General features: G+C 68.9%; 217 protein-coding genes, 1 tRNA gene and 1 pseudogene (1 of these 219 cut by a window edge). 135 read left to right on the top strand and 84 right to left on the bottom strand.

The window, feature by feature from the left end; all coding sequences use genetic code 11:
* From rimP to ACQY4O_RS13725, 6 genes are all read left to right on the top strand, one after another.
* A protein-coding gene (rimP, locus tag ACQY4O_RS13750) for a ribosome maturation factor RimP (RefSeq protein WP_428376924.1) crosses the window boundary here: on the top strand, positions 1-323 show its 3' portion. Its footprint begins 286 nt before the window's first position; the window shows 323 of its 609 coding nt (coding positions 287-609); its start codon lies beyond the left edge, outside the window; the stop codon is at positions 321-323.
* A 47-nt stretch (positions 324-370) separates the two neighbouring features.
* Positions 371-1,948, top strand: a complete 1,578-nt coding sequence (nusA, locus tag ACQY4O_RS13745; protein WP_428376923.1) for a transcription termination factor NusA — start codon at positions 371-373, stop codon at positions 1,946-1,948.
* A 16-nt stretch (positions 1,949-1,964) separates the two neighbouring features.
* Positions 1,965-2,639 (top strand): RNA-binding protein, encoded by a 675-nt coding sequence (locus ACQY4O_RS13740; protein WP_428378197.1) that lies wholly within the window; start codon positions 1,965-1,967, stop codon positions 2,637-2,639.
* The gene (infB, locus tag ACQY4O_RS13735) at positions 2,636-5,359 is read left to right on the top strand and encodes a translation initiation factor IF-2 (protein WP_428376922.1); all 2,724 of its coding nucleotides are present in this window, start codon (positions 2,636-2,638) and stop codon (positions 5,357-5,359) included. Before ACQY4O_RS13740 ends, infB begins: the two co-directional genes overlap by 4 nt.
* 10 nt (positions 5,360-5,369) lie before the next feature.
* Complete coding sequence (gene rbfA, locus ACQY4O_RS13730; protein WP_428376921.1) at positions 5,370-5,858, top strand: 30S ribosome-binding factor RbfA; 489 nt, start codon at positions 5,370-5,372, stop codon at positions 5,856-5,858.
* A 93-nt stretch (positions 5,859-5,951) separates the two neighbouring features.
* Complete coding sequence (locus ACQY4O_RS13725; RefSeq protein ID WP_428376920.1) at positions 5,952-6,398, top strand: GNAT family N-acetyltransferase; 447 nt, start codon at positions 5,952-5,954, stop codon at positions 6,396-6,398.
* Between the two features lie 254 nt (positions 6,399-6,652).
* On the opposite strand, the gene oxlT is transcribed toward ACQY4O_RS13725, so the two are convergent.
* Complete coding sequence (gene oxlT / locus ACQY4O_RS13720) at positions 6,653-7,927, bottom strand: oxalate/formate MFS antiporter (protein ID WP_428376919.1); 1,275 nt, start codon at positions 7,925-7,927, stop codon at positions 6,653-6,655.
* A gap of 498 nt (positions 7,928-8,425) precedes the next feature.
* Between oxlT and ACQY4O_RS13715 the strand changes: the two genes are divergently transcribed.
* Together ACQY4O_RS13715 and ACQY4O_RS13710 are read left to right on the top strand one after the other, a co-directional pair.
* Positions 8,426-9,535 (top strand): IS630 family transposase, encoded by a 1,110-nt coding sequence (locus tag ACQY4O_RS13715; RefSeq protein WP_428378057.1) that lies wholly within the window; start codon positions 8,426-8,428, stop codon positions 9,533-9,535.
* An 86-nt stretch (positions 9,536-9,621) separates the two neighbouring features.
* The gene (locus ACQY4O_RS13710; protein ID WP_428376918.1) at positions 9,622-10,182 is read left to right on the top strand and encodes a chloramphenicol phosphotransferase CPT family protein; all 561 of its coding nucleotides are present in this window, start codon (positions 9,622-9,624) and stop codon (positions 10,180-10,182) included.
* A gap of 127 nt (positions 10,183-10,309) precedes the next feature.
* On the opposite strand, the gene ACQY4O_RS13705 is transcribed toward ACQY4O_RS13710, so the two are convergent.
* Entirely contained in the window at positions 10,310-10,552 is a 243-nt protein-coding gene (locus tag ACQY4O_RS13705; protein ID WP_428376917.1) for a helix-turn-helix domain-containing protein, read from the bottom strand.
* Positions 10,552-11,214 carry a DUF2975 domain-containing protein gene (locus tag ACQY4O_RS13700; RefSeq protein ID WP_428376916.1) on the bottom strand — a complete coding sequence of 221 codons (663 nt, stop codon included), beginning with the start codon at positions 11,212-11,214 and terminating at the stop codon, positions 10,552-10,554. Before ACQY4O_RS13700 ends, ACQY4O_RS13705 begins: the two co-directional genes overlap by 1 nt.
* A gap of 87 nt (positions 11,215-11,301) precedes the next feature.
* On the opposite strand from ACQY4O_RS13700, the gene ACQY4O_RS13695 reads away from it, so the two are divergent.
* Positions 11,302-12,504: an MFS transporter gene (locus ACQY4O_RS13695; RefSeq protein WP_428378196.1), complete on the top strand. Its 1,203-nt coding sequence runs from the start codon at positions 11,302-11,304 to the stop codon at positions 12,502-12,504.
* A gap of 80 nt (positions 12,505-12,584) precedes the next feature.
* Here the strand turns inward: ACQY4O_RS13695 and ACQY4O_RS13690 are convergent, their stop codons facing one another.
* Both ACQY4O_RS13690 and ACQY4O_RS13685 read right to left on the bottom strand, forming a co-directional pair.
* Positions 12,585-13,478: an aminoglycoside phosphotransferase family protein gene (locus tag ACQY4O_RS13690; protein WP_428376915.1), complete on the bottom strand. Its 894-nt coding sequence runs from the start codon at positions 13,476-13,478 to the stop codon at positions 12,585-12,587.
* Between the two features lie 86 nt (positions 13,479-13,564).
* The gene (locus ACQY4O_RS13685; protein WP_428376914.1) at positions 13,565-14,440 is read right to left on the bottom strand and encodes a bestrophin family protein; all 876 of its coding nucleotides are present in this window, start codon (positions 14,438-14,440) and stop codon (positions 13,565-13,567) included.
* A 121-nt stretch (positions 14,441-14,561) separates the two neighbouring features.
* On the opposite strand from ACQY4O_RS13685, the gene ACQY4O_RS13680 reads away from it, so the two are divergent.
* The 3 genes from ACQY4O_RS13680 (at position 14,562) to ACQY4O_RS13670 (ending at position 17,584) form a co-directional block, all read left to right on the top strand.
* Positions 14,562-15,692 (top strand): S-(hydroxymethyl)glutathione dehydrogenase/class III alcohol dehydrogenase, encoded by a 1,131-nt coding sequence (locus tag ACQY4O_RS13680; protein ID WP_428376913.1) that lies wholly within the window; start codon positions 14,562-14,564, stop codon positions 15,690-15,692.
* Entirely contained in the window at positions 15,692-16,573 is an 882-nt protein-coding gene (fghA, locus tag ACQY4O_RS13675; protein WP_428376912.1) for an S-formylglutathione hydrolase, read from the top strand. The genes ACQY4O_RS13680 and fghA overlap by 1 nt, the downstream gene beginning before the upstream one ends.
* A 96-nt stretch (positions 16,574-16,669) precedes the next feature.
* Entirely contained in the window at positions 16,670-17,584 is a 915-nt protein-coding gene (locus ACQY4O_RS13670) for a manganese catalase family protein (protein ID WP_428376911.1), read from the top strand.
* Between the two features lie 130 nt (positions 17,585-17,714).
* Here ACQY4O_RS13670 and trpS read toward each other — a convergent pair whose 3' ends face one another.
* Both trpS and ACQY4O_RS13660 read right to left on the bottom strand, forming a co-directional pair.
* On the bottom strand, positions 17,715-18,710 hold the full coding sequence (gene trpS, locus ACQY4O_RS13665) for a tryptophan--tRNA ligase (protein ID WP_428376910.1): 996 nt from the start codon (positions 18,708-18,710) through the stop codon (positions 17,715-17,717).
* A gap of 51 nt (positions 18,711-18,761) precedes the next feature.
* Positions 18,762-19,037 carry a hypothetical protein gene (locus tag ACQY4O_RS13660; protein ID WP_428376909.1) on the bottom strand — a complete coding sequence of 92 codons (276 nt, stop codon included), beginning with the start codon at positions 19,035-19,037 and terminating at the stop codon, positions 18,762-18,764.
* Positions 19,038-19,190: 153 nt separating this feature from the next.
* Between ACQY4O_RS13660 and ACQY4O_RS13655 the strand changes: the two genes are divergently transcribed.
* A complete protein-coding gene (locus ACQY4O_RS13655; protein WP_428376908.1) occupies positions 19,191-20,036 on the top strand; it encodes a phosphogluconate dehydrogenase C-terminal domain-containing protein in 846 nt (281 codons plus the stop codon).
* A gap of 191 nt (positions 20,037-20,227) precedes the next feature.
* Here the strand turns inward: ACQY4O_RS13655 and ACQY4O_RS13650 are convergent, their stop codons facing one another.
* Together ACQY4O_RS13650 and ACQY4O_RS13645 are read right to left on the bottom strand one after the other, a co-directional pair.
* Positions 20,228-20,968 (bottom strand): transcriptional regulator NanR, encoded by a 741-nt coding sequence (locus tag ACQY4O_RS13650; RefSeq protein WP_428376907.1) that lies wholly within the window; start codon positions 20,966-20,968, stop codon positions 20,228-20,230.
* Positions 20,965-22,308, bottom strand: coding sequence for a four-carbon acid sugar kinase family protein (locus ACQY4O_RS13645; RefSeq protein ID WP_428376906.1), 1,344 nt, complete (start codon positions 22,306-22,308; stop codon positions 20,965-20,967). Before ACQY4O_RS13645 ends, ACQY4O_RS13650 begins: the two co-directional genes overlap by 4 nt.
* An 80-nt stretch (positions 22,309-22,388) precedes the next feature.
* Between ACQY4O_RS13645 and oiaX the strand changes: the two genes are divergently transcribed.
* Complete coding sequence (oiaX, locus tag ACQY4O_RS13640; RefSeq protein ID WP_428376905.1) at positions 22,389-23,651, top strand: 3-oxo-isoapionate-4-phosphate decarboxylase OiaX; 1,263 nt, start codon at positions 22,389-22,391, stop codon at positions 23,649-23,651.
* Between the two features lie 12 nt (positions 23,652-23,663).
* Here the strand turns inward: oiaX and ACQY4O_RS13635 are convergent, their stop codons facing one another.
* Entirely contained in the window at positions 23,664-24,338 is a 675-nt protein-coding gene (locus ACQY4O_RS13635; RefSeq protein ID WP_428376904.1) for a class I SAM-dependent methyltransferase, read from the bottom strand.
* Between the two features lie 329 nt (positions 24,339-24,667).
* Between ACQY4O_RS13635 and ACQY4O_RS13630 the strand changes: the two genes are divergently transcribed.
* The 4 genes from ACQY4O_RS13630 (at position 24,668) to ACQY4O_RS13615 (ending at position 34,043) form a co-directional block, all read left to right on the top strand.
* Complete coding sequence (locus tag ACQY4O_RS13630; protein WP_428376903.1) at positions 24,668-26,446, top strand: tetratricopeptide repeat protein; 1,779 nt, start codon at positions 24,668-24,670, stop codon at positions 26,444-26,446.
* Between the two features lie 119 nt (positions 26,447-26,565).
* Positions 26,566-29,985 carry a beta strand repeat-containing protein gene (locus ACQY4O_RS13625; RefSeq protein ID WP_428376902.1) on the top strand — a complete coding sequence of 1,140 codons (3,420 nt, stop codon included), beginning with the start codon at positions 26,566-26,568 and terminating at the stop codon, positions 29,983-29,985.
* Between the two features lie 87 nt (positions 29,986-30,072).
* Positions 30,073-31,977, top strand: coding sequence for a hypothetical protein (locus ACQY4O_RS13620; RefSeq protein ID WP_428376901.1), 1,905 nt, complete (start codon positions 30,073-30,075; stop codon positions 31,975-31,977).
* Positions 31,978-31,988: 11 nt separating this feature from the next.
* Positions 31,989-34,043: a hypothetical protein gene (locus tag ACQY4O_RS13615; RefSeq protein WP_428376900.1), complete on the top strand. Its 2,055-nt coding sequence runs from the start codon at positions 31,989-31,991 to the stop codon at positions 34,041-34,043.
* Here ACQY4O_RS13615 and ACQY4O_RS13610 read toward each other — a convergent pair.
* Positions 34,026-35,219: a multidrug effflux MFS transporter gene (locus ACQY4O_RS13610; RefSeq protein ID WP_428376899.1), complete on the bottom strand. Its 1,194-nt coding sequence runs from the start codon at positions 35,217-35,219 to the stop codon at positions 34,026-34,028. The genes ACQY4O_RS13615 and ACQY4O_RS13610 overlap by 18 nt on opposite strands.
* 103 nt (positions 35,220-35,322) lie before the next feature.
* On the opposite strand from ACQY4O_RS13610, the gene mdcA reads away from it, so the two are divergent.
* From mdcA to ACQY4O_RS13575, 7 genes are read left to right on the top strand one after another with little or no spacing between them, the layout of a single operon-like run.
* Positions 35,323-37,002, top strand: coding sequence for a malonate decarboxylase subunit alpha (gene mdcA / locus ACQY4O_RS13605; RefSeq protein WP_428376898.1), 1,680 nt, complete (start codon positions 35,323-35,325; stop codon positions 37,000-37,002).
* Between the two features lie 11 nt (positions 37,003-37,013).
* Positions 37,014-37,325: a malonate decarboxylase acyl carrier protein gene (gene mdcC, locus ACQY4O_RS13600; protein WP_428376897.1), complete on the top strand. Its 312-nt coding sequence runs from the start codon at positions 37,014-37,016 to the stop codon at positions 37,323-37,325.
* The gene (locus ACQY4O_RS13595; protein ID WP_428376896.1) at positions 37,325-38,251 is read left to right on the top strand and encodes a biotin-independent malonate decarboxylase subunit beta; all 927 of its coding nucleotides are present in this window, start codon (positions 37,325-37,327) and stop codon (positions 38,249-38,251) included. Before mdcC ends, ACQY4O_RS13595 begins: the two co-directional genes overlap by 1 nt.
* On the top strand, positions 38,238-38,972 hold the full coding sequence (locus ACQY4O_RS13590; RefSeq protein ID WP_428376895.1) for a biotin-independent malonate decarboxylase subunit gamma: 735 nt from the start codon (positions 38,238-38,240) through the stop codon (positions 38,970-38,972). The genes ACQY4O_RS13595 and ACQY4O_RS13590 overlap by 14 nt, the downstream gene beginning before the upstream one ends.
* Positions 38,959-39,645 (top strand): malonate decarboxylase holo-[acyl-carrier-protein] synthase, encoded by a 687-nt coding sequence (gene mdcG / locus ACQY4O_RS13585; RefSeq protein WP_428376894.1) that lies wholly within the window; start codon positions 38,959-38,961, stop codon positions 39,643-39,645. Before ACQY4O_RS13590 ends, mdcG begins: the two co-directional genes overlap by 14 nt.
* Positions 39,642-40,514 carry a triphosphoribosyl-dephospho-CoA synthase MdcB gene (gene mdcB / locus ACQY4O_RS13580; RefSeq protein ID WP_428376893.1) on the top strand — a complete coding sequence of 291 codons (873 nt, stop codon included), beginning with the start codon at positions 39,642-39,644 and terminating at the stop codon, positions 40,512-40,514. Before mdcG ends, mdcB begins: the two co-directional genes overlap by 4 nt.
* A complete protein-coding gene (locus ACQY4O_RS13575) occupies positions 40,499-41,449 on the top strand; it encodes an acyltransferase domain-containing protein (RefSeq protein ID WP_428376892.1) in 951 nt (316 codons plus the stop codon). The genes mdcB and ACQY4O_RS13575 overlap by 16 nt, the downstream gene beginning before the upstream one ends.
* Positions 41,450-41,502: 53 nt before the next feature.
* On the opposite strand, the gene ACQY4O_RS13570 is transcribed toward ACQY4O_RS13575, so the two are convergent.
* Together ACQY4O_RS13570 and ACQY4O_RS13565 are read right to left on the bottom strand one after the other, a co-directional pair.
* On the bottom strand, positions 41,503-41,637 hold the full coding sequence (locus tag ACQY4O_RS13570) for a hypothetical protein (protein WP_428376891.1): 135 nt from the start codon (positions 41,635-41,637) through the stop codon (positions 41,503-41,505).
* Positions 41,638-41,733: 96 nt separating this feature from the next.
* Positions 41,734-42,963, bottom strand: coding sequence for an argininosuccinate synthase (locus tag ACQY4O_RS13565; RefSeq protein ID WP_428376890.1), 1,230 nt, complete (start codon positions 42,961-42,963; stop codon positions 41,734-41,736).
* 167 nt (positions 42,964-43,130) lie between these two features.
* Here ACQY4O_RS13565 and ACQY4O_RS13560 point away from each other — a divergent pair, with 167 nt between their 5' ends.
* Complete coding sequence (locus ACQY4O_RS13560) at positions 43,131-44,297, top strand: glycosyltransferase (RefSeq protein ID WP_428376889.1); 1,167 nt, start codon at positions 43,131-43,133, stop codon at positions 44,295-44,297.
* Here ACQY4O_RS13560 and ACQY4O_RS13555 read toward each other — a convergent pair.
* The 6 genes from ACQY4O_RS13555 to ACQY4O_RS13530 form a co-directional block, all read right to left on the bottom strand.
* The gene (locus ACQY4O_RS13555) at positions 44,218-44,829 is read right to left on the bottom strand and encodes an SAM-dependent methyltransferase (protein WP_428376888.1); all 612 of its coding nucleotides are present in this window, start codon (positions 44,827-44,829) and stop codon (positions 44,218-44,220) included. The genes ACQY4O_RS13560 and ACQY4O_RS13555 overlap by 80 nt on opposite strands.
* The gene (locus ACQY4O_RS13550; protein WP_428376887.1) at positions 44,826-45,569 is read right to left on the bottom strand and encodes a PIG-L deacetylase family protein; all 744 of its coding nucleotides are present in this window, start codon (positions 45,567-45,569) and stop codon (positions 44,826-44,828) included. Before ACQY4O_RS13550 ends, ACQY4O_RS13555 begins: the two co-directional genes overlap by 4 nt.
* Entirely contained in the window at positions 45,569-46,717 is a 1,149-nt protein-coding gene (locus ACQY4O_RS13545; protein ID WP_428376886.1) for an acyl-CoA dehydrogenase family protein, read from the bottom strand. Before ACQY4O_RS13545 ends, ACQY4O_RS13550 begins: the two co-directional genes overlap by 1 nt.
* A gap of 62 nt (positions 46,718-46,779) precedes the next feature.
* Entirely contained in the window at positions 46,780-47,943 is a 1,164-nt protein-coding gene (locus ACQY4O_RS13540; RefSeq protein WP_428376885.1) for a M20 aminoacylase family protein, read from the bottom strand.
* Positions 47,944-48,008: 65 nt separating this feature from the next.
* Positions 48,009-48,398, bottom strand: a complete 390-nt coding sequence (locus ACQY4O_RS13535) for a hypothetical protein (RefSeq protein ID WP_428376884.1) — start codon at positions 48,396-48,398, stop codon at positions 48,009-48,011.
* A 35-nt stretch (positions 48,399-48,433) separates the two neighbouring features.
* On the bottom strand, positions 48,434-49,153 hold the full coding sequence (locus ACQY4O_RS13530; protein WP_428376883.1) for a DJ-1/PfpI family protein: 720 nt from the start codon (positions 49,151-49,153) through the stop codon (positions 48,434-48,436).
* Between the two features lie 60 nt (positions 49,154-49,213).
* Between ACQY4O_RS13530 and ACQY4O_RS13525 the strand changes: the two genes are divergently transcribed.
* Positions 49,214-50,197 carry a GlxA family transcriptional regulator gene (locus ACQY4O_RS13525; protein WP_428376882.1) on the top strand — a complete coding sequence of 328 codons (984 nt, stop codon included), beginning with the start codon at positions 49,214-49,216 and terminating at the stop codon, positions 50,195-50,197.
* A 39-nt stretch (positions 50,198-50,236) separates the two neighbouring features.
* Here ACQY4O_RS13525 and ACQY4O_RS13520 read toward each other — a convergent pair.
* Positions 50,237-51,449 (bottom strand): annotated as a pseudogene (locus ACQY4O_RS13520) (DUF2252 domain-containing protein).
* A 110-nt stretch (positions 51,450-51,559) separates the two neighbouring features.
* The gene (gene rlmN, locus ACQY4O_RS13515) at positions 51,560-52,798 is read right to left on the bottom strand and encodes a 23S rRNA (adenine(2503)-C(2))-methyltransferase RlmN (protein ID WP_428376881.1); all 1,239 of its coding nucleotides are present in this window, start codon (positions 52,796-52,798) and stop codon (positions 51,560-51,562) included.
* A gap of 202 nt (positions 52,799-53,000) precedes the next feature.
* On the opposite strand from rlmN, the gene ACQY4O_RS13510 reads away from it, so the two are divergent.
* On the top strand, positions 53,001-53,147 hold the full coding sequence (locus tag ACQY4O_RS13510) for a peptide chain release factor 1 (protein WP_428376880.1): 147 nt from the start codon (positions 53,001-53,003) through the stop codon (positions 53,145-53,147).
* A gap of 12 nt (positions 53,148-53,159) precedes the next feature.
* On the opposite strand, the gene ACQY4O_RS13505 is transcribed toward ACQY4O_RS13510, so the two are convergent.
* From ACQY4O_RS13505 to ACQY4O_RS13490, 4 genes are all read right to left on the bottom strand, one after another.
* The gene (locus tag ACQY4O_RS13505) at positions 53,160-53,885 is read right to left on the bottom strand and encodes a TlyA family RNA methyltransferase (RefSeq protein ID WP_428376879.1); all 726 of its coding nucleotides are present in this window, start codon (positions 53,883-53,885) and stop codon (positions 53,160-53,162) included.
* A gap of 47 nt (positions 53,886-53,932) precedes the next feature.
* Positions 53,933-54,868: a polyprenyl synthetase family protein gene (locus ACQY4O_RS13500; RefSeq protein WP_428376878.1), complete on the bottom strand. Its 936-nt coding sequence runs from the start codon at positions 54,866-54,868 to the stop codon at positions 53,933-53,935.
* Positions 54,869-54,875: 7 nt separating this feature from the next.
* The gene (locus tag ACQY4O_RS13495; RefSeq protein WP_428376877.1) at positions 54,876-55,106 is read right to left on the bottom strand and encodes an exodeoxyribonuclease VII small subunit; all 231 of its coding nucleotides are present in this window, start codon (positions 55,104-55,106) and stop codon (positions 54,876-54,878) included.
* A gap of 62 nt (positions 55,107-55,168) precedes the next feature.
* Positions 55,169-55,432, bottom strand: coding sequence for a sulfurtransferase TusA family protein (locus ACQY4O_RS13490; protein ID WP_428376876.1), 264 nt, complete (start codon positions 55,430-55,432; stop codon positions 55,169-55,171).
* 103 nt (positions 55,433-55,535) lie between these two features.
* Between ACQY4O_RS13490 and ACQY4O_RS13485 the strand changes: the two genes are divergently transcribed.
* The 3 genes from ACQY4O_RS13485 to ACQY4O_RS13475 all read left to right on the top strand — a co-directional run bounded on the left by ACQY4O_RS13485 (position 55,536) and on the right by ACQY4O_RS13475 (position 59,512).
* Positions 55,536-56,465 (top strand): ROK family protein, encoded by a 930-nt coding sequence (locus ACQY4O_RS13485; RefSeq protein ID WP_428376875.1) that lies wholly within the window; start codon positions 55,536-55,538, stop codon positions 56,463-56,465.
* Positions 56,455-57,771, top strand: coding sequence for a DNA polymerase IV (locus ACQY4O_RS13480; RefSeq protein ID WP_428376874.1), 1,317 nt, complete (start codon positions 56,455-56,457; stop codon positions 57,769-57,771). Before ACQY4O_RS13485 ends, ACQY4O_RS13480 begins: the two co-directional genes overlap by 11 nt.
* Positions 57,772-57,895: 124 nt before the next feature.
* Positions 57,896-59,512 carry a diguanylate cyclase domain-containing protein gene (locus ACQY4O_RS13475; RefSeq protein WP_428376873.1) on the top strand — a complete coding sequence of 539 codons (1,617 nt, stop codon included), beginning with the start codon at positions 57,896-57,898 and terminating at the stop codon, positions 59,510-59,512.
* 40 nt (positions 59,513-59,552) lie between these two features.
* Here the strand turns inward: ACQY4O_RS13475 and ACQY4O_RS13470 are convergent, their stop codons facing one another.
* From ACQY4O_RS13470 to ACQY4O_RS13450, 5 genes are all read right to left on the bottom strand, one after another.
* Entirely contained in the window at positions 59,553-59,693 is a 141-nt protein-coding gene (locus ACQY4O_RS13470; protein WP_428376872.1) for a hypothetical protein, read from the bottom strand.
* Between the two features lie 76 nt (positions 59,694-59,769).
* Positions 59,770-60,288: a GNAT family N-acetyltransferase gene (locus ACQY4O_RS13465; protein ID WP_428376871.1), complete on the bottom strand. Its 519-nt coding sequence runs from the start codon at positions 60,286-60,288 to the stop codon at positions 59,770-59,772.
* A complete protein-coding gene (locus tag ACQY4O_RS13460; protein WP_428376870.1) occupies positions 60,285-62,069 on the bottom strand; it encodes a DEAD/DEAH box helicase in 1,785 nt (594 codons plus the stop codon). Before ACQY4O_RS13460 ends, ACQY4O_RS13465 begins: the two co-directional genes overlap by 4 nt.
* Before the next feature lie 8 nt (positions 62,070-62,077).
* Positions 62,078-62,722: a class I SAM-dependent methyltransferase gene (locus tag ACQY4O_RS13455; protein WP_428376869.1), complete on the bottom strand. Its 645-nt coding sequence runs from the start codon at positions 62,720-62,722 to the stop codon at positions 62,078-62,080.
* A gap of 28 nt (positions 62,723-62,750) precedes the next feature.
* A complete protein-coding gene (locus tag ACQY4O_RS13450) occupies positions 62,751-62,978 on the bottom strand; it encodes a hypothetical protein (RefSeq protein WP_428376868.1) in 228 nt (75 codons plus the stop codon).
* A gap of 103 nt (positions 62,979-63,081) precedes the next feature.
* Here ACQY4O_RS13450 and ACQY4O_RS13445 point away from each other — a divergent pair, with 103 nt between their 5' ends.
* The 7 genes from ACQY4O_RS13445 (at position 63,082) to ACQY4O_RS13415 (ending at position 68,658) form a co-directional block, all read left to right on the top strand.
* Positions 63,082-63,882 carry a formate/nitrite transporter family protein gene (locus ACQY4O_RS13445; RefSeq protein ID WP_428376867.1) on the top strand — a complete coding sequence of 267 codons (801 nt, stop codon included), beginning with the start codon at positions 63,082-63,084 and terminating at the stop codon, positions 63,880-63,882.
* Positions 63,883-63,983: 101 nt separating this feature from the next.
* Complete coding sequence (locus tag ACQY4O_RS13440; protein ID WP_428376866.1) at positions 63,984-64,325, top strand: hypothetical protein; 342 nt, start codon at positions 63,984-63,986, stop codon at positions 64,323-64,325.
* Positions 64,326-64,392: 67 nt separating this feature from the next.
* Complete coding sequence (locus ACQY4O_RS13435) at positions 64,393-65,397, top strand: hypothetical protein (RefSeq protein ID WP_428376865.1); 1,005 nt, start codon at positions 64,393-64,395, stop codon at positions 65,395-65,397.
* A gap of 53 nt (positions 65,398-65,450) precedes the next feature.
* Complete coding sequence (locus ACQY4O_RS13430; RefSeq protein WP_428376864.1) at positions 65,451-65,795, top strand: copper resistance protein CopC; 345 nt, start codon at positions 65,451-65,453, stop codon at positions 65,793-65,795.
* Between the two features lie 16 nt (positions 65,796-65,811).
* On the top strand, positions 65,812-66,714 hold the full coding sequence (locus ACQY4O_RS13425) for a CopD family protein (RefSeq protein WP_428376863.1): 903 nt from the start codon (positions 65,812-65,814) through the stop codon (positions 66,712-66,714).
* 76 nt (positions 66,715-66,790) lie between these two features.
* On the top strand, positions 66,791-68,320 hold the full coding sequence (locus ACQY4O_RS13420; RefSeq protein ID WP_428376862.1) for a peptide MFS transporter: 1,530 nt from the start codon (positions 66,791-66,793) through the stop codon (positions 68,318-68,320).
* An 86-nt stretch (positions 68,321-68,406) separates the two neighbouring features.
* On the top strand, positions 68,407-68,658 hold the full coding sequence (locus tag ACQY4O_RS13415) for a hypothetical protein (protein ID WP_428376861.1): 252 nt from the start codon (positions 68,407-68,409) through the stop codon (positions 68,656-68,658).
* Between the two features lie 12 nt (positions 68,659-68,670).
* Here the strand turns inward: ACQY4O_RS13415 and ACQY4O_RS13410 are convergent, their stop codons facing one another.
* Together ACQY4O_RS13410 and ACQY4O_RS13405 are read right to left on the bottom strand one after the other, a co-directional pair.
* Entirely contained in the window at positions 68,671-69,999 is a 1,329-nt protein-coding gene (locus tag ACQY4O_RS13410; protein ID WP_428376860.1) for a YkvA family protein, read from the bottom strand.
* A 42-nt stretch (positions 70,000-70,041) separates the two neighbouring features.
* Complete coding sequence (locus tag ACQY4O_RS13405) at positions 70,042-71,385, bottom strand: purine-cytosine permease family protein (RefSeq protein WP_428378195.1); 1,344 nt, start codon at positions 71,383-71,385, stop codon at positions 70,042-70,044.
* Positions 71,386-71,545: 160 nt separating this feature from the next.
* Between ACQY4O_RS13405 and ACQY4O_RS13400 the strand changes: the two genes are divergently transcribed.
* From ACQY4O_RS13400 to ACQY4O_RS13385, 4 genes are all read left to right on the top strand, one after another.
* Complete coding sequence (locus tag ACQY4O_RS13400; protein WP_428376859.1) at positions 71,546-71,788, top strand: hypothetical protein; 243 nt, start codon at positions 71,546-71,548, stop codon at positions 71,786-71,788.
* A 4-nt stretch (positions 71,789-71,792) separates the two neighbouring features.
* Positions 71,793-72,539 (top strand): SDR family NAD(P)-dependent oxidoreductase, encoded by a 747-nt coding sequence (locus tag ACQY4O_RS13395; RefSeq protein ID WP_428376858.1) that lies wholly within the window; start codon positions 71,793-71,795, stop codon positions 72,537-72,539.
* A 349-nt stretch (positions 72,540-72,888) separates the two neighbouring features.
* Positions 72,889-74,502, top strand: a complete 1,614-nt coding sequence (locus tag ACQY4O_RS13390; RefSeq protein ID WP_428376857.1) for an FkbM family methyltransferase — start codon at positions 72,889-72,891, stop codon at positions 74,500-74,502.
* Between the two features lie 228 nt (positions 74,503-74,730).
* A complete protein-coding gene (locus tag ACQY4O_RS13385) occupies positions 74,731-75,879 on the top strand; it encodes a YihY/virulence factor BrkB family protein (RefSeq protein ID WP_428376856.1) in 1,149 nt (382 codons plus the stop codon).
* A 284-nt stretch (positions 75,880-76,163) separates the two neighbouring features.
* Here the strand turns inward: ACQY4O_RS13385 and ACQY4O_RS13380 are convergent, their stop codons facing one another.
* Both ACQY4O_RS13380 and ACQY4O_RS13375 read right to left on the bottom strand, forming a co-directional pair.
* Positions 76,164-76,574: a DUF4870 family protein gene (locus ACQY4O_RS13380; RefSeq protein WP_428376855.1), complete on the bottom strand. Its 411-nt coding sequence runs from the start codon at positions 76,572-76,574 to the stop codon at positions 76,164-76,166.
* Positions 76,575-76,711: 137 nt separating this feature from the next.
* A complete protein-coding gene (locus ACQY4O_RS13375) occupies positions 76,712-77,605 on the bottom strand; it encodes an aldose 1-epimerase family protein (RefSeq protein ID WP_428376854.1) in 894 nt (297 codons plus the stop codon).
* Between the two features lie 71 nt (positions 77,606-77,676).
* Here ACQY4O_RS13375 and ACQY4O_RS13370 point away from each other — a divergent pair, with 71 nt between their 5' ends.
* The 8 genes from ACQY4O_RS13370 (at position 77,677) to cobJ (ending at position 84,544) form a co-directional block, all read left to right on the top strand.
* Positions 77,677-79,125 (top strand): FAD/NAD(P)-binding protein, encoded by a 1,449-nt coding sequence (locus ACQY4O_RS13370; protein ID WP_428376853.1) that lies wholly within the window; start codon positions 77,677-77,679, stop codon positions 79,123-79,125.
* Entirely contained in the window at positions 79,122-80,465 is a 1,344-nt protein-coding gene (locus ACQY4O_RS13365; protein WP_428376852.1) for an LLM class flavin-dependent oxidoreductase, read from the top strand. The genes ACQY4O_RS13370 and ACQY4O_RS13365 overlap by 4 nt, the downstream gene beginning before the upstream one ends.
* 235 nt (positions 80,466-80,700) lie before the next feature.
* Positions 80,701-80,907 (top strand): cold-shock protein, encoded by a 207-nt coding sequence (locus ACQY4O_RS13360; RefSeq protein ID WP_321985836.1) that lies wholly within the window; start codon positions 80,701-80,703, stop codon positions 80,905-80,907.
* 86 nt (positions 80,908-80,993) lie between these two features.
* Entirely contained in the window at positions 80,994-81,188 is a 195-nt protein-coding gene (locus tag ACQY4O_RS13355) for a hypothetical protein (RefSeq protein ID WP_321985835.1), read from the top strand.
* A gap of 86 nt (positions 81,189-81,274) precedes the next feature.
* Positions 81,275-82,414: a precorrin-3B synthase gene (locus ACQY4O_RS13350; RefSeq protein WP_428376851.1), complete on the top strand. Its 1,140-nt coding sequence runs from the start codon at positions 81,275-81,277 to the stop codon at positions 82,412-82,414.
* Positions 82,411-83,064: a precorrin-8X methylmutase gene (locus ACQY4O_RS13345; protein ID WP_428376850.1), complete on the top strand. Its 654-nt coding sequence runs from the start codon at positions 82,411-82,413 to the stop codon at positions 83,062-83,064. Before ACQY4O_RS13350 ends, ACQY4O_RS13345 begins: the two co-directional genes overlap by 4 nt.
* On the top strand, positions 83,061-83,786 hold the full coding sequence (locus ACQY4O_RS13340; protein ID WP_428376849.1) for a precorrin-2 C(20)-methyltransferase: 726 nt from the start codon (positions 83,061-83,063) through the stop codon (positions 83,784-83,786). Before ACQY4O_RS13345 ends, ACQY4O_RS13340 begins: the two co-directional genes overlap by 4 nt.
* Positions 83,783-84,544 (top strand): precorrin-3B C(17)-methyltransferase, encoded by a 762-nt coding sequence (gene cobJ, locus ACQY4O_RS13335; protein WP_428376848.1) that lies wholly within the window; start codon positions 83,783-83,785, stop codon positions 84,542-84,544. The genes ACQY4O_RS13340 and cobJ overlap by 4 nt, the downstream gene beginning before the upstream one ends.
* Here cobJ and ACQY4O_RS13330 read toward each other — a convergent pair.
* Complete coding sequence (locus ACQY4O_RS13330) at positions 84,514-85,320, bottom strand: cobalt-precorrin-6A reductase (protein WP_428376847.1); 807 nt, start codon at positions 85,318-85,320, stop codon at positions 84,514-84,516. The two genes, cobJ and ACQY4O_RS13330, sit on opposite strands and share 31 nt — an antisense overlap.
* Here ACQY4O_RS13330 and cbiE point away from each other — a divergent pair.
* The 3 genes from cbiE to cobM are packed head-to-tail and all read left to right on the top strand — an operon-like array spanning position 85,305 to position 87,704.
* A complete protein-coding gene (cbiE, locus tag ACQY4O_RS13325) occupies positions 85,305-86,516 on the top strand; it encodes a precorrin-6y C5,15-methyltransferase (decarboxylating) subunit CbiE (RefSeq protein WP_428376846.1) in 1,212 nt (403 codons plus the stop codon). The genes ACQY4O_RS13330 and cbiE overlap by 16 nt on opposite strands.
* Positions 86,509-86,922, top strand: coding sequence for a cobalamin biosynthesis protein (locus tag ACQY4O_RS13320; protein ID WP_428376845.1), 414 nt, complete (start codon positions 86,509-86,511; stop codon positions 86,920-86,922). Before cbiE ends, ACQY4O_RS13320 begins: the two co-directional genes overlap by 8 nt.
* Positions 86,919-87,704, top strand: a complete 786-nt coding sequence (gene cobM / locus ACQY4O_RS13315) for a precorrin-4 C(11)-methyltransferase (RefSeq protein WP_428376844.1) — start codon at positions 86,919-86,921, stop codon at positions 87,702-87,704. Before ACQY4O_RS13320 ends, cobM begins: the two co-directional genes overlap by 4 nt.
* Here the strand turns inward: cobM and ACQY4O_RS13310 are convergent.
* Entirely contained in the window at positions 87,647-88,771 is a 1,125-nt protein-coding gene (locus ACQY4O_RS13310; protein WP_428376843.1) for a cobalt-precorrin-5B (C(1))-methyltransferase, read from the bottom strand. The genes cobM and ACQY4O_RS13310 overlap by 58 nt on opposite strands.
* A 50-nt stretch (positions 88,772-88,821) precedes the next feature.
* On the opposite strand from ACQY4O_RS13310, the gene ACQY4O_RS13305 reads away from it, so the two are divergent.
* The 3 genes from ACQY4O_RS13305 to ACQY4O_RS13295 are packed head-to-tail and all read left to right on the top strand — an operon-like array spanning position 88,822 to position 91,939.
* Positions 88,822-90,123: a cobyrinate a,c-diamide synthase gene (locus tag ACQY4O_RS13305; RefSeq protein ID WP_428376842.1), complete on the top strand. Its 1,302-nt coding sequence runs from the start codon at positions 88,822-88,824 to the stop codon at positions 90,121-90,123.
* An 11-nt stretch (positions 90,124-90,134) separates the two neighbouring features.
* Positions 90,135-91,169 carry a nicotinate-nucleotide--dimethylbenzimidazole phosphoribosyltransferase gene (gene cobT, locus ACQY4O_RS13300; RefSeq protein WP_428376841.1) on the top strand — a complete coding sequence of 345 codons (1,035 nt, stop codon included), beginning with the start codon at positions 90,135-90,137 and terminating at the stop codon, positions 91,167-91,169.
* Positions 91,166-91,939 (top strand): adenosylcobinamide-GDP ribazoletransferase, encoded by a 774-nt coding sequence (locus ACQY4O_RS13295; RefSeq protein ID WP_428376840.1) that lies wholly within the window; start codon positions 91,166-91,168, stop codon positions 91,937-91,939. The genes cobT and ACQY4O_RS13295 overlap by 4 nt, the downstream gene beginning before the upstream one ends.
* A 143-nt stretch (positions 91,940-92,082) precedes the next feature.
* On the opposite strand, the gene ACQY4O_RS13290 is transcribed toward ACQY4O_RS13295, so the two are convergent.
* Positions 92,083-92,658 (bottom strand): histidine phosphatase family protein, encoded by a 576-nt coding sequence (locus tag ACQY4O_RS13290; protein WP_428376839.1) that lies wholly within the window; start codon positions 92,656-92,658, stop codon positions 92,083-92,085.
* Positions 92,659-92,738: 80 nt separating this feature from the next.
* On the opposite strand from ACQY4O_RS13290, the gene ACQY4O_RS13285 reads away from it, so the two are divergent.
* The 3 genes from ACQY4O_RS13285 to ACQY4O_RS13275 all read left to right on the top strand — a co-directional run bounded on the left by ACQY4O_RS13285 (position 92,739) and on the right by ACQY4O_RS13275 (position 96,598).
* A complete protein-coding gene (locus ACQY4O_RS13285) occupies positions 92,739-92,870 on the top strand; it encodes a hypothetical protein (protein WP_428376838.1) in 132 nt (43 codons plus the stop codon).
* 225 nt (positions 92,871-93,095) lie between these two features.
* Positions 93,096-95,111, top strand: coding sequence for an acetate--CoA ligase (gene acs, locus ACQY4O_RS13280; RefSeq protein ID WP_428376837.1), 2,016 nt, complete (start codon positions 93,096-93,098; stop codon positions 95,109-95,111).
* Between the two features lie 119 nt (positions 95,112-95,230).
* Positions 95,231-96,598 carry an MFS transporter gene (locus ACQY4O_RS13275; RefSeq protein WP_428376836.1) on the top strand — a complete coding sequence of 456 codons (1,368 nt, stop codon included), beginning with the start codon at positions 95,231-95,233 and terminating at the stop codon, positions 96,596-96,598.
* 382 nt (positions 96,599-96,980) lie between these two features.
* Here ACQY4O_RS13275 and ACQY4O_RS13270 read toward each other — a convergent pair whose 3' ends face one another.
* From ACQY4O_RS13270 to ACQY4O_RS13260, 3 genes are all read right to left on the bottom strand, one after another.
* Positions 96,981-97,424: a type II toxin-antitoxin system VapC family toxin gene (locus ACQY4O_RS13270; RefSeq protein WP_428376835.1), complete on the bottom strand. Its 444-nt coding sequence runs from the start codon at positions 97,422-97,424 to the stop codon at positions 96,981-96,983.
* Complete coding sequence (locus ACQY4O_RS13265; protein WP_428376834.1) at positions 97,421-97,714, bottom strand: FitA-like ribbon-helix-helix domain-containing protein; 294 nt, start codon at positions 97,712-97,714, stop codon at positions 97,421-97,423. The genes ACQY4O_RS13270 and ACQY4O_RS13265 overlap by 4 nt, the downstream gene beginning before the upstream one ends.
* 354 nt (positions 97,715-98,068) lie before the next feature.
* On the bottom strand, positions 98,069-99,256 hold the full coding sequence (locus ACQY4O_RS13260; RefSeq protein ID WP_428376833.1) for an MFS transporter: 1,188 nt from the start codon (positions 99,254-99,256) through the stop codon (positions 98,069-98,071).
* A 95-nt stretch (positions 99,257-99,351) separates the two neighbouring features.
* On the opposite strand from ACQY4O_RS13260, the gene ACQY4O_RS13255 reads away from it, so the two are divergent.
* Positions 99,352-100,314, top strand: coding sequence for an AraC family transcriptional regulator (locus ACQY4O_RS13255; RefSeq protein WP_428376832.1), 963 nt, complete (start codon positions 99,352-99,354; stop codon positions 100,312-100,314).
* 9 nt (positions 100,315-100,323) lie between these two features.
* Here ACQY4O_RS13255 and ACQY4O_RS13250 read toward each other — a convergent pair whose 3' ends face one another.
* Entirely contained in the window at positions 100,324-102,525 is a 2,202-nt protein-coding gene (locus tag ACQY4O_RS13250; protein WP_428376831.1) for a prolyl oligopeptidase family serine peptidase, read from the bottom strand.
* 89 nt (positions 102,526-102,614) lie between these two features.
* Between ACQY4O_RS13250 and mtnK the strand changes: the two genes are divergently transcribed.
* Genes mtnK through ACQY4O_RS13225 form a run of 5 tightly spaced genes read left to right on the top strand, consistent with a single transcriptional unit; the run spans position 102,615 to position 106,145 of the window.
* Positions 102,615-103,658, top strand: a complete 1,044-nt coding sequence (gene mtnK, locus ACQY4O_RS13245) for an S-methyl-5-thioribose kinase (RefSeq protein ID WP_428376830.1) — start codon at positions 102,615-102,617, stop codon at positions 103,656-103,658.
* Positions 103,600-103,890, top strand: a complete 291-nt coding sequence (locus ACQY4O_RS13240) for a hypothetical protein (RefSeq protein WP_428376829.1) — start codon at positions 103,600-103,602, stop codon at positions 103,888-103,890. The genes mtnK and ACQY4O_RS13240 overlap by 59 nt, the downstream gene beginning before the upstream one ends.
* Complete coding sequence (locus ACQY4O_RS13235) at positions 103,887-104,756, top strand: alpha/beta hydrolase (protein WP_428376828.1); 870 nt, start codon at positions 103,887-103,889, stop codon at positions 104,754-104,756. Before ACQY4O_RS13240 ends, ACQY4O_RS13235 begins: the two co-directional genes overlap by 4 nt.
* A gap of 40 nt (positions 104,757-104,796) precedes the next feature.
* Positions 104,797-105,438 (top strand): sigma-70 family RNA polymerase sigma factor, encoded by a 642-nt coding sequence (locus ACQY4O_RS13230; RefSeq protein WP_428376827.1) that lies wholly within the window; start codon positions 104,797-104,799, stop codon positions 105,436-105,438.
* Positions 105,435-106,145, top strand: a complete 711-nt coding sequence (locus ACQY4O_RS13225; RefSeq protein ID WP_428376826.1) for an anti-sigma factor — start codon at positions 105,435-105,437, stop codon at positions 106,143-106,145. The genes ACQY4O_RS13230 and ACQY4O_RS13225 overlap by 4 nt, the downstream gene beginning before the upstream one ends.
* Before the next feature lie 184 nt (positions 106,146-106,329).
* On the opposite strand, the gene ureG is transcribed toward ACQY4O_RS13225, so the two are convergent.
* The 8 genes from ureG to ACQY4O_RS13185 form a co-directional block, all read right to left on the bottom strand.
* A complete protein-coding gene (ureG, locus tag ACQY4O_RS13220) occupies positions 106,330-106,980 on the bottom strand; it encodes an urease accessory protein UreG (RefSeq protein WP_428376825.1) in 651 nt (216 codons plus the stop codon).
* Entirely contained in the window at positions 106,977-107,651 is a 675-nt protein-coding gene (locus ACQY4O_RS13215) for an urease accessory protein UreF (protein WP_428376824.1), read from the bottom strand. Before ACQY4O_RS13215 ends, ureG begins: the two co-directional genes overlap by 4 nt.
* Positions 107,651-108,172, bottom strand: coding sequence for an urease accessory protein UreE (locus ACQY4O_RS13210; RefSeq protein WP_428376823.1), 522 nt, complete (start codon positions 108,170-108,172; stop codon positions 107,651-107,653). Before ACQY4O_RS13210 ends, ACQY4O_RS13215 begins: the two co-directional genes overlap by 1 nt.
* A 124-nt stretch (positions 108,173-108,296) precedes the next feature.
* On the bottom strand, positions 108,297-109,634 hold the full coding sequence (locus ACQY4O_RS13205) for a DUF3422 family protein (protein WP_428376822.1): 1,338 nt from the start codon (positions 109,632-109,634) through the stop codon (positions 108,297-108,299).
* Positions 109,635-109,772: 138 nt separating this feature from the next.
* On the bottom strand, positions 109,773-111,491 hold the full coding sequence (gene ureC / locus ACQY4O_RS13200; RefSeq protein WP_428376821.1) for an urease subunit alpha: 1,719 nt from the start codon (positions 111,489-111,491) through the stop codon (positions 109,773-109,775).
* Positions 111,491-111,844, bottom strand: a complete 354-nt coding sequence (locus tag ACQY4O_RS13195; protein ID WP_428376820.1) for an urease subunit beta — start codon at positions 111,842-111,844, stop codon at positions 111,491-111,493. Before ACQY4O_RS13195 ends, ureC begins: the two co-directional genes overlap by 1 nt.
* Positions 111,828-112,130 (bottom strand): urease subunit gamma, encoded by a 303-nt coding sequence (locus tag ACQY4O_RS13190; RefSeq protein WP_428376819.1) that lies wholly within the window; start codon positions 112,128-112,130, stop codon positions 111,828-111,830. Before ACQY4O_RS13190 ends, ACQY4O_RS13195 begins: the two co-directional genes overlap by 17 nt.
* A gap of 38 nt (positions 112,131-112,168) precedes the next feature.
* Positions 112,169-113,035: an urease accessory protein UreD gene (locus tag ACQY4O_RS13185; RefSeq protein WP_428376818.1), complete on the bottom strand. Its 867-nt coding sequence runs from the start codon at positions 113,033-113,035 to the stop codon at positions 112,169-112,171.
* Positions 113,036-113,172: 137 nt separating this feature from the next.
* Between ACQY4O_RS13185 and ACQY4O_RS13180 the strand changes: the two genes are divergently transcribed.
* Positions 113,173-113,946, top strand: a complete 774-nt coding sequence (locus ACQY4O_RS13180) for a class I SAM-dependent DNA methyltransferase (RefSeq protein ID WP_428376817.1) — start codon at positions 113,173-113,175, stop codon at positions 113,944-113,946.
* On the opposite strand, the gene ACQY4O_RS13175 is transcribed toward ACQY4O_RS13180, so the two are convergent.
* Complete coding sequence (locus tag ACQY4O_RS13175; protein ID WP_428376816.1) at positions 113,926-114,372, bottom strand: Lrp/AsnC family transcriptional regulator; 447 nt, start codon at positions 114,370-114,372, stop codon at positions 113,926-113,928. The two genes, ACQY4O_RS13180 and ACQY4O_RS13175, sit on opposite strands and share 21 nt — an antisense overlap.
* A gap of 151 nt (positions 114,373-114,523) precedes the next feature.
* Between ACQY4O_RS13175 and ACQY4O_RS13170 the strand changes: the two genes are divergently transcribed.
* The 3 genes from ACQY4O_RS13170 to ACQY4O_RS13160 all read left to right on the top strand — a co-directional run bounded on the left by ACQY4O_RS13170 (position 114,524) and on the right by ACQY4O_RS13160 (position 118,088).
* Positions 114,524-115,675: a saccharopine dehydrogenase C-terminal domain-containing protein gene (locus ACQY4O_RS13170; protein ID WP_428376815.1), complete on the top strand. Its 1,152-nt coding sequence runs from the start codon at positions 114,524-114,526 to the stop codon at positions 115,673-115,675.
* Positions 115,676-115,876: 201 nt separating this feature from the next.
* Complete coding sequence (locus ACQY4O_RS13165) at positions 115,877-116,338, top strand: c-type cytochrome (RefSeq protein ID WP_428376814.1); 462 nt, start codon at positions 115,877-115,879, stop codon at positions 116,336-116,338.
* A gap of 91 nt (positions 116,339-116,429) precedes the next feature.
* Positions 116,430-118,088, top strand: a complete 1,659-nt coding sequence (locus tag ACQY4O_RS13160; RefSeq protein ID WP_428376813.1) for a pyrroloquinoline quinone-dependent dehydrogenase — start codon at positions 116,430-116,432, stop codon at positions 118,086-118,088.
* An 18-nt stretch (positions 118,089-118,106) separates the two neighbouring features.
* Here the strand turns inward: ACQY4O_RS13160 and ACQY4O_RS13155 are convergent, their stop codons facing one another.
* The 4 genes from ACQY4O_RS13155 to ACQY4O_RS13140 are packed head-to-tail and all read right to left on the bottom strand — an operon-like array spanning position 118,107 to position 122,897.
* A complete protein-coding gene (locus ACQY4O_RS13155; protein ID WP_428376812.1) occupies positions 118,107-119,180 on the bottom strand; it encodes a hypothetical protein in 1,074 nt (357 codons plus the stop codon).
* Positions 119,155-120,720, bottom strand: a complete 1,566-nt coding sequence (locus ACQY4O_RS13150) for an MBOAT family O-acyltransferase (RefSeq protein WP_428376811.1) — start codon at positions 120,718-120,720, stop codon at positions 119,155-119,157. The genes ACQY4O_RS13155 and ACQY4O_RS13150 overlap by 26 nt, the downstream gene beginning before the upstream one ends.
* Positions 120,721-120,755: 35 nt before the next feature.
* Positions 120,756-121,010, bottom strand: a complete 255-nt coding sequence (locus ACQY4O_RS13145) for an acyl carrier protein (protein WP_428376810.1) — start codon at positions 121,008-121,010, stop codon at positions 120,756-120,758.
* Complete coding sequence (locus tag ACQY4O_RS13140) at positions 121,011-122,897, bottom strand: HAD-IIIC family phosphatase (protein WP_428376809.1); 1,887 nt, start codon at positions 122,895-122,897, stop codon at positions 121,011-121,013.
* Between the two features lie 443 nt (positions 122,898-123,340).
* Between ACQY4O_RS13140 and ACQY4O_RS13135 the strand changes: the two genes are divergently transcribed.
* Positions 123,341-124,414, top strand: a complete 1,074-nt coding sequence (locus ACQY4O_RS13135) for a 2OG-Fe(II) oxygenase (RefSeq protein WP_428376808.1) — start codon at positions 123,341-123,343, stop codon at positions 124,412-124,414.
* A 181-nt stretch (positions 124,415-124,595) separates the two neighbouring features.
* Positions 124,596-124,952 carry a DUF2934 domain-containing protein gene (locus ACQY4O_RS13130; RefSeq protein WP_428376807.1) on the top strand — a complete coding sequence of 119 codons (357 nt, stop codon included), beginning with the start codon at positions 124,596-124,598 and terminating at the stop codon, positions 124,950-124,952.
* 105 nt (positions 124,953-125,057) lie between these two features.
* Here ACQY4O_RS13130 and ACQY4O_RS13125 read toward each other — a convergent pair whose 3' ends face one another.
* A complete protein-coding gene (locus tag ACQY4O_RS13125) occupies positions 125,058-126,221 on the bottom strand; it encodes an FAD-dependent oxidoreductase (protein ID WP_428376806.1) in 1,164 nt (387 codons plus the stop codon).
* A gap of 110 nt (positions 126,222-126,331) precedes the next feature.
* On the opposite strand from ACQY4O_RS13125, the gene ACQY4O_RS13120 reads away from it, so the two are divergent.
* From ACQY4O_RS13120 to ACQY4O_RS13100, 5 genes are all read left to right on the top strand, one after another.
* On the top strand, positions 126,332-126,973 hold the full coding sequence (locus ACQY4O_RS13120; RefSeq protein ID WP_428376805.1) for a TetR/AcrR family transcriptional regulator: 642 nt from the start codon (positions 126,332-126,334) through the stop codon (positions 126,971-126,973).
* A 208-nt stretch (positions 126,974-127,181) separates the two neighbouring features.
* Positions 127,182-127,697 carry a TetR/AcrR family transcriptional regulator gene (locus ACQY4O_RS13115; protein ID WP_428376804.1) on the top strand — a complete coding sequence of 172 codons (516 nt, stop codon included), beginning with the start codon at positions 127,182-127,184 and terminating at the stop codon, positions 127,695-127,697.
* Between the two features lie 50 nt (positions 127,698-127,747).
* The gene (locus ACQY4O_RS13110) at positions 127,748-128,833 is read left to right on the top strand and encodes an LLM class flavin-dependent oxidoreductase (protein WP_428376803.1); all 1,086 of its coding nucleotides are present in this window, start codon (positions 127,748-127,750) and stop codon (positions 128,831-128,833) included.
* The gene (locus ACQY4O_RS13105) at positions 128,830-129,579 is read left to right on the top strand and encodes an EthD domain-containing protein (RefSeq protein ID WP_428376802.1); all 750 of its coding nucleotides are present in this window, start codon (positions 128,830-128,832) and stop codon (positions 129,577-129,579) included. Before ACQY4O_RS13110 ends, ACQY4O_RS13105 begins: the two co-directional genes overlap by 4 nt.
* A 192-nt stretch (positions 129,580-129,771) precedes the next feature.
* The gene (locus tag ACQY4O_RS13100; protein WP_428376801.1) at positions 129,772-130,527 is read left to right on the top strand and encodes an SDR family NAD(P)-dependent oxidoreductase; all 756 of its coding nucleotides are present in this window, start codon (positions 129,772-129,774) and stop codon (positions 130,525-130,527) included.
* Positions 130,528-130,771: 244 nt separating this feature from the next.
* On the opposite strand, the gene ACQY4O_RS13095 is transcribed toward ACQY4O_RS13100, so the two are convergent.
* On the bottom strand, positions 130,772-131,443 hold the full coding sequence (locus ACQY4O_RS13095; RefSeq protein WP_428376800.1) for a GntR family transcriptional regulator: 672 nt from the start codon (positions 131,441-131,443) through the stop codon (positions 130,772-130,774).
* Between the two features lie 91 nt (positions 131,444-131,534).
* Between ACQY4O_RS13095 and ACQY4O_RS13090 the strand changes: the two genes are divergently transcribed.
* The 3 genes from ACQY4O_RS13090 to ACQY4O_RS13080 are packed head-to-tail and all read left to right on the top strand — an operon-like array spanning position 131,535 to position 134,756.
* The gene (locus tag ACQY4O_RS13090) at positions 131,535-132,293 is read left to right on the top strand and encodes an SDR family NAD(P)-dependent oxidoreductase (protein WP_428376799.1); all 759 of its coding nucleotides are present in this window, start codon (positions 131,535-131,537) and stop codon (positions 132,291-132,293) included.
* A 29-nt stretch (positions 132,294-132,322) separates the two neighbouring features.
* Positions 132,323-133,915: an L-lactate permease gene (locus tag ACQY4O_RS13085; RefSeq protein WP_428376798.1), complete on the top strand. Its 1,593-nt coding sequence runs from the start codon at positions 132,323-132,325 to the stop codon at positions 133,913-133,915.
* Between the two features lie 13 nt (positions 133,916-133,928).
* The gene (locus tag ACQY4O_RS13080; RefSeq protein ID WP_428376797.1) at positions 133,929-134,756 is read left to right on the top strand and encodes a sugar phosphate isomerase/epimerase family protein; all 828 of its coding nucleotides are present in this window, start codon (positions 133,929-133,931) and stop codon (positions 134,754-134,756) included.
* A 330-nt stretch (positions 134,757-135,086) separates the two neighbouring features.
* On the opposite strand, the gene ACQY4O_RS13075 is transcribed toward ACQY4O_RS13080, so the two are convergent.
* Positions 135,087-135,161 (bottom strand) — tRNA-Gly (locus ACQY4O_RS13075).
* A gap of 160 nt (positions 135,162-135,321) precedes the next feature.
* Between ACQY4O_RS13075 and ACQY4O_RS13070 the strand changes: the two genes are divergently transcribed.
* From ACQY4O_RS13070 to ACQY4O_RS13060, 3 genes are all read left to right on the top strand, one after another.
* Entirely contained in the window at positions 135,322-136,371 is a 1,050-nt protein-coding gene (locus ACQY4O_RS13070) for a tetratricopeptide repeat protein (protein WP_428376796.1), read from the top strand.
* A 5-nt stretch (positions 136,372-136,376) separates the two neighbouring features.
* Complete coding sequence (locus ACQY4O_RS13065; protein WP_428376795.1) at positions 136,377-137,129, top strand: LON peptidase substrate-binding domain-containing protein; 753 nt, start codon at positions 136,377-136,379, stop codon at positions 137,127-137,129.
* An 86-nt stretch (positions 137,130-137,215) separates the two neighbouring features.
* Positions 137,216-137,431, top strand: a complete 216-nt coding sequence (locus ACQY4O_RS13060; protein WP_428376794.1) for a Trm112 family protein — start codon at positions 137,216-137,218, stop codon at positions 137,429-137,431.
* Between the two features lie 202 nt (positions 137,432-137,633).
* Here the strand turns inward: ACQY4O_RS13060 and ssuD are convergent, their stop codons facing one another.
* Positions 137,634-138,806, bottom strand: a complete 1,173-nt coding sequence (gene ssuD / locus ACQY4O_RS13055) for an FMNH2-dependent alkanesulfonate monooxygenase (RefSeq protein WP_428376793.1) — start codon at positions 138,804-138,806, stop codon at positions 137,634-137,636.
* 84 nt (positions 138,807-138,890) lie between these two features.
* Here ssuD and ACQY4O_RS13050 point away from each other — a divergent pair, with 84 nt between their 5' ends.
* The 3 genes from ACQY4O_RS13050 to ACQY4O_RS13040 all read left to right on the top strand — a co-directional run bounded on the left by ACQY4O_RS13050 (position 138,891) and on the right by ACQY4O_RS13040 (position 141,675).
* A complete protein-coding gene (locus tag ACQY4O_RS13050; RefSeq protein ID WP_428376792.1) occupies positions 138,891-139,880 on the top strand; it encodes a sulfonate ABC transporter substrate-binding protein in 990 nt (329 codons plus the stop codon).
* 17 nt (positions 139,881-139,897) lie between these two features.
* Positions 139,898-140,425 (top strand): thioredoxin family protein, encoded by a 528-nt coding sequence (locus ACQY4O_RS13045; RefSeq protein ID WP_428376791.1) that lies wholly within the window; start codon positions 139,898-139,900, stop codon positions 140,423-140,425.
* Positions 140,426-140,490: 65 nt separating this feature from the next.
* Positions 140,491-141,675 (top strand): ATP-grasp domain-containing protein, encoded by a 1,185-nt coding sequence (locus tag ACQY4O_RS13040; RefSeq protein WP_428376790.1) that lies wholly within the window; start codon positions 140,491-140,493, stop codon positions 141,673-141,675.
* On the opposite strand, the gene ACQY4O_RS13035 is transcribed toward ACQY4O_RS13040, so the two are convergent.
* Together ACQY4O_RS13035 and ACQY4O_RS13030 are read right to left on the bottom strand one after the other, a co-directional pair.
* On the bottom strand, positions 141,641-142,573 hold the full coding sequence (locus tag ACQY4O_RS13035; protein WP_428376789.1) for an SAM-dependent methyltransferase: 933 nt from the start codon (positions 142,571-142,573) through the stop codon (positions 141,641-141,643). The two genes, ACQY4O_RS13040 and ACQY4O_RS13035, sit on opposite strands and share 35 nt — an antisense overlap.
* A complete protein-coding gene (locus ACQY4O_RS13030; RefSeq protein WP_428376788.1) occupies positions 142,573-142,977 on the bottom strand; it encodes a DUF423 domain-containing protein in 405 nt (134 codons plus the stop codon). The genes ACQY4O_RS13035 and ACQY4O_RS13030 overlap by 1 nt, the downstream gene beginning before the upstream one ends.
* A gap of 45 nt (positions 142,978-143,022) precedes the next feature.
* On the opposite strand from ACQY4O_RS13030, the gene pip reads away from it, so the two are divergent.
* The 4 genes from pip (at position 143,023) to ACQY4O_RS13010 (ending at position 145,696) form a co-directional block, all read left to right on the top strand.
* Positions 143,023-143,973, top strand: a complete 951-nt coding sequence (gene pip, locus ACQY4O_RS13025) for a prolyl aminopeptidase (RefSeq protein ID WP_428376787.1) — start codon at positions 143,023-143,025, stop codon at positions 143,971-143,973.
* A gap of 140 nt (positions 143,974-144,113) precedes the next feature.
* Positions 144,114-144,701, top strand: coding sequence for a DUF4142 domain-containing protein (locus tag ACQY4O_RS13020; RefSeq protein WP_428376786.1), 588 nt, complete (start codon positions 144,114-144,116; stop codon positions 144,699-144,701).
* Between the two features lie 84 nt (positions 144,702-144,785).
* On the top strand, positions 144,786-145,109 hold the full coding sequence (locus ACQY4O_RS13015; protein ID WP_428376785.1) for an antibiotic biosynthesis monooxygenase family protein: 324 nt from the start codon (positions 144,786-144,788) through the stop codon (positions 145,107-145,109).
* The gene (locus ACQY4O_RS13010) at positions 145,106-145,696 is read left to right on the top strand and encodes a cob(I)yrinic acid a,c-diamide adenosyltransferase (protein WP_428376784.1); all 591 of its coding nucleotides are present in this window, start codon (positions 145,106-145,108) and stop codon (positions 145,694-145,696) included. Before ACQY4O_RS13015 ends, ACQY4O_RS13010 begins: the two co-directional genes overlap by 4 nt.
* On the opposite strand, the gene cobA is transcribed toward ACQY4O_RS13010, so the two are convergent.
* Both cobA and ACQY4O_RS13000 read right to left on the bottom strand, forming a co-directional pair.
* Positions 145,693-146,517, bottom strand: a complete 825-nt coding sequence (cobA, locus tag ACQY4O_RS13005; RefSeq protein ID WP_428376783.1) for a uroporphyrinogen-III C-methyltransferase — start codon at positions 146,515-146,517, stop codon at positions 145,693-145,695. The two genes, ACQY4O_RS13010 and cobA, sit on opposite strands and share 4 nt — an antisense overlap.
* Positions 146,514-147,119 (bottom strand): histidine phosphatase family protein, encoded by a 606-nt coding sequence (locus tag ACQY4O_RS13000; RefSeq protein ID WP_428376782.1) that lies wholly within the window; start codon positions 147,117-147,119, stop codon positions 146,514-146,516. Before ACQY4O_RS13000 ends, cobA begins: the two co-directional genes overlap by 4 nt.
* Positions 147,120-147,413: 294 nt before the next feature.
* On the opposite strand from ACQY4O_RS13000, the gene ACQY4O_RS12995 reads away from it, so the two are divergent.
* From ACQY4O_RS12995 to ACQY4O_RS12955, 9 genes are all read left to right on the top strand, one after another.
* Positions 147,414-148,226, top strand: coding sequence for a ferredoxin--NADP reductase (locus ACQY4O_RS12995; protein WP_428378194.1), 813 nt, complete (start codon positions 147,414-147,416; stop codon positions 148,224-148,226).
* A 224-nt stretch (positions 148,227-148,450) separates the two neighbouring features.
* Positions 148,451-149,881, top strand: coding sequence for a glutathione-disulfide reductase (gorA, locus tag ACQY4O_RS12990; protein WP_428378193.1), 1,431 nt, complete (start codon positions 148,451-148,453; stop codon positions 149,879-149,881).
* Complete coding sequence (alkB, locus tag ACQY4O_RS12985) at positions 149,878-150,582, top strand: DNA oxidative demethylase AlkB (protein WP_428378192.1); 705 nt, start codon at positions 149,878-149,880, stop codon at positions 150,580-150,582. Before gorA ends, alkB begins: the two co-directional genes overlap by 4 nt.
* Before the next feature lie 59 nt (positions 150,583-150,641).
* Complete coding sequence (locus ACQY4O_RS12980) at positions 150,642-152,057, top strand: class II 3-deoxy-7-phosphoheptulonate synthase (protein WP_428376781.1); 1,416 nt, start codon at positions 150,642-150,644, stop codon at positions 152,055-152,057.
* An 11-nt stretch (positions 152,058-152,068) separates the two neighbouring features.
* Positions 152,069-153,223 (top strand): nicotinate phosphoribosyltransferase, encoded by a 1,155-nt coding sequence (locus ACQY4O_RS12975; RefSeq protein WP_428376780.1) that lies wholly within the window; start codon positions 152,069-152,071, stop codon positions 153,221-153,223.
* Positions 153,220-153,675, top strand: coding sequence for a hypothetical protein (locus tag ACQY4O_RS12970; RefSeq protein WP_428376779.1), 456 nt, complete (start codon positions 153,220-153,222; stop codon positions 153,673-153,675). Before ACQY4O_RS12975 ends, ACQY4O_RS12970 begins: the two co-directional genes overlap by 4 nt.
* Positions 153,672-155,018 carry a glutamate--tRNA ligase gene (gltX, locus tag ACQY4O_RS12965; RefSeq protein WP_428376778.1) on the top strand — a complete coding sequence of 449 codons (1,347 nt, stop codon included), beginning with the start codon at positions 153,672-153,674 and terminating at the stop codon, positions 155,016-155,018. Before ACQY4O_RS12970 ends, gltX begins: the two co-directional genes overlap by 4 nt.
* A gap of 120 nt (positions 155,019-155,138) precedes the next feature.
* Positions 155,139-155,819 (top strand): bifunctional 4-hydroxy-2-oxoglutarate aldolase/2-dehydro-3-deoxy-phosphogluconate aldolase, encoded by a 681-nt coding sequence (gene eda, locus ACQY4O_RS12960; protein ID WP_428376777.1) that lies wholly within the window; start codon positions 155,139-155,141, stop codon positions 155,817-155,819.
* Positions 155,820-155,878: 59 nt separating this feature from the next.
* Positions 155,879-157,348: an amino acid permease gene (locus ACQY4O_RS12955; protein WP_428376776.1), complete on the top strand. Its 1,470-nt coding sequence runs from the start codon at positions 155,879-155,881 to the stop codon at positions 157,346-157,348.
* Between the two features lie 24 nt (positions 157,349-157,372).
* Here the strand turns inward: ACQY4O_RS12955 and ACQY4O_RS12950 are convergent, their stop codons facing one another.
* Positions 157,373-158,785 carry a hypothetical protein gene (locus ACQY4O_RS12950; protein ID WP_428376775.1) on the bottom strand — a complete coding sequence of 471 codons (1,413 nt, stop codon included), beginning with the start codon at positions 158,783-158,785 and terminating at the stop codon, positions 157,373-157,375.
* A 266-nt stretch (positions 158,786-159,051) separates the two neighbouring features.
* Between ACQY4O_RS12950 and ACQY4O_RS12945 the strand changes: the two genes are divergently transcribed.
* Complete coding sequence (locus tag ACQY4O_RS12945; RefSeq protein ID WP_428376774.1) at positions 159,052-159,915, top strand: hypothetical protein; 864 nt, start codon at positions 159,052-159,054, stop codon at positions 159,913-159,915.
* Between the two features lie 187 nt (positions 159,916-160,102).
* On the opposite strand, the gene ACQY4O_RS12940 is transcribed toward ACQY4O_RS12945, so the two are convergent.
* The 3 genes from ACQY4O_RS12940 to ACQY4O_RS12930 are packed head-to-tail and all read right to left on the bottom strand — an operon-like array spanning position 160,103 to position 164,612.
* Positions 160,103-161,542, bottom strand: a complete 1,440-nt coding sequence (locus tag ACQY4O_RS12940) for an MFS transporter (protein WP_428376773.1) — start codon at positions 161,540-161,542, stop codon at positions 160,103-160,105.
* Entirely contained in the window at positions 161,542-162,927 is a 1,386-nt protein-coding gene (locus ACQY4O_RS12935; protein WP_428376772.1) for an MATE family efflux transporter, read from the bottom strand. The genes ACQY4O_RS12940 and ACQY4O_RS12935 overlap by 1 nt, the downstream gene beginning before the upstream one ends.
* On the bottom strand, positions 162,924-164,612 hold the full coding sequence (locus tag ACQY4O_RS12930; protein ID WP_428376771.1) for a Na+/H+ antiporter: 1,689 nt from the start codon (positions 164,610-164,612) through the stop codon (positions 162,924-162,926). The genes ACQY4O_RS12935 and ACQY4O_RS12930 overlap by 4 nt, the downstream gene beginning before the upstream one ends.
* An 83-nt stretch (positions 164,613-164,695) precedes the next feature.
* Between ACQY4O_RS12930 and cysS the strand changes: the two genes are divergently transcribed.
* Both cysS and ACQY4O_RS12920 read left to right on the top strand, forming a co-directional pair.
* A complete protein-coding gene (cysS, locus tag ACQY4O_RS12925) occupies positions 164,696-166,069 on the top strand; it encodes a cysteine--tRNA ligase (RefSeq protein ID WP_428378191.1) in 1,374 nt (457 codons plus the stop codon).
* A complete protein-coding gene (locus tag ACQY4O_RS12920) occupies positions 166,066-166,854 on the top strand; it encodes an RNA methyltransferase (protein WP_428376770.1) in 789 nt (262 codons plus the stop codon). The genes cysS and ACQY4O_RS12920 overlap by 4 nt, the downstream gene beginning before the upstream one ends.
* 148 nt (positions 166,855-167,002) lie before the next feature.
* Here ACQY4O_RS12920 and ACQY4O_RS12915 read toward each other — a convergent pair whose 3' ends face one another.
* Positions 167,003-169,714, bottom strand: a complete 2,712-nt coding sequence (locus ACQY4O_RS12915) for an AAA family ATPase (protein ID WP_428376769.1) — start codon at positions 169,712-169,714, stop codon at positions 167,003-167,005.
* Positions 169,711-170,916: a metallophosphoesterase family protein gene (locus ACQY4O_RS12910; protein ID WP_428376768.1), complete on the bottom strand. Its 1,206-nt coding sequence runs from the start codon at positions 170,914-170,916 to the stop codon at positions 169,711-169,713. Before ACQY4O_RS12910 ends, ACQY4O_RS12915 begins: the two co-directional genes overlap by 4 nt.
* Here ACQY4O_RS12910 and ACQY4O_RS12905 point away from each other — a divergent pair.
* On the top strand, positions 170,898-171,413 hold the full coding sequence (locus tag ACQY4O_RS12905; RefSeq protein WP_428376767.1) for a DUF2237 family protein: 516 nt from the start codon (positions 170,898-170,900) through the stop codon (positions 171,411-171,413). The two genes, ACQY4O_RS12910 and ACQY4O_RS12905, sit on opposite strands and share 19 nt — an antisense overlap.
* A gap of 139 nt (positions 171,414-171,552) precedes the next feature.
* Here ACQY4O_RS12905 and ACQY4O_RS12900 read toward each other — a convergent pair whose 3' ends face one another.
* Complete coding sequence (locus ACQY4O_RS12900; RefSeq protein WP_428376766.1) at positions 171,553-172,737, bottom strand: PAS domain-containing protein; 1,185 nt, start codon at positions 172,735-172,737, stop codon at positions 171,553-171,555.
* Positions 172,738-173,097: 360 nt separating this feature from the next.
* On the opposite strand from ACQY4O_RS12900, the gene ACQY4O_RS12895 reads away from it, so the two are divergent.
* The 4 genes from ACQY4O_RS12895 (at position 173,098) to ACQY4O_RS12880 (ending at position 176,778) form a co-directional block, all read left to right on the top strand.
* Entirely contained in the window at positions 173,098-173,289 is a 192-nt protein-coding gene (locus tag ACQY4O_RS12895; RefSeq protein ID WP_428376765.1) for a hypothetical protein, read from the top strand.
* Entirely contained in the window at positions 173,282-173,875 is a 594-nt protein-coding gene (locus ACQY4O_RS12890) for a hypothetical protein (RefSeq protein WP_428376764.1), read from the top strand. The genes ACQY4O_RS12895 and ACQY4O_RS12890 overlap by 8 nt, the downstream gene beginning before the upstream one ends.
* Before the next feature lie 54 nt (positions 173,876-173,929).
* Positions 173,930-175,861 (top strand): cbb3-type cytochrome c oxidase subunit I, encoded by a 1,932-nt coding sequence (locus ACQY4O_RS12885; RefSeq protein ID WP_428376763.1) that lies wholly within the window; start codon positions 173,930-173,932, stop codon positions 175,859-175,861.
* Between the two features lie 89 nt (positions 175,862-175,950).
* Entirely contained in the window at positions 175,951-176,778 is an 828-nt protein-coding gene (locus ACQY4O_RS12880) for a c-type cytochrome (protein WP_428376762.1), read from the top strand.
* An 11-nt stretch (positions 176,779-176,789) separates the two neighbouring features.
* On the opposite strand, the gene ACQY4O_RS12875 is transcribed toward ACQY4O_RS12880, so the two are convergent.
* The 4 genes from ACQY4O_RS12875 to ACQY4O_RS12860 all read right to left on the bottom strand — a co-directional run bounded on the left by ACQY4O_RS12875 (position 176,790) and on the right by ACQY4O_RS12860 (position 180,294).
* On the bottom strand, positions 176,790-177,863 hold the full coding sequence (locus ACQY4O_RS12875) for a hypothetical protein (protein WP_428376761.1): 1,074 nt from the start codon (positions 177,861-177,863) through the stop codon (positions 176,790-176,792).
* Positions 177,864-177,986: 123 nt separating this feature from the next.
* Positions 177,987-179,621 (bottom strand): chaperonin GroEL, encoded by a 1,635-nt coding sequence (gene groL / locus ACQY4O_RS12870; protein WP_428376760.1) that lies wholly within the window; start codon positions 179,619-179,621, stop codon positions 177,987-177,989.
* A gap of 194 nt (positions 179,622-179,815) precedes the next feature.
* On the bottom strand, positions 179,816-180,130 hold the full coding sequence (locus ACQY4O_RS12865) for a co-chaperone GroES (protein WP_428376759.1): 315 nt from the start codon (positions 180,128-180,130) through the stop codon (positions 179,816-179,818).
* Positions 180,127-180,294, bottom strand: coding sequence for a hypothetical protein (locus ACQY4O_RS12860; RefSeq protein WP_428376758.1), 168 nt, complete (start codon positions 180,292-180,294; stop codon positions 180,127-180,129). Before ACQY4O_RS12860 ends, ACQY4O_RS12865 begins: the two co-directional genes overlap by 4 nt.
* A 183-nt stretch (positions 180,295-180,477) precedes the next feature.
* On the opposite strand from ACQY4O_RS12860, the gene ACQY4O_RS12855 reads away from it, so the two are divergent.
* Positions 180,478-182,472 carry a putative bifunctional diguanylate cyclase/phosphodiesterase gene (locus ACQY4O_RS12855; RefSeq protein WP_428376757.1) on the top strand — a complete coding sequence of 665 codons (1,995 nt, stop codon included), beginning with the start codon at positions 180,478-180,480 and terminating at the stop codon, positions 182,470-182,472.
* 97 nt (positions 182,473-182,569) lie between these two features.
* Entirely contained in the window at positions 182,570-183,808 is a 1,239-nt protein-coding gene (gene kynU, locus ACQY4O_RS12850; protein WP_428376756.1) for a kynureninase, read from the top strand.
* Between the two features lie 49 nt (positions 183,809-183,857).
* Here the strand turns inward: kynU and rhaI are convergent, their stop codons facing one another.
* Positions 183,858-185,174, bottom strand: a complete 1,317-nt coding sequence (rhaI, locus tag ACQY4O_RS12845) for an L-rhamnose catabolism isomerase (protein WP_428376755.1) — start codon at positions 185,172-185,174, stop codon at positions 183,858-183,860.
* A 13-nt stretch (positions 185,175-185,187) separates the two neighbouring features.
* A complete protein-coding gene (locus tag ACQY4O_RS12840; RefSeq protein WP_428376754.1) occupies positions 185,188-187,314 on the bottom strand; it encodes a bifunctional rhamnulose-1-phosphate aldolase/short-chain dehydrogenase in 2,127 nt (708 codons plus the stop codon).
* A 90-nt stretch (positions 187,315-187,404) separates the two neighbouring features.
* On the opposite strand from ACQY4O_RS12840, the gene ACQY4O_RS12835 reads away from it, so the two are divergent.
* From ACQY4O_RS12835 to ACQY4O_RS12795, 9 genes are all read left to right on the top strand, one after another.
* Positions 187,405-188,256 carry a DeoR/GlpR family DNA-binding transcription regulator gene (locus tag ACQY4O_RS12835; RefSeq protein WP_428376753.1) on the top strand — a complete coding sequence of 284 codons (852 nt, stop codon included), beginning with the start codon at positions 187,405-187,407 and terminating at the stop codon, positions 188,254-188,256.
* A 57-nt stretch (positions 188,257-188,313) separates the two neighbouring features.
* Positions 188,314-189,339 carry a rhamnose ABC transporter substrate-binding protein gene (gene rhaS / locus ACQY4O_RS12830; RefSeq protein ID WP_428376752.1) on the top strand — a complete coding sequence of 342 codons (1,026 nt, stop codon included), beginning with the start codon at positions 188,314-188,316 and terminating at the stop codon, positions 189,337-189,339.
* Between the two features lie 135 nt (positions 189,340-189,474).
* Positions 189,475-190,944, top strand: coding sequence for a sugar ABC transporter ATP-binding protein (locus ACQY4O_RS12825; RefSeq protein ID WP_428376751.1), 1,470 nt, complete (start codon positions 189,475-189,477; stop codon positions 190,942-190,944).
* Entirely contained in the window at positions 190,937-191,938 is a 1,002-nt protein-coding gene (locus ACQY4O_RS12820) for an ABC transporter permease (protein ID WP_428376750.1), read from the top strand. Before ACQY4O_RS12825 ends, ACQY4O_RS12820 begins: the two co-directional genes overlap by 8 nt.
* Before the next feature lie 10 nt (positions 191,939-191,948).
* Positions 191,949-192,950, top strand: a complete 1,002-nt coding sequence (locus ACQY4O_RS12815) for an ABC transporter permease (RefSeq protein WP_428376749.1) — start codon at positions 191,949-191,951, stop codon at positions 192,948-192,950.
* Positions 192,947-193,078, top strand: coding sequence for a hypothetical protein (locus ACQY4O_RS12810; protein WP_428376748.1), 132 nt, complete (start codon positions 192,947-192,949; stop codon positions 193,076-193,078). Before ACQY4O_RS12815 ends, ACQY4O_RS12810 begins: the two co-directional genes overlap by 4 nt.
* Positions 193,079-193,098: 20 nt before the next feature.
* Positions 193,099-194,517: a hypothetical protein gene (locus tag ACQY4O_RS12805; protein WP_428376747.1), complete on the top strand. Its 1,419-nt coding sequence runs from the start codon at positions 193,099-193,101 to the stop codon at positions 194,515-194,517.
* Positions 194,490-195,236, top strand: a complete 747-nt coding sequence (locus tag ACQY4O_RS12800; protein ID WP_428376746.1) for a hypothetical protein — start codon at positions 194,490-194,492, stop codon at positions 195,234-195,236. The genes ACQY4O_RS12805 and ACQY4O_RS12800 overlap by 28 nt, the downstream gene beginning before the upstream one ends.
* Positions 195,237-195,379: 143 nt before the next feature.
* A complete protein-coding gene (locus ACQY4O_RS12795; protein WP_428376745.1) occupies positions 195,380-196,189 on the top strand; it encodes an SDR family oxidoreductase in 810 nt (269 codons plus the stop codon).
* Positions 196,190-196,247: 58 nt separating this feature from the next.
* On the opposite strand, the gene ACQY4O_RS12790 is transcribed toward ACQY4O_RS12795, so the two are convergent.
* The 4 genes from ACQY4O_RS12790 to ACQY4O_RS12775 form a co-directional block, all read right to left on the bottom strand.
* Entirely contained in the window at positions 196,248-196,622 is a 375-nt protein-coding gene (locus tag ACQY4O_RS12790; RefSeq protein ID WP_428376744.1) for a hypothetical protein, read from the bottom strand.
* Between the two features lie 422 nt (positions 196,623-197,044).
* Positions 197,045-198,277, bottom strand: a complete 1,233-nt coding sequence (locus ACQY4O_RS12785) for a restriction endonuclease (protein WP_428376743.1) — start codon at positions 198,275-198,277, stop codon at positions 197,045-197,047.
* A 147-nt stretch (positions 198,278-198,424) separates the two neighbouring features.
* Complete coding sequence (locus tag ACQY4O_RS12780; protein ID WP_428376742.1) at positions 198,425-199,375, bottom strand: aldo/keto reductase; 951 nt, start codon at positions 199,373-199,375, stop codon at positions 198,425-198,427.
* Between the two features lie 249 nt (positions 199,376-199,624).
* Positions 199,625-200,575, bottom strand: coding sequence for a glutathione S-transferase family protein (locus tag ACQY4O_RS12775; protein WP_428376741.1), 951 nt, complete (start codon positions 200,573-200,575; stop codon positions 199,625-199,627).
* A gap of 272 nt (positions 200,576-200,847) precedes the next feature.
* Between ACQY4O_RS12775 and ACQY4O_RS12770 the strand changes: the two genes are divergently transcribed.
* On the top strand, positions 200,848-202,098 hold the full coding sequence (locus ACQY4O_RS12770) for an MFS transporter (protein ID WP_428376740.1): 1,251 nt from the start codon (positions 200,848-200,850) through the stop codon (positions 202,096-202,098).
* 202 nt (positions 202,099-202,300) lie between these two features.
* Here the strand turns inward: ACQY4O_RS12770 and ACQY4O_RS12765 are convergent, their stop codons facing one another.
* Together ACQY4O_RS12765 and ACQY4O_RS12760 are read right to left on the bottom strand one after the other, a co-directional pair.
* The gene (locus tag ACQY4O_RS12765; RefSeq protein WP_428376739.1) at positions 202,301-202,969 is read right to left on the bottom strand and encodes a helix-turn-helix transcriptional regulator; all 669 of its coding nucleotides are present in this window, start codon (positions 202,967-202,969) and stop codon (positions 202,301-202,303) included.
* A gap of 22 nt (positions 202,970-202,991) precedes the next feature.
* Positions 202,992-203,207, bottom strand: coding sequence for a hypothetical protein (locus ACQY4O_RS12760; RefSeq protein ID WP_428376738.1), 216 nt, complete (start codon positions 203,205-203,207; stop codon positions 202,992-202,994).
* A gap of 115 nt (positions 203,208-203,322) precedes the next feature.
* On the opposite strand from ACQY4O_RS12760, the gene ACQY4O_RS12755 reads away from it, so the two are divergent.
* Entirely contained in the window at positions 203,323-204,366 is a 1,044-nt protein-coding gene (locus tag ACQY4O_RS12755; RefSeq protein ID WP_428378190.1) for a quinone-dependent dihydroorotate dehydrogenase, read from the top strand.
* A 14-nt stretch (positions 204,367-204,380) separates the two neighbouring features.
* Complete coding sequence (locus tag ACQY4O_RS12750) at positions 204,381-205,247, top strand: TIGR01459 family HAD-type hydrolase (RefSeq protein ID WP_428376737.1); 867 nt, start codon at positions 204,381-204,383, stop codon at positions 205,245-205,247.
* 192 nt (positions 205,248-205,439) lie between these two features.
* Here the strand turns inward: ACQY4O_RS12750 and ACQY4O_RS12745 are convergent, their stop codons facing one another.
* A complete protein-coding gene (locus tag ACQY4O_RS12745) occupies positions 205,440-206,021 on the bottom strand; it encodes a YqgE/AlgH family protein (protein WP_428376736.1) in 582 nt (193 codons plus the stop codon).
* A gap of 218 nt (positions 206,022-206,239) precedes the next feature.
* Between ACQY4O_RS12745 and ACQY4O_RS12740 the strand changes: the two genes are divergently transcribed.
* The 3 genes from ACQY4O_RS12740 to ACQY4O_RS12730 all read left to right on the top strand — a co-directional run bounded on the left by ACQY4O_RS12740 (position 206,240) and on the right by ACQY4O_RS12730 (position 208,332).
* Positions 206,240-206,524 carry a hypothetical protein gene (locus tag ACQY4O_RS12740; RefSeq protein WP_428376735.1) on the top strand — a complete coding sequence of 95 codons (285 nt, stop codon included), beginning with the start codon at positions 206,240-206,242 and terminating at the stop codon, positions 206,522-206,524.
* 151 nt (positions 206,525-206,675) lie between these two features.
* On the top strand, positions 206,676-207,443 hold the full coding sequence (locus ACQY4O_RS12735) for an SDR family NAD(P)-dependent oxidoreductase (RefSeq protein ID WP_428378189.1): 768 nt from the start codon (positions 206,676-206,678) through the stop codon (positions 207,441-207,443).
* A 4-nt stretch (positions 207,444-207,447) separates the two neighbouring features.
* Positions 207,448-208,332, top strand: coding sequence for a polyphosphate kinase 2 family protein (locus ACQY4O_RS12730; protein WP_428376734.1), 885 nt, complete (start codon positions 207,448-207,450; stop codon positions 208,330-208,332).
* Positions 208,333-208,423: 91 nt separating this feature from the next.
* Here ACQY4O_RS12730 and clpA read toward each other — a convergent pair whose 3' ends face one another.
* Both clpA and clpS read right to left on the bottom strand, forming a co-directional pair.
* Entirely contained in the window at positions 208,424-210,784 is a 2,361-nt protein-coding gene (gene clpA, locus ACQY4O_RS12725; protein WP_428376733.1) for an ATP-dependent Clp protease ATP-binding subunit ClpA, read from the bottom strand.
* 232 nt (positions 210,785-211,016) lie between these two features.
* Positions 211,017-211,361 carry an ATP-dependent Clp protease adapter ClpS gene (gene clpS / locus ACQY4O_RS12720; protein ID WP_428376732.1) on the bottom strand — a complete coding sequence of 115 codons (345 nt, stop codon included), beginning with the start codon at positions 211,359-211,361 and terminating at the stop codon, positions 211,017-211,019.
* Positions 211,362-211,716: 355 nt separating this feature from the next.
* Between clpS and ACQY4O_RS12715 the strand changes: the two genes are divergently transcribed.
* From ACQY4O_RS12715 to ACQY4O_RS12660, 12 genes are all read left to right on the top strand, one after another.
* Entirely contained in the window at positions 211,717-212,937 is a 1,221-nt protein-coding gene (locus tag ACQY4O_RS12715) for a D-alanyl-D-alanine carboxypeptidase family protein (RefSeq protein ID WP_428376731.1), read from the top strand.
* Between the two features lie 181 nt (positions 212,938-213,118).
* A complete protein-coding gene (gene map / locus ACQY4O_RS12710) occupies positions 213,119-213,928 on the top strand; it encodes a type I methionyl aminopeptidase (RefSeq protein WP_428376730.1) in 810 nt (269 codons plus the stop codon).
* Positions 213,865-215,757: a gamma-glutamyltransferase gene (gene ggt, locus ACQY4O_RS12705; protein WP_428376729.1), complete on the top strand. Its 1,893-nt coding sequence runs from the start codon at positions 213,865-213,867 to the stop codon at positions 215,755-215,757. The genes map and ggt overlap by 64 nt, the downstream gene beginning before the upstream one ends.
* 143 nt (positions 215,758-215,900) lie before the next feature.
* Positions 215,901-216,629, top strand: coding sequence for an NRDE family protein (locus ACQY4O_RS12700; protein ID WP_428376728.1), 729 nt, complete (start codon positions 215,901-215,903; stop codon positions 216,627-216,629).
* 115 nt (positions 216,630-216,744) lie between these two features.
* Complete coding sequence (gene purC / locus ACQY4O_RS12695; RefSeq protein ID WP_428376727.1) at positions 216,745-217,509, top strand: phosphoribosylaminoimidazolesuccinocarboxamide synthase; 765 nt, start codon at positions 216,745-216,747, stop codon at positions 217,507-217,509.
* Between the two features lie 22 nt (positions 217,510-217,531).
* Positions 217,532-217,774, top strand: a complete 243-nt coding sequence (gene purS / locus ACQY4O_RS12690; RefSeq protein WP_428376726.1) for a phosphoribosylformylglycinamidine synthase subunit PurS — start codon at positions 217,532-217,534, stop codon at positions 217,772-217,774.
* Positions 217,771-218,154 carry a Rap1a/Tai family immunity protein gene (locus tag ACQY4O_RS12685; RefSeq protein WP_428376725.1) on the top strand — a complete coding sequence of 128 codons (384 nt, stop codon included), beginning with the start codon at positions 217,771-217,773 and terminating at the stop codon, positions 218,152-218,154. Before purS ends, ACQY4O_RS12685 begins: the two co-directional genes overlap by 4 nt.
* The gene (gene purQ / locus ACQY4O_RS12680) at positions 218,154-218,846 is read left to right on the top strand and encodes a phosphoribosylformylglycinamidine synthase subunit PurQ (protein WP_428378188.1); all 693 of its coding nucleotides are present in this window, start codon (positions 218,154-218,156) and stop codon (positions 218,844-218,846) included. Before ACQY4O_RS12685 ends, purQ begins: the two co-directional genes overlap by 1 nt.
* A gap of 13 nt (positions 218,847-218,859) precedes the next feature.
* Positions 218,860-221,085, top strand: a complete 2,226-nt coding sequence (gene purL, locus ACQY4O_RS12675) for a phosphoribosylformylglycinamidine synthase subunit PurL (protein ID WP_428376724.1) — start codon at positions 218,860-218,862, stop codon at positions 221,083-221,085.
* Positions 221,086-221,187: 102 nt separating this feature from the next.
* Entirely contained in the window at positions 221,188-221,421 is a 234-nt protein-coding gene (locus ACQY4O_RS12670; RefSeq protein WP_428376723.1) for a BolA/IbaG family iron-sulfur metabolism protein, read from the top strand.
* Positions 221,422-221,474: 53 nt separating this feature from the next.
* Positions 221,475-221,822 carry a Grx4 family monothiol glutaredoxin gene (gene grxD / locus ACQY4O_RS12665; protein WP_428376722.1) on the top strand — a complete coding sequence of 116 codons (348 nt, stop codon included), beginning with the start codon at positions 221,475-221,477 and terminating at the stop codon, positions 221,820-221,822.
* Between the two features lie 15 nt (positions 221,823-221,837).
* On the top strand, positions 221,838-222,416 hold the full coding sequence (locus ACQY4O_RS12660; protein ID WP_428376721.1) for a TetR/AcrR family transcriptional regulator: 579 nt from the start codon (positions 221,838-221,840) through the stop codon (positions 222,414-222,416).

Here is a 222,416-nt window from a genome sequence, read left to right as displayed (position 1 = left end):
GCATCAAGGACTGGAACCGCTACGCCGGCCACCAGGCACGCGCCGAGGTCAACATCCCGATCGATGGCCGCAAGCGGTTCGCCGGCATCGTGCTGGGTGGGGCGGACGGCACCGGACGCATGCGTCTCGATGACGGCACCGAGGTCGCGTTGCCGCTGGCCGAGCTCCGGCGGGCCCGGCTGGTGCTGACGGATGCGCTGATCGCGGCATCGGCCCGGATGAACAAGATCGGTGGCCTGGACGCCGAGGCGGACGTCGGCGCGGAGGTAGCGCCCGCCGGCAAGCCGGGCCGCCACCGCAAGATGCCGCCCAGGACGCACTAGACGCACCCGCTAGACGCACGCACTAGACGATACGAGAGGGAAATCTCATGGACACTGCCGTCTCCCGTCCCGAGCTTCTGCTGGTCGCCGATGCCGTCGCGCGCGAAAAATCCATCGACCGCGAGGAGGTGCTCGAGGCGATGGAGCAGGCCATCCAGAAGGCCGGCCGCGCCAAGTACGGCCACGAAAAGGATATCCGCGCCACCATCGACCGGCGCTCCGGCGACGTGCGGCTGACGCGCTGGACCGAGGCGGTGGAGACCGTCGAGAACGACGAGACGCAGATCCCGGTGCACATCGCGCGAAAATTCAAGCCGGAGATCCAGGTCGGCGAGCACATCGTCGATCCGCTGCCGCCGATCGATTTCGGACGCATCGCGGCGCAGACCGCCAAGCAGGTGATCGTCCAGCGGGTGCGCGAATACGAGCGCAAGCGCCAGTACGACGAGTTCAAGGACCGCGTCGGCGAGATCGTCAACGGCACCGTCAAGCGCACCGAATACGGCAACCTGATGGTGGAGATCGGCCATGCGGAAGCGCTGCTGCGCCGCGACGAGCTGATCCCGCGCGAGAGTTTCCGCAACAGCGACCGCGTGCGCGCCTACATCTACGACGTGCGCGACGAGCCGCGCGGGCCCCAGATCTTTTTGAGCCGCACGCATCCGGCCTTCCTCGCCAAGCTGTTCGCGCAGGAGGTGCCCGAGATCTATGACGGCATCATCGAGATCAAGGCGGTATCGCGCGATCCGGGCTCGCGCGCTAAGATGGCGGTGATCTCGCGCGACAGCTCGATCGATCCGGTCGGCGCCTGCGTCGGCATGCGCGGCTCGCGCGTGCAGGCGGTGGTGCAGGAGCTGCAGGGCGAGAAGATCGACATCATTCCGTGGAGCCCGCAGGCGGCGACCTTCGTGGTCAATGCGCTCGCACCCGCCGAGGTCACCAAGGTGGTGATGGACGAGGAGGCCGGCCGCGTCGAGGTGGTGGTGCCCGACGAGCAGCTCAGCCTGGCGATCGGCCGCCGCGGCCAGAACGTGCGCCTGGCCAGCCAGCTGACCCGCTGGGACATCGACATCCTGACCGAGGCGGAGGAGAGCGAGCGCCGGCAGGAGGAGTTCCGCCGCCGCTCCGGCCAGTTCGTCGAGGCGCTGGACGTGGACGATGTGATCGCCGGGCTGCTGGTGACCGAGGGCTTCAATTCGGTCGAGGAGCTGGCCTTCGTGGCCGTCGACGAGCTGGCCGACATCGAGGGCTTCGACGAGACCGTGGCCGAGGAGCTGATCCGTCGCGCCGAAGGCTTCCTGGTGCGGCGCGACGAGACGCTGAACGAGAAGCGCCGCGCGCTGGGCGTGACCGACGAGGTCGCCGAGATGGGCGGCTTCTCGGTGCAGGCGCTGGTGATGCTGGGCGAGAAGGGTGTCAAGACCCTCGACGACCTGGCCGATCTCGCCGGCGACGAGCTGGTCGAGATCCTCGGCTCGGATGCGATCGACGAGACGGCGGCGAACGAGATCATCATGGCCGCCCGCGCGCACTGGTTTGCCGGCGAAGCGCAAAGCGAGGCAGGCGGGGCTCCGGCAGTGTCCGACGCACCCGAAGCGGGCAGCGAGGAGCAGCACCACGTCTGAGCCAATCGACGAGACCATCGACGCAAACACTGTCGACGCAAACACTGCCCAGGACGACAGTGATGACAGCGAGCGCGGCCCGCTGCGTCGCTGCATCGTCACGCGCGAGCGGGCCAGCCCGCAGGGGATGATCCGCTTCGTGGTGTCACCCGACCGGGTGCTGACCCCCGACCTGGCCGCGCGTCTGCCAGGACGGGGAATGTGGTTGAGTGCCCGGGGGGATGTGCTAGAAACCGCCCGCAAGCGGGGGGCCTTCGCGCGTGCTGCACGCGGGCCGTTGACGATCCCTGCCGATCTCGCCGTGATGCTGCAGGACGGATTGCTGCACCGGATCATCGATCTGCTCGGCCTGGCGCGGCGTGCGGGCCAGGCGGTGAGCGGCTATACGAAGGCACGCGAGTGGATCACGGCCCGCAAGGCCGGCCTCATCGTCCAGGCGTCGGACGGCAGCACCGACGAGCGGGCGCGCCTGCTGTCCGGTGCGCGCGATCTGCCGGTCCTGGCTGTCTTGACCGGATCGAAGCTGGGCGCGGTGTTCGGCCGTGACCATGTAGTGCATGTGGCTGTGGCGGCCGGGGCTCTGGCCCAGCGGCTGGTTGCAGAGAATGGACGTTATGCGGGGCTGGCCGGGCAGGCCGCTCCGGTCCGGCGGGACGATCCCACGGACAGGTTGGAACAGGCGGGACTATGAGCGAAGGCAACGACCAGGATCAGGCCAAGGGGCGTCTCTCGCTCCGGCCGGCCAGCCGCTTGGAGCTGGGACGCACCGTGGATGCCGGATCGGTACGGCAGAGCTTCAGCCATGGCCGCTCCAAGGTCGTGCAGGTCGAGGTGCGCAAGAAGCGTGGCCCCGGCCCGGCGCCGGCTCCCGGCACGCCCGGCCAGACGCCGGCCTCCTCGCGTGGAGCCGGCGCGTCCGCCGCGCGTCCGGCGGGTGCCGGCCGGGCGCTGACCGCCTCCGAGCTCGCGACCCGCCAACGCGTGCTGGAGGAGCAGCAGAAGGAGGCCGCGCGCCGCGACGCCGAGCGCCGCGAGCAGGAAAAGATTTCCGTGCTTTCCGCCGCCGAGGAGGCGCGACGACGCGACGACGAGGCGCGTCGCCTGGCCGACGATCAGGCCCGCGAGGCGGCCGAGGTCGAGGCCCGACTGCGCGACCAGGCTGCCGAGGCCAAGCGCCTCGCGGCGCACGAAGCCGCCGACCAGGCGGACCTGTCCGGCGCGACGCCGGCGCCACGTCCGGCGGCGTTGCGCCCGGGCGTGCAGGTCATCCAGCGTGGCGCCGGGAGCGAGGCGCTGCGGCCGCTCGCCGAGCGCGCCACCATGGCGCCGGTGCCGGCATCGGCCTCGCGCAGCGGCGCCGAGACCGCCGCCGTGCCCGCCGAGACGCTGCGACTCAAGCCGGGCCGTCCCGAGGACGAGGAGAGCCGCCGCTTCGGTGCGCCACGCCGTCCGGGTGCCGCCCTGCCGCCGCGCAAGACGCCGGTGGTGGCTCCCAAGAAGGTCGGCGACGGACGCCGCACCGGCCGCATCGACGTGCAGGCCGCCATCGAAGGCGAGGACGAGAAGACCCGTTCGCTGGCCTCGGTGCGTCGCCAGCGTGACCGCGAACGTCGCCAGGCCGAGCTGGAGCGGCTGCGCTCCGATCAGGTCCGCGTCGTGCGCGACGTCGTGCTGCCCGAGACCATTACCGTGCAGGAGCTCGCCAACCGCATGGCGACCCGGGCCGGCGACGTCATCAAGTCGCTGATGCGCATGGGCGTGATGGCGACGGTGACGCAATCGGTCGATGCCGACACCGCCGAGCTGGTGGTGCAGGAATTCGGCCACCGCGTCCGCCGGGTTGCCGACAGCGATGTCGAGATCGGCATCGAGGGCGTGGTCGACGTGGATACCGACCTGTCGCCGCGGGCACCGGTGGTGACCATCATGGGCCATGTCGATCACGGCAAGACCTCGCTGCTCGACGCGCTCCGGGCGACCGACGTGGCGACCGGCGAGGCGGGTGGCATCACCCAGCATATCGGCGCCTACCAGGTCGAGCTGCCGAGCGGCTCGCGCATCACCTTCATCGACACGCCGGGCCACGAGGCCTTCACCGCGATGCGTGCCCGCGGCGCCTCCGTCACCGACGTGGTGGTGCTGGTGGTGGCGGCCGATGACGGCGTGATGCCGCAGACCATCGAGGCGATCCGGCACGCGAAAGCCGCGAACGCGCCGATCATCGTCGCCATCAACAAGATGGACAAGCCCGGCGCCATTCCGGACCGGGTGCGCCAGGAGCTGCTGAGCCACGACATCGTGGTCGAGGCGATGGGCGGCGAGACGCAGGATGTCGAGGTCTCCGCCACCAAGCGGACCGGCCTAGACAGCCTCGAGGAGGCCATCCTGCTGCAGGCCGAGATCCTGGATCTGCGCGCCAATACCAAGCGCGCCGCCGAGGGTTCGGTGGTCGAAAGCCGGCTCGATCGCGGCCGCGGCCCGGTGGCAACCGTGCTGGTGCAGAACGGCACCCTGCACCAGGGCGACATCGTGGTGGCCGGCGCCGAGTGGGGCCGGGTGCGCGCCATGCTCGACGACAGGAACCGCCCGATCAAGCAGGCCGGTCCGTCGACGCCTGCGGAGCTGCTCGGCCTGACCGGCGTGCCGGGCGCCGGCGAGCCGTTCGTGGTGGTCGAGAACGAGGCGCGGGCGCGCGAGATCAGCGAGTTCCGCCAGCGCAAGATCAAGGAGAAGCAGGCCGCCGGCCATGTGGCGGCCCGCGGCACCCTGGACCAGATGCTGGCGCGCATCCAGGCGGGTGCGCAGAAGGAAGTCGCGGTCCTGGTCAAGGCGGACGTGCAGGGCTCGGCCGAGGCGATCCAGGCCACCGTGCTCAAGCTCGAGCACGAGGAGGTCAAGGTCCGTGTGCTGATCGCCGGCGTCGGCCAGATCACCGAGAGCGACATCCAGCTCGCCAAGGCGTCGGATGCGGTCATCGTCGCCTTCAACGTGCGCGCCACCAGCCAGGCCCGCGATCTCGCCCAGCGCGAGGGCGTGGATATCCGCTACTACTCGATCATCTACCAGGTGTCGGACGACATCGAGCAGCTGGTGCGCGGCAAGATCGCGCCGAAGCACCGCGAGAAGTTCCTCGGCTACGCCGAGATCCGTCGGGTGTTCGACATCACCAAGACCGGCAAGGTGGCCGGCTGCTACATCACCGAGGGCCTGGTCAAGCGCGGCTGTGGCGTGCGTCTGCTGCGCGAGAACGTGGTCATCCACCAGGGCGAGCTCAGCCAGCTCAAGCGCTTCAAGGACGATGTCCGCGAGGTGGCGCGCGGCTACGAGTGCGGCCTGTCGTTCGCGGGCTTCAACGACCTGCGCGAGGGCGACGTGGTCGAGTGCTACGAAATGGAGCTGGTCCCGGCTTGAGCCCCGCTCGATGAGCAAGGCGTCCCGCGGCAGGACGCAAACCAAGGGGCCGGTCGGCAGGCCGGCCCCTGCTTCGTCTCCACTGCCTTCTGGCGCTCTTGGCAAGCGCGGCAAGAGCCGGGCGGCGGCCGGCCCGACGCAGCGCCAGCTGCGCGTCGGCGAGGAAATCCGGCACGTGCTGGCCGAATTGTTCACGCGCGTCGAGTTCCGCGATCCCGAACTGACCGGCGTGCAGATCACGGTCACCGAGGTGCGGATCAGCCCGGACCTCAAGCACGCCACCGCCTTCGTCACCCGTCTCGGCCGCAGCGACATCGACGCGCTTATTCCCGCATTGAAACGCGCGGCGCCGTTCCTGCGCGCGCAACTTGGCCACGCGGTGCGTCTGCGCGGGGTGCCGGAGCTGCATTTCCAGCCCGATACGGCGCTCGACTATGCGATGGAGATCGACACGCTGCTGCGCAACCCGGTGGTGCAGCGCGACCTGGAGCCGGATTGATCGGCCCGGGCGGCTAGATTAGGAAGTCGAAGGGCGCTGCCCTTCACCCGCTGGGGCCGACGGCCCCAGACCCCATCACTGAAAGCGGGATTGATGCTGCGGCGTGCAACGCCGTCTGATGTCGCGGCGGTTCGTGATTTGACACGCGCCGCCTACGCCAAGTGGGTCGCCGTCATCGGCAGAGAGCCTAGGCCGATGACGGCCGACTACGATGTTGCTGTACGCGACCACGCGATCGACCTGTTGCATGTCGATGGCGCACTCGCCGCGTTGATCGAGATGCGTCCCGAGAGCGACCACCTGATGATCGTGAACGTTGCGGTCCTGCCTGTCTTGCAGGGCCGTGGCTATGGCCATGCGCTTCTGGCACATGCCGAAGAGTTCGCACGGTCGCTGCGGCTTGCGGAGGTGCGCCTCTACACCAACAGCCGGTTCACCGAGAACCTGCGGCTCTACGAGCGGGTCGGATACCGGGCAGACCACGAGGAGGTTGTGCCGGACATTGGCATCGTCATGCACATGAGCAAAAGCCTCCCCTGAAGTCCGCTCTCCATATCGCGCGGATCTTCTATGTGCTGCGGGCGGGTTCAGAGCCTGTTTGAAAACGCCTGCTGCTGGGTGAGAGCGGCCCCCCCAAGCATTGGAGGACCACGGCCGGCGTGACTTTCCGAGCACCGGAGCGGAGCGGCCGCCCATGCTTGAAAAGTGGGGGCGGTGAGCACTGGAGCGCAGGGAAAGGCGCCCGTGCTTGGAAAGAGGGGGATCGCCAGCAGCAGGGATTTGCAAGCAGGCTCTCAGGCGTGCTGGCCGGCGACGCCCCGCAACGGTGAGCATGTCGCACGCCATTGGCGGCGGAGCGGGCGCAGCACGAGGATCGCGAGACATGCGGTCGCGAAGTCGAGGCCGATCGTGATGGCAAACACCGGCACCCAGCCTCCGGCGGCGTCGTGCAGCAGGGCCGCGACGGGGCCGCCGAGCAGGGAGCCGACGCCCTGCGCCATGTACAGGAAGCCGTAGTTGGTTGTGGCGTGGCGTGGGCCGAACGTGTCGGTGAGCACGGAGGGGAAAAGCGAGAAGATCTCGCCCCAGGCAAAGAAGACGACGCCCGATAGAAGTGCGAAAGCGTAGGCGTTGTGGCGGAAGTTGAGCAGGAGTGCGATGGCGAGCGCCTCGGCGCAGAAGGCAACTGCCATGGTCTCCTCGCGGCCGAGGCGATCCGACACGAAGCCGAAGAACGGGCGCGTCAGGCCGTTGGTGACGCGGTCGAAGGTGAGTGCGAACGGAAGTGCCGCGACACCAAAAACGATCTGGTTTGCGACACCGAACTCATGCGCGAAGTTGGCGAAGTTGGCAGCGACCATGAGACCGCCGGTCGACATCATCGTCATCATGATGAACATCAGCCAGAACAGCTTCGTGCGGAGCATGGCGCCGGGTGCAACATCCAAGGCGGGGTCAGCTCCGTCCGCGGCGCGTGCGCTGCCTACCGCCGCCTCCCCTGGCACCGGCGTGCGGAGAAAGAGCGCGGCAAGCACTCCGACAGCGGCAAATGCCAGGCCAAAGGCGAGAAGGGTGTGGCGGAAGCCGCTCGACGCGATCATGGAACTGATCGGGAAGGTGGTGACCACGGCGCCCATGCCGTAGCCGGCCGCGACGACGCCGGCGGCGAAGCCGCGCCGCTCGGGAAACCAACGCACCATCAGGCCGATGATTCCGACATAGACGATGCCGGTGCCGAGGCCGCAGAGCAGGCCGTAGCTCGCATAGAGGCCGACCAGCGTGGTCGCAAACGCGGATGCAGCCCAACCGGCTCCTGACAGGGCGGCTCCAATGGCAATCATCACCTTTGGTCCGAGCCGGTCGATCAGATAGCCTTGCGCCGGCGAGAAAAACGTCTGCAGCACGACGAGGGCGGTGAAGGTCACCTGAACGGCGGCGAGCGAGCTATGGGTCCCAGCCTGGAAGGAATGGACGAAGAGCGTCCAGACATATTGCGGACTGGAGATCGTCATCATCACGAGCAGGCCGAGTGCGAGCTGCGTCCAGCGGCGCATGTCGGAGGAAGGCATGGCAGCTCCGAGTGGGGGCTGTCCCGTCGATGCACGAAGCGTGCCTGTTCAGCTCGTCCGCTATTTCCAGTCTAACAGGATGCTGGAAAAGCAAGGCCAGGGCGCTGCCCTGGTCCCGCTGGGGCCCCGTCTTGGAGCAGTGGGGGCCCCAGACCCCGATTCTGAAATTCAAGGATCTCAAGGGCTTGCCTTTGATGGGCTTGAGCCGCGAAGCGGATCGAGGGGGCGAAGCCCTTGGCCTTCACGCGTTGCGCTAAGCTTGACCCGGATTGCTTGCGGCAGCGCCAGCAATGACAATAGGTCACCGGTCCCAGAAGCTGTCCCTTGATCTCGTAACACACCCGCCCGCAAGCACACGATCCGGTCAACATAGTTCGGTTATAGCGCGTCTCGAGCAACTTGTTCGCCGCCTAGTGTCCTGAACCCGAAGTTCGCTTGAGAACTCTTGTACTCGACCTTTGTGTATGGGATACTCCTTTGGTTGGTGAGGAGCGGAACATGAGAGGTCGACCGCCTGCCGCCATAGTGTTGAGCGATGCGGAGCGTGCGGAGCTGCTGACGTTAAGCCAGCTGCGGTCGACCGCTCAAGGCCGGGCGATGCGTGCAAGGATCATTCTTGCTTGCGCCGATGGTGGCTACGGCAAGGACATCGCAGCGTCCCTCGGCGTGGATCAGGTCACCGTCAGCAAATGGCGGCGACGCTTTGCAGCGCATCGCATGGACGGGCTGCTGGACGAGCCACGCTCCGGAGCGCCGCGCACCCTTGACGATGCCCGGATCGAGGATGTGATTGTCCGGACCCTTGAGAGCCTGCCGCTCGGCGCGACCCACTGGAGTTCGCGCAGCATGGCCCGCGCCTCGGGCTTGTCGAGCACGAGCGTGCAACGGATCTGGCGGGCGTTCAGCCTGCAGCCGCACCGCGTCGAGACGTTCAAGCTGTCGACCGATCCGGATTTCGTCGCCAAGACCCGGGACGTCGTCGGCCTCTACGTCTCGCCGCCCCGGCATGCGGTTGTGCTCTGCGTCGATGAGAAGTCGCAAATCCAGGCGCTCGATCGAAGCCAGCCGATGTTGCCGTTGAGGCCGGGGCAGGTCGAGCGGCAGACCCATGATTACAAACGGCACGGCACGACATCGCTGTTTGCTGCCCTCGACATCGCCACCGGACATGTCATCGGCCGTTGCTATCCCCGGCATCGTGCTGGCGAGTTTCGCAAGTTTCTCGACGAGATCGAGGCCAATGTTCCGGCCCAGCTCGATGTCCACCTGGTGATGGACAACTACGCTACCCATAAGACGCCCTTGATCCGCAACTGGCTCGCCAAGCGCCCCCGGTGGCACATCCACCTCACGCCGACCAGCGCGTCGTGGATGAACCAGGTCGAGCGGTTCTTCGGTTTGCTGACCGAGAAGCAGATCAGACGCGGCGTTCACCGTAGCGTCGCCAGCCTCCACCAGACGATCGAGACTTTCATCAACCAGCACAACGCCGACCCGAAGCCGTTCCGTTGGACGAAGTCCGCCGACGACATCCTCGCAACCATCGAGAGGTTCTGCACCCGAACCACTTATACAGTTAATGAGCGAACTTCGGGTTCAGGACACTAGCATGCCGCTCACAATCTGAAGCGGTCCTTGGCATCAGAGGCGGAGTGAGCCATCGTTGCCACCAAGCGGGCATCGGGAGCGGGACCATGGCAGACCGGCCGTACGTCATCATCCTGAACGGCGCAGGAAGCGTCGGCAAAAGCTCGACCGCGCACGCCCTGCAGGAGATCACGACAAAACCCTTCCTGCATGTCTCGATGGACGTCTTCATCGACATGCTGCCGAAGCGGATGTTCGGCCATCCAGATGGCATGATCTTCGACATCGAGCAGGAGCAGGGGGCGCCATCCGTAGTCATCAAGACCGGTCCGGTCATGGCACGGACTATGCGCGGCATGCGGCACGCAATTGCTGCCCTGGCGGCACCGGGAAACGATCTCGTCGTGGATGACGTCATGCTGGAGGCAGGTGAGGCCGATCATTATCGAGCCCTACTGACCGGCGTCAACCTCCGGTTCGTCGGCCTCCTGGCGTCGCTGGAGGTCCTCGAGGCACGCGAGCGAGCAAGAGGCGACCGCCAACTCGGTCTGGCACGGTGGCAGTTTGACCGGGTTCATCGTGGTCAGAGGTATGATCTTGAGATCGAGACCTCCGACTCCACACCGGCGCAGAACGCCCTGCGCATCCGCGACGCCTTCAGGCTATGAGCGGGACCTCCGGCCGGCACGCTCGGGGCCGGTCGCCACTGGTGCGCGTTCGTTATGAATCGGGCGACATCATCGACCACGACCGGAGCGATAGTCAGGTTCGGGAGCAGTTGGCTGCGACGCGCCTCTAGCCAGCCTTTGATAGCTGCTCATTCCCCTGGTTATCATCAGAAGCATATTCGAGGATGTCTCCCGGCTGGCATTTCAGATAATGACAGATGGCCTCGAGCGTCGAGAATCGGATGCCTTTTATCCTGCCTGATTTGATCATCGACAGATTCGATTCTGTAATCCCGACGGCGCGTGCCAACTCGTTCGACCTTACCTTGCGCCGAAGCAGCATCATGTCGAGGTGAAGAATGATCGGCATTACAGGATCTCCTCCTGATCCTGCTGCAGGCGCTGCCCGATCGTCATGACATGGGAGATCGCGAGCAGAACCAACCCCACGAGACAGAACGCGATCATCCCGTTGGTCACTCCGGTTACAGGCCTGAGTACACCGATCATGTGGGCAAAAGGGCCGAGCAGGAGCGGTGAGTATCCGGTGGCCATGACCGAGTGACCAATCCGCCTCATGACGATCGAGTTCCTCTGACTGAATACCTCGCCCCGCGAATAGAATGTGGAAAGCTGCGCCAGCAGCGCCAGACTGCAACAGAACGGAACTGATGCCACGACCAGTATCATGGAAAATATGGTCGATACGGCGAACGAATAAGCCTTCGGAACGAATTCGTGCGCCTGGGCATGCGTGGGCGCGAAATATTCGATCGGGGGCCAGAACCTGAAGGCAATGGTGCCGTCAATCGTGCCCAAGACGATACCGGAATGAAAATGCAGGAACAGCGAGAGCAGGCAGCCGACCTGCAGCGTGATCCATGCGGCCAGCACGACGATGAAGCAGAACTTCATCGTGCGCCCGTACAGGCGCAGCCTGCCGTAGGCTTCGCCAGGCTCGGCCCAACCTGCCGCTCCTGTCGGCTTGGCAAAGCTGTCAGGAGCCGGCCTGACAAGGGTAACGACGGCCATGCAGGCGCTCCATAGCGGGTTGCCACATCGTCGGCGCCGCGCGAGTATCTGTCAAACAGTAATCCCTTATTGCCGGACAAGCATATCGTGACTGAACCCCAACACGCGCTCATCTATCTGACCGGAGCAACCCTGTCCTACGCCGGGACCGCGCTCGTTCCTGTCGCGTTGAGCTTCGCCGTGCTGGATACGGGGCATGGCGCCAACGGCCTTGGTCTTGTCCTGGCGGCGCAGAGCCTTCCCACCATCATCCTGCTCCTGCTCGGCGGCGTCGCCGGGGACCGTTGGTCGCGACGGAGCATCATGATCGGTGCGGATCTGCTCCGGGCTGGCGCACAGACGATCTTGGCGGCCTGCCTGATCTACGGGCATGGCCCCTTGGCCTTGATGGTCCTGGTCTCGGCGATCGTCGGGGCTGGGAATGCCTTCTTCCAGCCGGCGAGCGGCGGCTTCCTCGCCGAGATCGTCGCCACAGAGCAACTCGGTCGGATGAACGGGCTGCTGAGGACGGGCAACGCGCTGGCCATGGTGGTCGGGCCGGCCATCGGGGGCATCGTCGTGGCCGCGATCGGCCCTGGCTGGGGGATCGCCGTCGACGCAGGCAGCTATATCGCGAGTGCGGCCTGCCTGATGTTGATCAGGCCCCCAGCCAAGGCGCCCCCACCAGCGCCGAAGGGACGATCCATCCGAGGCGAGCTGGGCGAGGCGGTGCAGGCCATCAGGCAGACCCGTTGGCTCTGCATGCTGCTTGTCCAGTATGGTGCTCTCAACATGCTGGCCGCAGCACCCTTCAACGTCATTGCGCCGGCCCTGCTTTCACGGATCTCTGCCGGAGCGGGAGCATGGGGCACGCTCCTGAGCGGGATCGGTGTGGGGGCGGTGCTCGGGGCGGCCGCCTGCGCGCGCCGCCAACCGCGCAGACTGCTGCTGGGCGTGGAAGTGGCGGCCAGCATGCTGTCCGTGCCGATGTTCCTGCTCGCCTTCCACGCGCCGCTCCCAGTGGTCGTCGTGGGCGGTGTCGCCTTCGGCATCGGGGCTGCGATGCTCAGCGTCCTGACGATCACGGCCATCCAGAGGGAGATCGCCCGTTCGATGCTGTCGAGAACCATGGCCATGGTCCAGCTGGCGAATACGGGCCTCAACCCTGTGGGCTATATCCTGGCGGGACCGGTCATGGGTCTGCTGGGAGCGCCAGCCAGTCTGGGGTTGAGCGGGCTCTGCATTGTCGCGAGCGTGGCATTCCTGCTCAGCCAGCCGGAAATCCGCCGCTTCGAGTTGCGCGCGTCCTGATAACGGCAGGTCCGGTCGCCTTCAGGCTATGAGCGGGGCCTCCGGTCGTCCGAAGCACTCCGACATGAGCCCAGGCGAACTCAGACGATTGCCGGGGGTGTCTGAAAGTCGCTCAAGATCCTGTCGAGGATCGCCCGCTGGCGGGCGGCCCCGGACGGATCACCCTCGCGGCTCTGGACAAGCGTAATGAGCGACTTCCAGAGAGCCCAAGCTCGACCTCGTTTCCAGGTCGCTTCATCCAGTTGCAGCGACGCCTTGAAACGTGCTCGCGCAGCTTGACCGAAGAATGTCCAAGCCATCACAAGGTCGCAGGCAGGGTCGCCGACGGCCATGCAACCGAAGTCAATGACTGCGCAAAGCACGCCACCTTCCTCGAGGAGGTTGCCTTCAGCGACATCTCCGTGAACCCAGACCGGGTCTGACGCCCAGAACGTGCTCGTCGCCTCGTCCCAGAGGTCCAGGGCAATCATCAGATCAACCTCGTTGGCGAGGAGCTTCAAAGCTCCACGGGTGTCTTCGTCGTAGACCTGAAGGGGGCCGCCGCGATGGAAGTTGTGCGCTCCGGCTCGAGGCGCCTCCTTGATGTCGACCGAATGTAAGGCGTTGAGAAAGCGAGCCAAATCTTCAGCCAATCTGCCGTGATCAGAGACGTGCGCTGAGCTGAGCCGAGCACCATCAAGCCAGCGGTGGATCGACCACGGCCAGAGATAGCCGAAACCCGGTTTGCCCAGGCCAATCGGCGTTGGGATGGGCAGGGGCAAATGAGGAGCGAGTTGTGGAAGCCAGCGCTGCTCCTTCTCCACCTGCGCGGCGTAGGCCTCTGCGCTGGGAAGTCTGACAACCATGTGGCTTCCAAGATGGAACATCCTGTTGTCCCAACCGCCTGCTTCTACCGGAGCGACCGCGAGATCGGCCCACTCTGGGAACTGTGTCGCAATCAAGCGGGTGACGAGATGGCGATCGATTTCGGACATGACGACAGCCTACCTCGCTCCGGCGGCCGGAAGCGTCGAATGCAACCTGACTTACGGTATAGGTATCAATCGTCAAATCTTATCCACTACCGCAACACTCCGCGCTCCGGCGCCATGGGCGGCGGCGCGCGATCGCCGATCGATTGCAGCAGGTCGATCTCGATGGTCCGCGTGATCGCCGCCATCGGAATGGCATGCACGCTGTCGCGGAACGGGTTCTCCAGGTCGGCGCCGATCTTGTCGAGCGCGATATAGAGGAAGCCGGCCAGGGTCGAGCCGAACGGGGTGAGCCAGCCGAGCTCCTGCACCATCGACAGCGGCAGCAGCACGCAGAAGATCCGCGCGATCAGGCCGGGGAAGATCGAGAACTGGATCGCCAGCGGCGTGTTGCGTATCCGCTCGAGGCCGCCCTGCGCGTTGGCGATATCGGACAATATGCGATCGATCTCGGCATGCACCGCGCCGTCGAGATGCTGCACGCGCACGCTGCGGCTGATCTCGCGGCCGATCTCGTAGAGGATGGCGTTCGGCTTGTTGTTCCGCTCCAGGATCAGCGCCGCCATCGAGGCTGGCAGCAGCGGCGCGATCTCGGCGGTGACCTCCGCCCCGAGCAGCCCGCCCCGCAGCGCATGCGCGTAGGCCACCATCGCCCGTGTCAGGTCGGGACGGCCCTGGGCGAGCGTCTCGGCCTGCCGGGCGAACGAGCGGGTGTTGTTGACGACGGCACCCCACAGCGTGCGCGCCTCCCACCAGCGCGCATAGGCCACGTTGTTGCGCACGCTCATGAACAGGATCAGCGCCGAGCCGATCAGCGTGACCGGCAACGCCGGCTGCTCCATCCAGGGCCGGTGGGCAAGCTGGAAGACCCCGACCACGACCAGGTCCCAGGCGAACAGGATCAGCAGCGGACGCAGGCTCTCGCGCAGCAGCTGCAGGGCCCCGGCATTGCGATCGACGATCATGCCGGCATCGTGGCCGCAGCGACCATGACGGGCAAGGCGAGGCGTTTCGCACGACCGTGCGTTGACGGCCCCGGCGCCGGGGGTTCTGCTGGCGCGCAGATGACCGGTGGGAGCGGGACCGATGGATGTGCGTGCGGCAGTGGCATTCGAGGCGGGCTCGCCGTTGCAAATCGAGACGGTGCAGCTCGAAGGCCCGCGCGCGGGCGAGGTGCTGGTCGAGATCAAGGCGACCGGCATCTGCCATACCGACAAATACACCCTGTCCGGCGCCGATCCCGAGGGGCTGTTTCCGGCGATCCTCGGCCATGAGGGTGCCGGCGTGGTGGCGGAGGTCGGCCCCGGCGTGACCTCGCTCGCGCCCGGCGATCACGTCATCCCGCTCTACACGCCGGAATGCCGGCAGTGCAGAAGCTGCCTCAGCCGCAAGACCAACCTGTGCACCGCGATCCGGTCGACGCAGGGGCGCGGCCTGATGCCGGACGGCACCTCGCGCTTCTCCTGCAAGGGGCAGCCGATCCTGCACTACATGGGCTGCTCGACCTTTGCGAACTACACCGTGCTGCCCGAGATCGCGCTGGCCCGCGTGCGCCCGGACGCGCCGTTCGACATCATCTGCACCATCGGCTGCGGGGTGACCACCGGCATCGGCGCGGTACTGTTCACCGCCAAGGTCGAGGTCGGCAGCACGGTGGTGGTGTTCGGCCTCGGCGGCATCGGGCTGAACGTCATCCAGGGTGCGCGCATCGCCGGCGCCGACATGATCGTCGGCGTCGACATCAATCCCGCACGCGAGGAGATGGCGCGAAGGTTCGGCATGACCCATTTCGTGAACCCCCATTCTCTTGGAGCGGGGGATCTCGGGCCGGACGGCGACGTGGTCGGCCACCTCGTGGAGCTGACCGGCGGCGGGGCCGACTTCTCCTTCGAGTGCGTCGGCAACCCGACCCTGATGCGCCAGGCGCTGGAATGCGCGCATCGCGGCTGGGGGGTGTCCACCATCATCGGCGTGGCCTCCGCCGGGCAGGAGATCTCGACCCGGCCGTTCCAGCTGGTCACCGGACGGCGCTGGATCGGCTCGGCCTTCGGCGGCGCGCGCGGCCGCACCGACGTGCCGCGCATCGTCGACTGGTACATGGACCACAAGATCGAGATCGATCCGCTGATCACCCACCGCCTGCCGCTGGAGCGGATCAACGAGGGCTTCGACCTGATGACGCGCGGTGAAAGCATCCGCTCCGTGGTGATCTACTGATGCCCGAGATCACCACCCGCTTGGAGCACGCCTGCCATGGCGGGCGCATCGGCTTCTACGAGGCGCACTCCGAGGCCCTCGGCCTGCCGGCGCGGTTCGCGGTGTTCCTGCCCGGCCAAGTTCTGGAAGGTGGGGCGCTCGCCGGCCAGACGGTGCCGGCGCTGTATGCGCTGGCCGGCCTGACCTGCAACGAGGAGACCTTCGTCACCAAGTCGGGTGTGTTGCGCCATGCCGCCCGGCATGGCCTCGCCATCGTGGCCGCCGACACCAGTCCGCGCGGCGCCGGCATCGCCGGCGAGGCGGATGACTGGGATTTCGGCACCGGCGCCGGGTTCTATCTGGACGCCACTGAGGCGCCCTGGTCGGCGCATTACCGCATGGGCAGCCACGTCGCCTACGAACTGCCCGGCTGGGTCGAGGCGCAGTTCCCGATCGAGCCGGCGCGTCGCGGCATCATCGGCCACTCGATGGGCGGCCATGGCGCGCTGACGCTGGCGCTGGCGAACCCGACGCGCTGGCAGTCGGTCTCGGCATTGGCACCGATTGCCAACCCGTCGGCAGCCCCGTGGGGCCAGAAGGCCTTCAGCCGCTATCTCGGACCGGATCGCGCGGCCTGGGCCCGGCACGACGCGACGCTGATGCTGCGGTCCGGCCACACGCATCCGACCCTGATCCTGGTCGACCAGGGCGAGGCGGATCAGTGGCTGGCGACGCAACTCCACCCCGAGGCGTTGCGCGAGGCGGCGGCGTCCGCCCGCCAGCGCCTCAGCCTGCGGCTGCATCCCGGCTACGACCATTCCTACTGGTTCATCCAGAGCGTGATCGAGGAGCATGCAGCGCATCACGCGCGCATCCTGGCAGAGCCGCCACTCGTCACGTAACGGTGCGCGCGGGCGCGGGATCGTGTCCGGCCGGCGACCGCAACCGCGGCCGCGGCGATCCGTAGGGTCCGCGCAACCGCGACAGGATCGTTCGCCATGTTCATGCGTATCGACAAGCTCCAGGCAGCCCTGCCGGAGCCGAAGAAGCCCGAGCCGAATGCCGCGGCCGCCCTGCAGGAGCTGCTCGGCGGCAAGTATGGCGAGATGTCCACGCTTGGGAACTACATGTTCCAGAGCTTCAACTTTCGCAACAAGACCAAGCTGAAGCCGTTCTACAGCCTCGTCTCCAGCATCTTCGCCGAGGAGCTTGGCCATGTGGAACTGGTCAGCACCGGCGTCTCGATGCTGAACAACGGCCCTGGCGATCCGACCGAGAACGTGGACATCTCCAAGGCGCCGTTCGAGGACATGCAGGACGTCCGCCTCGCCGGCAGCTTCCTTGCCAATGGCGGTGGCGCCATGCCGATGAACAGCAACGCCGCGTCGTGGAACATGGACATGGTGACCACGACCGGGAACCTGATCATCGACCTGCTGCACAACTTCCATCTCGAATGCGGCGCGCGCATCCACAAGCTGCGTGTGTACGAGACGATGACCGAGCCGACCGGCCGCGAGGTCTGTGGCTACCTGCTGGTGCGCGGCTCGGTGCATGCTCACGCTTATGCGCTCGCCCTGAAGAAGCTGACCGGCGTGTCGATCGAGAAGATGCTGCCGACGCCGAACATCAACCTCAGCCGCGTCCCGGAATGCCAGAAATATCTGCAGGAAGGCAGCCATCGCCGGCTGTATCGCTTCAGCCCGGGCGACTACCAGGAAGCCGCCGGCGTCTGGTCGAACGACGAGGTGGCTCTGCCGGGCGATCCGCCGGGCAATCTCGAAGTTGTCGACGGACTGCCGGAAGGCGGCAAGATCCCCGAACTCGACGGCAACTACGGCGCCTTTGCTCCGGACTACGCGCCGGAGGAGATCTTCGAGATTGCCAGCAAGCTCTACAAGAAGAGCCGCTGACACTATCCTGGCGCGGCTTCGGTCGCGCCAGGGCGCCCTGATCGCCGATCAGGTGCGGCATCAGTTCCCGGCGCGATCTCGGTCAGGCCCTTGCCGCGCGTCCCGACGGCCAGGCGGTGCAGCGCCTGCCTCATGTGAGGAACCCGACGATCCGTTCCGCCTCGGCGACGATCGGCCCGGCGATCGCGTTCGCGCGCCCGGCACCCTCGCGCAGCACCCGATCCAGACGCGCGGTGTCGGCGAGCAGCCGCCGTGTCTCGCCGGCGATCGGCGCCACCGCCGCCACCACGATGGCGGTCAAGGCCTCCTTGAATGGCCCGAACCCCTTGCCACCATGCTCGGCCAGCACCTGCGCGGGTGAAAGGCCAGCCAGCACGGCGTAGATCTCGACCAGATTGCGCGCCTCGGGCCGGTCGGCGAGGCCATCCACGGCCTCGGGCAGCGGCGCCGGATCGGTCCTGGCGCGGCGCAGCTTCTGCGCGATCGCATCGGCCTCGTCGGTCAGCGCGATCCGGCTCTGCTCGGAGGGATCGGACTTCGACATCTTCCGGCTGCCGTCGCGCAGGCTCATGACGCGGGCGGCGTCGGGCGGCACCAGCGCCTCGATGGCCGGAAAGAACGCGACCTCGTAGTCGTGGTTGAATTTCTGCGCGATGTCGTTGGCGAGTTCGAGATGCTGGCGCTGGTCGTCGCCGACCGGAACCCGGGTCGCGTGGTAGGCAAGGATGTCGGCCGCCATCAGGTTCGGATAGACGTACAGCCCGGAGGAGACCGCCTCGCGATCGCGGCCGGCCTTGTCCTTGAACTGCGTCATGCGGTTGAGCCAGCCGATGCGCGAGACGCAATTGAAGATCCAGGCCAGCCTGGCATGCGCGCTCACCGCGGACTGGTTGAACAGGATATGGCGGACGGGATCGATTCCGGCCGCGATCAGCACCGCCGTCTGCAGGCGGGTCTGCTCGCGCAGGATCGCCGGGTCCTGCCAGACGGTGATGGCGTGCAGGTCGACGAGGCAGAACAGGCACTCATGTTCGGCCTGCAGCGACACCCAGTTGCGTATGGCGCCGAGATAGTTGCCGAGATGGGGGACGCCCGAAGGCTGGATGCCGGAGAAGATGCGCTGCATGCCGGGTTTGTCCGGTCCTAGCCGGCAGTGGTCAAGACCCGGCGCCCCGGCCTACTTCGGCGGGGCGCTGCCGCCGCCGCTGACGGGCGCCGTCTGGTGCGTCTTTGCTCTCATCGCGTTCAAGTGCTGCTGCTGCACTGAACGCCGCATGGCGCCCGGCTGGTTGATTGGGTCCGCGTTCGGCGGCGTCGAGAGTTTCTGGCTCGGCCCGATCCCGGCGCCGCTATCGAGGGTCTGGGCGCGGAGCACAGACGGCGTGATGCAGAGACCAACACCCAAAGCCACAGCCAGGCATCGTCCAGGCATGGCGTGGAACATGGTGCGCACTGGTTCGACTCCTCATATCCCGGGCAGTTCAAAGACAGGACGTTCGCCAAGGCTGCGAGTTCTGCCGTCGGAAACTCAGCTGCTCGTCACCCCATTGACTTATTATACCAGTTGGGAGAATGTGTAGGCCTCGCATCCCGTGGAGGTTCTTGCATGACCTCGATCGCGCTTCTCGGTGCCGGCGGCAAGATGGGCTACCGGCTGTCCCGCAACCTCAAGGCGACCCGCTTCGATGTCCGCCATGTCGAGGTCAGCCCGGCCGGCCGGGATCGCCTGAAGACCGGGATCGGACTCGACTGCGTCGATCTGGACACGGCGCTGGATGGCGCGCAGCTGGTCGTGCTTGCGGTCCCCGACACCGCGATCGGCAAGGTCGCCGGCGGCATCGAGAGCAACCTCAAGGCGGGCACCATCGTCGTGGTGCTGGACGCGGCGGCGCCGTTCGCCGGCCACCTGCCGCACCGCGACGACCTGACCTATTTCGTCACCCACCCCTGCCATCCGCCGATCTTCAACGACGAAAGCGAGGCGGCTGCCCGGCACGACCATTTCGGCGGCCTGCACGCGAAGCAGCACATCGTGAACGCCCTCATGCAGGGTCCCGAGGCGCATTATGCCGTGGGTGAGGAGGTCGCGCGCGCGATCTGGGCGCCGGTGATGCGCTCGCACCGGGTCACGGTGGAGCAGATGGCGCTGCTGGAACCCGGCCTGTCGGAGACGGTGGCGGCCACCCTGCTCGATGTCATGCGCGAGGCGATGGACGAGGTGGTCGCACGCGGCGTGCCCCACGAGGCGGCGCGCGACTTCCTGCTCGGCCACCTGAACGTGCTGGGCGCGGTGATCTTCAAGGAAGTCGACGGCGTGTTCTCGGACGCCTGCAACAAGGCGATCACCTTCGGCAAGCCGCAACTGATGCAGCCGGACTGGAAGCGGGTGTTCGAGCCGGCGGAACTAGCCGCCAGCATTCAACGCATCACCAGCCTGTTTCAAAACGCCTGATGCTGGCGATCCGACGCGCCATTTTTGCGCTCCGATGCTCACGGCCAATCAGGCCGCTCCGCTTCGGTGCTCGAAACGTCGCGCCGGGCGCGACCCTGTGGGCCGCTCTCATCCAGCATCAGGCGTTTTCAAACAAGCTCTAAGCGCGCGCCGATGGGCAAGAAGGTTGGCGCCGCCTGCGTGGATGCGGTTCAGCGCGACCGGCGCGGACCGCCGGGCGCATCCAGATGGGTGTGCACGTAGAGCGTGCTCGATCGATGCAGGTGCCGGACCATCGCTGCCTCCGCCCCGGCAGGATCGTGCGCCGCGATCGCCGCCACGATCCCGTCATGCTCGGCAAGCGTCAGGTTCTCGTTGCCGGACCAGTGCAGCATCTCGGTATGGTACTGCCGCAGCCAGCCGAGCAGAGCCTGGCTCGTCGCCAGGAAGATCGGGTTGCCCGAGATGCGGCCGATCTCGATGTGCAGGCGCATGTCGTGCCGGATGAAAACGCCGATATCGTCGATGGCGGCGCGCTGCCGGTTCACCCAGCCGCGCAGCAGCACGAGGTCGTCCGGCGTCGCGCGCTCGGCTGCGATCCGGGCCATGCCGCGCTCGAAGAACACGCGCGTCTCGAGCAGCTGCTCCAGCGAACGCGGCGACGAGGACAGCATCATCTGCGCCGGCAGGTCGATCTGCCGGAACAGCGTCTCGGCGGTCAGGTCGCAGACACGTGCCCGCTCGCCGTGCGAGATCGCAATCAGGCCCATGTTGCTGAGCGCCTGCATCGCCTGGCGGATCGCCGGGCGGCCGACCCCGAACCGGTCCATCAGCTCGCGCTCGGACGGCACCGCATCGCCGACGCCGAGTTCGCCGCTTGCGATCAGCGCGCGCAGGCGATCGAACACCTCGTCGGAGAGCCGCCGGCGGGTGATCCGTTCGCTGTCGCTCATGCGGCCACGCTCAGCCCGTGCCTGATGTTCGAGAAATAGCCGAGGCTGCCGATCTGGCCGCCCTTCAGCGCGATCTGCAGGCCGTCGAGGCGGCCCGCCTCGTCATAGGCAAGGCAGAGCGGCGAGCCCGGCGTCTCGGGCAGCGGCAGCAGCGTCTTCAGCGCCAGCACGCCGAGTTCGCCCAGAGCATGGCTCGAGGTGTCGCCACCGGCGACCACCGCGCGCGACAATCGGGCCTCTGCCACCAGCCGTCGCAGGATGCGGCCGAGATTGCGGCCGATCTGGTGGCGCCCGTCCGCATCCAGCCTTGCACCCCCCAGATCGCTGTCCGGCCCCATCGCCGAATACAGGATCGGACTTTGCCCCGCGGCGAGCAGGGTCAGCGCCTCGCGCAGGAACGGCGGATCGCCCGCGGTGACATCGCCGGGAGCGGCCAGCAGGGCCGGATCGAGCGTGATGCCGGCAAAGCCGTGCTGCAGGCTCCAGCGGATCTGCCCCTCGGTCACCTGCGAGCAGCTGCCCGACACGACGGCAATGCGATCGACCGCGCCGGGCGGGGCGAATTCAGCGGCCCCGGTGGCGAGCCCGGCTGCCTGCCAGGCCTGCAGCACCGCATACTCGACGCCGGACGAGCCGGCCACGAACAGCGGCCGCCGCAGGGCGTGGCGCCAGATCGTGTCGCCCACCACCTGCTGGGTCTGCGCGTCGAGCACGTCGAGCAGCAGCACGGTGCCCGGCTCCTGCATCAGCGCATCCAGCGCCGCTTCGGGGTCCGGGCTTTTCAGCAGTGCGAGATCCGCCAGCCGCACCGGCCTGGCGGTCTGCTGCGCCAGATGCAGGCGCAGGTCGGCCTCGTGCATCGGCGTCACCGGGTGCCGGCTCATCACCGGATGCCGGTCGATCCGGTACGCGACGCCGTCGAGGACGGCAAAGAGGCTGCCGAACGCGGTGTAGCGACGCAATTGCGGCACGCCGACGACGAGCGGCGTCACCGTCTGCCCGAACAGTTCGTGGCCGATATCGATGGCGCGGCCGATGCTGCCGGTCCGCGGGCTGCTGTCGAAGGTCGAGCAGACCTTGTAGTGGCAGACCGGGGCGCCGAGCGAGCGCAGCCAGGAGAGCGCCGGACGCAGCTCGCGCTCCATCCAGTCCGGCGAGCGCGAGCGGCTGGTGCCGGCGAGGCCGACCGCCCGGCAGGTTGCGAAACGACCGCGCTGCGTTGCGTCCGGCGGCCGCAGGAACAGCACCGTCTCGACGCCGCCGAGGCTGAGCGCCTCCATGGCATCGGTCGAGCCGGTCAGGTCGTCGCCGTAGAAGGATAGCAGGGGAGGGGCGACCATCGGCAGCTTCCTGAGGGGTCACGTTCTGATGTATGCTCATCATACCAGATCGTCAAAAGCCTGATGAACGGAGCGCCGTAATGGGTGACGATGCCAGCATTACCGTGACCTACCGGATCGAGACGGCGGGTGATCCGCGCGCGCTAGCCGCCAGGATCGCCAGCGACCAGTCGACCGGGACGTTCGTGGCACTCCCCGGCGAGACCGCCGACCTCAAGGCGCGCTGTGCCGCACGGGTCGCGATGGTCCGCCCGCTGCCCCCAGCCTCGGTGCCGAGTTTCCCGCAAAGCCAGCACGGACCGTTCAACCGTGCCGATGCCGACATCGAGTTCCCGCTCGATATGGTCGGCACCGACATCGCGGCCCTGGTGACGATTGCGCTCGGCGGCGTGTTTTCGACCAAGGGCCTGAGCGGCATACGCATTGTCGGCCTGCGCCTGCCGGCCGCCTTCATCCGCGCGCATCCCGGACCGCAATTCGGCATCGACGGGTCGCGCGCGGTCTCCGGCGTGCACGGCCGCCCGCTGATCGGCACCATCATCAAGCCCAATCTCGGCCTCGGTCCGGACGAGACCGCCGCCATCGCGGCACAACTGGTCGAAGCCGGCGTCGACTTCATCAAGGACGATGAGAAGCTGATGAGCCCGGCCTATTCGACCCTCGAGGCGCGGGTGCGTGCGGTGATGCCGGTGATCCGTGACCATGAGCAGAAGACCGGCCGCCGCGTCATGTATGCGTTCGGCATCTCGTCGGCCGATCCGGAACAGATGCTGCGCAACCACGACCTCGTGGCGGATGCCGGCGGGACCGCGGCGGTGATCAACATCAACTCGGTCGGCTATGGCGGCCTGGCATACCTGCGCCGCCGCTCGCGCCTGGTGCTGCACGCGCATCGCAACGGCTGGGACATCCTGACCCGGCATCCGGGACTCGGCTTCGATTTCAGCGTGTACCAGACGCTCTGGCGGCTGCTCGGCATCGACCAGTTCCAGGTCAACGGCATCGGCGCCAAATACTGGGAGCCCGACGACAGCTTCGTGCGTTCGTTCCGGGACTGCTCGACGCCGCTGCTCTCGCCGGCCGACCGCGCGCTGCCGGTGGTGTGCTCGGGACAATGGGGCGGGCAGGCGCCGGAGACGTATGCGCGCACCGGCAGCACCATCGACCTCATGTATCTCGGCGGCGGCGGCATCATCGCGCATCCGGGCGGACCGGGCGCCGGCGTGCGGGCGATCCGCCAGGCCTGGGACGCGACAGTGGCGGGCATCCCGCTGGTGACCTACGCACGCGAGCATGCGGAACTCGCCCAGTCGCTACAGAAGTTCGGCCACTTGACGCTTTAGCAGGCCGTGCGCTCAGGCCTGCTCAAGTTCGAGGCTCCGGGCCGCCGTCAGGGCCGCCGCCGGGAACGCCGCCAGGAACGCCGCATGCAGCGGCAGCATCCGGTTCTGCGCCGTCTCCAGCGCCTGCGGCGTTGGTTGCGCACAGAAGCCGATCGCCCACAGGCTGAACGACGACGGCACCCGCTGCACGGTGGTTGCGGCAAATCCGGCCTCGCCCAGGGCGCTCATGAGGCTGGCGCTGGTGAAGCCGGTATGGTGCGCCATGAACAGGTTGCCGTTGGCCAGCGCGCCGCGATAGCCGAACAGGATGTCGAGCGGCCTGATCGGACCGAGCGCCGAGAGATACGCCGTCGCCTCCAGCCCCTCGGCGGCGACCAGGCGCGCCACCTCCTGCAGGTCGGGCAACGTGATCAGAGCGAACCCGTCCGGCTTCAGGACGCGCCGGAACTCGGCCAGGGCGACCGGGACCTCGTGCGGATACAGGTGCTCGAGATTGTGCGACGAGAACACGGCATCGACGCTGGCGTCCGGCACGGGCGACATGTCTGTCATGCTGGCGACGATGTCCGGCAGCACCGCGCAGTCGATGTCGAGGCGCAACTCGGACCACGCGTCGCTCTCGAAGGCCGGGTGCAGCTTGCCGGGTGCCGTGGCGCCGCAGCCGACATGCAGGACTTGCTTGGTCATCAATGGTTTCCGATGCGGCGCTGGCGGGCGCGGGGGTTCTTGGAACGAACGCTGCGCTTTTGTAGTCGTTATTTGAAAATACTGACATCGAATTACCATGCCGGGTCTCCTTCTGTCCACGTGCAGCTGCCGCCTGGACGCTCCGGCGAGCAGTCGGGACAAGACAATCCGGCCGGTCGCTCTGTGTTTAGTAATTCTCAAGTAATACTCTTTTAATCTGCCGTTAATGACTGCACCAGAGCAATGCTCGACTTGGCGTTGTCCTTGCTGCTTACGGTTTGTTCATCGGAACGGCGGATACTGCGACGATCGCCAATCGGACCCGCTGCATGTCCCTCCTTCGCGCCATCCAACTTGGACTGCTCAGGCTGCGGGGACGCCCGGCCGTCCTGGTCGACCATGCGCAGCGGCTGGCGGCACGCGGCGACCACCGCCGGGCGATGGAATTGCTGGCACGGGCGGCGCAGGCAGGGTCGAGCGCCGCCTGCTTCGAACTCGGCCGGGCCTATCTGTTCGGACGCTCAGCGCCCGCCTGTCCGGCGGTGGCGATGCGGTGGCTCGCCGAGGCGGCGCGAGGCGGCGAGATCGAGGCCCAGTTCATGGTGGCCTCGCTCGCTCTGCAGGGGGTGGCCGAAGCCGGGCCCGGCACCCTGTTCGAGCTGGCCTCGCATGTCCCGAGCGGCATCCCGGACTACCAGGCGGCGCAGCACTGGGCCGAGATCGCGGCCGCCGCAGGCCACGCGCCGTCGCAGGCGCTGCTCGGCTTCATCCTCACCAGCGGACCGCAGGCCCTGCGAGACGTCCGGCGCGGCGAGGCGTGCTACCGCCTCGCGGCCGACGCAGGCTGCGCGCACGGCCAGCTCGGCTGGTCGCTCGCGCTGTTGCGGCAGGATCCGGTGGCGAACGGCATCGAGGCGCAACGGCTGCTGGCCCAGGCGGCGCGCGCGAACATGCCGGTGGCGCACTATATGCTGGGTGTTCTGGCCGGAGCGGCCAGTGTCGCGGCCGGAAGCGCCGATGCGTCGGCGGAGCATTACCGCGCCGGCGCGCAGCTGGGGCATGGTCCCTCGCAGCTCGCCTACGGGCTTGCTCTGCTGCGTGGGCATGGCGTCGAGCCGGACGCCTTCCTCGGCGAGTGCTGGATCCGTCGCGCTGCCCTCTGCGGCGAGGTGCAGGCGGAGGCGGCACTCGGCGAACTGTATGGCCAGTCGGGCGCTTTGCCGCCGAACCATGCCGAGGCGATGCTCTGGTTCGGTCGCGCCGCTGCATCCGGTCATACCGGTGCTGCCCGCGCGCTCGCGCGGCTGCATCTGCGCGGCGAGGCCGTGGGCGCCGACCGGCGGGAAGCGCGGCATCTGTTGCGCGTGGCGGCGGCCCAAGGTGACGCGGCGGCCTGCGAAGAGTTCGCGGCCATCGTGCTCGCGGACGCAGGCTCTCGCGAAAGCGGCATCCCCCCAGGGGACACGCGCGAGGATTGGCGGGTCATCCTGGACCGGTTCCGGGACATGGCGGCGCAAGGCGATCCGGCGGCAGCCTACAATGCCGGCCTCTGCTACGCCGCCGGCCTGGGCATGGAGGCAGACCAGGCCCAGGCGCTGGTCTGGTTCCGCCTCGCCGCGGACCGCCTGCCGATCGCGCAATATTCGTGCGGCAGGATGCTTGCGGAAGGCAGGGGCGTGGCCCAGGACCTGCCGGCCGCACGGCGATACCTGTTGCAGGCGTCCGATCAGGGACTGCCCGATGCGGAGGCGCTCGCGGCCGAAATGCTGCTCAACGGCCGGGGCGGCCCGACGGATCCGGCCACGGCGAAGGCGTTGTTCCGGCATGCAGCCGAAGCAGGACATCTCGGAGCGCTGTATGCGCTCGGCATGCTGGCACTGGGCTTCTACGACCAGCCGGAAGATCTCGAGGCTGCCGGGACATTCCTCCGCAAGGCCGCGGCCTCCGGGCATCCCGGCGCGCTGGCCGCGCTGTCGTATTCCCGAACTGCCTCGGTGCAGGAAGGCCGGAATCCAGATGCAATCGACCGGTCACGGCGCATGGAACATGCCGGTGCGAAGGTGCCAGCCGCCGGCCGGAGGCGGGAAGTTTTCGTTATAGCGTCTTAACGAATTCTTCACCGGTCTCGATGGAGAACGGGCCGCCGGAAGCGATCACCCGGTCAGGTCGTCAGGCCCGGCAGCCCGGCGCAGGTTTGCGCAGCGCCTCGCATCGAGAAGAGAGTGTCATGACATCGGTTTCAAGCCTCACCTCGAGCGGCATCGCAGCACTTCCCACCGCCCAGATCGCTGCCATCGCGTCGACGGATTTCGCCACCCTGGCTTCGACGCAGATCGCGGGCCTTGCCTCGACGCAGGTCGCCGCCCTGAACTCGACGGATATCGGCACGCTGACCACGACCAACCTGCCGGGGCTGACGGCAGCCGCGATGGCCGGCCTGACCTCGGCCAACATCGCCGGGCTGAGCAGCACGGCGATCGCGGGGCTGACCGCGACGCAGGCGGCGGGCCTGGGCACCGCGGCGCTGGCGGCGCTGAACACCACGCAGGTCACCAGCCTGGCCACCACGGGGCTGGCCGGGCTGACCTCGGGCCAGGTGGCGGCGCTGAGCACCACCTCGGTGCTGGCGGCGACGACGCAGATCGCAGCACTCACCGCAACCCAGCTCAAGGGGCTGGGCACGGCGCAGCTGGGCGCGCTGTCCTCGACCGAGATCACCGCGCTGGCCTCGACGCAGCTGTCGGGCTTCAGCTCGACGCAGGTCGCCGCCCTGAACTCGACCGATATCGGCACGCTGACCACGACCAACCTGCCGGGGATGACGGCAGCGGCGATGGCGGGGCTGACCTCGGCCAACATCGCCGGGCTGAGCAGCACCGCGATCGCGGGGCTGACCGCGACGCAGGCGGCGGGCCTGGGCACCGCGGCGCTGGCGGCGCTGAACACCACGCAGGTCACCAGCCTGGCCACCACGGGGCTGGCCGGGCTGAGCTCGGGCCAGGTGGCGGCGCTGAGCACCACCTCGGTGCTGGCGGCGACGACGCAGATCGCGGCACTGACCGCAACCCAGCTCAAGGGGCTGGGCACGGCGCAGCTGGGCGCGCTGTCCTCGACCGAGATCACCGCGCTGGCCTCGACGCAGCTGTCGGGCTTCAGCTCGACGCAGGTCGCCGCCCTGAACTCGACCGATATCGGCACGCTGACCACGACCAACCTGCCGGGGATGACGGCAGCGGCGATGGCGGGCCTGACCTCGGCCAACATCGCCGGGCTGAGCAGCACGGCGATCGCGGGGCTGACCGCGACGCAGGCGGCGGGCCTGGGCACCGCGGCGCTGGCGGCGCTGAACACCACGCAGGTCACCAGCCTGGCCACCACGGGGCTGGCCGGGCTGAGCTCGGGCCAGGTGGCGGCGCTGAGCACCACCTCGGTGCTGGCGGCGACGACGCAGATCGCGGCGCTGACCGCAACCCAGCTCAAGGGGCTGGGCACGGCGCAGCTGGGCGCGCTGTCCTCGACCGAGATCACCGCGCTGGCCTCGACGCAGCTGTCGGGCTTCAGCTCGACGCAGGTCGCCGCCCTGAACTCGACCGATATCGGCACGCTGACCACGACCAACCTGCCGGGGATGACGGCAGCGGCGATGGCGGGCCTGACCTCGGCCAACATCGCCGGGCTGAGCAGCACGGCGATCGCGGGGCTGACCGCGACGCAGGCGGCGGGCCTGGGCACCGCGGCGCTGGCGGCGCTGAACACCACGCAGGTCACCAGCCTGGCCACCACGGGGCTGGCCGGGCTGACCTCGGGCCAGGTGGCGGCGCTGAGCACCACCTCGGTGCTGGCGGCGGCGACGCAGATCGCAGCACTGACCGCAACCCAGCTCAAGGGGCTGGGCACGGCGCAGCTGGGCGCGCTGTCCTCGACCGAGATCACCGCGCTGGCCTCGACGCAGCTGTCGGGCTTCAGCTCGACGCAGGTCGCCGCCCTGAACTCGACCGATATCGGCACGCTGACCACGACCAACCTGCCGGGGATGACGGCAGCGGCGATGGCGGGGCTGACCTCGGCCAACATCGCCGGGCTGAGCAGCACGGCGATCGCGGGGCTGACCGCGACGCAGGCGGCGGGCCTGGGCACCGCGGCGCTGGCGGCGCTGAACACCACGCAGGTCACCAGCCTGGCCACCACGGGGCTGGCCGGGCTGAGCTCGGGCCAGGTGGCGGCGCTGAGCACCACCTCGGTGCTGGCGGCGACGACGCAGATCGCGGCACTGACCGCAACCCAGCTCAAGGGGCTGGGCACGGCGCAGCTGGGCGCGCTGTCCTCGACCGAGATCACCGCGCTGGCCTCGACGCAGCTGTCGGGCTTCAGCTCGACGCAGGTCGCCGCCCTGAACTCGACCGATATCGGCACGCTGACCACGACCAACCTGCCGGGGCTGACGGCAGCCGCGATGGCGGGGCTGACCTCGGCCAACATCGCCGGGCTGAGCAGCACGGCGATCGCGGGGCTGACCGCGACGCAGGCGGCGGGCCTGGGCACCGCGGCGCTGGCGGCGCTGAACACCACGCAGGTCACCAGCCTGGCCACCACGGGGCTGGCCGGGCTGACCTCGGGCCAGGTGGCGGCGCTGAGCACCACCTCGGTGCTGGCGGCGACGACGCAGATCGCGGCACTGACCGCAACCCAGCTCAAGGGGCTGGGCACGGCGCAGCTGGGCGCGCTGTCCTCGACCGAGATCACCGCGCTGGCCTCGACGCAGCTGTCGGGCTTCAGCTCGACGCAGGTCGCCGCCCTGAACTCGACCGATATCGGCACGCTGACCACGACCAACCTGCCGGGGCTGACGGCAGCCGCGATGGCGGGGCTGACCTCGGCCAACATCGCCGGGCTGAGCAGCACGGCGATCGCGGGGCTGACCGCGACGCAGGCGGCGGGCCTGGGCACCGCGGCGCTGGCGGCGCTGAACACCACGCAGGTCACCAGCCTGGCCACCACGGGGCTGGCCGGGCTGAGCTCGGGCCAGGTGGCGGCGCTGAGCACCACCTCGGTGCTGGCGGCGACGACGCAGATCGCGGCACTGACCGCAACCCAGCTCAAGGGGCTGGGCACGGCGCAGCTGGGCGCGCTGTCCTCGACCGAGATCACCGCCCTGGCCTCGACGCAGCTGTCGGGCTTTAGCTCGACGCAGGTCGCCGCCCTGAACTCGACGGATATCGGCACCTTCACGACAGCCAACCTGCCCGGGTTGAGCTTGGCCGGGATGGCCGGGTTGACGTCATCCGATATCGTCGCCCTGGGAACCACCGGCATCAATGCGCTATCGACTCTGCAATTCGCGGCGCTGACGACGGCCGCGATCGCGGCGCTGACGACCGATCAGGTGACCATCATCAGCTCGACCCAGGCGCTGGCGATGAGCACCGGGCAGTTCGGCGCGCTCTCGCTGGCCGACGTCGCGCTGCTGACATCGACGCAGCTGCAGGCCCTGGGAAGCAAGGACATCGCCGCCTTCACGACGGGCCAGATCGGAGCCCTGACGACGACCCAGATGAGCTACTTCACCACCAGCGAGTCGCCATCCTTCACCAGCACCCAGATCCAGCACATGACCACGGACCAGCTGCACGCCCTCTATTTCCAGTGACGCCTGCGACAGCTGAGCTAGTGCCCGCACAGCCAAGGGTGCAGCCGCTGGCGGACGCATCCGCCGGATGTTTTCTGGATCTGCCACATGCTTGAGCTTGCCGTTCCCGCCTCCGCCGGCATCGAATCCGGCCCCAGGATCACGCCGGCAGGCAACGCCGCGTGGCTCGCGTGCCTGCTTGCGACCGACGACGGCTGCGGTCTCCTGTCGGGCGGTGCGGACCAGCAGCTTCGGCAGATCCCGTTCGAGGCGGTCATTGCCGCCATCGAAGGCGGCCGCCCGGGCGTGACGGCAGCCGCCGAGATCCTGCTGTACAGGCGCTGGATCGCAGCCAATACCGGCGTCAGTCCGCACGTGTTCGCGGCCTGGTTCAATCTCGGTGCCATCCTCGGACCGGCCGGTGACAAGAGCGGCGCCCTGGTCGCCTACGGCCATGCGAGAGGGCTGCGGCCGGACTTCTTCCCGGCCGCGGTCAATCTGGGGCTCGGGCTCGAGGCGGCCGGCCAGCTCGATCTGGCGCTGGCCACCTGGGATGGCGCCATCCAGACCAACGAGGCCCGCACGGGGCTGCTCAACCATCGCGCCCGCCTGCTGGAGCAGGCCGGCCGCCTGGACGAGGCGGAGGCGGTGATGCGGACCTCGCTGCTCACCGATGCAGCACAGCCGGACGTCGTGCAGCACTGGGTGCATATCCGCCAGAAGGCGTGCCGGTGGCCGGTGCTACTGGCCGACATGCCGGGGCTGTCGCCCGAGATCCTGCTGCGGCAGGCGGGACCGCTCGGCCTCCTGGCGCTCACCGACGACGTCGATGTGCAGCGCGAGGTCATCGCCGGCTGGATCGCGCGCAAGATCGCGCCGGTCGCCGGTCGCCTCGAGCCGCCGCCGCCGCCGTACCGGCACGACCGCATCAGGATCGGCTACCTGTCGTCGGACTTCTGCCGGCACGCCATGAGTTTTCTCGTGGCCGAACTGTTCGAGCACCATGATCGCAGCCGCTTCGAGATCTATGGCTATTGCTCCACCCTGGAGGATGGCAGCGACATCAGGCAACGCGTGCTCGCGGGCTTCGATCATGTGCGCCGCATCCGGGACCTGTCTGACGAGCAGGCGGCGCAGGTCATCCGCGACGACGAAATCGACATCCTGATCGACCTGAACGGCCTGACCGCACACACGCGCCTTGCCGTGCTGAAGTGGCGGCCGGCGCCGATCCAGGCCACCTATCTCGGCTTCATCGGTCCGGTGCCGATGCCCGAGATCGACTACCTGCTCTGCGACGATTTCGTCATCCCGCCGCAACGGGCGGCATCCTATCTGCCGGCGCCGCTTGCCATTGCGCCCATCTACCAGGCGAACGACAGCAAGCGCGCCATCGGTGCGAAGCTGACCCGCGCACAGGCCGGCCTACCGGACGATGCCTTCGTGCTCTGCTGCTTCTCCAACTCGTACAAGATCACCGAGGCGATGTTCGCGGCCTGGCTCGCGATCATGCGCCGCGCCCCGCGCGCGGTGCTCTGGCTGGCGGTGGACAACCGATGGGCGCAGGCGAACCTGCTGGCGTATGCGGAGCGCGCGGGCATCGCGCCGGAGCGCATCCTGTTTGCCGGACGCACCAGCCCGGAGCTGTATATGAGCCGTCTCGGCGCCGCGGACCTGTTTCTCGACACGTTCCCGTATAATGCCGGCACGGTCGCAAGCGACGCGATCCGGATGCAGTTGCCGTTGCTGACGCTCGCCGGCGCCTCGTTCGCCTCGCGCATGGCAGGCTCGATGCTGCACGCCATCGATGCGCACCAGAGCATCGCCGTCAGCATCGAGGAGTATATCGAGACCGGCATCCGCCTCGCGACCGATCCTGCGATCTATGCCGCCTACAGGCAGCTTTTCACCGAGGAGGCCTGGCACCGCACCGCCGGCAACATCGACCGCTTCACAGGCGCGTTCGAGCTCAGGCTGACGGAACTGGTGACGGCGCGGCTCGCCGCCGCCTGATGTCGCCCTCAATGGCGCTCCGGGCGCCCGCAATCGCGACGCCAGGTCCGGAGCATCCGGACTGCAGGCTCGCCGACCTGATCGGAACGGTCGAGGCGCTCGACGGCCCGGAACGCGCGGCGAATGGCGCGGCGCTCTACGAGCTCTGGCTAACCCATCACCCGGTCGATCCGATGGGTTACGTCGCCTGCTTCAACCACGGCGTATTGCTGACGCTCGCCGGGCGTCCTGCGGCGGCTGTGGCAGCGTTCGATGCCGCTTCTTCGCTGCGTCCGAGCTTCCTCGGTGCCAACATCAATGCCGGTCTCGCACACGAGCGGCTGGACAATTTGCAGGGTGCAGTCGGCCAGTGGCTGCATGTCGCCGGCGTCCTCGCGCCCACCGATGGTGAGCTCATCACCAACAAGACCGTTGCCCTCAAGCACGCGGCACGGGTGTTCAAGGCGGTCGGCGACCTTGGCAGCGCGGAGGAGGCGTTGCGTTGCTGCCTCGATCTCGATCCGCACCAGCGTGACGCCATGCAGCACTGGGTCGCCCTGCGCGAGATGCAGTGCAAGTGGCCGGTGATCGTGCCCTTCGGCGGCGTCACCCGACCCATGCTCAGCGCCTCGCTGGCACCGCTGGCGCTGGCGATCCATGCCGACGACCCGATGTTCCAACTGGCCAACGCCTGGCGCAGCATGCAGCGTGATGGTGGTCGGCCATCCGATCCCTGCACCGTGGGCGCGTGGCCGGCCCCGGAACCAGCGGCCATTTCGGCGCACGCGATGCGGCCGCTGCGGATCGGCTACGTCTCGCCGGACCTGCGCGGACACGCCATCGGCTTCCTGACGGCGGAACTGTTCGAGCTGCACGACCCTGCACGGGTGGAGGTGTTCGCCTATTATTCCGGCCGCGCTCCGCCCGACGCGCTGCAGGCACGCACCCGCAACGCCGTGCCGCACTGGCGGACCATTTCCGGCTGGAGCGACCGCGCGGTGGCGAGCCATATCGTGCAGGACGGCATCGACATCCTCATCGACCTAGGCGGCCATACCGGTGACGTGCCGGCTTCGGCCATCGCGTTGAAGCCGGCGCCGGTGATCGTGAACTGGCTCGGCTATCCGGGCAGCATGGGCACGCCGCACCACCAGTACATCATCGCCGACGAGGTGATCATTCCGCCGGAGAGCGAGCGCTTCTACAGCGAGCGCGTGGTCCGGCTGCCGTGCTACCAGCCGACCGATCGCAGGCGCGCGGTGGCAGGGCCGGTTCCGTCGCGGCATGCGCTCGGACTGCCGGAAGCGGCGATGGTCTATTGCTGCTTCAACGGCACGCAGAAGATCACGCCTTTGATGTTCGCCTGCTGGATGACCATCCTCGGCCGGATGCCCGACGCCGTGCTCTGGCTGCTGTCCGGCGGCGCACCAACCGACGCGCGGCTGCGGCAGCAGGCCGAACGTCACGGCATTGCGCCGGACCGGCTGGTCTTCGCCGGACGCCAGCCCAATGCCGAGCATCTCGCGCGCTATCCCGCCGCCGACCTGTTCCTCGACACCTGGCCGTACGGCGCCCACACCACCGCATCCGATGCGCTCTGGATGGGGGTTCCGGTGGTGACCCTGCAGGGCAACAACTTCGCAGCCCGCGTCTGCTCCAGCCTGGTGAGGGCCGCCGGACTGCCCGAGCTGGTCTGCGCCGATCCGGCCGCCTACGTGGAGTGTGCCGTTGCGTGCGGACTGCAGCCGGACCGGCTCGGTGCCCTGCGTGCGGGCCTGCAGGCCGGTCGCGGGACCTGCACCTTGTTCGACATGCCGCTCCTGGTCGATCGCCTTGAAACCCTCTACCGCCAAATGTGGGACGGCCACCTGGCCGGCCGTAGCCCGGTTCCGGATCTCGCCAATTTCGCGCTCTACAACGAGATCGGCGACACCATCGACCACGAGGCGACCGGCCATCGCGACCTGCACGCCTATGAGCAGGCCTATGCGCTGGCGCTGACCTATGCCAATGGCGTCAGCCCGATCCCCGCAGATCGAAGGCTCTGGGCCGCCCTGCACACGCTGCCCCTACACGCGCTGCAATGAAGCGCCGGCACAGGAAGCGGCGCCCAGCAGGACGAGCGCCACCGCCGTCTCCGGGCCGCCGAGGCCGAGCGACACCGCCCAGGTGAACCCGGCGCCGAACGCCATCTGCAGGAAGCCGTACAGGCTGGAGGCGGCGCCGGCGCGCTCGGGATGCGTGTTCATCAGGCCGGCGAGGGCGTTCGGGCTGACAATGCCGATGCCGACGGCGTACAGCACCAGAAGCGTCATCATCGCGGCCAGGCCGAGCTGGTGCGACAGGCTCAGCAGCACCAGCAGGCCGGCGCTGGCGAGGCAGAGCAGGTTGCCGCGCCGGGCCGCCGTGGCCGGTGCCGCCCGCGCCGCCATCTGCCGCGCGAGCAGGGTGCCGAGCATCATGCCGGCCACCGCCAGCAGGCAGTAGAAGCCGACCGAGGCGGGCGACTGGCGCATGATCTCCACCAGCAGGAACGGCGCCTGCGCCAGGAAGGCATACAGGCTGGTGGCGGCGCAGGCGCCGGCGATGGTGAAGCGGCGATAGGTGGGCGAGCGCCACAGCGTCCAGTAGCCGAGCAGGATCGCGCTCACGCCGGGCAGCGGCACCGGCGCCCGGTTGGTTTCCGGCAGCCGTCGCAGCACCAGCACCAGCAGGGCGGACACCACCAGCGCCAGCGCTGCGAAGATCGCGCGCCAGCCGAGCCAGCCGTCGATCAGGCCGCCGACCGCCGGCGCCACCGCCGGCGTCAGCCCCATCACCAGGCCGAGGGTTGCGAGCTGGCGCGCCGCATCCAGGCGGCCGGACACGTCGCGTACCATCGCGCGTCCCAGCACCAGGGCGCCGCAGCCGCCGAGCGACTGCAGCACGCGCGCGGCCAGCAGGGCGCCGATCCCGGTCGCGAGGCACCCCAGCAGCAGGCCGGCCAGATAGAGCGACAGGCCGCAGACCAGCAGCGGCCGGCGTCCGAACCGGTCGGACAGCGGGCCGTAGACGAGCTGCCCGAACGCCATGCCGACCAGGTAGAGCGTGATCGCGTACTGCGCGGTATGCCGGCTCACCTCGAAGTGCCGAGCGATATCGGGCAGCGCCGGGACGAAGATGTGCAGCGCCGCGGTGCCCGTCATGGTGACCGCGGCCAGCAGCCAGAACGGCGGGATCGCGGTTGTGGTCGGCGGGGTCGGCGTCGAGGGCAGGTCGTGCATGGCGGATAGGCGTCATGGCGGGCTTCGGCCGCGGGTGCAACGCCGGCGCCGCAACTCGCACCGCCCGGCAGGGTTCACGGAGCAGGACCTGGCGGCGAGGTGGATGGGTGACCGGGGTAGCCGCATGACCGACCAGCCGGTGAAGCAGTGGGACCGGCAGCGCAGCGCGCGCCATGACCGGCTCGCCCGCGCGGCCCCGCTCGCCCGCGGCAAGCAGGTGCAGGCGTCGGATGCGACCGCCCTGCTCGAGGCGCTGCTGCAGCCCGGCGACCGGGTCTGCCTCGAAGGCGACAACCAGAAGCAGGCCGACCTGCTGGCCCGCGCCCTGGCCGCCGCCGATCCGGTCCGCGTGCACGACCTGCACATCGTGCAGTCCGGCATCGTGCTGCCCGAGCATCTGGAGATCTTCGAGCGCGGCATCGCCCGCAAGCTCGACTTCTCCTATTCCGGCCCGCAGGGCGCCTCGGTCGCGCGCGCGCTCGGCAAGGGACGCATCGAGCTCGGCGCCATCCACACCTATATCGAGCTGTTCGCCCGCTACTACATGGACCTGACACCGCACGTGGCGCTGATCGCCGCCGTGCAGGCCGACGCGCACGGCAACCTCTATACCGGCCCCAACACCGAGGACACGCCGACCATCGTCGAGGCGACGGCGTTCAAGTCCGGCATCGTGGTCGCCCAGGTCAACCGCATCGTGGACACGCTGCCGCGCGTCGACATTCCCGGCGACCAGGTCGATTTCATCATCCAGGCCGACACGCCGTTCTATGTCGAGCCGCTGTTCACGCGCGACCCGGCCAGCATCACCGAGACCCAGATCCTGATGGCGATGATGGCCATCAAGGGGATCTACGCGGAATACGGCGTCAAGCGGCTGAACCACGGCATCGGCTTCGGCACGGCGGCGATCGAGCTGCTGCTGCCGACCTTCGGCGAGCGGCTCGGCCTGCGGCAGCGCATCGCCACGCACTGGGCCCTCAATCCACACCCGACGCTGATCCCGGCGATCGAGAGCGGCTGGGTTACGCAGATCCACAGCTTCGGCAGCGAGGTCGGCATGGACGACTACATGGCGGCGCGGCCCGACATCTATTTCACCGGCCGCGACGGCACGCTGCGCTCCAACCGCATGATGTGCCAGAACGCCGGCCTGTATGCCTGCGACATGTTCATCGGCTCGACCCTGCAGATCGACCTCGAGGGCAACTCCTCCACCGTCACCCCGGACCGCATCGCGGGCTTCGGGGGTGCGCCCAACATGGGTGCCGACGCGCATGGCCGCCGGCACGCCTCGGACGCGTGGCTCAAGGCGGGGCGCGAAGCCAGCGACGGTGACGGCGCGATGACGCGCGGCCGCAAGCTGGTGGTGCAGATCGTCGAGACCTTCGGCACCGGCATGGCGCCCGCCTTCGTGGAGCGGCTCGACAGCATGGCGCTGGCCGAACGGCTCGGGCTCGCGCTGGTGCCGGTGATGATCTATGGCGACGACGTGACCCACATCGTCACCGAGGAGGGCATCGCCAACCTGCTGCTGTGCCGCAGCCGCGCCGAGCGCGAGCAGGCGATCCGGGGTGTCGCGGGCTACACCGAGATCGGCCGCGGGCGGGATCGCGCGATGGTCCACGCGCTACGCGAGCGCCGCATCATCCGGCGCCCCGAGGATCTGGGCCTGGATCCGCTGGAGGCCACCCGCCACCTGCTCGCGGCACGCTCGATCCGCGACCTCGTCGCCTGGTCGACAGGCCTGTACCGGCCGCCCTCGAAGTTCCGCAACTGGTAGGAGGCGATCGCATGGAGCACTTCACCATCCATGCCCGCGCCGCGTCGCGTTGCGCCGGCACGCGGGCCAGCGCGATCATCGGCGTGGTGGCATCCGGCAACCTCGAAGTGCTGCTCGAGCGCGTTGGGGGCGATGCCTGCGACATCGAGGTCGCCACCTCGGCTGCCGGCTTCCGGCCGATCTGGGAAGCGGTCATCGCCGACTTCGTGGAACGCGCCTCGCCCGGCGGCCTGCGCATCTCGATCAACGATGGCGGTGCCAGGCCCGACACGGTGTCGCTGCGTCTGATGCAGGGTGTGCGGCTGATCAGCGAGGCGGCCTGATGTCCGAAGCCCTCCGCGGCGGCGAGGATCACGCTGCGAGCTGGTACGAGGCGAGCGCGCGCGAGCGCGTCGCCGGGCTGCTCGATGCCGCGAGCTTCGTCGAGTTCGTGCCGCCGACGCAGCGCGAGACCAGTCCGCATCTGCATCTCTTCGATCTGCCGGTCGCCTTCGATGACGGCATGATCGTGGGCTCCGGCCGCCTCGCCGGAGAGATCGTGTTCGTCGCGGCGCAGGAAGGCCGCTTCATGGGGGGCACCTTCGGCGAGATCGCCGGCGCCAAGCTGGTCGGCCTGCTGCGCGCGGCGCGCCAGGAGAATGCAACGGCTGCCGTGCTGCTGCTGCTCGACAGCGGCGGCGTGCGGCTGCAGGAGGCCAATGCCGGAGAGATCGCGGTCTCCGAGACGATCCGGTCGATCCTGGAGGCGCGAGAGGCCGGCGTCGCGGTCATTGCCCTGATCGGCGGCCGCGCCGGCACCTTCGGGGGCGCCGGGCTGATCGCCGCCTGCTGTTCGCATGTGGTGGTGTCCGAACAGGCCCGCATCGGCGTCACCGGCCCGGAGGTGATCGAGACCAACCAGGGCGTCGAGGAGTTCGACAGCCGCGACCGCGCGCTGGTCTGGCGCATCACCGGCGGCCGCACCCGTGCCCTGCTCGGAGTTGCGGACCGCTACGTGCCGGACCGGATCGCGAGCTTCCGGCAGGTGGCCGCCGACCTCGCGAACCAGGCCCCGCCGTTCGACCTCGCGACGCTTGCCGCCGAACAGCAGCGGCTGGAGCAGCGCCTGCGTGCGTATGGCGCATGCCGGGATTCGACCGGCATCTGGAGCGCGATGGGCATTGCGGATCCGGATCGGCTCGCCGACCTGTCCGACGACGGGTTCGCGGATCTGCTCGCATCGCTTGGAGCGTCGCATGACGCGCGATGACTTGCTGCCGGCGCTGTTCCCCGCCGGACACGATGTCGGGCCCGGGCCGCACGACACCATCGCCGGCACCGGGCGGCTCGCGGATGGCGGCGAGGCGGTCGTGCTCGGGATCGCCGGCGGTGCGCCGCTCGGGATCGAGACCGCGATCGTCCTGGCAGCGCAGGTCCTGGCACTCGCGGGGCGCCGTGACCAGGCGCCGCTGGTGCTGCTGGTGGACACGGCGAGCCAGCGCATGGCGCGCCGCGACGAACTGCTCGGCTTGAACGAATATCTCGCGCACCTCGCCAAGTGCCTGCATCTCGCCGGCACGAACGGCCACCGCAGCATCGGCATCCTGCATGGACCGGCCGCGGCGGGCGCCTTCATCGCGACGGTACTCGCCACCGACATCCTGGTTGCGGTTCCGGGTGCCGAGCCGAGCGTGATGGACCTGCCATCGATCGCGCGGGTGACCAAGCTCGACCTCGAGACGCTGCAGCGCATGGCAGGCTCGACACCGATCTTCGCGCCGGGGATCGAGGCGCTGACGCGCACCGGCGCGGTGGCGCAGAACTGGACCGATCGCGCGGAGTTCGCACGGCGATTGCAGGAGTTGCTGCACCAGCCTGCCTCGTTAGCCGACGAGCGCGGGCGCCTGGGTGCCGAACGCGGCGGCCGGCAGGCAGCGGCGCGCATCGCCGCGATGGTGCAGGAACAGGCGCTCTGCCATGCGCGGACCTGATCCGGTCGCGCCGCAACGCCACGACCTGCTCCATCTGCATCCGGATGCCTGGGACCGGATCGTTGCAGATCACGACGGAACGTCGTCGATCCCCGAGCTGCGGCGCTGGGTTGCGCGCGGATGGCCGGTGATGCGTCGGCGGCTTATGTCCGGCGATCCGGCGGGTGCCGTCCCGGCTGCGGTGGCGCTGCCGCCCGGCCCGGGGTGCCGGCGTTTCGCCTTCGGGGTGCCGGAGGCTGCCGTGCTCGCCTCGGTGCGGCCGCCGCTGCTGTCGGCAACCCTGCATGCGGTGCCCGGGCCCTGGAGCGAGAGTGCGCAGCGCCTGATCGAGATCGGGCAGCGCCACGGCATTGCGGCGCGTGTGTTCGGCAGCCTGATGTGGCGCTGCGTCACCGGCCTGGACTATCTGCGCGACGCGTCCGACCTCGACCTGCTCTGGCCGGTCGACGGCGAGGTCGCCCTCACCACGCTGCTGCGCGATATCGCGGAGATCGCCGCCCGGTGCACACCGCCGGTCGATGGCGAGATCCTGTTCGAGACCGGCGAGGCGGTGCAATGGCTCGAACTGCACGTGGCCCTCGGGCAAGGCCACGACAGCGTGCTTGCCAGGTCGCTCGGCGGCGTCCGCCTCGTCCGTGCTGCCGATCTGCGGTTGTCCGGGCAGGCGGCGTGAGGGATCTCGATGCGCTGCTGGACGCGCCGCCGGCGCGCCGGGACGATCAGCTCGTGGCACGGCTCGCAACCGATGCGCTGCTCGCCGAGGTTGCGGCGTGGCCGAAGCCCGGCCTGGTCAGCGACCGCGACAGCGGCAGCCATGCCGACATGGACGCTGCCATGCTGCGCGCCAGCGCCCGGGTGTTGACGCCGTACTTCGCCGAGCTGGCCGCTGCAGGTCGTGCGGGTCGCGGGATGCCTGCGCTGCGTGGCATCGGCTTACGCGCGGAAGCCGCCATGCTGCGCACGACCGGCGGGATCAACACCCATCGCGGCGCGATCTTCGGGCTTGGCCTGATCTGCGCCGCGGCCGGCTTGCGCGCGGCAAGCCCGCAGCTTGCACCGTCCCGGCTGGGCACGCTGGTGCATGAACGCTGGGGCCAGGAGATCCGGGCCGTCGCGCCAACGGCGAGCCACGGCGCCGACGCCCGGCGACGCTTCGGGGCGGGTGGCGCGCGGCTGGAGGCCGCGACCGGCTTTGGGCATGTCTATCAGGTGGCGCTGCCGGCGCTGCGGGCGGCGCGCGCCAAGGGGGCCGACGAGCGAACCGCTCATGTGCAGGCCTGTTTTGCGCTGCTCGCGGTGCTCGGGGATACCAACCTGCTGCATCGCGGCGGTCGCGACGGACTGGCCTTCGCCCGGCAGGCCGCGCGCCGCTTCCTCGCCGATGGCGGTGTCCTCCGGCGCGGCTGGCAGCTTCAGGCGATGCGGACGCATGCGGCCTTCGTGGCGCGTGGCCTGTCGCCCGGCGGCAGCGCCGACCTGCTCGCCCTGGCGATCATGGTCGACCGCCTGGAGGCCGCGGCGAGAGAGTGGCACGCCGCCTGATGCGCGGCCCGGTCGCGATCCTGTGCAGCGGGCAGGGCGGCCAGCACCGCGACATGTTCGCCCTCACCGGAACGCTGCCGGAAGCCGAGCCGGTGTTCGCCGCCGCCGCCGCGCATCTCGGCGGCATCGATCCGCGCGACTTCGTCCGCGATGCCGACGACGCGGCTCTGTTCGCCAACAAGGCGGGACAGCTGCTGTGCTGCACCCAGGCCATCGCCGCCTGGACGGCGCTCGGCGGGATGGTGGGGACCACGGCGATCATCGCCGGCTACAGCGTCGGCGAGGTGGCGGCGTGGTCCTGCGCCGGGCTGCTCGACCTATCGCAGACACTGGAGCTGGTCGCGCTGCGGGCCAGGCTCATGGACGAGGCCGCCGCCGGGCTGCCGGCCGGACTCGCCGCCATCGTCGGTCTGCGCCGGGACCGGCTCGATCCGATGCTGAAGGCAAACGGCTGCGAGCTCGCGATCGTCAATGCGGCCGACAGCGTGGTCGCCGGTGGCAGCGATGCGGCCCTGCAGCGGTTGTGCGCCGAGGCCCGGGCGGCCGGCGCGAGCCGCGTGGCCAGGCTGCGCGTCGCGGTCCCGGCCCACACCTCGCTGCTGCTCCCCGCGACCGCGGCCTTTCTCGAGGCGCTGGCGGCGGCGGCACCGCGGCCGCCCCGCCATGCGCTGCTCAGCGGCCTCGATGGTGATCGTGTGCGCAACGTGGTGGCAGGCTGCGAGAAGCTGGCGCGGCAGATCGCGCAGACCATCGACTGGGCGGCCTGTCTCTCGCACTGCGCCGAAAGCAGGGCGGCCACCCTGCTCGAACTCGGGCCCGGCCGTGTGCTCGCGCGTCTCGCCTCGGCAGCGGCGCCGGATGCGGACGCCCGGGCGCTGGAAGATTTCCGCAGCCTCGAAGGCGTTGCCGCCTGGCTACAACGAGGCGCCGGCTGACGAGGCGATCGATGCCGTGCGGCGCGGTGCCGGACACCGCGCCGCATGCAGCCTCAGTGGTAGTAGCCCGGACGCGGGCCCGGACCCGGACCGCCACGGTAGTAGCCGTGATGCGGGTGCCACCATACGCACCCTGCCGTGGGCAGCACGCAGGCTAGGGTAAGGATCATCAGCAGTCGCTTGGTCATGTCGGCTCCTCTTCCAGGCCGCAACGTGGTCGGCGCCGTTTTGTTCATCCCGCCCGGAACTAATATTTCCGGTAACGAAACGTCCTGGACCGAAACCTACAGGCTGCCGCCGCGGCGTCCCGCGATCGCGCCGAGACGCAGCCGCAGCGCGTTCAGCTTGATGAAGCCCTGCGCATCGACCTGGTCATAGGCGCCCTGGTCGTCCTCGAAGGTGACCACGCGCGTGTCGTACAGGCTGTTCGGGCTCTCGCGCCCGACGGTGATCACGTTGCCCTTGTACAGCTTGAGCCGCACCCGGCCGGTGACGGAATGCTGGCTGGTGTCGATCAGCGCCTGCAGCATGCGGCGCTCCGGGCTGAACCAGAAGCCGTTATAGATCAGCTCGGCATAGCGCGGCATCAGGCTGTCCTTGAGGTGCCCCGCCTCGCGGTCGAGCGTGATGGTCTCCATGGTGCGATGCGCCGCCAGCAGGATGGTGCCGCCCGGGGTCTCGTAGATGCCGCGCGACTTCATGCCGACGAACCGGTTCTCGACCAGGTCGAGCCGGCCGATCCCGTTCGCACGTCCGAGCTCGTTCAGCCTGGTCAGCAGCGCCGCCGGCGACAGCGTCTCGCCGTTGACCGCGACCGGATCGCCGGAGGCGAAGTCGATGCTGATCTCGGTGGCGATGTCCGGCGCCGCCTCGGGGCTGATGGTGCGCTGGAACACGATCTCGTCCGGCGGCCGCGCGGGATCCTCGAGGATCTTGCCCTCCGAGGACGAGTGCAGCAGGTTGGCGTCCACCGAGAACGGCGCCTCGCCGCGCGCATCACGGGAAATCGGAATCTGGTGCTGCTCGGCGAAGGCCAGCAGCCTGGTCCGGCTGGTCAGGTCCCACTCGCGCCAGGGTGCGATCACCTTCACGTCGGGCTTCAACGCGTAGTACGCGAGCTCGAAGCGGACCTGGTCGTTGCCCTTGCCGGTGGCCCCGTGCGCCACCGCATCGGCGCCGACCATCTCGGCGATCTCGATCTGCCGCTGCGCGATCAGCGGACGCGCGATCGAGGTGCCGAGCAGGTACTGCCCCTCGTAGAGCGTGTTGGCGCGGAACATCGGGAACACGAAGTCACGCACGAAGGTCTCGCGCAGGTCCTCGACGAAGATCTGCTTGATCCCGAACAGCTCGGCCTTGCGTCGCGCCGGTTCGAGCTCCTCGCCCTGGCCGAGATCCGCGGTGAAGGTGACCACCTCGCAGCCGTACTCGGTCTGCAGCCAGCGCAGGATCACGCTGGTATCAAGGCCGCCGGAGTAGGCGAGCACCACCTTCTTGACGTCCTTCGCGGCCATGCTGGCTTCCTCTGCTAACTGGGTTCGGAGGGCTCCTAGCACCCGTCCGCCGGAGCGAACAGCACGCCGGCCGCCGGTCCGACACGAAACCGTGGTCGGCGTTGGCGCAACCGTCACCGCCGTAAGCGGTTTCGACATCGCCGTCCGCCCACTGGAGACCCGCGACCATGTCCACGCCGGCGCCGCTTTTCGTCGTTGCCATCCCGGTGTGCAACGAGGCGGACCACATCGCGCGCTGCCTGGGCGCCCTGGACAGCCAGCGCGGCGCCCGTATCGACCAGGTCGTGCTGCTGCTGAACAACTGCACCGACGCCAGTGAGGCCGTGATCGAGCGCGTGCGTCCGATGCTGGACCTCCCGATCGTCATGCATGTCCGGCACGTCCGACCGGACCTGTGCACTGCCGGCCGCGCCCGCAGCGAGGCGATGGCATTGGCGGCGCGTGTCGCAGGCCCGCATGGCATCGTCGCCACCACGGATGCGGACGGCGAGGTGGCGCCCGACTGGGCCGTCCATACCAGGGCGGCGTTCCGGGCCGGCGTCGATGCGGTCTGCGGCCGCGCCGAGATCGACCCCGCGGATGCGATGCAGATCTCCGCCGCCCTGCACGAGGACGATGCGCGCGAGGTGGCCTTTGGTGCGATGCTGGACGAGATCCATGCCCTGGCCGATCCCGATCCCGCCGACCCGCTGCCGCGGCACACCGAACATTCCGGCGCCAGCATCGCCGTCACGGTGGCGGCCTGGCGCCGCGCCGGCGGCATGCTGCCGCTGCCGACCGGCGAGGATCGCGGCTTCCTGCGCTCGCTGCGCCTGGTCGATGCGACCGTCCGGCACGCGCCCGACGTGCGAGTGACGGTGTCCGGCCGTCTGCACGGCCGTGCCGCCGGCGGCATGGCCGAGACCATGGCGCGCCGGATGATCCGGCAGGACGAGATGCTCGACGCGGATCTGGAGCCGGCGGCGATCTGCCTGCGCCGTGCCACCCTGCGGGCCCGGGCGCGCCTGGCATGGCGCGAGCGCGGCACGATCTCGTCGTCATGGTCAAAGGCGGTGCAGAACCTGGCGGCCGACGCACAGCTGCCGGTCCTGGACGTTGCGCGATGGGTGCGTATGGCGCGCTTCGGCGCAGCCTGGGCCGGCATCGAGGCGGCAAGCCCGGCACTGATCCGCATCGCGGTGGCGCGCGGGGCGCTCGATCTGCAGGTCGCCGCCGCACAGCGCATCCTCACAGGGCTTCGCGGCACGACGCGCGTTAGGGTTCTCGCGGCGGCGGCGGACGTTCCAGCCGGTCGAGCCGATAGCCATCCCGCAGCAGCGGCGCTGATCGCCTGAAGCCGGCCTCGATGCAGGCGGCCGCGAACAGCTCGGCCGCCGCGTCGCCGGTGCAGGGCGTATCGGTCGGGCCGGTCCAGTTCACCAGCAGCACGATGCAGCCCGGCTCGGACTGCGCGATGCAGTGCCCGGCCAGCGCCGCATTGTCGGCCGGCGACAGGAAATAGAGCAGCTCGGAGACCAGGATCAGGTCGAACCGGAGTTCCGGCCAGTTCCACTCGCGCGGCAGCATGGCGCAGCGGAAGCTGACCCGGTTTGCCGTGAGGCCGTCACACCGCATGCGGGCCCGCACCAGCGCCGCCTCGGCCAGATCGACGGCCAGCAGGCTCCGGCAGCGGCCGGCAAGCGCCAGCGTCATCACGCCGATCGAGCAGCCCAGCTCGAGCCCGGATTCGAACTGCCGCCGGTCCAGCTGCGCCAGCGTATCGGCATATTTCGCCTGTTCGTAGGCGCTGGTCTCGAACTTCCAGGGGTCCGGATCGTCGGCATACAACCGGTCGAACACCGTCCTGTCCCAAGACGCGCCGGTCATGGCGTATTTGTCTCCAGAAAGGTCTCGAACGGCGCCTCGAACACCGCGAGCAGGCTCGCCGGCAGCCTGAAGCCGTCCGGGTCGTCGGTGATGAGATCGCCGTATTGCGAGGCGTGCAGGCGGATCGCCTCGGCCTTGCGCTGCAGGTGCGCGGAAACGTCGAGCCGGAACCCGCGTATCGGCAACCGGGGCGCCAGCTCCACATCGGGCGCGATGAGCCAGCCCCAGACCGGATACGACAGCAGGCGCAGCCCGCGCGATGCCGCCACGCGCTGCGCCATGCGCTGCACCGCCTCGTGGTCGCCATGCGGATCCAGCAGCCAGGGGGCCAGCAGCGTGTCGCAGCCCTGCTCCTCGGCTACCGCCGCGATACGGGTGCAGACCGCCGCGAATGCGGCCCCGGCCCGCGGTGCGGCGGTGTCGCGCAGGCGCAGGAAGCCGAGATCGGCCGCATCCAGCCCGAGATGGGCGGTCGCGGCGAGCGCCTCTGCCTCACGCAGCGCGCGCAGGCGCGCCGAGGGCCACGCGCGCGAGTTCGGATGCGAGCCGGTGCCGTCGGTCACCACCAGCACGTAGGGGGGGCGCCGCTGGCGGCACAACGTCGCGATCAGGCCGCCGCAGCCGAGCGTCTCGTCGTCGGCATGCGGCGCCAGGATCAGGGCGCGGCCCGCATGCAGCAGCGGGTCGTCCGCCACCACCGGCAGTGCGAGCAGCGTCGCATGCAGGGTTCCGGCGCGCATCAGGGCGGCGGGTCGCGGCTGGTGAACCAGCCGGCGGCCTCGCACAGCGTCTCGTCCGGCGCCGGCTGGCGCAGGTAGGTGGCGAGGTCGCGCATCACCCGCTCGGCCGGGTTGTCCTGCAGGAACACGCCCAGACCGAGGCCGCGCTGCACCAGCCGGATCACGTCGAGGGCAGCCTGCTCGGCGGCGATACGCGCCAGTCCGACCACGGCCACGACATCGTCCGGTTCATAGCCGGGCCGCTCTGCGACCCGTGCCGCGCGGCTCGCCCACATGGCGGCGGTCTCACGGGCGATCAGCGCCTCGCCGATCCGCTGCAGCTGGTGCGGGCCCTGGTGCCGGCTGCGCGCGCGCAACTGCTCGCGCAGCGCATCGAGCAGCCGATCGATGCCGCCGAGCGCCACCGCGATGCCGCGCCATGCGCCGGCGGAGAACTCGGGCTGCCGCAGATAGTCGCCCGCCGCGCCGATGACGGCATCGTCCTCCACCCTGATGCCGGTGAAGTCGCAGGAGCCGGTGCAGGCGCCGCGCATGCCGTGCACGCCGCCCAGCGTATCGCGGGCGCGGCGATCCGGCCCGAGCGGCACCAGCAGCATGCGTGGCAACCCGGTTGCGGGCGTGGCCGTGACCAGCGGCCGGGTGACGTGCCGGGCGCCGGAGGCGAACAGCTTGCCGCCCTGCAGGACCATGCCGTGCTCGTCGCCGAGCAGGCGCAGCGGGTCGCCGCCATCGGTGACCCAGATCCCGAACAGGTGGCCCCGGGTCGCGTCCGCCGCGGCGCGCCGCTGCTGCTCGGCCGATCCATATCGCATGATCAGCCGGATGGCGTTGACGTGCCCTTCATAGAGCCGGCCAACCGCAAGGCTGCCGCGTCCGATCAAACGGAGGGCGTCCAGCATCGCCTCGCCGCCTTCGGGTTCGGTCCCGAGACCCAGGCCGCCGAGTGCTGCAGGCAGCGGGGCGACCAGCCCGCCGGCCGCTCCCAGCAGGGCAAAGGCCCGCTCCGGATAGCCGCCCTCCCGGTCGAGCCGCCCCGCCTCCGCCTCGATCTCCGCCAGCGCCGCGGTAATCCGGTCGAGCAAGCGCCCCACCGCAGCCGGGTGCTGAGACGTCGCCAGCCGCTCGCTCGCATCCATGTCCAGGCTCACTGAAAACTGGCCTTATCAACAAGACAGTGGCCCGTTCCACAAGCGCACGTTTGTCATTCCCCTCAGGCGGCCGCGGTGCGCCGTTCCACCATGCTGGCAAGGAACGCGCTGCCGACCGGGATTATCGCGTCGTCGAAGTCGTAGCCTGCGTTGTGCAGCCCTGCGCCTGGCCCGGCGCCGAGCCAGACATACGCGCCTGGAACCGCCATCATCATGTCGGCGAAGTCCTCGCTCCCCATCAGCGGCACGATGCAGCTGTCGACCTGCTCCGCTCCGAGCAGATCCCGTGCGGCATCGGCGGCTGCCTTCGCCTGGGCCGGAGGGTTATCCAGCACCGAGAACACGTCCCGCAGTTCGACAGTGATGTCCGCACCAAAGCCGGTGGCGAACGCTTCTGAAAGAGCGCGCATGCGGGTCGCAGCCATTGCCCTGACATCTGCATCAAGCGTACGGATCGTGCCGGCCAGCTGCGCGGTTTCCGGGATGACGTTGTAGGACGCCCCCGCCTGCATCCGCGTGATGGACAGGACGATCGCCTTGAGCGGGTCGGTGTTGCGCGAGACGATGGATTGCAGCGCCTGGGCCAGACCGGCGGTGATCATGACGGGATCGATGCTCTGGTGCGGCCAGGCGGCGTGGCTGCCCTTGCCCCGGATCCGGATGTCGAAAAAGTCGGCCGCCGCCATCATCGGCCCGGCGCAGAGCTTGATCCGTCCCCGGCCACCGCCTGGCTGGTTGTGCAGGCCGTAGATCTCGTCGCATGGAAAGCGCTCGAACAGGCCTGCCTTCAGCATGGCCCGCGCCCCGCCCAGTCCCTCCTCCGCCGGCTGGAAAATGAACATGGCGGTGCCGTCGAAGTCGCGGGTCTCGGTAAGGTAGCGGGCCGCGCCGAGCAACATGGCGGTGTGCCCGTCATGACCGCAGGCGTGCATCTTGCCGGGCACGGTGGATCGATATGGCAGGTTCGTTGCCTCCTCGATCGGCAACGCGTCCATGTCGGCGCGCAGGCCGATGCGGCGCCCATTATCGGTCCGGCCCTGCAGGATGCCGACGACGCCGGTTCCGGCGATGCCGCGATGCACCTCGCACCCGAACCTCTCCAGCAGGTCGGCCACTATTCCCGCCGTGCGGACCTCCTCGAACCCCAGCTCGGGATGCGCGTGGATGTCGCGGCGCAAGGCGGTCAGCTCGCCGGCGTAGGCGTTGATGCGGTCGATCATGCTCATGTCATCCGGCCCGGGCGATGTGACTGCAAGGCGAGGTTCGGGCGCCGCGCGCCCCCACTTCAGTGTCAGAAGCCGGTCGGGCCGACCGACCCGACCCAGCGGCTTACCTTTGTCGGGTCCTGCTCGTCCATGTAGAAGAAGTGGGTCATCGTCGGACGCACCGGCGCAATGGCCGGGTCGTCGAAGGTCATCCGGACCTTGCCGTGGAAGATCTTGAGCAGCGGGCTGTCGAGATATTCGATCACGTCGTGGTGGGCGGTGAAGCCCTTGTCGATGAAGTCGCGCAGGTTCTGCCGGATCGCCTCCCGGCCGTGCCAGTCTGCGACGCCCAGGTTGCAGATCGCGTCCTCGGCAAAGCAATCGAACCCCGGGCCGAAGGTCTTGTCGTCGATCTCCTGCCACATGGCCAGCAGCCAGGCCGGCGGTTCGGTCCTGGTAAAAGTGATGGTGCTCATGGTCGTCTCCTAGGTTGAACGCGTGTGCTCGGGGATCAGGCCGCGCTGTCCGCGACGTGGATGCCGAGCCGGGCGGCGATCCGCCGTGCCGTCGCTTCTCGCTGCGTGGTGATGCGATGCACCGCCTGCCTGGCTGCCGCCAGGATCGCCGGGGGCGCGGTCTCGGGAGTGCCGCACTCGAACGGCGGCTCGGGCGCGTAGGCCATGTGCAACTGGATGGTCTGCGCTGCCGCCGCGCCGCGGAGTTCGGCGGCAAGGCGCAGCGCGCCGTCGATCCCGGCGGTGACGCCTGCTGCGAACACCCAGTTGCCGTCCACGACCACCCGCTCATTCACCGCGATCGCCCCGAAGAACGGCAGGAGATGCAGCGACGCCCAATGTGTCGTCGCCCGGCGCCCCTGCAGCAGTCCAGCGGCACCGCACAGCAGGGCACCGGTGCAGACGGAGAACACACACCGAGCGCCAGTCGCCTGCCGGCGGATCCAGCCGAGGACGGCCGCATCCTCCATGAGTGCCTCCTGCCCAAAGCCGCCGGGCACGTGCAGCACGTCCAGGTGCGGGGCGTCGGCCAGCGCCGCATCGGGCGTCAGGCGGAGCCCCTCCAAGTCCCTGATCGGCTCCGCCGTCTTGCCGTAGATGCGGTAGGTCGCGTTCGGAATGCGCGATAGCACCTCGAACGGTCCGGTGAGGTCGATCTGGTCCAGGCCCTCGAACAGGAGGGAGCCGATTTCGAGATGCGTGTCGGGCGGGATCATCGCTGGGTTCGGGTCCTCGTTGCCTTGACACGCAAGATAGGGCTGACAAGGTTGGCGGACATGCCAAATGACCCTCGAATCCAGCCAAAGCAGCCCCGGGCTGTCGAACTGCTCGCCTTTCCTCAGGTCCAGATCCTGGACGTCACCGGGCCGCTGCAGGTTTTCGCCACGGCGAACGACATCGCGGGCGGCACTATGCCGGCCTACGCGATCCACGTGGTGTCCCAGGCGGGGGGCGCCGTCACCTCCTCTTCGGGGATCGGGCTGCTGGCCCACCCGCTGCCGCCGCACGGTTCTGCGCTGGACACGCTGATCGTCGCCGGCGGCCCCGGAATCGAGGCGGCGGCGGCAGACGAAGCCCTCGTCGATTGGGTGCGATTGCGTGCAAACCAGGCACGCCGGTTCGCGTCCGTTTGCACCGGAGCGGTCCTGCTGGCGACCTCCGGCGTGCTAGATGGGCGCCGGGCCGCCACGCACTGGTCGCTTTGCGCCGAACTGGCCCGGCGCTTCCCATCCGTGCGGGTCCAGCCCGATCCTATTTTCGTGCATGACGGCCCGGCCTGGACCTCGGCGGGTGTCACCGCCGGCATCGACCTGGCCCTGGCATTGGTGGAGGAGGATCTCGGCCGCACGGTTGCGCTAGCGGTGGCGCGCTACCTGGTCGTGTTTCTGAAGCGGCCCGGCGGACAGGCCCAGTTCAGCGCCGCGCTGGCCCTGCAGGACGACGGCAGGTTTGACGCGCTGCACGGCTGGATCGGCGCGAACCTGTCCGGTGATCTCTCCCTGCCGCGGCTGGCCCGCCAGGCCGGAATGAGCGAGCGCAGTTTCAGCCGGCACTTCCTCGAGGCGACGGGTCAGACCCCGGCCCGTGCCATCGAAACGCTCCGTGTCGAGGCAGCGCGCAGCCTGCTGCTGGACTCGCAATTGCCGGTGAAGCGCGTCGCACGACGCTGTGGCTTCGGCTCGGAAGAGACGATGCGGCGCGGCTTCCTTCGGCTGCTTGCCGCAACCCCGCAAGAGTATCGCGCCCGGTTCGGGTCTTGATCGCCAGAGGCGGGCGCGGCGTGCCAAGCGGTTGCCGGCTCAGCCGGCCCGCGCCTCGATCCGTCCCGAGCCGATCGCCTCCTCGAACAGCCGCCAGTCGGACTGGGTGCGATCGGCGTACAGCATCCCGAACTCCGCGACCGCCTCGGCGAAGCGTCGGCCGCGCCCGAGATAGCCCGAGAGTGTCGCGGCGTCGCCGGAGCGCGCATGCGCCCGTCCCAGCGTCCGGCCGCACAGGGCGGCGTAGGCGGGCAGGCTCTCGGCCTCGATCTGCGAGCCGACCGCGGCGAGGCGCGCATCCTTCAGCCGGCGGACATAGAACTGCCGCCCATCCTCGGGCATCCGGGTCCAGCCGAGGAACAGGTCGGAGGCGGCCTGCATCATGCGCTGGCCGGTCACCACCCGTTCGCCATGGTTTTCGTAGTCCGAGGCCCCGGCATAGGGCGCCAGCACCGAGGCCTGCGCCTGCTTGATCTGCAGCAGCAGCGGCTGCTCGTCCGCGGTCACGAACAGGCCGATCGCGCAGAAGGTCCCGACGCTGCCGACACCGACCACCTTGAAGATGACATCCTGCAGCCGGTAGCGCTGCAGCAGGCCGCTTCGCTCGGGGGCCAGGGTGTCGGGATAGCGTGCGAAGGCCTGCCGCACCGCATCGTCATGTCCCGAGAGCCGGACCACTGCTGTCGATCAGCCCGTACTGGCCTTCGGCACTCCGCAGGCGCGCACGCAGCCGCTTCTCGGCGCGGGCGCGCGCCTTGCCGGCGCCGATCGCCCCCATCGCCTGCGGCAGGTCGATCCGGATGCTCCAGGCGGCCAGCGGCGGCAGGTCGGCAAGGGCTGCCAGCTCGTCGCAATAGGCGTGCCCGGCGTCGGCCGCGAGCGCGCGGCAGCCGGAGTCCGGCAGGCCGTCCTCGCGACCGGCCAGCACCAGGCTGGTCGCCAGGCGCTTGATGTCCCACTCGAAGGGCGCCGGCAGCGTCTCGTCGAAATCGTTGATGTCGAACACCGGCTGCCCTTCCGGCGTGGCGTAGCTGCCGAAATTGGCCAGGTGGCAGTCGCCGCAGCTCTGCACGCGCAGCCCCGCGATCGGCGTCGCGGCCAGATCGGCGGCCATGATCGCGGCGCCGCCGCGCAGGAAGGCGAGCGGCGAGGCGCGCATCCGGCCGTACCGGATCGGCAGCAGTTCCGGGATGCGCTGCCGGCCCTGCTCGATCAGGACCGCGACCGGGTCGGCGCGGTCCGGCGGCGACATCCACTCGGCGTGACGGTGGCGCGGCACCGTCGAGCGCCGCGCCGCGCCGGCGGCCTTGCGCTCACGGAGGGTGGGCAGGGCCGCGTCCGTCGGCCCGGGCTGGCGGGTGCTCACGCCGCGGCGGCTCGCACCCGCCGGCTGTCGGTGCGGAGCTGGCCGCAGGCGGCGAGGATGTCGCGGCCGCGCGGCATGCGGATCGGCGCGGCGAAGCCGGCATCCATCACGATCTGCGCGAAACGGTCGAGCTGCTCGCGAGTCGAGGGCAGATAGGCGCTGCCGGGCCAGGGGTTGAACGGGATCAGGTTCACCTTGGCCGGGATGCCCGCGATCAACCGCACCAGGTCGCGCGCCTCCGCCACGCTGTCGTTCACGCCGCGCAGCGTGACGTACTCGAAGGTGATGCGGCGCGCGTTCGAGGCGGTGGGGTAGCGCCGGCAGGCGGCGATCAGCTCGGCGATCGGATATTTCCGGTTCAGCGGCACGATCTCGTCGCGCAGCTCGTCGCGCACCGCATGCAACGAGACCGCGAGGTTGACGCCCAGCTCCTCTCCCGCCCGGTCCATCATCGGCACCACGCCGGAGGTCGAGAGCGTGATGCGTCGGCGCGACAGGCCGATGCCCTCGCCGTCCATCGCGATGCGCATGGCGCGGGCCACGTTCTCGTAATTGTACAGCGGCTCGCCCATGCCCATCAGCACGATGGTCGAGAGCAGGCGAGGTGTCTCTCCTCTGGGGCTCGGCCACTCGCCGTAGCTGTCGCGGGCGGCCATGAACTGGCCGATGATCTCGGCCGCTCCGAGGTTGCGCACCAGCCCCTGGGTTCCGGTATGGCAGAACCGGCAGGACAGGGTGCAGCCGACCTGGCTGGAGATGCACACCGCGCCACGATCCTCCCGCCGGTCGGGGATATAGACGGTCTCGGCCTCCTGGCCGTCGCGGAACCGGAACAGGAATTTCCGGGTATCGTCCGAGCTGGTCTGGATGGTCGTGGCCAGTGGCCGGCCAACCACGAACCGCTCCGCCAGCACCGCCTGCAGCGGCCTGGCGATCGAGCTCATGCGGGCGAAGTCGGTGGCGCCCTGGTGGTAGATCCAGTGCCAGAGCTGCTTGGTGCGGAACGGCTTCTCGCCGATCTCGGCCAGCGCCTGCGTCATCTCCTCGCGCGACAGCCCGACCAGTTCGCGCCGTCCGTCCGTCAGCACCGGCGGCGGCGGCGAGAACAGGGCGGACTTCGCCAGGATGCGGTCGCGTTCCGACGGTGTCAGGCTGTCGGCGCCGTCACGCGCGAGGCAGGGCGACGCCGGGCCGGGAGCGGAAGGCGGCTGGGCAGGGGGTGAAGCGTCCGTCATGCCGCGGTGCTATACCGCAGCCTTGGCTTCGGCACATCCCGGTTGCGGCGCATCCGGTCTGGCCTGCTGTTTTCACGTTATAGAGAGCCAAGGGATCGGGCTGGATTATGCCACGCAACCGTCACATCAATGCCACGTTCACGGTGCAGTTCTGTAACGATGCCGGGTTGATCCGGGCCGCGGCGCTTTCAGGAGCAGGGCGATGGACAATGTTGAATACCTCGCAAAGCTCGACGAGCTGGATCATCTTCTGAACGATCCGGAGATCGACGCCGAGCCGTCGCAGATCTGGTCGCTGCTGGCCGAGGTGTCGCACCACGACCTGCAGGGGGTCGCCCAGAACAGCTGATCCCGCCCGGCTCTACGCGTGCCGTGCCGCGATCAGGAACTCGCGATTGCCCTCTGGGCCGGTGATCGGACTGGGCTCGATGCCGAGCACCGACCAGCCGGGCAGGGCGTCCCACCACTCGCTCACTGCCAGGCAGACCCGTTCGTGGATGGCCGGATCGCGCACGACGCCTTTGGCGCCGACCGCGCCGCGTCCCGCCTCGAATTGCGGCTTGATCAGCGCGACCGCCCAAGCTTGCGGGCCGCATAATGACAGGCCGGCCGGCAGCACGGTCCGCAGGCCGATGAAGCTTGCGTCACAGACCAGGGCCGCCGGTTCGCCGATCATCGCCGCGTTGAGGCTGCGGGCATTGACCCGCTCCAGGACCGTCACCCTCTTGTCCTGGCGCAGCTTCCAGGCAAGCTGGCCGTGCCCGACATCGACGGCGTGCACATGCGCGGCCCCGCCGGCAAGCAGGACGTCGGTGAAGCCGCCGGTGGACGCGCCGATATCGAGGCACCGCCGTCCTGCCGCCGACAGGCCGAAATGCCGCAGCGCATGCGCCAGCTTCAGGCCACCCCGCGAGACCCAGGGATGGTCCTGCCCGCGCAGCGCCAGCGCGGCAGCGTCGGCCAGCATGTCGCCGGCCTTGTCGATGCGCGTCTCGCCGCTGAACACCAGACCGGCCAGGATCAGCGCCTGCGCCCGGGTGCGGCTGAGGGCGAGCCCGCGTTCGACCAGCAGCTGATCGGCGCGCATCCTGCGCCCCGCTTTTCCCACTGGCGCCTTTCTCGCTTCCGTCCGTGTCAGCTCCGGCGTTCCACCACGTAATGCGCGAGGTCGCGCAGCAGGCTGGCGCTGGATCCGAACGGTGCCAGGTGCGACACCGCCGCCTCGGCCAGCCGTGATGCGGCCGCGCGGGCCGCGTCGATGCCGAGCAGCGACACGAAGGTCGACTTGCCGGCCTCCTGGTCCTTGCCCGCGGTCTTGCCGAGCTCGGCCTCGCTCGCGGTGGCATCGAGCACGTCGTCGGCGACCTGGAAGGCCGCCCCGATGTCCCGCCCGTAGGCGGCCAGGCGTTGGCACTCGGTGTCCGACGCGCCGCCGAGGATGGCGCCGGCCTCGGCGCTGTAGCGGATCAGGCGCCCGGTCTTGAGTGCGTGCAGCCGCTCCACCTCCGGCAATGCGAGGCTGCGGCTCTCGCCCTGCATGTCGATCATCTGGCCGCCGACCATGCCGGCCGCACCCGAGGCACCAGCCAGCGCCTGCACCAGGGCGACCCGCACCGATGCGTCGGCATGCGTCTCGGGAGCGGCGATGACCTCGAAGGCGAGGGTCTGCAGCGCGTCGCCGGCGAGCGTCGCGGTAGCCACGTCGAAGCGGATGTGCGTCGAGGGCTGGCCGCGGCGCAGGTCGTCATCGTCCATGCAGGGCAGGTCGTCATGCACCAGCGAATAGGCGTGCAGCATCTCGACCGAAGCGGCGGCGCGCAGCGCGCCGGTGGCCGGCGCGCCGAACAGCGCCGCGGTCTCGACGACAAGGAAGCCGCGCAGGCGCTTGCCGCCGCCGAGCGTCGCATAGCGCATCGCCTCGATCAGGCGCGCCTCGCCGCCGGCGACCGGGGCGATCAACCGGTCCAGCGTGCGTTCTATGGCCGCGGCGTGCTGCGCCAAGGCCCCCTGCAACGGGGCCTCCAGCAACGGGGCCTCCTGCAGCGGCCCCCCCTGCGACGGACTGGTCATGGCGGCGTCAGTCGAGCGGCCGGAGTTCGGGCGTGCCGTCCGCACGCTCGACGATCGCCTGCACACGCGCCTCGGCCTGGCTCAGCTTGGCCTCGCAGTGCCGCCGCAGCGCCGCCCCACGCTCGTAGCAGGTGATCGCATCCTCGAGCTTCTGCTGCCCGCCCTCGAGTCCGCGCACGATCGTCTCCAGCTCCGCGAGGGCATCCTCGAAGGAAAGCTGCACCAGGTCATCGGCCATCCGGGTCTCCCCCTGCTGTCCCGGCAGGGCAATAACCCGTGCGGCCGGACGGTGAAAGGGTTTCAGCCGGGCGCGGGCGCGGGCTGGTCCGGAGCCGGCTCCGGGCGCCGCCGGATGACAAAGCTGAACACCCCGCCCTCCTCGCTGAAGGCGATCAGGGCGTGCCCGGTCTCGCGGCAGAAGGCCTGGAAGTCCGCAATCGAGGCGCGGTCGGTCGCCAGCACGCGCAGCCGCTCGCCCGGCTGCATGCCGCGCAGGGCGCGATTGGCGCGCAGCACCGGCAGCGGGCAGCTCAGCGCCTTCACATCCAGCAACGTCTCGCCCATCGGCGCCCCCTAGTGCAGCAACCCGCTTCGTATCCGCATCCCTGGCCGATCCGTCCAGAGCGGTACATGATATCCGCAAAATCTCCGGGGGGACGAGGCAGCCATGGCGGATTTCCGGATCGGGATCGATTTCGGCGGCACCAAGATCGAGATCGCGGTTCTGGCCCAGGACGGCTCGATGCTGCTGCGCCGGCGGGTGCCGAATCCCGGCACCTACGACGCGGCGATCATCGCCATGGGCGCGCTGGTGCAGCAGGCCGAGCACGAGCAGCACGGGGTCGCCTCGGTGGGCGTGGGCATTCCCGGGGCCATCAGCCCGGATAGCGGGCTGGTCAAGAACGCCAACTCGGTGTGGCTCAACGGCCGCCCGTTCGCGCGCGACCTCAGCGAGGCGATGGCGCGCGAGGTGCGGGTCGAGAACGACGCCAACTGCTTCGCCCTGTCCGAGGCGGTGGACGGCGCCGGCGCCGGCAAGCGGGTGGTGTTCGGGATCATCCTGGGCACCGGCGTCGGCGGCGGCATCATCGTCGACGAACGCGCCCTGACCGGGCCGCACCACATCGCCGGCGAGTGGGGCCACAACCCGCTGCCTTGGCCGCGGCTCGAGGAGTTCCCGATGCCGAAATGCTTCTGCGGCAACGAGGGCTGCATCGAGCGCTTCCTGTGTGGTTCCGCGCTGGCGACCGACTGCGACGGACCGGGGTCGCGCGATGCGAGTTCGATCCCCGCGCGCGCGGCCGCCGGCGAGGAGCGCGCGGTCGCGGCGCTGGACCGGCATTCCGACCGCCTTGCGCGGTGCCTGGCGATGGCGATCAACTTCCTCGACCCGGACGCCATCGTCATCGGCGGCGGCCTGTCCAACATGGCGCATCTCTACGACACGGTGCCGGCGATGATCGGGCGCTACGTGGTGAGCCCGCGCGTCACCACGCCCATTCTGCGCAACCTGCATGGCGACAGTTCCGGCGTGCGCGGCGCCGCCTGGCTGTGGCCGCGCGAGGTGCTGCGCGCGCACATGACCAGTGTCGCTTAGGACGCCGGCCCTTTGCCTCGACTGCCAGCACGTCGAGGCGGCGGCTGACGGGACCGTGCGGCGCTGCGCCCGATGCCGTGGCCATCGGCTGGTCCGCCATGCCGAACTGCTGGAACTCGACGTGGCGCATGTCGATGCGGATGCGTTCTACTGCAGCGTCGAGAAGCGCGACCGGCCGGAGCTGGCGGCGGTTCCCGTCCTGGTCGGCGGCGGGAGCCGCGGCGTGGTCACCGCCGCCTGCTACATCGCCCGCATGCGCGGCGTGCGCAGCGCGATGCCGATGTTCCTCGCCCTTAAGGCCTGCCCGGACGCGGTGGTGATCCGGCCGGATTTTGCGAAATACACCGCAGCCTCGCGGGCGCTGCGCCACCTGATGCAGCGCCTCACGCCGCTGGTGCAGTCGCTCTCCATCGACGAGGCGGTGCTCGACATGTCCGGCACCGCGGCGCTGCACGGGGTACCCCCCGCGGTGATGCTGGCCCGCCTCGCAACCCAGGTCGAGTGCCAGATCGGCATCACCATCTCGATCGGGCTTGCGCCGAACCGGCTGCTGGCCAAGCTCGCCGCCGGCCTCGACAAGCCGCGCGGCTTCGGCGTGCTCGGCAGCGATGCGCGGGCATGGCTCGCGGCGAAGCCGGTGCGGCTGCTGCCCGGCATCGGTCCCGCGCAGGAGCGGCGGCTCGCGGCCCGCGGCATCACCCGGCTGGGCCAGCTGCAGGGGCTGACGGCCCGCGAGGCGCAGTCCCTGCTCGGCGAGGACGGACCGTTCCTGGTCGCGCGCGCGCGCGGAGAGGACCGGCGCCCGGTCGATCCCGGCCGGGAGGCGAAGTCGATCAGCGCCGAGACCACCTTTTCCGCCGACATCGCCGATGCGGCCGCGCTGGAACGCGAGCTCTGGCAGCTCTGCGAAAAGCTCGGCGGCCGCTTGCGGCATGGCGATGCGAGCGCGGGTGGCGTGGTGCTGAAGCTCAAGACGCAGCGCTTCCTCACCCGCACCCGATCGGCCAGGCTCGGCACGCCGACGATCCTGCCGGAGCGGCTGTTCGAAGCGGCCCGGCGGCTGCTCGTGCGCGAGATCGACGGCACCCCCTTCCGTCTCATCGGCATCGGGGCCGCACCGATCCTGCCGCTGGCGGATGCCGACGCCGCCGACCTCGCCGATCCGTCCATGCTCCGCCGCGTCGCGGCACAGGCGGCGATCGACCGGCTGCGCGACCGCTTCGGCAACGCTGCGGTGCAGCGCGGCCGGGCACTGGGGCAGCATCCGGTCACCCGGAATCGCCCTGCGACGCCAGGTGACGGATAAGGCTGTTGTTCTAGAACGACGTTTCCATGGATCGGCACTCCTATGCTCCGGCCTCGGGCATCTTGTAGGTCCAGTGATGGATCACCGGGTCGCGGTTGATGTCGTCGAGATAACATGATGGTCCATGACCGCGCTCCTGATGACCGGACCCGAACCGATCGGGACCGCGTTGTGCCAACACTCTGGAAGAGGCCCGCTCAGGACGTCAGCCTCGCTGCAGGCCCGTTACGGCATCTCCTGGACCCCCATCGACGAGGCAGCGGACGTCGAAGCCCGCATGCGCCAGGCTCGGCCTGTTCGGCAGGAAGACGGGATCTCCGGACTCTTCCGGTCAAGGCACGCGTCGACATCCAGGACGAAGCCATTCGGTAACGCGCCGTTCACGCCTTGCGTCGTTTATCAAAGATCAGACGCGTTGCCCTCTCTTAAGCCCGCGTTCAGCCGTTACGCAGTAGACTACCTTATGCCGCCGACCTTTCTGGAAGAACCGAGATTTCAGTTGCCGGCGCCGCGCTGGGCAGTGGTCGCTTGGCTGATGGCTCCGATGCGTAGCGTCGGTCTGGAGGGTGACGCGGAATTGCGGCAGACAATGCTACGCCGGCTCGACGCGATTCTAGTGAGCGCGGCCGTGACCGTTCTTGTTGTTATAATCGCCTTCATTCGGCACCCGACTCTCCCGTTCGGCTGCTGGCTTTGTCTCGACATTCTGCTCGCCGCAGTTCGTCTCCCGGTCGTTGTTCTTATGCTGCGACTTTCCTCGAATGCAAATTCAGGCCGGCTCCTGCCGCCTTGGATTACAGATGCGTTCGTGTGTCTGGGAACGCTTTGGAGTGGCCTCTTGGGGTTCGGTACGCTGATCTGTGTCGCGACCGGCGATCCGGGCCTGTCGGTCATCGCCGCGCTGTTGGCGATGGGCACGATCGGTGCTCAGAGTGCCCGCAATCCCGCCTCGCCTCGGCTTAACAGCGTTCAGATGTGTTTGGTCATGTTGCCGTTCACAGCGGGCTCGCTGCTCAGCGTCCTGCCGCTCATGCGATGGATCCTGCTGCTCGCCCCGATGTATCTGGTCGGCATGCTCAGTATCACCCGACAGTTGCACGAGGACTACCTCGCGTCATTGCAGGCTCGGATCGAGAACCGGGATCGTGCGTTGCACTGCCCGTTGACGGGTCTGCCAAACCGGGCCTGCTTTGACGAGTCGCTGAAGGCGGCCTTGAAAAGGACTGCCAAATACGGGCGACTGCTCTTGATAATGTTCCTCGACCTTGATGGCTTCAAAGCTGTGAACGACGAATTCGGACATGCGGCGGGGGACGCTCTCCTTGTACAGGTGGCCCGGCGGCTGCAGGTTTGGAGTCGATCTGAAAGCTTGGCAGCACGGCTCGGCGGCGACGAATTCGCGGTCCTGCTGTCGACAGACGATAGCGAGCAGGCCGAGTTGGACGCTCAGGAACTGATCAACAGCTTGCGGTATCCCTACAATCTCGGTTTCAGCCGGGAGATTTGTATCGGAGTCAGCATCGGTCTCGCATCAAACGCGCCGGGTATGGACGCGGCGACCCTCACGCTTGAGGCCGATATGGCACTCTACGACGCAAAGCGGTCGGGCAAAGGAATGTTCCGCTGGAGTGGCGAGGCTGCGCTGTTGGTGGATCGGCGTCGGCCTGAGCCGATGTCGGGAGAAGGTCGAGGCGCGACCCCACCCCCCGGCCGCCAGTGCGTGACGGCGCGGTCACGCTGAATGCCGCGCAGATCGCCGGCAGGCTCAGATCGTACTCGTTCTAGGTCAGCAGCCCGACCAGGGCGGCGACCGCCAGGGCCACGGCACCGCCTAGGGCCGGTCGCCCCAGCGGATCTGCCCGGGTGATCGCGGCGATGCCGCCGAGCCAGAACGCGACCACGGCAAGACTCCCAGAATCCACCAGTAGCCTCCGACTCGATGCGAGTGACACGCGGCAAAGCGTATCGTTATTGGAACGCGTAAATCCAGTAGATCGCCTACCTGATCTCGTCCGCCAGCAGCGCATAGCGCTCATGGTCCTGCCACACCCCGTCGATCTGCAGGTAGCGCGGCGAGAAGCCTTCCAGCCGGAAGCCGATGCGCGTCGCCAGCCTGATCGAGGCCGCATTGCCCGGCTGTATGTTGGCCTCGAGGCGATGCAGGCCAAGCTCCTGGAAGGCGAGGCGGCACATCGCGCCAACGCCAGCGGTCATCAGGCCGCGACCGCCGCATCCGGCCATGCCGTAATAGCCGAGATAGGCGTTCTGGAACGGGCCGCGCAGGATGCCGCCGAGGGTGATCACCCCGACGACGGTCCCGCACTCCGCCGCGCGCGCGATGCGGGCGACCAGGGCCCCTTCGGTGATGCGGTCGAACCAGGCAAGGAAGCCGGGCCGGTCGATGAAGGGTGTGGCCCAGGGGTGGTGATGGGCGCGGCTTGCCAGATTGCAGCGGATCAAGCCGGCCGCGTCCGCTTCCGACACCTCGTCGAGGCGGACCGGCGGCAGCGGCTTCAACGCGGACGCGACGCTGCCCGTTTGCGCGACGAGCCCTCGCCCGGACCGGCGCTGCCGCGGGACGACGCGCGATAGGGCTTGCGCGCGGCGGACGGCGGACCGCCGGGGCCGCCGGTGGCGCGCTCGATCTGCACCTCGTCGGCGTCGGTGGCCACCACGCAGGCCGCGAAGCGCTCGCTCATCGCGGGGGTGATCTCGAAATGCGTCTCCTGGTCGCTGATCCTAATCGCGCCGATGTCGCGCTTGGTGACGCCGCCGAGCCGGCAGATCAGCGGCACCAGCCATTTCGGGTCGGCCTTGTCCTGGCGTCCGATCGACATGCGATACCAGATCCCCGGCTCGCGCGGCTCGTGCGACCTGGCATCCTCGCGGGGCGGGCCGACCTCGCGCCGATAGGGCTCGCGTGTCCGCTCGGCGCGCGGCGAGCGCGGGCCGTCGGGTGCCACCCGCGGGCGGTGCTCGGCGATGTGCGTCGGCGGCTGCGTCACCTCCTCGGGCTCCGGCAGGCGGGCGCGATGCATGCGTATCAGGGCGGCGGCGATCTCCTCGGCGGTGCGGCCTTCGAGCAGGCTGCGGGCCAACGCGAGGTCCTCCGGCGCCACCTCCTCGGCCAGCACCGGGTCGGCGAGCAGCCGGGCGCTGTCGCGGGCGCGGATTTCCTCCGGTGTCGGCGGCCCGCTCCAGCCGGCCTCGACGCGGGCGCCGGCCAGCAGCTGCTCGGCCTTCCGGCGCCGCGAGACCGGCACGATGATCACGCAGGTGCCCTTGCGTCCGGCGCGCCCGGTACGGCCGCTGCGATGCAGCAGGGTCGGGCTGTCGGTCGGCAGCGCCGCATGCACCACCAGGCCGAGGTCGGGCAGGTCGAGGCCGCGTGCGGCGACGTCGGTGGCGACGCAGACACGCGCCTGGCCGGTGCGCAGCGATTCCAGCGCCCGCGAGCGCTCGCTCTGGCTGAGTTCGCCGGACAGCGCCACGGACGCGAAGCCGCGCTCGAGCAGGCTGCCGTGCATGTGCCGCACCATCTCGCGGGTCGAGCAGAACACCATCGCGGTCGGGCTCTCGAAGTAGCGCAGCACGTTGACGACCGCGTGCTCCTCGTCGTTGCGGCCGGCGATCACCGCGCGATACTCGATGTCGGCGTGCTGGCGGGTGCCGCTGACGGTGTCGATGCGCAGCGCGTCGCGCTGGTAGCGCTTGGCGAGCGCTGCGATCTCGCGCGGGATGGTGGCCGAGAACAGCAGCGTGCGGCGTGCCTCGGGGGTCTGCTTGAGCAGCGTCTCGAGCTCGTCGCGAAAGCCCAGATCGAGCATCTCGTCGGCCTCGTCGAGCACCACGACACGCAGCGCCGAGAGGTCGAGCCGGCCGCGCGCGAGATGGTCGCACAGCCGCCCCGGCGTGCCGACGACGATGTGGCAGCCGCCTTCCAGCGCGCGCGCCTCGCGCCGCACATCCATGCCGCCGATGCACGACACGATGCGGGCGCGGGCCTCGGCATAGAGCCAGGACAGTTCCTTGTGCACCTGGACCGCGAGTTCGCGGGTCGGCGCGATCACCAGGGCCAGGGGTGCTGCGGCGCGACCGAAGAACGCTTCGTCGCCGAGCAGGGTGGCGGCGGCGGCGAGGCCGTAGGCCACGGTCTTGCCGGAGCCGGTCTGCGCGGAGACGACGAGGTCGCGGCCATCGGCGGCGGCCAGGACGGCGGCCTGCACGGGAGTGGGTTCGGCATAGCCGCGCGCGGCGAGCGCCTGCGCGAGCGAGGCATGGGTCGTGGGAAAGGGCATGGCGCCCTCTATACCGGAATAGGCACGCGTCCGATAACCGCCCAGATCGGATCCTGCCATGCGGGATCGTCCGCGTCCGGCCGCACCTCGCCGGTCTCGATCTCGGTGAAGCCGGCGCGGGTTGCGCAGATCGAGACCAGCTTCTGCCGGTCCGGGCCGTCCAGCGCCTGCCAGATCGCCACTGCCTTGGTCGGGAAGAACCGGTCCGAGAAGGTGATGACCAGGGGTGCCCCCGGGCGCAGCACCCGGGCCAGTTCGCGGAACACCGCGACCGGCTGCTGCAGGTACTGCACGGAGGCGCACAGGCAGGCCCCGTCCAGCGACCGGTCGGCCAGCGGCAGCGACGGCGCCAGGTTGAGGTCGGCGACGAAGTGATCGTCGAGCCGCGGATTGTCGGCGAGCTCCGCCGCGTTCATCCCGTGGCCGATCACCCGCTCGAACATCATCTCCTCGGGCAGGTGGCTGACCCAGCTGCTCATCAGGTCGAGGATGACGCCGTTCTCTGGCAGCACGGTGCGATAGAGCGCGGTGACGGCGCGGGCGGCGCCATCGTCGATATGGGTGACGAAGCGTGGCTCGGCGTAGAACACGGCATCCGGCGCGGTATCGGCCTTGCTGAAGGCGCCCGGGTGGAACCCCTCGAGATCGCTCATGACGCGACACGCAGGCATGCGGCCACCCTCAGGCGGCGCTCGGCTCGGGCGCGTCGGTCTCGGGGAGCGGGTCGAGCCAGGCATCGATCGCCTCGCGAGCCGCGAACACCGCGGTCTTGAAGGAGCCGCGCAGGCCACTGGAGCCGACCACGCCGCTCTCGGTGCTGCCCTCCGGGTGGATCGACCACCGCCGGCGACCGTCCTGTTCCGGACCGATCACGTAGCGGACATCGCGGTAGAGCAGGGTCTGTTCCATCGTCCTCTTCTCTCGACGCGCACCGGCGCGGATGCAATTCATCCTCGCGTGACCCAAGCTGGCGTCGCCGGGACGGGTCCGTTGCATCAGGAAGGCAGTGCGTATGGCGGACTACATAAAGCCGGCCCAGATCGTGGGCAACATGGTCGAGGCGGGCGTCATCAAGGCCGGGCTCACCCCGGCCGACCTGCTGATCCGCGGCACCCTGGCCGGTGCCTATCTCGGCTTCGTGACCAGCATGGCGTTCCTGGTGGCGGCGCAGACCGGCCAGTTCGTCGTCGGCGCCCTGCTGTTTCCCGCCGGCTTCGCGCTGATCGTGATCCTCGGGCTCGAATTGCTGACCGGCAATTTCTGCATCATGCCGACCGCGCTGATGGCTCGTCGCATCGGCTTCGGCCAGGTGCTGTCGAACTGGACCCTGGTGTTCATCGGCAACCTTGCCGGCAGCCTGATCTATGCCGGCCTGTTCTGGATCACGGCCACCGAGTGCGGCCATACCGGCGGCGGCCCGATCGGCGACAAGCTGCGTGCGCTCGCGGTCAGCAAGACCACCGCCTACGAGGCCTTCGGCGCCGCCGGCATGCTCACCGTGTTCGTCAAGGCGATCCTGTGCAACTGGATGGTCAGCCTGGGCTCGGTGATGGGCCTCGCCTCGACCTCGACCACCGGCAAGATCCTCGGCTGCTGGCTGCCGATCTTCATCTTCGTCGAGCTGGGCTTCGAGCATTCCGTGGTCAACATGTTCGCGATCCCGGCCGGAATGATGCTGGGCGCCAAGGTCTCGCTGTACGACTGGTGGGTGTGGAACGAGATCCCGGTGACGCTCGGCAACATGCTGGGCGCGGTGCTGTTCACCGGTGCGGCCCTGTATGCGACCTATGGCCGCACCCCGGCCTCGACGTAACGATTGTTCGGCGGCAACGCTGCCGCTACGTTGAGCTTATGGTTTCCCCCGGCCGTCGAAGCTGGTTGCACCTGATACGCGGCAGGCTGGGATGCCTTGCCGTGGTCATAGCGATTGTCGGCCAGCTCATGCTCGGCGGCATGATGACGGCGGAACCGGCGCGGGCGGAGCGCGCGGTGCTGGTCGCCGCCGACCTGCTGTGCAGCAGCGGCAACATCCCGGTGGATGGGCACAGGCGGCACCGGCATCATTCGGCCGACCTCGCCTTGTGCCCGGCGCTGCTGGCGCTGGACCTGCCGGCCTCCACCCTTGTCCCGGCCGCTGCCCTGCCGTCGCCGATCCTCGTGCTGGCGTCGAGAGTGTTCGAGCGGCCCCTGCTGCGTGGGCCGCCTGCCATCACCACCCGCGCCGGCACGCCGCGAGGTCCTCCGCCGGCGGTCTGAGAGTTGTGAGAGCCGATGCCGGCCTCGGCCGGCATCTCCGACGCCCCGGACCTGAGGACTTCGCAGCATGCGAACAGAATGCCCAGCCGCGCGCATCATCTGCGCCGGCCTGCTCTTGACGACGACTTCCATCCTGGCCTGCGCCCCCGCCTTCTTCGCCCCGGCCTTCGCCCATGTCATTGCCGGCGCCCGGGTTTTTCCGGTGACGCTCACCTTCGACGATCCCGGCGTCAGCGACGAGGCTTCCCTGCCCGCCTTCACCTATATGCGCGACGGGTCGGACGGCGGCACCGGACCGACCCACGAGGTCGATCTCGGCTGGGAATACGACAAGACGATCACGCCGGACACGGCACTGATCTTCAATGACGGCTACGACATCCAGCAGATCAACGGCTCGAAGACACAGACCGGTTTCGAGAACATCTATGTCACCGGCAAGTGGCAGGCCTACACCAACGCGGATCATGAGTTCGTCGCCTCACTCGGCGTCATCCGCGAGATCGGCGGCAGCGGCACCGACCACACCGGCGCCGACCGTTACGGCTCGACGGCACCGACCGGCTATTTCGGCAAGGGCTTCGGTGACCTGCCGATCGGGATGCTGCGGCCGCTCGCGATCACCGGCGAGCTCGGCTACACGATCGCCGACAAGGAGGTGAAGCAGATCGCGCAACCCGCGGCGGCCTCCACGCCGTTCGGAGACGGGGTCGCCGCCCAATACAATGACGGCGCCAACAACGCCTGGGCCGGGGCGTTCTCGATCCAGTACAGCACCCCCTATCTGCAGTCGCAGGTGAAGGATCTCGGCCTGCCGGGCTTCCTCGGCAACATGATCCCGCTGGTGGAATTCACCTGGACGTCGCCCGCCTCCGCGCATGCCGCGCAGGGCACCACATGGACCGCCGCCCCGGGGGCGATCTACCTGGCACAGTGGGGCGAGGTCGGCCTCGAGGCGCTGGTCCCGCTCAACAAGGCGACCGGGACGACATTGGGCGCGGTCGGGCTCGTGCATTTCTTCCTCGACGACCTGTTCCCGAACACCATCATCGGAAAGCCGATCTTCCAATGACCGCACCATGCCCGAAGCGCCGACTGGATCCTAAGCTCCGACTGGCGAAGCTCATGCCGGCGCTCGCTGTTGCGGGCCTTGCCTGCCATGCCGGCGTCGCCCGCGCGCACGCCTTCCTGCAACGAGCTAGCCCCGCGGTCGGCAGCACCGGAGCCGCCCCCAGGGAGGTGGTGATCGATTTCACCGAGGGCGTCGAGCCGGCCTTCAGCACGATCGCGGTCACCGACGCCGGCGGTGCGAGCGTCACCGCCGGTGCGGTGCATCTCGCAGGCTCCGATCGGCGGCTCGGGGTTGCGGTGCGGCCATTGGCCGCCGGCCGCTACCGGGTCAGCTGGCACGTGACCGCGACCGACACGCACAAGACCCAGGGCGGCTTCACCTTCACCGTTGCAAGGTAGGATGCCTGACGGGGGTGTGACACTCGTCCTGGCCAGGGCGGTGTTCGTGGCCAGCCTGCTGTCGCTCGGGGGAACCCTGGCCTTCGGTGTGCTGGTGGCCGCGCCGGCGCTGGCGCGGGCGCCGCCGGTAGAGGGCGCCCGCATGCGCCGGATGCTGCGCCGCCTGACCTGGTGCAGCCTCAGCGTGGCCGTGGCCGCGCTGCTGACCTGGACGGTCCTCCAGGCGGCCGAGATCGCCGGCACGACGGGCGCGCCGCAGGCGCTCGCGGCGCTGCCGCCGGTCCTGGGCAGCACCTCCTTCGGCCACCTCGCGCTGCTGCAACTCGCCCTGCTCGGGGCGACCGCCTGCCTGCTCCGTGCGGGATTGCTCGAAGGCCGGGCCGGCCTGGTCGCGGCGCTGGGCAATGTCGCGTTGCAGGCCGGCCATGGTCACGCGATGGCGATGGATGGCGGCTTCAGCCTGCTGTGCGCCGCCGACGTGCTGCACCTGCTGGCGGCCGGCGCCTGGATCGGCGGCCTGCTGCCGTTGCTGCTGGTGGTCCGGTTCGCGCCGGCCGCGACCGGTGCGATGGCGGCGCGCTGCTTCTCGCCCATGGGGCGGGTCTGCGTCGCCGCACTGGCCGGCTCCGCGCTGGTGCAGGGATGGGTGCTGGTCGGCGGCCTGCCGGCGTTGTTCGGCAGGCCCTATGGCTGGGTGGTGCTCGTCAAGACGGGGCTGTTGCTGTTGCTGACGGGCCTTGCGCTGCTGAACCGCTACCGGCTGGCGCCCGCCTTGCGTTCCGCTGCCGCCGAAACGGGGCGCCATCGTCTCGTTTCCAGCATCCTGGTGCAGACCGGTCTCGGATTGCTTGCCGTGGTGGCCGCGAGCTGGTTGAGCGGGCTCACCCCGGGGATGGACATGGGGCAGCCCCCATCCTGAATACCGGGCCGCGGCGCGCCGGTTGCAAAGACGCGTCATCCGGGCGAGTGATCGCCAAACCTGACCGGACCCGATCATGCACGCCCCGGCCCCCGCACTGTCATCCGCGCCGCCCGCACTTGCGTCCGGCGTCACCCGCACCCAGTCCTTCACCGTCGTCCTGCTGATCGAGCTGTGGGAGCGGTTCGGCTATTACGGCATGCAGGCGATCCTGCTGCTGTTCATGGTGCAGCAGCTCGGCTTTTCCGATGCCCGCTCCAACCTGCTCTGGGGCGCGTTCGCGGCCCTCACCTATGCAGCACCCGCGGTCGGCGGCTGGATCGGCGACAAGGTGCTGGGCTCGCGCCGCACCATGCTGCTGGGCGCGATCACGCTCGCCGTCGGCTACCTGCTGATGTCGCTGCCCGTGGCCGGCACGGCGCTGCTGTATGCCGCGATGGGCACGATCAGCGTCGGCAACGGCCTGTTCAAGTCGAATGCCGCCAACATGGTGCGGCGCATCTACGAGGGCGACGACAGCCGGCTCGATGGCGCCTTCACCATCTACTACATGGCGGTCAATGTCGGCTCGACCGTCTCGATCCTGCTGTGCCCTTGGCTCAAGGACCGGTTCGGCTGGCATGTCGCCTTCGGCATGTGCTGTGCCGGCCTCGTCGTCGGGCTGGTGAACTATGCCATCATGCACCGGCGCGTCGACCATGTCGGCTCGATGCCGGACAGCCGGCCGCTGCGCCCCGGGCTGCTCGCCGCCGTCATCGCCGGCGCGCTGGCGGCGATCGTGCTGGTGGGCCTCGTGCTGCAGCATGCGGCCATAGCGCGGGCCTGCGTGTGGCTGGCTGGTGCGGCTGTGGCCGCGATCTGGACCTGGACCTACCGCAACAGCGCCGCACACGAGCGTCCCGGCCTGCTGATGATGTACCTGCTGACCCTGCAGGTGATGGTGTTCTTCGTGTTCTACCAGCAGATGTCCACGTCGCTGACGCTGTTCGCGCTGCGCAACGTACAGCTCGAATTCACCCTGGGGGGTGTTGCGCTGTTCCACTGGTCGGCCGGGCAGTTCCAGGCGCTCAACCCGATCTGGATCATGCTCGCGAGCCCGCCGCTCGCCTGGCTCTACAACCGGCTCGGCGCGGCCGGCCGCGACGTGTCCCTCGCCACCAAGTTCCTGCTCGGCTTTGCCTGCGTCGCCGGCGGGTTCCTGGTCTGGTGGCTGGCCTGCAGCACCGCCACGACCCCGCTGGTGTCGCCCTGGGTGATGGTTTGGGGCTACCTGCTGCTTTCGCTGGGCGAACTGCTGGTCAGTGGTCTCGGGCTCGCGGTGGTCGCGCGCTACGTGCCGGGGCGCATGAGCGCCTTCATGATGGGGGCCTACTTCGTCTCGACCGGCGTTGCGATGTATCTCGGCAGCGCGGTGGCCAACCTCGCGGCAGTCCCCGACCTGGGCGGTGCCGGCGGTGGTGCGGCCGGGCCGGCGCAGAGCCTGCCGATCTACACGACCCTGTTCTTCCACCTGTTCCTGGCCGCCTGCGCCGGCACCGCCTTGTTCGGCCTGCTGCTGCCGGTGAGCCGCCGCCTGGACCGGGCGCACAGCCTCGCGTCCGCCTGACCACCCAGGAGGCTGGCAGACAGGAGGCGGACAAACCAGAGGCCACCGGGCCCGTTGACGGGCACCACCTTCCGAGGATCCCGCCGATGCCGTCGACCCGCGAGCTTTCGTTCAGGCGCCTGCTCGCAGCCGCCACCTGCGGCCTTGGCCTGCTGTCGCTTGCCGCCTGCAACGCATCCGCCCCGCCGGAAGGGCCCGGACAGAACGCGGCGCTGCCGGCGATGCAGCCTGGACCGACCAGCGTCGGCGCCGCGGGTCTCGGGCCGGCCGGGCAGAACTCAGCGATCGGGTCGGGCAACCTGGCCAATCCGGGCGTCGCCGGCCCCGGCCTGCACTGAGCGAGAAGAGTTCTAGGCGGCCCGGATCGGGCAGTCCGTCTGCATGAGCTGGTCCAGGCGCCGCTCGGCGCTGCGATACAGCACTATGTCGAGGCGGGTCAGCGAGGCCAGCTCGGCGTCGATCTCGGGGGTGATCGTCTCGCGTGCGATGGCCCTGACCGGCTTGAGCGCATGGCGTTCGAGGTCGGCCTGGACGTTCACCTTCGGAGTCCGGCGCGGCGGCGTGAAGCCGAGCACCGCACCGAGCACGGCCAGGCTGTCGCCGAGCCGTTCCGACAGCCCGACGAAATCGAGCGTGCCGATGGCCTGCCGGGCCGCCTGCAGCGCCTGATCCGGGCCGGCATCCAGCGGGTCCGCGGCATCCGTCGCGTAGAGTCCGGTCAGGCGACGGACATAGAGGTTGTCGATCTCGTTGCGTATCGCCGGCTCGCGCAGACGCAGGAAGGCGAGCAGGTCGTTCTCGCGGGCCAGACGGACATGGCGCCCCGGCTCATCGAGGTTGCCCTTCCAGAAATAGTACAGCGACAGGATGCGCTGCCGCGGATCGCGCAGCAGGCACAGGCGAAAGCACGGATCATCGCCGTCGAGGCAGAGCAGGGACGGCAGGTCATAGTGCCCCCAGGCCAGGTCGGCGCGCCGGTGGGCGGCAACCAGGCAGGACAGCCGGTCCGGTTCCAGCGCGGCGATCGTCTTCAGCGCGGTTGCGGAATGGATCTGCAGCGGGTGGAATTGCGACTGCAAGGCCACGACCAGCGACGAACCGGCGGTCTTCTCGAAGTGCAGGAACCGCACCTTCGGTCCGCGCCAGATGGTCAGCAGGTTGCCGCGCATCTGCGCATCGCTGAGCGGCGAGCCGCCAGGTGCGCGATCGCCGGCCTGCTCGCCTGCTGCGCTGAGCAGCATGCCGCGGCTGAGCAGCGGCGCCGCCGCCGGCACGTAGGCGATGGCCCGCAGCAGCGGTGGCAGCGAATGCGACGTGGCCGCCAGCCCGCGCAGAAACGCCTGCTGCTCCTGCTTGTCAGGCCAGCGGCCCAGGATCAGACGCAGGATGAACTGCCCCGGGGTGGCGGCTGCGACCAGCCGGCCGATCGGCAGCACGGCCCGGATGCCGCCCTGCGTCAGGCGGCCGAAAACCGCTGTCCGCCCCAGGATGTCGAGCATCAGGATCAAGGCGGCGATGGCGCCCACGACCGGCAAGCCGTAATTGTCGACATGCCCGATATAGGGCAGGCGGTCCGGGATGAGGTCGATCGGCAGCATCGGATAGGCGAGCCCGAAGACCAGCAGCTTGCACACCGGACACACGTGCGGATCGACGAGCTTTGCAAGCGCGGACGGCATCGGCACCCTGCTTCACCTCATCTGACGATCAAGACCTCATATTCACGTCTCATGCCAATGCAATCCCGCATCGCGTCGTCCTGCACTTAGCACGTACGCAGCCGCGGCCGTCACGAAACCGACATAGTAGCCGATATCGGCGCCTCCGAGCCAGCGTGCCACCGGGCCGGTATAGGGATCGCTCACCGAGAACAGCGCGATGGTGACCACCGCCGTCACCACGAAGATGGTGGCGGCCGGGGTCCAGCCGGGTGGCACTCTGCGTGGCCGGCTGCCGACCAAATACCAGTCGGCGAGCACGATGCCGATGAACGGCGCGATCCAGTACAGCGTGACGACCAGGTAGTTGGTGTAGAGCTCGGCATAGCGCCCGGCGCCGAACACGGCGAGCAGGTAGCCCAGCGTGGCGGTGGCGACCGCCGCCCATACCCGCGGCACATGGATGCCCGCCGAGATCAGGCTGTAGCTCGCGGTGTTGTCGTTGAACGAGTTGCCGCTGATCGAGGAGAGCGCGATCGCCGCCAGCACCACCGGCCCGAGGCCGCCCGCCGCATGCTGCAGGCTGGCGATGACCGCGGTGGGCGAGGCCTCGCCGACGCTGCCGGCGGTGACCAGGCCGAGCAGCTGGAACGGGATCGCCGACAGCAGCAGGCCGGCGAGCGACAGCCGCACCACGCGCTTCGGATCGGTCGCGGCCGGCAGGTAGCGGGTATAGTCCGACGAGTACGTCGCCCAGGACAGGTTGAAGCTGGCCAGGATCGCCACCGCGAGCAGGAAGGTCGGCAAGGTGAGGGTGGCGGGCGCGTCGACCGGATGCGCCACCAGCGCCGAGCCGGCGTGGCGGAAGTCCAGGCCGCCGATGATCGCAAACGTCACCAGCAGCACGCCGCCGAGATATTTCTGCAGCGCCTGCACCATGTCGTGGCCGTAGATGCTGGCCAGCATCTGCAGGCCGGCCAGCATCGCCAGCGCCAGCCAGAACGGGGCGGCCACGCCCGAGAGCGCCAGCAGTGCCACCAGGGCGGCGGCCGCCGGCACGTTGTTCACCGCGTCCCAGCCGATGCAGTAGATCCAGTTCAGGAATGACGGCAGGCGGATGCCCAGCTTGCCGAGCACCCGTCGCGAGGCTTCCATCTGCGGCAGGCCGGTCACCGGTCCGATCGCGGCGGCGAACGCCACCGGCAGCGCGCCGATCAGGTTGCCGAGCAGGATGGCGAGCAGGCCGCTGCGCAGGCCGAGCCCGAGATGCACCAGCAGCACGCCGACCACCCAGCCGCCCGGGCCGAGATTGGGCGAGAAGTGGCTCCAGAACACCCGGTCGAGGCGCATCGTCTTCTGCGCCGGAGGCACCGGTTCGGTGACGGTGGCGGCACTGGTGCCTTCCATGGCGAGGAACTGGCCCATGTGCGCCCCTTGATGCCATGCGGCCACCCGATGCGGCCGCAAGTTGGGATAGGAGCATGCCTGGCGAGGCGGCGTCTGTCTCGGGACCGCTCGCGGCGCTATAGTCGCCCCCGCGGCCAACCGGAACAGGAACCCCAGGCGCATGCCGGCCACGCCACAGATCATCTATCAGCCCTACCTTGCGGGAAAGCGCGGCGCGTTGCAGGCCGGGGTGCCGATCGTCTGCCGGAGCAGCGAGGAAGGCCTGCTGCGCGCGGAAAAGGCGATGAACGGCGGCTCGATCGTCGGCGCCCGCGTGGTGCGGGTCTGGCACGACGCCGAGGCGGACGAGTTCGGCGATCCGGAATATCTGGGCGAGGTGGGGCGGGTGCCGGAAGAGGCCTGACCGCGTGGCGCAGGCCGGTTGCGCGGTCGTCATCGGCGCCTCGGGCGGTATCGGCGGGGCGCTGGTCCGGGCCCTGCTGCGGCGGCCGGATTTCGAGGTGGTCGTAGCGCTGTCACGCGCGGGTTTTGCGCCGGAGAGCCGGGAATCGGCTGTCCGCCTGGTGCATGGCCGGATCGACCTGCTGGACGAGGCCAGCATAATGCAGGCGGTGCAGGGGCCGGTTGCCGAGGCCGGGCTGCCGCCGACCCTGATCCTGGTGGCAACCGGCCTGCTGCATGGCGAGGGCCTCGGCCAGCCGGAGCGGAGCTGGCGGGCGCTCGATGCAGAGGCGCTGACCCTGGCCTGGCGGGTGAATGCGGTAGGGCCCGCCCTGGTCGCCAAGCACATGCTGCCGCTGCTGCCCAGAGCCGGCCGCAGCGTGTTCGCGGCGCTGTCGGCGCGCGTCGGCAGCATCGGCGACAACCGTCTGGGCGGCTGGCACGCCTACCGCGCGTCCAAGGCCGGGCTGAACATGATCCTGCGCAACCTGGCCATCGAACTGGCGCGCTCGCGACTGGAGGCGATCTGCCTCGGGCTGCATCCGGGCACCGTGGATACCGGCCTGAGCTTGCCGTTCCAGGCGGGTGTGCCGGCCGGGCGCCTGTTCACGCCGGAGTTCTGTGCGACGAGCCTGCTGGCGGTGTGCGACGCGGCGCTGCCGGCGCAGAGCGGGCAGGTGCTCGCGTGGGACGGTGCGCAAGTGCCCCCTTGAAATGAACCTGGCCCAAACCGATCGGCGGTTTTCTTGCCTCTTACCGAACTCGTTCGTGAGCGGTTCTGTCGTTTCCAGGACGCCAGACTTGAGGACAAGAGCGACAGTCATTGTCCGGCAAGATATACCGATGTTTACTGGTATGACGTTGACGCCTGATCCTCCTCGGTGGCACGCTGATTTCGATGACACAGCGAAAGCAGGAGCCAGTCGTCGCGCCGAGGGTGAGAGCACTTGCCGGGTTTGCCGGCAGCGATCGGTCCGCAAGCTCGGTCATTCGCCGCGTCAGCGCTCCCCGCTCGGCACTGCCTGAGGACGGTCGTGCGTCAGGCCATCCCGCACCGACCGCATGACCAGAAAAAAGTGCGCGGTTGTCCTCGTCGTAAAGGACGAGGCTGACGATATCGCGTGCTGGCTCGCCTGGTATCAAATCCAAGGCTTCGACAGCTGCATTGTCTTCGATGACGACTCTACCGATGGGACCTGGGACATCCTCGAGCGCGCGGCCAGAGTGCAGGATATCAGGCTGTTCCGTACCCTTGGCTCCAGGGATATCTTCTTCGACCTGCGGCAGCAGATGTCGTATCGCATGGCGCTGCAGCAATATGGTGGCGAGTTCGAGTGGATTGCCTTTTTTGACGCAGACGAATATATTTTGTTTGCGGACGGCGTCGATCTGCGAGGATTTCTTGATCGGTTCGATGATGCTGACGGCATTGTCGTCAACTGGTGTAACTATGGTAGCAGCAATCACGCGCTGAAGCCGAAGCTTCTGCCGATCGAAGCCTTTACCTGGCATGGCGACCCGCAACAGCCGATCAATCGGCATGTCAAAAGTTTCGTGCGACCAGAGAAAGTTGGCCCGAAGTGGCTAAACATGCACGCCTTCGACATCGACCTGAGTCGGTATCTTGATGCAAGCCACAATCAATTTCGATGGGGCAATCAGCGCGGTATCCTGAGCTCCATACCGGATTGGAGTGTCGCGAAGCTGATGCATTTCCAGTGCCGCAGCATGGAACACTTCCTTGAAAGGTTGCGCAAGCGGCCGGACCTTCCGAAACGTTCCGAGCTGTGGCGCGGCTACGATGTCAACGAGATCGAGGACCGGACACCATTGCGGTTCTTGCCGGCGTTGCACACCCGGATGGCCCTCATAGCCGGCGCCGTTGCAAAGGCTGTCGTGCAAATTCCGGCAGCGGTCCAGGCGACGCAGGCTTATCACAGGGAGCGGAAGGCAATGGCGGACGACTGCTATCAGGGCCTGGTCGTTGATCTCGGCGTGTCTGAAGGAAACGACACTGCTTACTATCTCGCGAAGGGTTTCCGAGTTATCGCGGTCGAGGCCGACCCCGGGCAATTCCAGGCGCTATGCCACCGCTTCGCGGATAATATTGCGTCCGGAGCGTTGATGTTGCTCAATTTCGCCGCGAGCGACAAGTTCGGCGCGACCATCGAGATCTTTGTTCATCAGGTGCATCAGGGAGTCTCCGGAATCGCCAAACGCGGCGAGGTTGCCGACGACTATATCCGTCACGTCGTGACGACCATCGACTGGCGCACCTTGTTGGCTCAGGCGGGCGTCCCGAGATATCTGAAGATCGACATCGAGGGTAATGAGGCGCCCTTCCTGAAGGGCTTGCTTGAGTGCGGCGGTATGCCCGAGTTCATTTCGGTGGAGTGCCACCAAATCCGGCCGGTGGAGATGCTCCATGAGGCCGGCTACCGCCGGTTCCGGCTCGTGGACCAAAATCCGGCAGGCGGCTTTCAACTTGCATCCAGGCAACTTGAAGGGCTGGCGATCGAGTCTGCTGACTTCAGGCACGGAACCGGACCGTTCGGCCTCGACATCTTTGGCGATGGCCACTGGTCGGACCTCGACGGGTTCAAGGCGGCCTGGGTCGAGGCGCGACCACAGATGTCACGGACGTGGTTCGACTGTCACGCATGGAAGCCCAGCTGAGCCTGCACGCTCAGGTCAAAGTTGAGCAGGCCACAATAGCGAAACCGGCGCATTCAGCGACTTCAGGCGAAAGGGGTCGCAAGGGCAGCCGGCCTCGTGATCCGCGCGCGGTTTCAGCGGCGGTCATGGTCTCGGATCGACCGGATCGTGTTCACTCGGCAAGGAACCTCCGGACAATCCGGATGCTCATCGTCGGAAGAACCGACCGAGACCGAGTGAGGTAAGCCCATGCGAGCCAGCGCGCACGCCACCCTGCGCAAGACCGCCATCACCCTGCTGACAGGGCTGGTCCTGGCCGCCGCCACGCTTGGAGCACGCTGGCGATGGGGTTCGAGACGCGGGAAAGCCGTGGCGGCGCCGTCGCCCGCGCTGGGCATTGCTTCCCCAGGCGACGCGGCCCAGCCGTCCGGACCGGGCAGCACCGGCCATACGGAGGAGGCCGCGATGCATCCGGGCCGCGACGCCGACAGCCCCGTGCAGATCCCGGCGCGCGGCTGGCTCCAGATCGGCCGCCGCACCGTCCAGCAGATCGGCGAGGACCGGGTCATGGACGAGGCCGCCTCCGTCACCTTCTACACGCTGCTCGCGCTGTTCCCGGCCCTCGCGGCCCTGGTCTCGCTGTATGGGCTGGTGGCCGATCCCAGGACGATCGCAGGCAACCTGGACGCAGTGTCCGGCTTCATGCCCGGCGGCGGCATGCAGATCATCGGCGACCAGCTCAAGTCGCTCACCTCCGGGCCGCCCAAGGCGCTCGGCTTCGGCGTCGTGGTGGGGCTCGCGACCTCGCTCTGGAGCGCCAATGCCGGCATCAAGGGCCTGTTCGACGCTCTCAACGTCGTCTATGGCGAAAAGGAGCAGCGCGGCTTCATCAAGCGTACGCTGATCACGCTCGGCTTCACGCTTGGGGCCCTCGTGTTCCTCATCGTGGTGATGGCCGGCCTCGTTGCCCTGCCGGCGGCGCTGAGCGTCATCGGCCTGCAGCAGACCACCGCGTCGCTGCTCAAGCTCGGGCGCTGGCCGATCCTGCTGGTGCTGCTGGCCCTGCTCTTGGCCCTGCTGTACCGGTATGGCCCGAGCCGGCATCCCGCGCGCTGGCGCTGGGTGACCTGGGGCGGCTCGCTCGCCACCATCGTCTGGCTGCTGGTGTCGCTGCTGTTCTCGTTCTACGTCGAGCATTTCGGCAACTACAACAAGACCTACGGCTCGCTCGGCGCCGCAGTCGGCTTCATGACCTGGATCTGGATCTCGACCATCGTGGTGCTGTCGGGCGCCGAGCTGAACGCCGAGATGGAGCACCAGACCGCGAAGGACACCACCCATGGCGCGGCCAAGCCGATGGGCGCGCGGCACGCGACGATGGCCGACGAAGTGGCCTGACGGGCCGGTGGCTCCGAACTAGAGCAAGACGGCTCAAGTTGAGCCGGTAAACTTGCTCTACCAGATTGATCTAGAGACTGATTCACGTCTCAGGCTGGTTCAGCCTGAGACGATCAGGCTCTAGAGGCTGTTTGAAAATGCCTGATGCTGGATGAGAGCGGTCCGCAGGACCGCGGCCGGCGTGGCTTTTCGAGCACCGCAGCGCAGCGGCCTTCTGGCCGTGAGCAGCGGAGCGGAAAAGAGACGCGTCGGATCGCCAGCAGCAGGCATTTGCAGACTGCCTCTCAGCGGATGGGCTCCCCGCGGCTTAGCCGCTGCAAGCCCTTCACGATCGCCCAGATGGTCCAGACCAGCCACCAAGCGCCGATCGCCCAAGGCACCACCATGAAGACCAGCCCGACGCCGAAGGTCAGCGCGCCGAGCCCGATCACCAGCGCATGCAGGACGACGATCGCAATGCCGGCCAGGATGCAGTGCCAGAAGATGCGTATCTGCCAGTCGAGGTGCGAGCGCACCAGGACCGATGCGCTGCCCCGCCGCAGGTAGGCCAGCACGACGCCGACCACCGCGGTGATCCCGGTGAAGAAGCCGGCGATGTAGAGCGCATAGTTCAGGTTGGCGACGAAGCGTCCGCCGTCCGAGCCGTAGGCGGCCGGCTCGTGGAGGCTCCAGTTCTCGATCGGACGATAGGTCATGGCGAAGCTCCTGTTGCGCGGCGGCGCGCGCGGCATTTCGCAAGTGCCGTGCCAGAGCGGAATGGCGGTTTTCCGGCGGCCGGCGACGGTTCAGCCGCGTGCGCTTTGCCTTTCGCGCCAAAGGATGGCGCAGCCGGTCACGCGATATGCTCGGGCGTCAGTGTCCAGGCGGCGCTCACGCTGCTGCCCGGGGGGATCAGCATCAAATGCGGCTTGTCCAGGAACTCGCCATCGAAGTCCTGCGGGCTGGCCAGGCCGTTCCAGGGCTCGATGCAGAGGAACGGCGCGGTCCCGTCGCCCACGATCTTCGACCAGATGCCGAGCTGGCTGAAGCCGGTCCAGCCGATCCGCAAGGCGGGGCCGTCCGGGATGCCGTAGCGCAGGCCGCGGCTGGCCGGCTCCTCCAGGATCACCGCGTCCTGCTCGAACAAAGCCGGCGTCAGCTGCAGCCTGCGGCCTTGCACCGGGGTCGGTGCCACGTCCGGGCGCAGCAGGCCGTCCTGGAGCCTGCGGATCGGCGCCGGCTCCTCGCTGTCGAACAGGATCTCGTGCGCCGACGCCGCGAGGCCGGGCTGCAGCGGCCACGCAAAAGCGGGGTGGGCGCCGAGCGAGGCGGGCAGCACGTCGAGACCGGGATTGGCGAGGTTGTAGCTCACGGTCAGGGTGGCGCCGCTGATGCCGTAGGCGATCTCGAGCCTGAAGGCGAACGGGTAGATCGCGCGGCTCTGCGCGTCATCCTCCAGCACCAGCCTGCACCCTGTCACATCCCGCTCGATGAAGGTGAAGGCGCGGTCGCGGGCGAAGCCGTGCTGGGTCAGCCTGGTGGGGGCGCCGCGATGCAGCAGCCGGTCGTTCGCGAGCCTTCCCACGATCGGGAACAGCACCGGAGCGTGCCGCGGCCATTCGGGGCCGGCCTGCCAGAGCAGCTCCCCGCCGGCCGGGGTGCTGATGGAGTGCAGCTCGGCGCCCTGCGCCGAGACCACGGCGGCGAGGCCTTCGCCCTGGATGGCATGCCGTTCGGTATCGCTCATCGCTCTGTCTCCTGCTCTGGTCGCGGCCGGGTGGGTTGCACCAGCGGGATGGTCGGACCAGCATGAAGCTTATGATTCCAACCCCTCAGGGCAAGCCCGGCCGGGCTGACCCGCCCGCCAGGCGCATCGCGATCATCGGCGGCGGTCTCAGCGGCACGCTGTTCGCGCTGCACATGCTGCGCGACCATCCGCGCGTGCCGGTCTGCCTCGACCTGATCGAGCCGCGCGAGACGCTGGGGGCAGGGCTCGCCTACGACACCGCCAACCCGTTGCTGCGGATCAACGTCTCGGCGGCGCGCATGGCGCTGTTCGAGGAGGATCGCACGCATTTCGACCAGTGGCTGCGCGCGCGCGGCCTGCCGGAAGATCCCGAGGCGGCGCGGCCGGACGGCACCCTGTTCCCCCGCCGCGGCCTGTTCGGCGCGTATGTCGCGGAGCTGCTGGCACGGCATGCCGCCGGTGCGAGCGGGTCGCGCGTGCGGCATGTCCGGGACATGGCCCGCTCGGTGGTCGCGGCACCGCAGCCGGCATTCGCTGTCAGCCTTGCCGGCGGCGAGACGGTCACCGCCGACATGGTGGTGCTGGCGACCAGCCATCCGCCGCCCGCGCTGCCGGCGCCGCTGCGCCACCTGCCGCCGCAGGCGACTGCGCGCCTGCTCGGCAATCCCTGGGACAGCCGGGCGCTGGCCGCGATCCCGGCCACGGCACGGGTTGTGGTGCTCGGCACCGGCCTGACCGGCTGCGACGTGATCGCCCTGCTGCGTGGCCAGGGTCATGCCGGGCCGATCGTCGGCCTGTCGCGGCATGGGCTGCTGCCCCGCGCGCGCACGACGCTGCCGGTCGAGGCGTTCGGCGACTTCACCACGGCGCCGGCCACGGACGCCCTGTCGCTGCTGCGGCGGGTGCGCGGCCTGATGGCCGAGTGCGCGGCCGGCGGGCGTCCCTGGGAGGATGTGATCGACGCCATGCGCAAGCAGGCCTTCGTGCTGTGGAACGCGCTGCCGCCGCATGAGCGGCGGCGGGCGTTGCGGCACCTGCGCGCGTTCTGGGACGTGCACCGGTTCCAGTGCGCGCCGCAGATCGACGATGCGTTACGCGCGGCGCAGGCCGCGGGGCAGCTCGAGATCGTGGCAGCAACGCTGCTCGGCGTCGAGACGGCGCCGGATGGCAGCCTCGCCCTGGAACTGCATCCGCGCCATGCCGACGCCATCGCCCGCCGCCGGCTGCGGGCGGACTTCGTCGTCAACTGCACCGGGCCGGCGCATGGCGGCGTGCTGCGCTCCAATCCGCTGCTCGGCGGCATGGCGGCGGCCGGCATGCTGACGGCTGACGCAACCGGCCTGGGGCTCGCCGTCGATGCGAGAGCCCACCTGCTGCGGCCGGACGGCAGCGCCTGGCCGCGGCTCTTCGTGGTCGGACCGCTGGCGCGCGGCACTTTCGGCGAGCTGATGGGTCTGCCGCAGATCTCGATGCAGCCGCGCGCGCTGGCAGCCCATGTCGCCGAGATGCTGGCGGCGTGAAGCCGGAGCTCCGCTTCAACGCCTTCACCATGAACTGCATCGGGCACCAGTCGCCCGGGCTGTGGACGCATCCGCGCTGCCGCTCGACGCAGTTCAACACGCTGGCGTACTGGACCGACCTTGCCCGCATCCTGGAGCGGGGGCTGTTCGAAGGCGTGTTCCTGGCCGATGTGCTCGGCGTCTATGACGTGTTCGGCGGCAGCGCGGATGCGGCGCTGCGTGCCGCCACCCAGGTCCCGGCCGGCGACCCGATGCTGGTGATCCCGGCGATGGCGATGGTGACAAGCGAGCTGGGATTCGGCGTCACCTCGAGCCTGTCCTACGAGCCGGTGTTCCCGTTCGCCCGGCGCATGTCCACGCTCGACCACCTGACCGGCGGCCGCATCGGCTGGAACATCGTGACGTCGTACCTGGACAGCGCCGCCCGCGCTGCGGGCCAACAGCGGCAGCGCGCCCACGACGACCGCTATGACGTCGCCGAGGACTATATGCAGGCGATCCTGGCACTCTGGGAGCGGAGCTGGGAGGACCGCGCGGTGCTGCGGGATACGGCGCGCGGGATCTATGCGGACCCGGCGCGCGTGCATCGCATCCGGCATGACGGGCCGCATGTGCAGCTCGACGCGATCCACCTGCAGGAGCCGTCGCCGCAGCGCACGCCGGTGCTGTACCAGGCCGGCAGCTCGCCACGTGGCCGGGAGTTCGCGGCGCGCTACGCCGAGTGCGTGTTCGTCTCCGGCCCGACGGCGGCCATCGTCGGCGCCCGTGCGGATGCGATCCGGGCGCTGGCCCGGGCGGCCGGGCGGGATGCGGCGGCGATCCGCTGCTTCTCGCTCGCCACCGTGATCGTGGCCGAGACCGACCGGCAGGCGCAGGACCTGCAGCAGGAGTATCGCGCGCATGTCAGCCACGAGGGGGCGCTCGCCCTGATGTCTGGCTGGACCGGCATCGACCTGTCCAGGCTGCCGCTCGACCAGGCCATCCGGCATGTGGAGAATGATGCCGGTCGCTCGGCGCTGGACAACATCACCCGGGCCGACCCCGATCGGCGCTGGACGGTGCGCGACGTGGCCGAGCATGTCGGCATCGGCGGGATCGGCCCGGTCTTCGTGGGCTCGGCGGCGAGCGTCGCGGATCAGGTCGAGGGCTGGGCGGCCGAGAGCGGCATCGAGGGGTTCAACCTGTGCCAGGTCGTGGCGCACGAGACCTTCGAGGCGGTCGGGCGCTGGCTGGTGCCGGAGCTGCAGCGGCGGGGCCGATTCAAGCGTTCCTATCGCCCCGGGACGCTACGAGAGAAGCTTGGCGGCGCTGGTCCGGGGCGCCGGCGAGTAGAGAATTGACCTTCAGGATTGGGTTTAAGGTGCTATTGCTGATCAACATTGCTGTGTTATGAGAAAATACTTGAAAATACCGCGTGCCGTCCGGCCTCGCGTGCTGTAGGGTCGCTTACGGTTAAATTTCTAACCGGGGCAAGATCTCGGTTCTGTTTCGCGTGTGTGCCTTCCGGTTCCCGAAAATAGAAGTGATGATGTCCCGCCTGTGCGCGGGAATTTTGCCGGTAACGGAGATACGCTAATGTCGACAGGTACGGTTAAGTGGTTCAACACCCAGAAAGGCTTCGGTTTCATCGAGCCGACTGACGGCTCCAAGGACGTGTTCGTGCATGTCTCGGCCGTCGAGCGCGCCGGGCTCGCGACCCTGAATGAGGGCCAGAAGCTCAGCTATGAGCTCGAGCGTGGCCAGCAGGGCAAGGTCTCGGCCGTCAATCTTCAGGCGACCTGATCAACTGGCGGCGCTTCGGCGCCGCCAGCACTTTCTGCTGGGATGCTTTCGCGTTGAGGAAGGCCCGCTTTTTGGAGAAAGATTGAGTGGCTAAACACAAGTTTGCCGTCGGCGACCGCGTCGCGCTGCTGCACAACAGCTCGAATATCAATGTCCGCCCCGGGGTCTACACGATCGTGCGCGCGATGCCGGTGACCAACGAGGGCTGCCAGTATCGCGCCAAGAATTCGATGGACAACCACGAGCGCGTTTTCGACGAGGTCCAGCTCCGCCAGGCCTGACGGATTTGCCTGCAGGCGCTTGCCGATCACCACCCGATCCCGGACTGTTCCGCCGACAACGGTGAGCCGTGTCCGAAGGAGGAGCAGTGGCCGACGCGCGCGGATGGTGTCCGGACCTGTTCACGCCGATGCAGTCCGGCGACGGCTGGCTGATCCGCCTCAAGCCGAGGCTGGCCCGTATTACGGTGCGGCAGGCTTTCGCGGTCGCACAGGTTGCCAGGGCGTCCGGCAATGGACTGATCGACCTCACCGGGCGCGGTAACCTGCAATTGCGGGGCCTGACGCCCGACACGGCGGAGCACGCGGCCCGGCAGCTTGTCGCCGCCGGCCTTGCCGATCCCGATCCGGCGCGCGAACGCCGCCGCAATCTCATCGTCTCGCCCCTGATGCCGGCTCCGGCGGTCGCCGTGGCCGAGGCGCTGGCCACCACCATCGAGTGCGCCGCATGGCTCGACGCGCTGCCGGCGAAATTTGCCTTCGGCGTCAGCGCCGGGCGATTTCCGCTCGCGGACGACCAGGCCGACCTCCTCGTCCGGCCGCAGGGCGATACATGGCGCCTCTTCCTCGGCGGCCATACGCGCGATGCATCAGCTGCCGCCGTGCCGGCCGTCGCGCTGTCGATGGTACGCGCGCTGCCACCGACGCGAAGGCGTCCGCACGCCGCGCCCCGCGCCCCTCGCCCGATCGGCCCGCATGTCGTCGGCTGGCATCCCGAGGCCGGCGCCTTCGGCTTCGGCCTGCCGTTCGGGCAACTGGATTCCGGCCTGCTGACGCGCCTGGCGTCGCTCGCCGCACGCGATGGTGATGGCCTGCTGCATCTCACGACCTGGCGGGCGATGCTGGTCGCGGGGATCGACCCGGCTGCGGTGCCGGCGCTGCGCGATGCCCTGGACGGGCTGGTGCAGGACCCCGGCGATCCGCGCCTACTGGTCAATGCCTGCATCGGCTCGGCCGGCTGCAGCAGCGGCAAGGTTGACGCGCGGGCCGACGCCCTCGCTCTGCTGCGCCTGGGGGTGCGCGCACCCTCGATCCACGTGTCCGGCTGCGCCAAGGGGTGCGCGCATCCCGGGCCGGCAGCACTGACGCTGGTCGGCAGGGGGATCCGGGACGGCCGTGGGCTGTACGGACTGGTGCGGGATGGGCGGGCAGGCGATACAGCGCTGGCCGACGGGCTCGACTGCATGCAACTCGTCGGGAGACTCGGCAGGAGCGCAGACCCGTCTTGAGCGATACAGACTTTCGAACCGTCTCTGCGACCGGGTACGAGCGGGACGGCGACGCGATCTATGCGCGCTCCTTTGCCATCATCCGTGCCGAGGCCGACCTTTCCGGGTTCACGGCCGACGAGGTGCCGCTCGCGGTGCGCGTGATCCACGCCTGCGGCATGGTCGAGCTGGCTGCGAGCCTGCGCTTCAGCCCGGGCTTTGTCGCCGTCGCCCGGGAAGCCCTGCGCGGTGGCTGTCCGGTGCTGTGCGACTCCGAGATGGTCGCGCACGGCATCACCCGTGCCCGCCTGCCGGCCGGCAACGAGGTCATCTGCACGTTGCGCGATCCGCGCACCCCCGGGCTGGCCCGCACCCTTGCAACAACGCGCTCGGCGGCGGCGCTGCAGCTCTGGGGCGACCGCCTGGCCGGGGCCGTGGTCGCGATCGGCAACGCGCCGACGGCCCTGTTCCACCTGCTCGAGATGCTGGCGGAGGGCGCCCCCGCTCCGGCCGCGATCATCGGCATGCCGGTCGGCTTCGTCGGTGCCGCCGAGAGCAAGCAGGCGCTGGAGGCGTTCGGCCGGGTGCCCTATGCCATCGTCGCCGGGCGCCAAGGCGGCAGCGCGATGGCCGCCGGCTGCCTGAACGCGCTCGCGAGCCGGGCGGAGTGAGCGGCACCCTGCATGTCGTCGGCATGGGTCCTGGCGATCCCGAGCTGCTGACGCTGAAGGCGCTCCGGCTGATCGAGGCGGCGCCGGTGGTGGCGTACTTCGCCAAGCGTGGCCGCACCGGGCATGCGCGGCGTATCGCCGGCGACCGGATCGACCCGCGGGCCGAGCTGCTGCGCTTCGAATACCCGTTCACCACCGAGCTGTCGGTCGCCGATCCGCGCTACCTGGCCGAGATCGGCATTTTCTACGAAGCCAGCGCGGCACGGCTCGCCGAACGCCTGGCCCTGGGCCGCGACGTGGCGTTGCTGTGCGAGGGCGACCCATTCTTCTACGGTTCGGCGATGTACCTGTTCGACCGGCTGCACCGGGAGTTCCCGTTCGAGATCGTGCCCGGCGTCACCGGCATGAGCGGCTGCTGGTCGGCCGCCGGGGTGCCGTTCACGCACGGCGACGACGTGCTGCTGGTGCTGCCCGGAACCCTCGACCGGCAGACGCTGGCGGCGCGGCTCGCGATCGGGGACGCCGCCGTCATCATGAAGGTCGGCAGCAACCTCGCGAAGATCCAGGCGGCGCTGGACGATGCCGGGCTGCTGTCGCGCGCGATCTATGTCGAGAGCGGCATGATGCCGGGGCAGCGCATCATGCCGCTCGCCGAGATGGCCGGGCAGGCGGCGCCCTATTTCTCGATGGTCCTGGTGCCGGGGAGAAGGCGCGCACGATGACCGGCCGGCTCGTGATCGTCGGCCTCGGGCCAGGGGATCCTTCGCTGCGTACGCCGCAGGTCAGCGCGGCGCTGGCTGCTGCCACGGACCTGGTCGGCTACGGGCCCTATCTGCAGCGCATCGAAGGCGCCCTGGGTGCGATCCGGCACACGTCCGACAATCGCCAGGAGCTCGACCGGGCCCGGCATGCCCTGTCGCTGGCGGCCGAGGGGCGGCGGGTCGCGGTGGTGTCGTCCGGCGACGCCGGGGTGTTCGCCATGGCGAGCGCGGTGTTCGAGGCGATCGAGCACGGCGATCCCGCCTGGCGGCGGCTCGATGTCGCGGTGATGCCGGGGATCTCGGCGATGCTCGCGGTGGCGGCCCGGCTGGGTGCGCCGCTCGGGCACGATTTCTGCGTGCTCTCGCTGTCGGACAACCTCAAGCCCTGGCCGGTGGTGCTGCGTCGGCTGCAGGCGGCGGCGGCGGCGGGGCTCGGCATGGCGCTGTACAATCCGGTTTCGGCCGCTCGTCCGTGGCAACTGGGAGAGGCGCTCGATGCCTTGCGCGCGCTGCTGCCCGGGACCGTGCCGGTGGTGTTCGCGACCGCAATCAGTCGTCCGGAGGAGCGCATCGTGCTGACCGATCTCGCCGACGCGAGCCCGGAGCAGGCGGACATGCGTACGCTGGTCCTGGTCGGCACCGAGGCGACGCGGAGCATCGCGCGCGGGGAGGGCCGCACGCCGTGGCTCTATGCGCCGCGCGGCGCCGGGGCGGCCTGATGCAGGCGTTCGATCCAGTCCCAGGCCGCCGCGGCATCCGGCACCTCGCTGCCGGCGGGTGCGGCCTCCGGGCGCCGGATCATCACGACCGGGATGCCTGCCTCGCGCGCGGCCTGCAGCTTCGGCGCGGTGGCGTCGCCGCCGGAGTTCTTGGTGACCAGGATGTCGATGCAGTGGCGCGCCAGCAGCGCGCGCTCGTCCTGCAGCCTGAACGGGCCACGGTCCAGCAGCAGCACGGCCGGCGGCGTCCGATCGGCATCGGGCGGATCGATGCAGCGGATCACGTAGCGATGCTGCGGGGCTTGCCGGAACGGCACCAGATCCTTGGCGCCGAGCGTCAGCAGCACCGTCCGGGGCGCGTCCGCGAGCAGCATGCGGGCGGCGTGACCGGTGTCCTCCGCCTTGGTCCAGCGATCGCCGGGCCGCGATGTCCAGGGCGGCCGGGCAATCCGCAGCAGCGGGATCGCGGCGCTGGCTGCGGCCTGCCCGGCGTTCCGGCTGATCGTCGCAGCATAGGGATGCGTCGCATCGACGAGCGCCGCGATGCCCTCTCGCTCCAGCCAATCGGCGAGGCCGGCCGCGCCGCCGAAGCCGCCGATCCGGTGCATGATGCCCGGCAGCGCCGGTGTGCGCGTGACACCGGCAAGCGAGTAGGTTGCCACGAAACGGGGGTCGTTGCGCAGGCGCTGCGCCAGCGAAAATCCTTCGCCGGTGCCCCCCAGGATGAGCACGCGCAGGGCCCTGCTCCGGATCGGGCGCGATGAGCCGGTCGCCATGGCTGTCCATTCTGGGGATCGGCGAGGATGGTGTCGATGGCCTGTCCGGCCAGGCCCGCGGCCTGCTGTCGGAGGCGGAGTTCGTCTTCGGGGGCACCCGGCATCTGGCCCTTGCGCGCGAGCTGATCCATGGCGAGGCGGCGGCGTGGCCGGTGCCGCTTGGCGATCCGGCGGCGCTGCTGCTATCCCGGCGCCCTCGACGCTGCGTCGTGCTCGCGTCCGGCGACCCGTTCTGGTTCGGCATCGGCAGCCTGCTGGCGCGCGGCATCCCGGCCGACGAGTTCATCTGCCTGCCGCAGCCCTCCGCTTTTTCGCTGGCCTGCGCGCGCCTTGGCTGGAGCCTGCAGACAACCCGCACGCTGTCGGTGTGCGGCCGGCCGGTCGAGGCGCTGGTGCCGGCCCTGCAGCCGGCGGCCAGGCTGCTGGTGCTGTGCGCCGACGCCGCCAGCCCGGCCGCCATCGCCGGCCTGCTGGCCGGACGCGGCTTCGGGGCTGCGACGCTGCACCTGATGCAGGCGCTCGGCGGCCCGCGCGAGCGGATCGTGACGCGGCAGGCCGACCAGACGCTGCCCGGCGAGATCGACCCGCTGACCCTGCTGGCCATCGCGCTGCCCACCGGCGCCGAGGCAAGTGCGCTGCCGCTCGCCTGCGGCCTGGACGATGCCGCCTTCGAGCATGACGGCCAGATGACGCGTCGGGAAATCCGGGCCCTGACCCTCTCGGCGCTGGCGCCACGGCAGGGCGAACTGCTTTGGGATATCGGCTGCGGCTCCGGCGCGATCGCGATCGAATGGATGCTGTGCCACCCGGCATGCCGGGCGGTCGGCATCGAGCCCGACCCGGCGCGGCGGGCGCGAGCGGCGCGCAATGCGCGGGCCCTCGGTGTGCCGGGGCTGCAGCTGCACGCGGGCGCGGCCCCGCTGGCGCTCGACGGGCTGCCGCCTCCGGATGCGGTGTTCATCGGCGGCGGCGCCAGCGATCCCGGCGTGCTCGATGCCGCCTGCCTCGCCTTGCGGTCTGGCGGCCGGCTGGTGGCGAACGCCGTGACGCTCGAAACCGAGGCGCTGCTGATAGCCCACCAGGCCCGCCACGGCGGGACGCTCACCCGGTTCGGCATCGACCGGCTGGACACGATCGGCAGCATGCACGCGCTGCGCCCGGCCATGCGCATCCTGCAATGGGCGTGGCATGGCTGAGAGCGTCAGGTGTCTCCAAGAAGGCTCTGACCGGATCGTGGCCGGGCTGGGCTGCCGGCGTCAGATCCCGGCGGCGGCCGTGGTGGCACTGGTGCGGGCCTGCGCTGCCGAGGCCGGCCGGATGCCCGATCTGCTGGCGGTGCCGGACTTCAAGCGCGACGAGCCCGGCCTGCACCAGGCGGCACGCCTGCTCGGCCTGGAGCTGAGGCGGGTGCCGAGCGAGGCTTTGCGCGAGCAGCAGCCGCGCTGCGTGACCCGGTCGGAGCGCGTCGAAGCTGCGGTCGGGCTGCACAGCGTGGCAGAGGCCTGCGCGCTGGCCGCACTCGGTCCGCAGGCGCACCTGCTGCTGCCACGCCGGTCCGCGGCGGGCGTGACCTGTGCTTTCGCGTCGGGCGGCGAGCCATGAGTGTGCATTTCATCGGCGCCGGGCCGGGGGCTGCCGACCTGCTGACGCTGCGCGGACGCGACCTGCTGGCGGCGTGCCCGGTATGCCTGTATGCGGGCTCGATCGTGCCCCGGGCGATGCTGGCGCATTGCCCGCCGGACGCCCGGCTGGTCGATACCGCTTCGATGCATCTCGATGCGATCGAGGCCGAGTTCCACCGCGCGCATGCGGCGGCCCAGGATGTTGCGCGCCTGCAGTCCGGCGACCTGTCGATCTACAGCGCGCTGGCCGAGCAGCTGCGCCGGCTGGACCGCGCCGGCATCCCGTACACGCTCACCCCCGGCGTGCCGGCATTCGCGGCGGCGTCGGCGGCACTCGGCTGCGAGCTGACGCTGCCCGGCATCGCCCAGAGCGTGGTGCTGACACGCCTGTCCGGCCGCGCCTCGGCGATGCCGGAGCGCGAGACGCTGGCCGCGTATGCCGCGACCGGGGCGACGCTCGCGATCCACCTCGGCATCCACGGCATTGCCGGGATCGTCGCCGAGCTGGTGCCGTTCTATGGCTCCGAGGGGCCGGTGGCGGTGGTGGCGCGCGCCTCATGGCCGGACCAGCGCATCGTGCGCGGCACCCTCGGGAGCATCGCGGCGATGCTGGCGAGCGAGCCGATCGAGCGCACCGCGCTGGTCCTGGTCGGGCCGGCGCTGGCCGGCGAGACGACCATCGAGAGCGCGCTCTACCGTCCGGACTACGTCCGGCGCTTTCGCAACGGCGTCATCCCGCAGCGCCCGGACACCAGGCCCTGAGCGTCGAACAGCACGATCTCGAGCGCGACCGGCACGTCGCCGAGCACGTGGGCTGCGACCTGCCAGGCATCGGCCGCGATCCGATCGCCCAGCGCAATGCCGTCCTCGCGCGCGATCGCGAAGGCCTCGGCGGCCGTGTTGGCGCCGGCGATGCGCATGACGTTTGCCGCCGCTACGCCCGCCTCGGCGGCGATGTCGCTGAGCGCCTGCCGATCCACGCTGCCGCGGCCGGAATGCAGGTCCAGCCGGCCCTGCGCCAGCTTGGTGATCTTGCCGATGCCGCCGGCGATGCTGATGCGCGGCACCGGGTGCCGCTTCAGGTATTTCAGCATGCCGCCGGCAAAGTCGCCCATCTCGATCAGCGCGGTCTCCTCCAGGCCGTGCAGCCGCTGGATCGCCGCCTCCGAGGTCCGTCCCGTGCTGCCTGCGACATGCTCCAGCTTGATGGCGCGGGCCACGTCGATGCCGCGCCGGATGCTGTCGATCCAGGCGGCGCAGGAGAATGGCACCACGATGCCGGTGGTGCCGAGGATCGAGAGGCCGCCGACGATGCCGAGCCGGCCGTTCAAGGTGTGCCGCGCCAGCGCCTCGCCGCCCGGGATGCTCAGCGTCACCAGCGCGTCCGGGGAGGATCGCAGCGAGGCCAGCGCCGCCTCGATCATGCGTCGTGGCCCCGGATTGATTGCGGGCTCGCCGGGCGGCAGCGGCAGGCCGGGCCGGGTGACGGTGCCGATGCCGGGGCCGGCCCGAAACCGCACGCCGCTGCCGGGATCGAGCAGGCGTATCTCGGCACGTACCAGTGCGCCGTGCGTCACGTCCGGATCGTCGCCCGCGTCCTTGATCACCCCGGCGCTGGCGACGCCGTTGGCGAGCCGGTGCTCCGCGAGCGCAAAGCTCGGCGCGGCGCCGTTCGGCAGCGCGATCGAGACCGGATCGGGAAAGCTCCCATCCAGCAGGGCGGCATAGGCGGCCTTGGCGGCGGCCGTGGCGCAGGCCCCGGTGGTCCAGCCGCGGCGCAGCGGTCCTTTCGGTTTCAGCTCGTCCGGCGTGGGGCCGTCTGGTGTCATCGCGCTCCCGGCGTCGCGTCCTGGCGTCGCATGGCATGACGCGCGGGCTGATGATAGCAGCGCCACGGTCCGGAAGCGGCAAGACGCTGGTGACGCTGGCCGTGCTCGGCGCACTTCGACGGCGCGGCCTCGCCGTGCGCGCCGCGAAGTCGGGGCCGGACTATATCGATCCGGGGTTCCACGCGGCCTGTCTCGGCACGCCTTGCCTCAACCTCGATAGCTGGGCGATGCCGCCCGCGCTGCTCGACCGGCTCGCGGCCGACCTCTCGGATGCGGCGCCGCTGCTGGTGGTCGAGGCGGCGATGGGGCTGTTCGACGGCGTCGCCGGACCGGCCGGCCAACGTGGCCGTCCGGCTGATATTGCAAGCCGTCTGGGCCTGCCGGTGCTGCTGGTGCTGGACATCTCCGGCCAGTCGCAATCGGCGGCCGCGGTGGCGCGCGGCTTTGCGCTGCACGAGGCGGGCGTGCGGGTGGCCGGCGTGGTGCTCAACCGCGCGGCCTCGGCGCGACATCGCGACGGTGCCGCGGCTGCCATCGAGGCGGCGGGGCTGCCGGTCCTGGGTTGCCTGCTGCGCGATCCGGCGCTCGCCCTGCCGGAGCGCCATCTCGGCCTGGTGCAGGCGCAGGAGCATGCGGCGCTGGCTGGCTTCCTGGACGAGCTGGCGTCGCGGGCGGAAGCGGCTCTGGACCTCGATGCCATCCTGGATGTCATGGCGCCGCTGGCGATCGCGGGGAGCCGGGTGCCGCCGGCGCTGCCGCCGCCCGGGCAGCGGATCGCGCTCGCCCGCGACGACGCGTTCAGCTTCCTCTACCCGCACGTGGCGCAGGGCTGGCGGGATGCCGGCGCCGAGATCGTCGCGTTCTCGCCGCTGGCCGATGCAGCTCCGCCCGCGGACTGCGACTGCTGCTGGCTGCCCGGCGGCTACCCGGAACTGCACGCCGGCCGGCTCGCGCAGAACAGCCGCTTCCTCGACGGCCTGCGCCGCTTTGCCGCGATGCGGCCGGTGCATGGCGAGTGCGGCGGCTACATGGTGCTGGGCGAGACGCTGGAGGATGCGGATGGTGTCGTGCACCCAATGGCGGCGCTCCTCGGGCACGCCACCAGCTTCGCCCGCCGCCGGCTCGCCCTCGGCTATCGCGAGGCGTTCCTGGTGCAGGAAACGGTCCTCGGACCTGCCGGGGCCATCTTGCGCGGTCACGAGTTCCACTATGCGCGGGTGACCGATGCGGGCTCCGATCGTCCGCTGGCCCGGCTTCGCGATGCCGCCGGCCACGACCTGGGCGACGCCGGCGGCGTGCGCGGCTTCGTCAGCGGCTCCTTCTTCCACGCCATCGCGGCGTTTCCATCATGATTGGGGCCGGCATGACGCAGTTCTCCTCGATCGACGCCCTGCGCGCGGCCTGCCGGGATGTGCCGCCGCCGGACCGGGCGGCCGCGGCGGCAGTGGCGTCACGGCAGGCGACGCTGACCAAGCCGCCGGGCAGCCTCGGGGTGCTGGAGCAGGTGGTCGGCTGGCTTGCCACATGGCAGCGGCGCGCGATGCCGCGGCTGGACCGTGTCGAGATCCTGGTCTTCGCCGGCAACCACGGCGTCGTGGCGCAAGGTGTGTCGCCCTATCCGGCTTCGGTGACCGCGCAGATGGTCGACAACTTCGCCGCCCGGGGCGCCGCCATCAACCAGCTCGCCCGGATCGCCGGGGCCGCGCTGCGCGTGGTGCCGCTGTCGCTGGAGCGGCCGACTTCCGACCTGTCGCAGGCGCCGGCGATGAGCGAAACCGAGTTCCTCGAAGCGGTACAGGCGGGGCACGCGGCGGTGCGCCCGGACAGCGACCTGCTCTGTCTTGGCGAGATGGGGATCGGCAACACCACGGCAGCCGCCTGTCTTGCGGCGGCGCTGCATGGCGACGGCAGTGCCTCGCCCTGGACCGGCCGCGGCACCGGGCTCGACGATGCGGGGCTGCAGCGCAAGCAGGCGGTGGTGGCGGCGGCCCTCGACCGGCATGCGGCGGTCCTGGACGATCCGCTGCAGGCGGCGCGATGCCTGGGCGGCCGCGAGCTGGCAGCGCTGCTGGGCGCCACGCTGGCGGCGCGCGAGATCGGCGTGCCGGTGCTGCTCGACGGCTATGTCTGCACCGCTTCGGTGGCGCCGCTGGCGCGGCTTGCCCCCGGCGGCCTGGCGCACACATGGCTCGCGCATGTCTCCGCCGAGCCGGGCCACCGGCTGCTGGCGCGCGGCCTCGGGCTGTCGCCGCTGCTCGATCTCGGCCTGCGCCTGGGCGAGGCCTCGGGTGCTGCCCTCGCGGTGCCCCTGCTGCGTGCGGCACTCGCCTGCCACGCCGGCATGGCGAGCTTCGCCGAGGCCGGGGTAGATGGATGCTGCTCCAGGACGACGCCATGATCCGGCGCCTGCGCACCGATCTGGCGGTCACCCTCGGCTTCTTCACCCGGCTGCCGGTCGGCTGGCTGATGCCGCGCGCTCCGGGCATCGCCATGGGCGGCGCGGTCTGGGCGTTCCCGATCGCAGGCGCGCTGGTCGGCGTGATCGGCGCCTGTGCCTACGCGGCGGCGTGCCGGATCGGGCTGTCGCCGCTGCTGGGCGCCTGCTGGACGCTGGCTGCGATGCTGCTGCTGACCGGCGGCCTGCACGAGGACGGCCTCGCCGACATGGTGGACGGTCTCGGCGGCGGCCAGTCGGTCGATCGACGCCTTGCCATCATGCATGACAGCCGGATCGGCAGCTACGGCGCGCTGGCCTTGCTGGTGAGCAGCCTCACGCGCATCGCGGCCGTGGCGACGCTGGCCGATCCGGCGCGGGTCGCCGTGGCGCTCATCGCCTCCTGCATGCTGTCGCGGGCCGCGATCATCCTGGTGGCGATGCTGAGTTTGCCCGCACGCACCGGCGGCCTGGCGGCGCTGCTGCAACCGATCGGGCGCCGCGCGGCGGGCCTGGGACTGGTCCTGGCGGTGATCGCAACCCCGCTGCTGGTTGCGCTGCGGCTCGCGCCTTGGCTGCTGGCGGGCGCGTTGCTGTGCGGCGTCGGCATGGCGCGGTTCTGCCGGCTCCGGCTCGGCGGTCATACCGGCGATGTGCTCGGCGCCTGCTCCGTGCTGGCGGAGACCGTGCTGCTCCTGTGCGCCGGTGCTCAACTAGAGCAAGACCGGCTCTAGCAGGCTGCTGAAAAAGCAACGTCAGGGCGCTGCCCTGGTCCCGCTGGGGCCGAAGGCCCCAGACCCCGATTCTAAAAATACAGGGATTTCAAAGGCTAGCCTTTGATGGGGTCCAGGGGCGAAGCCCTTGGCCTGCTTTGGTTTCATAGCGACTGCATCGTTCTCGGGTTTTTCAGCACCCTGCTAGAGGCCAGCGTCAGCGCCTGCCCGGCGAGGAAATCCATCGCGGGTGCCGCAAGATCCACCGGCACGTCGCGCAGCAGCGGCGACAGGACCCTCAGCGGGCCGCCATGCGATACCACGATGGCAGATCGTGCATCAGCGCGCAGCATGCCGTGGAAGCGGCCGACCCGCTCGACCAGGGCCGCGCCGGTTTCGCCGCCTGGCGGCGCGAAGGCGAGCAGGTCGCCAGCCCAGAGATCGAGTGCCGCGCGCGGCACCTGATCCCAGCTCAGGCCTTCCCAGTCACCGAAATCGAGCTCCTGCAGGCGTTCGTCGACCCTGACCTGCAAGCCGAGCCGGGCCGCGAGCCGTCTGGCGGGCGCTGCGCACCGCCGGCTCGGCGAGGTCCAGAGCAGCGCATCGCGGAGGACCGGCAAAGTGAGTGCGTCGATCTCCGCCTGCCAGCCCGGTCGCAGCTCCGGGTCGAGGCGCCCGTAGCATAGGCCGGCCTCCGGGAGCGCCGGCCTGGGATGGCGAAGCAGCACGATGGTCGTCACGGGATTGCACGATACGACAGGTGTGTTAAGTCCAATATCCGCGGCGGCTGGGGTAGAGCATGATAGGGCGTTCTCCGGAAGTGAAACGACGTCGCCTGGTCGAGGTCTGTCTCGCGCTGGCGCTGGTGTTCGGCGTCGCCGCTGTCCTGGTCGGCCAGGGCCATCAGCCGCTGCAGCTGTCCGGCCGCCTGCTCGCGGCGAGCACGCAGTAGCAGCGTTCGCGTCGGCTCGGGCTGGTAGGGCCGTCTTCGTTACAACTCCATTTCCGATACAAGTGCGTAAGCATTGCGGGCATTCAATGCTTGCCCTTGCCTTCACCAACCCGATCCGGCAAGGCTCGTGCCGAAGTGCTTCGCTCTCTCGCCGGTACGGCGACAAGATGCTGATGCAGCCGATGCACCGATGAACGGGCAGGGCAGTCCGGGAGCGATGGCGACGTGGAATCGGCACAGATCTATCATGTGAAGCCGTCCCTGGCCGCATCGGCGGTGGTCAACGCCGCGCGCTACCGGCTGATGTCGAACCATGCGGTCAACGATGCCGACGGCTTCTGGCATGAGGAGGCGCGCCGCCTGGACTGGATCCGGACGCCCGAGCTTGCCGGCAACAGCAGCTTCGACGGCGATGTGCGGGTGTCCTGGTTCGCCGACGGCATCCTGAACGTCTCGGTCAACTGCCTGGACCGGCATCTCGACCAGCATGGCGACCGTGCCGCGCTGATCTGGCAGGGCGAGGCCGAGGATGACAGCCGGACGCTGACCTACCGGCAGCTGCATGCCGAGGTGTGCCGGCTGGCGAATGCGTTGCGGGCGCTGGGCATCCGGAAGGGCGACCGGGTTGCGATCTATCTGCCGATGGTGCCCGAGGGGGCGATCGCGATGCTCGCCTGCGCGCGCATCGGCGCGGTGCATGTGGTGATGTTCGCGGGTTTCTCGGCGCTGGGAATCGCCGACCGGTTGGGCGATTGCGGCGCGCGCCTGGTGATCACCGCCGACGAGGGGCGCCGTGCCGGCAAGCGGGTGCCGCTCAAGGCCTGCATCGACGAGGCGCTGTCGCTTGCTGTGGAGAGCGGGGGCGGGACCGGGTCCGGCCACAAGGTCGAGCATGTGCTGGTGCTGCGCCTGACCGGTGCCCCGGTCGCCATGAAGAAGCGGCGCGACCTCGACTATGCCGCCACCGTGCGCGGGCAGTCCGACCGGTGCGAGCCGGAGCCGATGGGCGGCGAGGACCCGCTGCTGCTGCTCTACACCTCGGGCAGCACCGGCAAGCCGAAGGGGCTGCTGCACACCACCGCCGGCTACCTGCTGTGGGCCCGCTTCACCCACGAGGCGGTGTTCGACTACAGGCCCGGCGAGGTGTTCTGGTGCACCGCCGACATCGGCTGGGTGACCGGCCACAGCTATGTCGTGTACGGCCCGCTGGCCAATGCCGGCACCACGCTGATCTTCGAGGGCAACCCGTCCTGGCCGGAGCCGGGCCGCTGGTGGCGCATCATCGACAAGTACCAGGTGGCGAGCTTCTATACCGCGCCGACGGCGATCCGCTCGATGATGCGCGACGATCCGAGCTTCCTGCACGCGACCTCACGCAAGTCGCTGCGTGTGCTGGGCACCGTCGGCGAGCCGATCAATCCGGAAGCCTGGCTGTGGTACTACCACGAGGTCGGTGGCGAGCGCTGCGCCGTGGTCGATACCTGGTGGCAGACCGAGACCGGCGGCATCATGATCGCGCCGCTGCCCGGTGCGATCGCGCAGAAGCCGGGCTCGGCGACGCTGCCGCTGCCCGGCGTGTGCCCGGTGCTGGTCGACGAGAAGGGCCAGGAGCTCGAGGGCGAGGCCGAGGGCCATCTCTGCATCAGCCGCTCCTGGCCGGGGCAGGCGCGCACCATCTGGGGCGACCATGCCCGCTACGTGCAGACCTATTTCAGCACCTATCCCGGCTACTATTTCACCGGCGACGGCGCGCGCCGCGACAGCGACGGCTATTACTGGATCACCGGGCGCGTCGACGACGTGATCAACGTCTCCGGCCATCGCATCGGCAGCGCCGAGGTGGAGGGCGCCCTCGACACCCACGACGCGGTCGCCGAGGCCGCGGTGATCGGCGTGCCGCACGACATCAAGGGGCAGGCGCTGTTTGCCTTCGTCGTGCTGAAAGCGCGCGAGGATGTCCCGCTGAAAGCGCGCGAGGATGTCCCGCTGAAAGCGCGCGAGGGCGCGTCGGGCATCGAGGCCGAGCTCGCGCGTCATGTCGGCCAGGTGCTCGGCCGCTACGCAGCACCCGACACGGTGCTGCTGGCGCCCGAACTGCCCAAGACACGATCCGGCAAGATCATGCGACGCATCCTGCGCAAGATCGCCACCCGCGACACCGCCGAACTCGGCGACACCACCACGCTCGCCGATCCGGCGATCGTGCAGGAACTGATCAAAAGGCTGGAGGAACGGTCCTGAGCTCCGCCGCGACAGCACCCCGGTTTTCCACAGCACTCGGCGCCACTCCCGGCGCGCACCTCCCGATCCAGACCAACATCCCGGGACGGCTCGACCGCCTGCCCTGGAGCCGGTTCCACATGCTGGTGGTGGTGGCGCTCGGCATCACCTGGATTCTGGACGGGCTCGAGGTGACCATCGTGGGCTCGATCGCGCCGATCCTGCAGGATCATCGAACCTTGTCGATGACGCCGAGCGAAATCGGCAGCTCGGCCTCTCTGTACGTGGTCGGCGCGGTGGTCGGCGCGCTGATCTTCGGCTGGCTGACCGACAAGGTCGGGCGCAAGGCGATCTTCACGCTGACGCTCGCGGTCTATATCGGCGGCGTGCTGCTGTCGGCGTGCTCGTGGAATTTCGCGAGCTTCGCACTGTTCCGCTTCATCACCGGGCTCGGCATCGGCGGCGAGTATTCCGCGATCAACTCCGCGATCGACGAGCTGATTCCGGCGCGGCTGCGCGGCCGTGTCGATCTCATCATCAACGGATCGTTCTGGGCGGGAGCCGCCCTCGGCGCGGGCGGTTCGATCTTCCTGATCGGCGGCACCTACATGCCGGTCACCTTCGGCTGGCGCTTCGGCTTTGCGATCGGCGGCATCCTGGGCCTGATCGTGATCGCGCTGCGCCGCTGGGTGCCGGAAAGCCCGCGCTGGCTCTGCACACATGGCCAGCACCAGGAGGGCGAGCGCGTCACCTGCGACATCGAGAAGCGGGTCGCCGCCTCGACCGGACAGACGCTCGAACACGTGCACGAGATGATGACCGTGCATCCGCGGCACCGCTTCGGTTTTCGCCTGGTGCTGCGCCTGATGGTCGGGCAGTATCGCATGCGCAGCATCTTGGTCATGGTGCTGATGATCGCGCAGGCGTTCCTCTACAACGCCGTGTTCTTCACCTACGGCATGGTGCTGACGCACTACGAGGGCGTGGACGGGCGCGATGTCGGGATGTTCATCCTGCCGCTGGCGATCAGCAACTTTCTCGGGCCGCTGCTGCTCGGCACCTTGTTCGACACCATCGGCCGGCGGCGCATGATCTTCGCGACATACACGGTCTCCGGCCTGCTGATGATCGCGGTCGCCTGGATGTTCCGGGCGCATGAGTTGAACGCGCTGACGCAGACGCTGGGCTGGGTGGCGATCTTCTTTTTCGCCTCCGCCGCGGCATCGTCGGCCTACCTCACCGCGAGCGAGGTGTTCCCGCTGGAGACACGGGCGCTGGCGATCGCGCTGTTCTACGCCATGGGCACGGTGATCGGCGGCGCCGGCGCGCCGTGGCTGTTCGGCGTGCTGATCGATATCGGCGGCCGCGAGCCGCTGGCCTTCGGCTACACCGGGGCCGCCGCCCTCATGCTGATCGCCGGCGTGGTGGCGCTGCGTCTAGGTATCGACGCGGAAGGCAGGTCGCTCGAGGAGATTGCCCCGCCGCTTTCGTCGCTCCCGGTCCGGTAGCCGAGGCGCCAGTCAGACGACAAGAGCCGGATCGTTGAGAGACCGTTCGGGAATGCGCTATGCCGGCAATCCGACCCGCCTTTCTCCGCTTCCGGTGCTCACCGCAAGAAGGCGGCTCCGCTCCGGTTCTCGAAAGACGCGCCGGGCGTGCCGCGTCGCGGCACTCTTGCTCGACCTAGAGCCTGATCGTCTCAGGCTGAACCAGCCTGAGACGTGAATCAGTCTCTAGATCAATCTGGTAGAGCAAGTCTACCGGCTCAACTTGAGCCGGCCTTGCTCTAGCACATTCTCAAACGGTCTCTGAGCGACAGGCTTTTTGCATCCACGATCGTCGGCGACCCTCTGAAGGCGATCGGCCTGGCCTTCACTCCGGCTGCTTCCTTCACTGCCCGGTCTGTGCATCCAGTCGCTCCAGAACGGTTGCCAGATCCAGGATCTGGTCCGGAGGCACATGGCTGTGCGCCTTCGCGCACAATCGGGCATCGGCCGTGACGAAGCTGCACCCGCTCGACTGGGCAAGCGAGAGGTAGACGCAGTCATAGGCCGGATGGTCCATCTGAACGGCAAGGCGGAGCGCTGGCGCAAGCAGACGCCGCATGGGGATCAGTTCGACATCAGCGTGTTCCAGCAGGCGGCCCGCGAGCGAGGCTTCGTCCAGGCTGATCTCCTGGCGGCGCACCTTTTTCCACAGGATGTTCGCACACTCCGCAATCAGCAGATCGGGCGCCGATAGCCGATACCGTCGTAGGGCCAGCGCTGCAGTCGTTCCCGCCTCCTCGACCACCCACTTGATTGCAACGCTGGCATCGATGACGAGCCGCTTCACCGCTCGTCCCGGCCCTCGCGCTGCAGGATCTCGGCGGGCGTCTGCACCCGGGTTGCCGTCAGCCGCCTCAGCTCGGCGGCCAGGCGTTCGAAGTCAGCATCCGGCTCGCCGTCTAGAGCCTGTCGAAGAATATCGCGCACCTCGGCTTCAGCCGACTGCCCATGACGTGCCGCCCGGCGTTTCAGACGGATTATCAGGTCCTGATCGACATTGCGTATGCTGAGGCTGCCAGCCATGCGCGTTCCTCGTTCGCTTGAACGCAATGCTATCACTGCCAGCACCGTCGTCATAGTTGTAAGAGCCAGTTTGCAAACACCTGCTGCTGGCGATCCGACACGCCTTTGCTTCGCTCCGGCGCTCACCGCCAGGAGGCGGCTCCGCTCCGGTGCTCGAAAAGTCACGCCGGCCGTGGCCCTCCAATGCTTAGGAGTGGGGGCCGCTCTCATCCAGCATCAGGCGTTTTCAAACAGGCTCTAACGGCACGCCGAGTGGTCATCAGCTGACGGAGGAGTCGTCAGGTTTTACCACTGGCCTTTGGTTTGGTGTGCCGCTTCACCTGCCGCTCGGGTAGCGAGCGCCCTGCTGGTCTTGACCGCGCTCGCCAACAGCACGACCCACCTGTTCCAGCGCACAACGGGCTCCGGTCACGCCTTCCGGGGCAGCCCGAAGCAGATCAGCCCGGCGGTCAGCAGCAGTACCAGGCCGCCGGAGGCGAACACGCCGACGACGCCGGTCATGCCGAAGACCAGACCGCCTGCTGCCGCCCCGGAAGCGATGGCGAGCTGCACCGCGGCGACCAGGAGGCCGCCGGCGCTCTCCGCCTCGTCGGGCACCGAGCGCGCCAGCCAGGTCGACCAGCCCACCGGCACCCCACCGAAGGCCATGCCCCACAGCGCCATCAGCAGCGCGCGCGTCGGCGCCCCGGCATGCAGCCCTGCGAGCGCCAGACCGGCGGCACCGATCACCAGCGGCATCACGGTCAGGGTCAGCCGCAGGCTGCGCTCGAGCAGCAGGCCGGCGATCAGGGTGCCGGCGAAGTTGGCGATGCCGAAGCCCAGCAGGATCAGGGCCATGGTGTTGATGCCGACGCCCGCGACGTCTTCCAGATAGGGCCGGATGTAGGTGAACAGGGCGAAGTGGCCGCCGAACACCAGGACGGAACACAGCATGCCGAGCCCGATACCCGGCCGTAGCAGCACCTCGGTCAGGGTGCGCAGGCGCGCCTCGCCGATCGAGGCGAGGCGCGGCAGGCTGGCGGCCTGGAACAGCAGCGTCACCACGCCGATCGCCATCGCCAGCAGGAACACGCTGCGCCAGCCAAACAGATGGCCGAGCCAGGCGCCGACCGGCGCTGCCACGATGGTCGCGATCGAGACCCCGCTGAAGATCATCGAGAGGGCGCGTGGCAACAAAGCGGGGGGAACCAGGCGCATCGCCACCGCGGTCGCCATGCTCCAGAATCCGCCGAGGGCCGCGCCGAGCAGCACGCGGGCCAGCAGCAGGACCATGAGGTCGGGTGCCAGCGCCACCAACAGGTTCGACGCGATGAGCAGCACGGAGAAGCCCATCAGCACCAGGCGGCGGTCCATCCGGCGCGTCACCACGGCGGCAAGCAGGGCGGCAACCAGGGCCGTGGCGGCCGTCACTGTCACCGCCTGACCGACCAGCGCCTCCGAGGCGCCGAACGTCGCGGCCATCGGCGTCAGCAGGCTGGCGGGCAGGAACTCGGCCGTCACCAGGCTGAACACGCCCAGAGCGAGCGAAAACACGGCGAACCAGGCCGGCTCCTCCAGTTCCCCGGCGTGCCAGGCGCTCTCGACGTTCTCGCTCATCGGTCCTCCGCGGCCTCCGCGCCGCGGAACACTAGGCCGTGTCGTCCGGACGATCTATGATAGTTCATCCGCAATGCTTGATCGGAACTCCGAAGATGGCGATCCAGAGCATCGGTTCCCTGCCCTCCGACCTGATGGGCGAGTTGCTTCTCGGCATGCGCCTGCGCGGCGTGCGGTATCGACGCATCCAGGTGGCACCCCCCTTCGGTCTCGGCTTCGGCACGGCGGCGGGCTGGGCGCAGTTCCACTTCATTGTCGACGGCACGGTGTTCCTGCGCATGGAGGCGGGCGACCTGCACAGCCTGGGTGCCGGCAGCGCGGTGTTCCTGCCGCATGGCGGCGCGCACGAGTTGCTCTCCGCACCGGAGCTTCCCTCCCGCGACATCTCGAGCTTCGAGACCGCCCCGCTGTGCGACAGCGTCTGCGACATCACCGCATGCGTCCCGGGCGGCGCAAGCGACGCCGTCATGTTCAGCAGTTGCATGGAGTTCGATCTGGGCGGCATGCAGGGCCTCGTGCGCCTGATGCCGCAGGTCATGCTGGTCGACAGGCTGAGCCAGCGACATCCCGAGATCCTTCCGATCCTGCAGGCCATGGACAGCGAGGCTCGCCACCGGCGCGTCGGCTTCGCGGGCATCCTGGCGCGGCTGGCGGATGTGGTCTGCGCCACCATCGTGCGCGGCTGGGTCGAATGCGGCTGCGGCGGAGCCTCCGGCCTGGTGGAGGCGCTGCGCGACCCCCGGCTGGCGGGCGCGATCGCGGCGCTGCATCGCGATCCGGGGCATGGCTGGACCGTTGCCGAGCTGGCGGCCGTGATGGGCTGCTCGCGGTCCGTCTTCGCCGACCGCTTCCAGGCGGTCACCGGCGTCACGCCGTGGCGGTACCTCACCGAGGTGCGCATGCGGCTCGCGAGCCAGTGGATCGGTCACGACAAGGTCCCGATCGATGCCGTGGCGCATCGACTGGGCTATGCGTCCCAGGCCGCCTTCAGTCGCGCCTTCAAGCGCGTGACGGGCGGTCCCCCCGGTGCCGCACGGGCCGCGTCGGCCGCGCCCTGACCGTTCGCCCTACGGCTGCGGCTGGAAGCCCGGCTCTCCCATCTGCCACAGCAGGAAGGCCTGCTCGTCGGCGGTTTCCTGGTCGCGCTGGTCGCGGGTCGAGCCGATGCCGTGGCCGGCGTCGAACTCGATGCGCAGCAGCACCGGGCGCCCGCTGCTGGTCGCCGCCTGCAGGCGGGCGGCCATCTTGGCCGGCTCCCAGACCGTGACGCGCGGATCGTCGGCGCCGCCGGTGAGCAGCACCGCCGGATAGGCCGCATGGTCCCTGACATGCTGGAACGCATCCATGCGCAGCAGCGACGGGAACTGCGCGGCATTGGTGACCGAACCGAACTCCGGGATGTTGGCCGGCCCGCCGGCGGTGAATTCGCCGCGCGTGCTGTTGGTGGCGCCGACGCGTATCAGGGCGGCTCGGAACAGCTCCGGCCGCTGCGTGATGGCGCCGCCGATCAGGATGCCGCCCGCGCTGGTGCCGGTGCCGGCGAGATGCGCGCTGTCGGTGTAGTGCCGGGAGATCATCGCCTCCGCGCAGGCGATGAAGTCGGTGATGGTGTTCATCTTGGTGGTGATGCGGCCGCCATCGTGCCAGGCCTGGCCGCCTTCGCCGCCGCCGCGGACATGCGCCACCGCGAACACGCCGCCACGGTCGAGCCAGGGCAGGATGGTCGGCGTGAAGGCGGGATCGTAGGAGATCCCGTAGGCGCCGTAGCCGTCGAGCAGCACCGGCCGCTGCCCGTCATGCTGCAGGTCGCGCCGGCTGATGATCGAGAGCGGGATCAGCGTGCCGTCGCGGGCGGTCACCCTGGTCTCGATCGCCTGGTACGGTTTCAGGTCACGCGGGAACGGCGGCGCGATGCCGGTATCGGTGACGGCGTGGCTGCGCGCGTCGTAATGCAGCCAGACCAGCGGATGCACCCAGGACACCAAGCTGATGTCGGCACCCGGCCGCTCCGGATCGGTGATCAGGCCACCGGCATCCTCCTCGGGCGGCGCGATGGTGCCGGCGAACGGCAGCGTGATCGTCTCGGCGATGCGCGCCCGGTCGCGCAGGCGCAGCAGGGTCATCACCGCGCCGTCGCGGCGCGTCAAATAGAGGCCGTCGGCGGCCAGCGCCAGATCGGTGAGTACGCCGCTGCCTGATGCGACCACGGTACGCGCCTGGGCGAAGGAGGGCGCGTGCAGGTCGGTCTCCACGATGCGCAGATGCGGCGCATCCTTGTGGGTCAGCAGGTCGACGCGGCCGCCGCGCACCGCGATCCCGACCACGGCGTCGGACTGGGCCGCGACCTGCTTCCAGGCGATCTCCGGTGCGCCGACGCTGGCGAGCGGTGCGGCGTAGAGGGCGACTTCCGGCGAGACGCCGTCGCTGACGGTCGCCAGCAGATAGGCCGAGCCGGGGGTAGCGGCGACCGCGGCGAAGGCCTGCCGCGCCTTGAACGGGAACGGCAGATGGTCGGTGTCGAGGATCAAACGGTCGTGGTCGGGATTCTCGCCGAGCTGGTGCTCGAACACACGCAGGTGCGCGTAGGCGGCGGTGGCCGCGGCGCCCGGCACCGGCTTCGGCAGGCGCGCGTAGAAGAAGTGCCGGCCATCGGGGGCCCAGGACACGCTGGCGAACTGCGCGCGGTCGATCACGTCCGGCCGGTCGATGCCGGTGATGGTGTCGACGACATGCAGCACGCTGGCCTCAGAGCCGCCGGTCGAGATGCCGTAGGCCACCAGGCCGCCATCCTGCGACGGCGCGAACTGGTCGATCTCGGCGTGGCGGCCCTGGGTGTCGAGCTTGGCGGGATCGACCAGCACCGTCTCGATGCCGCGCTCGTCGCGCATCACCAGCCGGCCGATCTGCGCCCCCGCGGCGCGCTTGACATAGAACCGGCGCCCGTTGGCGACCGTCAGCATGCCGATGCGGGGCAGCAACCCGTCCAGCGCGCTGATCGCCCGTGCGAGCTGCTCGCGGCCGGGGATCGTGGCGAGCACCGCACGCGCATGGTCGTCCTGGGCGTGCAGGTATTGCTCGAACTCCGGCTTCGGCTCGCTCTCCATCCAGCGATAGGGGTCGGTGACCGGGTGGCCGAAATAGCTGTCGGTGACCGGCGCCACGCGTGCGACCGGAGCCGGGGGCGGGACTGCCGCGAGTGCAGCTGCCGGCAGCAGCAGGGAGATGAGCGCCGATCGGGCGGCGGTTGCGATGGTTCTCGGTCGAGGCATGCTAGAGGCTCCGCAGCGACGCGGGACACTGCTGAATGCCGGCCTTCCTGGTCAAGCATCTGGCCGGTCAGGCACGAGGAGCAGGGCGGTTGGCCGGGGCAGGGCGTTATCTCGAACTGGACCAGGAGGGGGTGCGCCGGCATCTCGCCGACCGTCCGGCCCTGGCGGCCAGGCTCGGCGGCGATCCCGGCGGCTGGACCGTGCGCGAGGTCAGCGATGGCAACCTCAACAGCGTGTTCCTGGCCGAGGGTCCGTCCGGCGGCCTTTGCGTCAAGCAGTCGCTGCCGCATGTCCGGGTGGACACGAACTGGAAGCTGCCGCTCGATCGCGCCTTCTTCGAGGCGGCCTACATGCGGGCGGTGGCGCCGCATGTGGGGGCGGCGATGCCAGCCCTGCTCGACTACGACCCCGCCTTGTTCTGTCTCACCATGGAGCGCCTGTCGCCGCACCTGATCCTGCGTCGCGGCCTCATCGCGCGCATCCGCTATCCGCGCATGGCCGCCGATGTCGGCCGCTTTGTCGCGCGCGCCTGTTTCGCGACCTCGGCGCTGGCGCGCCGGTTCGAGGCGGTGATGGACGACATCGCCCTGTTCGCCAGGAACCAGACCCTGACCCGGATCACCGTGGACCTGGTGCTGACCGATCCCTACCGGCTGTCGCCGCGCAACCGCTGGACGGCACCAGGGCTCGATGCGGCGGCGGCGGCGATACGCGACGATGCCGCACTGAAGCATGCCGCGGCGCGCATGGGCGAGCGGTTCCTGGGCCGGCCGCAGGCGCTGCTGCATGGCGACCTGCATGCCGGCTCCGTCATGGTCACCGCGGACGAGACTCGCGTCATCGATGGCGAATTCGCACTGATGGGACCGATCGGCTTCGACCTGGGGCTGTTCGTCGGCAACCTGCTGTTGAGCCTGTTTTCGCAGCCGGGCCATGCCGCCGCCGATCCGGCCTGTGTCACGCGCATCCAAAACTGGATCGCGTTGCAGATCGGCACGGTCTGGCAGGTGTTCGAAACGGAGTTCCGCAGGCTGTGGGACGCAAATGCCGTCCGAGCGGGCCCAGGCGCAGGAGATGTTCTCCCCCGCGGCGCTGCTGGACGATCCCGCGCAGCGGGCGGCGGTGCAGGATGACTGGATCGCCGGCATCTTCGACGACATGCTCGGATTTGCCGGCATGGAAATGATCCGCCGCATCCTCGGCTTCGCGCACGTCCTGGATCTCGAATCGATCGCCTCGGACGCGGTGCGCGCCCGGTGCGAATTGGCAGCGCTTGCCTTCGCGCGACGGCTGCTGCTGGAGCGGCCCGCACTCGGCGGGATCGCATCCCTCCTGGGGCAGATCCATCGAGGCGTCTCCTGGTGAGGCGGCGCTCGGTGTTCGGCGCGCCGCTGCTGCTGGCCCCCGCCTGCCTGCCGATGGCCGCCTGCTCGCCGGCCAATGTGCTGAATGCGCTGGCGCCGTCAGGTCCGGTGGCGCGCTCGATCCCGTACGGAATCGGTCTTCGCCGATCGCTCGATGTCTATGCGCCGACGGCAGGGCGCGGACCGTATCGGGTCGTGCTGTTCCTCTATGGCGGCTCGTGGGACAGCGGCGACAAGCGGAACTACCGCTTCGTCGGCGCGGCGCTGGCGGCGCTCGGCTTCGTCGTGGTGATCCCGGATTACCGGCTCTACCCCGAGGTGCGCTACCCGGACTTCCTGCTGGACTGCGCGCAGGCGCTGCTCTGGACACGCCGGCACGCGCACGAGTTCGGCGGCGATGGCCGGCCGCCCGTCGTCGCCGGCCATTCCGCCGGCGCCTACAACGCGGCCATGCTGACGCTCGATCCGCGCTGGCTGCGGCGGTTCGGGCTGCAGCCGCGGCAGGACCTCGGCGGGCTGGTCGGCATCGCCGGACCCTATGACTTCCTGCCGCTGGACACGGCCAGGTTGCGCGACATCTTCGCGCCGGCCGCGCCACTGGCTTCGAGCCAGCCGATCATGCACGTCAACGGACCGGCGCCGGCCGTGCTGCTGCTGGCCGGAACCGCCGACCGCACGGTGCGCCCCGGCAATACGATCCGGCTGGCGGCGGCGCTGCGCGCGCATGGTGTGCCGGTGCAGCAGCGGCTCTATGCGGGCGTCGATCACTACGAGATCATCGGCGCGTTCGCGGCGCCTCTGCGCTTCCTGGCGCCGACGCTTCGGGACATGGTGGATTTCATGCAGTCGGTCGCCGCAACCGGGTAAAGCACCACATCCGATTGCAGTACTGGCCCGTATTCCCGGCATGAGTGTCGCGCTCGCCATATCGCCAAACGTTTATAAAACGTCTAGGCTGCGTTATATCGCAAAGAGGCGGGCGTCCTTCTGCATGGCCTATGCTACGACTGAGAATGAAGGCGACCCGATCGCTGAGTTGCTGGCGCGTTGTGCTGCGGGTGACCGTGGTGCCTTTCGTTCCCTCTACGACCTGCAATCGGCGCGGCTGTACGGGATCGCACTGCGCCTGACCCGGCAGCCGGCATTGGCCGCGGATGCGGTGCATGATGCGTTCCTGCAGGTCTGGCAACGGTCTTCCCGCTTCGATCCGGCGCGCGGCCATGCCGAAGCGTGGCTCGCGGGATTGTTGCGCTATCGCGCCATCGACCTGCTGCGCCGGCGCGGCCGGGAGGATTATGGATTGGAGCCGGCCGAGGAAGCCGACCATGATCCCGACCCGCTCGACCGACTCGCGGCCAGCGAGGAGGCCGAGGCGCTGCGTCGCTGCCTGGAGGAACTCGACGAACAACAGCGCCGGGTGGTGCTGCTCGCGTTCGTCGATGGTCTGAGCCACTCGGAACTCGCAACGTCGCTGAAATCGCCGCTGGGAACCGTGAAGTCCTGGGTCCGACGTGCCCTGATCGGACTGCGAAGGTGTCTTGAAACATGAGCGGCGCCGTCTCCGATCCGGCCGAGGACGCCAACCTGCTGGCCGCCGAGTATGTGCTTGGGACCCTGTGCGGCGCCGAGCGGGCGACCGTGGAGCGCGAGGCGTTGCAGGATCCGGGGCTGCGCGCCGCGATCGCCTGGTGGGAAGCCAGGCTGGCGCCGCTGGCAGCACTCGTGGCCGCGGTGCCGGCACCGGCGGCGCTGTGGCCGCGCATCCAGGCCAGTGCCTGGGGCACCGCAGCACCTCCGGTGACGCTGTTCACGTCGGCTGCAGACGCGCCGCCCCAGGTGCTGAGCTTCTGGCGCGCGACCACGGCGGTGGGTTTCGCGCTGGCTGCCGCGATCGCCGGGATTGCAGTGTTCCGGCCGGAGCCCCCGGTGCCCGTGCCGCCGCAGGTGACCGCGCTGGTGCCGCTGAACCAGCAGGCCCCGGTGTTCCTGGCCAGTGTGGCGGCCGATGGCAGCCTGTCGGTGCGGCCGCTGACGACCGTGAGTGTCGCTCCCGACCGCGATCTCGAGCTCTGGCTGCTGAAGGACGGCGAGAAGGCACCGACGCCGCTCGGACTGCTGCCGGCGTCCGGCGCGCATCTGGCGGTCGGCACGCTCAGCGGGCACGGACCGGGCAAGATCCTGGTCAGCCTGGAACCACGCGGCGGGTCGAAGACCGGCCTGCCGACCGGTCCGGTGCTCTATGGCGGCGGGATCTGATCCGGACAGAGCCTGTTTGAAAACGCCTGCTGCTGGCGATCCGACACGCCATTCCTGCGCGCCGCTGCTCACGGCCCCACTTTTCAAGCATGGGCGGCCGCTGCGCTGCTGTGCTCTCAAAGTCGCGCCGGGCGCGGCTCTATGAGCCGCTCTCATCCAGCATCAGGCGTTTTGAAACAGGCTTTCAGGATTTTGTTCGGGGGGCTTCGGTCTGGGGCGGCAGGCCGCCCGTGCGCTCGATGAAGCCGGCGATCTTGTCGACGCCACGGTCGGTGCGAATGTTGGAAAAGACGAACGGTCGCGTGCCGCGCATCAGGCGCGCGTCGCGGTCCATGACCGCGAGGCTGGCGCCGACATGCGGGGCGAGGTCGATTTTGTTGATGACCAGCAGGTCGCTGCGCGTGATGCCGGGGCCGCCCTTGCGCGGGATCTTGTCGCCGGCCGAGACGTCGATGACATAGATGGTGAGATCGGCGAGTTCCGGACTGAAGGTGGCGGCAAGGTTGTCGCCGCCGCTTTCGATCAGCACCAGGTCGAGGTCCGGGAAGCGCCGGCAGAGGGTCGCGACGCCGCCGAGATTGAGACTGGCATCTTCGCGTATGGCGGTATGCGGGCAGCCGCCGGTCTCGATGCCGAGGATGCGCCCCGGTTCCAGCGAGCCGGCCCGGGTCAGGAATTCGGCATCCTCGCGCGTATAGATGTCGTTGGTGATTGCGGCGATCTCGTAGCGGTCGCGCAAGCGCCGGCACAGCGCGTCCATCAGCGCGGTCTTGCCGCTGCCGACCGGGCCGCCGATGCCGACCCGCAACGGTCCGTTCGGCTTTGCGTCGTTCATGTCCTGAACAGCCTTGTCCTCTGGGTTTCGTGCCGCATGGCCGCGATATCCGACAGCAGGCAGCAGCCGCCGACATCGTCCAAATCGGCCCCGGCGCTGCGCCGGGTCATCTCGAGCAGGACCGGTTCCAGGGCAGCGAGGCAACGCAGGCCGTCGGTCTGGCCGAGCGGCACCAGCCGCACCGCGGCCGACACCAGGTTGGCGACCGAGGCATGGCCGGCCGCGAGGCAGGCGGCGGCCTCGTCGAGGCCGGCTGCATGCAGTACGGCGCCCATCACCACCGGCAGCGGCCAGCACGCCTCCGGCCCGGCAGCGACGATCGCATCAGGCAGGACGTTCCACGGACCGATCGCCCGGATGAAGGCCGCACCCAACGCCTGCGTCTCCTCCTGGCGCTCGCGCGACGCACTGCAGGCGGACCCGAAGGCGGCGAGCGCCTGCAGCGCCGGGGCGGTATCGGCGCGCCAGGCCTGCCGGAGCAGCACCGCATCGGTCCACAAGCTGCCATGCAGCAGCAGGGCGCCGAGCCAGTCCACCACGTCCGCCGCGGTGCGGACGGCTCCGGTCTCCACCGCCCATTCGAGGCCGTGGCTGTAGGCAAACGCGCCGGTCGGAAAGCTCGGTGACAGCCAGGTGAGCAGCCGCGGCAGCAGCTCCGCTCGCGGCGCCATCAAGCACCGTGATGGTGGTGCGCCGGGGCGTCGGTCGCATACGCCCCGGTCTCCGGATCGAACGGCGCCTCGATCGCCGCCACCGCGCCGCCCAGCCTGCGGACCATGTCAGCGATCACATGGTCGTCGCGGATGAGCAGGCGATCGGCCTGCAGCGCGGTCGGCAGGTGGCGGTTGCCGAGGTGCCAGGCGATGCGCATCAGGCCCGGCGCATCCGGCGCCGTGATCTGCAGGAGATGCTCCGGCGCCGCCTCGATGCGGATGATGCCGCCCTCGTCGAGCAGCAGGCCGTCGCCGTGCCGCAGATGACGGGTGTGGGCGAGGTCGAGCAGGATGTCGTGTCCGGACACGGTGCGCAGCAGGATGCGGCGGCGATGGCGCTGGTCGTGGTCGGCGACGATGTGGCCGGTCTCGAGTGCCGTGTCCCAGCTTCCCGCATCGACGACGGATCGCGCGCGTGGGACGGCGATGCTCTCCGATGGATCGGCCGGGTTCATGAACAGTACGGTAAGGCAGCGCACCGGACAGCGCAAACATCCGGGCCAGCGCTGCTCTCAGGGCCTGTTTGAAAACGCCTGATGCTGGATGAGAGCGGGCTGGAGGCCCGCGTCGGATCGCCGGCAGCAGGCGTTTGCAAACTGGCTCTCAGCTTTCGCGGGCGGCCTTGCGACGGTGGTGCCGCAGCGCGAGTGCTGTGAGCACCAGCACGAAGGGAATGCTGGCGGCCATCACCAGGTCGACCTCGATCGGCAGTCCGGCTCTGCTGCCGCCCTTGGCGAGATATCCGACCAGTCCCACGATGTAGTAGGTGATCGCCGCGATCGACAGGCCCTCGACGGTTTCCTGCAGCCGCAACTGCAGCTTGGCGCGGCGATCCATCGAGGCGAGCACGTCCTGGGTCTGCGCCTCGCGGGTGATGTCGACACGGGTGGACAGCAGCTGGGTCACCCGCGTCAGCCGCTGCGACAGGGATTCCTGGCTCGCGGCCGAGGACCGGCAGGTCTCCATCGCCGGCAGGAACCGGCGCTCGAGGAATTCGCGGAAGGTCTGCAGCCCGGCCAGGCGCTCCTCGCGCAGCTCGGTGATGCGGCTGTCGACCAGCGCCTCGTAGGCGACGCTGGCGCTGAACCGGTAGTGGTTGCGCGACTGCTCGCTTTCCATTTCCGCTTCCAGCCGGGTCAGCCGGTCGAACAGCAGCGCCTCGTCGGGGGCCTTCGCCTCCACCAGCAGCCGCGTCACCTCGGCGAGTTCGCGCTCGCGCGCGGCGAGGAACGGGGCCAGGACGTGGGCCATCGGCAGCGCCAGCAAGGCGAGGATCCGGTAGGTGTCGATCTCGAGCAGCCGCTGCACGGTGCGTCCGGCCTGGCGCGGGGTCATGCCGTGGTCCATCACCAGGAGCCGGCTGAACCCGTCCGCCCGGATGCGGAAATCGGTGAAAGCAAAGGCGGCGCCATCGGCGATCGAGGCGCCGACCAGCGCGTTGCCGTCGAAGAACTGCGTCGCGATGCGTTCCGGCTCCGGCCAGTCCCCGTCCGAGTGCTGCAGCAGCACGTTGGCCGCCGTGATCAACTGCCCGGGCAGCGCTGCCAGCCACTCGGGGGGCACCGCCTGCAGGGCAGGCTCCTCGAAACTCTCGGGCTGTCGGCCATCCTCGACGATGAACACCAGGCGCAGGAATTCGGTGTGCCGCTCGCACTTGATGCGGAATGGCCCGAAATTGGCGCTGTAATGATTGGCGGTATCGGGCGCCGGATCGACGCCATATCGTCCGGCCAGCTCCTGCACCCGACGCCAGACGTCGGCGCGCTGCTCGCCTTCCGCGAACACGGCAAGGTAGCTCAGCTTCAGCGGCGCCTCGAGGATCTCCGAGGGCCGGGCGTGCACCTCGTCATTCAGCACCAGCCGCTGCGGATGATCGCGCGGCAGGATGTGGGCGATGCCCCGCGCCGGAGGTGTCAGGATAGCCCGGCCGTCATCGCGCATATCCAATCTCTCCGGCCGGTCCGCGTGCTTACCGCATGCCGCAAGACCCGACACGGACATTCGCCCACTGCCGCGATGTAAAGCCGAGAAGGTTTTTACAAAAGCTTGTCAAGACCTCGAACCTCCTCCAGCGCTTACTCAGAAGAGGAAGTAGCGTTGCGCCATCGGGAGGATCTCTGCCGGCTCGCAGGTCAGCAGCACGCCGTCCGCGCGGACCTCGTAGGTCTCCGGATCGACCTCGATCGTTGGCATCGCGTCGTTGTGGATCATGCTGGCCTTGCCGATGCCGCCGCGGTTGTTGCGCACCGCAGAGAGGTGCCTCCGCAAGCCCAACGACTGGCCGATGCCGTCCGCCAGTGCCGCCTGCGAGACGAAGGTGATGCAGGTGGCGGCCAGCGCGCCGCCCAGTGCCCCGAACATCTGCCGTCCGTGCACCGGCTGCGGCGTCGGGATCGAGGCGTTCGGATCGCCCATCATCGCCCAGGCGATCGCGCCGCCCTTGAGCACCAGGTCGGGCTTCACCCCGAAGAACATCGGGTTCCAGACGACAAGATCCGCCAGCTTGCCGACCTCGACGGAGCCGACCTCGTGCGCCAGCCCGTGCGCGATCGCCGGGTTGATGGTGTATTTCGCGACATAGCGCTTGGCACGCATGTTGTCGGCCCCCGCTTCGCCAGAGCCGTCGCCCGCGAGCGTGCCGCGCTGCGCCTTCATCTTGTGCGCGGTCTGCCAGGTGCGGATGATCACCTCGCCGACCCGGCCCATCGCCTGGCTGTCCGACGAGATCATCGAGAGCACGCCCATGTCGTGGAAGATGTCCTCGGCGGCGATGGTCTCGCGGCGGATGCGGCTCTCCGCAAAGGCGATATCCTCTGGGATCGAGCCGTCCAGGTGATGGCAGACCATCAGCATGTCGAGATGCTCGTCGAGCGTGTTCACGGTGAACGGCCGCGTCGGGTTGGTCGAGCTCGGCAGCACGTTCGGCAGCCCGGCGACGCGGATGATGTCGGGCGCGTGGCCGCCGCCGGCGCCCTCGGTATGGAAGGCGTGGATGGTGCGGCCGGCGAACGCCGCGATGGTGTCCTCGACGAAGCCGCTCTCGTTGAGCGTGTCGGTGTGGATCATCACCTGCACGTCCATGCGGTCGGCCACCGACAGGCAGCAATCGATCGCAGCCGGGGTGGTGCCCCAGTCCTCGTGCAGCTTCAGGCAGGAGGCGCCGGCGCGCACCATCTCCTCGAGTGCTGCCGGACGCGACGCGTTGCCCTTGCCGGCAAACGCGAGATTGACCGGCAGCGCCTCCGCCGCCTGCAGCATGCGGGCCAAATGCCACGGCCCCGGCGTGCAGGTGGTGGCCGCGGTACCGGCGGCGGGACCGGTGCCGCCGCCGACCATGGTGGTGATGCCCGACGCCAGCGCCTCCTCGACCTGCTGCGGGCAGATGAAGTGGATGTGGCTGTCGATGCCGCCGGCGGTGACGATCTTGCCCTCGCCGGCGATGATCTCGGTGCCGGGTCCGATGATGATGTCGACGCCGCTCTGGGTGTCCGGATTGCCGGCCTTGCCGATGCCGGCGATGCGGCCGCGGGCGAGCCCGATATCGGCCTTCACAACGCCCCAGTGATCGAGGATCAGCGCGTTGGTGATGACGGTATCGACCGCGCCCTCGGCGTTGCTGCGCTGCGACTGTCCCATGCCGTCGCGTATGGTCTTGCCGCCGCCGAACTTGACCTCCTCGCCGTAGGTGGTGAGGTCGCGCTCGACCTTGATCAGCAGACCGGTATCGGCGAGCCGCACGCGGTCGCCGGTGGTGGGGCCATACATGTCGGCATAGGCGCCTCTTGGCAGCCGGGCCATCAGTAGAGCGCTCCCATCACCCGGCCCTGGAAGCCGACCACCTCGCGTGCGCCGCCGAACGGGATCAGGGTGACGCTGCGGCTCTGGCCGGGCTCGAAACGCACCGCGCCGCCGGACGGCACGTCGAGGCGGCGTCCGCGGGCTGCGGTCCGGTCGAAGGCAAGCGCCGCGTTGGTTTCGGCGAAATGATAATGGCTGCCGACCTGGATCGGGCGGTCGCCGGTATTGACCACCACCAGTGCGAGCGTGTCGGCGCCGTCATTGAGCGTGATTTCGCCCGCCAGCGTCAGGACCTCGCCCGGCACCGCACCCGGCGCAAGTGCTTCCGAAGGCGCCCTAGCGGATCGGGTCATGCACCGTCACCAGCTTGGTGCCGTCCGGGAAGGTCGCCTCGACCTGCACGTCGGGGATCATTTCGGCAACACCCTGCATGACCTGCTCCCGGGTGAGGACGGTGCCCCCGGCCTCCATCAGGTCGGCGACGCTGTGACCGTCGCGGGCGCCCTCGACCACGAAATCGCTGATCAGGGCGACGGCTTCCGGGTGGTTCAGCTTGACGCCGCGTTCGAGCCGGCGCCGCGCCACCTGTGCCGCCATCGCGATCAGCAGCTTGTCCTTTTCACGCGGCGTCAGGTTCATCCCGGTCTCCCGTATAGTCCTGCTTCAGGTGGCCCGCTTCAGGTGCGCCAGACCTGCGGCGGTGCGCGTCCATCCCGCAGGAGCGTCAGGACATGCAGCAAGCAGGCCATCTGCGGGGCAGCCTCCCGCGCCAGGCTGCGGATGACAAGCATGCCGTCCCAGGCCGAGGCGCCGGCCTCGATGTCAGGCGCCGCCTCGAGCAGGGCGCGCGCAGCCTCCAGCCGCGCGGCGGCATCGGGTGCCACCAGCACCACCGTCGCCATCGCCGTCGCCCCGCTTCCGGTAGCAGCATGGCGCAGGCGCTCGTCGGCATCGCCGTGCAGGCGCAGCGCATCGACCAGGATCGGCCGGCCGTCGCGCTCGATCTCGATCCTGTCGTCCAGCGTGAGCCGTCGCGTGGTCTCGCCGGAACCGCGCCGGCCGAGCACGCGGCTCTCGGCGAGCAGCAGCGTCGCGGTCGGATGCATGCAAACGCGCAGGCGACGCGACAGGGCGGCGCCGTCGAACAGGATGGTCTCCTGCGGCAGCCATTCGAGCCTGGCACCTTGTTCGAGCTGCAGGTCGGTGTCCACCCGGGCCGCGTCATCCGCGTGCCGCGCCCGGTAGCAGCGCTCCGCCGCCTGGCTCGTGACCAGCACCTGGGTGCCGGTGCCGCAGGTGATCGAGCAGGACAGCCGGTCGCCGGCCGCGATGCCGCCCGAGATATTGACGAGCACAGCCTCCAGCGGGGCCGCCGGCGGCCGGCGCGGGAACAGCAGCTTGAGGCAACCCTGCTGCCTGAGGCCGGTCAGCCGTGAGGCACCTTCGCGGCATCCGACCTGCAGGCGAAGATCGGCCCGCGACCGCTGCAGCCGCGGCTCGGTGACGAGTGGCCCGCGGGACGAACTATTTGATAATGGATGCACGCGGTTCCTTCATGCGACGTCGTCCTGGACATGCAACCCGCGAGCTGCAATGCCCGTCGCTACGATACCACCACGATTACCTTGCACTGGGCGACGGACTGCGGCACCGGCGCTGCCTGACTAAGGAAATGCGGATCATGCCCTCTGCTGTGCCCTCGCGGAGTGCCAGGGCGATAAGCCTTCGCCGCCGCATCGCCGATCATCCTGCTTTCATCCTGCCGCGCGACTTCACGTTGTTCCTGCGCGGCGCGCGCACGGACAACGCCATCAAGCTGGCGCGGGCCTCGATGGGCGCCCGAGCCGCGTTCGAGGCAGCCTACACGAGCTCCGCCGACCCATGGTCTTCGGCTGCCCCGCGCTACCGGTACCAGAGCCGCAAGTATGACCAGATCATCGCGCTGCTGCCCGACCGTCATTTCGGCAATGTGCTCGACCTGGGCTGCGGCATCGGTCTGCTGTCGCGCCGGCTGGCCCAGCGGGCGAACCACGTGCTCGGGCTCGATGTGGCCGCCGCCGCGCTGGTGCATGCGCGGCGCTTGACCTCGGATCTCGGGAATGTCGGTTTCGATCAGGGCGACATCCTCGATCTGCCGACAGCACTCGATGGATGTTTCGACCTCGTCGTCATCGCGGACACGCTCTACTATCTCGACCCGCTGACCGACGAGATGCTGAAGGCGCTCAGCACCAGGATGGCGGCGTTGCTCAGGCCCGGCGGCGTCTGCGTGCTCGCCAACCATTTCTTTTTCTCGGCGGACGCCGAGTCCCGGGTGTCGCGCCGCATCCACGACGCCTTCACCTGGTCGCCGAGCTTCACGGTAATCCGGCAGCACCGGCGTGCCTTCTTCCTGGTGTCGCTGCTCTCGGGTCCGCCGTTGCATCATCAGTCTCTAGCGCACCAGCCGGGTTGACAGGATCATCATCGAGTTGGTGCGCTCGACGCCTTCGAGACTGCCGATCCGGTCGATCAGGCGGTCGATCTCCGCGATCGAGACCGTCTCGACCATCGCAATCAGGTCGAAGCCGCCACTGACTGCATGCAGTTCGCGGACCGCCTCGAGCCGGCGCAGGGCCGCCTCGACCGCCGCCGCCTGCTTCGGGGCGACCGCGATCATCACGTGGGCGCGCGTCGCGGCATGCTCGGCTTCCCGGCCCGATCCGATCCGGCCGCGGCCGATACGCGTCGTGTAGCCGAGAATGATGCCGGCCGCCTCGAGCCGCTCGATGCGGCTCTGGACCGTCGTGCGGGACAGGCCGACACGGCGGGCCAGGACCGCCGTCGGCAGGCGGGCATCCGCCGCGAGCAGGGCCAGCAGGGTGCGGTCCGTCGCGTCCATCCGGGATAGGGTCGCCTCTGCCTGCAATCTGCCGACGCTTTTAGGCAATCTGCCGAGGCCGGCGCCAGCCTCTCGTCGGTCCGGCGCTTGTCACGTCATGGACCTGCCGTGCAGCATCCGGCCTCCTCTCGACAGCATGACAGGGTGCCGCATGAAAGAGATCGCCGTCATCGGCGCCGGCCGCATCGGCGCGACCATCGCGGACCTGCTCAGCCTGAGCGGCGACTATGCGGTGACCCTGATCGACCGCGACCAGGCGACACTCGATCGTGGCGCGGCCGGCGATCGTGGCGCGGCCGGCGATCGTGGCGCGGCCGGCGATCGTGGCGCGGCCGGGGATCGCGTCACCCGTCTCGCTGTCGATCTCGGCGCCGGTGACGGGCTCGCCGACCTGCTGGCTGGCAAGTTCGCCCTGCTGTCCGCGGCGCCCTTCCAGCTGACCACCCATATCGCCTCGGCGGCGGTGGCGGCCGGCGTGCACTATCTCGACCTGACCGAGGACGTGCTCAGCACGCGCACCGTGCGGGCGCTGGCGATGCGCGCCGAGACCGCCCTGATCCCGCAATGCGGCCTGGCGCCGGGCTTCGTCTCGATCGCAGCAAACGACATCGCAAGCGGCTTCGACAGCCTCGACGCGATCCGGCTGCGGGTGGGCGCACTGCCCCGCTACCCGGACAATGCCCTCGGCTACAACCTGACCTGGAGCACGGACGGCGTCATCAACGAGTATATCCAGCCCTGCGAGGCGATCGTGCAGGGCGAGCGGCACCTGGTGCCGGCGCTCGAGGAGTGCGAGCGGCTGACGGTCGACGGCGTCGCCTACGAGGCGTTCAACACCTCCGGCGGCCTCGGCTCGCTGTGCGAGACCTATGCGGGGCGGGTGCGCGAGCTGAACTACCGCACCATGCGCTACCCCGGCCATGCGGCGGTGATGAAGCTGCTGCTGCAGGACCTGCGGCTGGCGGAGCGTCGCCACGTGCTGCGCGACATCCTCGAACATGCCCTGCCGACCACGGCGCAGGACCTCGTCGTGGTGTTCGTCACCGTGACCGGCATGCAAGCGGGGCAGCTCGTGCAGGAGACGCTGGCGCGGACCATCCAGGCCGGCAGCGTCGGCGGCCGGCATCGCACCGCGATCCAGCTCACCACCGCCGGCAGCATCTGTGCGGTGCTCGATCTGCTGGCGGAGGGTAGCCTGCCGCAGGCGGGATTCGTCCGACAGGAGGACATTCCGCTCGACGCATTTCTGGAAAACCGATTCGGACGCGTGTTCGCCGGACAATCGATGCTGCTTGGCCGGTAGCCCAGAGCAGCATCGGCTCAAGTTAAACCGCTTTGCGGTTCCCCTTGATCGGTTGAGCCGCTCTTTTCAAAGTAAAGGAGAGCCTGATCGATCAGATCAGGCGCTAGGGCGGCACTCCGCGTCGCCAACGCAGTCCTTGGTGCGGTAAAGCCCGAGAGTGTAGCGTCCGATTCGTTGCGTATCCGCAATCGGATTCCCGTCATGAACGGGAGCACGATCGCGATGATGCCGGCGGTGACAAGACGGCTGGTTATTCTGGCCATGTTCGGGCCGAGCATGTATGCAACACATGCTGCAGCGGCGCCCTGCGCTGCCGGAGCCGGCTTCTATACGCCGGCGCAGGCGAAGGCCGGGCTCGCTGGCTACAATGCGAACTGCGCGTCGTGCCATAATACCGACCTTCTCGGCAATTCCGGGCCCGCCCTAAGCGGCGGCAAGTTTGCGTCCTACGTGAATTTCACCAAGATCACGCCGACACAGTTGCTTGCCTTCACCAGCTCGCAGATGCCGGCGAACGCGCCGGGTACGCTCTCGGCCGCCGATTACGACAATATCTTCGCCTATATCCTGTCCTACGACAAATATCCGCCGGGCACGCAGCCGGTCAGTGCGGACGGGATGTCCTGCCTGAGTCTGCTGCCTTACCCCGGAGCGACCGACTGAACAAGACCGGCGAACACGCCGCAAGCGGGGAAACATGCCCGGACTGGAACAGCCAAGGCTGCGCTTGAGAACTCTGGCATCCGTATCCGTCATGGCTCTGTTGCTGGGGTCGGCTCCGCCGCTGTCGGGGCGTCTCGCGCGCGCGGCCGAGCCGATCGAGAACGGCGGCGCGGTGAAGAGCCGCAAGGTGGCGGGCGACGTCGCGCCGGGTGTGGCGGCCAACGTCAGCACGAACGATGCCTCGGTGGAGGCGGTAACGAAGACCGGCGCCAACTGGATCGCGACCGGGCAGGGCTACGCCAACCAGCGCTACTCGCCGCTCAAGGCGATCAATGCCGTCAATATCGGCAAGCTGGCTCCGGTGGCGATTGCGCAGACCGGCTACACCGCGAGCTTCGAGACGACGCCGATCGTCGTCAACGGCGTGATGTACGTGACCACGCCGATGGTGAACAGCAAGCAGGCGCTGATCGCGATGAACGCGGCCACCGGCGAGACGCTGTGGACCTACACCTACACCGACGGGCTGACTCAGATCTGCTGCGGGCCGGTCAAACGTGGCGCCACGATCTCCGGCGGACAGGTCTATCTCCTCACCATCGACAACAGCCTGGTCGACGTAGACGCCGTTACCGGCAAGGAGGTCTGGAAGACCAAGGTCGCCGACGCGCAGGCCGGCTATTCCGAGACGATGACGCCGCAGGTTTACAAAAACCAGGTGATCATCGGCAGCGCGGGCGGCGAATGGCCGATCCGCGGCTTCGTCGCGTCCTACGACGCGGCCAAGGGCACGCAGACCTGGCGCTGGAACACCACCGACAGCCAGAAATCCTGGGCCGGCGAAAGCTGGAAGACCGGCGGTGGGACAGTCTGGACCACGCCCGCGATCGACACCAGGCTCGGCCTGCTGATCTTCTCGACCGGCAATCCGAATCCCGATCTCGATGGCTCCAAGCGCGCAGGCGACAACCTGTACACGGATTCGATCGTAGCCCTGCATATCAACGACGGAACCCTTGCCTGGTACTACCAGGAGGTGAAGCATGACGTCTGGGACTACGACGCGGTCAGCAACGTCGTACTGTTCGATGCGATGCAGGACGGCAAGCCGGTGCCTGCCGCCGGCGAAGCGGGCAAGACCGCGTTCTTCTACATCGTCGACCGCCGGACCGGCAAGCTGATCCGGCGCTCGCAGCCGTATGACATGCAGAAGAACATGTTCGCGTTGCCGACCAAGCCGGGCGTGCAGAGTCTGCCCGGCGCCAATGGCGGCGCCGAGTGGTCGCCGCCGGCGTTCTCGCCGCTCACCCACGACGTCTATGTCATGGGCATGAACCAGCTCATGACCTTCACCACCGAGAGCAACGCCGGCGATCTCCCGGGCATGATCCGGCTCGGCAGCACCTTCAAGAACGTGGCCGGCGGTATCCAGAACGGCACCCTCACGGCGATCAACGTCGATACCGGCAAGATCGACTGGAATGCCACGGTGCCGCAGCCGACAATGGGCGGCGCGCTGGTGACGGCTGGCAACGTCGCCTTCATGGGCGAGGGCAATGGCTGGTGCGACGCCTTCAATGCGAAGACCGGCCGCAAGCTCTGGCACTTCTTCCTCGGCGCCGGCGTCAATGCCCCGCCGGTCGCCTACGAGGTGCAGGGGCGCGAATACATCGCGGTCGCCGCTGGTGGCAACTTCCAGATGACCTACCCGCTCGGCGACGCGATCGCGGTCTTTGCCTTGCCGAAATAGCGCCGTCCGGCCGCGGCCTCAGGGGTGCTCCCGGCGCAGCGCTGCCGCCAGGCTCGCGCTGAAGCGCTCGGCGCCACCCTGGTTGAGGTGCGCGAACACATCGCCGAAATAGCGATCCGGCATCGACGGGATCGGCGCGACCAGGACGTGGAAGTTCGGATACTTGCTCGCCGCGGCGGCGAGATACTCGGTGAAGCCTTTTCGCAATTGCGGGGTGATGTGCCTCGCGGTGGCCTCGTTCACTGGCACGGTCACGAAATCGACGCGGATGCCGCGTGCCTGCATCTCCTGCAGCATCCGCTCGAAATACCACCCCTCCAGCGGCAGGACCTGGAAGCTATCGAGCGAGGCGTCGTCGGCCTCGGCGCTGTCGCCGTCGGCGTCGCCGAACAGATGATGTCCGCGTGCGCGCAGGGTCTTGCTGCGCTCCTCGACATTGTGGGCGTAGCGCAGGAACAGCCCGCCGCGCACCATGCTGGCGAAGTTCAGGGTCGGGAAGCTGGTCGCGTACAGGACGTCGCGCACCAGGTTGGGAAGGCCGTCGGCGCGCGGCTGGTCGAACAGGCTCTCGTCGCCGGTCTTGCGCGCCACTGCCTCGATCTCGTGCAGATCGGCCACGCTGAAGGTGCCGAAGCGCGCGCTGCGCTCCCAGAACGTGTCGGTGCTGTGGAAATGGCCGGCATCGATCGACAGCAGCACATGGTGCGGCATGTTGGGGCAGGCCATCGCGCGGCGCAGGAAGAAGTACATCTCGACCGGCTTGGCGCCACCGACCGAGATGTTGATCCCGTTGCCGGGCAGGCGGGTCGGCATCATGCCGGCGCCGGCCCGGCTGTCGCCCAGCACCAGCAGGTCGCCGAGATCGCAGCGCGCCACCAGGTCCTGCTTGGCACTCCAGGCAGCATATTCCGGATCCAGGAAGGCGAGCTTCATCGTCGCCGACCAGAGCCAGGAGAAGCCGAGTCCGATCGCCAGGACGAGCCCCATGACCAGCAGGTAGCGACCCACGCCGGCGGGATCTGCGGCCTTGCTGGCGAGCGCTGCCGTCGACGGCTTGTCGGTCGTACTAGAACTGGAAGTAAAGGAATTCACTGGTTCCTCCCATTCCGAGCACGGCAAGCACCGCGACCGCGCCGCTGACCACGGCCCACTGCCAGGTCGGCCGCCAGTGGGTCAGGGCTATGCCACCGGGCAGCACCTTGCCGAGCGCCGGGTCGGCCGCGCGCATGATCTGCTGGGTGTTGGGCATGCCCCACACCACGGCGTAGAGCACCGCCAGCCAGACGATGTCGAGCAGGGCACGCTGCGCCGGTATCGAGGACAGCGAGGCCGGCAGGCTCTCGATGCCGTGCAGCCCGAGCATGCCCGACAGCAGCGTGACCGCCGATCCGCTCGAGGGCGCGCGGAAGAACACCGCGCCGACCAGCACCGAGAGGTAGGTGAGGGCGACTGCCCAGATCGCCGGACGCGGATGGCTCTCCGCCTTGTGGGTCTTGTGCGCCGCCTTGGCCTGCTTGGCGCGGAAGGTGCGCCAGGCGTGGTTGACGCTCAGATAGAAGGCGTGCAGCAGCCCGAAGATCACGAACTGCGAGCCGGCGCCGTGCCAGATGCCCGCAAGGCCCATGGTGAAGAAGGTCGGCGCCACTGTCATCGCGAAGAAGCCCGACGGCGTCGCCATGTCGCGCCGCCCGACGCCCTGGCCACGCGCCATGCGACGCCGGGTGATCCAGAGCGCCGCCGGGTTGTACAGGTAGAGCGTGATATAGCGGGTCAGCGTCATGTGCCAGCGCTGCCAGTACTCGACGACGGAGCCTGCCTTGTACGGCGAGTTGAAGTTCAGCGGAAAGCGCACGTTGAACAGGCGTGCGAGCCCGATCGCCATATCGGAATAGCCGGAGAAGTCGAAATAGAGCTGCAGCGAGTACGACAGGGCGACATTCCATGAGGCAAACACGCCGAGTGCGACGGGATCGTGGAAGCCGGCGACGACCGTCGAGGAGAGCGGATCCGCCAGCAGGCACTTCTTCGCCAGCCCGATCACGAAGATCGTGAATCCGATCATCAGGTTCTCGCGCCGCAGCCCGTAGGTCGAGCGGTCGGCGAATTGCGGCATGATCTCGCGGTTGTGCAGGATCGGGCCCGCGATCAGATGCGGAAAAAAGCTCACGAACAGCAAGTAGTTGAGCACCCCGCGATCCTTGGTGACACCCTGGCGGAAGTCGATCAGGTAGCCGATCTGCGTGAAGGTGAAGAACGAGATCCCGAGCGGCAGCGCGGCCCTGGTGAACGGCCCGTCGATCACGCCGATGCCGGCGAGCGACATCAGCACGACGTAGAGGTACTTGAACCTGAACAGGGCGGCGAGGTTGAGCACGATGCCGGTCGCGAGGATCGCATTCTGCAGCCGGGCCCGGCCCTCGAAATAGGCGATCAGGCTGACCACGGTGAAGTTGCCGGCCATCGACAGGATCAGGACCGGCATGAACTCCGGCCGTTCCCAGCCATAGAACAGCACCGACATCAGGATCAGCCAGATGCCGGCCGGCCGCCGGCCCAGCTTCGAGGCGAGGTGGAAACCGACCAGCGCAAGCGGCAGGAATGCGATCAGGAAGACGATCGAATTGAACAGCATCGGACTACTCGGTGGTCAGGAGCGCGAGCGGGTGTTCAGGCGGCCTTGCCCTCGACCTTCGCCGCGATCAGCCGCGCGAAGTCGCCTACATCGTGCATCTCCTCGATCTCGGCGGTCCGGAACTTGATCCCGAAGGTCTGCTCGGTGGCGACCACCAGGGTGACATGGCTCATCGAATCCCACTCGGGGATGTCGTCCGCCGTCATGTCGTCGCGCAGCACGATGCTGTCGTCATCGAACACGTCCCGGAAGATCGCGGTGAGCTTGGTCTTGATGTCGGCCTCGGTCATTCACTCGCCCTCGATGATCTGGATGCTGCTCGGCTTGGGTTCGGCGCCGTCCAGCGGTAGGACCCAGCGCTCGATTTCTCCTTCGGGCTCGAACGCGGTGAAACCCAGCTCCTTATAGAGCCGGCGGGTCATGTCGTTCTTCGCCGTCGGCCTGTACACGCCGATCAGGCGCCGCGCCGCAAGCCGCTTTGCTTGTGCGATCACCAGGTCGAGAGCAGCCTGCTCGACGCCGCGACCGAGCACCCGGCAACTCATCAGCCAGGTATGCAGGACGATGTCGCCGTCACCGGCCTCAAGTCCGCCAAGGTCCGCGCCGATACCGGGGCCACCCGCGAACGAGCCGGCGATGATCGAGATGATGCCGTTATCGCCGAAGCGGTCGATCAGCCGCATCTGCAGCGACAGCGCACGCGGGTCGGCAATGATGTGCTCGACCTCCTCGGTGGTGGTGCGCCGTGTGGTCAGGTTGAACTGGTTGGTCTTGTTGACGAGCTGCACGATGCGGGCGAGGCCGATGCCGTCGAACCGGGTCCAGACCATGCGCATCTCGAGGCTGCGCAGGTAGCTCGGCAGGTCGGTGACGGTTGCGGCAAAACTGGAACGTTGCAGGGTTGCCTGGTACTGCGCGGTGCGCTCGCGGTCCTCGGCGGTGAGGTGCACGCCTTCGAAATAGCCGGCGCCGGCGACCACCCGGCTATAGAGGGCGGGGTCCTCCGGCATCTCCGGCACCGCCACCATCGGCAGCTCGCGGCGCACGATCTCGCGCTCGAACGGGTTGTCGTCGACGAACACCAGGCTATCCAGGCCGATATTCAGCCGGGAGGCGATCTCGCGGATGTTGGACGCCTTGTCCGACCAGTTGGCGACGAAGCAGGCGATGTCCTCGCGCTTGAGCACCATCTCGGGGTGCTTGTCGAACGGCTCCAGCGCGTTCTTCTCGTCGTTCTTCGAGCAGACGGCGAGGATGATCCCCCGCCTGGACAGCGCGCGCGCGTAGGACTGGAAGTCGATGAAGGCCTCGCCGAGGCTGCTGCCGTTGCCGATCAGGATGCCGCCGACGCCGTCATCGCCGATCACCCCGCCCCACAGCGTGTTGTCCAGGTCGAGCACCAGGCACTTGCGCGACCGCCCCTGGTAGGCGGCAAGCAGCCGGCCGAGCATGTCGCCATAGGCCGGCGTCGCATTCGGGTGGACCTCCTGCTTGCCGCGATGCCAGAAGGCCGGGTCGTACCAGGTATCGAGCCCGTCGCGCGTGGCCTGCTCGTCGACGGCCAGCAGCTCGATGCCGCTCGCATCGGCGGCGGCGCGCAGCCGGTGGTTGAGGCGCGCGAGCAGGGCGGCGGCGGAGCCGGGCAGCCGCTGCTCGTTGTTGCCGAACAGGGTCGGGAACACCGGCAGGATGGCCTGCTGGATGACCTTGCAGTCGAACCGCTGCCGGGCGAGCTGCCAGTGCCGGGCGAGGTCGGCGATGGTGGCGTCGAGCCAGGCATCGGCGTCCTCGGCCGACGCGGTGACGTCGATGCCGCGCAGCATGTGGCGGGCGTCGAAGGTGAACAGCACGCAGGTCGGGCGGTACCCGTGGATGGCGGCCGCCGGGTCGTGCAGCTCCTGCGAGTACTGGCCGTAGTCGCCGAGCTGGGTTTCCAGCCAGATGCCGTGCCTGAGCGCGCCCACCCGAAGGCTCGGCAGCAGATGGTCGATGGTGCTGGACGAAAGGATCGAGAGCCGTACTGGCATGGTGGCCAGACCCGAAGGCGGCCCGGACGGAAACTGCTTGCGCAGCCTGCGGTCGAGCTTCACCGTCTGCAGGTGGTCGAGCTTCTCGTTGGCGAGTGCCGCCAGCGCCAGCCAGCCTTCGCTGCCACCGGCATCGGCGCCACGCAGCAACTCATCCCAGTTCGGGCGTGTCTGGAGCCAGTCGAGCAGGGGAGCCTCCGGGTCTAGCAGTCAACGGGCCGGGAACAAGCGCAAAACGGTCGTCAAGTCTCAAAACGGGATGTACAGGTTAAAGATGCGACAGGCTGGGGCCTGAAGCAGCCGGCATGTGTCAAACATCAATGCACGCAGGCCGACAAGCGTCCCGATCTCTAGGGAAGCAGGCCAGCCCCTGCAACATGGATATTATCACGGTACACCCAATGCTAGGCCATGTGGGTGGCCGATGCATTGCAATTTTGGCGTGTGCGGCGCCTGGGCAACCGACGTGCCTTCCGGGCCACAAAGGCCGGCGCGCCGGAGCCGTCCGGCCGTGTCCGCTCGCCCATCTTCATGGGATGGAAACCTGTCCACGCCATCCTGGCTTCGCGAATGTTCGCGTGGGAGATGGGCGGGTGGTTCGGCTTACCCCAGGCGATCGGCTACCGTTCTGCATCGGCGTCGGCACCGATCGGCAGTTCTATTCCTCTGACCTGCAGGCCGGACGCGCCGCCATCCTGGTCCTGGGTGGATCAGGCGCGCCGCAGGAGTACGATCCGGTCCTCGCCCTGCTGGCCGGGCGACGCGGGGAGGTCGCGGCGCTGAACGCCGACCTTCTGGTGCTGCTCGGGTTCGACGCGCTCGCCCGTGTGCATGCGCAAGGTGCGGCGTCGGCGCACGGTCTGCGGGTGATCCTGTGCGGCGACACCTCGCAGGCGGCCTATTGCGCGCAACTGGAATTGCCTGCCCTGGTCGTGATCGACCGTGCCGGCCGGCTGACCCATCTGGCGGCCATCCGCGCATCCGACCCGGCGCTCCTGGTGGCCGAGGCGATGGCGGCACTCGGTCCTCTGTGCCGGGCCGCCGACAGCCCGGTGGGGGCGCCGGTGCTCGCCTTGCCTGGCCTGCTCGATCCTGCCTTGTGTCATCGGCTGGTGTCGGGCTTCGGGGCCGCCGCCACCTACGACAGCGGCATGAGCGGAAGCGATGCCAATGGCCTGGTGCAGGACCGCATCGACCACGCCCGCAAATGCCGCACCGACTGGATGCTGCAGCCGGGTGACGGCGTCCACGAGCGGGTCACGGACCTGCTGGGCCGCCGCTGCGTGCCTGAAATCCGTCGCGCTTTCCACAGCGAGGTGGCGCATATCGATCGCATCCTGGTGGTGCGCTACGATGCGGGTGTCGGACATTTCGGGCGGCACCGCGACAACTCGACCGCAGCCCTTGCGTTCCGCCAGTTCGCCGTGTCGATCAATCTCGGCTGCCTGCCATTCGAAGGCGGCCGTGTCGTGTTCCCCGAATATGGCGACGAGGAATATTGTCCGGCCAGCGGGGAAGGGATCGTGTTCTCGTCCAGCCTGCTGCACGAAGTGACGCGCGTCCGCCGCGGCTGCCGCTATGCCCTGCTGACATTCCTGCACGATGCCGATGCCGAGGCCCGGCGGCTGGAGCGGGTCACCGCCGGGAGCGCCCCGCTGCTGCACTGAACTCCCGGGCCGGCGGCAGACGGCTCACGACATCGATATCCGTCGCAAGCATCCGCCGATTGACGCCGCTGGAGCCGCATTGCTAACGTTGCGTTAGAAGAATGGTGCTGGTCCGGTGCCGGTTCGGCGCGGTTCTGGCCCCGCTCCACCCGATTTCATCACGCTATGACAGGAAGCTGCCATGGAAGAGCGCCTGGTCGACATCTTGGACGGCCACAACCGGATCCTGCACGTGTTCCCGGTTCCGGCTGACGCAGGTCGAAACGAGGCCGATTGCGTCCAGGAGGCCGTCAAGGAGGCAACGCATCTCAGGCTGGTCCCGGATGCAGACCTGCCCGCCCTGCACGGGCGCCCGCATGTCAGTCGCGGCGGACGTCTGGCGCCGGTCGCCGATGTGCTGGATCTGCGAGCCGACGAGGCGACGCGCCGGGACAACGCCATCCGACTCCGCGCCTATTTCATGTGGCTCGACGAGGGTTGCCCGGATGGCCGCGCGGTTCAGCATTGGCTGCAGGCAGCCGAGATCGAGCAGCCTTGACCGAGCCGGACTCTGGTGAGGGCCCGGACTCTGGCGAGGGCCCGGACTCTGGTGAGGGCCCGGACTCTGATGCGGGCACGGACAACGATGTCGGCCCGCTGCACGTCAAGCGTCGGTTGAGCGAGAGGCCGGCGCGCCGAAGTCCAAGTCGATGCCGTACATCTGCTGCCCGATTGCAAGGCACGCGGTGATCTCGCTGCTCGTGCGCGCCTGCATGCGTGCTTCGAAATCCTCTATGGCCAAAGCCACATCTCCTGCCGCCCGGTCACTCAATGCGTCGGCCAGTTCCAGCGCGTCGAGCATTGCCAGGTTCACCCCCTTGCCGGTAAACGGCGGCATGACATGGGACGCATCGCCAAGCATCGTGAGGCCGGGCTGCGTGTCCCAGCGGGTGTCGGGCGGCATGACGGACGTCGGCCAGAGCTGGAACGTGTCCTCGACCTGCGTCAGCATCGCCATGACACCGGGCGACCAGTCGCGATAGGCGCCGCTGACCGCCGCCATCACCGCTTTCCTGTCGTCGAGTGCGAAGCCGGCGGTCTTCGGCCAGCCCTCGCCGACCGCCATCGAATAGTAGAGGAGGATGAGGTCATGGTTGCAGCGCTGCACGAAGATCGTCTTCTCGCCGCCGGCAAACATCACTGAGCCTTCTCCCAGCGTCTTGTCGATCTCGGAGCCGCGCCAGAGGTCCCTGCGAAGGTTGGCCGCAAGCATGGTGATGCCTGTGTATCGGGGCTGCACCGGTGTCAGGCGACGCCTGACCCTGGAGCCGGTGCCGTCGGCACCGACAACCAGGTCGGCGATGACGGGCGCCCGATCCTTGATGTCGAGGCGCCAGCTTCCATCGGGCTCGGGGCGAACCTCCTGCAGGACGTGGCCCCAGGCGACCGTGCCGGGAGCCAGCGAGTCGAGCAGGAGCTGGCGCAAGTCGCCCCGGTCGATCTCCGGTCCGGGATCCTCGTGTGTCTCCTCCCCCATGCCCGGCAGGTCGTGACCTTGGGAGTCGATCATCCTGAATGCCTTGGCCTCGCTGCGTGAGGCGCGCGCAAAGGCATCCGCAAGCCCGGCTTCGTCGACGGCGCGCTGGCCGGAATCGGGGCGAAGATCGAGGCTGCCGCCTTGCGGGCGAGCCGTCGATGACGCGTCACGCTCGATCACCTGCACGGTGAAACCGCGCATCTGCAGGAGGCGCGCGAGCGTTGCACCGGCCGGCCCGGCGCCCACGATGGCTACCAGGCCGCCGCTGCGAAGGTCTTCGGGAGACATCATGCGGACTGCTTCCTGTCGCTCAGACCGAACCGTACGGTCTCGTTTGAAGTGAACTCGTGCGCCGTGTCATAGTTTCAAGGGTGGCCGCGCATGGACGGCCGGAGCCGAAGATGCCGACGCCTGCCGCCCTGTCTGCCGGGAAGCGCACGTCCATTCTGGACAGCGCGCGAAACGCCTTTGCCGAGCACGGCTATGCGGGGGCCAGCATGTCCGCGATCACCCATGCCGCCGGGGTTTCAAAATCCACCGTTTACCATCACTATCGCAGCAAGGCTGAGCTGTTCGGCGCCTTCGTCGAGCGCGAGTGCGCGCGGATGCTGGCACAGCATTTTGGCGCTGGGCGGATGCCGCCCGGGGCTACGGCTCAGACGCTCCGGGCCATCGGGATCGGCATGGTCGAACTGATCACCTCCCCCGTATGCTTGATAATCGACAGGGTGGTGACGTCCGAGGCCGAGGCCTTCCCGGAACTGGCGCGGTCTTTCTACGCGGCGGGGCCGCAGCAGGCGATCACGCACCTGGCTGCCTGGCTGAAGGCGCAGACGCAAGCCGGCGGCCTGGCCGTGCAAGACGCGGAGTTCGCGGCCGATCAGTTTTTCACGCTTGTGCAGACCAGCATCTACTATCGATGCCGATTGCGCCTTCACCGACCCTCACCGCAACAAACGACCCACGTCGTCGACTCGGCCGTTGCCATGTTCCTTGGCCATTACGCGACGGAACAGGCCGCTTCAGGGTCGCCCATCAGCTGACTCACCAAGTCAAATGTTCGTCTGACAGACTGTTACGCCGTCGGCCTGGCGACCGTCATCGATGGATCTGTCTTGACCGATCATTTTCGTGGTCGGCATTGACACCGGCGTCAAACGATCTTTAATGAGTGTTATGGAATCGCGGTCGCTTCCACGTCCTCTGGGGCGTCGTCGTAGTTTCGACCGGGATGCCGCACTTGAGACCGCAATGCGGCTCTTCTGGCGTTATGGCTATGAAGGGGTATCGTTCCAGCAACTGACGACAACTCTCGGCGTGGCCGCCCCGAGTCTCTATGCGGCCTTTGGCAACAAGGAAGCGCTCTATCGCGAGGCCCTGGACAGATACGTGACGCACCGTGTTGCGCCCGACCTGTCGTTCGTGCCGGAGACCCTCTCGGTGGCAGATGCGGTGCGGCTGCTGCTCCACGCGACAGCGCGGGGACTGGTTGAGCCCGGTGGCGAGACCGGATGCATGCTCAATACCGGCATGATCACGAGCCATCCCGATCATGCCGGTATCGCCAAGGAGGTCGCGGATAGACGCACTGCATTCCGCGCCCTGCTTACGACCAAGTTGCAAGTTTGGGTGGATCCCGATCGCGCCGGTCGTCTCGCGCGATTCTTGACGGCCGTGATGCAGGGGATGGCGATCCAGGCTTGCGACGGGGCCACGACCCTGGAACTCCTGGCACTCGCCGACCAGGCCGCAAGCGGCTTGAGATGACGTGGCGCGCAGGCACCGGATAAGTAAAGACCCATGTGATGAGGTGCGAGATGCGTGACGAAAACCTGCAAGGGGTCACAGGTCGAGCTTCGACTAGATCTTTCCCGGCGGCCAGACTGTCCGTGCTCGACACCGTGATGGTCGGCTCGGGCACCACCACCACCGCAGCTCTCGAAGCGACCATCACCCTGGCGCAGCGCGCGGAAGCGTTGGGCTTCGCTCGCTACTGGATGGCCGAACATCACGGCGTTCCCGGGGTCGCAAGCTCGGCCCCGGTGGTGATGGTGGGCGCCCTGGCGGCTGCCACTCGCCAAATCCATGTCGGCTCAGGCGGCGTGATGATGACAAATCATATCCCCCTGATCGTTGCCGAGCAGTTTAATACACTCGCAGCGCTTTATCCCGGTCGGATCGATCTCGGCCTTGGCAGGGCTTCTCCAGAACCCAGGACCGCCGCGGTGCTGGGTCGTTCGCTCGCAAACTATGGCGCCGAGATGTTTGCAAAGCAGGTTGAGGATCTCTGCGGGTTCACCAGGAGCGATTTCCCTGCCGGACACCCGTATGCCGGCGTGTTCGTGTCACCGAGGCCGGAGCAGCCTCCGGCGATATGGATACTGGGCACGAGCCTTGAGGCTGCCTCCCTGGCGGGACGCCTCGGACTGCCCTTCGCTTTCGCGCATCACTTTGGCCGCGCGTCGGCTGCACCGGCGTTAGAGCGGTATCGGACCAGCTTCCGACCTTCGGCTAAGCGAGAGAAACCTTATGCCGTCGTCACCGCGCTCGTTGCCTGCGCTCCGACGGATGACGAGGCTGACGACATCGCACGCTCCGCGGACTTGATGTTTCGGCGACTGTTCCAGGGCCGGCCGGGGCGGTTGCCATCGCTCGTCGAGGTCAAGGCACATAGCTGGACCCGCGAGGACTTGGCTTTCATCGAGCAGCGCCGCCAAGGCCAGGCTGTCGGCAGTCCCGATACAGTACGTTTGGCGCTTGTCCGGCTTCTGGAATCGACCGGCGCGGATGAGCTGATGATGACGACGCAGATGTTCAGTCTCGCCGACCGTATCCGGTCGCTCGAACTTGTAAGCGCGATGGTTGCCCCGACCGGCGCACGCCTGCCTGAAGCGGTCGCATGACGGCCGCAAACGGCCTCTACAAGGTCTTCCATACCATTGTGCCGCGCGGCGGCATCAACCAACCCATGGCGACCAGGGTGCCCTTTGACCCCGCCTGGCATAGCGCCGCCACGCTCGCGGGCCTTGCCGAGCGAAGCCAGGCTTTCCGATTCTACACTCGGACGCATCGAACCGAGCCGCACAACCCGGCACCTGGAGGCAACATTCGCTATGGCTATGAGGCCGTGGAGACCGTCGCATTCGACACGCTAGGCGGCGCCATCGCATTCCGGGAGGCGGCGGGCACGGTTGGAATGGAGCATCTCGACCCGACGTCAACCTGGCTTGTGACGAAGGAGCGTGTTGGCATCAACGGTGCACCGAAAGGACCGCGGGATACCGGGCGCGGGATCAAGGTGATTACGTCCATGAAGCGGCGGCCGGGCATGAACCTGATCGAGTTCCGTAGGCATTGGGATGACCACGTTGGCTACGTCGCGGCGACCCAAGGCATCTCCCGCTTCACCACAAACCATGTGGTCGATGACGACTATGAAGTCGCGGAGCCACCTGTCGACGGGTTTGTCGAGGTTTGGTTCCGAACGTCCGAAGACCTGCAAATCTGCTTTAGCGATCCATTGATGGGAGGCATTCAGCAGACCCACAACGATCTTTTTATCGACCGAAGAACGTTCTTCACGATCCAGTGTGTCAACGCAGAGCAGTGGGTGTCCGGACGTCGCGCAGAAGGGTTGCGAGAATGGTGATCAGCGCGCCTCGCAACCGCGATACCCTCAAGCTCGCGGCATGCACGCCAAAGGGCGGAAGCCGGCCTGGCCGCTAAGGTCAAGCCCACGATGTCCGAGGGTCCAGTATCGTCCGACGCGCAAGTCTCATCCCAACGCGCAATCCAGCGCAGCTACCGGAACGCAGCACATCATCTCTATGGGAGACAACAAATGAGCAAGATTGCACTCGTCACCGGCGCAAGTCGAGGTCTTGGGCGCAACACCGCGCTCGGTATCGCACGACACGGCGGGGACGTCATCCTCACCTATCAGAGCAGCAATGAAGCGGCACAGGCTGCTGTCGCCGAGATAAAGGCGATGGGTCGCAGGGCGATTGCTTTGCAGCTCGACACTGGCGATGTTTCCGCCTTCCCGCATTTCGTGGAGCAGTTGAGTAAGGCACTGCGCGAGACATGGGATCGCGACACACTCGATCACCTGGTGAATAACGCCGGTCATGCAGACTACGCTCTCATCAAGGATACGACCGAAGCCCAGTTCGACGGGCTGGTCAACGTCCACTTCAAGGGAGTGTTTTTCCTCACCCAAGCGTTATTGCCGCTGATCGCGGACGGCGGTCGTATCGTGAACGTGTCCTCCGGCCTGACCCGATTCTCCTTTCCGGGTTCCGCCGCTTACGCAGCAGTGAAGGGGGCGATTGAGGTCCTCACCCGCTACATGGCGAAGGAGCTGGGTAGCCGCGGTATCGCAGTCAACACCGTGGCGCCGGGTGCTATCGAAACCGATTTTGGCGGTGGCCGCCTGCGCGACAACCCCGATGTCAAAAGGATGGTAGCAGCTATGACCGCGCTGGGTCGCACCGGGCTGCCGGACGACATAGGGCCAATGATTGCCGGTCTCCTATCCGACGACAACCGCTGGGTGAATGCGCAACGGATCGAGGTATCCGGGGGGCAGAGCATCTAAATAGCCAGCGTTGCGACGACAGCATCTGGCGGTGTGTGACTGATCCATGATCCGGTCTGCCTATGTGTAGCGGCGCGCAACAATGAACTGCCCGACGCACATTCCCTGAGACGGAGCGAGCCGTCCGCCGCACACTCGTCGAGACACGGCGCACGCTCGGTGAGACGGACGCACAAGCCTCCACCAGACGCGGTCTTGCAGCATCCCCAGCCGTCGCGCGCGCGGTCACCAACCGAGGGGCGGGCTAGGCGGCCGAAGGTCCACCGGCGCGCACCAGGCGCTCCGCCGCTTCCGCCATGTGACGGACGATGGTCGCGCGCGACGCCGCGACGTTTCCGGTGGAGATTGCCGCGACGATCGGACGATGGCGCACGGCCGCCATGTTGTGCAGAGCGCGGCTCAGGCCGGCATGCATGACGGTGATGCGCACCGGACCCTCAAGTGAGTGCCAGAGACGCAGCAGGGTCGCGTTGCCGGAGAGCTCGCAAAGCAAGACGTGGAATGCGAGGTCGGCCTCGACCTGGGCTGGAAGATCACCCTCGGCCGCCTCAAGGCGAAAAACCGCCGCATCGAGCGCGTCGACGGTAGCGCTTCGCTCGGAACGGGCGGCCAGGGTCTCGGCGGCGAGCGCCTCGAGAGCGGCGCGAGCGGCATAGAGCCCGCGGATCTCGTCATCGGCAACCTCGCGGACCCGCAGCATGCCGCGGCTCCGCGCGACGACGAGGCCGTCCTGCTGCAGGTGGCGTAGCGCTTCCCGGATCGTTGCGCGGCTGACGCCGAGAGAGGCCGCGAGCTCCACCTCGTTGAGGTGGTCCCCAGGACCCAGACGGCCGGTCGTGATGGCGGAGCGCAGCGCGTCGAGACAGCGCTCGCGCAACGTGCTGCGCTCGATCGCATCGAGACTGGATGCCGGCATCGGACCCCTCTTCGTGTCTCGCGACACTTTACAGGCTCGCAGGGCGCTCGTATGCCGGTCAATGTCGACAGTCAGACAAGGAGATGGGTGGATGTCGGTCGGGCGGACGGCAATCGTGACCGGGGCGGCGTCGCTCCGCGGCATCGGGCGACGGACAGGCGACAAGCTGGCCGCCGAAGGCTGGGCACTCGCAATTCTCGACATCGATGGCGACGCGGCAGAGGCGGCGGCGGCCGAGATCGCCACCCGCCACGGCGTCGAAGCGCGTGGCCACCGCTGCGACGTCACCTCCGAGCGGGACGTCGAACAGGCCTTCGCCGCGGTCGAGACGACGCTGCCGCCAGTCGGCGCGCTCGTGAACAATGCCGGGATCACCTCGCCGACGCGCTTCGCGGAGGTGTCGATCGGCGAGTGGGAGCGGGTGATGCGCGTCAACGTGCACGGCTCCTTCCTGGCGACCCGCCGGGCGATGCCGGGGATGGTGGCGCGCGGGTTTGGTCGGGTCGTCATGCTGTCCTCGGTCTCGGCCGAGCGCGGCGGCGGCGTGTTCGGCGGCGTCGCCTATTCGGCGGCGAAGGCGGCGCTGCTGGGTTTCGCGCGCGCCCTCGCCCGCGAGGTCGGACCGCACGGAGTGACGGTCAACTCGGTGGCACCCGGGCTGATCGACACGGACATCACCGCGGGCAAGCTCAACCCCGAGCGCAGGGCGAGGCTGATCGCCGAGATCCCGGTCAACCGTTCGGGCACGACGGACGACGTTGCCGACGTGGTCGCCTTCCTGTGCCGCCCGTCCACCGCGTTCGTGACGGGCGCGACGTGGGACATCAACGGCGGCTCGCACATCCACTGACCGCCACCGGCAAAAGAGGGTAGGGGCGCATGGTCCGGCAAGTCGCCGCCCCCGTGCTCGGCTCGCTCGGCTGGTCGTCCATGGTGGCGCTCGCGCCGATCGTCGTGCTCTTCCTGCTGCTCGGCGTGTTCGGCTGGCGGGCCGAGCGCGCGGCGGGTGCAGCACTCGCGGCAGCACTGCTGGTCGCGGTCGGCGCCTACGGCGTCGGCGTCGGGCCGGCGCTCGACATGGCAGCACTCGGCGCCCTCTTCGGCCTGGTCTCGGTCGCCTGGGTGATCCTGAACGCGCTTTGGATCTACGACGTGACGCTGAGGAGCGGCCATTTCGAGGCGCTTCGGCATGCTTTCGCGCGGGCAGGTGGGCCCAAGCCGGTCCAGGTGCTGCTGATCGCCTACGGGTTCGGCGGCCTGCTGGAAGGACTGATCGGCGCCGGCGCGCCGGTCGCGATCTGCGGCGCCATGCTCGTCGCGGCCGGCATTGCGCCGCTCGAGGCGGCGGTCTGCGCGCTGATCGCCGATTCCGTGCCTGTCGCTTTCGGCACGCTTGCACTGCCGATCGTGGCACTCGCGTCCGCAACCGGGCTGCCGCTCGATCCGCTTGGCGCGATGGTCGGGCGGCAGACGCCGCTGCTCGCCGCACTGGTGCCGTTCATCCTGCTGTTCCTGGTCGGTGGCAGGCGCGCGCTCGGCGAGCATTTCGGCGTGGCTCTCCTCGCCGGGATCGCGTTCGGCGGGACACAGTTCGCCGTCTCGAACTATGTGTCGGTGCGGCTCGCCGACGTGGTGGCAGCCCTCGTCGCCTCGGCGGCCATCGTCGGGGTGGCACGGGCCCCGCGCGGTGCGGCAGGGATCCGGACGCCAGAGAGCGGCGAAGGGCGGCAGACGGCGCTGGCACTCGCGCCGTACGGGCTGATCATCGTCGTTTTCGCAGCCGCGCAATGGACGCCTGTCGCACGACTGCTTCGTCGCAGCCGCGTTGCCTTCGACTGGCCCGGCCTGCATGTGGGACTTCCCGATGGTACGCGGGTTCCGACGAGCTTCCGCGTCGACCTGCTCGGCACGACAGGAACCCTGCTGCTGCTCGCAGGACTTCTCGCTGTCGCGACCCTGCGCGTCCCGTTGCGTGTCGCATGGCGCTCCTACTGCGACACGGCGCTCGGCATCGGCGGCGCGGTGCTGACGGTGATGGCAATCTTCGCGCTCGCCTTCGTCGCCAATCTGTCCGGCCAGACGCGGACGATGGGATTGCTGTTGACCGGCCTGGGTCCAGTGGGTTTTGCGCTCGCCTCGCCGCTGATCGGCTGGATCGGGTCGGCGCTCACCGGCTCCGACTCCTCATCGAATGTGCTGTTCGGCGGCCTGCAGATCGTGGCGGCGAAAGGTGTGGGCATTCCCCCTCTGCTCGCCGCCGCGTCCAACTCGTCGGGCGGCGTCGTCGCCAAGGCGATCAGCGTGCAGAGCCTTGCGGTCGCCTCCGCCACGGTTTCACTGGTCGGCCAGGAAGCCGCGATCCTGCGTCGCGTGATCGGCTGGAGCATGCTCCTGCTGGCGCTGATGTGCGGGCTCAGCCTGGTGCAGTCGCTGCCACCGGTCGCGCGATTCATCGTGCCGGGGGTCCGGTAAGCAGGAGGGCGTGATGGGGCGGATCGTCTCGGTGTCGGCGGCACCCTACGACGGCTGGGAGGCGGCCGTCGTGCTCGAGAGCCTGGCGCGCTGCGGTGCTGCGCATGTCGAGCCTGCTTTCATCGTCGGCTACACGGAACCGTTTGACGAGACGGCGTTCGGCGAGGCCGAAGCGACGCGCTGGTCGTCGCTGCTGCGCGCATCGGGTCTCGGCTGCCACGCGCTCTCGTCGCATATCGACCTCGGGCGTGAGGACGCGGTGGCCGTTTTCCTCAGGCGGATGGATTTTGCCCGACGTCTCGGTGCGCGTGTCATCAATACCAATGCAGCGGTCCGCGAGAACAAGGCCGCGTTCTTGCGCAATATCGGGCCGCTCGTGCGACACGCGGAGGCGATCGGCCTGGTCATCGGGCTTGAAAATCCTGGAGATGCGCGGCCGAACCTCATCGACGTCGCAGCCGACGGGATCGCGCTCGTGCGGCAAATCGACGTGCCCGAGCTCAGGCTGAACTACGACCCGGGCAATACGGGAAGCCACCGCCCGGAGATCGACCCCGTCGCCGATGCGATCTCGGCGCTCGATGTGTGCGTACACCTGCATCTCAAGGCGGTGCGCCGCGTCGAGGACGGCTGGACCAACGTGGCCTTGGGAGAGGGCGACCGGGATCTCGGGCCGCTGCGTGCTGCGCTGGACGCGAGGCCCGCGCTGCCGGTCGGAATAGAGGTGCCGCTTCGCATGCGGCGCGGTCAGGACGCGCAGCCGTGGCGCAGAGTAGCGAGGCTGCAGCTGCAGGTCATCGAGGCGGCGGTGCGTCGCTCGCTGGCGTGGGTCGGGACGTGAACGGAAGCGGCGAGGCCGTCTGCGACCTGCCGTGTTTGTTCCGATATCGAGGTGGCGGGAACCACCGCGGATTGCCGTCCAGAATGACGCGCACGACCGCAACGGCTTCACGTGCGGGGTCGAGAGCCGCGATCGCTATCTCAGGACCCAGGCCGGGCAGGATCGTATCCTCGACTAGGATACGTTCTGCGCGATGCCGGTCTAGGAAGGCGAGGTGCCGGAGGCGGCCCGGAAGCCCATCCCCCGCTATCCGCTCGCCAGTTGCACTCTGATCGGCCGGCCGGCGGTCGCCAAGGAGCATCCTAAGCGCCTGATTCCCTTGAGAAAATCTGGAGCGGGCGAAGGGATTCGAACCCTCGACCCCAACCTTGGCAAGGTTGTGCTCTACCCCTGAGCTACGCCCGCGCTCCGCACGGTGCGGGCTTTTATGCCGTCCGGGGGGCAGGCGCAAGAGGCAGCCTTGCGGAAAATCGGGCGGCAAAGACGCTTGCGGGACGGCCAGCGTACGCCAATCTTAAGGCGCGTTCTCGACGCAACGGCTGCCAGACCAGGATCGGTTGTGCCCATGGATTACATCATCGGCCAGAACAAGGCTGCTCCGGGCGGAACCGCACCGGCGCGTCGGCCCACGCCCGGTCAAGGCCAGGCGGCCGGAACCCGGGGGGCGCCCGTCACGCCGCATCCCGCGTCGGACCCCGACATCATCGGCCAGGGCACCGTCGCCGAGGACATGATCGTCGATGGCGACCAGAACAGCTTCATGGCCGAGGTCATCGAGGCCTCGCGCACCGTGCCGGTCCTCGTCGATTTCTGGGCGACCTGGTGCGGGCCCTGCAAGCAGCTCACCCCGGCGCTGGAAAAGGTGACCCGCGCCGCCGGCGGCCGCATCAAGCTGGTCAAGATCGACATCGACCAGAACCGGGCGCTGGTGCAGCAGCTGACCCAGGTGGGCCTGCCGCTGCAATCGGTCCCGACGGTCGCCGCCTTCTGGCAGGGCCAGATCCTGGACCTGTTCCAGGGCGCGTTGCCGGAGAGCGAGATCAAGCGTTTCGTCGAGGCGCTGCTCAAGGCCGCCGGCGGCAGCATGCCGTCCGCCGATACGCTGGGCGAAGCGCGCGCGGCGATGGAGGCCGGCGAGGCCGAGGCGGCGGCGTCGCTGTTCAGCGCCACCCTGGAGCAGGAGCCGGAAAGCCCCGAGGCGTGGGGTGGCCTGGCCCGCGCGTTGCTCGCGATGGGCGACGAGGAGCAGGCGCTGGCGGCGCTCGAGCAGGTGCCGGCCAAGCTCGCCGGCCATGCCGAGATCGCGGGCGCGCGCAGCGCCATCGCCCTGGCCGCCGAAGGTCGCCGGGCGGCGGACGGCCTCGATGGTGTCCGCCGGCGTGTCGCCGCCGATCCGGACGATCATGCCGCGCGCTACGAACTCGCGACCGGCCTGAACGGCGCCGGACAACGCCAGGAGGCCGCGGACGCCCTGCTCGAGATCATGCGCCGCGACCGGAGCTGGAACGAGGGGGCGGCGCGCCTGCAGCTGATCCGGTTCTTCGAGGCCTGGGGCTTCGACGATCCCGTCACCTTGACCGCGCGGCGCCGCATGTCTGCCCTGCTGTTCAGCTAGCCCGGATGGCGCAAGCATCCGGCCGACGCAGGCTGCCGCGCCTGAACGAGATCGGCCTGGCGGACCTCGATGGCGAGCTCGCGGTCTTCCCGCTTGCCGGCGCGCTGCTCCTGCCACGTGGGCGGCTGCCGCTGAACATCTTCGAGCCGCGCTATGTCGCGATGGTCGATGACGCGCTCCGCGAGCGCCGTCTGATCGGCATGATCCAGCCGCAGGGGGTGAAGTACGACACCGACGATGACGACGACGACGATCCGGCGACGGCATCCGACGCCGGCGCCGGCGGGGGATTGGAGCGGCCAGCGGCCTTGTATCGTGTCGGCTGCGTCGGACGCCTGACCTCGTTCGCCGAGCGCGAGGATGGCACCTTCTCGATCAGCCTGCTCGGCATCGCGCGCTTCCGGGTCTGGCAGGAGGTCGATGTCCGCAACGGCTACAGGCAGGTGCGGCCGGATTTCCGGCTCTTCGCGGCGGATCTGGTCGAGCCCGGCGCGTTCGAATTCGATCGCACCCAGCTCCTGCAATCGCTCCGGCAGTATTTCACGCTGCGAGGCTTCGAGGCCCGCTGGGAGGCGATCGAGCAGATGGACGACGAGACGCTGATCACCACCCTGAGCATGATCTGCCCGTTCCCCCCGCCGGAAAAGCAGGCTCTGCTCGAAGCCGTCACCTTGGCGGAGCGCGCCGGGACGCTGCAGGCGCTGTTGCAGATGGCGGGGCATGAGACGGATCGTGGGCACAAGCCGCACGCGGTGTGAGGCGGTCGGATTGCCGGCTATAGACCATGCAAGCGACCACAGGCCACGCGAGCGACCAGAGCTCAGCCCCGGGGAACCCCAAGACAATGTCGGACACTGTAACCGATCCTGACCAGCCCGCAGGCCCAGTGCCGGTCGACCCGCGTTTGCTGGAAATCCTGGTCTGCCCGGTGACCAAGACCGAACTGATCTACGACCGCGAGGCCGGCGAACTGATCAGCCGCAAGGCCGGGCTGGCCTATCCGATCCGCGACGGCATCCCGATCATGCTGCCCGACGAGGCGCGCAATCTCGAGGACTGAGCGCCATCGGCCCCGCCAGATCAACTAGAGCAGCATCCGATCACTTGGAATCGCTTCGCGATGCCAAGTGTCGGATAAAGCTGCTCTATCAAACGACAAGCTGAGCCTGATCGTCTCAGGCTGAACCAGCCTGAGACGTGAATCAGTCTCTAGATCAATCTGGTAGAGCAAGTTTACCGGCTCAACTTGAGCCGGTCTTGCTCTAGCTCGCGGCGACCCGGTGCGACGGTGCGCCGACATTGGCGATCACTTCGCCGAACGGGCCGGCATTGCGCGCAACCCCGCGATCGATGCCGGTGGTCGCCCTGAGGGGCAGCAGCGGGAACACCAGTTCGGCAAAGCGGTAGCACTCCTCCAGGTGCGGGTAGCCCGAGAGGATGAAGCGATCGATGCCGAGGGCCATATATTCCTGCATGCGGTCCGCGACCTGCTGGGCTGACCCGACCAGGGCGGTGCCGGCGCCGCCGCGCACCAAACCGACGCCGGCCCAGAGGTTGGGACCGACCACGAGCTTGTCGCGCGAGCCGCCATGCAGCTTGGCCATGCGCGTCTGGCCGACGCTGTCGAACCCGCTGAACGCCGCCTGCGCGCGGGCGATATCGGCATCGCTGACATGGCCGATCAGCCGGGAGGCTTCGTCCCACGCCTCCTGCTCGGTCTCCCGCACGATCACATGCAGACGGATGCCGAACGACAGGGTGCGGCCCCGCTCGGCGGCGAGGCGCCGGACCTGATCGATCTTCTCTGCAACGGCTGCCGGTGGCTCGCCCCAGGTCAGATAGACATCGACATGCTCGGCCGCGACACGCTGGCCGATCTCGGAGGAGCCGCCGAAATACAGCGGCGGATAGGGGGCCTGGACAGGCGGATACAGCAGCTTGCCGCCCTTGCTGCTGAGATGCTTGCCGTCGAACTGCACCGTCTCGCCGGCCAGCATGCGGCGCCAGACGGTCAAATACTCGTCGGTCGCTTCGTAGCGCGCGGTATGGTCGAGGAACACACCATCGCCTGCCAGCTCCGACGGGTCGCCGCCGGTGACCACGTTGACCAGCAGCCGGCCACCCGACAGCCGGTCGAACGTCGCCGCCATCCGGGCGGTCATCGACGGCTCCGACAGCCCCGGCCGGACCGCAACCAGGAAGCGCACCCGCTTGGTCAGCGGGATCATCGCGGACGCGACCACCCAGCTATCCTCGCAGGACTTCCCGGTCGGCAGCAGCATGCCGAAATAGCCGAGATCGTCGGCCGCCTGGGCGATCTGGCTCAGGTAGCTGAGGGTGACGTGGCGGGCGCCGGTCTGCGAGCCCAGATAGCGGCCATCGCCGTGGGTCGGCAGGAACCACAGGACATCGGCGGCTTCGGCTGCGTGAGACAAGACGGAGTTCCCTTGCGTCGGTGGAGTTTTCGAGCCAATCACGACCCGGACACGTGTATCTCGCGCCTGAAGGTGTAGCGACCAGTGGATCAATACAATGCCCCGCCGCGCCGGTCGATCCTGACTTCGACCAGGCGCACAGTCATAACCGCATCCATCGGGGCCGCCCTCGCCGCACCCTTTGCGCGCTGCGCCCGGGCCGCCGGCGGACGCACCATACGCATCGGCTACCAGCGCTACGGCACGCTGATCATCCTCAAGCATACCGGCTACCTGGAGCAGGCGCTGGCCGGGGCCGGTGACCGGGTGGAGTGGAGCGAGCACCCGGCCGGGCCGCAGATGCTGCAGGCGATGGGATCCGGCGCGCTGGATTTCGGGATCACCGGCGACACCCCGCCGATCTTCGCGCAGGCTGCCAGCAGCCGCATCGTGTACGTGGCGCACGAGCCGCCGGCGCCGCAGGGCGAGGCGATCATCGTGCCCAAGGGCAGCCCGATCACCAGCCTGGCCGGCCTCAAGGGCAAGTCGGTGGCGCTGAACCGCGGCTCGAACGTGCACTGGCTGCTGCTGCGCGCGCTGCAGCATGCGGGGCTGACCTCGGCCGACATCAATCCGGTCTATCTGCCGCCGGCCGCCGGACGTCCCGCCTTCGATACCGGCCGCGTCGATGCCTGGGCGATCTGGGATCCCTATCTGTCCTCGGTCGAGGTCGGCTCGAGCCCGCGCATCCTGGCGACCGCGCAGGGGCTGGTGCAGAACCGGCAGTTCCTGCTGGCGGACCGTGCCTTCACCACGGCGCATCCGGACCTGGTGCAGGAGACGCTGCGGCAGCTGAACCGGTCGGATGTCTGGGCCGGCGGTCACAAGGAGAACGTGGCAGGGTATCTCGCCGCCGATACGGGGCTGCCGCTCGATGTGGTGGCTCGTGCGATCGACCGGCTCAGCTTCGGCGTCTCGCCGATGACGCCGGATGTTGTCGCCGAGCAGCAGCAGATCGCCGATATTTTCGCCGCCCAGCATCTCATCCCGGCGCCGCTCGATGTCAGCAAGGCGGTCTGGCACGCGGCCGCCTGATCAGTGGAGATAATGCCGTGAAGCCTGCCTCCCGCTTCGCCGCCGCAATCGTGGCGCTGTCCTTGATCGGGCCGTCCCTGGCGTGGACAAGCGGCCCCGTCTTGGCGCTGACGCCGCCGCCGCAGGTGCCCCCCGGGCAGCCGCAGCCGGTGGCGCATCCGTACGATACGCCGGCCGCGGCGCACGACGCGGTGGCTGCCGCGGTACGCCAGGCGCGGCAGAGCGGCCGCCGCCTGCTGATCGATTTCGGCGCGAACTGGTGCCCGGACTGCCGCATGCTCGCAGGCGTGATGCGGCTCGCGCCGGTGCAGCCGTGGGTCGCGCAGAACTTCGTGCCGGTCTCGGTGAATGTCGACCATTTCAACGTCAACATGGACATCGCCCGGCGCTACGGCGTCGTGGTCAAGGCGATCCCGACCGTGCTGATCGTGACCCCGGACGGCAAGCTGCTGAACGCCGACGGCACGCTAACTCTCGGCAACGCGCGCACGATGTCGTCGCAGGCGGTGGTCGACCAGCTCGCGAAATGGAACGCCCGCTCCTGAGGGTGGCGTTCATGCTCGCTTAACCACCAGGGCGCTAGCCTGGCCTGCTGGTTGGAGGGCAAAGCATGCTGGTGCCGACGGATCTCGCCCGCGAGCGCGCCTGCTGGCAGCGGTCACGGCTCCTGCTGGAAGCGGCGACGCGCGAACCCTCGTTGCGTCGCGAGGCGCACCGCATGCTCTGGGAAACCTGCCAGGCGCTCGGCGACCGCGCCGCGGCGCTGACGCATCTCGGCGCCGCCCTGGCCGACGGCGCGTTCTTCACCCGGCATCGCGCCTCCGCGCAGCGTCCCGTCCGGACGGTGCTGATGCTCTGCGTGCCCGGCGATTTCCAGGCCAACCTGCCGCTCGACCGGCTGTTCGACGACAACACGCTGCTGCACACGCTGTGGATCACCGATCCGGCCGCGGCGCTGCCATCGGACCTGCTGCAGGCGATGCCGTTCGACTGCGTGTTCATCGCCATCGCCCAGGACGAGCATCACGCTGCTGCTTTGCGCGCCGCTGATACACTCGCTCGGGTCATCGATGCCCCGGTCATCAACCATGGCGCGCGCATTGCGGAGCTCAGCCGGGTGCGGGTCGCGGAACTGCTGCATGACCTGCCCGATGCGATCGTGCCGGAGCATGTCGCGCGCCTGCGCCTGCATCCCGCGCCGGTCGAGTATCCGCTGATCATCCGGCCGGCCGGCTCGCATGCGGGACACGGCTTGGAGTGGATCGCGGATCCGGATGCGCTGGCCGATTACGACCGGCGGCATCGGGACCCGCGAGGCTTCACGGTGTCGCCGTTCATCGACTACCGCAGCGCGGATGGGCAGTGGCGTAAGTATCGCATCGTGTTCGTGGACGGCGTGCCCTACCCGTTGCATCTCGGCATCCATCACGACTGGGCGGTCTGGTACTACAATGCCGGCATGGAGCTCGACCCGCTCAAGTGCGAGGAAGAGAATCGTTTCCTGCACTCGCTCGATGCGGTGTTCCCGGCGCCGGCGCGCAGCGCCTTGCGCGCACTCGCAGACCGGGTGGGACTGGACTATTTCGGCCTGGATTGCGGGCTGATGCCGGATGGCAGGCTGCTGGTCTTCGAGGTCGAGACCGGCATGATCGTGCATGACCGCAGAAGCGGCGCGGGCCGGGGCGCGCCCGATGCCGCCGGCCGCATCCGGCGCGCCGTCGAGGCCATGATCGATCGTCGCGCGCGCTGCGCGTCGCCGGTCAGGGAGGTGCCGGCGGCGGTCGTCTCCACATGAAGGTCAGCTCGTGCTTGTTGTGTGCGAGATGGATCAGCATCGCACCCGCAATCGCCGCGAAGCGGTCTGCGAGCGCATGGTCGGTGGCACCCTGGAACTTGATGCTGCAGACGATCCGTCGGGTGCGGCCGGCCGCGATCCAGCGCGACACCAGGCCGAGCAGGCGCTCAGGATAGGCGATCACGTCGCTGAACAGCCAGTCGGTCTCGGGTTCCTGTTCCGGCTGCAGGCCGAAGGCGCTCTCGCGCCTGAGCGTCACGTTCGGCAGTGCCGCGACCTCGGGCGCGAGATCCGCCTTGTCGACCGCGATCACCTCGGCGCCAAGCTGCGCCAGCGCCCAGCTCCAGCCCCCCGGTGCTGCGCCAAGATCGATGCAGCGATCGCCCGGACCGGGATGCGCACCGAGGCGGGTGCAGGCCTCCCACAGCTTGAGGTAGGCGCGCGATGGCGGCCCGGTGCGATCCTCGACAAAGCGACAGGCGCCGTTCACGAACGGGCTGGTCTTGCGCCGGCTCAGCAGCATCCGGTCGAGGGCGAGCAGGGTCCAGGCGCCGAGCGGGGCGGTCGGCATCGGCGCCGGGAAGCGCAGCGGTGCCGCCTTGACCGTCGGCAGGCGGGCGGCGATCAGCGCGCAGCGGCGATGCTGGGCGGCGGGATACAGGCTCCAGTTGCGCTGCCGATCCCGCAGCGCCGTCGCGGCGAGACCGATCGAGTGGCACGCGACCAGCTCCGGCTCGGTCCAGACATCGAGCGCCCAGGCCGAGGCGCGCGGCGGATCGGGCGACAGGGCAAGCAGCCCGTGCCAGTCCAGGACGCCGACCCCGAGGCGGCGCAACTCCTCCGCCAGAACCGGCTGCGTCAGCGCGTCGGCGAGATAGGCCGCGCGCACCGGCTGCATCAGCCGTCCCGGCGTCGCGGCCGCCCAAGGGTCGAGATCGCCAGCAGCAGCCAGCCGGCCATCTGCAGGATGCCGCCGGTGGGCGCCAGCCGCCCGAGATGCCGCCCGCCCAGGGCCGGCACGCAGACGCCGATGCTAAAGCAGGCGGTGCCGGTCAGCAGGCAGAGGCAGGCGACGTGGACCAGCCGGCGCCAGGCGGCGTCGCGCATCCAGAGTGCTGCCGCCAGCAGTGCGGCGGCGTGCCAGCCGATGACTTGCACCGCCGCGCGCAGGCTGTCCCGCCCGCCGGGTGCCAGCAGCCGGTCGGGCAGATGCGCAGACAGGGCGGCGCCAGCCACCGTGAGCAGTCCGAGCAGCGCACCCGCGGCAAGCCAGGCTCTGGACGGTGCGTGGGAGGAGCGCATCGCAGCGCTTCTAGCTGCACCGGCGGGGATGCGTATAGTTGCGGCATGCCGCGTGCCGAGCTGTTCCCGGAAATCGACCCGTACGAGACCGGCTACCTCGCGGTGGAGGGAGGACACTCGATCTATTGGGAGCAGGTCGGCAATCCGCACGGCCGTCCCGCCTTGTTCCTGCATGGCGGCCCGGGTGCCGGCGCGGGCGCGGTGCATCGCCGGTTCTTCGACCCGTCGCACTGGCGCGTGGTGCTGTTCGACCAGCGCGGTGCCGGCCGTTCGCGCCCGCAAGGCAGCATCACCGCGAACACCACTCCGGCCCTGCTGCGCGACATCGAGCAGCTGCGCGACCTGCTCGGCATCGAGCGGTGGCTGCTGTTCGGTGGCTCCTGGGGGTCCACCCTCGGCCTGTCCTATGCGCAGGCGCATCCCGACCGGGTGAGCGGGCTGGTGCTGCGCGGCATCTTCCTCGGGCGATCGGAGGAGCTCGCCTGGTTCCTGTACGGCCTGGAGCAGATCTTCCCGGATGCGCATGCCGCGTTCGCCGGCCACCTGCCGCTTGAGGAGCGCGGCGACCTGCTCGGCGGCTATCTCTCGCGCCTGACCGATCCCGACCCGGCGGTGCATCTGCCGGCCTCGCGCGCCTGGTCGATGTACGAGGGCACCTGCTCGACGCTGCTGCCGACGCCTGCCACCGTGCTCGGCTTCGCCCGCGACCGCGCGGCGCTGGGCCTGGCCCGGATCGAGGCGCACTACTTCGCCAACCGGCTGTTCCTGCCGCCGGTGGGGCTGCTCGAAGGCATCGACCGGATCGCGCACGTGCCGGCCGAGATCGTTCAGGGTCGCTACGACATGATCTGCCCCGCGCGCAGCGCCTTCCATCTCGCGGAGCGCTGGCGCGCGGCGAAGCTGAACTTGGTGGCGGATGCCGGGCACTCCGCCCTGGAGCCCGGCATCCGCCGCGCCCTGGTGCAGGCGGTGGAGCGCTTGCGCGAAACAGACTGACCGTGCGCTTGCGCGAAAACGGTTGATTTCGGTTCGATAACGCGACAAAGCGGGTTTTGTCAGCGGCGCAGAGAACGCCTTGCACGCTATGGCGTTGCAACGCAGCCACGGACACGTCTCTTCCAAAGGAATGCTGCTTCATGAACCGCACCGTACGCTGGGGCCTCGCTCTCGCGCTCCTGCCACTCGCCGCCTGTGCCGACACCAAGCCGCCGGCCCCTCCCGCCCCGCCACCGGCGCCGCCGCCGATCGCCGCCAACGATGCGAGCTTCATCCAGACGGCGGCGCAGGGCGGCATGGCCGAGGTGCAGATGGGCCAGCTGGCCGACAGCACCTCGCACAGCAAGGCGATCAAGGCCTTCGCCGAGAAGATGGTCTCCGACCACACCGCCAACGACGACCAGCTCAAGCAGCTCGTCACCGCCAAGGGCGGCACCGTTCCCACCACCCTCGGCGACGATCAGCAGGCGATGCTGACCAAGCTGCAGGGCGAGCATGGCCACAAGTTCGACCATGACTATCTGCAGGGCCAGATCCAGGGCCACCAGGCGATGCTGAGCGCGTTCCAGACCGAGGCGTCCTCCGGGACCGATCCGGACGTGAAGAACTTCGCGACGCAGACCATCCCGACCATCCAGATGCATCTGGACCGCGCCAAGGCGCTCGCCGGAATGGGCGGGATGCACCATCACCACATGATGCACCACCCTAAGGCCGACGCGTCCTAAGCAGGACATGCGTCGCGGTTGCCGGCCGCGGTCCCTCCCCGGGGCAGCGGCCGCAGCCGTTTCGACAGCAGGAGATCTGACGCCATGTATATCGCGATGAACCGGTTCCGCGTGGCCCTTGGCTCGGAGACCGAGTTCGAGCAGATGTGGCTGACGCGAGAGTCCCGGCTGCGCGAGGTGCCCGGCTTCGAGGTCTTCCACCTGCTGCGTGGCCCCGCCGGCGACGACCACGTGCTCTATGCCTCGCACACGGTTTGGTCCTCCAAGCCGCATTTCGAGGAATGGACCCGGTCGGACGCCTTCCGCCAGGCGCACCGCGAGGCCGGCCAGGGCACCCACCGCCCTTCCTATCTGGGGCCGCCGCAGTTCGAGGGTTTCGAGGTGCTGCAGACGGTCGACCGCGGATGACCAGGACGCTGCGCATCGACAGCGTCGTCACCCGCGGCGGCGATGCCGGCCAGACCTCGCTCGGTGATGGCACCCGGCAGCCCAAGGACAGCCTGCGCGTCGAGGCCTACGGCACGGTGGACGAGGCCAATGCCTGTCTCGGCGTGCTGCGCGCCTCGCTCGGCACCTCGTCTGGACAGCATGGGCATCCGCAGGATGCGGTGCTGGCGCGCATCCAGAGCCTGCTGTTCGATGTCGGCGCCGACCTGTGCGTCCCCGGCCCGATGGGTGCCACGCTGCGTCTCGACGACCGTCCGGTGGCGCTGATCGAGGCGCAGATCACCGCGCTGCTGGAACACCAGTCGCCGCTCGACAGCTTCGTGCTGCCGGCCGGCAGCCTGGCGGCAGCGCAGGCGCATGTGGCGCGTACGGTGATGCGCCGGGCCGAGCGCCGGGTGGTGTCGCTGGCCGCCGCCGAGGATGTCAACGGCGCCGTCATCCGGCTGCTCAACCGGCTGTCCGATTACCTGTTCGTACTGGCCCGGCACCTGAACGACAACGGCCGCGCCGACGTGCTGTGGCAGCGCGGCGCGGCGTCGGACGCCTAATCCAGGCTGCCTACCAGTTGGGCGAGCACGTCGCGCATCGTCACGATCCGGCCGATCACGATCAGCGCCGGCGTCGGGATCGGTGTCGCCCTGAGCGACGCGGCGAGGGTCGCCAGCGTCGCCACCCGGAGCTGCTGATGCCGGCTGGCGGCCTGAGCAATCGCCGCCGCCGGCATGTCCGCCGGCATCCCGGCCTCGATCAACCGACGCGCGATCTCGTCCAGCGTGCGGGTGGCCATGTACAGCACGATCGGCTGGTCGAGCCGGGCGAGGGCCGCCCAGTCGAGCGAGGCGATCGCGTCGGCCTCGCCCTCGGCGCTGTGGCCGGTCGCCAGCACGATCGCCTGGTTGATGCCGCGCACGGTCGCCGGAATGCCCGCGGCAGCGAGGCCGGCGAGACCTGATGTGAGGCCCGGCACCACCCGGTACGGGATGCCGGCATCCGCCAGCGCCACCGCCTCCTCGGCGCCACGGCCGAACACGTACGGGTCGCCGCCTTTCAGCCGCAGCACCCGCTGGCCCCGCAAGGCCAGCGCGATCAGCCGGCCGGTGATGTCCTGCTGGTGGATCGAGGGCCGGCCGCCGCGCTTGCCGGCAAACTCGCGCACCGCATGCGCGGGGGCGAGGTCCAGCACGCCGGGATCGACCAGGGCGTCATAGACGATGACATCGGCCTGGATCAGCCCGCACAGCGCATGCAGGGTCAGGTGCCCACGGTCGCCGGGGCCGGCCCCGGCCAGCCAGACATGGCCCGGCTGCAGCACAGGACAATCGGACCCGAGCAGCAGCCGCACCGCATCCGCGTGCGCCGCACTGCTCATCCGGTCCGGATTGCTTGTCCCCAGTCTTTCGGCTCTGGGTCCAGGTCCAGCCGCGCGACGCCGCAATTCTCCAGCAGCTCGCCGGTCAGGTGCCAGAAGAAGGTGGCATGGCCGACCACTGCGATGGTGCGCTCGGTGCGCGCCGCGAGCAGCGCCCGGAACAGCGCCAGCCGGTCCTGCAGCACGTCGGGCGGCTCGACATGGATGCCGCGATGATCGGGCTCGCCCGCGGCGTGCCACCAGACTTCGGGCAGATGCGACAGCGACAGATGCGGGAACTCCTCGGCCAGCAGCGAGGCCGCGCGCCCGACATCGCCGCTGTTCTCCTGGTACTCGCGGTGCAGCGGCTCGACCAGGATCGCGGGCCGCCTCGGGTGGTCGGCAAAGATGCCGGTGCTGGTCTGCAGCGCGCGGGTCAGCGGCGAGGTGATCACCAGGTCGACCGGCTCCGCGCGCAGACGCGCGCGCGCCGCCCGGACCTGCGCCTCGCCCTTGGCGGTCAGTCGTGCATCGATCTGCAGAGGGTCCTCGCCGCCCGCCTCCCAGGCCACGTTGGCGGTCGACTGGCCGTGCCGGATGCACAGGATTGTTCTGGATGTCATGGTGCGGGACCATATGGCGCGCGACGGCGCCGCGGCAATGCGCGCACCGGTCCGGCGAGTTGCCGATATGCTGCAGCGCAACCCATCCGCCGGTTCCCCCGTCTTGAGCACTGGGTCTGCCATGAGCACTTGGCTATGGAATGACGGCAGGCCTGCGCATAGATCAGCGCCACCACCCCGAAGCGTCCAGGAGCGAGCCCGTTCATGTCCAGCCTGATGTTGCCTGCCCATCACCTGCATGCGCGTGTGGTCCTCGCGCCGGATGGCATGGCGGCCGGCCATCAGGACGCGGCCATGGAGAGCGGGCACGTGATCACGCCGCCGACCAGGACCTACGGCCATCTGAGCCCCGAGCGGGTGCTGTCGGTGCATCACTGGACCGACCGGCTGTTCTCCTTCACCTGCACGCGCGATGCCGGCCTGCGCTTCGAGAACGGCCAGTTCGCGATGATCGGCCTGGAGGTCGACGACAAGCCGTTGCTGCGGGCCTACAGCGTGGCCAGCGCCAACTACGAGGACCATCTCGAGTTCCTGAGCATCAAGGTCCCGAACGGCCCGCTGACCTCGCGGCTGGCCTATCTGCGGCAGGGCGATACCATCCTGGTCGGCCGCAAGCCGACCGGCACGCTGCTGGTCGACAATCTGCGTCCGGGCCGCAACCTGTACCTGCTCGCGACCGGCACCGGGCTGGCGCCGTTCATGGCGCTGATCAAGGACCCTGCCGTGTACGACCGTTTCGAGCGGGTGATCCTGACCCACACCGTCCGGCATTCCGGCGAACTCGCCTACGCCAACCATATCCGCCACGAACTGCCGCAGCACGAGTTCCTCGGCGAGGAGGTGGCGGCCAAGCTGACCTACTATCCGACGGTGACGCGCGAGGAGTTCCAGACCACCGGGCGCATCACCAGCCTGATCGAGAGCGGCAGGATCTTCACCGACCTCGACCTGCAGCCGCTCGATCCGGCGCATGACCGGGTGATGATCTGCGGCAGCACCGAGATGCTGGCCGACACCGAGCGCCTGCTGGTCGCGCGCGGCTTCGACGAGGGCAACAACGCCGCCCCGGGCGCCTACGTGGTGGAAAAAGCCTTCGCCGAGCGCTGAGAGACCGTTTGATAATGCTACTATGCCGGCAATCCGACGCGCCTTTCTGCGCTTCCGGTGCTCATGGCCCCACTGTCAAGAACGGGGCGGCCACTCCGCTCCGGTTCTCGAAAGCCACGCCGGCCGGCGCCGTTGGCGCCTCTCACTCGGCATAGCGCATTCTCAAACGGTCTCTGAGGCTGCAAAGCGGGCGCATGGCCAGGAACACGCATGACCGAACACGCATGACCTATGATTTCGACCTGTTGGTGATCGGCGCCGGTTCGGGCGGCGTGCGCTGCGCGCGGATCGCCGCCGGCCATGGCGCGCGCGTGGCGGTGGTGGAAGCCCGGCACTGGGGGGGCACCTGCGTCAATCTCGGCTGCGTGCCCAAGAAGCTCATGGTGCAGGCCACCGAATACGGCGAGTGGGCCGAGGACAGCCGCGGCTTCGGCTGGGATATGGCGCGCGGCACGCATGACTGGGAGCGCTTCATCGGCCGCAAGGACCATGAGATCGAGCGCCTGAACGCGATCTATGTGCGCCTGCTGGAGGATGCCGGCGTCAGGCTTTTCACCGGCCATGCCCGCTTCGAGGATGCGCACACGCTGCTCATCGGGCCAGGGCCGCTCGCCCCGCATGCCGAGCCGAGGCGGGTGACCGCGGCACGGATCGTGATCGCGACCGGCGGCAAGCCGGTGGTGCAGCCGCATATCGAGGGCCAGGAACTGGGCATCGTCTCGGACGACGCGTTCCATTTGAAGGCGCGTCCGGACCGGATCACCATCGTCGGCAGCGGCTATATCGGCGTCGAGTTCGCCGGCATCTTCGCAGGCCTGGGGGCGCAGGCCACCATGCTCTACCGCCAGAAGCTGCCGTTGCGCGGATTCGACATGGACATGCGCCAGGCGCTCGACGAGGCGATGGGCGAGCGCGGCATCGTCCGCCATGCCGGCGCCCTGCTGCACCGGATCGAGCGCGATCGCTCCGCCCTGAAGCTGACGCTGACCGACGGCCGCGAACTGGCCAGCGACATGGTGTTCTTCGCGGTCGGGCGGCAGCCCAATGCCGCGGGGCTGGGCTTGGACAACACCCGCGTGCGCGTGACCGACAGCGGCCGGGTCATCACGCATGCGGGCGCGGTGACGGACGAGCCAAACATCTTCGCGATCGGCGATGTGACCAACCACCAGAACCTCACCCCGGTGGCGATCGCCGAGGGCCACATCCTGGCCGACCGGCTGTTCTCGGGCAGCGTGCGGGAGTGGTGCTTCGATACCGTGCCCAAGGCGGTGTTCTTCAGCCCGCCGCTGGCGAGTGTCGGCCTGACCGAGGACGAGGCGGCAGCGAAGGGTCCGGCCGACATCTACTGCGCGCGCTTCCGCTCCATGCGGCATGTGCTGAGCGGCCGCAACCGCCACACCACCCTCAAGCTCGTGGTGGATGGGACGAGCCAGGTCGTGCTCGGCGCGCACATGCTCGGCGAGGAGGCTCCGGAGATCATGCAGGGGCTGGCGATCGCTGTGACGGCGGGGCTGAGGAAGTCCGATTTCGACCGCACCGTCGGCATCCATCCGAGTTCCGCCGAGGAGTTCGTGACCCTGCGCACGCGCACCCGCGTCGCCGGCGCGACCGGTGCCTCCAGCCACTCCGGCGTCCAGGAAGTGCCGGCCTGAGCGCGCCTCCGGGCGACCTGCTGGCCGGGCTGACATCGTCCCTGCCGGCGCGCGAGCGGCTCGGTGAGGGGGCGTGGCTGCTGCGCGGCTTCGTCTCTTCGTCCGAGGCGGCGCTGCTGGAGGCTGCGCGAGCGGTTGCGGCGCAGTCCGCGTTCCGCCGCACGTCGACCCGCAGCGGCGGGACGCTGTCGGTGGCGATGACCAATTGCGGTATTCTGGGCTGGGTGTCGGACGCACGCGGCTACCGCTACGACCGCCTCGATCCGTTGAGCGGGCAGCCATGGCCTGCGATGCCGGCGCTGTTCGGGAGCGTGGCCGGGCGGGCGGCGTCTGCGGCCGGATATGCCGGCTTCGCACCGGCTGCCTGCCTGGTCAACCGCTACGAGGCACGAACAAAACTCTCGCTGCACCAGGATCGCGACGAGCTCGACCTCGCGGCGCCGATCGTCTCGGTCTCGCTCGGGCTGCCCGCGACGTTCCTGTTCGGCGGCCAGGAGCGGCGCGATCCGACCGTCCGCGTGCGTGTGGAAAGCGGCGACGTGGTGGTCTGGGGCGGCGCCTCGCGGCTGGCCTATCACGGCGTCGCGCCCCTCGCGGCCGGAGAGCACAGGCTGGCGGGAGCCTGCCGGATCAACCTGACGTTCCGCAAAGTGGCGCTTTGCCCTGGGGCGCTTTGCTCTGGCGGCCGAATGGATGGATAAAGGCGCCCCCGTGCGGCCGGACGCCGCACGGGTTGTCATCTGAAGCCGGAAACCGACCGATGAGCGCGTCGCCCGCCACCATCAACTCCGCGCCGTCTGCACCGGCAGCCTGGACGCCCGGCAGCTGGCGCGGCGCCCCGATCCGGCAGGCGCCGATCTATCCGGACGCGGCGGCGCTCGAGGCGGTCGAGGCCCGGCTGCGTCGCTATCCGCCGCTGGTGTTCGCCGGCGAGGCTAGGCGCCTCAAGCAGCAGCTCGCCCTGGCATCCGAAGGCCGCGCCTTCGTGCTGCAGGGCGGCGCATGTGCCGAGAGCTTCGGCGAGTTCACCGCCGACATCATCCGCGACACCTTCCGCGTGCTGCTGCAGATGGCGGTGGTGCTGACCTTCGGCGCCAAGGTGCCGGTGGTGAAGCTTGGTCGGATGGCGGGGCAGTTCGCCAAGCCGCGCTCGGCCGAGACCGAGAGCGCGGACGGCGTCAGCCTGCCGTCCTATCGCGGCGACATCATCAACGGCCCGGACTTCACCGCCGAGGCGCGGGTGCCCGATCCGCGTCGGATGGAGACCGGCTACTTCCAGTCCGCCGGCACGCTGAACCTGCTGCGCGCGTTCGCCTCCGGCGGCTATGCCAACCTGCACCAGGTGCATCGCTGGAATCTCGGCTTCGTCGCACGCTCCCCGCTGGCCGCCCGCTACCAGGATCTGGCACAACGGATCGACGAGACGCTGGGCTTCATGGGCGCCTGCGGCCTCGCCACCGCGCCGCAGATCAACGAGACCGAGTTCTATACCAGCCACGAGGCGCTGCTGCTGCCGTACGAGCAGGCCCTGACCCGCGTCGATTCCACCACCGGCGAGTGGTACGGCTGCTCGGCGCACTTCCTGTGGGTCGGCGACCGCACCCGGCAGGTCGACGGCGCGCATGTCGAGTTCCTGCGCGGCGTGCGCAACCCGATCGGCATCAAGGTCGGGCGGTCCAGCGAAGCCTCCGACCTGCTGCGGCTGCTCGACATCCTCAACCCCTTGGACGAGCCGGGCCGCATCACCCTGATCAGCCGCATGGGCGCCGACGGCGTGCGCCGCCACCTGCCGCCGCTGCTGCGCGCGGTGACAAGGGCCGGCCGGCGCGTCACCTGGCTGTCCGACCCGATGCACGGCAACACCATCTCGACCGCCTCGAAAGTCAAGACGCGCTCGTTCGACGCGATCCTGTCGGAGGTGCGCGGCTTCTTCGACGTGTTCGCGGCCGAAGCCGTCATTCCAGGCGGCGTGCATGTCGAGATGACCGGTCAGGATGTGACCGAGTGCGTCGGCGGCGCGTTCCAGTTGACCGAGGCGGACCTCGCCAACCGCTACGAGACCTTCTGCGACCCGCGGCTGAATGCCGAGCAGTCGCTGGAGCTGGCCTTCCTGATCGCGAACGAACTCACCTCGCGGCGTCGCGCCGGGGCCCCGCCCGGAGACAACGGCATTTGAACAGGCCTGAGATGGGACCAGTCGACGACGCGACCATCACGGCGCGCACCGATGCCTACTTCAATCGCACCCGTGCCATCCTTGCCCGTTTCGGCGACGTCCCGGTCACCTACGCGCTGTTCCTGCGACGCCCGGTGCTGTCAGCGCCGCGCCTGCTGACCGACTGGCTGGCGCGGGTCGCGGCGGCGCGCGGCATCGAGGTTGCCTGCGAGACGATGTTCGAGGAGGGCGCGTGGGTCGGCGCCGGCGAGCCGCTGCTCACCATCACCGGCAGCTTCCTGCATCTGGTCGACCTGGAGACGCTGCTGCTGCAGAAGCTCGGGCCGGCCTGCGTCGCCGCCCACAACGCCTACCGGATGTGCCTCGGCCTGCCGAAGGCCCGCTTCCTCGCCATGCAGGCGCGGCACTGCGCCGGCTTCGAGATGCAGGACATGATGGACTATGCCGCGTCCGTCGGCAGCGTTGCTGCACAGAAGGAAGGTGCCCTCGGCTTCATCGGCAACGCGACCGACGCCACCGCCGGCTATTACGGCGCCCCAGCCGGCTACGGCACCATGCCGCACGCCCTGATCGGCTATGCCGGCAGCACGCTGCGTGCGTGCGAGATGTTCCACGAGACCTTTCCGGACGCCGACCTCACCGTGCTGTCGGATTATTTCGGCCGCGAGGTCACCGACACGCTCGAGGTCTGCCGGCATTTTCCCCAAATGGCCGCGGCCGGCCGCATCGCGGTGCGGCTCGACACGCATGGCGGCCGGTTTCTCGAAGGGCTCGATCCGCAGGAAAGCTACGCGGTGCTGGAGCGGCACACGCCGGGCACCATCCGGCGCTACCGATCGGAGACCGAGCTGCGCTACCTGGTCGGCACCGGCGTGTCGGCGGCGGCGATCTGGCGCATGCGCGAGACGCTGGATGCGGCCGGGTTCGACCGGGTGCGCATCGTCGCGTCGTCCGGCTTCGGGGTGGACAAGTGCCAGGTGATGTCGGATGCGGCGGCACCCATCGACGTGGTCGGCACCGGTTCGTTCATTCCGGACAGCTGGTCGGAAACCTACGCCACCGCCGACATCGTTTCGTATGGTGACGTCCAGAGCGTCAAGGTCGGCCGCGAATTCCTGCTGCGCCGCGCCGAACGCAGCGGGCACGGGGGAAAGGCCGGAGCATGAGCGACCTGTTCGCCCCAGAGGGCGGTTTCGTCGTGCGCATCCTCGATCTTTCGGGAGCATCGGAAGACAACATCGTCGAGGAGATCAAGGGCTTTCCCACGATGATGCATGCAAACGCGTTCGCGCGCGCCTATGTGCGCGACAGTGTCGAGCGGTGCCGGGTGCCGGGCACCGCGAGCCGCGAGGTCCTGGCCGCATGGTTCGCCTTCGGCGAGGATGCGGAAGTGGCCCTTGCTCCTGAGATAGGGGCCGGCGACCAGGGCTGGCGTTCGGCCAACGAGCTCGATGATTTCGCAGCGCATCCTGCCAGCGAGATCGAGCGCGACTGGCGCGCGCTGGATCCGCGTCTCGAGGAGGTCGAGGGTCCCGACGAGCTCGAGGACGACGAGCCTGCTGGCGACGAGCCCGGGGGCGACGGGCCTGGGGGCGACGGGCCTGGGGGCCGCGCGTGAAGCTTCGCTTCGCGCCGAGCCCGACCGGCCTGCTGCATGTCGGCAACGCCCGGCAGGCGGTCGCCAACGCGTTGTTCGCGCGCCGGCATGGCGGCATCTTCCAGCTTCGCATCGATGACACCGACAGCACGCGCTCGAAGGAGGAGCATGTCGAGGCGATCCGGCACGACCTGAACTGGCTCGGGCTTGCGTGGCAGGAGAGCTTCCGCCAGTCCGAGCGGCTCGACGCCTACGCGGCGGCAGCCGACCGGCTGCGTGCGTCCGGCCGGCTGTATCCGTGCTTCGAAAGCGAGGAGGAGCTGCGTGCCAAGCGCGAGCAGCGCATCCGCCAGCACCGGCCGCCGGTCTATGACCGCGCCATGCTCCGGCTGACCGCGGAGCAGCGCGCCGCGGCGGAGGCCAACGGCAAGCGGCCGTACTGGCGCTTCCGCCTCACCGACGGCACCGTGCTGTGGGACGACCTCGTGCTCGGTCGCACCCAGGTCAAGCTGCCGGCGATCTCCGATCCGGTGCTGATCCGCGCCGATGGTACCATCCTGTACAGCTTCGCCTCGGTGGTGGACGATCTCGAGACCGGCATCACCCATATCGTGCGCGGCGAGGACCACATCACCAATACCGGCGTGCAGATCGATATTGCCCAGGCGCTTCAAGGGGGGGCGCTCGGCGCGTCGCCGCACCGGTTCCGGTTCGGGCACCTGCCGCTGCTGCTCGACGAGGCGGGCGGCAAGCTGTCCAAGCGCTTCGACGGCCTGTCGCTGCGGGCGCTGCGCCAGGACGGCATCGAAGCGGCGGCACTCGTCGCCTATCTCGCGCGCCTCGGCAGTTCCGAGGACCCGCATCCGCTCGGCCTGGACGAGCTCGCCGCGAGCTACGATCTCGGGCACATCTCGCACTCGGCGGCGCGCTTCGACACGCGCCAGTTGCTGGCGCTGAACCGCCGGACCATGCACGGACTGCCGTTCGAGGCGGTCTCGGCGCGGCTGCCACCCGGCGCCACGCCGGAGTTCTGGTCGGTGGTGCGCGGCAATGTCGACATGCTGAACGAGGCGCGGCACTGGTGGGAGGTGGTGGCCGGCAGCATCGTGCCGCCGCCGCTGGAGGGCGACGGCGCCTACCTCACCCAGGCGCTCGACCTGCTGCCCGAGGCGCCGTGGGACCAGGACACTTGGCACGCCTGGACCAGCGCCCTGCGCGCGCAATCCGGGCGCCGCGGCAAGCCGCTGTTCCTGCCGCTGCGGCTGGCCCTGACCGGCGAGGAGCAGGGACCCGAACTGCGCGACCTGCTGCCGCTGATGGGCCGCGAGCGCGTCGCCGGCCGGCTCAGGATGGCGGCAAGCTGAGCGGCCCGGACCGATCACTCCTGCGCCGGGCGGGTGACCCCATATCGGGCAATCTGATACGCTTCCCCTAGGTCTGCGTCGCAAAGGCGGCATGACGGCAACATCACCCGGAGCACTGGCATGCAGAACTCGCGAGCTGGCGGCGGCACAATCACCCCGGGTGCCGTGTCCGAGATCGACCGCATCTTGGCGTTGTCGCCGGTCATTCCGGTGCTGGTGGTGCATGATGCCGCACATGCGCGGTCGATCGCCGAGGCCCTGGTGGCAGGCGGCCTGCGCGTGCTCGAGGTCACGCTGCGCACCGAGGCCGCCCTCGAGATCATCCGTGAGATGTCCAGGGTGGAGGGCGCTGTGGTCGGCGCCGGCACCGTGCTGAACCAGGGCGACCTCGAAGCCAGCCTCGCGGCGGGCGCGCGCTTCATCGTCAGTCCCGGCCTGACCGAAGGGCTCGGACGGGCGGCGATCGCGAGCGGCGTGCCGTTCTTGCCCGGGATCGCCAATAGCGGCGACATCATGCGCGGGCTGGATCTCGGCCTCGACCGGTTCAAGTTCTTCCCGGCGGTGGCGTCCGGCGGCATCAAGGCGCTCCGCGCGCTGGCAGCACCCTTCGGCCGCGTGCGCTTCTGCCCGACCGGCGGCGTGGACGTGGCGTCGGCGCCGGAATGGCTGGCGCTGCCGTTCGTGGCCTGCGTCGGCGGCTCCTGGCTGGTGCCCTCGCCGGCCGCGGATGCGCATGGACCCGATGTCGCGGAAATCCGGCGCCGGGCGACGCAGGCGGCAAAGCTCACCCGCAACTCCTGAAGCCCGGCGATGGCACGTCCCATGCACGGCGCCTGGGACTGCCTCGGAAAGATCCTGTCATGGATAAATCTGTAGCCTTGGGCACCGATCCGGAGGAAGTGGCGGCACAGGACGACGGCTACCACAAGGGCCTCGGCAACCGGCAGGTCCAGATGATCGCCGTCGGGGGCGCCATCGGCACCGGCCTGTTCCTCGGCGCCGGGTCGCGGCTGCAGATGGCCGGCCCGTCGCTGGCGATCGTCTATCTGGTCTGCGGCGGCTTCTCGTTCCTGATCCTGCGCGCCCTCGGCGAGCTGGTCATGCACCGGCCGACCTGCGGCAGTTTCGTGTCGTATGCGCGCGAGTTCCTCGGCGAGCGGGCGTCGTTCGTGGCCGGCTGGATGTCGTTCCTGAACTGGGCGATGACCGGCATCGTCGATATCACCGCGGTGGCGCTCTACATGCACTATTGGGGAACGTTCGCCGACGTCCCGCAATGGGTGTTCGCGCTCGGCGCACTGTTCATCGTCACCAGCATGAACATGATCGGGGTCAAGTATTTCGGCGAAATGGAATTCTGGTTCTCGCTGATCAAGGTGGTGGCCCTCTCGCTGTTCCTGGTCGTGGGCGCGGTCATCCTCGGCGTGCGTGTCCCGGTCGGCGGCCATGCCACCGGCCTGCACCTGATCAGCGATCATGGCGGCTTCTTCCCGCACGGCATCCTGCCGGCGCTGGTGCTGGTGCAGGGCGTGGTGTTCGCCTATTCCGGCATCGAGCTGGTCGGCACCGCGGCCGGCGAGTGCAAGGACTACGAGAGCGTGCTGCCGCGCGCGATCAACAGCGTGATCTGGCGCATCGCGCTGTTCTATGTCGGCGCCGTGGTGCTGCTGACGCTGCTGCTGCCCTGGACCGCCTATCATGCCGGGGTCAGCCCGTTCGTCACCTTCTTCCAGACGCTCGGCGTGCCCGGCGTCGGCACCATCATGAACATCGTGGTGCTGACGGCGGCGTTGTCGAGCCTGAATTCCGGCCTGTACTCCACCGGCCGCGTGCTGCGTGCCCTGGCCCTGGGCGATTCCGCGCCGCGCTTCCTCGGCTACATGAACCGGCACTCGGTGCCCGCGGGCGGCATCCTGATGACGGTGTCGATCTACCTGATCGGCGTCGGGCTGAACTATGTCGTGCCCTCACAGGTGTTCGAGATCGTGCTCAACATCTCCGCACTCGGCATCATCAGCACCTGGGGCTTCATCCTGGTGTGCCAGATCATGTTCCGGCGCGCGGTGCATCGTGGCGAGGTGAAGCCACCCGCGTTTCGGATGCCGGGGGCGCCGTTCACCGCCTGGCTGTCGCTCGGCTTCCTCGCCGCCGTGCTGGTGCTGATGGCATTCGACTATCCGGACGGAACCATCACGGTCGCGACCATCCCGCTGATCGCGGCGTTGCTGGCGCTGGGCTGGTGGAGCCTGCGCCGGACGCCGCCGATCCTGATGCCGTTGACCATTCCGTCGGTGGCCCTCACCCGGAGCATCCTCGAGAAGCGCGACTGATCCGTCCACCGGCAGGTCGCTGCGTCAGCCGCCGCAGACGCCGTCGTAGATCATCGTGAGGGGTATCCTGTTGTATGTCTTCATGTAGGAAACGTTCGGATTGTTGTGGTTGAAGCGTAGGTACAGCGCCCACGTGTCGTACCAGCAGAAATGGCTGCCATTCGAGGCGTAGATGGCGCCGACGCCGTTGATCGTGGCGATGAAGTTCGAGTTCGGGATATCGGCGCAGGGCACCGGCAGGCCCGCGGGCGAGACAGCGGCATTGATCGAGCCGTTGCTCTCGACCGCGTTCCACACCCCGGTGGCGACCCCGTCCCAGGTATAGAGCGCAAAGCCGCTGAAGCCGTAGCGACAGGCACCGGCGATCTGCGCGACCAGTACGGACCGTGCCAGGGCCGTGGTCGGATAAAGCAGTTTCAAGGCGCCGTACTCGCCAATGTAGAGTGGCTTGGCGTAGGCGACCGCACTGGAAAGCTGTGCGCTCGCAAAATCGGTATCGATGCTGTAGCTGCTGCCGGAGGGATAGGTGTGCAGGTCGAGGAAGTCGGCGTTCGACTGCAGGATCGCCAACGGGGCAAGAGGATAGCCAGCATTGGCATTATCCTTGGCCAGGCCGTTGAACGCCGGTCGTCCTGAAGCGCTTGGCGTGTAGATGCTCAGTCCGACCAGCATCTGACTGTCGTAGATCTTGATCGCTCGCGCAATGACATCCAGGAAGCCCTTGGTCTCGTCGTCGGCCAAGGCCTGCCTGGTGGTCGACATCGCAAGCGAATAGGATCTGCCGTTGAAAGCATACGCGCCGGTACTGGCCGAAAATGGCGCCGAGGCGGCGGCGGCGGCGGAGACGCTGAGCGTCGCCTCGTTCCTGATATCGAGCCCGATGATGGCGGAGTAGGCCGCTTCATGCGGCTTGATCGCGGCCAGGAGGTTGACCCAGAAGCTTGCCCTTGCGGAGACGCTGGATGGGTTCATGACGTCGGCATTGCCGCTGCCGACCCGCGGGTCATTGACAACCAGCGCGCGATAGTTCAGCGGCAGGTCCGACATCGTCAGCACGACGTAGAGCCCGTGTTGCCGCGCCGTGGCCAGCAGCGTCACGAGATTTCCCAGGAAGCCGGCCGAGAAACCAGCGCCGGTGACGCCCTTGCTCGTCATCAGGTCGGTACAGTCCAGCGTGATCCTGACAAAGTTGTAGCCGGAGTTGTGCATGTTGGTGAAGGCGAGGGCGACGGCCGGAAGCGAGAAGACACCAGGCTGGAGGGTCTGATGCGCGTCCTGCACGATCGTGGCAAAGTCATTGCCGCGCAGGATGATCCTGACACCGGTCGCACGGCTGATGAATGCGCCCTGTCCAAGGACGTTGCCGGCGCCAAGGTCGTTGGCGTGCGCGGCAAGCCGACCAGAAGACGTGAGCAACACGAAGGCTGCGATCGCCATGAAGAGGGCCGCAGCCCGGCGAGCCGCGGATAGAGCCGGAACGACGGCGATGTTCTGCATTCGTTCAGGTTAGACGGGAAGGATTAAAGGCTCCCTAAACAGACCACGCGGAACTATTAAGACCCGCACTTGATGATTAACGGTCGGATGGGAATTACTTAACGGACACCGGTTGTGCGGGATTTGCGGTTCGTCCGCGCTGGCAGGGCTTGGAACTTCCCGGCACCCGGCGCATGGTCGCCGTCCGATAGGCTAGGGGACGTACGATGACGCTGCAGGCCGGGTCCGAGGCGCACAAGACGCTGTTCTGCCAGGATTTCATCGACACCCACCAGACCTTCGACCCGGAGACGCTGCCGTGGCCGGAGCTGACCGACGTGGAGCTGGCGCGGCTGCGCGGGGTGCCGTTCTGGCAGGAGGTGTATCATACCGAGCGGCGGGCCGGCGCCATCGTCGATGCCTTCACGCCGCAGGTCACCGACCCGATCGTGCGCGAGGCGGTGCGCATCCAGGGCGTCGAGGAGGCGCGGCACGCCAGGCTGATCAAGGTGATGATCGACCGCTACGGCATCGATGCACACGCGCAGGAGATGGAGCAGTTTCCCGCCGACCTGGAAACTGCCTTCATCGATTTCGGCTTCGGCGAGTGCCTCGACGCCTTCCTCGGCTTCGGCGCCTTCAAGACCGCGCGCGAGTCGTCGTTCCTGCCGGAGGGCATGTTCGAGATCTTCGACACGCTGATGTACGAGGAGACGCGGCACATCGTGTTCTTCATCAACTACATGGCGTGGCGCGAGAAGCGGCGCGGCCTCGGCGGCCCGCGCCGGGCGCTGAAATCGGCGCGCTTCTATGCCCGTGCCGGCAAGCGCCTGTTCGGCATGGTGCAGCGCGGCCAGGAGCCGAATGACGGGCGCGATTTCGCCGTCACCCAGGCCAACATGTTCCTCGACGGCTTCTCGTTCCAGCGCTTCGTCGCGGACTGCGTCAACGAGAACTCGCGCCGCATGGGCGCCTTCGACCCGCAGCTCATGCAGCCGAAACTGCTGCCGAGCATGGCGTCGCTAGCCCTGCAGGGGCTGCGCGTGTGGGAGTTGACGCGCCCGCACCTGCGCCGGCGAGAGGCTGCTTGAAAACGCCTGCTGCTGGCGATCCGACGCGCCTTTCCTGCGCTCCGCTGCTCACGGCCAGGAGGCCGCTGCGCTGCGGTGCTCGGAAAGCCACGCCGGCCGCGGCCCTCCAATGCTTAGGAGTGGGGGCCGCTCTCATCCAGCATCAGGCGTTTTCAAACAGCCTCTAATCAAGCAGCCTCTAATTTGATTAGGTGGGACGGCTTCTGACGGCGCCGCCGATCCCGCCGCCGGCATCGGCCGGCAGGCGTGCGTAGCCTGCCAGCGACGTCAGCATCAGCAGTCCAGCGGCCGCGAAGGCCCAGTGGAAGTCGGCGGTGGTGAACGCGCCACCCGGCTCGTGGCGAAACCAGGCGGCGCCGCGCAGGCACAGCGCCCCGAAGGCGATGCCCATGCCGATCATCATCTGGGTGATGGCGCTTTGCAGCGTCGAGGCCGGACCCTTCTGGCTGTCGCTCACATCGGCAAACGCCAGCGTGTTGATGGTGGTGAACTGCATCGAGCGCCCGATCCCGTAGGCGAACAGCAGCCCCAGCATGATCGGCAGCTTGGTATCTGCCGTCAGCGCGCCGAGCGCCATGATGGCGAATGCCGCGAACGCCCCGTTGACCAGCAGCGTGGTGCGGAAGCCGAACCGCCGCAGCACCGGGGTCGTGAACAGCTTCATGCCGAGATTGCCGGTCGCCGTCGCCAGTAGCAGCAGCCCGGAGCGGAACGGCGACAAACCAAAGCCGATCTGGAACAGCAGCGGCGACAGGTACGGCACGGCCTCCAGTGCTGCGCGCGTCATCGAGCCCCAGCGTATCGTCGCCGAGAAGGTCGGCACCGCCAGCGCGTCGAGCGCCAGCAGCGGATGCGGCACCCGCCGCATGTGCCGCACGGTGAGCGCGCCGAGGCCGAGGCCGGCCAGGACCAGCAGCAGCGCCGGCCCGAGAGACTGGTCGCGATGGCTGGCCGCCTCGGTGCCGTACAGCAGCAGGCTGAGTGCCGCACCGCTGAGCAGGAAGCCCGGCAGGTCGAGCGGGCGACGGCCCTCGGCGCGCTGTTGCGGTACGAACGCGATCGCGGCGGCGAGTGCTGCGATCCCGAACGGCACGTTGAGGAAGAACACCCAGTGCCAGGAGGCGTAGGTGGTGATGAAGCCGCCGACCGAGGGACCGACCACCGGCGCCACCACGCCGGGCCAGGTGATGGTCGAGATCGCCTGCATCATGCGCGCGCGCGGAGTATTGCGAACCACGATCATGCGGCCCACCGGCACCATCATCGCACCGCCGATGCCCTGGATGACACGCGCCGCGGTGAACCAGTACAGCCCGGGCGCCGAGCCGCACAGCACCGAGGCGAGCGTGAACACCACGACCGCGGCGCCGAACACGGTGCGCGAGCCGAGGCGGTCGGCGATCCAGCCGCTGACCGGAATGAACACCGCGAGCGTCAGCATGTAGGCGGTGAGACCGAGGCTGAGCTCGTTCGGGCCGACCCGGAAATCACGCGCCATGCTCGGCAGCGCGGTCGCGATGATCGTGGTGTCGAGATATTCCATGAAGAACGTCGCCGCCACGATGAACGGCAACAGGCGCAGGTTGAGCGGGATCGGGTTGTCCCGCCGGGCTGCCGGGGCATCCATCAGGCGGTACGCTCCACCCCCGGCGCACCGGCCCGGGTGCGGCGCATGAAACGCAGGCTGGCGATCACGGCGACGCACGCGAGCGCGCAGCCCAGGCCGCCCCAGAGTCCCGGCACGCCAAGCCCGTAGCGGAAGGCTGCGAGCCTGCAGAGCGGATAGCCGATCAGCCAGTAGCAGGCCGACGCGATCAGCATCGGCACCGCGGTGTCGCCCAGGCCGCGCAAGGCGCCGAGGGCCACCGCCTGCACCCCGTCGGCGATCTGGAACACCGCGACGATACCAAGCAGCGTGACGGCGATGCGCAGCGCCTGGGCATTGGCCGGGCGGCCTGGATCCAGATAGGCGCGGGCGATCACGTGCGGCAGGGTCAGCAGCAGCAGGCTGAACACTCCCATGACCAGGACGGCGAGCCCGATCGCGGTCAGGCCGCTGCGTCGTGCCTCGTGCGGCCGGCCGGCACCGGTCCAGTAGCCAACGCGCACGTTCGCCGCCTGCGACAGCGCCAGCGGCACCATGAAGGTCGTGGAGGCCACGTTCTGCGCAATCTGGTGCGCCGCCAGCGCCGCCGGCCCGAGCAGGCCGGCCATCAGTCCGGCCACCAGGAACAGCAGCACCTCGGCGGCGATGGTGAGCGATACCGGGGCACCCAGGCGGAGCAGCAGGCGGCACTCGGCGAGAAGCGGCCGGAACGGCTGCAGCGATGCGCGCAGGTGCCGACGCAGCAGCAGCAGCAGGACCAGCAGGGCGCTCGCCGCGTAGAGCGTCAGCGTGGTGGCCAGCGCCGAGCCGATGAAGCCCAGCCGGGGCAGCAGGCGGACGCCCTGCCATGAGAACCCGTGGATCAGGCCGTAATTCAGCAGGCCGTTCACGACCGCCATCGCCGGCATCGTACGGAGCAGCAGCCCGGCGGCGCCGAGGGCCGGCAGCACCGCGCGCAGCAGCCCCAGCCCGGCCAGCGCGCCCGGCGCGCCCCAGCGCAGCACGCCGAGATAGGCGCCGACGTCGTGCGCCATCGCCGGCGGCTCGCCGAGGCGGTGCATCAGCCAGCCGACCTGGCCCAGCAGCAGCACCGATGGCAGGCTCATCAGCAGCGCCAGCAGCAGCCCCGAGGCGACGATGCTTCCGGCGCCGCCGCTCCCCGAACCCGATGCCTGCGCGAGGCGCACGCTGGCCGCCATCTGCACCCCCTGCAGCACCACCATGCAGGTGAAGAACAGACCGGCACCCAGTCCGCCGGCGGCCAGCGCGCCCGCGCCGAGACCGCCCAGCAGGATGCTGTCGGTCAACGCCATCGCCATTTGCGAGAGCTGCGAGATGGCGATCGGCAGCGCCAGGCGCAGCAGCGCCCCCGCATGCGCCGCGATCGTCGGTGGCGGCGCGGTCACGCCCGGGCGACCAGGCGCGCCTCGTCGAGCAGCATGGCTTCCTCATGGTCGAGCTCGCGCTGGATCTCGTGCAGCGCCTCGTTGTTGATCGCCTGGCTGTGCCAGAGCCCCTGCAGGGCGTCCCGCCGGCTGCGCAGCGCGCGCAGCCGCAGCGCCGACGACCGGCGATGGCGACGCAGCACGCTGTCGCGGTCCAGACCGCCATCGCGCTCCGGTGCCTGCTCCAGCCGGGCCAGCCGTTCGTGCTGCTCGCCCAGGATCGCGTCCGCGATGCCGGCCGCCTCCTCGTCGTCGGCCGGCGCGCGATCGCGATACTGCTCGACGGCTGCGATCGCCGCCTGCGCCAGGGTCACGCGCGCGTCCTCGATCTCGCGCGGCAGCGGATCGGCCGCCGGGGCACGCGCATGGCGAAGTAGCAGCGGCAGCAGCAGGGCGGCCAGCAGCAGCGAGCAGATGATCACGCCGGCGGCTTCCGTCACCAGCAGGTCGCGATAGGGGAATCCGGGTGCCGCGCCGACGTCGATCGGAGAGCCGGGCGTCCCGCCCGAGGGAACCGGCAGCGACAGTACCGCCGCCAGGGTGATCGCGCCGCGAACCCCGGCCACCGCCAGGGCGACGCTGAGCCGGAACTGCGGGACGGGGGCAACTTCGCCGCGCAGGTGCTGCCGCGCGAGCCGCACCACGAGCATCGACCGTATCCAGAGCAGGCGCAGCAGGGTCAGCGCCACGGTGATCAGCACGATGGTCGCCGGCAGCCGCCAGAGCGGCAGCGCAAGCTGGCGGCTGAGTGCCACCGCATGCTCGACGATGCCCGGAAGCTGCACGCCGAGCAGCAGGAAGATGATGCCGTTGAACACGAAGCCGATCATCGGCCACACCTCGCCATGGCTCATGCGCAGCCGGCTGTTCAGGCTCGCCGTGCCGAAGCGGTTCACCATCAGCCCGGCGGCGACGGCGGCGAGGATGCCGGAGGCATGCAGGCGCTCGGCGGCGAGGTAGGCCGCGAACGGCAGCAGCACGATGAGCGTGACATGGGCCGGCGGGTCGTCGAGGTTGCGGCGCATCAGCCAGGCGGTGCCGCGCAGCGCGATCCAGGCGAGCGCCGCGCCCGCCGCGATGCCGCCGGCCGACATCGCCAGAAAGGCGAGCCCGGCCCGGGGCGCCGAGAAGCCGCCTGCCATCGCGGCGGCGACGGCGAACCGAAAGCAGACCAGTCCGGTCGCGTCGTTCAGCAGTGCCTCGCCGGACAGGATGTGCATCATGCGGCGTGGCGCGCCGCCGCCTTCGAGCAACGAACCGACCGCCACCGCATCGGTCGGCGACAGCACCGCCGCGAGCGCGAAGCCGGCCGCCAGCGGCACCCCGGGCTGCAGCCAGTGGATGAACCAGCCGCAGGCCAGCGTGCTGAACAGCACCAGTCCGATGGCCAAAGCGAGCACGATGCCCTTGAGCCGGCGCAGCTCGCGCAGCGGGATCACGTAGGCATCCGCGAACAGCAGCGGCGGGATGAACAGCAGCATGAACACGTCTGGTTCAAGCTGAAGTCCGTGACCAGAGAGCGCGATCAGCACGCCGAAGGCGATCTGCAGCAGCGGCAGCGGCAGCTTCATGCCCGAGGCACGGGAGAGCAGGCTGCTCAGCGTGGTGGCCAGCAGCAGCAGCAGGGTCGTGATCGCAACGTGCATCCGGCCAGGATACAAGGGAACCGCCACATGGCCAGTTGCGCACCCCTGTTGCACGGAGGTTCGCCGTGACGCAGAAAGCGCGCATGCCACAGCTCGTGCCTCCCCGCCTTGTGCTGCATGACAGCCTGACCCGCGGCGAGGTGCCGTTCGTACCGCTCGATCCCGCGCATGTCCGGATCTATTACTGCGGCCCGACGGTGTATGACCTGGCGCATGTCGGCAACCTGCGCGCCATGGTCGCCGCCGACATCCTGGTGCGGCTGCTGCGCCGGCTGTATCCGCGGGTGACCTATGTCCGCAACATCACCGACGTGGACGACAAGATCAACGCTCGCGCCCGGGAATGCGGCATCCCGATCGAGGCGCTGACGGTGCGGACCACGGCGGATTTCCACGCCGACCTCGCCGCCATCGGCAACCTGCCGCCCGATCATGAGCCGCGCGCAACCGAGCATGTCCGCCAGATGGTCGCGCTGATCGAGCGCCTGATCGTCTCGGGGCACGCCTACGAGGCCGACGGCCACGTCCTGTTCTCGGTGGCGAGCTTTGCCGACTACGGGCGCCTGTCGGGCCGCGATCCGGAGGAACTGCTCGCCGGAGCCAGGGTCGAGGTCGCGCCGTACAAGCGCGAGGCCGGCGACTTCGTGCTCTGGAAGCCCTCGACGCCGGAGTTGCCGGGCTGGGACAGCCCGTGGGGCCGCGGGCGACCCGGCTGGCACATCGAGTGCTCGGCGATGGCGCACGAGTATCTCGGCGGCAGCTTCGACATCCATGGCGGGGGCACCGACCTGCTGTTTCCGCACCACGAGAACGAGCGCGCGCAGAGCCTGTGCGGCTATCCGGGCGGCCAGTTCGCCAGGATCTGGCTGCACAACGCCATGCTGCTGGTCGATGGCGAGAAGATGTCCAAGAGCCTGGGCAATTTCTACACCGTCCGCGAGATCCTGGCCGAGGCACCCGCCGAGGCGCTGCGCCTGCTGCTGCTCGGCACGCACTACCGCTCGGTGCTGAATTTCACGCGTTCGGGGCTGGTCGAGGCGCGGCGGACGCTGGATCGCTTCTATCGTGCCCTGGAGCGCCATGACGGAGCGGTGGCGGCTCCGGACGCGGTGCCGGAGGCGTTCCTCGACGCGCTGTGCGACGATCTCAACACGCCGCTGGCGATTGCGCTGCTGCACCGGCTGGCTGACGCGGCGCTGGCCGGCGATGCCGGGGCGGCGGCCGGGCTGCGCGCCGCGGGGGGCCTGATCGGCCTGCTCGGTGCGGCGCCGCAGGCCTGGTTCCGGCAGGGCGGCAGCCAGGACGCCGACGCGGCGATCGAGGCGCTGATCGCCGAGCGCATCGCCGCCCGCACGGGCCGCGACTTCGCGCGCGCGGACGCGATACGCGGCGAGCTGGCCGGCCAGGGCATCGTGCTGGAGGACAATGCCTCCGGCACCACCTGGCGCCGCGCGTGACCGGTCGCGACGGCGGTGCCGAGCTTGGCCCCATCGGCAACAGTCCGGTGGTGGTGCTGGTGCGGCCGCAGCTTGCCGAGAATATCGGCGCGGTGGCGCGCGCGATGGCCAATGGCGGGCTGTTCCACCTGCGGCTGGTGGCGCCGCGCGACGGCTGGCCGCAGGAGCGCGCCTGGCGCTCGGCCTCCGGCGCCGACCGCCTGCTCGATGCGGCCTCGGTGCATGCCAGCGTCGACGAGGCGGTGGCCGACCTGCACCATGTGTTCGCGACCTGCCCGCGGCCGCGCCACATCGTCAAATCGGTGCTGACCGCGCGCGGCGGGGCGGCCGAGTTGCGGGCGATCACCGCGCGCGGCCTCGCCTGCGGCATCCTGTTCGGACCCGAGCGCGCCGGCCTCGACAATGACGACATGGCGCGCGCCGACGCGCTGATCCGCTACCCGCTCAATCCCGGCTTCATGTCGCTCAACCTGGCGCAGGCGGTGATGATCATGGCGTACGAGTGGTGGATGGCCGACGAGGGGACGCCACAGCGCACGTTGATGACCAACGAGAGCCGGATCGCCAACAAGGCCGAGCTGGAGAACTTCATCCGCCACCTGAGCGCGGAACTCGACGCATGCGGCTTCCTGCGCAACGAGCAGAAGCGTCCCGGCATGGTACGCAACCTGCGCCACCTGTTCGAGCGCGGCGAGGTCACGCAGCAGGAACTGCGCACCCTGCACGGCGTGGTCACCGAGCTTTCCCTTGGGCGCAAGCTACGCGGGCGCGACGAGACCATCTGAGAATGCTACTACGGCGGTCATCCGAGGCGGATGTCTGCGCTTCCGTTGCTCACGGCCGGGAGGCCGCTCCGCTCCGGTTCTCGACAGGCCGCCCCGGGCGGCGCTTATCGCGCCTCTGACTCGCCGTAGCGCATTCTCAGACGGTCTCTCAGGGGTGGGACGGCGCCAGCTCGCTTGCCACCAGCTCGACGCGATGGCCGCCCAGCCGGGTGAACAGCTCGCCACGGCAGGTCAGCACCAGGATCTGCATGCGCGACGCCGCCTGGGTCAGCAGGTCGAACATCCGCTCCATGCGGTCGCGGTCCGAATAGGCCAGGGCGTCGTCGAGGATCACCATCGCCGGTCTGCCGCGATCGAGCAGCATGTCGGCGAACGCCAGGCGCGACAGCACCGCGATCTGCTCCTGGGTGCCGTCTGACAGCCGGTCGAACTCGTCGGCGGCACTGCCGCCCCGGTGCAGTCCGGTGACGCGGAAGTTCTCGTCGCAGGTGAGGCTCACGCCCGGGAACAGGCCGCGCAGGTACGGCGTGATGCGTGCCGCCACCGGTGCCATGTAGCGCTCCTTGGCCTCGCGCTCGCTGGCGAGCAGGGTGTCGCGCAGCAGCGTCAGCATCTCCGCCTCGGACCGTAGCGCCTCGTACTCGCGCCGCAGGTCGTCGCAACGGGTGGCGGCGGCGGCGATCTGCTCGTCGATGCCTGCACCCTCCTGCTGCTGGATGCGGCTCTGCACCACCGCGATGTCCTGCTGCAGGCGCCGCACCCGGTCGCGCTGCTGCACGATCGCCTCCTCGTAGCGCCGGATGCGCGCATCCACGCCGTCCAGCGTGTCGGCCGGCCGCTCCCGCCCGGCCCGCGCCGCGTCGTCGCGCTGCGCCTGCAGGCTCTGCAAGGCCGCGCCGAGCCGCAGTTCGAGTGCCGCGTCGGTTTCCTGCGCGGCCGCCTCGCCGGTTTCGCGCTGCAGCCGCGCGACATCGCCGCGCGCGGTCGCCAGCGCGGCCCCGAGTCCGGCCGCAGCCTCGAAGCACTGCGTGCGCAGCGCCTGCGGTGCGACGAACGCCGCGCGCGCACCAAGCGTGGCGCTTGCGGCCTGTGCCTCCGCTGCGATGGCGTCCCGCAGCCGGGCCTCGGCCTCGCTCGCGGACGGCACGGCCGGCAACGCAAGGTCGTCGAGTTCGGCGGCGAAGCGGCTGCGCGAGGCCTGCAGATGGTTGCGCAGCGCCTCGATCCCGGCCGGCAGCCCGTGCGTGCGGTCGGCCGGCGTGTGCAGGCTCAGCTCCGCACGCGCCTGCGCCAGGCGCTGCTCGCAGGCCTGCCGACGCTGCAGCCGTCGCTCGGCATCCTCCGGATCGCTTGCGCCGATGGCGGCAAGCGCCTGCCGCAAGGCCTCCAGGGCATGGGAGATCCCCGACTGCAGGCTGTGACGGTCGCGGATCGCCGGTGTGATACGCAGGCGGCCGATGCCGGGCACCACGATCTCGGTCGGCTCCGTCAGGCGCCGCGACGAGCTGCCAGGCGGTGGCGGCGTGCCGTCGATCAGCACGGCAGGGGCGCCCGCCTCGAGATCGAGCTCGACCAGTGTCGCCTGCGCATCGAGCACCGCACGCGCCCGCTGCTCCTCGCGCACCGCCGCGTGCACCGCCTGCACCGACGCCGCATCGACCCGCATCGCCGCCGCCTCGCCGACAAGCGCGTTGACCGTCGCCTGCGCCCGCTCCGCCAGTCGCAGCCGCTCTTCGAGCACCGTCATAGCCGAGGCGCGCTGCGCCAGCTCCGCCACGGCGCGCGCGACCCGCAGCCGCCCGGCCGCCTCGGCTTCGTTGCGTGCCGCGAGGTCGAGCAACCCCGCTGCCGCCGCCAGTCCGGCATCGGCCTCCGCCAGCCGCTCCTGCGCCTCGGCGGCCTCGGCCTCGGACCCCGCCGCGACCGCCACCGCCAGCGCCTGCTGGCGTGCCCGGTCCTGCCGGCGCCCGGCCTCGGCGCGTGCCGCCTCGTGGCGCCCCTCGGCCAGTTGCAGACCGGCCGCCGCCTGCCGCAGCAGGTCGTCATGGCGCAGCACCTCGTCGCGCCTGAGCCGCGCCTGCGCCAGGTCCGCCTCCAGGCGCGCCGCCTCGTCGGCATTGCTGGCGGCGGCGAGGTCGCGCAGGTGCTGCTGCAGCGCCTCGAGATCCTCGTCCAGCCGGCGGCGGCGCTCGCCGAGCGCGCGGTGGTTGTCCTCGGCCTCGGTCAGCAGCCCGGCCACCTCCTTGTAGCGCAGGCGCGGCCTGTCGTTGCCGTCGAGCAGCCGGCCGAGCTCTGCCCGCACATCCGAGAGCAGCGCCTGGCCGCGCGCGCCGCCGGTGAGCGCGCCGAGTTCGCTCTCCAGGCAGGCATGGATCGTGGTGCGCGCCAGCTCATGCAGGACCGGCTGCTCGACGGAGGCGCGCTGCGCCACCCAGAGCGCGCCCCACATGCCGGCATCCTCCGCGCGTGCGCCCTGCTTGCCGGGCGGCCGGAAGCCGAGCAGCGCCTGCAGCGCCTCCTCGGCCGCATCGCCCTCGTGCCGGGTGCCATCCGGCAACGTCAGGCGGGCATACGGCTCGCGATGCAGGAAGCGCTTCTCGATGCGGTGCAGGCCGCCGGCCAACTCGAAGCCGAGCGCCACCACCGGCGAGGTGCGATCGCGCCAGTGCTGCATCCGGCGCACCGCCTGCGCATGCGAGCTGTGCCGCTCGAACAGCACGCCACGGATCGCATCCAGCAGGGTGGACTTGCCGAACTCGTTCGGCGCCGACAGCACGTTCATGCCGTCGGCGAGGCCGGCGAGGCGCACCGGCCGGTCGAATTTTCGAAAGTCGGAGAGTTCGAGCGAACGCAGCCTCATGCCCCGGCGCCCGGTGCGCCGGTCCCGGTATTCGGGTCGGCGCGACGCATATGCAGCACGTAGAGACGCTGCAGCGCCGCCGCCGCGAGCCCGCGCTGCGGGTTCGCCAGGTCCGCGGCCTGGCGCGCGAGCCGGTCGGCGGCGACGCGCACGAAGCCGGCATGGTCGATCGCCTCCAGGTCGGCGGGCGACGGCTCCGGCCGCAACCCCGCATCATCGAGCCGCAGGGCCCGCAGCGCGCTGGCCGCATCGCCGCGTATGCGCCGCTCGTAGGCCTCGCGCGCCGACAGCGACAACGCACCCTCGACGCGCAGGCTGACCAGCAGCGTGCTGAGGTCGGGCTGCAGGCCGCGCAGCCTGGTGTCGAGCAGGTCGATGTCGGCGATCGCGTTCAGCGTCGCGGTCTCCTGCCGCCAGTGGAAGCGGCCGACCCGGTGGCGGGTGACCTCCGGCAACGCGCGCGGCCCGTCCACCTGCACCAGCAGCGCCTCGCCACCCCCACCACCCCCACTGAAGCCCGGGCTGGCGCCCCCGGTATCGAAGGCGTCGGTCTCCGGCGTGCCGGAATACCAGCTCCGGCTGCCGATGCCCTGGGCACCGTGCCAGTCGCCCAGCGCCAGATAGGCAAGACCGGCGCGATCGGCGCGGTCGAAGGCGATCAGGTTGTGGGTGGTGCTGTCGTCGTTGCCGAAGCGGCGCAGCGAGCCGTGCGCGAGGCCGAGCCGGATGGCGCCCTCGGGTGTTGCGATGGCGTCGAGGCACGCGGTCGGATCGCCGAGCGCATGCCGGCGGGTGAGCACGGCCGGCACGATCCAGGCCGCTCCGGCAGCGGAGGCGTCGCCGATGGCGAGCGCCTCGGGTGCGAGGTGCAGCCGTACATTGGCGGGCAGGCTGCCGCGGCGCAGCCGGTCCCACAGGCCGTTCGGCGTATGCGGATCGTGGTTGCCCGGGATCAGGTGCCACTCCAGCGCGGGGAACTGCCGCATGCGCTCGATCGGCTGCCGCAGCGTGTGGTCGGACGGGTCGGCCACGTCATAGACATCGCCCGCCACCAGCACCGCCGCCGCCGCGTGCTCCTGCGCGAGCCGGCCCAGCCGGCCGATGACCTCCAGCCGCTCGTCGTGCAGCACCGCGCGCGTCGCATCGTCCGCGAACCCGAACGCGCGGCCGATCTGCCAGTCCGATGTGTGCAGGACCCGCATCCAATCTCCTCCCGACGCCAGGTGCCCGAGTCGCAACCGGGACCGCCGCGCTACGTCATGATCGTATCATCAGGGAGAGCCACATGCCGTTGGACAGCAGCGGAGGCGACCGGCCCGATTCGCGCCCGGGGTCGCGCAACGTTCTCGGCGGAACGCTGGAGTCGTGCTCGATGGACCCGCTCACCGGCTTTTATCGCGATGGATGCTGCGCCACCTCTGCCGCCGACCTCGGCAGCCATACGGTCTGCGCCGTGATGACGGCGGAATTCCTCGCCTTCAGCCGGTCGCGCGGCAACGACCTCGGCACGCCGATGCCGGCCTTCGGCTTTCCGGGCCTCAAGCCGGGCGATCGCTGGTGCCTGTGTGCGCCGCGCTGGCAGGAGGCGTTCCTGGCCGGCGTGGCGCCGCAGGTGGTGCTGGCCGCCACCGAGATGCACGCGCTTGGCAATTGTGACCTGGACGATCTCAAGCGCCACGCCGTCACGACCCGGACATGACCATGCGGTGCCGCAATCCCGGCCGCGGCGATCCGGCCTAGAGCATGATCCGATCGATCATGCTCCGCTTGTCGTTTCATAGAGCAGCTTTATCCGTCACTTGGGATCGCAAAGCGATTCCAATTGATCGGATGCTGCTCTAGCCGCTGGAGCGCAGTAGTCCGCGCGGCTGGCGCCGGTCGGACCGGCAGTGCGGGAAGATCAGCCGGACCCGGGTGCCGGTGCCCGGATGGCTGTCGATCAGCAGCCGGCCGCCGACCTTGTCGACGAAGTCCAGCGCCAGGAACAGCCCGAGTCCGGTGCCCTTCGCGGTGTCCTTGGTGGTGAAGAACAACTCGGTCGCGCGCTCGGCGACCTCCGGCAGCATGCCCTCGCCATCGTCGTCGACCGACAGCTCGACGGCGTCGCGACCGCCGAAGAGCAGCGTCGACTCCGTGGCCGCCAGCCGGCGCGTGCAGATGCCGATGCGGCCACCGTCGGGCAGCGCATCGACGGCGTTGCGGACCAGGTTGAGCAGCACGAGTTCGAGCTGTTCCGGGTCCAGACGCACCGGCAGGGCGTCGGGCAGGATCTCCAGGTGCAGCTGCACCGAGGGCACGACGATCTGCGCCAGCGTGTCGCCGACGTCGCGCAGCACCCGGTTGAGGTCCACCACGCGATCATCGCCGGCCTGCCGGCGGGACAGCGACAGCAACTCGGACGCCAGCCGCCCGGCGCGCTGCGCCCCCCAGCCGGCGCGCTCCAGGTGGCGGCGCTGGATCGCGTCCGACACACGCGCGGTGGCCTGCTCGACGCTGCCCAGGATCACCGTCATCAGGTTGTTGAATTCGTGCGCCACCCCGGATGCCAGCGCGCCGATGCTCTCGATGCGCTGCGACTGGCGATGCACCACCTCGCGATGCTCGCTGACGTCGATCTGGCTGGCGAAGAAATAATCGAGGCTGCCGTCGGCGGCGAAGATCGGACTGATATAGAGCGCGTTCCAGAACCCGGTGCCGTCGCGGCGATAGTTGTAGATCTCCTCGGCGATCGGGCGCTGTTCCTGCACCGCCAGGCGAACCCGCTCGACACTCTCCCGGTCGGTGTCCGGGCCCTGCAGGAACCGGCAGTTGCGTCCGAGCACCGCCTCGGTCGGATAGCCGGTCAGTTCGGCGAACGCCGCATTGACCTCCACGATCGGGCAATCCGGAAGCTTGGGATCGGACAGCACCATCGGTGTGCGGGTCTTGCGGAAGGCCGCCTCGAAGACATGCTGCTGGGTCGGACGCCGGCCACGTTCGAAGGGGTCCTTGTCGCCCGACATCCGATGCTGCGTGTCGTCCATGACCGGTGTTCACGTCCGGATGCCGCTCGGGTTCGTCGGGTCCACCGGAGTTTTGCAGACAGTATCCTGCCTCCGAAATTCGCTCGCGAATTTTGGAGATAAGCAGGCCACTATCTTGTTGATAAGCCTAGTGTCCACTGAGAACCAGAAGTCCTGCGAACTTCTGGTTCGGGACACTAGGGACACGAACGCGGCATCGGCCGCCGCGCCGGCGCCCCGCGACGGCACCGCCCCCGGCTCCATCGCCTGAGTAGTTTCCGACCCTGGCATCCGGACGCCTGGCGCGCGAATGATTCTGGCGTCGTGTCCGGACCGGGAACTCGGGGCTGGAATGCGGATCGAGACCCCGGGGAAGACCACATGCAGGCGGTCCGCGCAGACGAGGCGGAGCACGAAGCGGCCGACAGCGTGAGCGAGGCCGAGCTGGCAGCCGCCCTGCGGCGCGTGCCCGGCGGCGCGCTGCTGCTCTGCGGCCTCGGGGTGTCGACCCTGCTGCTGGCCTGGCTTGCGGTCTATGTCTTCCTGTTCGTGGCGCGAGGCGCGGTTGCCTGAGACCGTCCCCGGGCAGGATGCGGCCGCGCCGGCGGGGCGGGAGCTGCAAGACGCATTCCTGCACGCGGACCAAGCGGAGCGACGCTGGAACCTGCTGGTGCTGGGCGTCGTCGGCTTCATCATCCTGTTCGTGAGTGCCACGAGCTTCCGCTTCGCGCTGAGCCCGCCATCGAACGTCGAGACGATCGTGCCGGCGAGCCTGCATGTGCGGGGCGAGTTCGTCGAGGAGAACCTCGGCACAGTGCTCAACAGCGACGGCTCCGCCACCGTGCGGTTCGTCGCCGAGCAGTTCGCCTTCGTGCCGTCCTGCCTGATGGTGCCGGCGGGCCGGACGGTGACCTTCCGGACCACGACGCCGGACGTCATCCACGGCATGCTGATCCAGGGCTCGAACGCCAATACCATGATCGTCCCGGGCTATGTCTCGCAGATCGCCACCCGCTTCGACACGCCCGGCACCTATGCGATGCCCTGCCACGAGTTCTGCGGCGTCGGCCACCATGCCATGTGGGGCAGCGTGCATGTGGTGCGGCTGTCCGACTGGCCGCGCGCCGGCCATGCGCCTGTCGCCTGTGCGCCGCATTGACCGCTTCGGTCGGCGACGCGGATCGGCCAGGCCGGGCGACATGAGGACCAGGCCTTGAATATCGGCGCGAAATGGCTGCTCGGCCTGATCCTCGCCGTCATCGCCCTGCTGGCGCTGTTCGTGTCGGCCGACAGCGGCGAGGCCGCGGTGCGGACCGCGTCCCTGGTGGTCGCGGTTGCCATGGTGCTCGGCGTGTTCGGCGTGCTGAACTGGGCGTTCGACGATCAGCAGCTTGCCCTGGCGGCCGCCCGGCAGCGCACGACCTCCGGAGCGGCGCCGTCCGCTGCCGCGCGGTCGCTGGCGCTGCCGTCGGCGGCGACGGTGCAGGGCCGGCTCGCACGCCCCGACGCGCGCCTCGTGCTGGCCTATTTCTGGGCCTCGTTCCTGTTCTTCGCGGCCGGCATCCCGCTCGGCTTCTGGCAGATGTGGACGCGTTCCCCGGTGCCGGCGCCGTTCGCCAACGCTGCCAACTACTATCTCTCGCTGACCGCGCATGGCGTGATCGAGGGCTACGTGTTGACCACCCTGTTCGCGATGGGCTTCGGCTATGCGGTGATCGCCACCGCGCTGGAACGCGACATCCCGTTGCGCCCGCTGGCCTGGACCGCGTTCGGCTTGGTGCTCGGCGGCGCCGCGATGACCGCCCTCACCATCCTCGGCGGCCATGCCTCGGTGCTGTACACGTTCTATCCTCCGCTGGTGGCGCCTGCGACCTTCTATCTCGGGCTGGTGCTGGTGTTCGTCGGCTCCTGGCTCTGGGTCGGCCAGATGGTCTGGAGCATGGCCGACTGGAAGCGGGCGCATGCGCGCGCACCGGTGCCGCTGGCGATGTTCGCGATGACCGGGGCCGCGATCATCTGGGCCTGGACCTCGGTGGGTGCCACCATCGAGGTGCTGTTCCAGTTGCTGCCGCTCTCGCTGGGTCTCACCGACAGCATCGATATCGGCCTGGCCCGCACCCTGTTCTCCTGGACGCTGCACGGCATCGTCTATTTCTGGCTGGCGCCGGCCTACGTCGCCTTTTACACCCTGCTGCCGCGCGCGGCGGGAGGGCGGCTGTACAGCGACACCATGGGCCGCTGGTCGTTCATCTTCCTGATGGTGTTCGGCCTGCCGGTCGGCCTGCACCACCTGCTGATGGACCCGGAGCACGCCAGCGCCTTCAAATACATCCAGACCATCTTCACCGCCGCGGTCACCATTCCCACGCTGCTCACGATCTTCACGATCATCGCGTCGCTGGAGATCGGCGGACGGGTGCGGGCGGCGCGGTCCGGCCGCAGCGGCGGATCGCTGGGCTGGGTGCGCGCGCTGCCCTGGGATCGCCCGATGCTGCTCGCCGGCGTGCTCTCGCTGCTGATGCTCGGGCTGGGCGGCCTCGGCGGCGTCATCAACATGAGCTACGCGCTCAACACCCTGGTGCACAACACGGCCTTCATCCCGGCGCATTTCCACCTGATCTTCGCCGGCACCACGGTGATCATGTATTTCGCCATCGCCTACGAGTTCTGGCCGGTGCTCACCGGCCGCGTGCTGGCGACACCGAAGCTCGCCTGCCGGCAGCTCTGGCTGTGGTTCATCGGCATGTTCACCCTGACGCTGCCCTGGCACGTGACCGGGCTGGTGGGCGTTCCGCGCCGCATGGCGCTGTTCGACTATAACGAGCCGATGCTCGCGGCACTCGCGCCGCTGCTCTATCTGTCCCTGCTCGGCGGCCTGCTGCTGGTGGTCTCCACCGGCCTGTTCCTCTGGGTGCTGGTGCGCTCCTCGTTCGGCTATGGCGCCGCCTATGCCGGCGGCGTTCGCTACGCCCAGGCGCTGGAGCCGGTGCACGAACTGCCGCGCCTGCTGAACGGCTACTCGGTCTGGAACCGTGTCGTGGCGTGCCTGATGCTGCTTGCCTACGGCTATCCGCTGGCGGAGGTCGCGTTGCGCGCCGGCAGCAGCGTCTATGTCGCGACCCTGTCCGGCAATGGCGGCGGCTAGAGCATGCTCTGCTTGTCGTTCGATAAGGCAGCTTTATCCGACACCTGGCATCGCGAAGCGGTCCCGGTTGATCGGATGCTGCTCCAGGCATGAAACTCGGCCAGGAGGGAGAGGCGAGGCGACCGGACACGGTGTTCATGCGCATCGCGCTGCTCGCCGTGTTCGCCGTGGTGGTGGGTGTCGTCATCCTGCCGATGGCGTCGCAGCCGCAGGGCAGCCTGTGGTCGCGGGTCTGCGGCGCGCTCGGGCTGGGTCATGCTGCATCCACTCCGCCCGCGCCGTTCACCACCGTCTCGCAACTCGGCAGCGTGGTGGCCTGGACCCGCGCGACGGACAGCCTGGTGCGAAGCGGCGACGGCGGTCGCGGGCAGCAGCTTGCCGCGGCAAGCTGCGCCGCCTGCCACGGCGCCGCCGGCCGCGCCGCGATGGATAACGTGCCGTACCTGGATGGCTTCAGCCGCAGGACGATCTACAAGCAGCTGGTGGATTACCGCAGCGGCCGCCGGGTGGCGCCGGTGATGAACGGCGTCGCGCAGCGCCTGACCGACGCGCAGATCGCCGATATCGCGGCGTACTACGCGCGCGAGCCGCGGCAGGCCGTACTGACCCGCGCCACTGCCGACACCGATGCCGGCCGCCTCGATCCGGTCGTGAAGCTGGTGTACCAGGGCGATCCGCGGCGCGACATCGCGCCCTGCGCGTCCTGCCATGGCCCGGACGGCTTCGTCGCCGGCGCGCCGGTGCTGTTCGGCCAGTCCGAGGCCTATCTCGCGGCGCAGTTGCAGGCGTTTCGCGCGGGCACGCGGCACAACGACAACCTGGCGCAGATGCGCACGCCGGCGCTGCGGCTCGACACCCACGAGATCCTCGGGCTCGCCGCCTATCTGAGCCCGTCCGCCAGCGCCTCGTCGCCGTGAAACCGACCGGCTCAGGTTCGGACGGCGGTGAGCTGCATCGTGTAGTACATGACGATCATGACCGACAGGGTGACCAGGTACAGGCTGCAGATCGCCAGCGTGTTGGCCGCGGGGCCACCATGACGCAGCCGCAGGGCATCGTGCATCGGTGACGACCCGCGCAGGAAGATCGCCAGCAGGATCGCGATGATCGGCACATGCCCGACGCTGTCGAGGCGGCCGAACTCCGGGATGGCGCTGACGAACACCGCCATAAAGGCGAGTGCGCCGATCCGCAGCAGGCCGCGCCCGGTCACGAGATAGAAGGCGAGGCTGAACTCCACGAAGCCGGCGATCACGATCACGCTCGCGACCGGCAGCCCGGCGGTAATATCCGGATGCTCCAGCAGGATCTGGGCGGTCCATTGCGGATAGAGGAATTTCTCCACCGCGGTCCACATCAGGCTGAAGCCGAGAGTGGCGCCAAGCACCGGGAGTCGTACTGCCCTGAGCCGGCTGGAGGCCGCGGTGAGTGCCAGATAGACGATGAAGCCGATGAAATAGACATAGTCCGTCATGTGGAATATGCCGTAGCGCGCCACTCCGTAACCGAACAGGAGTGCCACCAGCGCCGCAGCGGCCGGGCACGTCCGACGCCACAGCACCAGCACGGCGACCGCGATCTGCAAGCCGCCGACGAGGCGGTCGTGATCGAGAAGTTCCGGCGTCAGGATCGCGCCCGCGTGCCCCCAGGGGACAACCGCCGTGCGGTTCCACAGGAACACGCAATACATCGCGATCCCGCCGCGCACGAGCAGGTCCTCGGCCCATTGCAGCCTGGTGCCCGCCGAGAGCGAGCGTGGCCACAGTCGCGCGATCCAGCAATCGACATAGACGCCCGCCGCCACGAGAATCAGGAAGCCCAAGCAGATCTGCAGGAAGAACGGCGACACGACATCGCGCAGACCCAGCGGCGGGCTGCTGACATCGACATTGGTGCAGAACCATTTCACGTGCGCGAAGGCTTGCGCGGAATACAGTCCGGGCGCCGGCACGGCTCCCAATAATATAGCGGCCCGGCGGCCGCGTTTCAGGGCTCTCGTCACCGCAATATCCTGCCTGAACACAGGATTTACGACGCCGGAGCCCCGGCGGATGCAGAGAGCCCGGCAAGCGCCTTGCAGCCGGGGCTGCAAGGCGTCGGCGGGGCTCTCTAAGGCAAATCGACGTCAGTAATCCATGTCGCCCATGCCGCCGCCCGGAGGTGCCGACGGCGCCCGCTTCTCCGGACGCTCGGCCACCATCGCTTCGGTGGTGATGAGCAGGCCGGCCACCGACGCCGCGTTCTGCAACGCGACCCGCACGACCTTGGTCGGATCGATGATACCGGCCGCGATCATGTCCTTGAAGATCCCGGTCTGCGCGTCGTAGCCGTAGCCGTAGTCGGTATTTTCGAGGATCTTGCCGCCGATCACCGCGCCGTCCTCGCCGGCATTGGCCGCGATCTGCCGCAGCGGCGCCTGCACGGCCTTGCGTACGATCTCGATGCCGACCCTCTGGTCCTCATTGTCCGCCTTCAGGCTGGCCAGGATCGCGCTCGCCCGGGCCAGGGCCACGCCGCCGCCAGGCACGATGCCTTCCTCGACGGCCGCGCGCGTGGCATGCAGCGCGTCATCGACACGGTCCTTGCGCTCCTTGACCTCGACCTCGGTCGAGCCGCCGACCCGTATCACCGCGACACCGCCGGCAAGCTTTGCCAGCCGCTCCTGCAGCTTCTCGCGATCGTAGTCCGAGGTGGTCTCCTCGACCTGCGCGCGTATCTGCTCGCAGCGCCCCTTGATCTGGTCGGTGGCGCCGGCGCCTTCGATGACGGTGGTGTTCTCCTTCTCGATCAGCACGCGCTTGGCCCGGCCCAGCATGTCGAGTGTCACGCTTTCGAGCTTGATGCCGAGATCCTCGGAAATCACCTGGCCGCCGGTCAGGATCGCCAGATCCTCCAGCATCGCCTTACGGCGGTCGCCGAAGCCGGGCGCCTTGACGGCGGCGACCTTCAGGCCGCCGCGCAGCTTGTTGACGACGAGCGTCGCCAGGGCCTCGCCCTCGACATCCTCGGCGATGATCAGCAGCGGACGCCCGGACTGCACCACGGCTTCGAGCAGCGGCAGCAGCGACTGCAGGCCGGCCAGCTTCTTTTCGTGGATCAGGATGTACGGGTTGTCGAGATCGACCGTCATCTTCTCAGCGTTGGTGATGAAATACGGGCTCAGATAGCCGCGGTCGAACTGCATGCCCTCGACGACCTCGAGCTCGGTCTCCATGCCCTTGGCTTCCTCGACGGTGATCACGCCCTCGTTGCCGACCTTCTGCATCGCCTGCGCGATCATGCGACCGATATCGGCCTCGCCATTGGCCGATATGGTGCCGACCTGCGCGGTCTCCGCCTCGGTGGTGATCTTCCTGGTGCGCAGGGCGAGTTCCTCGACCAGGGCGGCCACCGCCTTGTCGACGCCGCGCTTGAGGTCCATCGGCGCCATGCCGGCGGCGACTGCCTTGCCGCCCTCGCGTACGATCGCCTGCGCCAGCACGATCGCGGACGTGGTGCCGTCACCGGCGACGTCGTTGGTCTTGCTTGCGACCTCGCGCACCATCTGCGCGCCCATGTTCTCGAACTTGTCGGAGAGCTCGATCTCCTTGGCGACGGTGACGCCGTCCTTGGTAATGCGCGGTGCGCCGTAGCTCTTGTCGATGACCACGTTGCGGCCCTTGGGTCCCAGTGTCACCTTCACCGCGTCGGCCAGAATATCCACACCGCGCAACATGCGGCTGCGTGCGTCGTCGCCGAAGCGTACGTCCTTGGCTGCCATAACTTCTCATTCCTTTGGAGCCCGATCGGATCGATCAGGCTAAGCTTGTCGTCAGATCTAGTGGTAATAATCTGACGGAAGAGTCGTCGGATTTTACCACTAGCCTTTGGTTTGGTGGGCCGATTGAACCTGCCGCTCGGGTCGTGAGCGTCAGGATCGGACCACTGGCAGCCTTGTCCGCTGCTCCTGTCGGTTCAGGCGACCTTGGCGAGGGCGTGCGGCCCCTCGATGACGCCGAGCAGGTCGCTCTCCTTCATGATCAGCAGGTCCTCGCCGTCGATCTTGACCTCGGTGCCCGACCATTTTCCGAACAGCACGCGATCGCCGACTGTCACGTCGAGCGCCACGATGGCGCCGGCCTCGTTGCGGGCCCCGGGGCCGGCGGCGACGATCTCGCCTTCGACCGGCTTCTCCTTGACAGTGTCGGGAATGATGATGCCGCCGGCGGTCTTCTCCAGGGCGGTGATCCGGCGGACCACGACGCGGTCGTGCAGCGGACGGAATGTCATATGGGTCGATCCTTCTTGCGGCCGATGCCGGGATGCGGCCGTTCCGGAGCGCCGGTGGCGACGGGGCCACCGCCGCGCGGCCATCCCGTCGCCGCGATCAGCAACGGGCTGTTCGCCCGATCATCCAGGCAGGCGAGGATGCGGGCGCCGCGACATCCCGCCAAGCCTCGGAAACTACTCACGCCGGTGGCACGGATCAGCTCGTTAACCCGGCTTTAAGCACAGCCGCCTACGGTGGACTGCATGCGGACCCTCGAGCCGGCACGCGCCGGGAGTAGGGCAAAGGGGGTCGCCGACGCCGCCTGAGCCTTCGCCGCCTCCATGCCAGCCAGCAACCGGAAATGAGCATGACGCACGGTTTCGTTCCCACCCGGCGGATCGACGCGCTCCGGACGCCGCCGGCACGTCCGAGCGGCGATCCCAGCCTGGCGCGATCGCAGCTCAAGGCGCTCTCCAAGCAGCTCCCCGTTCTGTACGGCATCCTGATCGCCAACACCGCGCTGCTCGCCGCGACCCATCTGCGCTGCGCGCCGATCCTGCTCACCGTCATCATACCGTCCATCGCCTGCGCCGGATGCGTGGGAAGGATCGTGGTCTGGCTGCTGCGGTCCATCGACGGCGTCAGTGAAGGCCAGGCGCTCAGGCAGCTACGCGGCACCGTCTGGCTGACGGCAGTGCTCGGAGCTGTCTTCACCGGATGGTCGCTCAGCCTGTTCCCCTACGGGGATTCCTATGCCCAGTTCCATGTCGCGTTCTACATGGCGATCACCGTCATAAGCTGCATCTTCTGCCTGATGCACGTGCGCAACGCCGCCCTGCTGCTGACGGCGGTGGTGATCATCCCGTATGTGATATTCTTCGGCCTGACCGGCAATCCCGTCTTCATGGCGATGGCCATCAATCTGCTGCTGGTCACGGCGGGAATGGTCTTCATGCTGCTCCGGAACTACGCGGACTTCACAGCCCTGATCATGTCGCAACGCGCCCTGCTGGTACGTCAGGCCGAGACCGAGCGCCTGAGCGACGACAACTTCATCCTCGCCAACCTCGACAGCCTGACCGGCCTGCCGAACCGCCGCCGCTTCCTGGCGGATCTCGATCGGGTTCTGGCCCAGGCGGAGCGGACGGGGACCCGCTTCGCGGTCGCCCTGTTCGACCTCGACGGCTTCAAGGCCGTCAACGACGTCCACGGGCACGCCAGGGGCGATCAGCTGCTGGCGGAGGTCGGCCAGCGGCTGCGGAGCATCGCGGGCTCCTGCGTCCTGATGGCGCGTCTCGGCGGCGACGAGTTCGGCACCATCCTGCTGGGCAACCCGACCGAGGCCGACATCATGGCCTTCGGCGAGCGGCTCTGCGGGCTGCTGCAGGGGCCATATCTTTCCCCCGACATCATGGCCGAGGTCTCCGGCTCCGCCGGCCTGGTCTCGTATCCGGATGGCGGCATGACGGCGCAACAGCTCTTCGAGCGGGCCGACTATGCGCTCTACAACTCCAAGCAGACGCGGTGCGGCGGCGCGGTGATCTTCTCGCACGAGCACGAGACCCGCATCCGCGAGAACAGCCGGATCGAGCAGGCGCTCCGGCATGCCAACCTCGGCGACGAGATGTGGCTCGCGTTCCAGCCGATCCACGACGTGCGATCGCAGCGCACGATCGGCTTCGAGGCGCTGGCGCGGTGGCGCAGCCCGACGCTGGGCATCGTCGGCCCGCAGGTCTTCATCCCGATCGCCGAGCAGGCCCAGCAGATCGGCCGGCTGACCGAAATCCTGCTTGCAAAGGCGTTGCAGGCTGCCGCCGCGTGGCCGGCGCCGCTGTGCGTCTGCTTCAACCTGTCGGCGCTGGATCTCGGCTCGCCGGCAACGATGGCGGCCGTGCGACGGATCATCGGCGAAAGCCGCATTGCCGCGAGCCGCATCGAGTTCGAGGTGACCGAGACCGCGGTGATGCGCGATTTCGAGCAAGCCGCGCAGGCGCTGCAGACGTTGCGCAGCCTCGGCGCCCGCATCGCACTAGATGATTTCGGCACCGGCTTCTCCAGCCTGAGCCACGTGCACCGCCTCAAGCCAGACAAGATCAAGATCGATCGCAGCTTCATCGTCGATGTCGAGACCAGCCCGGCATCGCGCGGCATCGTCAGGACGATCGCCGACATGTGCCGCAACCTCGGGCTCGACTGCGTGGCGGAGGGCGTCGAGACGCAGGCGCAGCTGCGTATCCTGAGGGCGCTCGGATGCCATTTGATCCAGGGCTATCTGTTCGGGCGCCCGATGTCGGACGCCGCCGTCGGCCAGCATGTCGCAGGCCACCACCGTCTCCTGGGTATTGCGGCCCACGAGGCCTGACGCACCGCCTCGGCTGCCACGCATGCCGCAAGCCTCAGGTCTCGACGGTTAAATGACGGCAGACCGGCGCCTGCATCGCGCCCGCCATGGAGGCCGCATGACATTGACCCTGGCGCGACTGCAAGCCTTGGATGAAGCCGACCCGCTGGCAGCCTTCCGCGCGGAGTTCCGGCTGCCGGAGGGCGTGGTCTATCTGGACGGCAACTCGCTGGGCCCGCTGCCGTGCGCGACCGCTGCCCGGATCGCCGCGGTGGTGGAGCAGGAGTGGGGCGGCGGGCTCATACGGTCCTGGAACGACGCCGGCTGGATCGACCTCCCGGGGCGCCTGGGGGACGAGATCGGCAGCCTGCTCGGCGCGCCGCCAGACAGCGTGCTGGTGGCGGACTCCACCTCGGTGAACCTGTTCAAGTTGCTGGCGGCGGCACTCACCCTGCGGCCCGGCCGCACCGTGATCCTGACCGAGACAGGCAATTTCCCCACCGACCTCTATGTCGCCGAGGGGCTGGTGCAGCATCTCGGCGCCCGGCATGTCGTGCGACGCTGCGCGCCTGATGCGCTGGTGTCGGCCCTCGGGCCGGACGTGGCGGTGCTGATGCTGACCCACGTGAACTATCGCACCGGCGCCATGCACGACATGGCGGCGCTCACCGCGGCGGCGCACCGGACCGGTACGCTGGTGCTGTGGGACCTCGCGCATTCGGCCGGCGCGGTGCCGGTCGACCTGGCCGCGGCGGATGTCGATTTCGCGGTCGGCTGCGGCTACAAGTTCCTCAATGGTGGCCCGGGAGCACCGGCTTTCCTGCATGTGGCGCCCCGGCTGCAGGCCGAGATGCGGTATCCGCTCACCGGCTGGCTCGGCCATGCCGACCCGTTCGGTTTTGACGAGGGCTTCCGCCCTGCAGCCGGTATCGGCCGGGCCGCCGTCGGAACCCCGTCGATCCTTGGCATGGCGGCGCTGCAGGTGGGCGTGGGGATCGCCTCCCGCGCCCCCATGCCTGCGGTGCGGGCCAAGTCGCTGCTGCAGTCCGGGCTGCTGATGGATCTGGTGGCGCAGGAATGCCCGGACCTCGAACTCGAACTGGTCACGCCCCGCGATCCCGCCCGGCGTGGCAGCCAGGTCTCGTTGCGGCATCCGCACGCCTGGCCCGTGATGCAGGCCCTGGTGGCGAACGGGGTCATCGGGGATTTCCGCAGCCCGGATATTCTGCGCTTCGGCATCACGCCGCTCACCCTGCGCCACGCCGATCTCTGGCGTGCCGTGGCGGTGCTGCGCCGCGTGCTGCAGGGCGGGGAATGGCGGCAGGAGCAATACCAGGCGCGCCGCCCGGTCACGTGACGAGGGCAGTGGCCGGTGGTTCGGACCGCGAACCGGCGCCGCGAACGCCTCAGACGATGCCGCCGCCACCCGCCGCGCGCTTCGGGCGGCGTTCGGCACACGTGCGCCGGTAGTTGCTGGCGCGATACGCGGCCAGCGGGTCGATCGCCGCACCCTTGCGGAAACGCGCGGTGGCCAGGATCGGGCCGACATCGGTGGTGAAGGCGCGCTTGAGCTGCTGGTTAGCCAGCATCGCGTCGTTGCCGTCCTGGTACTCCGACAGGGCGACGCGGTCGACCAGCAGCGCCATGGCGTAGGCGCGCTGGATCTCGATCGCCGACGAGATCAGGCTCTCGACCGGGTCGGTGACGTTGTGCGACTGGTCGATCATGTAGGCCGGTGCCGGGTCCAGCCTGCCGCAGCACTGGGCGTCCACCAGCTCGTTGAAGACCAGGAACAAGCGGTGCGGGTCGATGGCGCCGGCATCGAGATCGTCGTCGCCGTATTTGGAGTCGTTGAAGTGAAAGCCTGCCAGCTTGCCGGCGTGGATCAGGCGCGAGACGATCATCTCGATGTTCACGTTCGGGGCGTGATGGCCGAGATCGACCAGGCAACGCGCCTGCGGGCCGACCGCCTGCGCCGCCAGCAGCGACGAACCCCAATCCTGGATCACCGTCGCATAGAACGCCGGCTCGTAGATCTTGTGCTCCAGGAACAGCGTCCAGTCCGCGGGCAAGGCGCTCGCGACCTGCTGCACGCTGTCGATGTAGCGCTCGAAGGTGCGGCCGAGATGCGACTGGCCCGGGAAGTTGGAGCCGTCGCCGATCCAGATGGTGAGCGCCTTCGAGCCGAGCGCCTCGCCGGCGCGGACGGCCGCGATGTTGTGCGCGATCGCCTGCGCGCGTACGGCCGGATCGGTGTGCGACAGCGAGCCGAACTTGTACGAGAGCGGGTGTGCCGCGTGCGTCGGATGATCCTGGAAGGTGTTCGAGTTCACCGCATCGAATCCCAGGCCGAGCGCCTCGGCGTGCGCGCGCAGCGCCGCGAAGTCCGGCACCTCGTCCCACGGAAAATGCGGCGAGATGGTGGGCGTGGCACCGGTCAGGCTGTTGATCACGGCGCAATCCTCGAGGCGGTCGAACACGCTGGCCGGCTCGCCCTCGCCGGGGAAGCGCGCGAAGCGGGTGCCCCCGGTGCCGGTGCCCCAGGACGGCACCGCCACCGCGAAGGCTGCCACCTGCGCCGTCACCTGCTCGATATCGACGCCGCGCCCGGCCAGCTTGCCCCCCAGATACTCGTAGTCGCGCACGGTCTCGGCCTCGAGCGCACGATTCAGCTCGGCGCGGAAGCTGCCATCCGCCGGGCGGATGTGGCTGATCTGGTTCATGGAGCCCTCCTGCTCACCGCGTGAAAGCCGGCGCGTGGCCTGCATCAACGTTCAGAATGTTGCCGGTGGATTTGCCGGAGCGGGTGTCGCTGGCGAAGAAGGCGATGCCCTCCGCGATGTCCTCCGGATAGACGCCGCGCTTGAGCATCGAGCGCTCGATATAGACCTGTTCCAGATCCTCGCGGGTGGTGCGGTTCGACGCGGCGCGCTGGTCGCCCCATTCCCCCTGCCAGATACGCGAGCCGCGCAGTACCGCATCGGGGTTGACCACATTGGAGCGTATGCCGTGCGGCGCCCCTTCCAAGGCCAGGCAGCGCGAGAGATGCACTTCGGAGGCCTTGGCCACGCAATAGGCCGCGGCGCCGGGAGACGCCACCATCGCGTTCTTGGAGGCGACCAGGACGATCGAGCCGCCGGTGCCCTGCGCCTTCAGCAGCCGGAACGCCTCGCGGGTGACCAGGAAGTAGCCGGTCGCGAGGATCGACATGTTGCGGTTCCACAACGCCAGGCTGGTGTCCTCGATGGCGGCGGCCGAGGCGATGCCGGCATTGGAGACGCAGATATCGATGCCACCGAAGGCGAGGGCCGCGTCGGCATGGAGCGCCGCCACCGCCGCCTCGTCGGTCACGTCCACCCAGAGACCGACCGCCGCATCGCCGCCATGGCTGCGTCGGAGTTCCGCCTCGCAGGAAGCCAGGACATCGCGGTCGATGTCGCAGATCACGATGGCGGCGCCTTCGTCGGCCAGCCGGCGCGCGGTGGCCATGCCGATGCCGCCGGCGCCGCCGGTGATCAGCGCGACCTTGCCGGCGAGCGGCTTCGGCTTGCCCATGCGGGCGAGCTTGGCCTCCTCGAGCAGCCAGTATTCGATGTCGAAGGCTTCCTGCTCCGGCAGGCCGCGATATTGCGAAACCGCCGACGCGCCGCGCATGACGTTGATGGCGTTGGTGTAGAATTCGGCGGCGATGCGCGCGGTCGCCTTGTCGGCGGCAAAGGTGATCATGCCGACGCCGGGGACGAGATAGACCACCGCATTGGGATCGCGCATCGCCGGCGAGGTTGGCCGGCGGCAGCGCTGGTAGTAGGCGGCATAGCTATCGCGGTAGGCGGCGATCGCCGGTGCCAGCCGCGGCAGGATGTCGGCTGCAGTCTCGCGGGCGGGGTCGAAAACGATCACCAGCGGCGCGATCTTGGTGCGCAGGAAATGATCCGGGCACGAGGTGCCGAGCGGGGCAAGCTCCGCGAGCGCATGCGAGCAGATGAATTCGAGCACCGCCGGGCTGTCGTCGAAATGTCCGATCCGGGCGGCAGTGGCCGAGGTCCGGTCGCGGCCACTGATCAGGCCTCGGATATGCGGCATGATCGCAGCGGCGACGGCCCGCCGCTCGGTCGGCGGGAGGGCCTGGACCGTCTCGCCGCCGAAGGCAGGGCGCCCCGCCGACTGCCGGGCGAGCCAGGCGATGGCGTGGTTGATGGTGTCGATCGTCGTCTCGTAGCATTCCTTCTGGGTCTGGCCCCAGGTGAACAGGCCGTGCGCTTCCAGCACCACGCCGCAGGCATCCGGGTTCTCGTCCACGAAGTCCCGCAGCCAGATCCCGAGCTCGAAGCCCGGCCGCCGCCAGGATACCCAGCCGATCGCATCGCCGAAGATCTCCCGTGTGAGGCGTCGGCTGTCGGCGGAAGCGGCAATGGCGATGATCGCGTCGGGATGCACATGATCGACATGCGGGCGGGGGATCAGGCCATGCAGCGGGGTGTCGATCGAGGTCGCACGCGGATTGAGGTTGAAGGTGAGGTGCGGGTAGAGCCCGACCATCGCGTCCTCGTGCTCCGGGCCCTTGTACAGCGACTGCGACTGCAGCAGCCTGTCCATGTAGAGCGTCGAGAAGCCGTCGAGCTGCATGGTGCCGATATCGCCGCCGGAGCCCTTCACCCACAGCACGGTGACGGTCTCGCCGGTCAGCGGATCGGTCATCGGCAGTTTCGAGGAGGTGTTGCCGCCGCCATAGTTGGTGACGCGCTTGTCCGACCCGAGCAGGTTGGAGCGGTAGAGCAGCAGCGCCTCGGGCGACAGCGTGGCGGCAACGGCATCGTCCCAGCGATGCTCCAGCAGCGCGATGTCGGGTGTGGCCGTGTCCATGGTGAGGGTCCCCGCGATCAGGGAGCCAGTCTCCCATGCCGATCACTTTCGATCAAGTCCGACCGGAACCAATCATCCACGCTTGACGGGATGCAAATCCGCCCGCAACCTGCCGGCAATGGGAGTGGAAGTCGCCCTATCGTGCTTGAGCGTGAGCGTCACCGACTGATCCTCAGAACCGCCGAGGAGCGCTCCGTGGTCGGCGTGCCGGACCTGTGCGAGTTGCTCGGCGCCTCCGAGGCGACCATCCGTCGCGACATCGCGGGCATGGCGGAGCGCGGCGAGGTGCGCCGCGTGCGCGGCGGCGTCGAGGCGTTGCAGCCGCGCTACGAACCGCACCTGGTCGGCACGCCGTTCGTGTTCAGCCAGGATGTGCAGGCGCCGCAGAAGCGCGCGGTGGCGCGCGAGGCGGCGGCCCGCATGCATCGCGGCGAGAGCGTGATCATCGGTGGCGGCAGCACCACCTTCTGCCTGGCCGAGTTCCTCGAGGACCGCGAACTCGACATCATGACCAACTCGTTTCCCTTGGCGGCGCACCTGGTCAACCACAGCCGCAACCGCATCACGCTGCCCGGGGGCGCGATCTATCGCGAGCAGTCGATCGTGCTGAGCCCGTTCGACGACGTGACGCAGCATTTCTGGGGCCGCAGCTTCTATACCTCGTGCTACGGGCTGAACCGCTTCGGCATGATGGAGAACGACCCGCTGATCGTGCAGTCGCAGAACAAGCTGCTGGCCAGTGCGGAGCGGGTCGTGGTCCTGGCGGACAGCCGCAAGCTGCGCCAGTACTCGTCGATGATCGTCATTCCGCTGACGCGCATTGCCACCATCATCACCGACTGGGAGGCGCAGCCGGACGAGCTGGAGCCGTTCCGCGCCGCCGGGATAGAGGTCGTCATCGCCGCGGCCGGAGAGGACACGGTGACCAGGCAGGTTGCCTGATCTAGGGTGCGAGACTAGGCCGTCGCAAAGAATGGCCGTGCAGGGAGCAGTCAGGATATGAACAGACGAGACGTGTTGGCGGGAATTTCCGCATTGGGCGCGGTTGCCACAGGTGGCTTGCTGCTCCCCGGCGGCACGGCATGGGGCGCCGGACGGCCGGTGCGCATTGCCATCGTGGCGAAATCGCTCGGCAACGGCTTCTTCAACGCGGTGCATCTGGGCGGCGACCAGGCCGCTTCCGCCATCGCCGCCGCCGGGGGCGGTCCGGTCGAGGTGATCTTCACCGGGCCGACCAATACCGCAGCCGAGAACCAGATCGACGTGGTCAATGCGCTGATCGCCCAGCATGTCGATGCGATCGCGATCTCCGCCAACGATCCCGATGCGCTGGTGCCCTCCTGCAAGCGCGCCATGCAGCGCGGCATCAAGGTGATGTCGTACGATTCCAGCGTCGCCAAGGATGGCCGCATCCTCTATCTCGCCGACGCCACCGACCAGCAGGCCGGCGATGCCTGCCTCGACCTCGCGGCGGATGCCTGCAACGGCCACGGCAAGGTCGCGATCCTGTCGGCGACCGCGACCTCGACCAACCAGAATTCCTGGATTGCGGCGATGAAGTCCGACCTGCCGAAGCATCCGGGCCTCGATCTCGTCACCATCGTCTATGGCGACGACCTCTCCGACAAATCATATCGCGAGGCCACCGCGCTGCTGCAGAAATATCCCGACCTCGCGGTGATCATCGCCCCCTCGACGGTGGCGATCACTGCGGCGGCCAAGGCCGTGGACGATGCCGGCAAGAGCGGACGGGTGTTCGTCACCGGCCTCGGGCTGCCGAGCGAATGCGCCGGCGCGGTCGAGCGCGGCACCATCAAGAGCTTCGCAATCTGGAATCCGGTCGATATCGGCTATGCGGTGATCGAGATCGCCAGCGCCCTGGTCGCGGGCAAGGGCGGTCCCGGCACCAGCATCCCCGCCGGCAAGCTCGGGCCGATCGCGTTCGATGCCGACGGCAACGGCACGCTCGGCAAGCCGACGACCTACGACAAGAGCGATATCGTGGCTGCTGCGAAGTTATTTTAACAGGCGAGGGGCTTTGCCCCTCGACCCCATCAAAGGCAAGCCTTTGAAATCCATTCGTCTAAGAATCGGGGTCTGGGGCCCCCGGCCCCAGTGGGTCAAGGGCAAAGCCCTTGGTCTGCGCTGATGCGGCCGATTTTGAGCCTAGATGGCGTTGCCAAATCCTATGGCGGCGTCAAGGCGCTCACCAACGGCGCGCTAGACCTTTATCCGGGTCAGGTGACGGCGCTGCTAGGCGAGAACGGGGCCGGCAAGTCGACGCTGGTGAAGATCATCACCGGCATCGTGCGTGCGGATGCTGGCCGCTTCATGCTCGACGGCAAGCCGGTCGCCATCGAGTCCGCGGAGCATGCGCGCAGTCTCGGGATCAGCGCGATCTTCCAGGAACCGGTGGTGTTCGATGCGCTGACAGTGGCGGAGAACATCTTCATCACCGGCCGGCCGCAGAAGCGTGGGTTGGTGGACTGGCGCGTGATGCTGCGGCGGTCGCGCGAGATCCTGGCCGAGCTCGATCCGGGCATCGAGCCGGACATGGTGCTCGGCCGGCTGTCGGTGGCGCAGCGGCACTTGGTCCAGATCGCTCGTGCTTTGTCCAACGAGGCGCGCATCGTGATCATGGACGAGCCGACCGCGTCGCTGTCGCATCGCGAGGCGGAGGAGTTGTTCGCCATCACCCGGCGGCTGCGTGACGAGGGCAGGGCGATCCTGTTCATCTCGCACAAGTTCGAGGAGGTGTTCGCGTTGTGCGACCGCTATGCGGTGTTCCGCGACGGCGCCGGCGTCGGCCAGGGCTCGCTTGATGGTGTCACCAGCGAGCGGCTCATCACCCTGATGGTCGGCCGGCCGGTGGACCAGGTTTTTCCCAAGCAGGCGGTGGCGATCGGGCGGGAAGTGCTGCGCATCGAGGCGCTCGGGCGTGGGCAGGAATACGAGAATGTCTCGTTCGACGTGCGGCAGGGCGAGATCCTCGGGGTCTATGGCTTGATCGGCGCCGGTCGCTCGGAGGTCATGCACGCGCTGTTCGGCACCGCGCCGGCCGAGACCGGCCGCATCGTGCTCGATGGCGAGACGGTCAGCATCCGATCGGCGGGCGAGGCGATCAGGCGCGGCATCGGCTTCGTTCCCGAGGACCGGCAGCGGCAGGGCGCGCATCTGCGGCTGGCCATCGGCGACAACATCACGCTGCCCGCGCTCGGATGCACCACGCGCGCCGGGTTCCTGAGCGGGCGGCGCGAGCGCGAACGGGCGGGACCGCTGGCGGATCAGCTCGGTGTCAAGATGTCGGGGCTGGACCAGCGGGTGGACGAGCTGTCCGGCGGCAACCAGCAGAAGGTGGTGATCGCGAAGTGGCTGGCGACGTCGCCGCGCGTGCTGATCCTGGACGAGCCGACCAAGGGGATCGATGTCGGGGCCAAGGCGCAGGTGCACCGGCTGATGGGCGAACTGGCGGCGCAGGGTGTCGCGATCATCATGGTGTCGTCGGAATTGCCGGAAGTGCTCGGCATGGCGGACCGCATCATGGTCATGCGTCGCGGACTGGTGCAGGCGATCGTGGCGCGCGCCGAGGCAACCCCGGAGCGGATCGTGAAGCTGGCAACCGATGCGTGAGGCGATCGCCCGCATGCAGCCACCGCGGTGGCTGCGCACGCGCGAGGCCGGGCTGCTCGGGCTCGACCTGCTGCTGCTGGCGGCGATCGCGCCGGTCTTCCCGGCCTTCCTGCGGCCGGTCAATCTCGCCGGGCTGTTCGACGACACCGCGTTGCTGATCCTGCTGGCGTTGGGCGAGATGCTGGTGCTGTTGACACGCGGCGTCGATCTCTCGATCGCGGCCAATCTGGCTTTCACCGGCATGGTGGTGGCGCTGCTGAACCAGTATCATCCGGGCCTCGGCCTGGTGCCGGTGCTGGTGCTCTCGGTGCTGATGGGAGCAGCGCTCGGGGCGGTCAACGGCCTGCTGGTCTGGCTGCTGCGCATCCCCTCGATCGTGGTGACGCTCGGCACGCTCTCGATCTATCGCGGTGCGGTGTATCTGGCCTCGGGCGGCAAGTGGGTGAACAGCAACCAGATGTCGCCTGCCTTCCTCGGACTGGTGCGTCTGCAGCTGGGCGGCGTGAGCATGCTGTCCTGGACCGCGATCATGTGCGCCGTGCTGGTCGCGGTTTTCCTGCGCCGGACCGTTCGAGGCCGCAACCTCTATGCCGCCGGCAACAATCCGGCGGCCGCGATCTATGCCGGCATCGATGTCGGCGTCATGCAGGGCGCGGCCTTTCTGATCGCCGGCGCCATTGCCGGCCTGTGCGGCTATCTCTGGGTGTCGCGCTATGCGGTCGCCTATACCGATGTCGCCAGCGGCTTCGAGCTGCAGGTGATCGCGGCCTGCGTGATCGGCGGCGTCTCGATCTCCGGCGGTGTCGGCAGCGTCGCCGGCGTGGTGCTGGGGGCGCTGTTCCTCGGCATCATCAAGAACGCGTTGCCGCTCGTCGGTGTCTCGCCATTCTTGCAGATGGCGGTGAGCGGCATCGTGATCACCGGCGCCGTGCTGATCAATGCGCGCGGCGCGCAGGCCTCGGCGCTGCGCATCCTGGAACGGCGGCCGGCCTGAAAATGCAACAATGAGCGATCTCAGCCTGTCGGCACGGTCCTTGTCGCGAACCATCAGGCGCCCATGGCGCGCCCTGCTCCGGTGGGAGACCCTGCTGGTGCTCGCGATCCTGATCGATTTCGCGATCAATGCCCGCGCCTCGCCGTATTTCCTCGACCCCTGGACCTTGTCGGATGTCACCGTCAGCGTTGCCGAAAAGGCGGTGGTGGCGCTGGCGATGGCCTTCCTGGTGATGGCAGGCGAGATCGACATTTCCGTGGGCGGCACCATCGCGCTGGCGTCCGTCGTCATGGGACTGGTGGCAAAGGGCGGCCTGCCGCTGCCTCTGGTGGTCGCGGGCGGTATTGCGACCGGATTTATTGCCGGCTGCGTCAACGGTGCGCTGGTGACGATCGGCCGGGTGCCGTCGATCGTGGCCACCATCGGCACCATGACCTTGTTCCGCGGCATCGCCTATGCCGTGCTCGGCGACGGCGTGCTGAAAACCTACCCGCCGGGGTTCGCGTGGCTCGGGCAGGGCACCGTGGCAGGCCCGGTCTCGTTCGAGCTGGTGCTGTTCGCACTCCTGGCGGCGGTGGCCACGGTGCTGCTGCACGCAACCGCCTTCGGGCGCCGGGTGATTGCCACCGGCAGCAATCCCGAGGCATCGCGCATGTCGGGCATTGCGACCGGCCGGCTGCGGTTCTGGTTGTTCGCGGCTGTCGGCACCGCGGCGGGCCTGGCCTCGGTGCTGCTCACCTCGCGGCTCGGCTCGACGCGGCCGTCGATCGCGCAAGGCTGGGAGCTCGAGATCGTCACCATGGTGATCCTCGGCGGGGTCGCCATCGAGGGCGGCGTCGGCAGCATTCCGGGCGTGGTGCTGGCGGCGATCCTGATGGGACTGGTCACCTTCGGGCTCGGGTTGCTGAACGTGCCCGGCATCGTCATGTCGGTCGTCACCGGAACCATGCTGATCGTCGTCGTCGCGGTGCCGGCGGCGTTGCGCCGGTTCGGACCCGGGGGGCGTCGATGATCGACAGGTCGGAAAAGATCGCCTTCCGCATGCAGCTCTGGTGGCGGCACATGGCCGATATCATGCAGACGAACGCATCCGGCAGGCCGGTCACGGAGCCGCTGCCGCTGCTGTTCCACCTGGACTGACGATGCCGAACCCTGGCCCGATGTCCGGCTTGCACGATCGGCCCTGGCAACCAGGACAATTGCTGGTCGTGCTCGATATCGGCAAGAGCAACGCCAAGATCGTGCTGGTCGATCCGCTGACCGGCGCCGAGCTGGCGTCGATGCGCCGGCCGAATGCGGCGCTGCAGGATGGTCCGGTGCGCCAGCTCGACCTGGATGGCGTCGCCGGCTGGCTGCTGTCGTCGCTGGCAGCGCTGCCGGAGCGACAGCGTATCGCGGCGATCGCGCCGGTCGCGCACGGCGCCGCCTGTGTCATGCTCGCGGCCGGGGGTGCGGCCGTGCTGGCACCGGATTACGAGGATCCGGTGCTGGCGAGCGAGCCGGAAACCTACGATGCGTTGCGCGACCCGTTCGCGCAAAGCCTGTCGCCGGCGCTGCCGCTGGGCCTCAATCTCGGCCGGCAGATCCACCATGTGCAGCACCGGCTGCCCGACCTGTTCGAGCGCGTCGCCAGCATCGTCCCGTACGCGCAGTACTGGGCGTTCCTGCTGTCCGGCATCATGGCGAGCGAGGTGACATCGCTCGGCTGCCATACCGATCTCTGGTGGCCGGCGCAGCACCGGTTCTCGGACCTGGCCACGAACGCCGGTTGGGACCGGCTGTTCGCGCCGCTGCGTCGGGCCGGCGAAACGCTCGGTCTGTTGCGGCCGGAGATCGCCGCGCGATGCGGCCTGCCGAGGGACTGCGCCGTGCTGTGCGGCATCCACGATTCCAACGCGTCGTACCTGCGCCATCGCATGCACCGGCCCGGGTCGGACCGCTTCGCCGTGATCTCGTCGGGAACCTGGACGGTGCTGCTTGCCAGCAACATCGCCGGCGGCGCGCTGCGGCAGGACCGCGACATGCTCGCCAATGTCGACGCGTTCGGTGCCCTGGTCGGCACCGCGCGCTTCATGGGCGGGCGCGAATATGTCGCGGTTGCCGGTGTGGAGGCCCCGCCGCCGGACTGGGCCGGGCTGCAACGGGCGCTGGCGGCGGACGCTCATGTGCTGCCCGGCTTCACCGTCGGCGGCCAGTTTCCGGACCAGGTGGGCGAGCTGGTGCACGCGGACGGCCTGGACGCAACAGCGCGGGCCGCTCTTGCGAGCTTCTATGTGGCGTTGCTGACCGACGTGGCGCTCGATCTGCTCGGCGCCGGCGGTGATGTCATCATCGACGGGCCGCTGGCGGAGAATCCGCTGTTTCCGGGACTGCTCGCCGGCCTGCGCGACGGCTCCGCGGTGCTGCTCGGCGAGGATGGTGCGGGCTCGATCGGCGGCGCACGTTGCCTGCTGCTCGGCGCCGGCGCCGAGCCGGCCGGATTGCGGCGGCCGGCACCCTGCGATACCCGATCGCTGGGCGACACCCGAGCGCTGGTCGCGGCAAGAAGCAGATGGCGGGAGGCCGTGCGAGCCCGATGAGCGTGCTCTGGTGCCAGGGCATGTTCGCAAGTGGCTCGACCTGGCTGTACAACGTGGCGCTGGCAGTCGCGACCGACCTCGATGGCGGGCGGCCACCGCAGGGACGCTTCGTCTTCGACATGGCCGATACCGTCGGCCTGGTCGGGACACAAGGGCGCCATATCGTCAAGGCGCATCAGGCAAGGCGCGGGGTCGCGGCCATCGCGCGGCACTCGGATGCGATCCTGGTCACCCTGCGCGACCCGCGCGATGCGGTGGTCTCGCTGATGCTCTACCAGGGATTCTCGTTCTACCGGGCCCTGCTCAATGTTTGCTACGCCGCCGAGGCGTGCCTGCTGCTGGCGGCGCACCCGAGGGCGGTGACGTTGCATTACGAGCTCGGCTTCATCGACGATCCGGCCACGGTGACCGGGATCGCGCGGCAGATGGGTGGCTCGCTGTCGGAGCCGCGACGCGACGCGATCTTCCTCTCCACGCGCAGGCCAGCCGTCGAAGCCTTCATCGCGCAGCTCGATGCGCAGCCCACCACCATTACCGACCGGTTCGGCGATGTGTTCGATCTGGCGAGCCACTGGCACCGGCACCATGCCGGGCGCACCGGCGAGATCGGGCGGTGGCGCAGGATGCTGTATCCGGCCCAGCTCGACGGCATCGAGACCGCGCTGCGCGGCTGGATGCAGACCTTCGGCTACCAGCCGCTGCACGCCATCCAACCCTGATCGCCGCCAGGTGCCAGGTTCCGGGCGGCTGCGGCTGCCATCCGGAACTCCCGCCGGCCGGATTGACGGGATGCACCCTTGCACCGAGGATCAGGCCGGCAAAATATTGCATCGTGCGGTCGCAAACAGAGGAGGCTGTCCGGATGAGCAGGCTGGACAACAAGATTGCGGTCGTCACCGGAGGAACCCAGGGGCTCGGCGCCGCCGTGGCGCACTTGTTCGCGGCGCGTGGCGCGGCCGGCCTGGTGATCTGCGGTCGCGGCGCGCCCAAAGGCCAGGCGCAGGCGGCGTCGATCCGGCAGCAGGCCGGCATTCCCGTCGAGTATGTCAGGGCTGACCTCGAACGGGTCGAAGACTGCCACTCGGTCATCGCGGCTGCCGATCGGCAGTTCGGTCGCGTGGACATCCTGGTCAATGTCGCGGCGATCACGGACCGCGGCACCATCCTCGATACGTCACCCGAACTGTTCGACCGGATGTTTGCGATCAATGTCAGGGCGCCGTTCTTTCTGATGCAGCATGCGGTCGCGCTGATGCGGCGCGACCGTACCGAAGGCAGCATCGTGAATGTGTCGTCCATGTCGGCACTCGGTGGACAGACGTTCCTTGCTGCATATTCGGCATCGAAGGGCGCGCTCGACACCCTGACGCGGAATACGGCGCACGCGCTGCTGCGCAACCGGATCCGGGTCAACGGCTTGAACCTTGGCTGGATGTCGACCGAGGGAGAGGACCGGATCCAGCGTGACCATCACGGCCGTCCCGCGGACTGGCTGGCGGATGCCGCGGCAGGTCAGCCGTTCGGCCGCCTCATCGATCCGGCCGAGGCAGCACGCGCCATCGCGTTCCTGGCGTCGGCGGAGTCTGGAATGATGACGGGTGCCTGCGTCAACTACGACCAGTCGGTCTGGGGTGCCTATGACCAGTCCGCGCATCCGGCAAACAGGCTCTGAGCACAACCCCCGCCGTTTGCGGTCAGGCCTATTGCGGCGCTGGAGCGGCGCCGCCGCGCTACTCGACGGGAAGCTCGACTTCCTTCTTGGCGCGGCGACGGACCGGCTTGGTTGCAACCGGAGCCGGCGGCTCGGCGGTCTCGGTGGGAGCCGCTGCCACGCGCTTCAGCTCCTTGTTCTGCTCGCGCAGGCGCAGCACGGTGCGCTCGAGCTTGATGACATGCGTCTCGAGCTCGGCCTTGTTGCGCTTCGGGGCCGCGGACTTGGTTGTCGCCGCCGCCTTGGTGGACCTTGCGGCCTTTGCGGGTAGCGCCTTCACCTTGTTCTTGACGCCAGGAGGGCGGCCCGGACGCCGCTTCGGCGCCGTGGCGTCTGCGGCTTTGCGGCCGGTTGCGGATCTGGTTTTGACTGCTGCGCGCGCCATGGTGCTCAATTCGATTTGTGGGTCGCGGAAATTACGCGGTTCCGTCTCATTGCCGAAATTGGCCCAGAGAGCAAGAAAACTCTGCGCCTGAGCTGTGGAAATCGCCTAATTCAAGTAACGAGTTTGAAAGGCATATGCCGCTTCACCACGGCGCGGATACTCCCGGAAGCTTTTCATGGGAGTCGGTAGGCTTCGAACTTGGCAGTCCCGGGCAGAAACTCCATGAACGGTCGTCTCCGGATCGCGATGGCTTAGAGCCTGTTTGGAAACGCCTGATGCTAGGTGAGAGCGGCCTGAAGGGCCGCGCCCGGCGTGACTTTTCGAGCACCGCAGCGGAGCGGCCTACTGGCCGTGAGCAGCGGAGCACAGAAAAGGCGCCCATCCTTAGGAAAGTGGGGGATCGCCAGCAGCAGGCGTTTGCAAACAGGCTCTCAGGCGCCGAAAGAGGCAAGCTCGTGGTCGTGCAGCAGCACAATTCCCGTCCGGTCGGCGAGCTGGCGCGCGGCCTCGGTATAGCGGCTACGGGAAACGATGGCGGCCAGGTCGCTGCGCTGCCGCTCTCGGGCCAGGCAGGCATCCTCGACCGCCTGGACATCGACCGGGTCCGGCGAAAGATGACATTGCAGTGCCAGCAGGTGTGCCCCGCGACGGGCAACCACATCGGGCTCGCGCAAACCCCCGGGCAATTTCGTGCGTGCGTCCCATCCGGCCAGCCGCAGCATCGATGCGCAGCGGCTCTTGTAGTCGGCCAGCGCCCCCGGCGCGGGCGCCGTCAGGGTCATGACCGGGAGCATGTCGGCACCGGCCGGCTCGGCAACCCTTGCCTGCACCGGTTGCGCGATGGCTCCGGCCAATGCCCGGCGATCCTGCGTGGGGCGTGTTCCTGCCGCGGTCGGCGTCACCATAATATCGTCGCTCGCATCGATGGCGGCGGCATGCGCAGCCCGGGCACGCGCTCGAAGCCGCCAGGTCACGAACGCGGCCAGTGCTGCGATGCCGGACAGCAACCCGAAGAACAGGAACAATCCGATGGCCTTGCCGATTTGTTCCGAGCGCGCCAAGGCCTCGGTGGGCAGCATCGGTGCGACAACGGCCGCCGGCAACGATTGTGGCGACGCCAGGGCCGGCAGGGCTGCAGCCGCGATTGCCGATGAGCGCGCGGGAAGCTGAGGCGGCGCGGCCGGCGCGGGCGCGACTGGCGGCTCCGCCCTGACGGGAGTAGGCGCCGAGGGCGCAACGCCCGCCACCTCGGTGTGCGGCCGTCCGGGTGCGGCCGCGGCGCCGCGAGATCGGTGTCGTCGCTGCGCTGCGGCCGCGATGTGATGCAGGTGTGCCGCCTCATGCGCGGTGTGTCTCGGCGCCGCGTCTGGCAGCATCAACCTCGAGCTGAAATACAGCGGCGGCTCGCCCGGACGCGGGTTCTGCCGGCGGAGCAGCAGCAGGTGCGGCTCGGCGCTCGCGATCCAGTCCCAGCGTTCACCGGACCGTATGGTGAAACAACGGCCGTTCCGGCGCACCGCGCGACGCCATGCCGGGGCGCGCCCGTGCGGTGGCGGATGACCGGTCAGCGCCAGCGTCGCGAGCGGATCGACACAGGCGATGACCGCGGACCGGCTCTGGAAATGGTCAGCGGCTCCCGCCTGGGTCGAAGCCAGAAGCAGCATCGCGGCCAGCGGAGACCGGATCGATGATCGCCGCAGCACCTGCCGGGGGAGCCATGCCATCATGACGGATTGCTGAAAGTTCCGATGTTTGTGAGATGATGTTGTCATATTGAGACGGTTGCGTAAATACTGGTTCGACAACCGGGATCAGCGGGCCAGGACAGCCTCGATGGCGGCCAGGGTCGCGGGGTCGAGCCGCTTCGAGCCGGCCGCGACATTCGCCTGCACCTGCCCGGGTCGGGTGGCGCCGGCGATCACGCTGGCAACCGGGCCCTGCGCCAGCAGCCAGCCGAAGGCCAGCTCGACCAGGCTATGTCCATGCCCGCGCGCCACGGCTTCGAGTTGTTCAACCCGGTCGAAATTGCGATCGTTTAGGTACGGGTTGCCCAGCCGCGCAAAGCGGCCGAACCGGCTGTCCGCGGGCGGTGCGGTGTTCCGGCGGTATTTTCCTGTCAGCAATCCACCGGCCAGCGGAAAATACGGCAGCAAGCCGAGCCCGTATGCCTCCAGCGCCGGCAGCAGGTGGCACCTCAGGCCATCGGTGATCAGCGAGAAATCATCCTGGCACGACACGAACCGGTTGCTGCCGATCTCGCGCCCGACATGCTCCGCCTGCACCACCTGCCACGGTGCGAGGTTGGAGCAGCCGATATAGCGCACCTTGCCCGATTGGATCACATCATCGAGTGCCCGCAGCGTTTCGTCGATCGGTGTCAGCGGGTCGGGCGTGTGCAGCTGGTAGAGGTCGATCCAGTCGGTGCACAGCCGGCGCAGGCTGGCCTCGACAGCCTGCATGATGTAGCGCCGCGATGCCCCCATCAATGTGCCGGCATCGTTCATTTTCATGCCGAACTTGGTGGCCAGGACGATATCGTTGCGGCGGCTGCCGAGGATCTCGCCGAGCGCCTCTTCCGAGGCACCGTAATGCGAGTCGCGGCCGTAGATGTCAGCAACGTCGAAAAGCGTTATGCCCGCTTCGAGGGCCGCCTCCACCACCCGGTGCGAGGCGGCGAGGTCGATCCGGCCGCCGAGATTGTTGCAGCCCAGGCCGACTGCCGAAACACGCAGCCCCGACCGCCCCAGATTGCGCAGTTCCATACCCTGTCCTCCGTTAAGCCGGCCCGGCGCCGGGTAGTATTCAGAGCCTGTTTGCAGACCCCTGCTGCTGGCGATCCCCCTCTTTCCAAGCACGGGCGCCTCTCCTGCGCTCCCTTGCTCACGGCCCCACTGTTCAAGCATGGGCGGCCGCTCCGCTCAGGTGCTCGGAAAGCCACGCCGGCCGCGGTCCTCAAATGCCTGGGAGTGGGGCCCGCTCTCATCCAACATCAGGCGTTTTCAAACAGGCTCTCAGGCGCCGGAGCGCCGAGTTGGGGCGTCCCAGTCCAGCAATGGCCCGACCGGCACGATCCGGTTCGGGTTTATGGTGGGATGGCTGCCGTAATAGTGACCCTTGATGTGCGTGAAGCTGACGGTGTCGCGGATGCCCGGCCATTGGTAGAGCGTGCGGGCGTAGTCCCACAATTCCGGATAGTCGGTGAGCCGGCGCAGGTTGCACTTGAAGTGGCCGACATAGACCGCATCGAAGCGAAACAGCGTGGTGACCAGCCTGATGTCGGCCTCGGTCAGCGTGTCGCCGAGCAGGAATGTCCGCTGTGACAGGCGCTGCTCCAGCCAGTCGAGGGTATCGAACAAGGCGAGCACTGCATCTTCATAGACCTCCTGCCGGGTCGCGAAACCTGCCTTGTACACGCCGTTATTGACGGTGTCGTAGATGCGCGCGTTCAGCGCGTCGATCTCGCTTTGCAGCGCCGCCGGCGTGTAGTCCCCGGCCCGCGCGCCGACGGCATCGAAGGCCGAGCCGAACATGCGCAGGATCTCGGAACTCTCGTTCGAAACGATCGTCCGCCGCTGCCGGTCCCAGAGCACCGGCACGGTGACGCGGCCGGTATAGTCGGGCCTTGCACGCGTATAGACCTGGTGCAGGAAGGGGGCGCCCCCGGGGTCGGGTATGACGCCGGGACCGTCGTGGAAGCTCCAGCCCTGTTCGCCCATGATCCAGTGCACCACCGAGAGTCCGATCGTCCCTTCGAGGCCTTTCAGGCGGCGCATGATGAGCGTGCGGTGCGCCCAGGGACAGGCGAGCGAGACATAGAGGTGATAGCGGTGCGGCTCGGCCTTGAAGCCGCCGTGGCCATCCGGCGTGACATGGTCCCTGAAGTGGCTGCTTTCGCGTTCGAAGCGGCCCTGCCTGGTTTCATACCAGCTGTCCTGCCAGATCCCGTCGACGAGAAGGCCCATGATCCAGCTCCACCAACTTGTTTACAATTCTAGCGGCGGTCGGCTGGCGGGACAGGCCGGTCCGGCGCCGGTCGAATCGCGAAACCGGCTTTCTCGAAATACCGCAGCGGCGGCGAAGTTGCCGCAGCCTGCATGCAAAGCCCGGCTCATGCCGCCCGGCCCGCTGCTGCCGATTTGCCGGGCCGCTCAGGATGACTAAGCTGCTCTATCTGACGACAAGCTGAGCCTGCTCGATCCGATCAGGCCCGAAACCTTGAAGGACGCGCCCGAGCATGACGATCGCAACGCAAGCGGGCGCCGCGCAGCCGAGGCCCGATCGCCAGGCCTGGCATGTCGTGACTGCCTGCTATCTCGGCTGGATGCTCGACGCGTTCGATTTCTTCATCATGGCGTTCGTGCTCGACAGCGTCGCGCGCAGCTTCGGCGTGCCGATCTCGGCGACCGCCTTCGCCATCACCCTGACCCTGGCCTGCCGGTTTCTCGGGGCGTTGCTGTTCGGGCGGCTGGCCGACCGCTTCGGCCGACGCCCGACCATGATGGTCAACGTACTGTGCTACGCGGTGCTCGAACTGCTGTCCGGCTTTGCCCCGAGCTTCACGATTTTCCTGATCCTGCGCGGCCTGTACGGCATCGCGATGGGCGGCGAATGGGGCGTCGGCGCGTCCCTGGTGATGGAGAGCATTCCGGGGCGCTGGCGCGGCCTGGTGTCCGGCCTGCTGCAGACCGGCTACCCGACCGGCTACCTGCTGGCCTCGCTGCTGTTCCTGGCGGAGCCGCTGATCGGATGGCGCGGCATGTTCATCGTCGGCGCGTTCCCGGCGCTGCTGGTGCTGTATATCCGACGCACTGTGCCCGAGAGCCCCGACTGGCTGGCGCGCGACGAGACCATCAAGCGCCAGCCGCTGCTCTCGGTGCTGCGCCAGCATCTCGGCCTGTCGGTGTTCGCGATCTGCCTGATGATGGGCTTCAACTTCTTTTCGCACGGCTCGCAGGACCTGTATCCGAAGCTGTTCCTGGGACGCCAGCAGCACCTGTCGCACAATGCCATCACCCTCGTCATGATCATCTTCAACCTCGGCGCGATCGTCGGCGGCCTGTGCACCGGCCTGCTGTCGCAGCGGATCGGGCGGCGCTGGGCGATCGGCATCCTGGCGATGCTGGCATTGCCGGTGATCCCGCTCTGGATCTTTTCGCACGGGCTGGCCTGGCTGGCGCTCGGCGGCTTCCTGATCCAGGTCTGCGTGCAGGGCGCCTGGGGCGTGGTGCCGGCGTACCTGAACGAGATCTCGCCGGTCGCGATCCGGGCGACGTTCCCCGGGGCGGTGTATCAGCTCGGCAACCTGCTCGCCTCGCCGAACGCCAACATCCAGGTCTGGCTCGCCGGACGCCTTGGCACCGGCATCGGTCCGGCCATGGCCTGCGTCGTCGGGCTTGCCGCCCTGGTGATCACGCTGCTGGTTTCGGTCGGACGCGAAGCCCGCGACGTCCGCATGGGCCACGAGCGATTGCGGGTCGCGGAATAGGGCGCGCGCGGCGCAGGGCCTCTCGGAGCCTGTTTGGAAACGCCTGATGCTGGATGAGAGCGGCCTGAAGGGCCGCGCCCGGCGTGACTTTTCGAGCACCGCAGCGGAGCGGCCTACCGGCCGTGAGCAGCGGAGCACAGAAAAGGCGCCCATCCTTAGGAAAGTGGGGGATCGCCAGCAGCAGGCGTTTGCAAACAGGCTCTCAGAAGCCGACCCAGCCGATCCGGTGCATCCAGCCCACCTGTTCGGGGTCGAGGTCCAGGCGGCGTGCGGCCCGGTCGAGTGTCACGAGCTCGATCCGGTGCTCGCCGGCGGCCGTCAGCAGGCCGAGGATCGCAGGGTGCGACGTGCCCGGTGCGACGGGCAGGCCGTCCTCCTCGGCACTAGCCAGCAGCCGGAGCAGCACGCGGTCGCCGGCGGCGAGCGGCTGGTCCGGCGAGGTGATCAGCAGGGCACCCTCGCGCAGCGCCGGCTCGAAGGCGTCGGTATCCAGCCGGATGGCATAGGTGCCCGGATCGGCCTGGATCGGGATCGTGGTCTCCTCGCCGTAGTCCGGCACGGTGCCGTCCGCGCCGAGCCCGGAGAAAGTCAGCAGACGCAATTGGCGCATGCCGCGCACCGGACGTCCCGAGCTGAGCGCGCGGGCGCCACCGACGAGTGCGGTGAAATTCTCCAGGGTCGCCCCGGTCGCGGCCAGCACGCGGCTCAGGCTTTCGGTGCTGGGCCAGCGCAGCCGCCCACGCGCGGTCGTGCGCTTGGAGCGGTTGAAGGCGGTCGGATCCAGGCCGGCCGCCCGCGCCAGCCCGGATGGCGACAGGCCTTTCTCGGCGGCCAGCGTATCGAGCGCGCGCCAAACATCCTCGTGGGTCATGCCGCCCTGCATCCGGAGCCCCTCACGACACCCTGAGGATCTCCTGTGCATGACGCTGGGTGCCCGAGCCGGTGATCGCGTAGCGCCCATCCGGGAGCACCTCGGCGAGCCCCATGCCGGACAGCCGCTCGAGGCAGGGACCGTCCTTCAGATCGGGCGGCCGGCCGGTCGATCCGACCAGGGTCAGCCGATGCAGTGCGGAGCGGCAGCATGTCTCAAGGTAGGGCTCGTCCCACATGCGCCGGACAATCGTGCCGTTGGCCCGGCAAGGCAAGAGCCGGCCCGGGGCTCGCTCTGACCGGATCTTTGCGCGGTGCCTTCCATCTTTCGCTGGCTTGCGGCACGAGGAGGCGATGCTGATCTCCTCGCTCTCCACGGCCCTGCTGCACCGGCTCGATCCGGAGCGGGCGCACCAGGCGGCGATTGCCGGACTGCTGCTCGGTCTCGGCGGACACCTGCCCGGCGGCCAAGATCCGGCGTTGGCGGTCGAAATCATGGGCCTGCGCTTCGCCAATCCGATCGGCATGGCGGCCGGCTTCGACAAGGACGCCAGGGTGGTCCGGCCGCTGGCGCGCCTCGGCTTCGGCTTCGTCGAGGCCGGCACGGTGACGCCTCTGCCGCAGCCGGGCAATGCGCGGCCGCGGCTGTTCCGGCTGGCCGAGGATCGCGCCATCATCAACCGCATGGGCTTCAACAACCACGGCATCGAGGCGGCCCTCGCCCGGCTGGCGCGGCTGAGGCGGGTGCCGGGGGTGCCGGTCGGGCTCAATCTCGGCATCAACAGGCAGGGTGCGGCGCCGCTCGACGACTATCCGATGCTGGTGCAGGCGGCCTCGCCCCTGGTCGACTACCTGGTGATCAACCTGTCCTCGCCGAACACCCCGGGGCTGCGTGACCTGCAGCAGGCCGACCGTCTCGCGGGCCTGCTGCACGCGGTAGCGCCCGCGCGGCGCACGCGGCGGCCGCTGCTGGTCAAGCTCTCGCCGGATCTGGAGCCCGGCCGCCTCGCCGGGATCGTCGAGGCGGTGATCGCCGGGGGCGCCGATGGCCTCATCGTGTCCAACACCACGCTGGCGCGCCCGGACTGGCTGCGGTCTGGCCATGCCGGCGAGGCGGGCGGCCTGTCCGGCGAGCCGCTGCGGGCCCGCAGCACGGCGCTGCTGGCCGCGGTGGCGCGCATCGCGAACGGGCGCCTGGCCCTGGTCGGGTGCGGCGGCATCGCGAGCGCACAGGACGTGCTGGACAAGGTCCGTGCCGGCGCCGACCTGGTGCAGCTCTATACCGGCTTCGTGCTGCACGGACCGGCCCTGGTGAGGCACCTGCTGCGCGACCTGTCGGCGCTGCTGCGCCAGCAGGGGCTGAGCCGCCTCGCCGACGCGAAGGGAACCGCCTTGTGACCCGGACGCCTGCGATGCGCCACGTGGATCACCTTGCCTCGATCGCGGCGGAGTTCGACGGCACCATCGTCGATCTCTGGGGCGTCGTGCATGACGGCCTGACGCCATATCCCGGGGCGATCGATTGCCTGCAGCGGCTGCGAGCCGCGGGCAAGCGGGTCGTGCTGCTCTCCAATGCGCCGCGCCGCGTCGGCCTGGTGCAGGACGGGCTGCGGCGCATGGGGCTGCCGGACGACAGCTATGACGGCATCCTCACCAGCGGCGAGGCGACGCGCTCGCTGCTGGAGCAACGGACGGACCCCTGGATCGCCGGCATGGGCCGCCGGGTGCTGCATCTCGGACCGGAGAAGGACGCCAATCTCTACCAGGGCCTGGAGCTGGAGATCGTGACCGATCCGGCCGGCGCCGACCTGCTGCTCAATACCGGCCCGGACGACGATGCGCTGGAGAATGGGGCGGCCGAGGATGTGCTGGACGTCCACATGCCTCTGCTGCGCGCCTGCGCGGCCGTCGGGCTGCCGATGCTGTGCGCGAATCCCGACCTCGAGATCGTCCGCGGCGGCAAGCGGATCGTCTGTGCAGGGTTGCTGGCGAGTCTCTATGCGCAATTCGGCGGCACCGTGCGCTCGATCGGCAAGCCGCATCCGGAAGTCTACGAACAGGTGCGCACGATGCTGGGCGTGCCGCTGGACCGCGTGCTGGCAATCGGCGACGCCCTGGCGACCGACATCGCCGGTGCCAAGGCCGCCGGCATCGCGTCATGCTGGGTGCTCGGCGGCATCCACGCCGAACTCATCGGCGGCGACAACGACCTTGCCGAAGCCGAAGCGCGCAGCGCGGGCCTCGCTCCGGTCGCTACGATCCCGTCGCTGCTTTGGTAGCTCAAGGAAGGTTGTGTTGTGGCCCCGGAAGAGGCTGCTTGAAAACGCCTGCTGCTGGATGAGAGCGGCCCGCAGGGCCGCGGCCGGCGCGACTTTCCGAGCACCGCAGCGCAGCGGCCTCTATGGCCGTGAGCAGCGGAGCGCAGGAAAGGCGCGTCGGATCGCCAGCAGCAGGCGTTTACAAGCAGCCTCTCAGGCGTGGCCGGTGGCGCTGGATAGCCGTATCGGATCAATCCTCAGCGAGGCGAGGGCGCGGCGCCATTTGCTGTCATGTTCGGAGCCGAACACGATCGCCTCGGTGGCCGGCGCCGAGAGCCAGGCGTTCTGCTGGATTTCCGCCTCGAGCTGGCCCGGCTCCCAGGTGGCATGCCCCAGAGCGAGCAGTGCCTGGCGCGGGCCGGCGCCGTCTGCGATCACCTTCAGGATGTCGAGGCTCGCCGTCAGCACGATGCCGTCATCCACCGCCAGGCTGCCGTCGCCGGTCCAGTCCGCGCTGTGCAGCACGAAGCCGCGCGAATTCTCCACCGGTCCGCCGGCGCACAGCGTGATGCGCCGGCGCGGCGGCACCGGGGCGACGCCGAGCTGTTCGAGCAGGTCGTCGAAGCCGGGCTGGCCGAGGCGCCGGTTGACCACCAGCCCCATGGCGCCGTCCTCGGCGGAGTGGGCGCAGAGAAACACCACGGTCTGCGCGAACGGCGACGACACCAGAGCGGGCATGGCGATCAGCAGGCGCCCGGTCAGGCTGGCGTCGAGATCTGGTTGCAGTGAGAACATGCGTCAGATGTGGCAGGATGCGGGTGCTGTGCAAGCGGCGCGTGCCGCGGAGAGGCTGTTTGGGGATACCTGATGCTGGATGAGAGCGCTGCCCCACAGAGCAGCACTAGCTGCTTTGCCTCACTCTCAAGGAGGGCATGAGGCATGCATCATGCCCGGGGGCGCGGCCGGCGTGACTTTTCGAGCCTCAGACGGCCGCTAAACCGGATCAGGTGCTGATGCCATACACCCTTGCCTTCACGAACGAGCCGGTTCCGGGCATTCCGCCGCCACCGGCAGCCGGGTCCGAAGAGCAGCGCCGCCCGGTTGATCTGCCGCCCGACCGGCACGAGCATTTCGGCACCCGGGAGGCGGCCCTCGATCGGGCGAGCGAGCTGTTGCCGGCGCCGCCTTGGTTCAATCTGCGCCTGTTCGGGCCGGATGGCCGTCATATCGCCGACCAGGCGGCGCTGGAACGGCTGCTGGCCGGGGGCAAGACCGCCGAAGTGCCGCGCATCCGCTGAGGCGCGGTCTGCCACGGCCCAACCTTGAGGGCGGTGTCGCGTTGCTCCGCCTCAGGGCCACGCGACAGGCGCACGCGCTCTGCCCCTGTTCGAAGGCCACCCGCAACAACATCCCTGTCGAACTGGAAATCCTATGACCTCTCCCGCCTCGGTGAACCGTACCATCCTGGTGACCGGCGCCACCGCCGGCTTCGGCCGCTCCATCGCCCGGCGCTTCGTGCATGACGGCCACCGGGTCATCGCCACCGGCCGCCGGCAGGACCGGCTGCACGCCCTCGCCGAGGAGCTGGGCACGGCGCTCTATCCGCTCGTCCTCGACATGAACGACGCCGCGGCGCTGGCGGCGCTGCCCGGGAGCCTGCCGGCGGAGTGGCGCGAGGTCGACGTTCTGGTGAACAACGCCGGGCTGGCGCTCGGGCTGGGCCCGGCGCAGGAGGTCAAGCTCGCCGACTGGGAGCAGATGATCGCGACCAACGTCACCGGGCTGGTGCAGATCACCCACGCGCTGCTGCCCGGCATGGTGGAGCGCAACCGCGGCCACGTCGTGACCCTCGGCAGCGTGGCCGGCTCGTATCCGTATCCCGGCGGGAATGTCTATGGCGCCACCAAGGCGTTCGTGCGGCAGTTCGTCCTGAACCTGAAGGCCGACCTCGCCGGCACCAATGTCCGGGTGACCGACATCGAGCCCGGCCTGGTCGGCGGCAGCGAGTTCAGCACGGTCCGCTTTGGTGGCGACGCCGCGAAGGCGGCCAAGGTCTATGCGGGCACCGAGCCGCTGACGCCGGACGATATCGCCGAGGCCGTCGCCTGGGTGGTCGGACTGCCGGCGCATGTGAACATCAACCGGCTGGAGCTGATGCCGACCTGCCAGTCGACGGGCCCGTTCCAGATCAAGCGCCAAGAGAACCCGGCCAGCTGACGCGATGGCCGAGCACGACCTGAAGGCGCTGTTCCGGCGCTACCGCATCGGCAAGGGCGGCGGCTTCAGGCTTGCCGGCCACGATCCCGGCGGCAAGGGCGGGGTGGATTTCGGCAAGGCGGCCGGCGAGGCGATGCTGGCGCTGGGGGTGGAGCGGCTGTCGGAACTGCAGCAGCTGCTCTATGCGGACGGACGCTGGTCGGTGCTCGCGGTATTCCAGGCGATGGATGGCGGCGGCAAGGACGGCACCATCCGGCAGGTGATGTCGGGGGTGAACCCGCAGGGCGTCTCGGTGCATGCCTTCAAGCAGCCGGGACCGGTCGAGCTCGGGCACGACTTCCTGTGGCGGATCCACCAGGCGCTGCCGCTGCGCGGCCAGATCGGCATCTTCAACCGCAGCCACTACGAGGAGGTTCTGGTCACGCGGCTGCATCCCGAGCTGATCGACGGCCAGAAGATCCCCGGCGCCTTGCGCGGCGACCAGTTCTGGAAGCACCGCTACCAGGACATCCGTGCCTTCGAACGCTATCTCGGACGGCAGGGCACCGTGGTGCTGAAATTCTTCCTGCACATCTCGAAGGAGGAGCAGCGTCAGCGCCTGCTGGCACGGCTCGACGACCCGTCCAAGAACTGGAAGTTCTCGCCCGGCGATCTCAAGGAGCGGGCGCTGTGGGACGGCTACCAGGACGCCTACGAGGAAGCGATCCGGCAGACCGCGCGACCGAAGGCGCCGTGGTTCGTGGTGCCGGCCGACCATAAATGGTTCGCGCATCTGGTCGTGGTGCAGGCGATGATCGAGACGCTGGAGGGGCTGTCCCTGCGGCCGCCGACGCCGGCCACCCGCAAGGAGCTCGAACAGTCACGGCACGCATTGCAGCAGGATACCTGAGCGCAGAAATCCCTGGACGCAGCAACGCCGGCACCGGCCCAGCCCTCTCGACCGGCAGGCACCGGCGCTCCCGGCGGTCGCTGATCGAACCTCAGTTGGCGGCTTCGGACTCGCGTTCCGACCCGCCGCCCTCCTCGCCCTCGCTCTCCGCGGCGGAGGGTCCGGCCGACGCCTCGACATAGTCGAACGCCAGCTTGCCGTCGCGCAGGCTCACCTTGACCGAGCCGCCCTTGACCAGGCGGCCGAACAGCAATTCCTCGGCCAGGGGCTTCTTGATGTGCTCCTGGATGACACGGGCCAGCGGCCGCGCGCCATACAGCCGGTCGTAGCCGCGCTCTGCGAGCCATTCCTTGGCCGACGAGGACAGCTCGATGGTGACGTTGCGGTCGGCGAGCTGCGCCTCGAGCTGCAGGACGAACTTCTCGACCACCTGGGCCACGATTTCCGGCGTCAGGCCGGCGAACGGGATGATCGCATCCAGCCGGTTGCGGAACTCGGGGGTGAAGATGCGCTTGATCGCCTCCTCGTCCTCGCCGGCGCGGTTGTCGCGGCCGAAGCCGATCGCCTCGCGCGTCAGGTCGGCCGCACCCGCATTCGTCGTCATGATCAGGATGACGTTGCGGAAATCGACGGTCTTGCCGTTATGGTCGGTCAGCTTGCCGTGGTCCATGACCTGCAGCAGGATGTTGTAGAGGTCCTGGTGCGCCTTCTCGATCTCGTCGAGCAGCAGCACCGCGTGCGGATGCTGGTCGATGCTGTCGGTCAGCAGGCCGCCCTGGTCGAAGCCGACATAGCCCGGCGGGGCGCCGATCAGCCGCGAGATGCTGTGGCGTTCCATGTATTCGGACATGTCGAAGCGGATCAGCTCGATGCCGAGCGTCGAGGCGAGCTGCTTGGCCACCTCGGTCTTGCCGACTCCGGTCGGGCCGGAGAACAGGTAGTTGCCGATCGGCTTCTCGGCGTCGCGCAGCCCCGCGCGGGACAGCTTGATCGCGGCTGAGAGCGCCTCGATGGCGCGGTCCTGGCCGAACACCATCGCCTTGAGGTCGCGCTCGAGCGACCGCAGCGTCTCCTTGTCGTCCGCCGACACGCTCTTGGGCGGGATGCGGGCGATCTTGGCGACGATCTCCTCGACGTCGCGCAGGGTGACGGTCTTGCGGCGCTTGCCCTCGGGCAGCAGCATGCGCGAGGCGCCGACCTCGTCGATGACGTCGATCGCCTTGTCCGGCAGCTTGCGGTCGTGGATGTACTTGGCGGCCAGCTCCACCGAGGCGCGGATCGCCTCCTCGGTGTAGCGGACCTTGTGGTGCTTCTCGTAGTTGGCCTTCAGGCCGCGCAGGATCTTCACCGCATCCTCGATCGACGGCTCGTTGACGTCGATCTTCTGGAACCGCCGCACCAGCGCGCGGTCCTTCTCGAAGTAGGTGCGGAACTCCTTGTAGGTGGTCGAGCCGATGCAGCGCAGCGTCCCCTGGGCCAGCGCCGGCTTGAGCAGGTTGGACGCGTCCATCGCGCCGCCCGACGTGGCGCCGGCACCGATCACGGTGTGGATCTCGTCGATGAACAGGATGCCGCCCGGGTTGTTCTCGAGCTCCGAGACGACCGCCTTCAGCCGCTCCTCGAAATCGCCGCGATAGCGGGTGCCGGCCAGCAGCGCGCCCATGTCCAGCGCATAGATCGTCGACTTCGCCAGCACCTCGGGCACGTCGCCCTCGACGATGCGCTTGGCCAGGCCCTCGGCGATGGCGGTCTTGCCGACGCCCGGGTCACCGACATAGAGCGGGTTGTTCTTGGTGCGCCGGCACAGGATCTGGATGGTGCGCTCGATCTCCTGGTCGCGCCCGATCAGCGGGTCGATCTTGCCGGCCAGCGCCTTCTTGTTGAGGTTGACGCAATAGGCGGACAGGCCGTCCTGGTTCTTGCCGGGGCGCCCGCGCTCCTCGCGCTCGCCCTCCGGGCCGTCGCCGCCGCCACCGCCGCCGCCAGACCCGGTGGCCGGACGCTGCGACGAGCGGCCGGGCGCCTTGGCGATGCCGTGCGAGATGAAGTTGACGGCGTCGAGCCGGGTCATGTCCTGTAGCTGCAGGAAATAGACCGCGTGGCTTTCGCGCTCCGAGAACAGGGCCACCAGGACATTGGCACCGGTGACCTCGTCGCGCCCCGACGACTGCACGTGGATCGCGGCACGCTGCACGACGCGCTGGAAGGCGGCGGTCGGCTTCGGCTCGCTGGCCCGCTCGGACGCGAGGCCGGCCAGGTCCTTGTCGAGAAACTCGGTGAGGTCGCTGCGCAGCTTGTCGAGGTCGACGCCACAGGCGCGCAACACGGTGGCGGCATCGCCGTCATCGACCAGTCCCAGCAGCAGATGCTCGAGGGTCGCGTATTCGTGGCGACGCTCGCCCGCCAGGGAGAGGGCACGGTGGAGCGTCTGTTCGAGGTTACGGGACAACATGGATGACGCTCCTTCCGATCAGGCCAGGCCGACAACGCACCGGGAGTGGTCCTGACGCGGTGTCAGGACGATATCTTTGGAGTGTTTCACGACGAAGGCCAGAGAAAACGCCGCTCGCGAGGCGTCGCAGCTGAAATGGGGAGTGCTTCATGTTCCGCAAAGGGCCGAACCCGTGACGCTTCGGCTTGACAAAGGGTAACGGCCGTCCCGTGCAGAACGCGCCGCAGCTTCGTCAGTCCTTCTCGATCGTACATTGCAGCGGATGCTGGTTCTGCCGGGCCAGGTCCATGACCTGGGTCACCTTGGTCTCCGCGACTTCGTAGGTGAACACGCCGCAGACCCCGACGCCGCGCTTGTGCACGTGCAGCATGATGCGGGTGGCTTCCTCGCGGTTCTTCTGGAAGAAGCGCTCGAGGACATGCACGACGAACTCCATCGGGGTGTAGTCGTCGTTCAGCATCAGGACCTTGTACATCGCCGGCTTGCGCGTGCGCGGCCTTGCCTTCACCACCACCCCGGTGTTCGGATTGGTGTCGCCCGGAGGGCTGCCCGGCCGGTTCCTGTCTGTGTCGCTCATCCTCAGTCGCAGATGGGGCGGCCGGCCAGGGGCCGCAAGCGCGCCGCGCTCGGGGCTGCAGCATGGGTCGGCGAGCGGCATGGTCTGCATGGTGACGTTATATTGGATATCGGCCGTCGGTTGGAAGCACCGGCACGCGCCCGCTGCATCGCGTTTGCAGCCGAGCGTTGACCGCCGAGCGTAAAAAAAGCATCCAAGCCCTTAAGATTGGACGAGAATCCAGTGGACGCGCGGCTCCGTGCCAGATTACGGTCGCGTCATCACGCCGATGCGAGGCAGCCGGCGATCGGCGTTGCGGGTGGGGTTGGACTAGGCTTTGTGCCTTGCCTTGAGGGCGGGCAGCGGGGGACGGCGCATGGCTGCAGAGAAAACCGCGAGAGCGCGCGCCGCAAGGCTGGCCATCTCGAGATTGGGCGCCTCCAGGTTGGGCCGCTTCGGTTGGCGTTCGCTCCTGGCGGCCGCCGTCGCCTGCGCGTCCGGTCTCGCCGCCCGCCCGGCGCAGGCGCAGTATGTCGGCCAGGTCAGCTCCTTCGTGATGGATGCGCAGACCGGCCAGGTGCTGCAACAGTACAACCCGGACCTGCAGCGGTATCCGGCCAGCCTCACCAAGCTGATGACGCTGTATCTTGCCTTCCAGTCGCTGCGCGCGAACCGGATGAACCTCGACCAGGCGGTGCCGGTCTCGCCGCACGCCGCCTCGATGGAGCCGTCCAAGCTCGGCCTGGTGCCGGGCACCTATGTCACCGTCGAGCAGGCCATCCTGGCCCTCGTCACCAAGTCGGCGAACGACGCCGCCGCGGCACTCGGCGAGATGATGGGCGGCGGCGACGAGCGCCGGTTCGGCCAGATCATGACCCAGCAGGCGCGCCTGCTCGGCATGAGCAACACCACCTTCCGCAATGCCTCCGGCCTGCCGGACCCGGAGCAGGTCTCCACCGCGCGCGACTTCGCGATCCTGGCGCGCAGCCTGATCCGCGACTTCCCCGAGCAGTACCATTATTTCTCGGTGCCGGCCTTCATGTTCCACGGGCGCTACATCGGCAACCATGACCCGATGCTGCGCAGCTATCCGGGGGCCGACGGCCTCAAGACCGGCTACACCGCCGATGCCGGACGCAACCTGGTCACGTCCGCCGTGCGCGGCAATGTCAGGCTGATCGGCGTCATCCTGGGCGCGCGCAGCAACCCGCAGCGCAGCGCGATGATGACCAACATCCTCGATGCCGGATTCCAGCGCGAGGGCGTGCCGATCATGGCCGGGCATGGCACGATCCGCCCGGCGAGCCGGCCCGTGGCAGCCGGCATGACCCTGGTGTCGGACGAGCCCGCGCCACGCGGCGGCTGGTTCGGCCGGCATCACCGGCGCCGTTCCGCGCATGGCCGCCTGGCCATGCACCTCACCGCCTACCACTTCAACTTCGGCCGTGGCGGCGCGCACGTCTCGTTCGCCGGCGCGCGGGTTCACCTGGCCGGCGCCCATTGGCGCCGCGTGCGGGCGGTCGGCCATCACGCCGCACGGCTGCGCTTGACCGATGCCGATGCGCCCCCGACCGCCGGCCGGCGCGAAGCAGGCTGAACTGGAAGCAGGCCGGCTGGAAGCAGGCCGGCTGGAAGAAGGCCGGCTGGAAGAAGGCTGGCTGGAAGAAGGCTGGCCGGGAGATCGTCACCGCTCTTGCTTTGCGCCTGTCGCCCGCTCATTTTCCTGGGCGTGAGGGATGCGATGGACCCGGGTCTGTCGGAGAGCGGGAGGCCGGGGCATGGATGGTGAGGCGGAAGGACGGCGCATCATCCTGCATCCGGCGGAGCATTTCGCCGGCATGCGCGAGGCGGGCCGCCTCGCGGCGCTGACACTGGATATGATCGCGCCGCATGTGAAGCTCGGCGTGACCACCGGCGAGCTCGACCGGCTGATCCATGACTTCACCCTCGACCACCACGCCACGCCGGCCACGCTGAACTATCGCGGCTATCCGAAATCCTGCTGCATCTCGATCAATCACGTGGTCTGCCATGGCATTCCGGGCGACCGGCGGCTGCAGGAAGGCGACATCCTGAACATCGACGTCACCTCGATCCTGGATGGCTGGTACGGCGACAGCAGCCGCATGTACGTCGTCGGCCAGATTCCCCGCCGCGCCTCGGTGCTGATCGACGTGACCTACGAGGCGCTGCAGCGCGGGCTCGCTTCGGTGCAGCCGGGCCGCACGCTGGGCGATCTCGGGCACGCGATCCAGTCCTATGTCGAGCAGCAGCGCTTCTCCGTGGTGCGCGACTTCTGCGGCCACGGGGTCGGCCAGCGCTTCCACGAGGCGCCCAACATCCTGCATTTCGGCAAGCCCGGCGAGGGCATCGTGCTGGCGCCGGGCATGTTCTTCACCATCGAGCCGATGGTGAATGCCGGTCGTCCCGATGTGAAGATCCTCGATGATGGCTGGACCGCAGTCACCAGGGACCGCAGTCTGTCCGCCCAGTTCGAACATATGGTCGGCGTGACGGAGGACGGATGCGAGATCTTCACCCTCTCACCAGCGGGACTGCACAAGCCGCCGTACGGCACCACGCCCTGAAGCGCCCCAACCTGAAGCGCCCCAACCTGCTGGCAGCATCCGCGCTGCTGGCGCTGGCATCGCTGGGTTTGCGGATACCGGCTCGCGCCGCCGACCCGCTGGCCTTTGCCGGCGCCGCGTCGCCCACCGATCCGGTAGCACCCGTGGCGGCGCCGCATGGCATGGTGGTCACCGCGCAGGCCCTGGCGTCCAAGGTGGGCGCGCAGATCCTGGCCCGCGGCGGCAATGCGGTGGATGCCGCGGTGGCCGTGGGCTACGCGCTCGCCGTGGTGTATCCGGCCGCCGGCAATATCGGCGGCGGCGGCTTCATGACCCTGCGCCAGCCGGACGGCCATGCCGTCTTCCTCGATTTCCGCGAGCGCGCCCCGCTGGCCGCGACCGCCACGATGTTCCAGGACGCGCACGGCAACGTGGTGCCAGGGCTGTCGGAGATCGGCTGGAAGGCGGTCGGCGTGCCGGGCAGCGTGCTCGGGCTGGAGACGGCGCTGCACGACTACGGCAGCCTGCCGCGCGCGACCGTGATGGCGCCCGCGATCGCCCTGGCGCGGGACGGCTTCGTGCTCGGTCCCGGCGACGCGGCCCTGCTGCACACCACCACCGCGGGCTTTGGCGCCGATCCGGCCTCGGGCCGGGTGTTCCTGCGCCCGGACGGCGCGCCGTACGAGGCCGGCGACCGGCTGGTGCAGGCGGACCTGGCGCGCACCCTGGCCGCGATCAGCGCGCACGGCGCGCGCGCGTTCTACGACGGTGCGACGGCGCGGGCGATCGTCGCGGCCAGCGGCCGCGCGGGCGGCCTGCTGTCGATGCGCGACTTCGCCGCCTACAAGGTGCGCACGCTGCGTCCGCTGACCTGCACCTATCGTGGCTACCACATCGACACCGCGCCGCCGCCCTCCGGCGGCGGGGTCGCGCTGTGCGAAAGCCTCAACATCCTCGGCGGCTACGACATGGCCGGCCTCGGCTTCCACACGCCCTCCGCGACGCAGCGCGAGATCGAGGCGATGCGGCATGCCTATTCGGATCGGCAGGGCCTGGGCGATCCGGACTGGGTCCGCGACCCGGTCGCGCATCTGGTCGATCCCGCCTATGCGGCGGCGATCCGCCGCGCCACGCCGACCGACCATGCGACCCGATCGAACGACCTGGCGCCGCTGGTCGCGGCACCCGTCGTGAAGCAGGCCCGCTCCGGGGCGCCGCCGGAAAAGCCGGAGACCGAGAAGCAGGAGACCACGCACTATTCGATCATCGACCGGCACGGCGGGGCGGTCTCGCTGACCTACACGCTGAACGGCTGGTTCGGCGCGCAGGTGATGGCGCCGGGCACCGGGGTCGAACTCAACGACGAGATGGACGATTTCGCCACCAAGGCCGGGGCGCCGAACATGTATGGCCTGGTCGGCAGCGCCGCCAACGCGATCGCACCCGGCAAGACCCCGCTCTCGTCGATGTCACCGACCATCCTGTCCCGCGACGGCCACGTCGTCATGGTCATCGGCTCGCCCGGCGGCTCGCGCATCCCGACGATCACCCTGGCGGCGATCCTGAGCGTGGTGGACTACCACCGCACGATCCAGCAGGCGATCGACGACGGCCGCATCCATGAGCAGTGGCGTCCGGAACCGGTCGAGCTGGAGCCCGGGGCGCTGCCCCAAGCCACCACCGACGCGCTCACCCGCGAGGGCTACGTGTTCAAGACGCATGCCGCCTGGGGCTCGGCGCAGGGCATCCTGGTCGGCGGCCCTGCGATCGGCGCGTCGGCATCCGGCGGCAATCGCGTCTATGGCGGCATCGACCGCAGGCACCCGGGAGCGGCAGCGATCGGCGAGTGAGACGCCGCAGCGCCCCGATCAGTACCCCCCATCAGCCGCCCCCGGGCCGGGACGCCGGGTTTTTGGCGCAGCGCGCAATTTTACTGTAACCAACGCGGGTCCGGCCTTTGCGATCGGTTGGCTGTGTTTCTATAAGGTGCGCTGTGTGTACCGTTATCGTCTGCTCGATGCCCGGCCACGCTTGGCCACTCCTGATCGCCGCCAACCGCGACGAGCGACTCGACCGACCCTGGGAGCCGCCCGGGCGGCACTGGCCGGACCAGGCCAACATCGTCGGCGGCTATGACGGGCTGGGTCATGGCAGCTGGCTCGCGGTCAATGACCGCGGGGTCGCCGCCGCCGTCCTGAACCGGGTCGGCAGCCTGGGGCCGGCCCCGGGCAAGCGCTCGCGCGGCGACCTGCCCCTGGTGGCGCTGCAACACGATACCGCGGAGGCGGCGCTGGCTGCGATCACCGCGCTCGACGCCGGCGCCTTCCGGTCGTTCAACATGGTGCTCGCCGACCGCACCCAGGCCTTCTACATCTGCGGCCTGGGCTACGGGCACCCGGAGGCGACGACGCTCGCCGAGGGCATGCACATGATCGCAACCGCCGGGCCGGACGACATGCGCATCCCGCGCATCGCCCGGCACCTGCCGCGGTTCCAGTCCGCGCCGATGCCGGAACCGCCGGACTGGAAGAGCTGGATCCCGCTGCTGTCGGATCGGTCGCTGCCCGCGGGCAGCGAGCTCAACATCCCGCCGCGCTCGGGCTTCGGCACCAGCAACGCCTCGCTGCTGGCCGTGCCGGCCGATCCCGATACGCCGCCGAACTGGATGTTCGCAGCCGGTCCGCCCGACCGGGCGCCGTTCCAGCCGGTCGCCTTCACGTAACCAGGGTGCTATACCGCGCCGCGCGCCGAGGCGCGCGAGCGAGGCTCAGGCCTCGCGCGTCTTGCGCGATTCTAGCTCCCGCGCGTCTCGCGCGATTCTAGCTAAGGTGAAGTGAATGGCTCGCCGCCGACAGCTCTACGAGGGAAAAGCCAAGATCCTGTTCGAAGGGCCGGAGCCGGGAACACTCGTACAATACTTCAAGGACGACGCGACCGCCGGCAACGGTGCCAAGAAGGGCATCATCACCGGCAAGGGCGTGCTGAACAACCGGATCAGCGAGCACCTGATGATGCGCCTGCACGAGATCGGGGTGCCGACCCACTTCGTGCGCCGGCTCAACATGCGCGAGCAGCTGATACGCGAGGTCGAGATCATTCCGCTCGAGGTGGTGGTGCGCAACGTCGCCGCCGGTAGCCTGTCCACCCGGCTCGGCATCCCGGAAGGCACCCGGCTGCCGCGCTCGATCATCGAGTACTATTACAAGAACGACAGCCTGAACGACCCGATGGTGGCCGAGGAGCACATCACCGCCTTCGGCTGGGCCTCGACCGCGGACATGGACGACATGGTCGCACTCGCCCTGCGCATCAACGACTTCCTGTCCGGCCTGTTCCTGGGCGTGGGCATCACCCTGGTCGACTTCAAGCTGGAATTCGGCCGGCTGTGGGAGAACGAGGACATGCGGCTGGTGCTGGCGGACGAGATCAGCCCGGACAATTGCCGGCTATGGGACGCCAAGACCAACGAGAAGATGGACAAGGACCGTTTCCGCCGCGACCTCGGCCGGGTCGAGGAGGCCTACCAGGAAGTCGCCAAGCGGCTCGGCATCCTGCCCGAGGCCGGCAACAATGACCTCAAGGGGCCCGAGGTGATGCAGTGAGGGTATCCCGGAGGGTCTTGTCTTGAAAGTAAGAGTCACCGTGATGCTCAAGGAGGGCGTGCTCGATCCGCAGGGCAAGGCGATCGGGCATGCGCTGCATGTGCTGGGCTTCGGCGAGGTCGGCGACGTGCGGGCCGGCCGGGTGATCGAGCTCGAGCTCGAGGAGACCGATCCGGGCCGGGCGCTGTCGCGGGCCGAGGCGATGGCGCAGCGGCTGCTGGCCAATGCGGTGATCGAAACCTTCAACGCCGAGGTGCTGGCATGAGATCGAAGCTGCCGTCGCTCCTGCTGACGAGTGCGTTCGCTGTCGCGTGCCTGTCTCCGGCTTCGCAAGCGCAGCGGGTCTCGATGATGCCGGCGGGCAAGTTCCTGCAGATCTGCAGCTCGCCGCACGGCGTTCCTGCCTGCGACGCCTATCTGGCGGGCATGGCGGACAGCTTTGCCTTGATCCAGTCGGTCGCGGAGAAGTCTTCCGGCGAGGTCAAGCTCAAGCCGCAGATCTGTATTCCGAAGACGATCGCTACGGCTGACATGCGCGGCAGTGTCGTGTCCTGGCTCAAGAGCCACCAGGAACGGCTGCACAGCCAGGTCGGCGAGAGCGTCTATGAGGCGCTGCACACCGCCTATCCATGCAACGGCGGCTGATGCGGGCCGGCATCGTCGTCTTTCCGGGCACCAACCGCGAGCGGGACATAGCGATCGCGCTGGCCGGGGCCGTCGGCCGGCAGCCGGTCATGCTGTGGCATCGCGATACCGTGCTGCCGGCGCTGGACCTCGTCGTGCTGCCGGGCGGCTTCAGCCATGGCGACTACCTGCGCTGCGGCGCGATGGCGGCGCACTCGCCGATCATGGCGGCGGTGCGGGCCTTCGCGGAGTCCGGCGGCCATGTGCTCGGCGTCTGCAACGGCTTCCAGATCCTGACCGAGGCCGGGCTGCTGCCGGGCGCCCTGCTGCGCAATGCCGGGCTGCGGTTCCTTTCGCACGACTGCCACCTGCGGGTGGAGCGCGAGGCGACGGCCTTCACGCAGGGCTGGTCGCGCGGCGACGTGTTCCGGGCGCCGCTCGCGCATGGCGACGGCAACTATGTCGCCGACCGCTCGACGCTGGAACGGCTCGTCGGCGAGGGCCTCGTCGCGTTCCGCTACTCGGACGCCGCCGGCCGAGTCGAGGCCTCCACCAACCCGAACGGCAGCGCCGACAACATTGCCGGCGTCTTCAGCCGCAACCTGCGCGTGCTCGGCCTGATGCCGCACCCTGAGGACTTGGTCGATCCGCTGATCGGCGGCATCGACGGCAAGCCGTTGTTCGACGGGCTCGTGCAGGCGCTGGCCGCATGACAAGGCGGCCTGCATGATTGCAAAACCGGTCGACCAGGCGCTGGCGCGTGAGTTCGGGCTCACCGCCGACGAGTACGAGAACGTGCTCACCATCATGGGCCGGGTGCCGAGCCTGACCGAACTCGGCATCTTCTCGGTGATGTGGTCCGAGCACTGCTCGTACAAGTCGTCGCGGGCCTTCCTGCGCACGCTTCCCACCAACGCGCCCTGGGTGATCCACGGGCCGGGCGAGAATGCCGGGGTGGTCGATATCGGCGAGGGTCTGGCGGCCATCTTCAAGATGGAGAGCCACAACCATCCCTCCTTCATCGAGCCGTACCAGGGTGCTGCCACCGGCGTCGGCGGCATCCTGCGCGACGTGTTCACCATGGGCGCGCGGCCGATCGCCAACCTCAACGCGCTGCGCTTCGGCAGCCCCGATCATCCCGCCACGCGGCGCATCGTCGATGGCGTGGTGCGCGGCATCGGCGGCTATGGCAACTGCGTCGGCGTGCCGACGGTCGGCGGCGAGATCAACTTCCATCCGGCCTACGATGGCAACCCGCTGGTCAATGCGATGACCGTGGGGATCGCGCGGCAGGACCGCATCTTCCTGTCGGCGGCGGCCGGCATCGGCAACCCGGTGGTCTATGTCGGCAGCCGCACCGGCCGCGACGGCATCCACGGCGCCACCATGGCGTCGGCCGAATTCGACGAGGACGCGCAGGCCAAGCGGCCGACGGTGCAGGTCGGCGACCCGTTCGTCGAGAAGCTGCTGATCGAGGCCTGCCTGGAGCTGATGCAGACCGATGCGATCGTGGCGATCCAGGACATGGGGGCGGCCGGCCTGACCTCGTCCTCGGTCGAGATGGCCGGCAAGGGTGAGGTCGGCATCGATCTCGACCTCGATGCGGTGCCGCAGCGCGAACGCGGCATGACCGCCTACGAGATGATGCTCTCCGAGAGCCAGGAGCGCATGCTGATGGTGCTGCGCCCGGACCGCACCACGCAGGCGCAGGCGATCTTCGAGAAGTGGGAGCTCGACTTCGCGGTCATCGGCACCCTGACCGACACCGGCCACATCGTCGTGCGGCACAAGGGCCGCGTCGAGGCCGACATCCCGCTCGGGCCGCTGGCCGAGCAGGCGCCGCTGTACCATCGTCCGACCGCGCCGACCCCGGTACGCGCGCCGCTCGGCCCGGTCTCCGACCCTCTCGGCATCGAGGCGGCGCTGCTCCGGCTGATCGGCTCGCCCGACTGCGCCTCCCGGGCCTGGGTGTGGGACCAGTACGACAGCACCGTCGGCGGCCAGACGGTGCGCCGGCCGGGTGCGGCGGACGCCGCCATCGTGCGCGTCGCGGGCACCCGGATCGGGCTGGCGCTCACCACGGACTGCACGCCGCGCTATGTCGCCGCCGATGCGCGGGCCGGCGGCGCGCAGGCGGTGGCGGAGGCGTGGCGCAACCTGACCGCGACCGGCGCGCGTCCGCTCGCGGTCACCGACAACCTCAATTTCGGCAACCCGGAAAGGCCCGAGGTGATGGGCCAGTTCGCCGATGCGGTGAGCGGCATGGCGGCGGCGTGCCTCGCACTCGACTTCCCGGTCGTGAGCGGCAACGTCTCGCTCTACAACGAGACCCGCGCGCCCGACGGCAGCACCGTCTCGATCCTGCCGACGCCGGCGATCGGCGGTCTCGGCGTGCTGGAGGATGCGGGCGCCGCGGTGGGCCTGGTGCTCGCACCCGACCTCGACCTGGTGCTGATCGGCGAGTCCGCCGGCCATCTCGGGCAGTCGCTCTGGCTGCGCGAGGTGCATGGCCGCGAGGACGGCCCGCCGCCGCCGGTCGATCTCGCCGCCGAACGCCGCAACGGCGACTTCGTGCGCGTGCGGCTGGCCGCCGGCGACGTGGTGGCCTGCCACGACGTCTCGGATGGCGGCCTGCTAGTGGCGATTGCCGAGATGGCGATGGCAGGCGACACCGGGGCGACGCTCGACGTGCCGCAATCCGGCATGCCGCCGCACGCGTACTGGTTCGGCGAGGACCAGGCGCGTTACGTGCTCGCGGTGCCGAACGGCAAGTCCTTGCTCAAGGCTGCGGCGGCAGCCGGTGTCCCGGCGCGCAAGCTTGGCCGGTCGGCACGGTCAGCGCGCAATACCGGTTTGATTTTGTCGAGCGGGGCCACAATATCCCTTGCGCGCCTGGTGACGGCGCATGCACGTTTCTTCCCGGACCTGATGGATCGGGCCGTCACGGCATAAACGTGACTTGAGGCGCCCCGACTTGAGGCGCCCCGACTTGCAGCGCCTGCGACTTGAAGCGTCCGTGACTTCAGGAACCCGTGACTTTCAGGGATCAGCGTTATGCCGATGGCTGCCAACGAGATCGAGACGCTGATCCGGGCGGCGCTGCCGGATGCCAGCGTGACGATCGAGGACCTCGCCGGGGATGGCGACCATTACGCCTGCAAGGTGGTGAGCGAGGCGTTCCGCGGGCACTCCCGGTTGCAGCAACACCAGATGATCTATGCGGCGCTGCAGGGCCATATGGGTGGCACCCTGCATGCCCTGGCGCTGCAGACGAACCTGCCGGCCTGAATCAATCCATTCCGCCTGACCACCGCACCTGTCCGACCAAGAGGAATTCGCCGATGTCCGAAGCCGTCGCAACCCGCATCCGCAGCGAGATCGCCGCCAATCCGGTGATGCTCTACATGAAGGGCAACGCCATGTTCCCGCAATGCGGCTTCTCGGCGCGGGTGGTGCAGATCCTGTCGCACATGAACGTGCCGTTCCAGACCGCCAATGTGCTCGAGGATCCCGAGCTTCGGGATGGCATCAAGGCGTTCTCGAACTGGCCGACGATCCCGCAGCTCTATGTCAAGGGCGAGCTGGTCGGCGGTTGCGACATCGTGACCGAGATGTACCAGTCCGGCGAGCTGGAAAGCCTGTTCACGGAGCATGGCATCGCGCCGGCGTCTGCCTCCGCTTCGGCCTGACCGGCCGGTGGCGCCATGGGGAACCTAGCGCCACATGGCCTCGGGCGGGTTGCCGGCCGCAATGCCGCGCAGACCCGGACGACGCTGCTCGAGGCCGCCGCCTACTGGTTCGCACGCAAGAACTACGACCATGTCAATGTCCGTGAAATTGCCGAGCGAGCGGGGGTCGCCCCGGCGCTGATCAACCGATATTTCGGCTCAAAGGCCCTGCTGTTCAGCGAGCTCCTCGCCGAGGCCGGCCATACCGTCAATCCGCTGGACGGAGACATCACCTCCCTCGGAGAGCGGCTCGCGGCTTTCATGCAGGCCGATCCCGAGGAGGCGCGCGAACTGCCCGGCGGCGCCAGCCTGATGATGCTGCTGAACTCGATCGCCAGCATCGGCGTGCAGGATCTCGTGGTGGACCATGTCCGCCAGCTGGCCACGCGACGGCTGGTCGACATGCTCGAGGGCGCCGAGCGCGAGGAGCGGGGCGCGCTGATCTTCGGGTATCTGATCGGCTGCCTGATGATCCGCCGCATGGTGCCGCTGACCCCCACCACCAGCCTCTGCCTCGCGGGCGCGATCCAGCACTGCGTGGCCGCGCGCCCTTAG

The organism is Lichenicoccus sp., assembly GCF_965277665.1.
Classification (GTDB): Bacteria; Pseudomonadota; Alphaproteobacteria; order Acetobacterales; family Acetobacteraceae; genus Lichenicoccus.
Note: the sequence above shows the minus strand (reverse complement) of the source record. Positions and strands in the feature narration are given on the sequence as shown.

Bases quoted from the DNA above. Each gene is read 5' to 3' on its own strand.
- nusA (WP_428376923.1), top strand. From the start codon at position 371: ATGGACACTGCCGTCTCCCGTCCCGAGCTTCTGCTGGTCGCCGATGCC.
- infB (WP_428376922.1), top strand. From the start codon at position 2,636: ATGAGCGAAGGCAACGACCAGGATCAGGCCAAGGGGCGTCTCTCGCTC.
- rbfA (WP_428376921.1), top strand. From the start codon at position 5,370: ATGAGCAAGGCGTCCCGCGGCAGGACGCAAACCAAGGGGCCGGTCGGC.
- ACQY4O_RS13725 (WP_428376920.1), top strand. From the start codon at position 5,952: ATGCTGCGGCGTGCAACGCCGTCTGATGTCGCGGCGGTTCGTGATTTG.
- oxlT (WP_428376919.1), bottom strand. From the start codon at position 7,927: ATGCCTTCCTCCGACATGCGCCGCTGGACGCAGCTCGCACTCGGCCTG.
- ACQY4O_RS13715 (WP_428378057.1), top strand. From the start codon at position 8,426: ATGAGAGGTCGACCGCCTGCCGCCATAGTGTTGAGCGATGCGGAGCGT.
- ACQY4O_RS13710 (WP_428376918.1), top strand. From the start codon at position 9,622: ATGGCAGACCGGCCGTACGTCATCATCCTGAACGGCGCAGGAAGCGTC.
- ACQY4O_RS13705 (WP_428376917.1), bottom strand. From the start codon at position 10,552: ATGCCGATCATTCTTCACCTCGACATGATGCTGCTTCGGCGCAAGGTA.
- ACQY4O_RS13700 (WP_428376916.1), bottom strand. From the start codon at position 11,214: ATGGCCGTCGTTACCCTTGTCAGGCCGGCTCCTGACAGCTTTGCCAAG.
- ACQY4O_RS13690 (WP_428376915.1), bottom strand. From the start codon at position 13,478: ATGTCCGAAATCGATCGCCATCTCGTCACCCGCTTGATTGCGACACAG.
- ACQY4O_RS13685 (WP_428376914.1), bottom strand. From the start codon at position 14,440: ATGATCGTCGATCGCAATGCCGGGGCCCTGCAGCTGCTGCGCGAGAGC.
- ACQY4O_RS13680 (WP_428376913.1), top strand. From the start codon at position 14,562: ATGGATGTGCGTGCGGCAGTGGCATTCGAGGCGGGCTCGCCGTTGCAA.
- fghA (WP_428376912.1), top strand. From the start codon at position 15,692: ATGCCCGAGATCACCACCCGCTTGGAGCACGCCTGCCATGGCGGGCGC.
- ACQY4O_RS13670 (WP_428376911.1), top strand. From the start codon at position 16,670: ATGTTCATGCGTATCGACAAGCTCCAGGCAGCCCTGCCGGAGCCGAAG.
- trpS (WP_428376910.1), bottom strand. From the start codon at position 18,710: ATGCAGCGCATCTTCTCCGGCATCCAGCCTTCGGGCGTCCCCCATCTC.
- ACQY4O_RS13655 (WP_428376908.1), top strand. From the start codon at position 19,191: ATGACCTCGATCGCGCTTCTCGGTGCCGGCGGCAAGATGGGCTACCGG.
- ACQY4O_RS13650 (WP_428376907.1), bottom strand. From the start codon at position 20,968: ATGAGCGACAGCGAACGGATCACCCGCCGGCGGCTCTCCGACGAGGTG.
- ACQY4O_RS13645 (WP_428376906.1), bottom strand. From the start codon at position 22,308: ATGGTCGCCCCTCCCCTGCTATCCTTCTACGGCGACGACCTGACCGGC.
- oiaX (WP_428376905.1), top strand. From the start codon at position 22,389: ATGGGTGACGATGCCAGCATTACCGTGACCTACCGGATCGAGACGGCG.
- ACQY4O_RS13635 (WP_428376904.1), bottom strand. From the start codon at position 24,338: ATGACCAAGCAAGTCCTGCATGTCGGCTGCGGCGCCACGGCACCCGGC.
- ACQY4O_RS13630 (WP_428376903.1), top strand. From the start codon at position 24,668: ATGTCCCTCCTTCGCGCCATCCAACTTGGACTGCTCAGGCTGCGGGGA.
- ACQY4O_RS13625 (WP_428376902.1), top strand. From the start codon at position 26,566: ATGACATCGGTTTCAAGCCTCACCTCGAGCGGCATCGCAGCACTTCCC.
- ACQY4O_RS13620 (WP_428376901.1), top strand. From the start codon at position 30,073: ATGCTTGAGCTTGCCGTTCCCGCCTCCGCCGGCATCGAATCCGGCCCC.
- ACQY4O_RS13615 (WP_428376900.1), top strand. From the start codon at position 31,989: ATGGCGCTCCGGGCGCCCGCAATCGCGACGCCAGGTCCGGAGCATCCG.
- ACQY4O_RS13610 (WP_428376899.1), bottom strand. From the start codon at position 35,219: ATGCACGACCTGCCCTCGACGCCGACCCCGCCGACCACAACCGCGATC.
- mdcA (WP_428376898.1), top strand. From the start codon at position 35,323: ATGGGTGACCGGGGTAGCCGCATGACCGACCAGCCGGTGAAGCAGTGG.
- mdcC (WP_428376897.1), top strand. From the start codon at position 37,014: ATGGAGCACTTCACCATCCATGCCCGCGCCGCGTCGCGTTGCGCCGGC.
- ACQY4O_RS13595 (WP_428376896.1), top strand. From the start codon at position 37,325: ATGTCCGAAGCCCTCCGCGGCGGCGAGGATCACGCTGCGAGCTGGTAC.
- ACQY4O_RS13590 (WP_428376895.1), top strand. From the start codon at position 38,238: ATGACGCGCGATGACTTGCTGCCGGCGCTGTTCCCCGCCGGACACGAT.
- mdcG (WP_428376894.1), top strand. From the start codon at position 38,959: ATGCGCGGACCTGATCCGGTCGCGCCGCAACGCCACGACCTGCTCCAT.
- ACQY4O_RS13570 (WP_428376891.1), bottom strand. From the start codon at position 41,637: ATGACCAAGCGACTGCTGATGATCCTTACCCTAGCCTGCGTGCTGCCC.
- ACQY4O_RS13565 (WP_428376890.1), bottom strand. From the start codon at position 42,963: ATGGCCGCGAAGGACGTCAAGAAGGTGGTGCTCGCCTACTCCGGCGGC.
- ACQY4O_RS13560 (WP_428376889.1), top strand. From the start codon at position 43,131: ATGTCCACGCCGGCGCCGCTTTTCGTCGTTGCCATCCCGGTGTGCAAC.
- ACQY4O_RS13555 (WP_428376888.1), bottom strand. From the start codon at position 44,829: ATGACCGGCGCGTCTTGGGACAGGACGGTGTTCGACCGGTTGTATGCC.
- ACQY4O_RS13550 (WP_428376887.1), bottom strand. From the start codon at position 45,569: ATGCGCGCCGGAACCCTGCATGCGACGCTGCTCGCACTGCCGGTGGTG.
- ACQY4O_RS13540 (WP_428376885.1), bottom strand. From the start codon at position 47,943: ATGAGCATGATCGACCGCATCAACGCCTACGCCGGCGAGCTGACCGCC.
- ACQY4O_RS13535 (WP_428376884.1), bottom strand. From the start codon at position 48,398: ATGAGCACCATCACTTTTACCAGGACCGAACCGCCGGCCTGGCTGCTG.
- ACQY4O_RS13530 (WP_428376883.1), bottom strand. From the start codon at position 49,153: ATGATCCCGCCCGACACGCATCTCGAAATCGGCTCCCTCCTGTTCGAG.
- ACQY4O_RS13525 (WP_428376882.1), top strand. From the start codon at position 49,214: ATGCCAAATGACCCTCGAATCCAGCCAAAGCAGCCCCGGGCTGTCGAA.
- rlmN (WP_428376881.1), bottom strand. From the start codon at position 52,798: ATGACGGACGCTTCACCCCCTGCCCAGCCGCCTTCCGCTCCCGGCCCG.
- ACQY4O_RS13510 (WP_428376880.1), top strand. From the start codon at position 53,001: ATGGACAATGTTGAATACCTCGCAAAGCTCGACGAGCTGGATCATCTT.
- ACQY4O_RS13505 (WP_428376879.1), bottom strand. From the start codon at position 53,885: ATGCGCGCCGATCAGCTGCTGGTCGAACGCGGGCTCGCCCTCAGCCGC.
- ACQY4O_RS13500 (WP_428376878.1), bottom strand. From the start codon at position 54,868: ATGACCAGTCCGTCGCAGGGGGGGCCGCTGCAGGAGGCCCCGTTGCTG.
- ACQY4O_RS13495 (WP_428376877.1), bottom strand. From the start codon at position 55,106: ATGGCCGATGACCTGGTGCAGCTTTCCTTCGAGGATGCCCTCGCGGAG.
- ACQY4O_RS13490 (WP_428376876.1), bottom strand. From the start codon at position 55,432: ATGGGCGAGACGTTGCTGGATGTGAAGGCGCTGAGCTGCCCGCTGCCG.
- ACQY4O_RS13485 (WP_428376875.1), top strand. From the start codon at position 55,536: ATGGCGGATTTCCGGATCGGGATCGATTTCGGCGGCACCAAGATCGAG.
- ACQY4O_RS13475 (WP_428376873.1), top strand. From the start codon at position 57,896: ATGACCGCGCTCCTGATGACCGGACCCGAACCGATCGGGACCGCGTTG.
- ACQY4O_RS13460 (WP_428376870.1), bottom strand. From the start codon at position 62,069: ATGCCCTTTCCCACGACCCATGCCTCGCTCGCGCAGGCGCTCGCCGCG.
- ACQY4O_RS13455 (WP_428376869.1), bottom strand. From the start codon at position 62,722: ATGAGCGATCTCGAGGGGTTCCACCCGGGCGCCTTCAGCAAGGCCGAT.
- ACQY4O_RS13450 (WP_428376868.1), bottom strand. From the start codon at position 62,978: ATGGAACAGACCCTGCTCTACCGCGATGTCCGCTACGTGATCGGTCCG.
- ACQY4O_RS13445 (WP_428376867.1), top strand. From the start codon at position 63,082: ATGGCGGACTACATAAAGCCGGCCCAGATCGTGGGCAACATGGTCGAG.
- ACQY4O_RS13435 (WP_428376865.1), top strand. From the start codon at position 64,393: ATGCGAACAGAATGCCCAGCCGCGCGCATCATCTGCGCCGGCCTGCTC.
- ACQY4O_RS13430 (WP_428376864.1), top strand. From the start codon at position 65,451: ATGCCGGCGCTCGCTGTTGCGGGCCTTGCCTGCCATGCCGGCGTCGCC.
- ACQY4O_RS13420 (WP_428376862.1), top strand. From the start codon at position 66,791: ATGCACGCCCCGGCCCCCGCACTGTCATCCGCGCCGCCCGCACTTGCG.
- ACQY4O_RS13415 (WP_428376861.1), top strand. From the start codon at position 68,407: ATGCCGTCGACCCGCGAGCTTTCGTTCAGGCGCCTGCTCGCAGCCGCC.
- ACQY4O_RS13410 (WP_428376860.1), bottom strand. From the start codon at position 69,999: ATGCCGTCCGCGCTTGCAAAGCTCGTCGATCCGCACGTGTGTCCGGTG.
- ACQY4O_RS13405 (WP_428378195.1), bottom strand. From the start codon at position 71,385: ATGGAAGGCACCAGTGCCGCCACCGTCACCGAACCGGTGCCTCCGGCG.
- ACQY4O_RS13400 (WP_428376859.1), top strand. From the start codon at position 71,546: ATGCCGGCCACGCCACAGATCATCTATCAGCCCTACCTTGCGGGAAAG.
- ACQY4O_RS13390 (WP_428376857.1), top strand. From the start codon at position 72,889: ATGACCAGAAAAAAGTGCGCGGTTGTCCTCGTCGTAAAGGACGAGGCT.
- ACQY4O_RS13385 (WP_428376856.1), top strand. From the start codon at position 74,731: ATGCGAGCCAGCGCGCACGCCACCCTGCGCAAGACCGCCATCACCCTG.
- ACQY4O_RS13380 (WP_428376855.1), bottom strand. From the start codon at position 76,574: ATGACCTATCGTCCGATCGAGAACTGGAGCCTCCACGAGCCGGCCGCC.
- ACQY4O_RS13375 (WP_428376854.1), bottom strand. From the start codon at position 77,605: ATGAGCGATACCGAACGGCATGCCATCCAGGGCGAAGGCCTCGCCGCC.
- ACQY4O_RS13370 (WP_428376853.1), top strand. From the start codon at position 77,677: ATGATTCCAACCCCTCAGGGCAAGCCCGGCCGGGCTGACCCGCCCGCC.
- ACQY4O_RS13360 (WP_321985836.1), top strand. From the start codon at position 80,701: ATGTCGACAGGTACGGTTAAGTGGTTCAACACCCAGAAAGGCTTCGGT.
- cobJ (WP_428376848.1), top strand. From the start codon at position 83,783: ATGACCGGCCGGCTCGTGATCGTCGGCCTCGGGCCAGGGGATCCTTCG.
- cbiE (WP_428376846.1), top strand. From the start codon at position 85,305: ATGAGCCGGTCGCCATGGCTGTCCATTCTGGGGATCGGCGAGGATGGT.
- ACQY4O_RS13330 (WP_428376847.1), bottom strand. From the start codon at position 85,320: ATGGCGACCGGCTCATCGCGCCCGATCCGGAGCAGGGCCCTGCGCGTG.
- ACQY4O_RS13320 (WP_428376845.1), top strand. From the start codon at position 86,509: ATGGCTGAGAGCGTCAGGTGTCTCCAAGAAGGCTCTGACCGGATCGTG.
- cobM (WP_428376844.1), top strand. From the start codon at position 86,919: ATGAGTGTGCATTTCATCGGCGCCGGGCCGGGGGCTGCCGACCTGCTG.
- ACQY4O_RS13310 (WP_428376843.1), bottom strand. From the start codon at position 88,771: ATGACACCAGACGGCCCCACGCCGGACGAGCTGAAACCGAAAGGACCG.
- ACQY4O_RS13305 (WP_428376842.1), top strand. From the start codon at position 88,822: ATGATAGCAGCGCCACGGTCCGGAAGCGGCAAGACGCTGGTGACGCTG.
- cobT (WP_428376841.1), top strand. From the start codon at position 90,135: ATGACGCAGTTCTCCTCGATCGACGCCCTGCGCGCGGCCTGCCGGGAT.
- ACQY4O_RS13295 (WP_428376840.1), top strand. From the start codon at position 91,166: ATGATCCGGCGCCTGCGCACCGATCTGGCGGTCACCCTCGGCTTCTTC.
- ACQY4O_RS13275 (WP_428376836.1), top strand. From the start codon at position 95,231: ATGCTGGTGGTGGTGGCGCTCGGCATCACCTGGATTCTGGACGGGCTC.
- ACQY4O_RS13265 (WP_428376834.1), bottom strand. From the start codon at position 97,714: ATGACGACGGTGCTGGCAGTGATAGCATTGCGTTCAAGCGAACGAGGA.
- ACQY4O_RS13260 (WP_428376833.1), bottom strand. From the start codon at position 99,256: ATGAGCGAGAACGTCGAGAGCGCCTGGCACGCCGGGGAACTGGAGGAG.
- ACQY4O_RS13255 (WP_428376832.1), top strand. From the start codon at position 99,352: ATGGCGATCCAGAGCATCGGTTCCCTGCCCTCCGACCTGATGGGCGAG.
- ACQY4O_RS13250 (WP_428376831.1), bottom strand. From the start codon at position 102,525: ATGCCTCGACCGAGAACCATCGCAACCGCCGCCCGATCGGCGCTCATC.
- ACQY4O_RS13240 (WP_428376829.1), top strand. From the start codon at position 103,600: ATGTTCTCCCCCGCGGCGCTGCTGGACGATCCCGCGCAGCGGGCGGCG.
- ACQY4O_RS13230 (WP_428376827.1), top strand. From the start codon at position 104,797: ATGAGTGTCGCGCTCGCCATATCGCCAAACGTTTATAAAACGTCTAGG.
- ACQY4O_RS13225 (WP_428376826.1), top strand. From the start codon at position 105,435: ATGAGCGGCGCCGTCTCCGATCCGGCCGAGGACGCCAACCTGCTGGCC.
- ureG (WP_428376825.1), bottom strand. From the start codon at position 106,980: ATGAACGACGCAAAGCCGAACGGACCGTTGCGGGTCGGCATCGGCGGC.
- ACQY4O_RS13215 (WP_428376824.1), bottom strand. From the start codon at position 107,651: ATGGCGCCGCGAGCGGAGCTGCTGCCGCGGCTGCTCACCTGGCTGTCA.
- ACQY4O_RS13205 (WP_428376822.1), bottom strand. From the start codon at position 109,634: ATGCGCGATGACGGCCGGGCTATCCTGACACCTCCGGCGCGGGGCATC.
- ureC (WP_428376821.1), bottom strand. From the start codon at position 111,491: ATGGCCCGGCTGCCAAGAGGCGCCTATGCCGACATGTATGGCCCCACC.
- ACQY4O_RS13195 (WP_428376820.1), bottom strand. From the start codon at position 111,844: ATGACCCGATCCGCTAGGGCGCCTTCGGAAGCACTTGCGCCGGGTGCG.
- ACQY4O_RS13190 (WP_428376819.1), bottom strand. From the start codon at position 112,130: ATGAACCTGACGCCGCGTGAAAAGGACAAGCTGCTGATCGCGATGGCG.
- ACQY4O_RS13180 (WP_428376817.1), top strand. From the start codon at position 113,173: ATGCCCTCTGCTGTGCCCTCGCGGAGTGCCAGGGCGATAAGCCTTCGC.
- ACQY4O_RS13175 (WP_428376816.1), bottom strand. From the start codon at position 114,372: ATGGACGCGACGGACCGCACCCTGCTGGCCCTGCTCGCGGCGGATGCC.
- ACQY4O_RS13170 (WP_428376815.1), top strand. From the start codon at position 114,524: ATGAAAGAGATCGCCGTCATCGGCGCCGGCCGCATCGGCGCGACCATC.
- ACQY4O_RS13165 (WP_428376814.1), top strand. From the start codon at position 115,877: ATGAACGGGAGCACGATCGCGATGATGCCGGCGGTGACAAGACGGCTG.
- ACQY4O_RS13160 (WP_428376813.1), top strand. From the start codon at position 116,430: ATGGCTCTGTTGCTGGGGTCGGCTCCGCCGCTGTCGGGGCGTCTCGCG.
- ACQY4O_RS13150 (WP_428376811.1), bottom strand. From the start codon at position 120,720: ATGCTGTTCAATTCGATCGTCTTCCTGATCGCATTCCTGCCGCTTGCG.
- ACQY4O_RS13145 (WP_428376810.1), bottom strand. From the start codon at position 121,010: ATGACCGAGGCCGACATCAAGACCAAGCTCACCGCGATCTTCCGGGAC.
- ACQY4O_RS13130 (WP_428376807.1), top strand. From the start codon at position 124,596: ATGGAAGAGCGCCTGGTCGACATCTTGGACGGCCACAACCGGATCCTG.
- ACQY4O_RS13125 (WP_428376806.1), bottom strand. From the start codon at position 126,221: ATGATGTCTCCCGAAGACCTTCGCAGCGGCGGCCTGGTAGCCATCGTG.
- ACQY4O_RS13120 (WP_428376805.1), top strand. From the start codon at position 126,332: ATGCCGACGCCTGCCGCCCTGTCTGCCGGGAAGCGCACGTCCATTCTG.
- ACQY4O_RS13115 (WP_428376804.1), top strand. From the start codon at position 127,182: ATGCGGCTCTTCTGGCGTTATGGCTATGAAGGGGTATCGTTCCAGCAA.
- ACQY4O_RS13110 (WP_428376803.1), top strand. From the start codon at position 127,748: ATGCGTGACGAAAACCTGCAAGGGGTCACAGGTCGAGCTTCGACTAGA.
- ACQY4O_RS13105 (WP_428376802.1), top strand. From the start codon at position 128,830: ATGACGGCCGCAAACGGCCTCTACAAGGTCTTCCATACCATTGTGCCG.
- ACQY4O_RS13100 (WP_428376801.1), top strand. From the start codon at position 129,772: ATGAGCAAGATTGCACTCGTCACCGGCGCAAGTCGAGGTCTTGGGCGC.
- ACQY4O_RS13095 (WP_428376800.1), bottom strand. From the start codon at position 131,443: ATGCCGGCATCCAGTCTCGATGCGATCGAGCGCAGCACGTTGCGCGAG.
- ACQY4O_RS13090 (WP_428376799.1), top strand. From the start codon at position 131,535: ATGTCGGTCGGGCGGACGGCAATCGTGACCGGGGCGGCGTCGCTCCGC.
- ACQY4O_RS13085 (WP_428376798.1), top strand. From the start codon at position 132,323: ATGGTCCGGCAAGTCGCCGCCCCCGTGCTCGGCTCGCTCGGCTGGTCG.
- ACQY4O_RS13080 (WP_428376797.1), top strand. From the start codon at position 133,929: ATGGGGCGGATCGTCTCGGTGTCGGCGGCACCCTACGACGGCTGGGAG.
- ACQY4O_RS13070 (WP_428376796.1), top strand. From the start codon at position 135,322: ATGGATTACATCATCGGCCAGAACAAGGCTGCTCCGGGCGGAACCGCA.
- ACQY4O_RS13065 (WP_428376795.1), top strand. From the start codon at position 136,377: ATGGCGCAAGCATCCGGCCGACGCAGGCTGCCGCGCCTGAACGAGATC.
- ACQY4O_RS13060 (WP_428376794.1), top strand. From the start codon at position 137,216: ATGTCGGACACTGTAACCGATCCTGACCAGCCCGCAGGCCCAGTGCCG.
- ACQY4O_RS13040 (WP_428376790.1), top strand. From the start codon at position 140,491: ATGCTGGTGCCGACGGATCTCGCCCGCGAGCGCGCCTGCTGGCAGCGG.
- ACQY4O_RS13035 (WP_428376789.1), bottom strand. From the start codon at position 142,573: ATGCAGCCGGTGCGCGCGGCCTATCTCGCCGACGCGCTGACGCAGCCG.
- ACQY4O_RS13030 (WP_428376788.1), bottom strand. From the start codon at position 142,977: ATGCGCTCCTCCCACGCACCGTCCAGAGCCTGGCTTGCCGCGGGTGCG.
- pip (WP_428376787.1), top strand. From the start codon at position 143,023: ATGCCGCGTGCCGAGCTGTTCCCGGAAATCGACCCGTACGAGACCGGC.
- ACQY4O_RS13020 (WP_428376786.1), top strand. From the start codon at position 144,114: ATGAACCGCACCGTACGCTGGGGCCTCGCTCTCGCGCTCCTGCCACTC.
- ACQY4O_RS13015 (WP_428376785.1), top strand. From the start codon at position 144,786: ATGTATATCGCGATGAACCGGTTCCGCGTGGCCCTTGGCTCGGAGACC.
- ACQY4O_RS13010 (WP_428376784.1), top strand. From the start codon at position 145,106: ATGACCAGGACGCTGCGCATCGACAGCGTCGTCACCCGCGGCGGCGAT.
- cobA (WP_428376783.1), bottom strand. From the start codon at position 146,517: ATGAGCAGTGCGGCGCACGCGGATGCGGTGCGGCTGCTGCTCGGGTCC.
- ACQY4O_RS13000 (WP_428376782.1), bottom strand. From the start codon at position 147,119: ATGACATCCAGAACAATCCTGTGCATCCGGCACGGCCAGTCGACCGCC.
- ACQY4O_RS12995 (WP_428378194.1), top strand. From the start codon at position 147,414: ATGGAGAGCGGGCACGTGATCACGCCGCCGACCAGGACCTACGGCCAT.
- gorA (WP_428378193.1), top strand. From the start codon at position 148,451: ATGACCTATGATTTCGACCTGTTGGTGATCGGCGCCGGTTCGGGCGGC.
- ACQY4O_RS12980 (WP_428376781.1), top strand. From the start codon at position 150,642: ATGAGCGCGTCGCCCGCCACCATCAACTCCGCGCCGTCTGCACCGGCA.
- ACQY4O_RS12975 (WP_428376780.1), top strand. From the start codon at position 152,069: ATGGGACCAGTCGACGACGCGACCATCACGGCGCGCACCGATGCCTAC.
- ACQY4O_RS12970 (WP_428376779.1), top strand. From the start codon at position 153,220: ATGAGCGACCTGTTCGCCCCAGAGGGCGGTTTCGTCGTGCGCATCCTC.
- eda (WP_428376777.1), top strand. From the start codon at position 155,139: ATGCAGAACTCGCGAGCTGGCGGCGGCACAATCACCCCGGGTGCCGTG.
- ACQY4O_RS12955 (WP_428376776.1), top strand. From the start codon at position 155,879: ATGGATAAATCTGTAGCCTTGGGCACCGATCCGGAGGAAGTGGCGGCA.
- ACQY4O_RS12950 (WP_428376775.1), bottom strand. From the start codon at position 158,785: ATGGCGATCGCAGCCTTCGTGTTGCTCACGTCTTCTGGTCGGCTTGCC.
- ACQY4O_RS12945 (WP_428376774.1), top strand. From the start codon at position 159,052: ATGACGCTGCAGGCCGGGTCCGAGGCGCACAAGACGCTGTTCTGCCAG.
- ACQY4O_RS12940 (WP_428376773.1), bottom strand. From the start codon at position 161,542: ATGGATGCCCCGGCAGCCCGGCGGGACAACCCGATCCCGCTCAACCTG.
- ACQY4O_RS12930 (WP_428376771.1), bottom strand. From the start codon at position 164,612: ATGCACGTTGCGATCACGACCCTGCTGCTGCTGCTGGCCACCACGCTG.
- cysS (WP_428378191.1), top strand. From the start codon at position 164,696: ATGCCACAGCTCGTGCCTCCCCGCCTTGTGCTGCATGACAGCCTGACC.
- ACQY4O_RS12915 (WP_428376769.1), bottom strand. From the start codon at position 169,714: ATGAGGCTGCGTTCGCTCGAACTCTCCGACTTTCGAAAATTCGACCGG.
- ACQY4O_RS12905 (WP_428376767.1), top strand. From the start codon at position 170,898: ATGTGTGCAGGACCCGCATCCAATCTCCTCCCGACGCCAGGTGCCCGA.
- ACQY4O_RS12910 (WP_428376768.1), bottom strand. From the start codon at position 170,916: ATGCGGGTCCTGCACACATCGGACTGGCAGATCGGCCGCGCGTTCGGG.
- ACQY4O_RS12900 (WP_428376766.1), bottom strand. From the start codon at position 172,737: ATGGACGACACGCAGCATCGGATGTCGGGCGACAAGGACCCCTTCGAA.
- ACQY4O_RS12895 (WP_428376765.1), top strand. From the start codon at position 173,098: ATGCAGGCGGTCCGCGCAGACGAGGCGGAGCACGAAGCGGCCGACAGC.
- ACQY4O_RS12880 (WP_428376762.1), top strand. From the start codon at position 175,951: ATGAAACTCGGCCAGGAGGGAGAGGCGAGGCGACCGGACACGGTGTTC.
- groL (WP_428376760.1), bottom strand. From the start codon at position 179,621: ATGGCAGCCAAGGACGTACGCTTCGGCGACGACGCACGCAGCCGCATG.
- ACQY4O_RS12865 (WP_428376759.1), bottom strand. From the start codon at position 180,130: ATGACATTCCGTCCGCTGCACGACCGCGTCGTGGTCCGCCGGATCACC.
- ACQY4O_RS12855 (WP_428376757.1), top strand. From the start codon at position 180,478: ATGACGCACGGTTTCGTTCCCACCCGGCGGATCGACGCGCTCCGGACG.
- kynU (WP_428376756.1), top strand. From the start codon at position 182,570: ATGACATTGACCCTGGCGCGACTGCAAGCCTTGGATGAAGCCGACCCG.
- rhaI (WP_428376755.1), bottom strand. From the start codon at position 185,174: ATGAACCAGATCAGCCACATCCGCCCGGCGGATGGCAGCTTCCGCGCC.
- ACQY4O_RS12840 (WP_428376754.1), bottom strand. From the start codon at position 187,314: ATGGACACGGCCACACCCGACATCGCGCTGCTGGAGCATCGCTGGGAC.
- ACQY4O_RS12835 (WP_428376753.1), top strand. From the start codon at position 187,405: ATGCAAATCCGCCCGCAACCTGCCGGCAATGGGAGTGGAAGTCGCCCT.
- rhaS (WP_428376752.1), top strand. From the start codon at position 188,314: ATGAACAGACGAGACGTGTTGGCGGGAATTTCCGCATTGGGCGCGGTT.
- ACQY4O_RS12820 (WP_428376750.1), top strand. From the start codon at position 190,937: ATGCGTGAGGCGATCGCCCGCATGCAGCCACCGCGGTGGCTGCGCACG.
- ACQY4O_RS12815 (WP_428376749.1), top strand. From the start codon at position 191,949: ATGAGCGATCTCAGCCTGTCGGCACGGTCCTTGTCGCGAACCATCAGG.
- ACQY4O_RS12810 (WP_428376748.1), top strand. From the start codon at position 192,947: ATGATCGACAGGTCGGAAAAGATCGCCTTCCGCATGCAGCTCTGGTGG.
- ACQY4O_RS12805 (WP_428376747.1), top strand. From the start codon at position 193,099: ATGTCCGGCTTGCACGATCGGCCCTGGCAACCAGGACAATTGCTGGTC.
- ACQY4O_RS12800 (WP_428376746.1), top strand. From the start codon at position 194,490: ATGGCGGGAGGCCGTGCGAGCCCGATGAGCGTGCTCTGGTGCCAGGGC.
- ACQY4O_RS12795 (WP_428376745.1), top strand. From the start codon at position 195,380: ATGAGCAGGCTGGACAACAAGATTGCGGTCGTCACCGGAGGAACCCAG.
- ACQY4O_RS12785 (WP_428376743.1), bottom strand. From the start codon at position 198,277: ATGCTGCTTCTGGCTTCGACCCAGGCGGGAGCCGCTGACCATTTCCAG.
- ACQY4O_RS12780 (WP_428376742.1), bottom strand. From the start codon at position 199,375: ATGGAACTGCGCAATCTGGGGCGGTCGGGGCTGCGTGTTTCGGCAGTC.
- ACQY4O_RS12775 (WP_428376741.1), bottom strand. From the start codon at position 200,575: ATGGGCCTTCTCGTCGACGGGATCTGGCAGGACAGCTGGTATGAAACC.
- ACQY4O_RS12770 (WP_428376740.1), top strand. From the start codon at position 200,848: ATGACGATCGCAACGCAAGCGGGCGCCGCGCAGCCGAGGCCCGATCGC.
- ACQY4O_RS12765 (WP_428376739.1), bottom strand. From the start codon at position 202,969: ATGACCCACGAGGATGTTTGGCGCGCGCTCGATACGCTGGCCGCCGAG.
- ACQY4O_RS12760 (WP_428376738.1), bottom strand. From the start codon at position 203,207: ATGTGGGACGAGCCCTACCTTGAGACATGCTGCCGCTCCGCACTGCAT.
- ACQY4O_RS12755 (WP_428378190.1), top strand. From the start codon at position 203,323: ATGCTGATCTCCTCGCTCTCCACGGCCCTGCTGCACCGGCTCGATCCG.
- ACQY4O_RS12750 (WP_428376737.1), top strand. From the start codon at position 204,381: ATGCGCCACGTGGATCACCTTGCCTCGATCGCGGCGGAGTTCGACGGC.
- ACQY4O_RS12745 (WP_428376736.1), bottom strand. From the start codon at position 206,021: ATGTTCTCACTGCAACCAGATCTCGACGCCAGCCTGACCGGGCGCCTG.
- ACQY4O_RS12740 (WP_428376735.1), top strand. From the start codon at position 206,240: ATGCCATACACCCTTGCCTTCACGAACGAGCCGGTTCCGGGCATTCCG.
- ACQY4O_RS12730 (WP_428376734.1), top strand. From the start codon at position 207,448: ATGGCCGAGCACGACCTGAAGGCGCTGTTCCGGCGCTACCGCATCGGC.
- clpA (WP_428376733.1), bottom strand. From the start codon at position 210,784: ATGTTGTCCCGTAACCTCGAACAGACGCTCCACCGTGCCCTCTCCCTG.
- clpS (WP_428376732.1), bottom strand. From the start codon at position 211,361: ATGAGCGACACAGACAGGAACCGGCCGGGCAGCCCTCCGGGCGACACC.
- ACQY4O_RS12715 (WP_428376731.1), top strand. From the start codon at position 211,717: ATGGCTGCAGAGAAAACCGCGAGAGCGCGCGCCGCAAGGCTGGCCATC.
- map (WP_428376730.1), top strand. From the start codon at position 213,119: ATGGATGGTGAGGCGGAAGGACGGCGCATCATCCTGCATCCGGCGGAG.
- ggt (WP_428376729.1), top strand. From the start codon at position 213,865: ATGCGAGATCTTCACCCTCTCACCAGCGGGACTGCACAAGCCGCCGTA.
- purC (WP_428376727.1), top strand. From the start codon at position 216,745: ATGGCTCGCCGCCGACAGCTCTACGAGGGAAAAGCCAAGATCCTGTTC.
- ACQY4O_RS12685 (WP_428376725.1), top strand. From the start codon at position 217,771: ATGAGATCGAAGCTGCCGTCGCTCCTGCTGACGAGTGCGTTCGCTGTC.
- purQ (WP_428378188.1), top strand. From the start codon at position 218,154: ATGCGGGCCGGCATCGTCGTCTTTCCGGGCACCAACCGCGAGCGGGAC.
- purL (WP_428376724.1), top strand. From the start codon at position 218,860: ATGATTGCAAAACCGGTCGACCAGGCGCTGGCGCGTGAGTTCGGGCTC.
- ACQY4O_RS12670 (WP_428376723.1), top strand. From the start codon at position 221,188: ATGCCGATGGCTGCCAACGAGATCGAGACGCTGATCCGGGCGGCGCTG.
- grxD (WP_428376722.1), top strand. From the start codon at position 221,475: ATGTCCGAAGCCGTCGCAACCCGCATCCGCAGCGAGATCGCCGCCAAT.
- ACQY4O_RS12660 (WP_428376721.1), top strand. From the start codon at position 221,838: ATGGGGAACCTAGCGCCACATGGCCTCGGGCGGGTTGCCGGCCGCAAT.